Source organism: Reticulibacter mediterranei, from assembly GCF_016587455.1.
In genome coordinates, this window is record NZ_BNJK01000001.1 from 2,072,190 (window position 1) to 2,302,875 (window position 230,686).

Genomic DNA, 230,686 nt, shown 5'->3' on the forward strand with positions numbered 1-230,686 from the left:
GCAAACTTTGGCGCTATCGGCAACGAACAGCAATAAATCGCCTGGTTGCCCGGCGAGGCGCTGCACAATCGCCTGCACCTCATCAGCAGACATAAACTTTGTTAAGGGAGACTTGATTTCGCCATTCGTATGCAGGGCCAGCGATACCAATCCTTTCGCCCCCAGAGAACGCGCAAACTCTGTGATCTCCTCAATCTCTTTACGACTATATCCTCCAGCACCAGGAACGCGTATCCCTTTGACCATGCCCTGAGCCGCCAGAGCGCTTTTGAAGACGCCAAAATGCCCGGCAGCAGCCAGATCTGAGATCTCTACCAACGGCAGGTCAAAGCGTAGATCGGGATGATCGGTGCCATAGCGATCCATCACATCCTTATACGACAAGCGCGGGAAGGGCCGCTCTTTAATCCGCTTCTTTGTCGTTTTTTCGATCAAGAAGACGAGCAAGCCCTCAATGAGGGACATCACATCTTCCTCATCAACAAAGGCCATCTCCAGGTCTAGCTGCGTAAACTCCGGCTGACGGTCCGCACGCTGATCTTCGTCGCGGAAACAGCGTGCAATCTGGAAGTAGCGGTCTAGCCCGCCAACCATCAAGAGCTGTTTCAACTGCTGTGGGGACTGTGGCAACGCATAGAATTCGCCCTCATAGAGGCGACTGGGGACCAGATAATCGCGCGCACCCTCTGGCGTACTTTTCATCAGGATCGGCGTCTCAATCTCCAGAAAGTCGCGATCATCGAGATAGTCGCGCATGGCTTTCACAATACGATGGCGTAGCACCATATTATCGCGCAGTTTAGAGCGCCGCAAATCAAGATACCGATACTTGAGGCGGAGCGCTTCGTCAACCTGGATGCTCTCGTTGCTGATCGGAAATGGCGTGGTACGCGACGGATTCAACAGCTCTATCTGCTGGGCAATGACCTCAACAGCTCCAGTGCTCAAATGAGGATTCTCTGTTCCTGGTAAGCGACTATTGACCGTACCAACAACTTGAATAACATACTCCGAGCGCAACTCAACAGCTATTCTGTGTGCGTCGGGAGAACGTTCAGGATCGCAAATGACCTGTGTGATGCCATAGCGATCTCGTACATCTAGAAAGATAAGGCCGCCATGATCGCGACGACGATTGACCCAACCGGCCAGCTGCACCTGCTGCCCAACATTATCGAGAGTAAGTTCGCCACAAGTGACCGAACGATAATGCACCGCAAAACCCACGTTTACAAACTCCTTACTGTCTCACGAAGAAATGATAGTATACTCGAAGTAGTACTATTTAAGTAGTCCTATCAGGCAACTTTTCATCTTATATCTTAGCGGCTATTGGCTGTCTCATCAAGCACCAGCACAGGTATTAGCATCTGAGGGTCGCGTATCGACCTGCGCCAGTTGGAACGCCCCGTTACTGTCAGCACCTTGCGTCAAAAGATAGAGCTGGGGAGCAGCCGGATCGATCACGAGGCTTTTCACTTTCGCGAGCAGCACAGGTGAGGCATACTGCTGAACCACGATCATCTTCGTCGAAGAGGCCGTCCCGCCCTTTGTCGGCGTGGAAGTGGGAGTTGCTGGCTGATTAGCTGCATCATCCATTTTCAGATCAAGGACGCGATCATACTGATCATCCATGATATAGAGATGCGCCACATTGTCCACCAGCGCCGCCGTCAGTTGGGTCGCTCTGGGAATTGACAATACCGACAGGGATGAAGTCGTCTGCTCGGTGGGTACAGGAACCGGAGTGGTTGTCTGGAACGTCTGCGGGTTGGCGGCAAGGGCCGGAGCGAGCGGCGGTTGCGGCTGAAGCACCACGCTCACAGGCGTCAGATTACCTTCTGCAAACTGCTGGCTCTGGACATTGCCATTGGCAAGCAAGAAAAATAATTGTGTATTCTTTAACGCCGCGATACTGACCAGGGCCGCCGAGACGGAAATCTTGGCCTGGCGCGGGGTCAGCGCTTTAAATTTATCGCCATTGAGCGTGTAGTTCAGGATCACCGCCGAGGTCGAGGCTTCTTGCGGAGTCAACACGACATAGACCTCCGGGCCGGACGTTGTGATCAGTGAAGGCGTTCCTCCATCTTTGGTCAGAGCAGCATCAATGCTTATGTTGTCGCTGGCCTGCCCCTTGCCATTGGGAAGGTAGATATAGAGAGCATATCCCGCCGGGTCTTTGCCCTGAGCAGGCAAAGAGGCGAGCACCAGCAAGCGAGTATCGTTACTGGTAATCATAAGAGGTTGTGCATTGCCCGGTAACGTGATTTTATTTGCCAGGGTCATCTGATCGTTGAGTTGATACAGATTATGGTCTTCTCCAAGTACATAGAAGGCATCTTTATTGCCGTTGCGAACCGCCGCCAGACTGCTTGCATGCGTGTTTGTAGTCCCCTCATTGAGCGTACTTACCTGGGTCGTCGTGGTACAGGGCAATGGTAAAATATGAGATTGTTGATCGTAGCTGAGAATCGCCTGTTTGGTTACATTGGTCAAATTTCCCTGTAAAGTTGAGGCCTGAGTTCGCTGTGTATCAGACAGACTGTTCCCCTGCTCCTGCACCTTCGCTAAACGGCCCTGCGCCTGGTTTAACTTCTGCAAAGCATCGCCAGGATTGGTATTCATCTCACCTTTTGCCTGATTGATCAGCGTACTCGTCTGCGTCAGGGAAGCGTCTATATTTTGAGCCTGAGACCCGCGTATCCAGTAATATGCAGCTCCACCAAGAGAGATAACAAGAATAACAAATATTGCGAGTGTGGGGTAGAGCAAACGATTACGCCTGGAAGACAGACGCGAGACAGCAGCTTGCGGAGCCGTATCGATCTCGGGCGAAGAAGGAAGTGGGCCGCTAGCCATACGCAAAGGCCCGCTAAGCAAACGGGTATCGCCGGGTCTGGCTGGCAAAGCACCTAACGGAGCGCCACGAAATTGACCAATCACAGCAGTATCTTCGTCAACTTCGCGTCCACCAACGCCAACAGGACGAGGCATACTAGAAGACGGAGGCTCCCAACCAACTTCCTGGACCCGCACCACCACAGCTGTAATATTATCAGAGCCTCCGTTCTCGTTGGCGCGCTCCACCAGATGATAGACGCTCTCCTGTGGGAGGTACTGATCGACAATTTGCCCCAGCTCTTCATCAGGCACCAGACCTGAGAGGCCATCAGAGCAAAGAACCATCGAATCGCCCTCTTCCAGACGTTCGGAGAAGACATCGATTTCGACATCTGGCTGAGTTCCTAGACAGCGCGTAATGACATTACGCTGTGCATGTGAGCGAGCCTGCTCACGAGTCAATAGACCGGCTCGTACCTGCTCCTCAACCCAGGAATGATCTTGCGAGACCTGTTTGATCACACCACGACGAACCAGATAAGAACGACTATCGCCAACATTCGCGATATATGCCATCCCACCACGAAAAACAGCAGCGACACAGGTTGTTCCCATACCGCTACGCATCATATTTTCTGCCGCTCGTTGATGTATTAACGCATTGGCACGTTTAATCGCATGCAGCAGTGAGACAGCAGCATCATCGCTATCATCTTGATAGTACACTTTGCTTACTGTGTCCACAGCAATTTCACTGGCAACTTCTCCCGCAGCATGCCCGCCCATGCCATCAGCCACAATGAAGAGCGCACCCTTCCGCGCCATTACCTGTGGATCTTTTGGAATGACGTAGGCCATATTATCTTCATTATGGGGACGCTTGCGGCCAACATCTGTTAGCTGTGCAACATCGAGCCGAAGTTGTTTGGACAACGTGCTTCTCTCCCGTATTTCAGTAGCTCTCAATTTGTGCATCCTGCACACTAGGCAGTTGCTGAAACTCTAGGCTATAATACACCGATGCAGAGAAAAACGCAACGTGCCTCCTATTTCGCTAGTCGCGGTCTTCTTTCTCGCTTACTACCTGTACCGCTAACTGCACCTGAGTATACTCTTTCGGCGCAATCCATGCAAGACGTTGAGCTAGCGGTACTAGCACGGTCAGATTACGAGGCTTGTATTATATATGGTTTCTTTAGATCATGAAAGACTTCTTCACCATATTGACGAGTATAATCACTCCAGCCTTGAAGGATGGAAGCAATTCCACGCTCTTTTTAACCAGGCTCGACAATTAGAAACCCCTTCAGCTATCTATCACCAATTATTCCCACTACTGAAACGTCATGGCTTTCACACAACACTGCTCAGCCATGACCCTGCATGGATCTTTAGCAAACTGGACACAGGTGCCGCCCACACCATCCTGCTCTACAACCGCTATGCAACCGGCTCTCTCAATATCTGGGATGCGTGCGCTATCGCCAGCCAGATACTGACTGTTGAACTCTACCGTAAGTGGACAGGCAATATACCGGTCAATATCAAATGGCTCCTCAACCTGTCAGATACAACGAGCGCTTCCCCTCCAGCTTCTCTGCCTTCTCTTCTAGAAGAAGGTCGTCAATCCCTGCAAGCAGATGGTTGCCTCTGCGACGAAATACGTACATCTGAAGAAAACATGTTATTCTCGATTGCAGAGGATACGCCATTGCTCTTTTCAGGGTGCAAAGGGCTACTCAATATCGAGCTGGCCTCGCACGTCACAGCAACCCCCATCTCCTCTCACTATGGATCAATTGTACCTGATGCTGCATGGCGTCTCCTCTGGGCTTTGAACAGTTTGAAGAATGGACGTGAAGAGATCATGATCGATGGCTTCTATGATGCAATCACTCCCATTGAAGATGATGCAGCGTTGTACAGCTTGCCTGATACAGCATCCGCATTAGTCGAGCAATGGGGATTACCTGACCTGCTGCTAGGAGTGCGTGGACTACAAATGCACTATGCTCACCTATTGACGCCATCCTGCACAATCAAATTTATCACGGGGGGCAACGAGACATCAGCACAAATCCCTTCACAGGCCAAAGCGCTGGTTGATTTCTCTCTGGTGCCTGGACAGGAACCAGATGATATTTTTGCCAGGCTACAGCATCACCTGCAAGAACATGGCTTCTCCGATATTCAAGTGCAGCAGCGCTCCAGCTGCCCACCAGCATATACACCGCGCTCACATCCATTTGTCCAACTGGTCTCCAGTGCCATAACTCAAGCCTGGAAACATGCTCCACTCATGCTTCCCATCACGCCATCAAGCCATCCACTCGCTCCTTTGCAGCAGCAGGCGAACATACCCATTCTCACCATTTCAACAGGTATTCCCCGAACCTCACCCTCACAATGGAATCATCCCACCGTAACAGCGCTTCTAAAACACAAACTGAGGCAGACAGCCCTCATCCTCCATCAGCTCGGGAATATGATATAGGAAAATCATCTTTAAAAATGTAAGAACTGACTTTTCCATCGTTCACCTCTATAGTATGGATAAACAAAACAGCCCATATAGGCAATTCGGGCCATCTGTTCTGAGATCTTGCTCTCAGAAGAGTAGACTAGAAAAGATGTTTGCTAATGAGACTACCTGACATATAAGAGGAAGAAAAGTACGAATTTGTTACCTCATGAACTCCAGAGACGTTATATTGCCATAGGAGAACGCGGTCAATATGCACATAGGTATTAACGCTCAATTGTTATCCCTGGGGCAAAATTATAGAAATGGTGGCGTCAGCCGTTATATCCGTTATTTGCTGACAGAGCTGGCAAAAGCCCCTGGGGAACATACATATACAGTATATGTGAATGGGCCAGATGTTATTGAGCATCTAGGAGTCCAGCATCCTCAAATTACCTATATTTCCGCTCCCTGGTCCGAGACGCGTCCCATTGAGCGAGTGCTGTGGGAACAAGGCACCTTACCTTCACTTTTACAGAAACAGCGAATCGATGTGCTACACTCGCCAGTCAATGTGCTTCCCGTGCGGATACCACGTCGTTGTGCGACAGTTGTGACGTTACATGATCTGGCGTTTCTGCGTTATCCAGAAGTTCTTACTAGAGCCAAAAGCATCTACCATCACCTTTTCACCATTCGCAGCCTTCGCCGCGCAACAAAAATCATCACGGTATCAGAAAGCACAAAACAGGATGCTCATGATCTGGTACATATTCCGCTCGACAGGCTGCATACCGTCTATCCTTGTATCGACCAGCGCTTCTCAAACGTTTCTGAAGTAGCAAAGGTACAGGAGTTCCGTCAAAAACATGGATTGACGGATGGCTACATCCTCTATCTAAGCACGCTGGAGCCACGCAAAAACATTCCAACGCTTATCAATGCCTATCATAAATTACGCCAAGATTATGGGGTCCGTGAAAAGCTGGTGCTGGCAGGAAGTAAAGGCTGGCTCTACGAGTCCATCTTTGCCAGAGTACACGAACTGGGGCTGGAAGCCGAGGTTATATTTCCGGGCTACGTCCCCGATAGTGAGCAAGTAGAATGGTATCAAGCGGCGTCAGTTTTTGCCTACCCTTCGCTCTATGAAGGTTTTGGGATGCCAGTAGCTGAAGCCCTGGCCTGTGGTATACCTGTTGTCACCTCTAATGTATCCAGCTTGCCAGAAGCCGGTGCGCAGGTTGCCTTATGCGTCGATCCACAAAGCGTCGAGGCTGTCAGCCAGGCTCTCTACCGGGCATTGACCGATACAGAGTTAAAAGAACGAAGTCGTATTCAGGCGTCGTCTGTAGCTCAAACATTCTCTGCACAACGTATGGCCCAACAAACCATAGAGGTGTACGAGCAAGCGGCAAATACCCTACAAAAACGTATGCAACGTGTAGCGTTTGTTTCCTAAGAGTTGAAGAATAGTGGCTTGAGTCGTGAATAGCAGTAAATTATCACAGACATCAATTACAGATAGAATGAACAGGACCGAAATGATAGGGGGAACGGGACCAATCGCGAAGGCGATCTCGCGACGGCGCTCACATCGTCATCAATGGCGCATCTTCGAGTGCATTGCCATGATCATTTTAGATGCGTGGCTCATCAGCACAGCATTTCAATGGGCCTATTATTTTCGTATCTATCTCGATTCTCAACCCAACCTGTTCATCAAAACGCTCAATATCATTCGTTCCAACCTGCTTGAAAATGATCCACGCGTCACGGGATCGTCGTTGGGGCCGATCAATAGTCAGCCGTTTTTGTACCTGCATGTTGGCGTCATTGTTGGCCTGCTCGTGATCTTTGCTCTGCGTGGACTCTATAAAGTTCGCCTTACAGGAAGCTGGTTCCGGCAGGCGTGGAATATTATCAGTTCTTGTACGATTGGCATGGGCTTTCTCATTGCTTACTATTTCGCATTTCAGCCCCAGGCCAATTCGCGTTTGATCGTGCTGCTTGTCTGGGCGGCTGCAATTGTTCTGCTCTGTGGCGCTCGCCTGATCGTTTCAGGAGCAATGGGGCTGCTCTACCGGGTCGGTCTGGGAGAAACCCGTCTACTGGTCGTTGGCTCTGGACGCCTGGGGAAAATGGTGATGCAACATATTGCTGCGAACCCCAATCTTGGCTATTCGATCATCGGCTTTCTACACGATATGAACGAGGCTCCAAGCGACTTTGGCCGCTTTAAAATGCTGGGTACGCTGGAAGATATCGGACCGGTTATCCGCTCAATGCAGGTGGATGAGGTCATCATTGCTCTGCCCTCGAATATGCATCAGTATGCTATTCGCAGCGTCAAAATGTGCGAACGTCTGGGTACCTCCTTCAAGCTGATTCCTGATCTCTACGAGCTGAGCCTCTCACGCATCGATATGGAAACAATGGAGGGTATTCCATTAATCGGTATCAAGCAGGTCTCGCTCAACACGCTGCAACGAGTCATTACTCGACTGGTAGATATTGCCTTATCTATCTTAGGGCTGGTGGTTGGCTCACCGCTCTGGTTGTTTATCGCCATTGCCATCCGTGTAACCTCAGCAGGGCCAATCGTATACAGGCAAACGCGAGTTGGCTTGAACGGTCAGCACTTTATCACTTACAAATTCCGCTCGATGTATCAGGATGCTGACAAACGACTAGTACAGCTCAGAAGCAAAAACGAGGTGTCAGGTCCACTTTTCAAGATGAAGGATGATCCACGCCGCACGCCTATCGGGACGTTTTTACGTGAGACAAGCCTGGATGAAATTCCTCAGCTCTTCAATGTGTTAAAAGGGGAAATGAGTCTGGTTGGTCCACGTCCACCTTTGCCCAGCGAGGTCGCCCAGTATGAAGAATGGCAGAAAGGCCGCCTGGCTATCAAACCAGGCCTGACCGGATTGTGGCAGGTGCGAGGCCGCAGCGATCTGAGCTTTGACGAAGGCGTCCTTATGGATCTCTATTATATCGAAAACTGGTCCTTACGTCTCTATTTCCAGATTCTTTTGCGTACCATTCCGGCAGTGTTATTCAGGCGAGGAGCGTATTAATCGGTATGAAGGTTGCTATAGTTCACGATTATCTCAATCAAATGGGTGGTGCAGAGCGGGTAGTAATGGCCTTTCATGACATCTTTCCCGAGGCACCTATCTATACCTCTATTTATGACCCGGAGCGCGTCGATCCAGCATTCCGCACAATGGATATTCGTACGTCGTTTATGCAAAAGCTCCCCCTGGTCACAAAACATCATCAACCCTATTTACCGCTCTATCCAGTTGCAATGGAGTCGCTCGACCTGCGCGGTTACGATCTCGTGCTAAGCAGTTCCAGCGCCTTCGGCAAGGGCGTCATCACCAAACCAGGCACGCTCCATATCTGCTACTGTCATACTCCCATGCGCTGGTGCTGGAACTACGAGGAATATGTTGAGCGAGAACAATTAGGCAAGGTGGCGAGACGCGTCTTGCCATTCCTCATCACGGGATTGCGCGTCTGGGATCAAACCAGCGCAATGCGCGTCGATGACTTTATCGCCAATTCTCCGGTGATCGCCGAGCGCATCAAGAAATATTATCGGCGCGAGGCCGTTGTGATCCCACCACCGGTGGAGGCCAGTCGCTTCCCGGCTACCCCAGCCACCGAAATAGAAGATTATTTCCTGGCGCTCGGTCGCTTCATTCCCTACAAACGCTTTGATCTGGCCATCGAAGCCTGCAATCGCCTCCAGTTGCCTTTAGTTGTCATTGGCAAAGGGCGCGATGAAGAACGGCTCAAGCGCATGGCGGGACCAACTATCCGCTTTCTCGGTCGGCTCTCAGACGAAGAAGTCATCCACTACTACAGACATTGTCGCGCGTTTCTTTTCCCCGGCGATGAAGATTTTGGCATCACGCCACTAGAAGCCCAGGCAGCCGGACGCCCCGTTGTCGCGTATGGCGCGGGAGGAGCACTGGCCTCTGTGGTTGATGGCGTCACTGGCCTCTTTTTCCGTGAGCAAACGGTAGATAGTCTGGTAGAAGTTCTTGCGACCTTCAACGAACGCAACTTTGATTCTGATGCGATCCGTAACCACGCACTTGAATTCGACACTCCACGTTTCCAACGACGTATTATGCAATTCATTGAAGCCCGAATGAACGCCGAGCAAACAAAAGAGACTTCGACTCCTATGAATGGCTTGTTATACTAAAAACAACACGCCTACAGAAAGGGGTTATCTATCGTGGAGCTACGCGCTTATTGGGTCATCATGAAGAGGCGTTTCTGGGTCATTTTTCCCATAATACTGATCGTTGCCTTTTATGCTGCATATCAATATTATCACATCTATAAAACGCCGGGTATGCTAAAAGAGTATCAATCTGCTATCACTATACGTGTTGGATTGCAGGCTGACTCTCGCAACAGCGACAAGAATTATGCAGATTACCTCTCCGTTTCAGAAACGTTGGCAGATACCATCGTAAGCGCTCCCATCATCAATTCACAGGCATTTGCAACTGAAGTCTCACAACAGATTCGGTCTGATATGGACCAGATTACCCAACGCTATGGATCGCAGGCGGACCTCGGCAACTGGCAAGACCCGGCTGCCATCAGCGCCGCTATCAGCACATCACGCGTCCATAGCCTTGTCACGGTCTCAGTCAACTGGAATACTCCTGCGGGAGCCTGGGCGATTGCCCATGCAATTGGAGAGGTCAGCGCGGCACATCTCGGCACCTATCTTAACGATGATATTCGTACAACTCCCACATCGGTTTCAGCCAATCCTGTTTATCCGATGGTCTCTGCCCGGATCATAGGCTTCCCATCAGCTCCCGTCCTCGTAGCAGGGCCAGCTGCAAACAAGCCCGGCCTGTTATTAGCGCTTTTGCTCGTTGCCTGTACCATAGCGATAGCCCTGGCGTTTTTCGTGGAATATCTTGATGATCGTATTCGCAGCAAGGAAGAGGTTGAGCAACTGCTGCAACTGCCCTGCTTAGGAGAGATCCCACCAGCCCCCACTCCCGGTAAGAATACCTCGCATTCTGTACCGGCACCTTAAACCTACAACTCATTTGGGGGAAACAGGTTGACAGGCATTGGTGAAGTTATTATAGTACAAGCAGTCCTGGCAAGAGGTAAGGCCATCTAACGGACCGCCCCAACCTCTTTCGCTATGAGAGAGGAGTAGAGGAGCTTTTCGTGGGTATACAGGATAAAGAACAGGTGACGCTGCTCACCGACTATGTTGCTGATTCAGCTTATAGCAAAGCATACTATGCTTTATCTGCAAATATTCGCTTTAACTGGGAGAACACACGAACAAAACAGCATACCGTTCTGCTGACTGCCCCAGCATATTGTCCAGAACAAGCAACTATTGTTGCAAATGTTGCAATTGCAACTGCACTCAACGGAACGCCAACGATATTGTTTGATAGCGACCTACGAACCTCCAATCTCCATCATCGCTTCGGAGCGAAAAATGCTCCCGGTCTTAGTAACTGGCTCACAGAGCAAGCAGTACACAAAGAAAACATCTCCCAATTTCTGAGCAAAACGTTTGTTCCCGATCTGCGCCTGGTAAGCATAGGTACATCTTCTCTGCAATCTCACGAGATAAGCCGCTTGCTTTCAATGAAGTTGCAAGGTATACTTGCTAGCCTACGCCAGTTTTTAGTAGAGGCAGAGCAGAGGACCAGTATAATTATTTGCAACAGCACACCCGTTCTGGAAGGTGTTGATGCCCCGCTCATCAGTTCTCTCGTTGAGCAAACGTTTTTGCTTATCAGTGCTGGCCAGACCACACGTACGCAAGCGAAGAAAGCCCAGGAGCAACTACAACTCGCACATGCAAAGCTCGCCGGCATTGTTATGCTGGATGGGTAGCACGATGCGGAGGATACCAGTTCGATAAACACATTTGGACATATTGTGACCTTTGAGGAGGACAGAAATGCAAGAACAACCCGGTCCAGGCGGTGAATCTTGGGAAAGACCATCAGGAACGCAACCAATCGCCTCACTTAATGGAACAAGCAAGCACCGTGCTATTCCGCAACGTCCTCCTGGTATGCCACGCGTTAGCCAGCCACCAAATGTGCCACGCGTTAATCCACCACCAGCCACGCCGCGTGTAGCACGCCCCAAACGCGAGGAAGTCGAGCCAAAAAGCCTGCGCAAACGCCTTCTCTGGATTGGTAGCCTTTTTCTTATTTGTGCTATCCTGGCCTGTGCAGGAGGCTTCTTCGCTACCAATCTGGTTAACAGCATGAATGCCAGTAGCGGGGCAGCAACTACGGCGACAAATTTTCTTACTGCCCTTTCTAAGCAAGATTACGCCCAGGCATACAAAGATCTCGGCGCGGCAATCACCCTACAAATGTCACAGGATGATTTTACGAAACACGCGCTGAGCGATGATCGGTGCTCTGGTCAGATCACCGATTTCAGCGAGGTCGCAGATAGTGCCCAACATCAGGATACCAGCCAGTCATATGCCTTCTCGATCAAGAGGAGCAAACTATCCAAACCATATCAGATTCGTCTGACCTTGCAACAGGATACGGAGGGGAATACCTGGAAAGTCGTTGATTACGGCAAAAATCTCGGACCCAGTCAGCAATCATCCTCCTGTAAATAGCAGCCTCATATAAAAAGTGAAACGCAGGAAGAGCTGCGTTTCACTTTTTACTATACTATAAGAAAGCAACACAGAAGCTCTCCCCTGCGTATTATCTAAAGACACTAGATAAAATAAACAACCAAAAAGTATAGAATTGTTCTCATGTTATAGAATCAGGATAACACGCATGAACTGGCTATCCAGCACTCGCTTATGGATGTTGGGCAAGCTGAGCTACATTATGGCCTCATTCATCCCGTTACAGATTCTTCAGCAAGCCCTGGCAAACTTTGGCTATCCAGCTGTCTTGCTCTTCGTCATGATCGAAAGCACGGGCATCCCATTTCCCGGTGAAACCATGCTGCTCTTAGCCTCTTTTTATGCCTCAGTGGACCACCACTTAAATATCGTTCTTGTCATCGCCTGCGCTGCACTGGGAGCTATTCTGGGTGACAATTTTGGTTACTATATAGGACAAGCTGGGGGACGCCCCTTCGTAGAGCGTTTTGGCCGCTACTTCTTCGTCAAGCCACGCCACCTGAATTATGCAGAGCGTTTCTTTGTACGACATGGAGGGAAAACCGTCTTCTTCGGCCGCTTCGTCGCTATTCTACGTATCTGGGCCGCCTTTCTTGCCGGCATGCACCATATGCACTGGCGCTCATTTGTGGTGTATAATGCTGCTGGAGGTATTCTCTGGGCAACGCTTTATGGCACGCTCGGGTATATCGCCGGTCGCGTCTTTCATGACAATTTTGCAGAGATAGAACATCTGGCACAAACGCTTGGTTGGGTCACAGGAAGCATTATCATTGCGGTTGTAGTTATAGCCTTTCTGATTGTTCGCTGGCGTCTAAAACGCCGTTTCGATAAGCACCTGATCCGTTCTGAGCAGGATCAAGACCCGGCATCATAAACATGCCAGCGTTCGATCCTATCAGTGGCAAAACATGCTGTCGGCAAGAAGCCGTGGAACGAGTACTATAGATGAGAAAATTTTTGCCTTACATCTGCGTATTTCTACTCATTCTCACAGGCATACTCATCTACAACTACCAGACGCACACTGCATTGCTAGCGACCTCGTTTCCCGTAAAGCCTACTCCCTGGCAACCGCTTCACCTACGCATTCCCAGCCTACAGATTGATACTCCTGTACTCAACGTAGGAACCACTACAAACGGGCAGATGGATGCCCCAACCTCGCAAGCTGTCAATTCCCCATACTGGAGCAGCGTTTTCTGGTATGCGCCCGGCACAGCGCCCGGACAGAACGGCAATGCGGTTATCGCCGGGCATGTAGATCGCGTGGGTGGCGATCCGGCCATCTTCTGGTCCCTGCATACGATGAAACCCCACGATCTGGTTATTGTACAGACGCAAGGCAAAGGAGCGTTAAAATTCGCGGTAGATCGCGTCGTCAAGTACCCTGCCAATGCCCCCGGAAAAGCCATTCTAAACGCTGTTTTTGGCCCCACTAGTGGGCATCATCTAAATCTGATTACCTGTAGTGGGGTCTGGACCGGACAGGGCTATGATGAACGCCTGGTTGTCTTCACGACGCAAGTAAACTCATGAAAAGGCATTAAGTCCGGTGAGCGCCTGCCCGATGATAAGCGTATGGATGTCATCAGTTCCCTCATAGGTGAAAACCGACTCCAGATTATTCATATGACGGCTGGCAGGATATTCGAGCGTAATACCATTTGCCCCAAGAATCGTCCGAGCTTCACGGGCCGTCTCCAGCGCCTCACGCACATTATTTCTCTTCGCAACAGATATCTGGACTGGATGGAGCAACCCTTCGTCCTTCAAGCGTCCAAGCTGCAACGCCAGCAATTGTGACTTGACCAGTTCTGTTGCCATTAACGCGAGCTTCCGCTGTACCAGCTGGAAACTGCCAATCGGGCGTTGAAATTGCACGCGTGTCTTTGCATATTCCAGAGCAGTCTCAAAGCACGCCCGCGCTGCGCCAGTTGTTCCCCACGCAATGCCATAACGCGCCTCATCCAGACAGGAAAGCGGGCCTCGCATACTACGTACGTTCGGCAACATATTCTCTACTGGAACGCGACAATCATCAAAATGTAGTTCAGAAGTAACAGAGGCACGCAGCGATAATTTGCGATGAATATCGCTGGTGGTAAAGCCCGGCGTCCCACGCTCCACTAGAAATCCGCGAATACCATCCTCAGCGCGCGCCCACACAACTGCCACGTCCGCAATGCTACCATTGGTAATCCACATCTTTGTCCCATTCAGTACATAATCATTGCCATCGCGCCGTGCTGACGTACGCATATGAGCGGCATCGCTGCCAAAGTCAGGCTCCGTCAGGCCAAAGCAGCCAATCACCTCCCCACGCGCCATTGGAGGAAGCCAACGCTGTTTCTGTTCGTCCGATCCAAAGGCAAAGATAGGAAACATCGCCAGCGATCCCTGGACAGAAATAAACGAGCGGAGGCCGCTATCACCGGCTTCTAATTCCTGACAGGCCAATCCGTAGCAGACGGCGCTCAATCCGGCGCATCCATAGCCATCAAGATGCATACCAAGCAGGCCAAGCTCCGCAAGCTCGGGAATAAGCTGGCGCGGAAATGTTCCTTGCTCGAAGTGCTGATCAATAATCGGCAATACGCGTTCTTGCACAAATTTGCGAACGGTATCACGCACCATGCGCTCCTCTTCACTGAGAAGGTGATCTATTTGGTAGAGGTCGGTGGCTGGCGGAACTTGTGTCTGATGTTCGGCTATTTTATGTACCATAAGAATCTCATCCTCTTTCTGATGAACTCGATCCAGGGCGCGCTCTCCCTTGAGCGCAAACACAACCCTCTCGCTATTATATCGCATAGATCGAGACTAATCGTATGCGCTTGTAACATCTCGCACTCTCACGCGTATACTTTGTACAGATAGTCCAGGTTAGCAAAGAAAAAGGGACAAGATGTCAAAGCAATATCCCGCCTACCATGCCAATTATTACCAACCGCCACAATACTACAGATACCCCTACCGCAAACCTCGCTCGAAATCTCGCGTGTTTGGAGCGATTATTCTACTTATCTTGGGCTGTTTTATCCTGCTCCTGACACTTGGTATGTGTATGTTTACCTGGCTTCTTTCGCGTCCTCCCACCCCTACATCATCTCCTGACAAACCCTTTGTCCTGCCAGCGGGCCCCTATAGCGTCGTGGGAGATCCTTCGATTGAGGTCAACTTTATCAATCAGGTGTTGGAACGATATGACTCACCAGCACAGGGGAAAGGTCAAAGTCTCTACAATTATGGGGTCAAATATCATATCGACCCTGCCTACGCGCTAGCTTTCTTTATGCATGAAAGCACCTTCGGTACAAAGGGAGTGGCAAAGAAAACGCTGTCGCTGGGCAATATCAGGGCCAAAGAGGGAGAGCCGGAATACCAGGGCTATCGTAAATATCGCAGTTGGGAAGAGGGCTTTGAAGCCTGGTATCGCTTGATTGCTAATACCTATGTGCAAAAATGGAAGCTTTCTACTGTTGACAGGATCGTCCCCGTCTACGCTCCTGCTGAGGATCACAACGACGAACAAGCCTATATCTTATCGGTGAAACGAGCAGTCGCCAAATGGCAACAGGGTATTGTTGAGGTGTAGCCTTATCTTTCTCGTCAAGGTATGGACGAGCAGCATCGAGATAAGGTATACTACCAGGAAAGCGACAGGTACTCCGGTGGAAAACCACCACGAGCATGCTCCATGTAACAAAAACAACTGTCACTGCTGATACAAAACTACTCCATACGTCTATGTCATAGTACTTGCTACCAGGCGATCTCAAAGCGTGGCTGTTGCAGAGGAAACAGACTGAGAATGAATGATACACTGGAAAATCGCTCTGACCGCTCTAATTTCTGGCAGAGGTTAGAAAAACCAATTTTTGTGCTCGCGCCGATGGATGATGTCACAGATACGGTGCTTCGCCAGGTGATTGCCCGCTGCGGCAAACCAGCGGTGTTTTTCACCGAATTTACGAATGTGGAAGGGATGTTCTCAAAAGGCGAACGAGCCGTGATGTCCCGGCTGCAATATACGGAAATCGAGCGACCACTCGTTGCTCAGATTTGGGGCAGCAAACCGGAGAATTTCTATAGAGCCGCAAAAAAACTCATCGAGATGGGATTTGATGGGATAGACCTGAACATGGGCTGCCCCGCCTCTGGCGTACTCCAGAAGGGTGTCTGCTCTGGCCTGATTAACAACCGACCGCTAGCCAAAGAAATTATTATCGCGACAAAGGAAGGCGCAGCTGGGATCATTCCCGTTAGCGTCAAAACCCGGCTGGGATTCCGCGCTATTGACTTTGACTGGATCAGATTTGTCCTGGAACAAGACCCGGCAGTGCTGACGGTTCATGCCCGTACCGTTTCGGAAATGTCCAAAGTCCCAGCACATTGGGATAAGCTGAAAACGGTGGTTGACATACGCAATGAGATGCAAAGCAATGCGCTGATTATCGGAAATGGGGATATCAAATCACTGGGCGAGGCAAGGCAGAAAGTTGCCGAGGCCGGAGCTGATGGTGCGATGATTGGCAGAGGCATTTTTGAAAACCCTTACCTGTTTTCAGAAACCATCACCCTGAGCGATAAAACGCCAGAAGAAAAAATGCAACTCCTTCTTGAGCACATGCAAATGTGGACCGAGACCTGGGGAGAGACAAAGCATTTTCCGATCCTACGAAAATTCTTTAAAGTCTATGCCAGCGGTTTCCCCGGTGCCCAGGATCTTCGTATGCAACTGATGGAAACACAAAATCCTGAAGAGACAAAGCAGGTTGTAACGGCATTTGTTCATGATTATGCTGAGCGATCCCTGTCTATTCATTAGGAATAACACGAAAGAGTTGCCCATATGGGCAACTCCCGTTTATAGTGAAATCCCTCTAAAAAGCTCAACACAGATTTAAAGGCACACAACAATAGTTGCTGTCCCGAAAGAATCTACCGGTAGTCAGTATATATTTACATATATACCAAGAAATAAAGAAGGAACAAATCAGAAGAGGTTGGATACACAAGATAGGATGCAGGGGAGATGTACGGTGCCATCATGAATGATTATAGGGGTAGCTGCGCATCAAGCCAAAGTTCTCCACCCACTACAACGAGGGATAGAAAAAGCTAAGATTTAGCTCCTAATCCCCCTCATGCGGCACTATACAAGCACCTCATCAATATCACCAACCAGCTTTTGAATCTCACGTAAACGACGTTCTGCCAGTTCTACATTCTCCAAAGCCTGTGCTAAAATACGAGCCTCCAATGACGGATAAGATTCAGCAATTTCAGGGTCAATTGAACCGCCAACAAGCTCCAACGCCCGATGTAACTTGTTGTTTTCCAGGGTCGCATTGTGCATAACGGGTAGTCCTCCTAACAATGATAGAACTGGGACGCTACAACGATCTATGGGAAGTGTGTACCACCTGAAAGCCTGAGTTCACCTGTTAATTACTTCTACTGCTCATTACGTGAACTGATTGCGATAAGTTACAAGAAAAAGATTTACTATGCTTTTTGTCTGCTGTAGCTACAGCTATCTTACACTAGTTGCTAAAAACTCCCAAATAAAGACCCCAACATTCCTACTCATCAGAACTTTTCAGCACCACAGATACGTTATTCCCAGTCAAGAAAGAGCCGACATAGAAAAATAGTAACCAGGGTAGAAGATAAAGATCTTCTGCTATTATTCTAATCCATAGCATAGAGGTAAATGCAAGCTAATAGGAATAAGGCATCCACAGGATATTTTGTGAGCAAGCACCTGATTTTTCCCGAGAACCACACCTCTTTCTCAAACCTTCTACTGATTACCTGCCCTTAAATATCAAGCTATCTCTTAGCCATGATATTTCTTTTCTTCCTGTTTAATCCTTTCTTCTCGTAAGATATTTCTTAGCCATTTATCTTCTTTCCGCATTCTAGCAAAATAGCTGTTCAATAACAAGCAAAACAGGAAAAATGGGGAGAGCATTCCTATCAGTTGCACCGGCCTCAACCTTGACAATGCCTCGCTTCCTGGTAGAATAAGCAGAGAAGGATAATCTTCCCATTTTTCGCCTTCTAATTTTTATAGAGGATGCATACACAATGGTTGATCTTGCGTTCTACGCTTCAAATCCGCTCTGTTCTCCACCACCCGTTGCCTCCCATCAGGGCAGGTAGAACGGCCTCATCTTCTTCACGAGAACTCCAACACATTCTATAACAAGTTTGTGTGCTGAGTTTATGCCCTCATCCTGCCCTCTTTGCACTGTTCCTTTGATTCTCATTTGCATTTGAGGAAGGGATTTTTATGTTCTCTCACCATGCGTTCCGTCGCGACTTCTTGCTCATCGTCTGTGCCTCCGTTTCCTGGGGGACCATCGGCATTGCAAACCTGGCGCTCTATGCATCGAGCACAACCAATGCTCTCTCGTTGACCTTCTTACGGCTGGCTCTCGCCACTCCACTGCTTTTTCTCACCTGCTGGCTGCGTCTTGGTCGCCAGATCTTTGCGATCAAGCGTCACGATCTTGCTGTCATGATGGGAATGGGCAGCATGATGGCGATCTCTCAAGCCTGTTATATTGCTGCTATCCCCACAGCTGGCGTGAGCATCTCGACCCTCATCGCTATCTGTATCGTTCCAGTGATCATTGCCCTCTTCTCCGCCCTGGTCACACGCGAACGGCTTACTCCGCTCACTTTCTTTGCCTTAGCAGGCGCAGTTGGCGGTACAATTCTTCTTGTCGCCGCACGTCCCCATGTCAACGAGGGAAACGTAGCCTTCATAGGCGTGTTTCTCGCCTTTCTATCAGCCTGCGCCTATGCCGGCTTTATTCTCTGTGGACGACAGCTCACAGGCAGCTATCACCCGCTACAGGTCAATTTTGTGGCATTTGGAACGGGGGCCCTGCTTCTGTTCCTCTGCACTTCATTCACTGGATTGGCGCTTACCTATTCTATCCAGGGATGGCTCATCTTGCTGTATATTGGATGGGTTCCGGGCGCTCTTGGCTATGCCCTCTTTCAGGCAGGCATGCGCTCACTCTCTGCAACTGTAGCAAGTATTGTGACAATGTGCGAACCGCTGACGGCTACGCTACTCTCATGGATACTCTTTCGTGAACAGCTTGGCCTCTTTGGTCTCCTCGGCGCGTGCTGCTTGCTGGGAGCAATGCTGGTAATCTTGCTCGCTCCACAAAAGCATCTCAAGAAGGAATTTTAACACTTTTCTCATTGTGCATATTGGCAGCAAGCGCTAAATAATTGAGTATTACCCCTGTGAAGGGCAGGAATAATGTTGCTTCTCCTGCCTTTCATGGCCCTCTTCCCCTGCTTCACAACAGTGCAGGTGGCTCTGGATCTTTTGTTTGCAAAAGATCCAGCAAAATAGTCTCATCTTACATATTTCTAAGCAAATAAAAATACGCTTAGAAGTGTATAGCAGTGCTTTATTTATTGATTTTCCACAGAAGCATATGCTATGATTCTAAAGGTGTTTGCAGGGAGGCATCCAGAAGCATTGCGCATATGGATGAAAGCGAGGAAAAGCGCTCAAGGTAGCAAACATTCGACACGTCACGCCTCCCAGAAAGTTAGTCGCTACCATAGCGTATCCATAGGGAAGGAGATAGACATGGCTCAACAGTACAAAGAACATCATGCATCGGTAGTAGTCAATGCACCAGTACATCAGGTGTATTCGATGTTCACACATTTTAATGACTTTCCGAAATTCATGAGTTTTGTAAAAGAAGTCACGTATCATGACAAGGACAATAGCCACTGGGTCGCAGAGGTAGCAGGTCGGCATGAGTGGGATGCGGTGAACTCAGAATGGATTCCCGATAAGCAGGTAGGCTGGCACTCGACCAAAGGATTGGAAAATTTTGGTAAAGTGACCTTTGAATCGACGGGCAACAACCAGACAAAGGTTGATGTCTTTATCGATTATAATCCTCCTGCTGGTGTGCTGGGAGATATTGGCGAGAAGATGGGTGTTGGCAAACACTTCAATGATGTCCTGACCGATGATCTCAATCATTTCGCCCGCATGGTCGATCAGGCACCTGCTGGCGCACTTGATCCCACGTCTTCCAACTACTTGTTCCACACCGATAGCGCAGCTGGCAAGGGAACGACAACAGGTCGCCAAAACGAGACGATGTACAACGAACCCAATGCTGGCAAAAAGAATGAACCCATCATAGATCGTGACATTACAGGCACCACCAATCAAAATCTTGGCTCTTCACGCGATGCGGATGTTGGTTCAATACCAGTGGAGCCAGGCGAGGTCCGCTCTCCGGTAAGACCTCCTGAGCAGAACCGCGATAAACAGGGATACTAATCGCCCCGTTCAACAGAATCGCAAACGATAAACGCAAAGTTAAAACGAGGCCAACGCGACAATTTCGTTGCGTTGGCCTCGTTTTAACTTTGTTAAACAAAGTGAGAAGATGAGTATAAACTTATTTATACGTTTGTAGCAGATAAAATCTCACGTAATTCTTTGAACAACAAAGAAATCCCTTGACATATCCAGACACATATGTTATGATTCGTGTGTTCCTGCTAAGGGAACACCACCAGAGAACAAACAGACTCTGGCACTTGGCTTTAGGCCTTGCATAAGTAATCCGAGAGGAGGTCTTATGAGACCAATGAAGAAACCAATTCGCCTACTGGGGATGGTGTTCCAGATTGACTAGTAGTACCCGTAAATGCGGGTATGTCACTCCCCTGAGCGTTTGATCTATCCTGCTATCTTGACAGCAGTTCATGCAGAACTTGCGTGGTCTTAACAACGGCTTTCGTTGTTGGATGATGAACGTAAGCAGGGGGCATTGAGTTCTATTAACTATGGCAGCAATGTTCTTGGCCTACGTGGATTAGGACTAGGTTAAGTGACACAGGAGTTGTGTAGAAAAAGAGACACACGAGCGAGGATCGGTTGACAGATTTGCCCCGATCCTCGTTGTGTTTTATTTTTAACGATCCGCTTTCCCTCTCTTGACATGTTCCCTCTCGCCCATTATGCTGAACAAATGTAACTTTTTCGGCTCTCTTCCACATAACTAGATTGGATAGCATGATGGATTTGTTCAGCAAGAAAACGACTTTACAGCATCACATCCTTTGTATGCGACCAACGCTCCTTCAGTTTCATACCATTCCTCATTATTGAGTCCAGGCTGGGAGCTATGACGAGCTAGCATAGGTTGCTAGCTCCTGTAGATATCTATCATCTTCCGCTGAGCAGAGTTGGCTCGCAAGAAAAGCGTCCAGTCTCTGCGATCAGCATCTACCATCAATCCGCGCTCCACCTTTTCTTATCACAACTGATGCGCTTTTTACCGCTATCGCTCATCACAAAAGGATAAGAAAGGGAAAAGGAGATGCCCTCATTTCTGGGTAAAGCAGAAGTATCGACACATACAGAATTTCATGATACTTCACAATATAAAAAGCAGACTCAGCCAGGACGGAAAGTGCCACTGGCGGATCTGCTGGTTGAAGTCGGCCTTTTTGAACATATCGACGAAGCAAAACGCTGGATCATGGCAGGCAAAGTACTCGTCAACGATCAGAGGTTCGACAAGCCAAGCATGAAGGTGCGAAGGGATGCGAAACTACGTGTTCTGGGAAGATCTCGTTATGCGAGTCGCGGAGGCTATAAGCTCGAAACTGCCCTGGAACACTTTGCCATTGATGTCAGCGGTCAGGTGGCTCTCGATTGTGGAGCCTCTACAGGTGGCTTTACAGATTGCTTGCTACAGCATAGCGCGGCATATGTTTATGCTGTGGAGGTTGGTTACGGACAGTTGGCTGGCTCTTTACGTGTTCACCCACAGGTAAAGAACCTTGAGCGCACCAATTTAAGCGATCTCACACCGGCAATGCTCGATCCCGCGCCAATGCTGATCACACTGGATCTCTCGTATCTCTCGCTCACAAAAGCACTACCAATTGCTGCGCCACTGCTTGCCCCAAAAGGGTTGATACTGGCACTCGTCAAACCGCTGTTTGAGGTCGAGAGTGCAGAGGCTCGCCGAAGTGGACACATCGATGATCCAACCCTGCTCATTACAGCGCTACAACGTGTGCTGGATGCAGGCACAGGTGCAGGATTCACACCGCTAGGAACGATCAAGCTAGCATTGCAGCCTCGTCACGGCGTTATGGAGTTTATAGCACTTTTCAGCAAAGGGCACAATTGTACTCCCTATTGCTATACAGAGGAGACCCTAGCAACTCTGGTGGCAGATGTTGGTGTCGGCAAAGTAGATATAGAGTAATCTTGCTTCAACAAAGAAGAGGGATTGGCACCAGAAGGATGCCAACCCCTCTTTCAGAAGAGCCTTAACGATTATTTTAAGCAGAAACTGCACCTACCTCAGGCGAGAGCAAGGATCTAACCTTCTCTTTGCCTAAAGAGAGCAACAGCGTTGGGATGCGTGGGCCGGTATCGCTGCCACAGATGAGCGTATAGACGGCCACAAAGAATGCACGTTGGGCCTGCTTCAACTCGTCGTCGGGCGGCGTATCGACAGACAACCCTCGTGCCAGTTTCGGGATATTGTACATGAGTTCGGTTAACCCGGCGAGCGTCCAATAATTGTCCAGCTTCTCCACCAGCATTTGCAGCTCTTTACGCTGGCTCTCCGACAACCGCTCATACGCTCCCGCATCAAAGCTTGCCTGGATAGCCGTACGCTCATCATCGGGCAGGTAGTTATTCACCCAATCTAGAGCACAGGTCAGGCGCGGCTCCAACTCTGCTGGCTCAACGAACTCCACTGGCTCTTTCAAGCTCTGCGCAACAATTCTCGTTACCTGCTTGATATTGCCATGCGTCACATCAACCAGCGAGGTAAGCAGCGAGAACGGCACTGGCTTCAGCGTATGCGCGACCTCGCCGTGAGAAGTGCGGGTGGCACGCTCATACATTTTCTTGTTCTGCTCGTTCGCCTTGCCAGTGTTGATCTGCTTAAAGAGCGTATCCCACTCATCGTAGAGGCGCAACAACCCCTGCCCAAAATCGATATTGAATGCCTGATTGTTAGCGCGACGAATATACAACCAGCGTAGAATAGCAGGCTCAATAATATTCAATGCTGAGGCAAGCGTGGCTGTGGTGCCAACCGAGCTTGAAATCTTCGTACGCCCATCCATGCCCACAAAAGCGTAGGTGGCATATTGGATCGGCGGCGATTGATAGATCTCGCGCAAGATTCTCAGCCCTACGGTAAAGCTGCTTCCCGGCGCTGAATGATCCTCGCCCGCAGGCTCAAAATCGACCTGATAGAAGTTCCAGCGCATTGGCCAGTCTACCTTCCAGACCAGCTTCCCTTCCATTTTCTCATCCAAGCTAAAGCCACCGCTGTACTGACAGGATTGACATGTATAGGAGATAAAAGCAGTTTCTTCATTATAGGATGTAATTTGGGTATCATCTTTATGGCAGCGTTCACAATAGACACGATATGGATAATAGGCCGCACGCCGTGCGAGACGCTCCTCCGCCGTTTCCTGAATGGCCGTTTGATACTCAGCCAGAATATCAAAGATCTCTCCACGATGAACCAGCGCTTGCTTGACCTTCCCTGTATAGCGTCCCTCACGATATGCTTGTGATTGACGGACATAGCGCGGGTAGACCTGAAGCGCCTCCAATCCTCTCGTAAATTGCGTCATATAACGGAGGGCATATGAATCATATTCACCAAAGGGATCGGGAATATCTGAAAGTGGCTGCCCGATATGCGTTGCGAAAGAGGGGTCCACGCCAGCTGGTACTTTGCGCAGGCGGTCAAAATCATCCCAAATATGGACGTGTTCAGCGTTCCAGCCTCGCGCCTTCAATTCCTCAACCACTAGATGGACAGTCATAATTTCCCGCAGGTTTCCCAGGTGAATCGGACCCGAAGGACTGATGCCCGATTCACAGATGATATGGGCCTGTTCGCCCTTTGTCCTGCGTACTCGCTGCTCTATTTGATCACTGATCCTAGTGATCCAGTCTCCCTTCATTGCGTTCATCCGTTCCTACTTATAAAATGATGATCAAGAATAAGATAGTTACTCACCGAGAGAGAGGACAGCCATAAACGCCTCCTGTGGAATCTCCACATTGCCGACTATCTTCATGCGTTTCTTGCCCTCTTTCTGTTTCTCCAACAGCTTGCGTTTACGCGTTATGTCACCGCCATAACATTTCGCCAGCACATCTTTACGCATCGCCTTCACCGTTTCGCGGGAGATCACACGAGAGCCGATGGCCGCCTGAATAGGCACTTCAAACAACTGACGCGGAATGAGGCCGCGCAGTTTCTCCACCAGAGCGCGTCCCTGATGATACGCCTTCTCACGATGCACGATCAAAGATAACGCATCAACCGCCACGCCATTCACCAGGATATCGAGCTTGACCAGATCCGATTCATGATAGCCGCCAAAGCTATAATCAAGCGAGGCATATCCCTGTGTGCGCGTTTTGAGTTGATCGTAGAAATCAATGATCAGTTCGGCCAACGGCATGCTATAGGTCAACAGCACACGCTCGGCCTCAATATATTTGAGATCTTTATAGGTACCGCGCCGCGTCGTCACCAGATCCATAATCGTACCGATATAACGGGACGGGGTGAAGATCGAGATATCCATCCAGGGTTCCTCGATCTTCTCTATATCGCCAAACGAAGGCATGGCCGATGGGTTATCGACCTCCATAGTTGTGCCGTCCGTCTTCGTCACCAGATAGGCTACGCTGGGAGCGGTGGCGAGGATATCGAGATTATATTCGCGCTCCAGGCGTTCCTGAATAATCTCCATATGCAGCAGGCCGAGAAAGCCGCAACGGAAGCCAAACCCGAGCGCCCCGGAGGTTTCCGGCTCATAGAAGAGCGAGGCATCGTTGAGCTGCAAACGGTCCAGCGCATCGCGCAACAACGGATAATCATTGCCCTCGACCGGATATAAACCGGCAAAGACCATCGGCTTTGCTGGCTGATAACCAGAGAGTGGTTCGACCCGAGTAAGCGCCGAAGGTAGCGTCACCGTATCGCCCACGCGACAATCTTTGACATTTTTAAAGCCGGTGGCAATATATCCCACCTCGCCGGTCGTCAGCGCGCCAGCAGAGATCAGGCGCGGATGGAAATAACCAGCTTCAAGGATATCGGTAGTGCTGCCGGTCGCCATCATCACGACACGCTCATCCTGGTGCAACTGCCCATCCACAACGCGCACATAGGCAATCACACCCTTATAGGCATCGTAGTGAGAGTCAAAAACGAGAGCGCGCAAGGGTTGCTCAACCTCACCTTTAGGAGGCTGTACCAGCTTGACAATTGCCTCAAGGATATCCTGCGTGCCAGTCCCCTCTTTTGCCGAGGCCAGAATACACTCCTCTTTTGGTATGCCAATGACATCCTCCACCTCTTGCCGAACTTTCTCCGGCTCTGCGCTGGGGAGATCGATCTTATTAATCACCGGAATAATGCTCAGATCGGCCTCCAGCGCCAGGTAGAGGTTTGCCAGGGTTTGTGCCTCAATGCCCTGTGTTGCATCGATCACCAGGAGAGCACCCTCGCATGCGGCGAGACTACGCGAGACCTCATAGGTGAAATCAACGTGTCCGGGTGTGTCAATGAGATTCAGCTCGTATTCCTCACCATCAAGCGCGGTATAACGCATACGCACAGCCTGAGCTTTGATGGTGATGCCCTTTTCGCGCTCCAGCTCCATCTGGTCAAGCGTCTGCGCCATCAGTTCGCGCTTGGAGACGGTGCCGGTAAATTCCAGCAAGCGGTCCGCAAGGGTTGACTTCCCGTGATCGATGTGGGCAATGATACAAAAATTTCTAATATGTGCTTGATCTGTCATTCAATGATTCCTCCACCCAACACCTCATCACCATCCTCACCACCGTAGAGTACGGCAGCCTGTCCTGGTGTGATAGCCCGCTGTGGGTGTACAAGTGATACTTGCGCTCGATTGTTTGCAAGAGGTGTAATCAATGCGGGCTGCTCAGGAGCCTTATAGCGAATGCGCACACGGGCCTCAAATGGCCCGGCAGGAATGTCACCACTGCTATAGTGCATATTGCGTACAAAAAACTCGCTCTGTTGCAGGGCGGCAGCCGGACCAACAATCAACGCATTCTGTTGCGCGTCGATTTTCAATACATGCAGCGGCTCCGGGGAGGTAACGCCCAGTCCTTTGCGCTGACCAATCGTGTAATATGCCAATCCGCGATGGCGTCCCAACACCTTGCCCTGCTGATCGTAGATCGGTCCTGGCTTTGGAATGGCAATCAACGGCGTTGCGCTGGCAGCAGAACTCCGACCAGCACCAACCGCGACCAGCTCCGGGGTTGCAGCTTGCTCAGCAACCCGACTCGCGGCGTAGCGATCTATAAAACCGCGGTAATCGTTTTTGGCAACAAAACAAATCTCCTGGCTCTCCGCTTTAGTTGCCACACGCATCCCACGCTCAGCTGCCAGCGCGCGTACCTGCGGCTTGGTATAGCCACCCAGCGGGAAACAGGCATGGGCAAGCTGCTCTTGATTGAGGACATGCAAAACATAGGACTGATCCTTCTCTGGATCAACCCCACGTCGGAGACGGCGCTTGCCAGTCACGGGATGATCGTCAACACGTACATAATGTCCCGTCGCCAGATAGTCGGCATTGAGAGCCAATGCGCGCTTCAGTAATACCGTAAAACGTATATGGCGATTACAGGTTAAGCAAGGATTCGGTGTACGGCCCGCAACATAATCTTCATAGAAAGAATCAACAATAGTACTTTTAAACTCTTCCTCAACATTCACCAGATAAAATGGGATATCGAGCATTCGAGCCACACGCCGTGCATCATCGACCGCTTCGAGCGAGCAACATTTATTTTGCGCAACGCGCTCAACGCCATTGTCTTCTTCCTCAATCACCCCCGGTTCCGACCAGAGGCGCAGCATCATACCAATAACTTCATGTCCTTGTTCTTTGAGAAGCGCGGCGGCGACTGAGCTATCTACGCCGCCGCTCATTGCGACGACTATTCGTGCCATAAGTAAAAATCCTGCCTGTTGCTAGCAACTATGATGGTTCTGAAAAAGTGAAATGTAGAAAAAAGGACTAGCCAGATGTGGGCTAGCCTTCGTTTTTAGTTTCGCGCCTACACATATCGTGATATCCCACTGTAGCTGGGATATAGTGCCCTTTATTGCCAAGATAAGGGTAGCACAGTAGCAGCTTCTTGTCAAACGCTGAACCAACAGGGCTTTCCAGTTCTCCGCTCAAAGGGGTGCAGGGTCTCCCTGCCGGGGTCTGGGGTGTCCCCAGTTTCCTTCCCTCCTTCGCGCGCCGCCTGCGGCGGCGCGCAAAAGAGAAGAAAAAAGGTTTTTTGCGGGGACACCCCGCACCCCGGCAAAGGGCTGCCGCCCTCTGCACTCCCGCTAGATGGGAGAATTGGAAAGCTCTGGCTGAACCAATAGCCCCATAGCCAAAGATTAATATTTCGTGTATAATAGCAGCGAAATATCATCAGGTGCGTCATAATTAAGATTTATCGCGCCATTACGCGTAATAAAAGAAGGACTGTTATCATTTCAGTCGATCAAACAGCCAGAGCATCCCTTATTGGCTAGAGAAGCGGGAGAGTGCATATGCCCAAAAAGTCAGCGTCCGCGCGAAGTGGAGCGCAAAGAAAGCCAAAGGCGCAGAAAAGTATTGAGCTTGTGCGCCCAACATCGGTCATAGATGAGCAGCGGTCGGAGGAAGAGGAGGAAGCGAAAACCACAACAGCGGCAACCGCAGTGATGGAGCAATCAACCGAGCAGGAGAAGACAGTCAGTACTGCACCCAAAGGCAGTGCTGCGGCAAAGCTGGCGGCACGTCGCCAGGCGGCAGCCAATAAAGCTCAGCGCAACGCGGCGGTTTTGATTACGCCAGAACACTTTTCCTACGTCCAAAAAGATCTCATCACCGTCGCTATTCTGGCCGTCATCATGATCGCAATCATCATTGGCAGCTACTATTTCCTGGTAGTTCGCGCCTGAGACATCGCCACTATAATAATATGTGAGGCTATCTGACTAATCTTTCCGTCAGATAGCGATTGCAAACGAAAGAGGCACCGATTATTATGTCTTTATGAATCAGTGCCTCTAGTTTTTCTGTTGCACGGCTGTCGTTTCAGGGCAACAGAGTGAAGTCGCCACAAGATAAAATGTGTCGGCCTGAGTTAGTGTCTGAGGGGGCTAGTACCGATGCCCGAAGGGATACCATGACGATGAGCGGCAGGAATAGTCACGCCTAAGACGCGCTGCATGGCCATCGTGTGGCTACAATCCCCCCAGTCATGGAAGAAACGACAAGTGCATTGCCACTCCCCATTGTCGAAAGTAGTGGTATGAACATCGTTCTCACCCTGGAACGTTGCTTCAAAGCGGGTAAATTGAATGCGCTCCGGCTCCGCTGCATAGCGCTTGGCTTTGGCAATTTTGTTGATCATACTTGAGTTCATGGTCTGCACTCTCCTTAAAATCTAGCAACCACTTCCGTTATCCACTTGCCGTCTATGATATACGCTGTAGTGGCGTAGCTTACGTTAGCGGGGTTGCAATCAGGTAAGCCTACGATTCATTGCGCCGATAGCTCGAAAGCGTTCCTCCTTTCTCTCATCAAATAATACTATTCTGAATCGACGTGTGCTATCAATTGCAGAGTAGAGGCCCAAAGAATAGAAGAATGGATCGATGAGCCAGGCACGCAAGAGCGTATAAGAAAATGAAAATAAAAAAAACACCAGGGCAAATCGCATCCCTAGTGTCATTATTCACACATCAGTGTCCGTCTTCGCAGCCATACGCAGTGAAGTTACTGACGATGTTGTTGAGACTGAACACATAATCATTCCAACCCTCACCCAGCTTGCGCGGAGTGTGAACGCCTATGTATCCACCACATGCATTCTGAGACAAACAGGAGTGGACCTACAGGCTTACTGCCAGATCAATGAGTGGTCTCCTACTGATGGACTGATTATACCATAGAGATAGGTGAAAGTCCACCCTTGCCGGTGGCAATCTTTTCCCCGTGAGTGATCTGTGACCTAAATCGCATGACTCTAACGTATAGACTGTTGAATAGTTCACTGTGCAGCTATTGATTGACTAACTGTGATCTAAGCTCTTTACTGGTAGAATGTAGCCAGAAAACGGTGTACAGAAAACGCAAAGTAGCATATTATTTCTTATGGCAGAGAAACTTAAAAGACACGGAGGCTTATGTGAAAACAGATAAAAAAAGGGCTACTCGGCCGCTTTTCTCTCTCCTTCTCAGTATGATCATTCTCGGACTGGTCCTGAGTGCCTGTTCTAATAGCGGCAATACAGCTGCCACGACGGGCACAACGAAAGCAAATACAGCGCCACAGGCAGGTGGCATTACGCCAACGCCTGGCGCGCAAAAAACTCCTATCGCCAATCCCCCACCTGGAGCAAAGAAGGGGAGCGGCGGTACTCCACTACCTGCTAATGAAATAAAACCACTGACATTTAATCTCGCCTACAATGATGCAGCTATCGAGCGTGACATGGCTCAGATGTACACTCCTGGCTCTGCCACCTATCACCAATTCCTCACGTCCGATCAGTTTGTCCAACGATATGCCCTCTCCGATACGCAGCTCCAGCAGGTCAAAAGCTGGTTAACCAGCCAGGGCTACACCGTCGATGCCGTAGACGGTCTGCGCTCATCAATCCAGGCTAGGGCTAAAGTATCGACAATTGAGAAATCACTTAATATTAAATTAAAAGCCTACACCCTGCTGAACCGCACCTTCTTCATGCAGGAAGGCGAACCCACCCTGCCAGCATCCATCAGAGGTTACGTCCATTCAGTAGTCGGACTGGACAACTTTGCGTTACCCGAATTCAAGCCGCCGGTTGGCTTCCAAGAGCAAACACAACAGGCAAACAGCGCCAATTGTAAGGGTTATGGGGCCAAACAGACGCTTACAGCAAAGAAATTGGCTGCCGCCTATCAACTCGACAAGCTCTATGCACAGGGTTTCCAGGGACAGGGCATGAGCGTTGGTATTGCTGAGTTTAGCGAGCCGTTCAGCGCCTCAGATCTTGCCAATTACGCAGCCTGTGCTGGTATCGCAGTTCCCAAAGTCGAAACCGTTGAGATCGATGGCAAAGTGAAATCGGGACCGGGCGAAGGCGAGGCGGCAATGGATGTTGAACTAGTCGCAGCCCTGGCTCCAAAGGCCAATATTCTCGTTTACCAAGCCAATGCAGATAATACCTCTTTTGCCCAGGCGATGGTTGATCTGTTGAATCGCGTCGCCACCGATCATCGTGTCCAGGTCTTGAGCATTAGCTACGGAACGGCCGAAAGCTCGTTTAGCGAAAGTGAGATGGCGGCGGTCAACCGCAGTTTGCGCACACTGGCAAGCGAAGGCATCTCGGTCTTCATCAGTAGTGGCGACTGTGGAGCATACACGCTGCGCGTCCGCCAGCCCCAGGTTGCAGAGGTAGCATTCCCGGCCAGCGCCCCCTATGCCATCTCCGTTGGTGGCACGCACCTGCAAGTGAACGATAGCAATGTACGCACAAGCGAGACTGTATGGGGAGAGGACGATGGTACGCCTGTGTGCCAGAACCAGTGGGGAACCGGAGGTGGTGTCAGCCAGAATCCCGACTTCAAACGTCCATCCTGGCAAACCGGAAAAGGCACAACAACGCATTATGATGGCACATCACAGGCAGTCTTCACCGCTACCCTGCCACCGGCACCAGTTACGGCTCCTAACGGGCTGCGGCAGGTGCCTGACGTAGCCGCAGCGGCTTATCCCAACATCGCCATCTACTACAATGGTTCCTGGTATGCTTCTGGAGGCACCAGCGCGGCCGCTCCGATCTGGGCTGCCGGTGCTGTGCTGGTGAATCAGGCGTTGCAACAAAATGGCAAGTCGCCGATTGGAGGTGTGCCCACGTTCTATACGCTGGCAAACCAGGCGAAAAACTACCATCCCTACACCGATATCACCGTTGGTAATAACCTGTTCTATCCGGCAACTCCGGGCTGGGACTATTCGACTGGCTGGGGAGCGCCGAACTTCAACGATATCACCCAGTTGGCACTGTCCGAATAATCGGAATCTCGACAAAACAATGCTCAGAGACAGACGCTCTGAGCATTGTTGTATGTTTGTGGTAAAGAAGTGCTGGCACACTACTACTGAGCCACCAGACATTCAGCCTCATCGATAATCGCATCGTAGACATCGTGGACCTGACGGGCAACGCTGCTCCAACTAAATCGCCGCACAGAATCGCGAGCAGCGGCACTCATGTGCGCATAGAGATCAGGAGTGTGCAAAAGTGTATCAAGCCGCTCGGCGAAGAAACCGGCACAGCGCGGCACAAGATAACCGGTCTCGCCATGCTGGATTACAGTCATCAAGCCACCTGCACGCGTGGCAACTACGGGCGTTCCACAGGCCAGCGACTCGACAGCTGCCAGACCAAAGCTTTCATGATAGGATGGCACAACGGTTACATGAGCCGCACTATAGATGAGCGGCATCTCCTGGCGAGGTCGTGCCCCCAGGAAATGGACGCGCTGGCTAATCTTCAATTCTTTTGCCAGCGTCTGCAACCCCTTCACATCTTTGTCGCCGCTCAACTTACCGCCCACAATCACAATCTGGGCCTCTTCCTCCATCATCGCGGCAGCTCGCAGCAAAAGATCTGGCCCTTTAAAGGGGTCAAGCCTGCCCGCAAAGAGGAGAACTGGCTGCTGTGGATCTAGATACAGCAGCTTACGCGCCTGCTGTTGATCGCGGGGCACAAACAGGTCAAGATCAACTCCGCAGGGGATCACATCAACCTGGCTCGTCGTCGCGCCACAGAAGCGAATTAACTCGGTGCGCTCATCGACAGTTGGAGCAATAATGCGATCTACATGCTGGATCAAGCGCTGCTCCATTTCGAGGCGCAGAGGTGGCTCTGGCTCATTGGGATGTGCAAGTTGTTTGAGACGTGCCAGCGTATGAAACGTGGTGACGTGAGAGATATCCCAGAGACGAGCGAGACGCATTCCGGCCACGCCAGAAAGCCAATAGTGGCTATGAATCAGATCATATTGGCCAGCTTCCCTACAGCGGAATTCATCAATATTGCGTGTGAAGATGGGAAGGTATTGGTAGAGATCGTTTTTATGAATCGGGGCAACCGGTCCGGCTTTGATATGGATCACGCGAACCTGCGGATTGAGTTGTACGACCTGTGGGGCTGTTTCGTTGGTCCAACGGGTAAAGATATCAACTTTGACGTTATACTTAGCCAGCGCACACGCTAACTCGCGCATATAGACATTCATGCCGCCCGCATCCTTTGTACGTCCGGGACTATCTAGAGGCGACGTGTGGACGCTGAGCATAGCAACAGAACATGACATAACAGATATGCTCCTCTTAGCACTTTGCTCTTTATTTGTTATCGACACACATTGCAAATGCGGGGCCAGCGGCCTTCGCTGACGTACAGCTCATTACGCTTCAGCATCGAGCAACCTCCTTTCGTATCTACTACTCATGACAACAATCAGATGGATACATCTATTTCATGGTTGAGATTTTTGCTCACGTTCGCGTAGATCGGCGATCGCTTCATACATCTCTTCTGCTCCTGCTCCCGTTCCCTGTGAGAGTTCTTTCAAACAATCGATGCGCCGTTTGAGGGCGAGAGGAAATTCCTGGCAAGGGATCTGCAACCAGTTCGCCAGATCATCGAGAATCGCCTGATCCGCCAGTTCAAAGGTGTCATCAACGTTATTCCAGAGCGAAAGAGGCACGGGCACAATGGCATTCGGCCTCTTGGGATCAGGGTCAGGCTGAAAAAAATGTGTGGTGAACCAGCGGCGACGCGGCGGATAGATTCGTCCAACCAACCCGATATTGATCACCAGTCCCAGCCGACGCACATCATCCACACCCAGGCGCAGATCGCGCTGGTACATTGAAATAACCTCATCAATTGTATCGGCATGGACGCTGGTTGCAACATGGTAGCCCTGAACTGGCAGAGAGAGGTAACGGCGAGCAACGCGTCCCCACATATAGATGGGCAAATGATCGCTCACTTCATTGCAGAGAGCATAGGTCGTCGCAGGGTCGATATCAGATGAACGAGTAAAGGCAAAATTCTCGTACATCCCGGACATATAGGCCAGAGCTGTATTTTCTGGTAAAAACTGAAGGAGAGCATTTAAAGTAGTTGTTTTCCCTACACCCGGCGTAGGATCGGTTGGGCCAGCAACAGTCAATGAGGCTCCATTTTCCAGCAAGAGCCAGACCAATGCTGCGGTCTCAACATCTACGCTGCGCAAGGCGATAATTTGCGCAACGGTCAAAGGGCGACGGGACTCATAATGCCAGTAGTAGCGTTCATAGGGATCACGCGGATCAAACATGCTCTTTCCCCTTCTCGGTGCAAACGAGGTACAATATGAGAATTAGCGTTTCTTATGTTTTTTGTTCTCCAGCTTCCTGCTCCTGCGTTTCCGCTTCAGGCTTTTGCGTTTGAGCTTGTGCTTCAGGAAGAGGAGGCTTGAGCCAGCCAGGGCGAGGACTCCAACCAATGGCAAGCATGCGCGGACGCTGGCTATCTTCAAGTTCAATCAGGCTAACAGAGGCATTATCGATCATCAACGTACCAGCTCGCCCGGCCTCCAGACCTGTATAGTAAGCGACCAGAAGCTTTACCACATCGGCGTGGGCGACAAAAACGGGGTAGGCTCCGATATCATCATGCGTCAGCCAGCGCTCGATAGCCGCAACAACACGGCGCTGCACCTGTGGGAACGTCTCAATTCCCTCCGGGGCAACGGTCGGATCTTTGACATATGCCTTCCATGCGGGATCGTTTTTCGAGAGATCATCAATCACCTTCCCGGCCCACTCCCCAACATTGGTATCCATGAGATCTGGCTCAAATTGTATCTCTACATTGCGCCCCTCGGCAAGATACGCGGCAGTATCACGTGCGCGCTCTAGAGGACTGCTAATAATGCTACTGATAGGAAGGACGGAGAGCGATTCGGCAAGGCGAGCAGCCTGTTCACGTCCGTTCTCCGTCAACGCGACTCCCGGCAATTGTCCAGGGAGCCGATGTTCAACATTCCAGGTCGTTTGCCCATGTCGAACGATGAGCAGTGTTCGTTTCATACTCCTACTGGTGCTTTCCAAAAAATGAGAAGGTTGAAGCCACAATTGCAGACGCCAGCCTGCAAAGCGAATACCCACACAGAGATAAATCCAGATGATGTGAAGCAGCGTAACCCCGATATTCATCCATCCTCTCAGGCATCAATCATGCTCCAATCCTTTGAAAAGACACGGCCCATAGGAAATCCGTGTCTTTTCATATATCGCAACGTCGGGTTAATTGATTGATAGTATTGTATAGCGTCAAGGCCGGGGCTGCAACCCAACAAAGCAGATGAGCCTCTCACAACAAACCAATCAGGCTATATATCTCCGTGTCCCGGTAGCCGCGTAAGGCATATCCAGAGCGGCCAGTGCGCCACCGCCTGAGCCAGAAGAGACCTTGGGGAGCGACTGCTGAATGGATGGAATCGGTCCCGAAGTACATACATTGGCAGGCTGATTGTTCGTGAGCTGACAGATAGCTGCCGTCATATAGTTCGCGCCCCCCAGCATGCCTTTCGCCACATCAGAATTAGGATCTTTGAGCTGGTTGGCGACATCCGCATATGAGAGACCGGTTAACACCTGGGGAGAAAAAAAGGCTCCGGTCGAAGTTTGTTTGTTTCCAAAGAGCAGAAAAGGAATGCTGCCAGCGCTGCTCGTATAAGGGGGAGCATTATAGGTTGTAATCAGCCGGGCCTGTTCCGCAGTTGGAGTATCCAGCTTGTTGCCCTGATTATCGGTCGTCTCAAGAGCAACGAAATCAATATACTGGCTAGTATACGTCGATTTATGGAAGGTATATGTAATATAGTTGCCTTCAGACGAGGTGAGCGGTTCAAGCTGGCTAAAGGTGCCGAAACGGCTCAGCGCGATAATGATCGACCAGCGTTGCGCGGCACAGTACGGGCAATAGTCTGCGCCCTCGTACAGAACCATCGGCTTCCCATTGGGACCATTGGGTACAGTGGCATTCGCGGGTAATGCATGCATTAAATTGCTGGCATTGCCTGTTCCCACATTTGCCAGCAACGTAGGATCCAGCGATGTAATCGTTTTGAAGGTGCTAGCTGCCCCACTATCGGAACCACCTGGAGAACTTGCACGCTGCTGACGATCAATCACGAAAAAGATACCGATAATGACCGCGACCAGCACCAGGATAGTGATGAGCAGAGGCCAGGGATTATTGCGGGAGGCACGCTTACGCGAACGCTTTTTATTTTTTCCCGTATCTATGCGCTGCTGTCTTTGCTGCCGCATCTGCTCACGTCGCTGAGCAGCAGAAGCCGGTTGCTTTGATTTCGCCATATATCAAACCTCAATAAGTTGCTAATCCGCAATTACTTTACCGTATTCTAGCATATCATTGCTTAGCAGCGTATAGCAGCGCTTCTCACTCCTAATGCTGGCCTCAAGATTGTGACGAGATAGAGAGGCGATGATGAAGCTCTCGAAATTGCAGAGAACATTTAGAGGTGACATAATGAATGAGAACAAAGCCGTTTATTTTCTTAAATGGAACACAACTGAAAGATGGGAGTAATCCAATCATGCCACGACTACAACACGTCTCGACACCTATCCCCGCAGGAGCACAGCAACAAGTCCGCTCGTTTTATGGTGGAGTACTTGGGCTTGAGGAAAAAGAGGTTCCCCAGACATTGAAGCACCTCAATCTTGTCTGGTTTGCGGTAGGAGAAGGAGAATTAGAGCTGCACTTTGTGCCGAGTACAGTGCTGGTGGCAGAGGAAGATCCCCGCCATTTTTGTCTGGTTGTTGAAGATCTAGATGCCTATAAGAAGAGAGTGAGCGAGGCAGGCTACCCGATTATCGAAGATCTGGCTATCCACAACCGCCCACGCTTTTTCACCAAAGATCCGCTCGGCAATCGCGTTGAACTGACGGTTATTCTCGGAGATTATCGCGACGGGCAATAAATAGAGTTGACCTTCATTGGCCGAAAGAGGAATTTTCCTGATATTAGTGCTTGACAGAACGCCAACAATAGGGTACAATCCTTAGCGTTGACACGCAAAAGTGTTGTCTCTGCCTCGTTCGTCTAGCGGCCTAGGACATCACCCTTTCAAGGTGGAGATCACGGGTTCGAATCCCGTACGAGGTACTATTTAAAAGAAAGCCAGATGCATCTTTTTATTTGCGATGTATCTGGCTTTCTTTTTTATTGCCCTCTCCCCTCCAAAAGAGACTTTGCCTACCACTATGAGATACAATGATCACACAACCACCAGAGATCTATTTTTGTGGAAAGGCAGTAGAGAGCGATGATTAGCGTAGAGGAAGCCCTTGCACGCATTCTTGCTGAAATACACCCCTTGAATATAACCCATGTGCCGCTCGCCGACGCGCTGGGACTGATACTGGCTGAAGACGTAATCGCCGAAGAAGACATTCCACCCTTTGACAATTCGGCGATGGATGGCTTTGCCCTTCTCAGTAAAGATAGTCGGCCTCGCAACGGCAACCCGCCCCGTCTGCGCGTCACCGGTGGCATCGCAGCTGGCTATATCGCGAACCACGCGGTGGAAGAGGGCAGCGCAATGCGCATCATGACTGGCGCTCCCGTTCCACCAGGGGCCGACACCGTTATTCAAGTCGAACTGACGCGCAGCGACGGGCCTGAGAGCGAATGGGTAGAAATTTTACAGGAAGTCGCGCCGGGCAACAATATTCGTCCCGCTGGCGAGGATATGCGCACGGGGCAGACAGCGTTACAGCGTGGTACTGAAATTGGCCCCTGGGAAATTGGCATCCTGGCAACGCTAGGACGCGCAAATGTTCCTGTCATACAACGCCCACGAGTTGCGATCTTGAGTACAGGTGACGAGATCGTTGATGTTGGAGAGCAGCTACAGCCCGGCAAAATTCGCAACAGCAACGGCTACTTGCTAGAAGCTGCGGTACGACGAGCGGGCGCAGAAGCACATCGGCTGGGAGTCGCCAGGGACAGCGTCGAAAGCCTGCGCGAGAAATTGACCGAGGCCATCAGCTATGATTTGATAGTAACTTCTGGCGGCGTTTCCGTTGGAGACTTTGACTATGTGAAAGACGTAATGCAGGAACAGGGACAGATGAACTTCTGGCGTATCAATATGCGTCCAGGTAAACCAGTGGCCTTCGGGCGCATAGGCGATGTTCCGCTACTCGGATTGCCTGGAAACCCGGTCTCCAGCGCCGTTACCTTTGAACTCTTTGGCTTGCCACTGATACGCAAATTGCTCGGACATAGCCGACTCGTCAAGCCTCAGATCGATGTCATTGTAGAGGATGACATCCATGAGCGAGCAATGCGGCGACACTATGTACGGGCGAATGTTGAGTGGCGAGATGGTCGCTTTGTGGCACGCACAACAGGCAACCAGGGATCACATATCATGACCTCCCTGCTCAATGCCAACGCTCTGCTGATCGTGCCAGAAGGTGGTATCACGTTCAATGCAGGCGATACAGCAAAAGCAATGATGCTGAACTGGCCTGAAGTTGAGATTTAGACCAGGCACACCCTGAGTTTATAATACAGGTGGGCGCAACGAAGACGACCTCTTCCCAAGCAAACGATAGCGCAACTGATCGCGAGAAATGTGCAGCAGGTGAGCAGCTCGCACCTGATTGCCTTCACAGCGCTCCAGTGCTTCTTGCAGAAATGTTTGCTCGATACCTGCGAGAAAAGCCGGCAAATCGACGCCTTCCGGGGGCAGGTGCATCAATTGTTGCAACTCATGTAAACGCTGGCTGGCGCTCGTCCCAGCCAGTCGCACATGCTCTGGCAAATGCTCTGGCCGAATCTCGTCATAGTCGCATAAAATGACTCCGTGTTCCACGACGTTACGCAGTTCACGCACATTGCCCGGCCAGGGATAGCGCTGTAATAAAGCCGCTGCCTCCTGACTCATACGCATGGGAGTTTCACGCCCGGCGTTGTGCTCTCGCAAAAAGTGATCGATCAGCAAAGCAACATCTTCGGGACGAGCCCGCAACGGAGGAAGATCAATCGTGATCACTTTCAGGCGATAAAACAGATCGTCGCGAAAGGTTCTACGTCTGACCTCAGCCTGAAGATCGCTGTTCGTCGCGGAGATCACGCGCAAATTGACATGTATTTCCTTTGTGCCGCCAACGCGCCGAAATCCCCGCGTTTCTAGAAAGCGTAACAGCTTGGCCTGCAAGACAAGGGGCATGGACCCGATCTCATCAAGGAAGAGGGTTCCTCCATCAGCATGCAGGAGATAACCTTCGCGGGTACTTCTGGCATCTGTAAAAGCTCCAACTTCGACGCCAAACAACTCGCTTTCGAGCAACGTCTCTGGAATAGCTGCACAATTGAGCGCGACAAATGGGTAAGCCGAGCGATTGCTCAATTCGTGGATAGCCCGCGCCACAACTTCTTTGCCTGTGCCACTCTCTCCCTGCAACATAATAGTCGTCGAGGGATAACGGGCGACCTGCCGGACCATTGCTACAACGCTCTGCATAGCAGCGCTGCGGCCAACAACCATCCCGGCAAGGCGGTCCCCTTCCCACGCTTCTTCAATCTGTTCGCAATCAGGCAATACGCCACGTCCCTTCACACCTGTTCCCCTTTATTCATGATGAGCGCCCGGCCCGCCGCAGAAGTTAGCGCCCACCTCCCGCTTGAGCGTAGACGCCACGATGGGCCACTAATGAACCGCTGGAATGCAAAGGCTGTAGCGGTTGTGGAGTTGCGATCCAACCATGTCCAGGAACAAAGGTAGCACCATTTCCACCGTTGCCCCACTGCGATTGTGTTTCAAAAGGGACGGGAGGGGTATTTGGAGCAGTCATATCTGGCACTGCTGAAGACCAGGGAGGAGTGGTCGTCGCCGCATACCCGGGAGTCATATAGCTATTATAAACGCCAGAGGTCGTCATAGAATTAGATGTCGGTGCAACTTCGTTCATTTGAATAGGCGCAGAGCCGGGAGGGATCAACTGGATCAACCCCTCAGCCAACAGTTCGCCAGCAATCTGACAAACAAGAGGAGGCTGAATACCCAGATCACGACAGGCAGATTGCAACGAAGTACGGCCATCAACGCGCGTCAACAGTCTCCATTGATCGGGTGTCAACTGTATTGCAGGGTTCTGCTCGCGAAAAGCTGATAGATCGGCGGGAGCCAGTACCATATCAGGTTTCATAAATGATGTGTCAATCCGTTTTGGGGGAACGGGATTCATCACGCGCTCGGGACGGGACAGAGTTGTATTTGACGAGGCACTTTCATCAAGCCCTAAATCGAGAAAAGATGGCAGAGACCCGGTTGCGGGCAACGAGTCGGAAAGAGAATCTGTTGATGGCGATGGCATAGCAGCAGGGGCCAGCGAAGGCTGAGCCACACGTGCAACTGGCGCGGGCGCCTGAGACGGCGCGGGTGCAAGAGATGGTGGTGATACGAACGCATCCAGCCCTGGAAGCGAATTCATGGGCGGAGGAGTTTCCTGGAAAAACTGAGAAGCACTCATCAACGTAGGCAGTTTGGCAATATCTGGAGGAGGAGTTGGTTCCACAGGTCTGGCAGGTGCAGGAGTTTGTGGAAAAATGCCACTATGGGTCAATGGTGGAACTGGCGTTGGACCAGTCGCAGGCATCGAAGAAAACAGAGACACAACAGACAGGGCCACGAGCAGACGATCGGTAGGAGGCGGCACTTCATCCTCAAAGTAGATTTCGCCATCCGTCCAGGCCAGCAAAACACGCAAGACATCCATTGCCTTCTGGCTTGCCCAGGCGCGCAATGTGCTATGTTCCACTAACCCCTGATCCATCAGAGCAAGCGCCACCCGGGTCTCGCTGGTTTGGTCTGCACCAAGCGCGAGTAACACTTGCTGTAATGCCTGAGCAGAGATCACACCATCTTGTAGCAATCTTTCCCCTAAAGTTGCATTGGTGCGAACAGGGCCAATAAAAATCATACGTCCTTCACGGAAATAGAATTCAACCCAATGAGCGCCCTGTTTGATGATCAACAGCCCCGTTTTGGAATGTGTCTCCACTCGCTGTAAAACACTAGACAGATTAAACTGTTCTAACGTACCTATGAGTGACACAGTAATTCACCGTCCGTCCAGAAACGGCTCCAGGCCTCGCATATTCTCTATCCCCCCACAGAAGGATACACCAGCCCGGGAGTCCACTACGATAATATTGGTATTTCTATGATTATCCAGAAGTAAAGCTTCATATACAGCGCCAAATCGTCAACATCATCGTTGACAAAGTGATTATAAGGGAACCTCTTTCTGCAATCTGAGAGGGAAAGAAAAGTCATACCTGAGAAAGAGAAGTCCCACTACCTGGCAACGGAAGGAGAGGGATTCGAACCCCCGGGGCTTTCACCCAACTGTTTTCAAGACAGTCGCAATAGACCACTCTGCCATCCTTCCGAGACATAGTGTACCACATCTGTTATAGATTGGGAAGGGGATAGAGGGAAATTTCGGGACCGCATCGCCAATTTCGATGTAACTCTGCTCTTCACAGGCTTGCCAGGCTACTTCACATCGGTTCGCGCAGGTGAAAGCAGGGCAGTGTTCATATATGGACGTAGTACTTTTGGCACAATTATCGAACCATCAGCCTGTTGATAGACTTCCAGTATCGCAGCCATTGTACGACCCACAATCAATCCTGAAGCACTGAGTGTATGAACGTACTCAGCACGCGCTGTATTGTTAGGGCGAAACTTGATATGGGCGCGACGGGCCTGAAAAGCCTCACAATTGCTCACTGAGGATACCTGCACATAATAATCAGAGCCAGGCATCCATACCTCCAAATCAATCGTTCTCGCAGCTGCAAAGGGCAGGTTACTGGCAGACAGGCCCATCACACGATAGGGCAACTCCAGCAGGCGCAATATACGCTCAACATGAAAAACCATACGCTCAAGCGTGTCATTAGATTCTTCTGGCACAACAAGCTGAAATAGCTCTACCATGTTGAACTGATGGAGGCTCAAGAGACCTCGTTTCTGCTGAGAACCAGAACCAGCATCGCGGCGAAAAGACGTTGCCGAAGCAGCATAGCGCAAGGGAAGCTCTTCACGCGTCAAAATAGTGTCACTATGCAGGCCCACCAGTGGAACCTCCGCTGTTGGATTCAGAAAAACCTCGTCAATCGAACAGATATAGGCCTGATCCTCAAAGCTGGGGAGTTGTCCAGCGGCAATCATTGCCGCCTGCCTCACCAGATATGGAGGCATGATTTCAGTATAGCCATGCTCACGCGTATGAATATCCAGCATAAAAGAGATCAGGGCACGTTCCAGACGTGCGCCCATACCCTTTAATGCTACAAAACGACTCCCAGCAATCTTTGAGCCTCCTGTAACATCGATCATATCCAGACGCTGCCCCAGATCCCAATGACCTTGCGGCGTAAAATGGAAGATCGTCCGCTCGCCCCAATGCCCTAGCTCCTGATCGGAAGCCTGCTCATCAGCATTTGGTACACTCTGCTGAGGCAAGTTGGGCAGAGAAAGCATCAACAATTGCAAGCGAGTATCAACATCCGAGCTTTGCAATTCAATGCGCCGAATATCCTGCCCAACCACCTTTATTTGCTGGTTCAGTGCAGAGCGTTGTTCGGTGGAAGCCGTACGCGCCGCCTCTTTGAGCTGCTTGAGAGACGCATACAACCCATCCTGACGCGTTATCAACCCACGCCGCTGCTCAGCAAGGCGCAGTATTTCATCGATATTACGTGTATCCCCACGCAGCCGCAACGCTTCGCGCACTATATGAGGATTCTGACAGATAAAATCAAGGCTCAACATAACAAGCCTAGTATACATGACAATGAAAACTCGCTGCAAGCCTCTATAGTTTGAATCCAGGCACGAAAAACGTTTCTCCGATCCAGATTGTACTTCACTGGAACGTTCCAGCACGAAAAAATGTCGCGTTTCGCTGCTGTTCCTCAGGGCTTTCCAATTCTCCCATCTAGCAGGAGTGCAGAGGGCGGCAGCCCTTTGCTGGGGTGCGGGGTGTCCCCGCAAAAACCTTTTTTCTTCTCTTTTGCGCGCCGCCTGCGGCGGCGCGCGAAGGAGGGAAGGAAACTGGGGACGCCCCAGGCCCCGGCAGGGAGACCCCTGCACCCCTTTGAGCGGAGAACTGGAAAGCCCTGGCTGTTCCTGGCTATCATTGCACATTAGATAGATCTGGGATACACTATACACTGTTTGATAAGATCATAGAAAACAGAGTAATACAGCAACCATGATCACAGTAATCAAGCAAGACCATCGTGGTAAGGAAAAAATCCGCTACGAGGGTAAAGTTATTCGGCGTTCGGCTGATGAAGTGGTAATTGAAGCGTACTGGACACTACCAGCAAAAGATCTGGGATATACCCGTTTTGAATCAGGGGATCGCTTTACTGAATACTATTCGACGAAGTGCTGGTTCAATATTTTTGATATTGCTAGCAGTGACGGTACGCGCAAGGGCTGGTACTGCAATATCGCGGAACCGGCTCACATTTACAGCGATCATATAGAGCAGATCGACCTGATTCTGGATGTGTGGGTTACTCCCGAGGGAGAGACGCTCATGCTGGACGAGGACGAATTTGCAGCAGAGACCACGCTGAGCCAGGAGCAGTACACAGGAGCTGAGCTGGGAATGCGGGCACTTCTGGCATTGCTGGCCACACGTGCGGAACCATTCACCAACTTAACAAACAAATAGTAGACAGATAGAACATGCTATCCCTGGGAAGGGACCACATCCATTCCCGAAAGGACATATCTTGATGGAAAATTGGGACGCCAGGCTGTTCCAGACAATGGCTAAACATACCCATGTCGCAGTTGAAAACCTGCCAGTGCAAACACCCACAACTTCTTCTTTTAGCCAGAATGTAGTGGAGCTTGAGTCTCAGCGAGAACTTCGTCGTAAAACCAAGGATATCGTACAGCATTGTCATAGCAATACAGTTTCAACCAGTGAACTCCGTCAACAACTCCAGGCGTGTGCGACCACCTTTGGCAACCGTTTCTCTCTTCATCTAGTACGCTCTCTACAAGAACCACACAACAACCAGGCGGATCAGCAGGCTATCGTCTGGCTTCTGACGCTGCTCAACGATAAAGCAACGATCCCTCTCCTTCAGCAAATAGCAAATCAGCCACGCCTCACACGCGCAATCCGTCTCTCGGCATCCCTGGCGCTGGCGGGCATGGGTGCAACGCTACCATCAGAAAACGCTATCTAGGTCTCTTGCATAACGAGAGATATCTGATGTATGCTGTTACCGAAGACGTGCGTTAAAAACGTACAAAGAGGGAGAAAAAGAACATTGGCAATCAAAGTAGATATTCCCCAAAGAGGCATTATTGAGTTGCAGCATGCCGTCTTCGACATTAATGGAACCCTCGCCATCGATGGCATCGTCTACCCCGAAGTGGCTGAGCGGCTACAAGATTTGGCCGAGCAACTCACCGTTCATTTACTCACAGCAGGAACACATGGCAACCTGCCGGAACTCGAAAAAGCGCTGGGGTTTCCTCTCCATGTCATTCATAGGGGAGACGAAAAAGTGCGCTATGTGCAGCAGCTAGGATCGGACCACGTCATCGCCTTTGGCAACGGCATCAACGACACAGGCATGCTACGGCTGGCAATGCTCGGTATTGCAGTCTTAACAACCGAAGGGGTGGCAATACGAGCATTGCAGGCGGCCGACGTACTGGTATACAGTCCGATAGATGCGATTGACCTCCTGCTCAAACCGAAGCGCCTGATAGCCACCTTGCGCGGCTAAGGACAAAACACCAGCAGTATTTATAACTGAGCCATGACGTTTTTACTAATAGCACGCAGAGTGGCAAAGACGCCTCTGCCAGCTGAAGCTATTGCCTCATAGCTGGGAACGCGACGACGATTGAGATAGCGTTCAAGCACAGGAATGGGCAAAGCATTCGGCATATCGCGTTTATTCCACTGAATGACGAAGGGGAAACGTCCCAGATCTTTGCCGATACGCCGCATATTCATCTCTAATTCGGCAATACTCTGGATGTTCTCCTCAAACTTTTCCGCCTGTGAATCGACCACGAAAACGATCCCATCAGCGCCGTTGAGGACAGCCAGGCGGGTACGCTCGTAGAGGATCTGGCCGGGTACGGTATAGAGATGAAAGCGTGTACGAAATCCATGAACGGTACCGAGATCAAGGGGAAGGAAATCAAAAAATAAGGTGCGCTCGGTCTCGGTAGCAATAGAGAGCATATCGCCTCTGGCACGCGGATCAATGCTCCGGTGTACGTGTTGCAAGTTTGTCGTTTTACCACAGTACCCGATGCCATAATAGACAATCTTGCAGTGGATCTCGTGGGTCGCAATATTAATGAGAGCCATAAATAATGGGTTCTCCTAATCGCGGAAGAGCAGATCGATAGTATCCTCGACCGAAGAACGAAACTGCAAATTGATGACGGACGACTTGGTGCGCGAGGTATCGCTGCGAACGCGTTCCAAAATGCGACCCAGTTCATCTGAAGCTTTTTTTGAGAGTACTTTTACAAGGCCGATGTGAGTCAGCCGATCAAATATGATGACGAGCAGCCATTGTTCTTCCACCATAGAGGTGTAGATATTTTCCTGCACACCTTGCTGAAAGATGCTGCGAAAGTCCTTTTCATCGAGCAGTCTGGCGACCTCTCGCGATGAGGAAAAGACACCAGCGAGCAAAGCACCAAGCGTGGTGGCATTCCGCCGCATACCGGTTCCCTGCACCGCCACAACCTGACCGCTTTTATCGAGCAGCATGGTAGACGTGGCATTGGTATCATTCATCAGTTTCGTTAGTAATGCAGAAATTGTGGCTAATTCACGATCCGAAATGATAAGATTCGTTAGTTGTTCCATGGACGCGCCGCCCTCCGTGTACACGCCTGGCATCATAAAATACCCATATCACATACTTTAACTATACTATATCAAGAGCCTCAAGAATTTCATTACGGCTCGCCTTCACCAGATGGCGTACGCGACCAAGATGCGAGGCATTATCAAAAAGAGTTACCAATAAAGCAAAATCACCTAAAGGATCAACGCTCACCAGACCATGTTCATACTCCATCACCAGACCCACAACGCCCCCCCGAGCAATCTCCTGACCAAGCGCCTCAGCAGTACTCAGGCCGGTCGTTGTAATGGCTCCTACGGCCTCCATATCCTCTTTGCCCTCACGTGTCAGCCCCTCGATCATCAAGCCGTCTCTTCCGACAAGGATAGACTGACGCACTCCTGGTATCGATAAGAAGCGGCTCAGTGTTTGTTTAAGATCAACCATTATATCCTCCGCACAGGTTGGTTGCCTTTCTGCAACATGTTGATAGAGTATGACCTTTGCTATTCTAACTCAACGTAATCATGAGGTGCAATTCGGTGGGAAAATCTGGCTAATAGACATTTCTATTTCTTCACCATATTCTATCCCTTCACCGCATCTCTTCAGTATATTTCTCTCCAGAGTAGCTTATATCTCATCGCCACTGTAAAAATAGTGAGATAGCAGGTGAAAGGATGAAAGGCCGAATCTACTCGCAACCAACCTCTCATCCTTCATATCTAGAGCCAGCGACTAACGGTGCTTCGTCCCATAGTTGGGGGCCTCTTTGGTAATCATGACATCGTGCGGATGACTTTCGCGCAAGCCAGCATTGGTGATGCGAGTAAAGCGGGTCTTCTCCTGCATCTCCTGAATGGTTGCAGCCCCGGCATAGCCCATCGACTGACGGAGACCACCAACCAGTTGATAGACCAGAGGGCCAAGCATCCCCTTATACGGGACGCGTGCCTCAATGCCTTCAGCAATGACCTGCGACTCTTCCATGCCATCCTGAAAGTAGCGATCTTTGCTATAACTGCGCTGCTTCATTGCTGCGATAGAGCCCATACCGCGATAATCTTTGAAACGCTCTCCATGAGAGATAATCAGTTCGCCAGGACTCTCATCGACGCCCGCCAACAGACTGCCAAGCATCACCGTATCAGCGCCTGCTGCGATAGCTTTCGCAATATCGCCAGAATATTGAATGCCACCATCGGCGATGACTGGTACGCCATAGCGATGTGCGATTAAGGTACAATCATAAACGGCGGTAATCTGAGGCATACCGACCCCGGCGATGATGCGCGTAGTGCAAATAGCACCTGCCCCAATGCCTGCTTTGACGCCATCAACACCTGCCTGAATCAGCGCCTCGGTCGCCTCAGCTGTCACCACATTACCAGCAATCAATTGCACACGCTTCCCGAAGAGATCTTTTACACGAGCAACCGTCTCGATGACCATGTGCGAGTGGGCATGAGAGGTATCAATCACCAGAACATCGACCCCCTCTTCGATCAGAGCGCCAGCACGTTCCTCAGCATCGGCAACACCTATGGCGGCTCCGACGCGCAGGCGACCATACTCATCCTTTGCGGCATTGGGATACAGAATCTTCTTCTGAATATCCTTCATGGTGATCAGCCCCTTCAACATCCCATGCTCATCCACTACTGGCAATTTTTCAATTTTGTGACGATGGAGTTGCTCTCGTGCCTGCTCCAGCGTGGTTCCCACTGGAACTGTCACCAACGGCTCATGGGTCATCAATTCGGAGATAGGGCGATCCACGCTGGTCTCAAAACGAATATCACGATTGGTGAGAATACCCACCAGGCGACCATGCTCTGTAATCGGAATACCCGATATATGGAAACGCTTCATTGCTTCCAGTGCTTCGCGCAACAACGCAGTTGGCTCTAAGGTGATGGGATCAGTGATCATACCAGATTCAGAACGCTTGACTTTATCAACTTCCTGAGCCTGATCCTCAATTGACAAATTACGGTGGATAATGCCCATGCCTCCCTCTCGCGCCAGAGCAATCGCCAGCCGTCCCTCTGTCACCGTATCCATAGCGGCACTGATAACAGGGATATTGATAGAAATGGTCCGTGTCAGGCGGGTTCGTGTCGAGACATCGCGAGGGAGAACAGAAGAAGCACCAGGAATAATCAACACGTCATCGAAGGTAAGCCCTTCCTTGGCAAATTTTTCATCGTATGCGCCTTGCGCCGAAGACATGATCGCAGACTCCTCCTTAAAAAAATGCCAGCACACGTCAAAACGCGAGCTGGTCCACCCAATGGGGGCATATATAAGGTGACAACTAGTTCAGCAATGAGCGTCAATACCAGACAATGACAATAATGTTCCTGATAGTGTAACACCTGGCTTCATCAGCGTCAAATTTACAAGCACCAATACATAATTTCTCTCTAAATTCATCGGAAAAGCTTCAGCATCTTTTTTTCATAAAAAATAAGCGATGAGACAATAAAATTGTTATTACCTCATCGCTTCCTATCGGCAGATAGTGTATTTATAGCGTACGACGCGAACGGCCTCCGGCAATCAGATTGTAGATCAGGACGATGGCTGCAATGACTAGCAGGATATGGACCAGTCCGCCAGCGATATGGAAAAGAAAACCAAGCAGCCATAAGACAAACAAAACAACAACGACACCCCAAAGGATACCAAACATAGAATTACCTCTCTTTACTTGCTATATCTGTTTTGTCACTGGACGACACTCTTATGTCAAACCTGGGGAGAAGAAGTCCTCGTTACTGCTAACACGTACCAGAAATGCAAATAGATTTATATCATCCCGGTTCTTACCATCTTCTAAGCTTTCACAGCGACAAAAATCTCATCTTCTTTGATCCGCCCTTGTCGTTCATAGCAACTTGCTGTACTGTATGTACGAGGCTATTCCCATTACGGCAAAAGGAGAAAAATCTATGTCTGCTCATATGCAGACAACGGCGCAAAGGGCTTCATCCGATGCAGTAGAGCAAGGAGAGGCAGCTATCGTCGTTGACAATTTTAGCAAAAGTTACGGCTCAAATAGAGTCGTGAATCATTTACAGTTCAGCGTGCGGCAAGGGGAGGTCTTTGCCCTGCTTGGCCCCAACGGAGCAGGCAAAACTACAACGGTCGAAACGCTCGAAGGATATCGCACACCAGACGAAGGCACGATTCGCGTGCTTGGCCTGGACCCGTTACGCGAGGCACAGACGCTCAAACCACAAATCGGTGTCATGTTACAACAGGACGGCCTCTATCCAGGGCTGACAGCGCGCGAGGTGCTACACCTCTTCGCTGGTTATTACAAACAACCACAAAACATCGACGCATTGCTTGAACGAGTGGGACTAACATCTGCTGCAAAAACACGCTGCCGTCGCCTCTCTGGTGGACAGAAGCGTCGTCTGGCACTGGCAGTTGCATTAGTGGGCAATCCAGCGCTGGTGTTTCTGGACGAACCAACCGCCGGGATGGACCCCCAGGCACGGTTAGTCACCTGGGAAATCATCCGCGACTTACAGCAAAAAGGGGTAACGATCCTGCTCACAACTCACCTGATGGACGAGGCTGAGCGGCTGGCTGATCGCGTCGCCATTATCGATCATGGAGAGTTGATCGCGCTGGATACCCCGGCCAACATGACAGGGGTACAAAACGCCAACATGGTACGCTTCGTCGCTCCCGCCGGACTGGATTGCCAGCAAATGGCGGCCTTGCCCTCAGCTCGGAAAGCGGAAGAGGTGCGCCCTGGAAGCTATTTGATAGAAATCAACGAAGCAGGCAGCATCCCGGCACTGCTGGCCGATCTGACGGCCTGGCTACGAGATCAACACGTGACCCTATCAGAACTGCGTGTTGGGCATGGCTCGCTGGAAGATCTCTTCTTACGTCTGACCGGATCGGAGGTGCGAGAATGATTGCAACGGGCGAACAGCGACAACCTGAGAGCAGTGCAGCCGCTCCCCTCGTGCGTCAAATCGCGACGCAAACACAGTTTGAACTTCTGCTCACCCTCAGACGAGGTGAAAACGTCCTGGTCACATTGATCGTTCCGGTATTGTTGTTGATCTTCTTCACATCGCTCAATATTGTACCCGCTGTCAACGGCAGCTCGATTAACTTCCTGCTCCCAGGCATTCTCGCGCTGGCAATCATGGCAGCTGGGATGGTCAACCTGGGAATCGCAACGGCCTATGAGCGCTACTATGGCGTGCTAAAGCGGTTGGGGAGTTCTCCTCTACCACGCAGCGGTCTGATCATCGCCAAAGTGATCTCGATCCTCATTCTGGAAGTGATACAGGTCTTGTTGCTGGTCGGTATTGCAATCACGCTCTACGGATGGCATCCGGTTGGGTCTCCGCTCCTTGCCCTGCTCTCTATTGCGCTGGGAACGGTGACATTCGCGGGACTGGGATTGGCAATGGCGGGGGCATTGCGTGCAGAACTGACACTGGCGGGGGCCAATGCGCTATTCTTAATTTTTGTGCTGATCGGCGGCGGCATTCTCCCGCTCGACCATCTCCCAGCCCCATTAGCTGCTTTTGCACAGATCCTACCTGCCGCAGCGCTAACACAGGCATTGCAAGCCACAATGAGCAACAGTTCCACCCTCCCAACCGGACCGCTCATTGTCCTGGCAGTGTGGGCCATCCTCATTCTTCTGGTGGCAATACGCACATTCAAGTGGGAATAATCAGCATAGTGTATCTACTGATTGAATGGCTCTACCTTCTTTCTGGTCTCAGGACGATAAAGGGGTAGAGCCATCGTTCTTTCAGAGATGCGCTGATATGGAGAGTCATAGGCACGTGTCAGTATTTTGCTACACGAGAAGAGCGCGTTATCCCTGCTTGGCTGGCAAGGAAGGCTGTTCCTCTTCTTCTTCCTCTAATTCGGCCTCGTCGTCGCTGGCTCCCTGCCACTGGACAACCGCAAGCAGCAACATCACAAGAATTGTGACGTGAATAACAGTACACCAGGCACAAATCTTGTGTAGTGCCACGACTTCAGCATATACCAGATAGAACACCGACAACATACCAAGCGCCGCCCATACCAGTTCCGCAAGGAGAACTCGTCGCTCACCCGGGCGGAATTGCCAGCCAAGCAAGGCCAGGCCTCCGCTGACAATAAACCAGAGCAGGCCGGGAATAGTGATAGGAATAGCGGTGCCAGGCACTAGCGAGTAAGCACTGGAGAGGACGCTCTCACAATCAATCAAGCCGCCTGTAGAGCAGACAAGCGGCGCCCCCTGATAATGCACAAAGGTCAAGTAGATCGAGACTGCCATACCCAGGAGAGAAAGAATCAACCAGGCAATCTGCCCTCCCGAACGCTGCAAGAAGGTCATAGAAATTCCTTCCTCGTCTTTTGATTACGATAAACAATCATAAGCGCCTGATAGGTTACATCATATTCTGATGATGTAAAAGGCGCTATTTATTAGCACTGTTTAGCACCTAGCATAGCGCTGAGGAGGGGGGATGTCAATGGGAGTCTATTGCCGACAAGCTGGCAGGTCGTAGAAGAGTGTGCAAAGAATTCGGGAAGATTGCTGTGCTCTATAACTGCACACTCTTCATCAAGGCAAAGCTATTCTTTTACAACAGGGGGCGTCACCTGCTCGGCAAAATGGCAGGCAGCGTAATGTTCGCGACCTTCTTTGGCCTCAAAAGCTGGCTCGATCTCACGGCAAATCTGTTGTGCCATTGGACAGCGAGTATGAAAACGGCAGCCAGAGGGAATATTGATGGGACTGGGAAGATCCCCAGAAAGAATAATACGTTGTCGTTTCTTCTCAACCTTTGGATCGGGAATCGGCACCGCTGAGAGTAAGGCTTTGGTATAAGGATGTTTGGGGGCAGCATATAGTTCGTCGCGATCCGCCAGTTCCATGATCTTGCCGAGATACATCACCGCAATACGATCAGCCACATGGCGCACCACGCTGAGGTCATGTGAGACAAAGAGATAGGTCAGGTGAAATTGCCGCTGCAAACGCTGAAGGAGATTGAGCACCTGAGCGCGCACCGAGACATCCAGAGCCGAGACTGGCTCATCTGCCACCACGAATTCGGGATTGATCGAAAGGGCGCGTGCCACAGCAATACGCTGGCGTTGCCCTCCACTAAACTCATGTGGATAGCGGTCGGCATATTCAGGGCGCAGCCCAACAACTTGCAACAGCTCAACGACCCGCTCTCGAATTTCGGCAGGAGTCCCGGTGCGATACACCTGCATAGGTTCGGCGATCAATGAACCAATAGTAAAGCGAGGATTGAGCGAGGCGTAAGGATCTTGAAACACCATCTGCACGCGACGACGCATCTGTCGCAGTTCCTCGCCCTCAGTTGTCGCCAGATCTTTATTATCAAAAAGGATCTGCCCAGCGGTTGGCTTATAGAGCCGTATGATCGTACGGCCAATCGTCGTCTTCCCAGAGCCACTCTCACCAACCAGACCAAGCGTCTGGCCACGCTCGATAGAGAACGTGATCCCATCAACGGCGCGTACATGGCCGACGACGCGCTGCATCACAATCCCTCTCGTCAAAGGGAAATGCATCTTGAGGTCGCGTATATCGAGCAACGTCTTGCTCCCGACCAGAGTATCTGCCATCTTCCTAAATTTCTCCTTACGATGCACTCGATGCGGCCTTACTCGCAGCCGCCTCCATAGCAGCTTTTTGCGCTTCCATTCTGATCTGGCGGCGACGTTCTGCATATGCCTGATCGCGCGGATCAGTAACATCGGCCCAACACGCCTTACGGTGAGCGGCATTATCGCCCACAGGATCAAGAGAGGGCATCGTGCGGCAGATGTTACGAGCGAAGTAGCAGCGCGGCATAAAGGGGCAGCCCGTAGGCGGATTGAGCAGATCAGGCGGGGCACCCTCAATCGTTTTCAGTTCTGAGTGACGCTTTTCGTCCAGGCGCGGGACAGATGCAAGCAGACCAATAGTATAGGGATGCCGAGGATTGGCGAAAAGCTCTTCGGTCGGACCTTCTTCAATCACCTTTCCAGCATACATCACAATCACGCGATCAGCCACGCCAGCAACCACACCGAGATCGTGCGTGATCAGGATTAATGACGTGCCAAACTCGCTACAGACGCCCGCGATTAGCTCAAGTATCTGTGCCTGCACTGTCACATCCAGCGCGGTGGTTGGTTCGTCCGCAATCAACAATTTGGGATTGCAGGCCAGGGCAATTGCGATCATGACGCGTTGACGCATACCGCCACTAAATTGATGAGGATACGAGTCAAGACGTTCGGTAGCAGCAGGAATGCCAACCTGTTCCAACAAAGAGAGCGCACGTTTGCGAGCCTCGCCCTTTGAGAGCTTGAGATGGATGCGTAGCCCTTCCGCTATCTGTTGCCCAACGGTCATTGTAGGATTGAGACAAGTCATAGGATCTTGAAAAATCATGCCTATTTTGCCGCCGCGAATCTTGCGCATTGCGCTCTCAGGCAGTTCCAATAAATCCTGACCATCGAACATGATGCTGCCTCCCGCGTATTCACCGGGAGGTTGAGCAACAAGGCGCATGATGGAGAGCGATGTGACGCTTTTCCCACAGCCACTCTCGCCCACAATCGCCACCTTCTCTCCGGGCTTGACCGCGAAGCTCACCCCATCGACCGCCCGCACATGCCCCGACTTCGTTTTAAAGTATGTTTTAAGATCCTGCACTTCTAGCAGATTTTCTCCCAAGTTCGTCTCTCCTTTTCGCTCAAGTTTACCGCTCCGTCATATGAGGATCGAGGGCATCGCGCAGTCCATCACCCACCAGATTGCAGCTCAACACCGTCACGAAGATGAGCAGCGCTGGAGCAAACACGAGCCAGGGGGCGGTATCATAGAGTGCCTGCCCACCGCTGACCATATTGCCCCAGCTTGCAGAGGGAGGATGTAGACCAAAGTTGAAGTAGCTTAGCACAGACTCGCTAATAATATTGATGCCGATGAGCAGTGTTGCGTTCACGATAATTGGACCGGCTGCATTCGGCAGAATATGCCGGAACATCAAGCGGAAATCTCCAGCGCCAATGGTACGGGCGGCAAGCACAAATTCGCGCTGCTTGAGCGCAATAAACTCACCTCGAACCAGGCGCGACGTAGTAGCCCAGCCCAAAAGAGCGATTAGCAGAATAACCGTCCTGGGAGAACCATCAGAGAACGACGCGGAGAGGACAAACAGCAGCAACAGGTATGGCACCGACAGCATTATATCGGTCAGGCGCATCAAGATGTTATCGATGATGCCACCGAAGTAGCCAGCAATAGAACCAATGCCGATACCGAAAATCAGCGCCACCAGCATCGAGATAAGCCCGACCAGCAACGAAACTTGCCCGCCTGCCATCGCACGAGCGAACTGGTCACGGCCAACATCATCGGTGCCAAAAGGGTATTGCCAGGAAGGTGCCAGCGCTGCATCGGTTGGATGCAGAACATCCGGCCTGCTATGTCCAGTGACAAAGGGACCGAGAAAGCAGAACAGAAACAGCAAAATCAGGGCGGCCAGGCCAACGAGGGCCGCTTTATTACGAATAAACCGGTCGAAAATGATACGTCCCTGGCTACGACGCTTCTGCGTTAATGCAGGCGTCAGTTCCAGCATAGGCTCGTCTTCTATAGAGGCTATAGTATTATCGACCCGTCCAGGTATATCCATGTAAAGTACTCCTCTCTCCTCCTGATAAGCTACGAGTAGCGAATACGGGGGTCCACGATACCATAAAGGATATCGGCAATCAGGTTAAAACCAATCACAAACACGGCACCCACCACGAGCATAGCTAAGAGAACAGGATAGTCACGCACATCGAGAGAGTTGAGGAACAACGACCCCATACCCGGCCATTGAAAAATGCCTTCTGTGATAGTCGCTCCACTGGCAACCGAGCCAAAATCGATGGCGGCCACAGTGATCAGCGGGATGATCGAGTTGCGCAGGGCATGGCGAAACAAGACAGAGGAGGGGCTAACCCCTTTGGCGCGTGCTGTGCGCATATAATCTTGCTTCACCACATCAATCGTACTGGAGCGCATATAGCGGCTCCATCCTGCAACAAACAGCGTGGCGAGAGTGAGCGTAGGTAGAACTATATGGAGAAATCGATCAAAAAAGGAATTAAAAGCATCAAAGGTATAGCCGAGAGTCTCGGTACCGGAGACGGGCAACCAGTGAAGCTGGACGCCGAAAATGTCTTGTAGGAAGATGCCTAGGATAAAAGCAGGCATAGCAAGACCAAAGTAGGAAATGGTTGTCAGTATATAATCAACGACACTATTCTGACGAACCGCAGAGATTGTACCCAGGATAATCGCCAGAATTAAAGCCAGGGAGAGGGCAATCGCGAATAGCTCAATTGTTGGAGGGAAGCGCTCCGCAAAGATGTCTGAAACAGGCTGATTGGTAGCAAACGAATAGCCAAAGTTTCCGATCAAACAATTTCCTAGCCATTTTATATATTGTACGGGCAAGGGCTGGTCCAGACCAAAGCGAGCACGCAAAGCGGCACGACCGGCAGCATCCAGGTGCGGATTGAAGATGACCTGATCAGCCCCGCCGGGCAATGCATGGATCAAGAGAAACATAGCAATAGAAAGTAGGAAAAGCAACGGAATGGCCTGTAGCACTCGCCGAATAATATATCGACCCATGAGTACCTCCACAAGAAAAACACGGCCATAAATACGGTAAAGTTTTTTGTTAAATGTAGTCTACCATGTTTATGCCAGTTTTAACAATAATGTCTCTGGCTGGAGATCCACGCCAACCAGAGACACCTTCTCTTGTTTATTGAAGACAATGAGTCAAAGACTCATAATCAGCCCAATGAAGCTAGCACTTGCCGTCAGTACACCACCATTCCCAGATGTTGACGGTCTCTGATGCACCCATCGGACCGGGAAGGTAGTTATGGACGGTTTTCTTTGCCACAGCAATATCAGATGGGCTGTAAAGAATCGCGAATGGGAAGTCGGTCAGGTAGATCTCATGGAGCTTGTTGAACGCATCCTGGCGCACAGCGGGATCAGCGGAGGTCTGCTCTTGTTTTTGTAGAGCATCCACTTTAGGATTGCTGTAGAAGCTCCAGTTCTGGCCCTGGCCACCATTCTTAGGGATGGCGTCGGTGCCAGTCAGCGTTGCATCATCGGGATCGTAAACCCAGGCATTCTCAAACTCAGCCAGATCATGCTTGCCGCCATTCAAGAATGGGCCAAAGAATTCGCTGGCGGGACGATTATCAATATTGATTTTCACACCGATATCTTTGAAGTTGGACTGAAGGATCAACTCGTCATCTTCACGCCAGGGTTTACCAGAAGTGGTCGTATATTTAAATTCGAGCTTCTTGCCACCCTTTGTACGATAGCCATCAGAACCTTTGACCCAACCGTCTTGATCGAGCAGTTGGTTTGCACCAGCAGGATCAAACTTGGGACAGGGAGCATCGGCCTGATAACCAGGGTTAAATGCCTTACCATGATCGGTACACAACGGGAGTGCCTGGCCCTTACGAGCAGTTTTAATCAAAGTGTCATGATCGATTGCCATCGCCATTGCTTTACGTACGGCGAGATCTTTACCCAGGATAGGATTGTTGAAGTTGAAGATCATAACCTCGAAGTTCGAGGCATTTGGATTCACTACCAGATTGTAGTTCGCCAGAGCCTTGTATGATGCGGTTTTGCTGACATCCAGGAACCAGCCAGAGGTAGAACCATTCGACTGGAAATCTTTCAAAATCGTATCCTGGTTGGAAATAACCTTGAACACGACCTTATCAAGATAAGGCAGACCTTCAGAGGCGCGGAAGTAGTTGGGGTTTTTCACCACCGTATAATGGTTGCCGGGGACGCTCTCGGCCATCATGAAAGGACCGCTCACGACGGATGGATTCAGGTTATCTTTGGATTTCAAGATGGAGTCGGGCGACATGCTCTCGAAATGATGCTTTGGCAGAGGAGCAAAGCCACCATCGGTCCAGATCGCCACGAATGGTGCAAATGCGCTTTTCAGATGGAAAGTAATGCTGAGCTTATCAGAAGAGACATCAGCCGAGGTAATCAGATTGAAGCCGGTGGTATTTGAGGCACCAAACTTAGGGTTGTTCCACAGTTTCCAGGTGAAATCAACATCCTCAGCGGTCAAAGGCTGGCCATCCGACCATTTCAAGCCGGGTTTAAGCTTAAAGGTCCAGGTTTTCAGATCAGCGCTGATGTCGCCGTTCGCTGCGGTCGGCATCTCTGACACGATATAAGGGTTAATTTTGCCATCTTTATCGCCAACAAACAAAGGCGAATAGATTGCCTGATCAACGAGGGTATTAAATGTTTGCGCACCACCATTAGGGATCAATGAATCCGGCTCATTGCCAATATCATCGATCCACGTCCCTCCCTTCACAGGCTGAGAGTTATTACTCTGCTGGGTACTGCTGGTCGGTGTTCCCTGTGCGCCACAACCACTTAGCACCAGTACAAACAATGCTAAGAAGGAAAACGCACAGACAAGAAGCCGGGGTCTAGGATGTTTCGGCATCATGTCCTCCTCGAAAAATAACTTCGGTTTCAAAAAAGGCTACCTTAAATTTAGAATAGCATGTGTCCAGTAAGGAGTAGCAGTTCCTCCCCTGGTTATGTAGAGCGGACGCCAAACGTATAACTTCATCATCTCTCACGATACAGTCTGGTTACAGGGCAAGCAACCAGACCTACAAATTCATCGATATTGATACAACACCTTTGAAGTTTGATTAGCGTTATATGTACTACGCTTCTTCCTGGTAATTTCTCACACAATTTCTTTGCAGAACATTCATAATGCCATATCTTTTTCATCGTTCCAAATTACTATGAGGATTAGCCCTAACCACCTCGCATCTCTCGCCAGCTTGCATGCAGTTTCTTTTCGTTCAGCTTTTTCTTTATGACTTTTTCGTGCGCAGCTAACTCATCCTACACATTCAGTCTTGACAAAAAAACCTGAATGAGAGTGTTTTTCTGCTAATCTCATTCAGGTCTTTTAGCTTCCAGAGCTGTTTGGTATTGTTAAGTGTTCCCGACAGGGATCGAACCTGCGCACCCGGTTCCGGAGACCGGTGCTCTATCCACTGAGCTACGGGAACTTCAATGGAGATAATAGCATACTCGTCAACGACTTTCAAGCCACTTCTCCATTGATTTTTGCGATACAACAGGAATCACCACCATTTTAGAGTTCATCGCCGGTCTCCGCAACCTTGCCGATCTCAGGGATCTCGCCCTCGTTTTGCACCTCAAAGAGGCGGGCAAACTCCGGTGGCAACTGGGAACGCACATCCTCGATCTCGCCCATCGAAACGGTCTCCGCAACTAAAGCCAGCACAACACGTGCATGATACTCAGCGTCAACAAGGTTCACGCCCTCACGCCTGCTCACTCGATAGAAGAACTCATCCAATGAAAAGCCTTCTCCCCTCTCTTCATTGGTCAATTGCAGATACAACCCAAGCTCAGGCGGAAGTTGTGCTGCAAGATGTTCTACCTCGTGACCCTCCATGCGCTCCGCCAATGCCTCAAGCGTTGCCCGTGCCGCCAGCACTGCCTGCTCCGGGGTTGCAAGGCTAGCACGACTGCGCACTTTGCTAATAAACTCTTCATATTTCATATGCTACTCCTTCTCTCTAGCAGCGGCATTTTCCAGCACTTTCTCGTCTCTTTCCTACTTGCACGATCCCTTGCGCTGAAAAGTTTCTAGCAGGCACAACCGCTAAAAGCCACGATACGCGTGCAAACTTCCGCCAATCTATAAATTTATACGCCTTTCTAGCTAATTTATTCTTTTCACATCATAAGATTTATGCATTTATTGACATTCATTATTTTTAAGAATTTACAAATGTAGCCTGTTAATGGTATTGTAGGATTCTTGAGAATGTTGCAAGGGAGGTCTACTATACTATGGCACTACCACCACCATCCCACCCGAACCGACGAGGGCTTATCAGCAGCTATCTATCTCAGCGACCGACCACGCCTCTATCTAGCCATGTAACGCAACTCGCATATGAGGAAGCGATCGTCGGTCCCGATACACCTACACTGACCGATGAATCAACACAACCCCAAACTGATCTAGCGCAAAAAAAATTGCCTGTCACACGCATATTTGCCGTTGCCCTCGTACTGGCTCTGGCCATTGGCCTCTATTTTATCTGGAGTCCCACTCCTACAGCCGCGACCGTTCCGCCAGTTACGCAGCAGAACTTCGGGCCATCAGCAACCACAACAGGAGCAACCAGTAGTAACACCGATGCCTCCACAAGCAATCCAGCTACAAGCGCTGGCAGCATTCAGGTCTATATCGTCGGAGCGGTCAAGCGGCCCGGCGTCTATATGCTGCCCACCAATGCACGCGTCTATCAATTGTTGCAGGCGGCAGGTGGTCCGTTGCCCAATGCCAATCTTGTGTCGCTCAACCTTGCAGCCAGATTGAACGATGGGCAGGAGGTCTATGTCACGATGCAAGGTGAGAAGCCTCCCAGCTATACCGGCGGCGTACCCGCTCCCGGTTCTTCTACGAGCGATACAACTGCTACCACCGCGCTCGTGAATATCAATACCGCAAGCTCACAGGAGATGCAACAAAAGCTGCATATTAGCAGCACGACAGCCTCAACAATCATTACTTACCGCACACAACATGGTCCGTTCACCTCCGTTGATCAACTCGATGGGGTCGTCAGCAAATCCATCTATGACAAAATAAAAGGATCGGTGGCGGTCTCATGAAAGCGGTTCTCGTTCCGCGAGGACTACTGCTGGTGGCAATCGGGCTGCTCTGGTTGGCCGGGATATTTCTCGGCTCTTTTCTAACCATGCCTCCGCTCGTCTTCCTGATAGGCGCGGCAATGGCACTGATCCTCTGCCTGCTGCTCTGGCAGTATCAACAGGAGAGAATGCTTCTCCTGCTGCTCTTCTGCCTGCTTGCCGGTGCATGGCGCTATAGCCTCGCTTTGCCCGCTAATACGCCACACTCTATTGCCAGCTACATTGGTTCTCCATCCCTGCAAATACGCGGCGTGGTCGCCGATGAACCCAAATTACAGGGTAGGAGCCGCACGTTACTTATCACAGTGAATCAGGTAAGCAATGACAACGGCGCATCGTGGCAAGAAGCAGCGGGAACCATTCTAGTCTACTCATCTGGCATCACCATTGAGACCCCTTATGGTGCCAATTATGGCGATAGCGTGAAGCTACAGGGGAAATTACAACCACCTGAACCACAGTCCGCCCCAGGCATTTTTGCGAGCATGACCTTCCCTCGCATCTCTGTTCAGGGAACAGGAGGCAATATCCTCATCGTCTGGCTCTACCATCTGCGCGTCCTGCTTGCCAATATCATTACTCAAGCACTCCCCCAACCAGAAGCAGCACTGCTTATCGCGCTGCTGCTCAGCTTGCATACCCCGGCACTCGCCCCGCTGATCCCCGCATTCAACGCCACTGGCACAGCGCATCTCATTGCCCCCAGCGGCTTTAAAGTAACGATCCTGGCTGGTATTATCAGCAACATGATGTCATTGCTGGAAAAAGCTTCAGGAAGCAAACGCGGAAGGGCAAAAAGTCCTCTCCGCTGGATCACAACGGCAAGTACGATTGTAACCATTCTTGCATATACTCTCCTGAGCGGTGCTGGTCCAGCTGCGCTGCGAGCAGGAATCATGGGTATGCTGCTGGTGGTGGCTCCTCGTACAGGTCGGACATATAACATCTATACGTCCCTGTCGCTGGCGGCCATCATCATCAGCGCAATTGATCCCCTGACGTTATGGAGTGTGAGCTTTCTGCTCTCGTTCCTGGGAACGCTGGGTATTGTCATGCTGACGCCTTTTTTTGAGCGCCTGCTCCATCCCATGCAACGCCTCCTTTTTGGACATACCCTGGTGGAAATTGTTGCCGTGACGCTGGCCGCTCAGATCGCCACATTTCCCATTACAACGATTGTCTTTCAACAGCTTTCATTTATCGCACTGTTTGCGAACGTACTGACCGTCCCACTCCTGGGAACCTTTCTTGTGCTGGGCTTACTGGTTGGTATTGGCGGCCTCATTTTTATTCCTCTAGGAATGCTCTGCGGCTGGCTGGCATGGCCTTTCCTGTGGTATCTCAAAACAGTCATAGATATCTGCGCTGCCACCCCAGGAGCTGCTATCCCTCTCAATACGATGAGTAGCGTTGTAGCATGGGGCTACTATATCGCTCTGGCATCCCTGTACATCATCCTTTTGCGCAAAAGAGACGACACAACAAAAAGAAAACAGCACACAGGCGCAAAAGTATCGCCATCCTCACGACGCTTACTGCGCATCCTACAGCTAGGCGTCGCTGCCCTCATCATCCTGGGAACAGGGGTGAGCGTTCTGACGCCTCAGAGCACCGACAAGTTCAGCGTGAGCTTTCTCGACGTTGGGCCAGCAAGATCCGTCTCGCAAGGCGAGGCTATTTTTATCCGCACAGCACAGGGTCAAACCGTATTGATTGACGGCGGCCTAGATGCGGCCTCGCTCTCGCAGGCTCTGGATAGCCGTCTCCCCTCGTGGCAGCGCACGCTTGACGTTGTAGTTCTTACCGCGGCCAGGCCAGAGCATATTACGGGACTCCTGGATGTTATCCAACGCTTCCAGATTAAAGAAGTGATAGATGCAGGTATGCTTCATCCTAATACAACTTATGCACTCTGGAGACGTATAATTAATGAACGCAACCTGCCCTACTTATCCGTTTCCGAGGGAACAACCATTCCAATAGGTGCCGGGGTTGCATTACAGATATTGTGGCCCCAACACTTGCACAAAGGAAGCAACGAGGTCTGGGACAATAGCCTGATTGTACGTGTTCAAGCACCAGGGATGCATACACTTTTGCTAGGTGCTGCCGCACAGAGCCAGTATGCGCTTACAGGACTATTGATGAACCTCACCTCAAGTTATCTGGAAGCGGATATAGTACAAATAGTAGGGGAGATCAACAAAACTTATCCAACAGCGTTACAGGAGGTCTTACGAAAAGCTCATCCAACGGCCTTGATCATCACGCCACCGTCAGTCCGTGCAAATCAGAGCAAGGGAAGTGATCCAGTTGCTTCCAACCCATTGCCAGCAACAGAAACAGACTGCCAGGTGATCCAAACTGCACAAACCGGAACGGTGGAAATCGAAAGCAACGCTGATGGCTGGAATGTGAATATATTGTAATCGATATTACACAACCAGCGTGATATCATTACGAGCTAGTGAAAGATTTACATATTAATCGTACTGAATGTTAGAAAGACTCGTCAGATGATCTGCCCACGTTGTGGAAATAATGTACCAGAAAATAGCTCGATCTGTCCGGCATGTGGAACCGTTTTTGGCGGCGTGAAGAAAAGCACACAGCCCTCGACCACGTATGGGCAGTTCCCACAACACGACATTGGAATGCGCCCGTCAGATCAACACGATGCATCCCATATCGCGCCGCCACCACATTTCGCTCAACAACCGGGAGCGGGGGTTGCACAAAATGCTCCACCTTTCTATTATCAATCCAGTTCGCACAGTGGACCAGGGTATCATCCGCCATTCACCGCTAACTCAACACCGCCATTTAGAAAAGATACCGCAATGGTGACAGAGTTTATTCTCTCACTCTTCGGGCTATTCGGTGTCGGCTGGATCATAGCAGGATCAACAGCGACGGGGATCATTCTGCTTATCGGTAGTGTTTTCATCTACTGGCCACTGATGATAGGGGGAGTGATTCTTACTCGCGGCATTGGTCTGCTCTGTCTTGGACCCATCGCAATAGGAGCAATCATCCTGAATACACTACTCTTGATGATGGCCCTCCGCCGCAAAACCGTCAGATTCGCGGCTCCCCCTCCATCGCCAGCAAGGAATTATCCACCTTTCTAAATGAACACCAAAATATCCAAATACGCCGACTCCAGACGTCCCGTCCTTCTTTCCTTCTTTCTAAAGGGGCTTTATTTCGGGAACGCGAGCCGGCGATATTTTTCCTTCGACTCTAACCACGCCTCATCAGAAAGGCCCAGCTTTTCGCGCAACGCATCCAGCGAAATACCTGCTCGCAACTGCTCCACAGCAAAAATATCGCGCAATAGTTGCAGTGTCACGCGTTTCCTGATATCAGCGTCCTTCACAGCACGCGCCAGGATATAATTCAGATTGCGATCTGTGCATTCAAACACAGAATCCGTAAGATGATAGGTCTCCTGGTATTTTTTAAAAATCGTTGTAAATTCGGACGGAAGAGCCAGGCGACGCTCCCGATGCTGCTTTCCGGTAGTAGCAGGAAAATGCACGGTAATTAAAGGCGTCTGCGGATCAGTCAGATCAATATGACGAACCTTTAAGCCCATCACTTCCTCTTTTTTCAAGCCAGCCAGCAAAACAAGGTAGACCAGCGAATGGCAGCGTGGATCTCCAGAGGCAGCTGCAATGAGACGCTGTACTTCATCTTCAGACAACAGCTCTGGCAGAGGAGGCAAAGGACGTTCTAAAGTAAGACTCGCGGAGGGATCTTCTCTAATAACTCCCTCATGGGCTAACCAGGAGAAGAAGTTTTTGAGGAAGGTGATCCGACGCGCCATTGTTTTAGGCGCTGGAGTATGATCCGTACCGAATTTCAGCTTCATCAGCCAATCCGTCAACGTTTCCTTCGTGACCCGTCCAACAGGTATGTCATGACCAACGTGATCGCCAAACATCTTTAGATCGGAAAGAAAACAGGTTATCGTATAGTTCGACTTTCCCCTCAACGTCAACTCCTGTCGATAAGGTACAGCACAGGCGGCCAGACTGGATTGATCGGTGAGCAGGTGAGTAGATACTGGCGAAGGCAACGTTGTCTCCACCTCATCATGCACTTCCGCAACAACAGTTGAAGCCCCAAAAAGACCCGATTCCAAAACGGAACCGTCTTCCGTGCGAACTGGTTCTGGCTGCGTTTCCTGCCTGGAGTCCTTTTGCATGTAACACTCCTTAGCTATCTATGTCACTCAAACATCACTACGCTTTTCATTATAGCAGAATCAACCCATCTGGTATAGAGAGTCAAAAGAACAGGGGTTCTTCTCTACGGCAATTTCATACACCTCTCACAGCAAAGCTGATTCTACAGATAGCTGAAAATCCAATGAAAGGTGCAGAAAAAGAGCAGGCAACATGAGGTGCATCCGGCAAGCAGTTCACGAGGCCACCCGATAGCCTTGCTGGACAGGACTTTTTGGCAATCAAGGCAGCATCACATCGATAAAACAACACCTCGCGAAGGTATGCCCCTTCGCGAGGTGTTGCAGGCATATCCTTGAGCCTGAGATATCTATTGTGAGGCAACGGGCTAACTACAAATCATCATCCAGATCTTCTGGCTCTAATTCGTCGTCGCCCTCGTCCTCATCTTCATCATTATACTCATCTAAATATGCGAAATCCGAATACTCAGTTGAGTAAGAATCTTTGCGAATCTGAATCGTGGGTGTTACGACTGGGAAAGGACGCAATCCGCCAGGATTAGCTGGCCCCTCCATTTTCGACTCATAAGCAACAGGAGCACCCTCTCGCACCAGCACTTCCTCACCCATTGCCACTGACTCGAAACCCAGGCGGCGAAGATCCATGACCATACCCGGCCAGATATCTTCGGTATCAATCGCCCACCATTCACGTCCCATATAGCGTACAGGCCGTACGCGCAAAGGTCGGTTGAGATCGCCCAGAACAGCCAACAATGATTCTCGTTTCCGTTCGGTCTTTTTCACGATGAAAACCGTCCCTTCTTTACTAAAACACTACCACAATTTTTCTACCTGCCCTGGTTTCTGCTCATTCAAAGATGCTTCTAACGATCTCTTCCTGCTCAGGCCACTGCAAACGGAAATATTGTGTACTATTTTCATACAATACCACATAATCTATACTGTATGCCAGTAAGATACGTCATTGTACACAGTAAAACAGCACAACATATAGACACACATATATATAAATATAAACACAATTGCCCTCTCTCCTATTTCATCAGGTGCGAGCAATTTCATTGACAGGAAACGGAAAAGTGTGCATACTGCATATAGTTCAGGTATAATGGCATAAAGCACATCCTTTCATCATCTCATTTTCTCAGGAGGGCATAGGCAATGAAACCACCAAAGAAAACGTTCAAAATGCTCTCAGATACGACTCTGCGCCGACTTCGCAGCACTCCAAGCTACTTCTTTCTCATGTGGCGTTGGAGTATGTGGCTCTATGCACTTGTTCTCATCGTGGGATCACGTGGAGCATATACGCAAACCGCTGCCTACCGGATCAGTGTGGTTTTCCTCTTTATTACGCTGGCTCAGACGCTTATTGTAACACTGTACGCGCCGGTCGTGCAGCTTCTTGTCCCACATATGAGCGCTCTCCCATTTACCCGACGATTACAAACACGCAAACGGCTCTCGCTGCAAACAGAAGAGGAAGATACTGGGATACTGACTCCACTTACTCACGTCCGCAATCCTTACTGGAATATAGCAATGTACGGCCTGGATGTGATTATCTGCGGCCTCGCAACCTATCTTACTGGCCCCTTCGGGCTGGCCCCAAGCTTTGGCTCATCCTCACCCTTTTATCGTTATGGCATGTCAACAGCCTTCGCAACAGCACTTGCCTACCGCTATCCAGGAGCCTTTGCAGCAGCCATAGGCTATGATCTCTTTATTCTGTTGGGCATATTTTATCCTCCATCGTTACCGCCATCTGGCCAGATCTATACGCCTAACGTGATCGATATCGCTGGCTCGCTGGTCGATACGCCAGTAGCTGCACTCTGCGCCGCATTCGTCGTTACCCTGCTGGCAAGTTTAACGCACAGCAAACGGCAACTCCAGGCAGATGTTCGCCAGCAGCGTGTCTTGCTGGATGTGGGCGATACGATTGTTCGTGAGGCCAGCGATAGGCAACGGCTCCTGCAAAAGAGTGCCGAACAGCTCTGCAAAGGCGGCCCCTTCCAACGTCTGATTGTGGCACCTATTATCAATCATTATGAAGAGGTCGATGACCAGCTCCATATGGCTCCCACCGATGCCCTGCTTGAGAACCTGATCGAAATAGATCAGTCAGAGGGTCTCCTCCCCACAAGGAGCAACGCGCCCTTAGAATACGTGATACATACGGGGGAAAGACATATAGATCTACTCCCTCCCGATACTGGTGTGGATTATGGCTACAAGATAGTCCGGCTCTACCAGCCAATCATTCGCGAAGGGCAGGTGCGCATGATCCTGGGCGTCGAAAGTCTGCGCAAGACGCCATTTGATCCCCGACAGATCAACTTTTTGACCATTGCGGGAACCCAGCTCTTAATTGCACTGGAGAATATACGTCTGACAGAACAAATGATTCAACTAGCGGCAACGGCAGAGCGGGGTCGCATTGCACGCGAGATTCACGATGGCGTCGCCCAGCTCGTCTATATGTTGAGCCTCAACGCTGAAACCTGCGCGACTCAGGCGCATCGCATTGTCGAGGCTTCGGATGAAGATGCGGAGCTGGTCGAGCCACTCGCGGCGCGCCTGGACAAATTGGTGACAATCTCTAAGCAGGCATTGTGGGAGACGCGCAACTATATGTTCTCCCTGAAACCATTGATGAGCGGACGAACCACGCTGGTACAGATGTTGACCAATCAGGTGCGAGAGTTTGAAACCATCAGCGATCTACCGGTACGCCTGGAAATAATAGGAAACGAAGAAACGATAGATGCAAATGGGCAACATGAACAAACGGCAGCTCAGGTTGGCACAGCCATTTTTCGCATCGTGCAGGAGGCGCTCACAAACGCCTACAAGCATGCCTTGGCAACTGCGATCCATATATGTCTGCACTACCAGCCGGAAAGTATAGAGGTCGAGATTCGCGATAATGGGCGAGGATTGCCGGCAACATGCGATGAGAATATCACAGAAGCAAGTGAGAAACACCCATCTCTCTATTCAGGACGTGGTATAGTGGGAATGCGCGAACGAGCAGTAGAACTAGGAGGGACGCTGGAAGTCATACCAATTCCTGATGGAGGCGTCAAAGTATGGGCAAAAATACCCGTTTGAACAACTGAGAGGCGAGGTATTGCGATGACAAAGATACGGTTAATGATTGTTGATGACCATGAAGTTGTCCGCCTGGGCATGCGAGCAGCCTTCGAGCTTGAATCAGATATCCAGATTGTTGGGGAAGCCAGCAATGGAGGGGAGGCGGTGGCCAAGATCAGCGTTCTGGACCCACAGGTCATCTTGATGGATGTGCAGATGGAAAAGATGGATGGTATCGAGGCCTGTCGAGAAATAAAAAGCCGCTATCCACACATTCAGGTCTTGATGATTACCTCCTTCACCAATGAAGAGGCAGTGATGGCCTCTATCGTAGCAGGAGCAAGCGGCTATCTGTTGAAAAACGTGAGTCGCTCCGAACTCTTGAAGGCCATCCGCCATATAGCAAGCGGTCAATCATTGCTTGACCCACAACAGGCTCAACAGGTTATGTCGCGCATGACCGCTGGCAACATATCCACACCGGGCGAAGATCTCACCGAACGAGAGCGAGAAGTGCTGGCATTAGTAGCGCGGGGCTATACCAACAAACAAATCGCCGAAGCTCTGTATGTTAGCGAAAAAACGGCGCGCAATCATGTCAGTCACATCCTGGAGAAGCTTGGCCTGTCGCGCCGCAGCGAAGCGGCTGCTTTCGCGGTTGAGCATAAACTGGTGCCTCCACAAAAACACTCTTCCGACGATCACTAGCTCACAACTAAGCGATAGAATAGATCCGCAAATGGCTATAAACAGCACTGGCAGAAAGAGCCAGAAAGCCCATAGTGCCTGCGGCAAACGCTGTATCTGTCTCTTGATCCAGAAAAACCCCATTGATGTAAAAGGAGAGAGAACTGCCATTCATCACGATTTGCAAGGTATTTTTTACGTGATATCCGCTTCTAAAGCCGTGGGGAATAGACCCCTCTTTCAAAACGGTGTTGCCAGCGGTTATGCTAGAGCAAGAGAAGCTGTAATTTCCCTGGCTGTCCACCTCAAATAGATATCCAGCATAATTCCCCACGAACGGAACCGAGGACATCCTGAAAATCACACCGCCAATTTGCCCGTTGAGGAGCGTCATATCTACCGAAATCGTAGCATCCCTGTAGGAATGGCTACTCTCCATACATGTAACGAGGGCACTTCTGGAGGTTACATGGTAGCCATCGCCCTGAAAAGTACAGCTATTGCTCTCGTTCCAATTGGCCTGGGCTGTTGCTGGAGCACCGGAGTTGTTAAGGGGATCGGTATAGAGTGCATTGCCGGTGGGAGCGGTCTGAACATCGCCAGTAGCCGTGCTGCCCGTCGGCTGCGCCAGCGCAGTTGCCTTCGCACTCTTGACCTGCTGTTCAGCGGTTGCCGTTGCTACATGTGCGGTCGCAGTGATATTGGGAGTAGGAGTCATAGTGGCTCTCGCTGTCGGTGTTGCGGCCGTATGTATCTGTACGACCGGTTGGGGAGCCTCTGGAGTGGGTGTGACAGGGCGAAGTTGGTGATGACCCAGCACAAAAAACAGTGCTGGAGCCATAACTGCTAGCAACATGACCAATGCCAGCGCAACCATAGTCATGCGACGAAGGCGTGGTGAATGTTGCATCACACCTGCTGGCTGCTGCGCAAAAGGAGCGTTAGTGGCAGGCAAGAGATGACTTTCAGTTAAGCCTGCAAGTGGCGCAGGCCGAACCGAAAGCGTAGATAGAGCAACAGGCTTCACCGCCGTTTTTGCATCGCCTGGATCGGTGCTCACAGGCTCTCTACGAGGAGTCACCTCCGAAGTGGTATTCTCTCCCGAACGAGGGGTAAGAGAAAGGCAAAACGCCTCGGCGAAGGTGGTAGCAGTAGCATAACGCAGTTCTGGCCTCTTCGCCAGCGCCTTGAGTATCACTTTTTCGGTCGGCGCGGAGATTTGAGGAACCAGGCGGCGTGGAGAAGGGGGGGGATTGTTTATATGCATGGCGATTAGCGCAATCTGGCTCTCGGCCGCAAACGGAAAGCGCCTCGTCACCATCTCGAAGAGCAGAATGCCCAGCGAATAGAGATCGCTATACGCATTGGCTTTCTGTCCCTCCTCAAACAATTCGGGAGCCACATAATCAACGGTTCCCAGCACCCCTCCCGTCGTGGTCATCGTGGCATCAGTTGCAGTGCGCGCAATCCCAAAATCTGAGAGATAGCAGCGTCCTTCGGTATCTAACAGGACATTAGAAGATTTAATATCGCGATGAATAATACCGCGTTTATGGATATAGTCGAGCGCATCAGCTATATGAGTAAGATAGTTGGAGATCTCTTGCAACGAAAGGGGAGGCTGACGACGAATGCGCCCCCGCAATGTGCCGTTTTCCATAAAAGGCATCACAATATAATACTGTGTCAACCCGTCAAGGACGCTCTCCCCAGCATCATAGATAGGCATAAGAGATGCATGCCGAAGATTAGCCATCAGCCGGGCCTCACGAATAAAGCGCCGGAGCAAATCCTCATCATCGCGCCGAAACACCTTGACCGCGACAGTGCGCTCAAAGCGCGGATCATATCCCAGATAGACATCCGCCATTCCACCCTTGCCGATTAGCTGCTTCAACTTATAGCGATCAAGGGTTCTCCCTTCAAGATCACTCATAACATCTCCACTCCCAACTACATAGAATATCCTCAACCCGAACGAGGGACACGCTATCGCGAAACATCACCCGCGCTCATAATCACTTTTTTTACTCACATAACACACTTTATCTTTATGTCGCTTCTCCTATGCCTTCTGATAGATATGTGTTGCTTCATCATAGACATAGAATGGATTGCCGCGCCGAAATGTCAGATTGCCATTGACCGAGGAGAGCCAGAGCATTACGCGAGTATTTGTCGGCAACTTCTTTACAGCATACCGCCAGTGATCGAGCGCGCCCGTACCAGTCACGCCGATCAACCACGCGCCGTCGTCGTCTACAATCGAATTGGGAGTCAGATCACTACAGGCTGCGGCCAGCGGATCGCGTTTATTATCAATCTCAAAATTGCAGCCCCGCAAAGTCTTCCCATTCAGCGATAATTGGGAATCCACATAGGGATAAGTATCAAAACCCTTTATCGCCTTACGCGGCATCTGCGCAAACGTCCAGATCCAGGAACCAGGGCGAACCGAAAGCGTTGTCTGTACCGAAAGTTTCACCGTCACCTGATCCGCAATCTGCACTGTAAAGAGGCATCCACCGGAACAATCGGCGGTCGCAGGTTCCTGGTTCGGCACATTAATTAAGGGCGTCGGCAATACCTGCTGGGGCGTGCTGGCCTCGATTTTACGGATGATCCCTCCAAAGGAGGTCAATGGATAATGTGGAGAGAGCGGCAACACCATTCCGGGCTGCAATTTATGGCAATCCTGACCAATAGCGGTATTTAAAGCCTTCACTGTCTCCGGTTTCGCATCGCTGAAGATCTGGCCTGCATCCTCCATACGCATTTGATAGGTCAGAATAGTGTTACAGGAATCGCCATCCTGCACGGTATATAAAATAGAGCCAACCTGGGGCAAAATGGCAGGAAAAGGTGGCGGCGGCGTGGGAGTAGCCGAAGGAGCAGGAGCGCTCCACGAATAGAAGAAGTGGGTCATTGACGGCAAAACGTTACTGCCCACCCGCGTCCCCACAAGAAAGGTTGGCACAACCACAATAACCAGAATAGGTACTAACAAAAGAATTTTCCAGGGCAGAGAACGTATGACTACACGAAGATTTTCTGCTGGAGTACTTCGTGGATGAAAGCGACGCGCCATAGCCGCCTCCTCCGATCTATCATATCTTTATTCAAATGTATTATATTAGCAAGCAATCAAACAAGCTACTAAAGCAACATAAAAGCATAGTCGCTAACGCAACATATCAATCATACATATTATACGAACTTGAGCAACATATCTTTATGCTCTTCACACAGCCAGAAAATGGACAACGCATCTTCTTCTATGACCGTCAACAAACTGCTTACTTCACGCCATGCCAGCTCATAATCCAGCCCCGAAATAATGCCCTGAGCCAGCGCCTCGTCAAGCTCATCAGCATCTAAGATCGTAGCCTGACCATCAGGAGAGACATCCAGATCGAGATAGAGATCTTCATACCACAACAAGCCCTGGTCATCGAGGTAGTGCCGCTTACAAATATCGATATACCAGCGCGCAATCTCCCCCTGATCATCAAAAATAGTTGTTACAGTATAATGCGAGTTGTCCGGGAAATGCTGAAGCCACAGATACCCTTTATCCGCCAGGCAGACCGGCCCATCGGCTGGTTTGATCCATAGAGGTTCACGTACCGCATCGATACAAAAGAGCGAGACATGCCCCTTAAATGCATACGTATCAAGATACATCATGGCAAAACGTTTTTGGAGAATGCGCTGCCAATCATAGCGATCTGCGCGCTTTTGCTTCATATACTACCTCGTGACACTCCGCAGAGGCTAAAGCCTCGCAACTTCTTCCTCACCTCTGTACGCGATGATCTGAGTATGTGTCGCATAGCGGCTACTCCTCGAACAATCGTAGTTGAGTAGGTAAAGATGGAGGGCACTCATCCATCCAGAACACTTCTCCCTGAGCGATGCCATGCTCGTGACGGTCTCCATGCCTTGCTGCAAGAATAGATGGTTGCTCACAACGTTGGGCATCCTGGGAGACGATCACACCTGTCGCTTTCACGACCCTGCCGGAACGTCCCCGGCGAGATTGAGGCTTTTCCTGTTTGGCTGCCTGACGATAGCGGGCAAAGAGCCGCTGCCCGATGACCAGACTCGCATTTCTATCGGCATGGCCGCGCATCTGGCAAGCGGGACACCGGACCAGGGGCGCTCCCGGCGTATAGCCTTCCTGGGGATGCCATCCCTGAGTGTACCGGATGACTTTTTCACCACAGCTGGCGCAGTCCCGGCTCGTGTTACGCGGACTGACCCGACAGGTGATGATGCGCTCATTCCACGCCTTATATTTGCTGTAGTGGAAGATGCGCCCCTTCATCCAGTACGCGCGTTTCAGGTTGCCGCGCCGACTGTACTTGCCCTTCTCTGGTTTGAGCGCCCCCAGATGTTCAAAGACGATGACGCTTGCCCCTTGCTCAAGAGCAAACTGCACAACGCGGCGGCTGATGCGATGGGCCTCATTATCATCGCGGCGGCGGATCTTCTGCCAGAGGGCCCCGTTATCCTGCTCGCCTTCAGCTATGATGCCGGTCTTACTCCGGTTGCGTGCAATGCGGCCAAGCACCATCTTCCTAAAGCCGGATATCGCATCACCACCGCCTATGAAGCAAGTGGCGAGGATCGTACCTTCGGCGTTCTGGACGCTGCACACGGCGATCTGTTCGCCGAGATTCAAATCGACGGCACAGATCTTGATGGTGGTCTGTTCTTTGACTTGCTCCTCCACTTTGGCTGGAGCGGTGAACGCTTGCTCAACAGGCGTGTGTAACCACCACTCGTTGCCATGCCAGATGAGCTGAGGGCTGCCCACTGCATACCCGGCAGGCAGATCGCGCCCACTGATGCGCACCTTGATCCACGACCAGCATACCCCGGTCCACACTTTGAGCATGACGCTATTGACGGTACGCTCGCGCCAGAGCCCTGCATAGAAAGACACAGACTTATTCCAGCTGCGTGGTGGTACGGGCGGGCGATCCGTAAACTTCTTGCCTTTTGCGTGCGCTTTCTCACGTCTGGTTCTCCAGCGCTTCAAGTTGCCGTGAAAGGATTTGGCCAAACCTAAAGCGGCATTGATGGCGGCACGGCGGAACATGGCAGGAATGTCCTCCCTGAGAGCAGAAAGGGGCATGACCGGATTGGGGTACTTCTCGGTAGCATGGGTGAGCCGCTCTAAAGCGCGTAAGGCGTCCTGGCTCCCCAGGTCTAAGATCTGCGAATGAGCCTGGATCACGTCAAAATAAAAGGCCACCACCTGATTAAAAAGCTCTTGATTGGCCGTGAAAGCAGCGGCATGCCCTGGTGCATAGTTCAAGCGCTGCTTGATCGTAATCGTGGCCTGTGCCATTGCCCCTGTATCCTCCTCACGCTGTTGTGGCTCTTGCCTAGTATAGCAAATAGCGAACAGGTTTTCAACAAGCAGGGGCCGAAGAGCAGGGCTTTCCAATTCTCCCATCTAGCGGGAGTGCAGAGGGCGGCAGCCCTCTGCCGGGGTGCGGGGTGTCCCCGCAAAAACCTTTTTTCTTCTCTTTTGCGCGCCGTCGCAGGCGGCGCGCGAAGGAGGGAAGGAAACTGGGGACACCCCAGACCCCGGCAGGGAGACCCTGCACCCCTTTGAGCGGAGAACTGGAAAGCCCTGGGCCGAAGAGCAAGGGCTGAAGTCCTGGCACACCCTTCTTTCTGCTGAGGTTGAAACCCGCCGCAAACTGTGGGTTTCCTCTTTGTCAAAGCCTTACAAACCAATAGGTTATTGCAATACACATTACAGTAATACAAGAGAGCGGCCCATCACAATCTATGAACCGCTCCCATTGACCAACAGCAGCATCAGCGTGCATTATTTTGCGCATGGATAGCGCGTAAAATGCGTTCAGGAGTCAAAGGAAGCTGCCGAATACGAATGCCCAGCGCATCCGCCACAGCATTTGCTAGAGCAGGGGCAACGCCATTGAGCGGTATCTCGGACACCTCTTTTGCTCCAAAAGGCCCGGAGGCATCGTTTGTTTCGACAAAGTATGTCTGCAATTCAGGCATGTCGGGCGCACTATAAATGTGGTAATCGCTGAGATTGGTGGTTAATAATTGCCCTTTCTGGTCGTAGAGCATCTCTTCAGAGAGGCCCATCCCCAGACCTTGCGCAACGCTCCCCTGAATCTGACCCTCAGCGATCATCGGGTTAATCGTCCGCCCAGCATCGACAGCGGTAATTGATGAGATGACGCGCAGGCTGCCAGTCTCCGTATCAATTTCGACCTCCACACCCTGCGCGGCAAAGGCAGTGGGGATCTGCGGCTGCTTCCAGGAAGCGGTGGTCATAATATGCCTGTTTTCGACATAGAGACAATGCCTGACCACCTGCTCAATAGTCAGCGTTTGTCCATTAGGGGCAAAGATCGTTCCGTTATGAATCTTCAAAGATTCGGGCAGTGCATTGAGCATGCGCCCGGCGACAACCACGATCTGGCGGCGCACCTGTTCAGCCGCCCTTTTCACGGCCCCCCCGCTCAGATAGAGCGAAGAGAGGACACCCTCACCGACCAAAGAAGGCACAATACTTGTCTCGTTCGTATGCATGAGAATGCTGGAGACGGGGACACCCAGCGACTCAGCGGCGATCTGGGCCAGCAGCGTCTTCGCATCGCCGCTACCATCAGCAATGCCTACAAAGATATCGAATGCCCCATCCTCGTTGAGCTTAATCATCGCACCACCGGTCCCGGTAGGAGCAAGCGGATTGCCATGCAGAGAAAGAGCCAGGCCAACGCCGCGTCGAAAACGTCCGTTCCCAACGCGACCACGCTTGGTATGCCAGCTCAACTTCTCCTCTACTACGCGCAGACATTCCGGCAAGCCACTACTTGCAATGCGAGGAGCGGCCTCTCTCCCCCGCTGCGAAACAGGCAACCAGGGATAAGCATCGCCAGCTTTCAACCAATTTCTCCGCCGGAACTCCAGTGGATCAAGGCGAATCCGTTTCGCAACCTCATCCATATGACATTCCAGCGCAAAGAAATCCTGAGGCACGCCATACCCCCGCAGTGAGGCAGCCGGTGGTTGATTGGTATAGAGAATTTCGGCCACATAGCTCATATTGGGCGCGGGATAGAGTGCAAGCGCTTCAGAGGCACCGCTGCTGGGTGCAAGCAGTTGATGGGTTGCATACGCGCCTGTGCTGGCGAGCAAAATCATCTGATTTGCAACAATCGTCCCATCCTGTTTCACCCCTGTCTTTAAGCGCACAACATATTGCTGACGTACACGGGTAGCGTTGAACTCTTCGGTTCGCGAATATGCCAGCATCACGGGCCGATTCGTGACGACAGTTAACAGGGCACACAGATCTTCCAGCACTACCTCTTGTTTGAGGCCAAAGCTGCCGCCTACCGCAGGTTGCACCACGCGGATCTGACGAGATGGCATATCCAGAATACGAGCCAGGGTACGATGCACATGATGCGGAACCTGCGTACTGGTCCGCACCACCAGCGAGCCATCATCATCAAAATAGGTAACAACTGTATGATTCTCCAGGGGAAGCGGTTGGATTGCGGGCACAAAATACTCGGCCTCGACGACCACATCTGCCGCTACGAACCCCTGCTCCACATCACCAACTTCGGCTCGCACACGTGCAGCGATATTCCGCGTTGCATCATAGATCCCAACGACATCAGACTCGGGATGGATGACCGATACCCCTTCCTCCAGAGCCTTGCGCGGATCGAGAACTGCTGGCAACACATCATATTCTACCTGGATCAGGTTTAGCGCCTCTTCCGCAATTTCGGGCGTTTCAGCCGCAACCACCGCCACTCGATCACCAACATAGCGCAGGACGTAATCAAGACTAAACTGATCGCGCGGTCCCTCATCGCCTTGAACATGTTCCACGCTTGAGAAAGGCGTACGGGGAACATCCTTATAGGTCAGGACCGCATGAACACCCGGCAACGCACTCGCCTCGGAAACATCAATAGAGCGAATAGTAGCATGGGCATGAGGGCTAGGCAAGACGCGAGCGAAGAGCAGGCCACGCGGCAGCACATCAGCAGTAAAGGATGGCTTCCCGGTCGTCAATCTCACTCCATCTATATTGCTGACTGGCTTGCCTACCACCTCCAACGCTGCATCCAGACGCGCTCCCTTGAAACCTGAACTGCTGGTAGTGATGACGGGTATTTTTGTCGTTGCTCCTCCCGCTGAGCCATGAGATGCTCCCATCTGCAACTTTTCCGCCATCGAGAGCGCACTCTCATCATAGCTGGATGTGGTATATTCTACCGGCTCAACACGCTCGCCACGCAACACCGCAGCAGCTCTCATGACCGCCTGCACCGGCTTCACATACCCGGTGCAACGGCAAAGGTTGCCAGAGAGGGCGTCCTTTACCTCTTCCTCAGTAGGATGAGCATTTTTCTGTAGCAGCGCATGGGCCGAGAGCAGCATACCTGACGTGCAGAAGCCACATTTGACCGCACCAACATCGATGAATGCTTGCTGTAAAGGATGTAGCTTCTGAGCCGAGCCGAGCCATTCAGTCGTCGTTATCGTACAACCGCCGGCCTGTCCTGCCAGCATCACACAGCTAGGGCGAGGCACTCCATCAACCAGCACAGTACAGGCTCCACATTCGCCGGTCTCGCAGCCTTGCTTCACGCTGCAATAGCCTTCTCGACGTAGCATTGAGAGCAAGGTCTCGTTGACGGACACCTCCATGCTTTCAACGACGCCATTGATATGTAATTCAAGTTCCATACTAGCCGACCTTTCCAGCCCCGGACGACACCATGCTACGCCAGTGAGCAACATTAATCGCTTCTTCGAGTGCATGAGCTGCCAGATGAACGCTACAGACACGACGATAGGCGCTACTCACACTGATATCAGAAGGAAAACGCATGGTAGAGAGACCTGCGCGCAGCAATGCCTGGAGCCGCTCACTATCAATCGGATGGACCACAGCATAGCCCTCCAACTGCTGCTCAATCAGCTGCACACGTACAGGCTCCATATTCACGCCACCAAACGCCAGGCGCACACGTTTATATTTTCCGTCCACGATCTCGACCATTGCAGCAACATTTAACAGAGCAACATCGGTTGGCGTCTGACTGATGCGCATAAACGATGTACCGCACCCAGGAGCGGGTTGCGGAATCGCCACCTCAACGATCAACTCCGCCGGGCGGCGTTCCAGGCTCAAGGTAGAGCAGGCCAGGCGTCGCTCCTGTTTCCCCTTAAAGACCACGCCGGAGAGCGCCAGACCGGGACGCTCGCTCGTTCCACCGCTGAGATTGACCTGCGTTCTTGAACCAGAGCGCACCACAGCTTCGGCATCGAGGGCAACCAGCGCCGTCCATAAATCAGCCTGAGAAGCAACACCAGTCGCCAGGGTACCACCAATGGTAGCACTGTTACGAATCAAGCGAGAAGGCGAAGATGCCAAAGCAGCATGAGCAAGCAAACCAGTGGCAAATTCTTTGAGCAGCGGAGCCTCGGCCATTGTCTGTAACGTCGTCATCGAGCCAATATGCAGGTAACGGGCATCATCTGAAATATAAGCCAATTCAAGGTCACGAAGATCAACGACCGCCTGAATACTATCATCTTTCAAGCCAAGTAAATAGGTTCCTCCGGCCAATGGGACCGTCTTAGTATCAAGACGCCCTAAAAGGAGGAGCGCATCATCGATATGCTCCGCCCAATGATATTCAACGAGCTTTAATAGCATGCACATTACCTTTGTAGTGGTAGCAGAGAAAACGCTTCAACATCAATTAATCCCTGATCTGTCAATTTGAGCGAAGGTATCACCGAGAGAGAAAGAAAACTGAGCGTCATGCATGGATGATCTAGCGTACAACCAAGCGCAGCGGCAGCAGTATCAAGCGCATGCAGTTGTTGTACCAGTTCCGCAGCAGGTAGAGGGGAAACCAGCCCCCCTAAAGGTAGGGGAACACAGGCTTGAACGACCCCGTCAACGACACAGGCAAATCCTCCACCAATCTCTTCCAGGACACGGGCAGCATGGAGAATATCACTATCACTCACACCAGCAATGACAATATTATGGGCATCATGGGCAACACTGGAAGCAATAGCGCCTTTGCGCAGGCCAAAGCCCTTCACCAGTCCCAGACCAACGCGACCGCTGGCATGGTGACGTTCGATAACGACCAGTTTGAGCAGGTCGCGCTCGGGATCGGCAACAATTTTCCCATCGCGCAACGGAGCTACCTCACGCAAATGTTTTGTCGTAATCTGTCCCGGCTCAATACCAATGACTTCAACCAATCCAGGCTTGCCAGCTATCTCCAGATTGGCTTCAGAGATATCGCCAGGATGGATCGTGCCAGTAGCATAGCCGATTTCAGCAGATGGGAGATCAACCAGCAAAGCGTCTTCACGAGCAACTAATATCCCATCTTTATAGACAGACTCGACATGAAATGTCTGTAGATCATCTAAAACCACTAGATCAGCAACAAAGCCAGGGGCGATGGCTCCTCGATCATAGAGATGGAAATACTGAGCAGTATTATAAGAAGCCAGCCGAATAGCCTCAATCGGGTCCAGCCCCAATTCAATGGCCCGCCTCACCATTGAATCGATATGACCACGCGTGGTTAAATCCTGCGGGTCGCGGTCATCGGTGACAAAGAAGACGCGAGGAGGGTGCAGTTCCTTCACCAGGGGGAGCAACGTATCCAGGTTGCGGGCCGCTGATCCCTCACGAATCATCAGCCACATGCCCAGACGAATGCGCTGTCGGGCCTCCTCCAACGTCGTACATTCGTGATCGGACATGACCCCGGCAGCCGCATACGCCGATAAATCGTGTCCGCTCAATCCGGGCGCATGACCATCGACCACCAGCCCTTTCTGGCGCGTGGCAATAATTTTCGCCAGAACTTGTTGATCTCCATGCAACACCCCTGGCATATTCATCATTTCGGCCAGGCCCAACACGCGTTGCTCCTCCAGCAAAGGCAAAAGATCGTCAACGGTGAGTTCCTGATGTGGGCTTTCATATGAGGAGGCAGGAACACAGGATGAAAGGGTCACAAAGGTAGAAAGGGGTAGCCCTTGTCCGCTGGCAAGGACATAGCGAATTCCCTCTATACCCATAACATTCGCAAATTCGTGTGGATCGAGCATCACCGCCGTCACACCACGTGGAACGACAAGGCGCGCGAATTCAGGAAGCACCAGCATAGTGCTTTCAATATGCATATGACCATCGATAAGACCAGGGGACAACCAGCGCCCCTGCAAATCGCGCTCTTCTCGTCCCTGATAACTCTGATCAGGAGTAGAAACACCGGCAATTACGCCATCAACAATAGCAACATCGGCACGATAACATTCGCCGCTGCATACATTTACAATCGTCGCGTTACGCAAAACAAGATCAGCCACCTGCTCGCCGCGCGCAACTTGAATCCGACGCCACAAATCATCCATCATTTCCCGCTCCTCTCTGTCTCAAAAAACAACACCTGATCCTGGTTATAAATAGCGAACTTAGTAGGAGATTCTAGCACATAAGAGGGGTTTTCTTACAATTCTTTGGATGAGAATACCCATAATGGTTATCCCAACTGTCTCACCCTGCATATCGTATAGTATTTGTAAGCTGTTTGCAGACGTTCTTTTCAAGAGAAAGGTATAAACATGAACAATCCCACAACAATTTTGCTCAAAGTCGTGGCGCTGGCAGGAGGCGCAGTTGTAGGAGCACTGCTCTCGCGCTGGGTTGACGAGCTGATCTCAAAGCAAGCACAATCACAATCAGAATATGATAAAGCGCGCTATGCACAGGGACTTGGCCCTATCACACCACAATCATCAGCCAAAGAGCAATCAGAATAAGAGGGGAAAATGAGACCAGCCATTACTCATCAACGGAACTGAACAGGTGTAGTTCTTTATTTCTCTGTCTCCTGTTCAGCTCCATTGATGAAAAGTGGTCTCTCATTATGTCCTGGCACCACTCAAGTAGCTGATACTATCCACTTGCTGCCCCCAGGTTCATACAGTTTCACTCTATGACGTAGTAATAAAATGCGCAAAGAAGCGCGAATCTCTTCCATGCTTAACTGTGTCGCTGCGATCAGCTCTGCCACGCTCTTCTGTCCATCGATAGCAGCGTAGACCTCGCGAACCTGCCTGTTCGGTAGTTCGATAGGCTCATGCTGAAAATTCCCCGCTTTCGTTTCTCTCCTCTCCTGAACATATCTTGGAATAAGATCGCGGAGAGAGAGGTGCCGCTGTGGAACCAATGCATCTTCCATCTCCAGCGGTTCGGTATTCCCAGTTGTATACAGCAATCCTTGCTTTTTCGCCATCATCAGCGCTCGCTCTAGAATATGCCCGATCCCAAGCAGTAAACGTTGCGAAGGTGGATGTTCCAAAAAGAGCAGAACACCCAGCACGAGAGGAGTCGCAATTTTTCGCGCGGACACGTCCTTCTTTGGAGGAGGCAGCAAAGCAGTACTCTTTAAGAGATAACTTGAGCAATAATTCAGACCATAGCGCCCCAACAGGTTTGACTGATAGGGAGTGAATAAGTCAGCAACAGATTTTAGCCAGAAACCCCGGCGTTCGTGTTGTATATCCTCAACAATCATACGCACAGCATCATTATTCACCAGCCGTTCAGGAACTGTATCGCCCAGCGTCACAAGCGCCCGCAAATACAGCGAGGAACTGCCACTGCTACTTACCTGCTTCGTCCAGAACTCGACTACTTCTACATCGAGATGTTGTGCAATTATCCGCGCCAACCAGAAGAAAATGTCATCAACATGATGTGCCGAAACTACACAGTGCGATAATTCCGTCATAATAGCGACCAACTCTTGATTACTGATAGTTGGCTGCACCTGACCCGCAAAAGAACCTTCATTACTCACCACAACCCTCCTTCAGAGGTTCATACTTGCATCTTCGCAAAGACATTATCCAATACCTGATAACATCGCTTCTATTCCACACTCTATACTATACCTGCTTCTCAAACTGGAATGTATTAACGAAGCATTAAATTTATCATCTTATCGTTAAAAATGCATTTTTATTCATATACACAAGATATAGCAAAGAAGAACATGTGTTTGGCTACTCATACCGTAATACTTCGAGAGGACGGACAGAGGCAGCTTCCCAGGCAACCAACAATGCGACCGTCATCGTTACAAGTGAGGTTGCAATAACCATTATGCCCAGCAGCAGGGGATCTACTCTTACAGTAATGTGAAAAACAAACTGGCCTAACAGCGTAATCGCGCCAGCCACTAGCGACATAGAGACCAGGGCGCTTAACAAACCAATCAAAACATTCTCAATCAAAACAGTAGCCAGAACACTTCTACTTGTATAACCAAGCGCCTTCAAAATGCCGATTTCTCGTCTCCGTTCGAGCATCGCCAGAGCAACTGCATCAGCGATAATGATGAGTCCAGCCATCATTGCCAGAGAAGCAATTGTCGTCAGCATTACAACCAGCTTATCCAAAACCTGATTGACAATCGCATCGATATCAACAACGCTGATAATAAAAGCAGTTGGCACAGCTTTACTCAACTGCTGTTTAAATACTGGCAATTGATCGGGATCAACTTTTAGCGAGAAGACCTCTAGAGTCGCTGCCCTACCCAACTGGGACGCAACGTTTTCATCGGCCAGAATAGCCGCAAAGTTAGGATTCCCGGTAGGATCTGTATCATCATAGAAACCAACCACAGTGAGAGGCAACGTCACCGCACCATCCGAACTCTGCACAACAATCGTATCTCCCAATTGCAAGCCAATTGGAGCTGCCTGTAACTTGCCACTGACGATCACATTGCGGGTGCCCGCATCCGTATTGCGCAGATTGCGCCCCGTTTTCAGCACAATCGTCGGGATATTGCTTCCTCCCAGGGCGAGGTCAAAGCCCTGCATCGTATTCAAACTGCCAACCACATCTTCTTTTCCTGGCCTGCTCTTACTGCTCAAATGTCGCAAGAGGGTATTCACATCCTGCTTGCCCACAAACAGCGGATACAATTGACGCACAAGTGGGCTAACCACCGTTTTTGAGCCGTCGAGACCTTTTAGTGATGGCAGTTGTGCAACAACTTCCTCCTTGTGTGTTGGCGCGACAACCACAAACACATTGCGGGTAAATAATGTCCCAAGCGTTGCCGTAATCGTATCTTTAATACCCTGACCAAGCAGCAATACAAGGCCAATGGCAAAAACACCAACGAAAAGCGCCGTTAAAGTGGCCGCGGTCCGTATCCACTGTCGTCCGATGTTGCGATAGGCAAGGACAATGGGAGTTTTCCAGACTCGCGGGAGAAACATCACAATGCAATTTAGCAGCGTTGCCAGCAAGAAAACAAAAGAGCAACCAAGCAGCACAATGCCAGCACCGCCCAGAAGGGCTAGTAAATAAGTCCCGATAGCAGCATTACCAAAATGGAGAGCAAAAACACGCGCAGATTGTCCAAAAAAGCTCAGCAGCAGGAAGAGAAGGCCGGCAAGCATAACAGCACCAACAGCTGCCAGAACCCACAAGAACGGGCGCGCTCCCGAATGTTCATAGACGGGAAGGTGAGAGATCGCCAGTACCAGCAATCCAAGCGCAAACGCCAGCACGAGTAGCGCGCCAGCGCCTCCATATACAACGAGCAGAGCAGTTACCACATCACCCAGGATAGAGGTTGCCAGGATAACAAACAGGAAAGAAAGCAGGAGCAACAAGAGCAACATGGTCAGGCGAGAAGTCACTCTGATTGACTCACCACCTCCACGTAAGATGCTTAAAGGGCGAATCTGCGCGGCCTGAACAATAGGCAAGATGCCAAAGATGAGTGCCGTAGCAACCCCAATGCCGAAGCCAGAGAGAACGGTTCCAACATCGAGGACAACGGGAAGCTGTAAAGAAAAAGCATATTCAACGACCGAAGTGACCAGATAGCTTGCCCCAATACCAGCAACAGCACCGATACTCCCACCGAGCAGGCCCAGGAGCGCGGCCTCCACGCCAAACAACCCGTAGAGATCGAAACGACGATAACCAACAGCCTTTAGCATCGCAATTTCCAGTTGACGCCGCCGTAATAGCACCTGCATAGTATTCACAATCCCAATTCCACCGATAAAGAGAGCCAGCAAACCAACAATGCGCAAGAAAAGCTGGATTTGTTGCACCTGCTGCTGCCTTTGTTGCAATAAATCCTGGGCCGTAATTACACGCACAGAGGGGAACGTCTGGCTAATCTCCGCTTTCACCTGATTAAGATGCAAGGATGAAGTTGTGATATAGACGGTGCTATATTGGGAGGGCCGTTGTAAGCCATCTGGCTCCTGAACAGTTGCCAGCGCCTCCTGAGCGATAATCATCTGCGGCTCACGAAAAGCTCCTTCCTCCTCAAACTCCGCAGCGATCACGACAGGTATCACACGTCCATCAAATGTTTTTATATGATATGTACGACCGATCTGTGCATCAAGCTCCTGAAAGACATGTGAACTGACCGCGACATGATTCCCCAATAGTACCTGCTGTAACGTTCTATTACCCGAAGGCACAAGAAATTTGGGCTGACCGAGGAGAGGAAAATTATGCGAAACCGCAAGAAAGTTGAAGGTTACGGCCTTTCCTGATGGTACAGTAGTACTCCCTCCTGCATCGTAGAGCGTCGCATAATCAACAATCAAATCTTTTTGTCGCAACTGATCAAAAAAAGCCAGATCACGCTGGCGGAAAGGAGTAATGCTCGCATTCAAGCGAATATCACTACCATTTGCAGCGGCAATATTGCTAAGCAGGGCGCGATCTACACTGAGTCCAACCAGTTGTAGAGCAACAATCGCCATGACGCCAACAGCTACACAAAAAATCGCCAGAATGGTACGTTGACCACCACGAGAAAGCGAACGAGTTGCATACATCCAGTAAAAACGCGGTTTCATTGATTACATCCTTTTGTGCAGAACTCACGGCGATGATAGGGGAAATAGCTACCTTATAGTACTATATTGCATACGCATAGGCAAACCGGAACTGGTTACTATCATTGTTCAGAATCGTTAGTAAAGAGGTGCAGGGACAAAAATAGATAGATGCAACATTGCTGTATACCTAGATACAGCAATCAGCTATCATTATTAAATCGTTTTTCTAATATCTAGATATGTTATTATTTATCTTTTTTTAAATCAAAGCCAAATAAATATGGATAATATATTTCATTATCTTCTCATTTCTTTCTAATGAACATGTTTTACATTATTCAATAAATATGGGGGAGGTGGTAGAAGTGGCTATAGTCTTTTTGAGGGTTGCTTGCATGCTCATTATATTTAAGAGTGCAAGATAGTAAAATAAGAAAAGGGAAACAGGAGTCTCATGCATGGGAACTGAGAACAAGCAGCTAAATCGTAAAAAGGTAGTGGGGCTGGTTCTCTGCGTAGTATTGGTGATCATACTCGCGGGATTTGTACAAACCCTTTTAGCTTCAGCCTCCAGTACCGACAAGACAATGCTTACCCCAACGCCGGGGAAGCTCTCATCTGCGGCACTTACAGCCACAGCAGGGACAACACCGACCGCCTCTACAAAGGCAAGAATCGCAACGGCAACCGTAAATCCGAACGCCACACCAACGCCTGCATCAAAAGTAATGCCTACGGTCGCACCGGCAGCTCCAATGACAGGTGGAGGTTCGACAATGTTGCTGGGTACCAATCTTAATATCCAGGATAGCAGCGATCAGGTACTTACGTCGTCAGCAACCCGAACAGCATTGCAAAAAATGCATGTTGGTCTATTTCGTATTCCAACGCGCGATGGGCAATCAGATTCTATCGTCACCCAGGCCGCCCAGATCACGAAAAGTATGGGCGCGGCTCCGCTGGTTATCCTGCAAGGTGATAAGGCAACATCAGACGCTCTAGACAACGATACACGCATCATAAAAATTATGAATAGTATTTTTGGCAGCGGCGTCGTTTACTATGAATACGGCAATGAGCAGGATTTCTTTTACAAACTTCAACCAAAGGATTATACGGATTCCTGGAACCGCCTGATCCCACAACTGAAAAAGCTGGCTCTCAATGGGCGCTTCATTGGCCCTGTAAACTATCAATATAATGGCAGCTATCTCCAATATTTTCTGCAAAATGCTCAGCCACGCCCTGATGCAGTCAGCTGGCACGAATATACTTGCGCCTCTGACTGGACCAATGATATCTGTATGTCCCATCTGGATAACTGGACCGTTCACTTCAACAATGCACGTGGTATCATGAATTCAACTATTGGCACATCTCTCCCTATCATGATTACCGAATGGAACTATACGGCGAATCCAATTTCCGGCGATGGGAAGAGCGACAATGATACCTTTATGAGTGCCTGGACAACCAAAGCCCTACAGACATTTGCCGCTAATGGCATCTTTGCTGCCGCCCAATATTCCTGCACCGAATATGCCGCGCCACTGGTAGACAGCGATGGGACTATGACGGCGCAAGGACTCGCGTTTCAGAAATATGGTGGTGGTTGATATTGCTTCACCAGTAGCAATAACTATCATTCAATAATAGATACCAGCATGAATAAGCCCCTTCTGAGCTAAGCAATACAGGCTCGGAAGGGGATTTTGTTTATCAAAAGAAGCCATTGTAAATCTCAACAACTTCAACGTTTATTTCAGTGGAAAGATCAGAACCAATATACATTTCAGCCCATAAATACATACATTGACCTATATCACAAAAACACGAATCCAGAAAAATATCCAGTTTATTCAATGAAAGCGTCATTGACCAAACAAACACAAAAAATTTCCCCTTTACATCTTTATACATTCATCTGACGCTGTCAGCACGGAGTATACATATATGCAGATGTTCAATGAAAACGATACACAAAAACGTTTTTTCGTCTTAGCAAGCATTATCGGACTGGTGGGTATCCTGGTAGGTTCTGGGCTGCTCTCGCTTGCATTCACCACCACTTCTCAGAATCAAACTGCTCTGCTAGCACGCACCGCCTCAAACTCAACGCTCTCTCTCGCTTCTATATCGATAAATACAAATATACAGGGCATGACGCTGGCAACGCAACAGCAAAAAGCATCGCCCTTGCTCTGGGGCACCAATTTCAGTTTGCAGGATGACCATGATCAGGTGCTAACTTCTGACAAGACACGCAAGCTGCTCCAGCAAATGCACATGCGCATGGTGCGCATTCCCACACGCAATCAAATGGACGATAAACTCATCCAACAGGCAGCACAGATCGTCAAAAATATGAATGCGGCACCCCTCATCATACTTCAGGGGGATCAATCGAGTTCGAGCGCCTTAGCGAACGATCTCCGCATTATCAAAATGATGAATAACATCTTCGGCAAAAATACCGTCTATTATGAATATGGCAACGAGGAGGACTTCTTCCTAAAGCTTTCAGCAGACAAATATACCGCCTCCTGGAACCGCCTGATCCCACAGTTGAAGAGAGCAACCATCAATGGGCACTTTATTGGACCAGTCAACTATCAATACAATCCTGCCTATCTCCAGTACTTCTTGCAACACGCGCAACCACTTCCAGATGAGGTTAGCTGGCACGAGTACACCTGCGGCTCAAACTGGGCAAACGACATCTGCATTTCCCATATCGATAACTGGACGACACATATCGCCAAATCGCGCGATGCCATGCGTGCTGCAATTGGTAAAACGCTGCCGATCATGATCTCTGAATGGAACTACACCGCCAATCCGACGCCCAACGATGGCAAGAGCAACGATTCCGCGTTCATGACGACCTGGACAACCAAAGCATTGCAAACGCTCGCCGCCAACAACATTTTTGCTGCCATGCAATATTCCTGCACCAACTACGCGATTCCCCTGGTGGACAGCCACAACGCTATGACCACTCAGGGAACCGTCTTTCAAAACCAGTATCAGAACATCGTTGGGAACTGAACAATCGTAGAGGACGAAAAGCAAAAACGAGCCAGGCTTTCACGCAGAATGTCTGGCTCGTTGGCAGTTGCAACAAAGCTAGGAAGGATCGCCAAAGATCGTATAGTGCCAATCCTTGCGAGCCTCGCCACCAAGCTCGATCATCACGTGTTTGATCTGCGTATACTCTTCAAAGGAATAAAGGGACATATCTTTGCCAATGCCACTCTCTTTGTACCCACCATGTGGCATCTCAGGGGTGAGCGGGAGATGATCATTGACCCAGACCGTCCCGAAGCGCAACGTGCTGCTGGCTCGCATCGCTTTATAGATGTCACGCGTCCAAACGGAGGCAGCAAGTCCATAGACCACGCCATTTGCGCGTTGCAATACCTCCTCTTCAGTCTTGAAACGAGAGACAACCACCACAGGGCCAAAGACCTCGCTCTGTACAATTTCCGCCTCGTGGCGATCCTCAGCAATGACCGTTGGCTCAAAGAAAAAGCCTTGCTCGAAACCAGAGATCGTGGCGCGTTTGCCACCTATGAGAATATTAGCCCCAGCACGCAGCGCCCGTTCGACATAGCCCTCGACGCGCTCGCGTTGCCGTGCTGAGATCAGCGGCCCCATATCGGTACTCTCGCTTGAAGGATCGCCGAATCGAATCTGTTTGACCTTGCTCAAGAACGAATCCATGAAGGTATCATAGATTTGATCTTGCACGTAGACGCGCGTTGCCGCCGTACAATCCTGCCCACAGTTGACATAACCGCCAACCACAGCGCCGTTCGCAGCTGCCTCAATATCCGCATCGTCATAGACGATAAAGGGAGCTTTTCCGCCCAGTTCGAGATGAACACGCTTGATAGTATCGGCAGCCGCGCGCATAACGTATTTACCGCTACTGGTACTGCCAGTAATAGAGACCATCGCCACATCTTTATGGCTGGCAAGGCTAGGCGCGACATCGGGACCATCAGCCACGATGTTGAGGACGCCAGCAGGGATACCAGCCTCAAGCGCCAGCTCGCCCAGCTTGAGGGCGGTCAGAGGGGTTTCGGGAGAAGGTTTAAAGACAACGGTGTTACCAGCCGCCAGCGCGGGTCCGATCTTCCAGGCCAACATCATAAAAGGATAGTTCCAGGGAGCAACCGAGGCCACGACCCCCACCGGTTCGCGGCGAATAATGCTGGTATGCCCACCAGAATATTCACTGGCAGCAGTTCCAGGCAGGTGGCGAGCCGCACCTGCAAAGAAATGCAGATTATCAGCGGCAAAGGGAATATCGCTATCTCGTGCCAGTTTGATCGGCTTGCCAGTATCCTGCGATTCCAGCGTTGCCAGTTCTCCCGCATGCTGCTCAACCAGGGAGGCCAGCTTCTCCAAAATAGCGGCCCGTGTCCCATGCGTCAGCCCAGACCAGCGCCCATCCTCAAAAGCGGCACCGGCTGCGGCCACCGCACGGTTCACGTCGTCCAAAGTACTGACGGGCACCTGAGCGATGACTCCACCTGTTGCTGGATTGATATCATCAGCAGTTTTGCCCGTACTGCTTCCAACCAGCTCACCATCAATGAGCAATTTGTATTCGGCCATACAGATCTCCCCTTTCACGTGACAAAAATAACGTTCTTTTTCGTGCCAATCATTACGATATTCTTCGACATTCGCACAATTTTTCGCTAATCAGTACGAAATCATCGCCAAAGGAGTCTCTCTATCGACATTCTATCACAAGACCAGCGCTACGTTTCGGGTAGTGGACGAATCGAGGTTTCGACGCGCATCATATAACGAGCCAGTTCGCGAAAGAAGAGTTCAGTTGGCACGCACAGTTCTGGCCCACACACGCCACGACGCGTAATCACACCACTTGCCAGCATATACCCGGCAATCGCAAGTGGTGTGCCGGTATCGAGAGCACCTGCGCTGACATGCCAGCGTTGGTAAGGCAACACCACCACCTGATTTGTGATCTCAAGCTGTTTTCCATCTGCCAGTCCAGTAGTTACGACGCGCAACACATCGCAATCCTGCGGTTCTACCTGTTCAGCAGGGAACTTCTCTAGCAGACTTACCAGCACCTCGCGCGGCACAACGCTCCCCCCGCGAACAATAATAGGCCTGGCACTGCCAAAGCCAAGATCAACTAAGAACTTGAGCTTCGTCATGAAATCGCCCGGAAAGGCAATTTTGAAGGAGACATAGCTTACCCCCTTTTCCTGAAACGAAAGAGGAAATGTGGCACATTCAGAATGTAGCGAATAAATGGCGGTGGCACGACCGACCGGTTCGGGAAAGACCAGTTCCTCCTGACCAGAGAGAGGCGATTGCGGATACCAGGCTCCATCCTGAAAGATCTGTGGTTGCTGGGTGAACTCATCAAGAATTGTACGAATCGAATAGGGAGCAACAAGCGGTGCCTGCGAGGGTGTTGCATCGTTACAACCAAGTTGCACGCGAATACTCTCCACCTGATCCAGCCGATCAACAGCCAGGCGAGCAAGCAAATTGGTAATCCCAGGAGTACCACCAATGCCAGCAATCGCCGTAATTCCTACGGCCACAGCCTCAGCATTCAACGCAAGCATCTTGCGCGTCATATGGAAAAGACCGCCAAGATCGGCGTAATGTACCTTCTCTTGAATGCAGGCGCGCAGCACATAGAGGTTGAAAGCATAATCAACGGCATTCAACACCACATCGGCTCCGCGCAGCAGACGGCGCAAACGGTCTTCATCCGTTACGTCGATCTGCTGCACCTGCACCTTGCAGTTCGCCAGCGAGGAAGCGACCTCACGAGCGCGTTCCTCGCTATAATCGGCCAGCGTGATCTGGTCAACATCATCATATTCGGTCAGCGCACGTACGGCGATTCGTCCCATCGCGCCTGCGCCGCCCAACACGATAATATGCATCGATGCCCTTCCTCATACAAGATTGCAGTTAAGCAACCGCAATCCCACCAATCGCGCTCTCCCCAGCAAGAGTCACTTCCTTCAATGCTTGAGGCATCGCGGGATCAGCGACAAAGAGCGATGCCGAGGTGCGCAGTTCTTGCAACGTGTCTTCAAGGCGATTCAAGATGGTATCGATCTCCTGGTAAGTGATCACCAGTGGAGGCTCAACACGAATCACACGCGAATTGTTGAGCGTACCAGAGATAAGTACCCCACGCTTAAAGAGCCCAGAAGCAACGGCATAACCGATATCGTCATTCACAAAATGTTGTCCGATTAAGAGTCCTTTACCAGTAATATCCGTATAAATGTCGCTATACCGTGCAGCAATATCCTTGAGATGGCTGATAAAGTAATCGCCCTTCTCAGCAGTCTGTTCAACGATCCCTTCCTCCAGCGTCACATTGATAGCAGCAATGGCAGCGGCACAGGCTAGCGGATTCCCACCGGTCGTGGAGGTATGAATAAAGGGATTGCTGTTTAACACGCTCCAGATTTTGGGAGTGGACATAAAGGCTCCAATAGGCATCACTCCACCGCCTAACGCTTTGGCAGAGGTAATGATATCAGGTGCCACATTCCAATGCTCAACGCCCCATAGTTTTCCGGTACGCCCTATGCCCGTCTGTACCTCATCAGCGATCAGCAGGACTTCGTATTCATCGCACATCTGGCGGAGGCGCGGCCAGAAATCATCAGGGGGCACGATAGCGCCAGCCTCGCCCTGCACCGGCTCCATAACCACAGCCGCAATATCGTTACCGACTTCACGAGCAACCTGTAACTGCTGCTCAACCGCTTCGGCATCGCCATAGGGGACATGATAGATGTTGTTATGCAAGGGGAGAGCGGGACGGCGGAAGATGGCCTTACCAGTTAAAGCCAGCGACCCGGTGGTTTTCCCGTGAAAACCACGCACGGCAGCAATGAAACCACTTTTGCGCGTATAGAGCTTTGCCAGCTTCATCGCGCCCTCAACGGCTTCTGTGCCACTGCCTACAAAGAAACTATACTGAATATCGCCAGGGGTAATCTCGGCTAAGAGGTGAGCAAGCATCCCACGCAAAGGATCGAGTAGCTCCTGCGTAGGGAGAGGGCTTTTTTGTAATTGTGCTTGTACGGCTCCAACGACCTTTGGATGTGTCCAGCCCAGATTAAACAATCCAAAGCCACCCAGACAATCGATATATTCGCGGCCTAGCACATCCTTAAAGGTTGCGCCCCGACCGGTCCATTCGACTGCCGCAAAGTCGCCTGCTTCGGCAACCGATTTACGATACTCAATAAAACCGCTGTTGTAATAGTTGGCAAAATTGCTGACGGTGGTATCGATCAACCATTCGGCGTCATGCTTGCTCAACTCAGCTTTATGGACAATATCAAGATACCGCTGTGAATCGTTCAGAGCCTTGAGTAACCCATCGTTACTCGCGCTACTAGCGCTACACATAAAAATCCTTTCTGCGTATGCGGCCAATATGCAACTATTCCCCTTCGATCCGCATCATCGAAGCAGCTTTGCAGTGGTTCACCAGGCAATCAGTGTTTCATAGCTGTGGAATAGTGATACCAGACCTATCCCTGAAGATAGTTCTAGCAAAAGGTAACACTATGACCAGAGAGAATCCGGCCAACATGTGGCAAGTTATATGAAGACAGATGTACAGGGTAAAAACAAATGAGCAATTATTCCCGCTGAAAAGCAGGTAGAAGCATGCTCACTCCTGGTTATTGTGCACAGGAGCAGGTGAATCTGACGAGGAAGAGGTTCAGGGGTAGCAGGTAGACAGGTGGAAGCCGCAAAACACGTAGTATTTCGGGATATAGCGTCCTTTTCGTTTAGCAGGATTCGTCGCATCCTTCATAGGAACACCGCACTTTTGAGTATAGACCAAACAGTATAAGTTATTGTTTCTCTATTTAGAGTATACTCTATGAAGCGGGAAGAAAGCAAGCCAGGAAAAAAGTTGGGAAGAGGCGCAAGCCTCTTCCCACAGGCAATCCAACTCATGTACAGAGACCGCTACTCGATAGCTTTCTGTTTGAACGGAGAGGCAAAAGGCATAAGAACTGCATACAAACCAGCGCTCACAATAAAGCCGATTAAAAAGCCCAGGCTGCTACTCGCAAAGATGCCAACAGCAAAAGGACCGTTAAAGAAAGGAGAAGCGGTAAACGCTAATCCTGCTAACAGGCCAATCAGCCAGGAGAGCAGGCCAGCCCAATTGAAGCCACTATGATAGAAGTAGCGACTCTCGGGACCAGTATCAGCCAGACCGACAGGATCATAGTGCTTGCGTCGTAACATATCTACCAGAAAAACGGCAGCCCATGCCGTTAACCCATCGGCAAGCAGTTGAAGAAAGCTCTCGAATGGCCCCAGAAATTCTTGTGCGATCAGCATGACGTAGATAGCACCGAGAATCATCAGCACACCATCTATCAATACTGTTTTATAGCGTTCCAGCTTAATCCCCATAGAGAGCAGGTTGAGGCCAGATGAGTAGATATCGAGATCGGCGGCAACCACCAGCCCACCAACAGCAGTGAGCAGATATGGAACGGCCATCCAACCGGGCAGCGCCGAACCAATTACAGCAATAGGATTAGCAGCGGAGGCAAGATTGGCAACGCGGCTGGAGAGCAGAACGCCAACGATCATCAACACGAAAAGAGGCAGTGTACCACCAATGACGGTCCATCCCACAATCGCTCGTGAGGAGCTATTGCGTGGTAAGTAGCGGGTATAATCGGCTCCTGCATTGACCCAACCAATACCTGTCCCCGCCGCAACAATGCTCAATGTCGCCAGCACACCGGAATCCCAGGGGCCTGGAGGTGCAGCAATAATCTTGGCCCAATCCGTTTGACCGATCAGAAACACGACAATCACGAGCGTTAAAATGCCAAAGAGCCAGGTAGCCGCCTGCTGAATCCAGACGAGCGTTGCATGACCAAGCAGGCCAAAGAAGACTACCAGGACCGCCACCACGATCAAGCTCACAATTGTCCAGAAGGCATTCGTGGGCAAACCTGCCAGATGAAACAGACCCAGCAAGGCATATGCTGCCGTAACTACAATCACTGTTTCCCAACCTACCAAACTAATCCAGCTAATCAACGTGGGAAAAATGTTTCCGCGTGGACCAAAGGCAACGCGAGAAAGGGTTAACATCGGCGCGCCACCTCGTACTCCGGCAATGCTCAAGATACCAACCAGCGCAAACGAGACGCCGGAAGCAACCAATGCCACAAAGATGCTCTGCCAGAGATTCAAGCCAGCACCAGCCAGGATACCACCATAAACGACGCCTAGAATACCAATGTTTCCGGCAAACCAGATCCAGAACACCTCAAATGGTGAGCCATGCCGCTCCTCATCCTTGATCGGATCGATGCCATGCAATTCAATCGCCCATGCGCGATCAGCCTCGGACTGCTCGACACTCATAAATCATGATTCCTTTGCCTGAATAAAGGCGTGCAGCAACCACACAAAAAAGATATAGTGAATATAACAGATACATATATTGAAACACAACAGCAAATAGAGCGTATTCCGCTACAGCCAATCGAGCAAGCTTTGCTTCCTAACAAACGCAATTAATAATGAGAATGACCCAAATAATCCTGCACGATCTATCGTAGCCGAGCGATTTATCTTGGTAGTGATGTACGAGATGCAATTCATGCTACCGAGATAAATCGCTCGGCTACGATAGAACTTTATCCATATTAATAAGTATCAATATGCAACCGCGAACCGAGATTCAAAATAGCGAGCAAGCAGAGAGAGAGGATAACAGAGGATCAGGTAGAATAAGGCACCGAAGATAAAGACGAACAATTTGTTGTTCGCATCGATCTGCGGCAGGGCCAGCGCGTAAGTTTCATGCTCCAACTCAATTACAGCCAACACAGAGAGCAGGGCGCTATCCTGTATCAGCGTAATAAAGTTATTGGTAAACGGCGGCACCGTAATACGGATGGCCTGGGGTAAAACGATGTGGCGCATGATCTGCCGGGTATGCAAACCCAGACTCAAAGCCGCCTCCGTCTGCCCCTTGTCCACTGACTCGATACCGGAACGAAAGACTTCAGTTAAATACGCACCATAGTTAAAGCTGAGGCCGATAATGCCATAAAAGTAGCCGTTAAAGGCATCTGGCACCAGGCTATTGTTCTGCAACGCGGTCATAAACTGAAAGGCCGAACTGTACGGATCAAAGCCCATGTTTGAGAGGACAAAACCGACGCCGTAATACCATAGGAGCAGCTGCACCAGAACTGGCGTGCCACGAATAACCTCAACATATCCAGTTGCCAGCCAGCGCAAAACGGGAAAACGTGAGAGACGACCCATTGCTCCAATGAAGCCGAATACTATCGCAAAAATAGCACTGATAATCGAAATGACCAGTGTCACCAGCGTTCCCTGTAGAAAAACTGGCAGATAAAGCAATAGCAGATGGTTGTAGGAGTAGAAATAATAGAAAATCCCGACGATAATTACAGCAACTAGAAAGTAGAACAGGTAATCCAGTCCCACCAACCAGGAACGAGGACCGCGAGCAGCGCGGCTCCTTCCTCTGGAAAATATTTGCTCAGAAGGTCGTCTCGATATATCTGCCATAAATTGATACCTCGCAGTCCAACATCGTGATTCAGCAGAACCGATCACATGATTTATTATAAGGCGGCTCGTAGCCTGCGCTCAAACGTCCTTGCAACATAAGAGGTCGGAAGGCTAAGCAACAAGTAGAGTACTATCGCCATCGCATACAGCGGAATGGGGTTGCTCCCATTGCGAGAGACCCAGTAGGTCAGGACAGAGGTGAGTTCGGTGCCAGCAATGACGCTGACAATGGCCGAATCCTTGAGCATATAGATAAAATCGTTCACAAAAGGAGGGATCATAAAAGGAAACGCCTGCGGTAAAAGGATACGAAAAAAATTTTGCCCCGACGTTAAGCCCAGCGAGAGAGCCGCCTCGGTTTGTCCACGATCCACAGAGAGGAACCCGGCGCGAAAGACTTCCGCCTCATATGCGGCATAGTTAATGGCGAGGGAAGCAATACCAGCCGTTAAAGAATTAATCAAAGAGGGGAAACCAAGATTGGCAAAAATGGCACCAAAGGCGTAATAAATAATGAAAAGCTGAGCAATCATGGGGGTTCCGCGAATCACCTCGATGTAGGTACGAGCAGGAACGCGCAGCCAGACAAAGCGAGAACTGCACATCAAAGCGAGCAACATACCAAAGAGCAGGGCCAGCGGAAACGCGGAAACGCAGTAGATAATGGTATTTAAAGCACCAGTGAGAAAGGCTGGCAGCACCCTTTGCACAATACTCCAATCCATAAAAGCAACACGCCTCCTGTAGCAACTACTGTTTTTCACGTAAAAGATGCAACATAAGTTGAAAGCCCGTATACACTACAACTTATGTTGCACACAAATGGTTACAGTTATTTGGTGCCGATCTGAGCTTGTTGATCGTTCCATAAGCTCCAGCGCTGCAAAATCTGATGCAAGGTGCCGTCGCTTTTGATCTGAGCAATCGCCTGATCGATCTCTTTCTGTAAGACCGAGGCGTTGGAATTACTCTTATTATAACCAATCACATAATCGCTGGTCTCGAAAGGAACGCCAATAGGCTTCAGCTTGGGGTTGGCCTGGCCTCCAGAGCCGATACCAAGCACATAATAGGTCACAATGGGCAAATCGATGAGCACGGCATCGATACGACCGAGGGCCAGATCGTTGAAAGGCAGATCGGGATCATACGTTTTGAGCTTGATCTTCGTATCGGTCGCGAGGATCTCAGCTGCCTTATAGCTCGCACCAGTACCAACCGTGTAGCCTTCCAGATCTTTCAAAGAGAGCGTATCTTTATCAGTAAATTTAGAGAAGCGCGAGTCGTTGCCTCGGATGACGATCTGCTGGCCATAGCGATAATAGGATTGAGAAAATATCTCGGTTTTCTTCCGATCCTCCGTAATCTCCCAGCCATTCATGACCACATCAAACTTATCGGCCTGTAACGCCTGCTCCAGTTGCGCATAATCGGTTTCAACCTGTTTTGCCTTTACATTCAACAATTTCGATATAGCATCGGCGATTTCGACCTCAAAGCCAACCAATTTGGTTGGATCTTTTGGATCTTGAAAGACATAGGGTGCGCCACCATCAGAAGTTGATCCCCACTGGAACAGACCTGGAACCTTCAAGCCCTTATTCTCAATTTTTTGCGCGCCAGGAGTTGCTCCTCCGGTCGAGGTGGACGTAGTAGAGACGTTGCCACCACAGGCTGACAGAATAGCTTCTAATGATCCGGCAGCGGTAACAAGTCCACCGGCCTGCCCAACACGTTGTAAAAATGTGCGTCTGCTCAGTTCATCCATTGTCATGCCTTTCTAGTGCAAACCAGAAAAAATAGTATGCCTACGGTAAAACGGAAAGCACGCGTTCTAGAAACGCCTGTGTGCGCCGGTGCTGAGGCTTTCTGAACAGCTCTTCGGGATCGCCCTGCTCCACAATCGAGCCATCGTCCATAAATACAACGCGGTCAGAAACATCACGCGCGAACTGCATCTCGTGCGTAACAACTACCATCGTACTTCCTTCGTACGCCAGATCTTTCATCACCTTGAGAACCTCGCCGACCAGTTCAGGATCTAAAGCTGATGTAGGCTCATCGAAGAGCAACGCACGAGGCTGCATCGCCAGGGCGCGAGCAATAGCCACGCGTTGTTTCTGTCCGCCAGAGAGACGGCTGGGATAGATATCGCGTTTCTCAAACAGACCCACTTTGGTCAGAAGTTGCTCCCCCAGGGCAACTGCCTGATCCTTCGACAATTTACGCACGAGCAACGGAGCTTCAATAACATTCTGTAGAACAGTCATGTGAGGAAAAAGATTGAAATTCTGGAAGACCATCCCCAGCTCGCGGCGAATCGGGCTAAGTTGTTTGACGGAGAGGAATGGATCAAGCTTCTCTCCATGAATATAGATCTCGCCGCTGGTTGCCTGTTCCAGCGCATTCAAACAGCGAATCAGCGTACTCTTCCCTGAGCCACTCGGACCAATGAGAGCAACAACCTCTGCTTTGCGGACTTCAAAATCGATATCTTTGAGAACATGTTTTTCGCCAAAATATTTATTGAGCTTGACGGCTCGTATAATCACATTCTCATCGAGTGGAGACGACACATTCCTGGAGGCAGATACAGGATCGGGTTGTACACTGTCTTTGGAGTCCATGAGACGCTCCTTTAGCTTGTCGGTTATGCATAGAAAAACGTGGTAGATATTGCTCCTATGCATACAGTGCTGTAAATATTGTCAATAAGTATATGCATCGATCAAAAAGGTGTCAAGCATAAAACGATCTATTTTTCAGTGATTTCTCCGATCTCATGTTATAGATACGATCTATGAAAAGTTGCCTACTCTTAAAGAGATCAACAATTGACATAGAGGACTGTATTACAGGATGCTACTTTCTAATTACGGCTTTTCTTTCGTAGATATCACGCTACTTGCTATAGGCAGGGGGAATGCATCACAGACAAACTCACAAACAGGAAACAACGCAAGTAGTTTTATCAGAAAAAGTATGAATCGATGCCTGCTGGTAGAGATTTTCTATCTTCCATAGTACCATCGACCTAAATAGGCCAAACTGACGCTGAACAGAGAAATAGGTATAGTAATATTGATACAGAGATACGGAAAAACACTGTATTATGTTTTTCCAACATCATTATCTCTTCCAACACATTTCACACCAATTAACATTGCTGCATTTTATGCAAGAAAGCGAGACTGGTCGTATGGTCAAACGTTTGTACGCTCGAACGCGTCGTTCTGCCTATCTGATGGCTTTTGCATGCCTCATGCTCATCGTATTTGCACTGGCTGCCTGTGGTGGCGATACTACGAGTGCCTCTACTACTGCTTCTAGCGGCACCTCATCCAACAGCAGTAATCCCGCTCCAGCAGCAACCGTGAATATCAAAGAAACCAAAGATTCCGCAGGCAAAGACGTGTATAGCTGTGATCCTCAAACAATCAGTATTAAAGTGGGAGATACTGTGAGTTTCACCAATCAGAGCGATGAAATTCAAGATTTCGATCAAGGCGATGCACAAAAAGCTGGCGTAGACTTTAAGATGAACCTGAACCAATCCACTACAGCTACGTTCAAGACTGCCGGGACTTTTACCATCAAGAGCGAAAAAGGTGCCATTATTACCGTCACCGTCCAATAACTCATCAACACAAATCTTTCCCTCGTCTCAAGAGCGGATACCTTTTCATAAGGTTATCCGCTCTTCCATTGTTCTAGCCAGAAAACATCTCGCAAGCAAGTCCTGTAAATAAATGCCCTCGTCAAACGTGCTAAGGAGAAGAGACCAGAAAGAGTCTCCTATTTTGTGTAGTTTGAGGAGTGAGGGCTGATGACAAGCGATAAGATAGCCATTATTATACCGGCCTTAAATGAAGAGGATGCTCTCCAACAATTGCTCGCAGAACTTCCCCGAGACTTTGCACAGTGGATCATTGTTGTTGATAACGGCAGCACAGACAGAACCGCCGCCGTTGCACGATCCGCGGGAGCCATTGTCGCCAGCGAGCCAACGCGCGGCTATGGACGTGCATGCCTCAAGGGATTGCAGACGGCCAGCGATCTTGGAGCCGAGATCCTGATTTATATGGATGGAGATGGCAGCGATGACCCGACTGACCTGCCAATGATGTTAGAGCCACTCAAAGAAGGACGAGCAGACTTTGTAATCGGCTCACGGGTGGACAGGCGTTCAGAAAGAGGAGCGATCCCACCCCAGGCCCGGCTGGGTAACTGGCTGGTGAGCCGTATGATCAGCATGCTCTATCATGTGCATATACATGATATCGGTTCATTTCGCGTTATTCGCCGCTCATCTCTTGCCACACTACAAATGAGCGAGATGACCTTTGGTTGGCCGGTGGAGATGCTGGTTAAGGCCGCACGAGCCAGATATCAGATCGTCGAGCTACCTATTCACTACCGCAAACGCAGCCACGGTCACTCAAAAGTTGCCGGGACCGTCATTGGCAGCGTCAAGGCGGCGTATTACATGCTCAGCACCACACTGCGCTATGCTGGAGGAAGGAGTAGCGTGCATGTCTGATACAGCACTGGTTGTTATGGCACGCTACCCTGAAGCTGGGAAGACAAAAACGCGCCTGGCACGCACCATCGGTCAGAGCCAAGCTGCCCAACTCTATCAGGCATTTCTCACCGACATCGCCTCGCGCTTTGCCGATCAAGATTGTAGCCTGCACTGGGCCTATACGCCTGCCCATGTTGACTATCAGAGCTTCGTCGCGACTCTGGTTCCACATTGCGCCCAACAGATGCACAGTTTTCCACAACAGGGCGCTGATCTTGGCGAGCGGCTGCTCCATGCTTTCCAATGGACACAACAGCAAGGCTTTCAACGGACCATCGTGATCAGCTCAGACTCGCCCCAAATCAGCCAGGACATCATCAACGATGCAAAAGCGGCCCTGGAGTTTTCAGATGTTGTGCTTGGCCCTGCCGATGATGGCGGCTACTACCTGATCGCCATGCGCAAACCATATGATGTCTTCAGCAACATTCCTATGAGTACGCCTGTTGTCGCGCAAATGACCATTGAAGCGGCTCGACGCCAGAATCTCAAGGTGCATTTGCTCGACTCCCTTTTTGATATAGACGAGTTGCCAGATTTACAACGTCTGGCACAGCTACTGGCAAGCAACCGTATGCTGGCCCCCGCCACCGCCGTTTATCTTACCACGATGAGGAGTTCACATGACCACAACGCAGCAGATACGCATGATACCGTCGCAGCAACTCGCCCTTCCACGTTCGATCTACATCGAGCCAACCAGCCGTTGTAACGAGCTTTGCCAGCAATGCCCACGCACCTTTCTCTCCCGAGAGGAAGACCGCGACCTGACCTATGATGAATTTCGCGCTATTGTCGATCAGTTTCCTGTACTGGATCGCGTTGTGCTGCATGGGCTGGGAGAACCTCTGCTCAACAAAGATCTGCCAAAGATGGTCCGCTATCTCAAAAGGCGAGGCACCTATGTCCTCTTCAATTCTAACGGCACGCTGCTCAACGAGAAACGCGGTCAAGCGCTGATCGATGCAGGTCTGGATGAATATCGGCTCTCGATGGATGGTGCCACCCGCGAAATGTATGCGCGAGTGCGGGGAGTTGATGCATTTGACAAGATATGGCGCAATATGCGAGCATTTATTGATATGCAAAAGCAACAGGACGCGCAGAAGCCCGCTGTCTCCCTCTGGTTTACCGCTATGCGCGAGAACCTTCAAGATTTGCCTGGATTGATTCGCATTGCAGCCGAGGTTGGTATCAAAGAAGTCTATATGCAACGTCTGGTCTATTTCGAGGTTGGACTGGCAGCATCCAAACAATCGCTGTTTCGTCGCGCGACCTACGACGAACTCACGCTGATACAGGAGTGCGAGCAGTTGTGTAAAGAGCTGGGCATCACCTTCAGCGCGGCGGGTTCCGCAACGCCATTAGAGAGTGTTCTGCGCGACTTCGGCGAGCGCCCCTGGTCCGGCTGCAAACGGCCCTATAGCCTGACCTATATCACCTCTAGCGGCAACGTCCTCTCCTGCTGTTTCGCACCCTTCGGCCATCGCAGTGCCAGAGAGTATCGAGAAGAACGGGTTTTGGGCAACATCTTTGAGGAATCAATCGAACAAATCTGGCATGGAGAGCGCTATGCGGCATTTCGGCAAGCGTTTGAAAGCGACCATCCAGCCAGACATTGTGCTCAATGTGGGTTAAATTGGAGCTATTAGCAGCACACAGCCGTAAATGCGATTCGCGAATCGCATTTACGGCAAATTTTTGAGATATTGGCGGCGACGTTGCAAACGTTTGACGCCCTGATCCATCTTCACATGGAGATGCAACCGCCAGAGTAAAATCGCCAGGAGCAACACCGCCTCAGCAGTGGCAGAACAGGCCAGGGCAAGCGGGATCGAGAGGATTACCAGATCGCCGGGTAAGACATTGAGCAGCAGCAGTATCAATCCCCAGCGTGAGAGCAGAGCAAAGATATTAGTATATAGAGGCGTCTGCGCATCTTTCAGCGCAAAAAACCCCCGCGTGATTAAATCTCCCGCCGCCGAACCGGGCAAAGCAATTGCATACCCGATTAAAGCAAGATAGGTCAGTTGCGAAGAGTGGGCGTCAAAGGCACCATGCTGAAAGAGCAAATGGATCAACGGTTTTCCGGTCAGAGCCAACACAATCGCGGCAGGCACAAGCAAAGCGATAGATGCCCCCATAATCTTGAGCGTTGTCTGACGCATGCGAAAATAGCGTTTCGCGGCCGCCTGAGCGGTCAGATCGGGTAAAATAGCCTGTCCAACAGCCTGAGATATCAAGGCTACGGGCAATCCCTGAAGCATAAAGGCGTTGTGAAGAGCTGCCAGACTCGCCTGATCCGGCAGATACGAGGTATAGGTGGTCTCGACAATCAGGGCGGCATATGCAACACCTACGCCCAGCGTATTTGGCCCCAACAACCGTATCACCTCGCGCAAACCCGGATGGTGGATATCCCAGATAAATATGTAATGCACTCCCTGTTTTAAGAGGGGCGGTATCTGAACGCCAACCTGCAAGACGGCGGCAAGCAATACTCCGTACGTTGGCCCATAAATGCCGATATGAGGCATTGCTAGAGTCACCACTAAACCGAGAATAATACCAACGTTGTAGACAGCAATAGAAAGAGCAGGCAATAAAAACTGTCTGCGGCTGTTCAAAACGCCTGTCACCAGCGTTCCCAGGCCCAGAATCAGCGGTTGCAGGAGCATAATACGCGTCAAATCGGTGGTAAGAGATTTTTCCGCAGCACTATAACCAGGGACGAGGATGGTATTCACAAAAGTCGGGGCCAGAAACTCGCCGATCAGGATCAGGATAGTGATGGCAACAAATAAAATATTGAAGACCAGACTGGTGAGCCGCCAGGCTGCTAACTCACCTTTATTCTTCTCATAAGAAAGAAATACGGGAAGAAAAGCGTGAGTGAGGGCACCACCAGCAATCAGATTGAAGAGCGTATCGGGGAGGCGAGAGGCTGCGTAATAAGCATTCGCCTCAATGCCTGTGCCGAAAAGGGCATTAAAAATACTTTGACGAATCACCCCCAGGCCACGCGAGGCCAGCAAGCCAAACATCAAAAGGAGAGTGGCCTCCATAATGCTGAAGCGCCGTAAGGAAAATCCTGCGCCAAAACGAAAATTCTTCAGATTGAAACGAAAGGCTCTCTCTTTCCTAAATTTCTCTGGAAGGAAGGCAAATCGCTTTTTCCTGGAAGGAACTGATACCATAGGGCAAGCATCAACGCTAGGTGTTCCTGTCGTCGGAGCATCGGAAACATCGGAATGGTCTGGCCGCGTGTACGAGATACGTTTTCCTCCTCTTCATTTGATGAGTACAGCAGAGGTGATACCGCGCCATTATACCAGTCAGAGGCAGTACTTACCAACAAACCCTCACAAAGTACTGTTGTGAGCATCGAGCGGCTATTTCTGCACCACGCTCTCCTGTATCCTCATCGCATTCTTCCACCACTATAATATACGGCAGAAAACTCCTCTTTAGGAGTCACGTCCACCTTTGGCACGAGGTTTATAGACATTCAAGCCGATCTTAATTTCTTGATACCCGGGTACAGCTACGTTCCCCTCGGTACTGGCAACGGTAATCGATTTGCCGCTAGAAGATGGCCCAAACTCTTGATCCAGATCAACAACAATGACAAGCTTTTTCCCTTCAACATTTATTTGCACATTCTTCATGAAAACACCTCTTTTGTCAAGAAATATCATTTACTGACGGGTACATAGGTCAACATCAACAATTGCTAGCTGCTAGAGCTTCCTCACTATAGCATGAAAAAGATGTCGGTTCAATGCGCTGGTACTGAAAGCCATCCGACGATAACGAATGCGCTTCTGGCGGCTCATAAAGCAAGCTGTTGGTAAAGATATGGAGGAAGGGAATAGCCTTTTTGCCCTATTTTCTAGCATTGTTGCTAGCTATCAAGTTCATTCTCATATACATTAGAACTTATAGAAATTATAGAATCGCTTCAAAGGCGAACAAGCGAGGACCGATCTATGCGACTATCTTCCGATGACTCCGAGCAGCCATCCCAGGACCAGTGGGACACTGTTAGCGATACACCAACGGCCCCCCTGGTTGCATACAGGAATCCCCAGAAAACGCCCACGACAGACCAGCTCCCGAACAATGCGTCACCTACAACGGGGCACCTACCAGCAAACACAGCCAGAATCACGCGCAAACTTGTTGTGCAAAATGGCAAAACGCCGCCCACCAGATTGTTGTTGATTGAGCAGCCACGTACAACCAGACCCTTGCCAGATGAAAGATCGACCAGGCCGCTCACTCTGATTCCAGCGACAGAAAAACGGCAACAACGCATCCCTCTAACGCAGCGTCAACGCACCATCAAAGTCCTGTTTCTCTGTCTGATTGTAGTGCTCGTGCCGGTGCTTTTCGTCACTCCTCTTGGCATCGGTCAACATCAGGAAGTCACCCGCACGATTCAGCAAATTCTTGCGCAAGGACCGTTCGGCTCATTCAATCCGACGCAACATCCAGTGACCCCAACCCCTACGCCTGCACTTCTTACCAACGAAGGCTCATGTAATCAGCCAAGCATGGGGCTATGGGGAACATGCGCAACAGCGGTTACTGAAAGCGGCGTCATGGGAACGCAGGCTATGCAGAAGCCAATTGCAGGATCGACGATTTCACAGGTATTTGGCAACCCGGAATATCAAAGCTGGTGTACCTGCGTGCGGCCACACACAGGGATCGATCTGGCCGCACCAGATGGCACGCCGATCATGGCCGCCGATGATGGACAGGTGATCTGGACAGGATGGGATTGGTCAGGACTAGGCTGGGCAGTGAAAATCAATCACGGGCGCTACATTGCCACTGTGTATGGGCATCTCTCGCGTTTTATTGTCAAGGTGGGACAAAATGTAACCAAAGGGGAGGTCATCGCTTATGAAGGGAGTACAGGAGCCTCAACTGGCCCGCACCTGCATTTTATGGTAGTGGTGAATAATTACTGGATAGACCCGGCAACCTACATTGCTCTACCCTGAGCAGAAATAACATGGAAGCGGGACTGCCGTTACGTTCGGCAGTCCCGCTTCCATGTTGCGAGTGTATCATGTTATGCCTGGACGTTATATTTGGAGCGGCGGCGGCTGATCGAACCACCCTTGCGTCCGGCAGCCTGAGCCTCTTCACTGGTCCACTTGTGCGCAGTACCCAGGGCATGAGCAGCTTTGCCACCCTTGCTAGCAATTTCGCGCTTCTTCTCAGGACTCATCGAAGCGAAACCTCGGCCACGACCTTTTTGTGTTTGCTGCATTGATCCTTCTCCTCTTAGAAAACTACAGACTTGTCTCTTGACTGCCTACTAATGTTCGAGTACAGAAGTAGATGCTTGACTACCGCGCTACTTCACGCAGATACACTTCATTTCTGCCGAATGCTAGATGAAGCAAAGCTATGCTGTACCTCATAATAGTTATCACGGCTCATCTGGGAGTTTGGATACAGATGAGGGTAGGTATATCATCCCATTTCGTTGTAGTTCATCATTAAGTATGACACCCTCAACGAAATACCCAACCTCAACTCCCACGATGTAGAAATGTATCAAAAGTCAAATACCTTTTTGAAAGGTTCAGGTTACGAAAGTCACTGTTTTTGACAAAACTTCCATCAGTTTCAGTGCAAACAGATGTTGGTGACTCTCACCTGGTAAGCATAACAGCTAGAATTCAGTGGTACAAGTCATCAATAAAAAGTTTCAGCGTTCTCTAAGGTTGACTCAACCATTTTTAAGGAAATGCTGAGTTAAAAGAAGGCTTTAAGCTCACTTTTGATACACAAACCTTAATCAATCTCATCTGTTTTTAAGGAAATGCTGAGTTAGCGGCTGTTTCGTCATTGCCAGCACTATCGGAGGTAGTAGAAATGGGCTATCCATCTTGCCTGAAGAGCAATCACCTCACGTGCAAAATGTAAGACCTGGAGGGAAATATTTCGATGTTCCTTCAGAAATACTATGCACATACATTGCAGTAATATCAGATTACCACGCATAATCCATTATCTCTACGATTCATATAATTTATAACTAAAGCGATCATTTTTATCACACAGCATGTATAGTGAACGTTACCCGCGTCCCTTCTCCCTGGTGACTGTGCAGGAAAATCTGGCCATTCATCGCTTCTACCAGACAACGGGCAATGTAGAGGCCAAGACCGATACCAGCAATTTGTTCGGAGGCGGAATGCCGCAAGCGGGTGAAAGGCTGAAAAAGCGCATCCTGTTGAGGGTGAGGAATGCCGATTCCTCGATCACAGATAGTGATCCCGATCATGCAAGAGGGAGAACTGACTAGTGAAGGAACTTCTGCCTCGCATGTTTGCGTCTGTTTACCAGCAGAGCAAAATAATGGATGACGCGCCTGTTGCAGGGTATAAGCAAATAGCTCAATGGCCCCACCATCTGGAGAATATTTTACGGCATTCTCCAGGAGATTCACCAATATTTGTCGTAAACGGTCGGGATCAGCCCAGGCAAGAGGCAAGTTTGGCTCAATAGTACTGTGAAAATGATAGTGTCCCGGTGATTGCCTCTCTACACGCTCCTGTATACTGGCTACAACACGTTGACAGAGTTGAGAAACATTCATCTCACTACAATGTAGCGAAAGACGCCCTGCTTGAAGTCGCGATATATCTAAAAGATCGGCGATCAATACTTCCAGATGCTCCACCTGTTCCATAATCGCCGTCAGATAGCGACGCTGACGAACAGTTGTCATCTCTCTCGCCGCATATCCTTCCTGAACATCAGCAACTCCATACGCATGAAGCAGCCCGGCATACCCCTTGATAGCTGTAAGAGGGGATCTCAATTCATGACTCACCATAGAGATATATGTATTCTGTTCGCGCATTGTTGCAGACACAGTGTTAGCAATAGAACATGTTGAATAACATATTTTATGCAAGATATGTTCAACATTATGAATCAACGTCGGCAAATACTGAAATAGCAGCGTGTATTCTCCTTCTAGAAACAGCTCGCTCTGGCCATTGACACAAAGAAGTACTCCAAGCATGCCATGTGTACTCTCAAGGGGAACAATTAGCAAGCTAGAAGCCATAGGCAGCGACAGGCTACTATCATCCAGGCACCATACTGCCCCCGTCTGCATAGCAATATCGCATAGGGCACCAATGCGAGGATTATCAAGCAAACTCTGTTCACAAATATCGTCAGTAGTGTAAATCATTGGCTCTAACGGAAAATGGCGCAAAAGAGGATGACACAAGAGAGGGTCGGGACACTCAAGCAGCAAGATAGCAGCTCGGCATTCTAAGAGATGGCAAACTTGTTGCACCAGCCTGTGTAAATACGTTTCAGCAGACATGCTCGTCCTCCCAACCACACCATGTGAAAAGTTCTTTTTTAGTATAGGCTCTCTCACAACAAGCGAGCGGAAATATAAGCAGAAACCAGTATCATAAAACTTGACCATATGAGTTGAGAAGGGTTACAATGGACCGGTATTGTCAATATACTGTTGTTAGCAGCCCGGCAGATGTCGAGGCTACTATTCACGATCTATAAAATAAGGATAGAGAGGGTGCGCATGCCTGATACACATCCACAGCAGACAGAGTTACCAGACTCATCCGATAATGAGAAGACGGAACCTGCACTCCTGCGCATCGCCGAAAAGCCTGAAGAACCGGCGCAACCTGTGACATCGCGTCCACCGGCAGAAGCCAGTCCTATGACCTCGCCTTCGCCTCGTATTATGGAGCGACCAGGAACAATTGAACATCTAGCTGCACGCCGTCTCCCCCCTGAAATCGACGCAAACACGCCAGAAATCAAGCAACAACTGGCTCGTCTGCGTACCGAAATTACCCGATTGTTGACTAGTTTACGCTGGGAGGGAGCCTCTGTTGAAGAGACTGCGAAACAGTTAATCCCTCTGCTGAATGTTGGCTCCATCCAACAGTGGAAACCAATTCTGCTCCCATTTTTACATGAAATAGATCGAGCAGGCAACTTCATACCAGTCTGGCTGTATATCATCGACCAGGGAGATCCGAAAGACCTTTCGCCGCAAACCAATCCTGCCGATACGGTAGAGGGACGAGCCAGACGTTTTGCCGTTCTCATGTTGGGCTACCACAAAACAATTACCACAGAGCAGCCAAAAGCAATCGGATTTGCCAGACAAATCGCAAATCAGAACAACGCGAAATCTGCGGACCTCGCACGCGTCCTGGGCAAGCTGGTTCTTGACCCCAACCTCTCGATGTATGCAGCGCAGGCGCTAGTGCAGCACGAGACGACATCTGCGATGCAAGCATTGATCAGTGCGCTTAAAGAGGCTGAAGGTTGGGCCAAAGTCGATATTGTTGAAAGCTGCCTGGAATTGAAGCAGGAAGACTTTTACGATATTCTGCTAGCAGGCGCACTTGAACGGGTGAACGGACTGGAAAGCTATGTGGCGATCCCGCTCTATCGCAAAGTACCGCTCGAACGATATCTGCGCGGCGAGGGCAAGGTTAGCTTGGTGCAAACACAACAGGCAGCCCTGATCGTCCATCATGTGCTACAAGACAGTATCAATCCACCGATTGGTGAGGGGAAACCGCAACCGAGCATTCTCCAACGCCCGTTTCCTGAACTCGCGCAGGCTCTTTTTGAAAGCACACGCAGCAATCCCATATGGCAAAATACGGTCGCCGTCCATCGCCTGGGCACATTGCTGGGCCGTTACTGGACTGCAATCTCGCGCGGAGAACTGCGTGATCCTGCCATCGTTGATCCAATCTACCAAACTGTGCCAATGATGCCCGAGGTGGAGCGGTGGATGGCTGGCCCTGGACGCGATGTTTTGCTCACGACGGTACAGGCAAAACCAGGAGAAGAGACACTCACGCCAACAGTGCGTGTACTTGGAGAATTGCGAGAGCCACGCGCCATCTCTCCCTTGCTGCGTCACCTCGAAACGACCACAACCGTCACAGGACACGTTCAGGCACTCACATTAGGGGCCATGTGCGATGCGCTAGGACAGTTCGCAGACCGGCGTGCAGCACCAGTCTTGCAACAGTTCTTGCAGCGAGTCGTGGCGATCGACCGGCGCAGCAACCTTCCAAGGCGAGCAGATAATCTTCCCACCGGAGATCCAGAAATTCCTGGCAGCATCGTTTATGCTTCAGCATTACGAGCGCTCGGGCTGTTAGGGGACCAAAGCGCATTAAATGATGCGTTGCGTGCAGTGAACGATTTCGATCCTTATGTGCGTATCCAGGCATTGGAAGCGATCAAACGCCTTGATCCAAACGGAGAAGATCCACGCAGTCGACAGGTTGCACGCGAGGCATTGAACGATCCACGAGAAAACAATATTCGCGTGGCAGCTCAACTGGTGCAGCAATACCGCGACAACGAAGCACGATCCATACTCCAACAACTGATCGAGACACGTCCGACGCTCTCAGGCCTGGCATATGAAACACTACGTCATCTCGGCTAAGTAGCGCAACAGGTTCATCACAATACCATCAGTGGCTTATTCGCTGGATATGTGAAACATCTGGTGAATAAGCCACCCATTGCTTCTCTGCCACCTTCGCATATAATTGCTCACCTTCCATGCCTTCTAGCACGTTTTTCTTATCCAACTACGAGAAGTTTCACGCTTCCCTGTATACTGTGTGTAGAAAGAATATTACTGAAACAGACGAGAGCATATTTTTTGCCTATTCTCTGGCTCTCACGCTGTATGTTATGAGGGAAACTTACAATGAATATGTTGGTGGGGAAAACTCTTGGTGGATACCGGCTGGTGCGACTCATCGAGAGTGGTGGAATGGGAGATATTTATCTAGCGCAACACGCACGCATCGGAAGAAGAGTAGCTATTAAAGTTGTCTGTGGAGATTTACGTGCCATACCCAATACCCCGAAGGAAAGCAGGCAGCACTCCGTTTTGAGCGAGAAGCACGGGCTGTTGCCGAATTGGAACATGAAAATATTTTGCCGCTCTATCACTTCGGCGAAGAAACCATTGAGCCTGATGGAGCACCTATTACTTACCTCGTCATGCCCTATATCGCGGAAGGTTCGCTGTGGAACTGGCTCCAACGTCGCACACAACAGTTCGGCTTTGGCTGGCCCATCGCTGGCGAAGAAGCTGGTTACTATCTTATGCAAGCGGCCTCTGCACTACAATATGCTCACGATCACGGTATCATCCATCGCGATATCAAACCAACGAACTTCTTAATTCGCGTTGAACGTGCGAATTTGAAGGGTGGACAATACAGCCACTTAACCAGCATTTTTCCACATGGACGACCACGACTACTGCTGGCCGATTTTGGTCTGGCCGCGTTTTATCGTCACGGCCGTTCGCTCCACCGTTCGGTGGGAACGCCACTTTATATGGCTCCAGAACAATTTGATGACCCATCATTGGCAACCTCCGTCCATGTAGGACCCGCAGCAGACCAGTACGCACTTGCCGTTATGATGTATCAACTTATGACCGGAAACGCCGTTTTTGAGGGAACAGCTGCCCAGCTCCTGCATCATCACCACCATACTCAACCCATGCCACCAAGCATCCATAATTCTTCACTGCCTATAGAACTGGATGATGTATTCTTAAAAGCATTAGCAAAAAAACCGGAACAACGCTATCCAAACATTATGGGATTTGCACAGGCCTATGATGCTGTTTTACAGCGTTCCCGCCAATCTCAATCGGGGCGAGGCGAAAAACAGCGTGAGACGAAAAACTTTGTGATGTACAAACAGCGCGAAGCCACCACGCTCCCCCTCTCTACCGTAGAAAAAGAGATTGAGCCAACCTATGGTCCTGGTTCGCTGCCAACACTCTCTACAGCAGCGGCTCAGGTCGCAACGATGGAAGAAACACAGGCCCAACAGCGCACACCAACAACAGCACTAGCCAGCGAGAAGAGGCTGGCACACAATCGTATCATCTCGCTTTCGTCGCTGATGCCTGCCCACTTTCCAACCAGAAGCATTCCTTTCAGCTTCTTGCATCGATCATCCAACCTCAACATCGTGCTGGTCAGTCTCATTTTCCTGTTACTGGTGGGAATGCTTGTCACTGTCCTTTTACTCGGACATATCCATTAAAGGAGAAAAGATGCATTGTTCAATCTTACCGCTGCGCGAATTACCTCTTGAGAAGAATTTTATTGTATAGCGGCAAAGATTGAACAATAACAAAGGCAATAATTTCAACAGGTCAATTTTTGAGACCCCAGGGGCGAGCACGCTTCCGAGCCTTTTGCGCCTCCTGTGAGTTACCAAGAGCATCATAGACCTCAGCCTTCAATGTCCAGGCGCGAGCATAGCCTTTATCCATCTCGGTAGCCTCATTGAGGGCATCAAGCGCTGCTCTGTTATGGCCCAGACGCATCAACGCTTCAGCCTTGTTACACCAGGCAACAGCGCTACGGGAGTTCACCAGTAAGGCACGCGTATAGGCGTCTACAGCACCGGCAAAATCGCGCAAACATGAACGAGCATTGCCCAGGCCATTCCAGGCCTGAAAGCTTCTCTGATCGAGGCTCAAGGCGTGTTCATAAGATGCTAACGCTTCCTGTGGCATATTCAGGTCCAGTTGCGCATCAGCTTTCCCATTCCAGGCGGCGACGTATTGAGGATCGATAGAGAGCGCACGCTCAAAATGCACCAGCGCTTGCTGATAGCGCTGAAGACGAATCAAGACAAGGCCAGCGCTGACCCAAACAACGGCATTATCTGGCTCGATTTCCGCTGCACGCAGATAGGACTCCAGCGCCTTGCGATAATTGCCCTGGTTGTAGAGCGTCGTTCCCTTGCCATTCCAGGCATAGAAGTTGAGCGGGTCCATATGTAGTGCCTCTTCATATGCCTGCAATGCCTGTGAATAATGCTGTTGATTGCGAAACTGATCGCCCTCACGACACTTTTCCTGCACGCTGCTGGTGCTTGGAGGAGCGGCATATACAGGATACGCACTATTGACGGCATTCATTTTCCCGCTGTTGGTCGGCACACTACTGACAACGGGCGTGCTCGGCATAGAACGAACATTGCCAGAAACCACCCGCACATCAGGGGCCGTATGAGAAGGCATGACAACGGCCGGGCGGCAGGCAAAATCAAATGCCTGCAAAAACTCCATCATGTCTGCAAAACGTTCTTCCGGTCGTGCCGCCAATGCCTGCACCATGACACGATCCATCGCAGGAGGAATTTCGCTATTCAAGGACGATACAGGAGGAATGGGGCCGCCACGTGGATCAAGCGGATGATAACCAGTGAGCATTTCGTACAGAACAACGGCGCACCCATATTGATCGCTGCGCGGATCAACAATACCGCTTGTCTGCTCGGGAGCCATATAGCCAACGGTTCCGCGCACGGTGACGGTCTTGCCAACCCGTGCGCCTGGTTCAAGCGAACGAGCAATCCCAAAATCCGTAATCACCAGGCGGCGATCTTCCTGGTGAATCAGAATATTTTCCGGTTTAATATCTCGGTGAATCACAGGACGAGGACGAGTATGGGCATAATACAGTGCATTGGCTAGCTGATGAAAACTCGTTATCGTCTCTTGAGGAGGAAGAGGTCCATCGGCCTGAGCCAGTCTTGTACGCAAAGAACCAGCCGTGTAGAGAGGCATTACTAGAAAGACACTGGGACCATCTCTTCCGTAATCAAGTATAGGAGCAATGTTGGTATGATCCAACGTGGCCGCGATACGAGCTTCACGCAGAAAATGGTCGTGTTCATGAGGTGTGGTCTTGCTGGGCAGCAGCACTTTGATAGCAATGTAGCGAGAAAGATTTCTATCTATCCCGCGAAAAACTGCTGCATATCCACCTTTATTGAGTAAAGCCTCCACGACATAGCGCCCGGCCAGCGCAGTGTCGAGCAAGGGCAAAGCACATGCTCGACAGAACAAATCGCTGTCCCGATTATCATATCCACAGTCAACGAGATCGGCGCAGCGTCGCATTCCCTCCTCCGAGCTATAGCCCAGCCTGCAACAGGCATGGATTAATCAAAATACGCCTGCTGCCTGAGCATAAGCCCAGGCGATAGGCAAAAGACGGTATTATTGTGAACTCCTGGCAGATCTGGCCCGTTGTTCAAGAGAGCTTGCCCACTCCTGGCATGAAACAGCTTCCTGCTTCCGTCCCAGTTTCTCCAGCACGACAGCCTTATTATACCAGGCATCAGGCTCTTCAGGAGCAAAAGACGTGGCCTGATCCAACGCAGCCAGCGCCTCATCCATCCGTCCGAGGGCAAACAGAGATAAACCTTTATTATTCCATGCCGGGATATAATGAACATCTCCTGCCAGAGCGCGATCAAAAGCAACCAACGCCTCTTCATGACGCTGCAACTCGTGTAACAGGCTACCTTTATTATACCAGGCAGAAGTTAGCCCGTCGTCATAAGTAAGCGCCTGATCATACGAAGCCAGAGCATCTTCATACATATGTAACGCAGCAAGCACATTTCCTCGATTATACCACGCGCCCGCCAATGTTGGGTCAAGAGCAAGAGCATGATCATAATCGTTGAGAGCTTCTCCATAACGGCGAAGCTCGCGCAAATCATTGCCCTTATCAAACCACAGCGTGGCGTTCTGCTCATCCATCTGAATGGCGCGCTCATGCAAAGCAAATGCCTGCTCTGCCTGGCCCAACCGTCGCAAGATGTTGCCCTTCGTATCCCAAAGAGACGCACGTGACTGATCCAGACTGAGGGCGCGATCAACGGCGATAAGAGCTTCATCGTAGCGGTGTAAACTATACAACGTATCGCCCATTGCCTGCCAGACGATGCTCTGTCTCGCATCGATCAGGAGGGCACGATCAAAAGCCAGCAGCGCCTCTTCTGGCTTATTCTGTTCGGCCAGAGCCATCCCGCGTCCACTCCAGGCATACACATAATCGGGATCATAAGCCAGCGCCTGATCGTAGCAATACATCTCCTCGTCGGGGCGGCGCAGTTCGCGCAGGACATTGGCACGCGCCGTCCACAGCTCCGGGTCTTTAGGATAGAGCGAGATGGCATGATCGTAAGCCAGTAGCGCCTCCTCAGCACGCCCCAGGCAGAGCAGAGTCGCGCCTTTGCTCCTCCATGCCTCTACCGAGACAACGTCTACCGCTGTTGCCTCCTCATAGGCCCGGAGCGCCTCTTCATAGTCGCCACGCTCATAAGCAATATTGCCTTGCACCAACCAGTCGTGTTGCGCTGGTTGACCCGTATTTTTCTGCACAGGTGCATGCTGAGGGCCCTCAGCATGAGAGGGAACCATAATCCTGAGCTGCGTGGCAGCGGCCTCCTCCTCATCAACGCCCTCGCCAGGCAAAGGGAGCGGAGAGCGAAAAATAGGGTTGCTTTCTACACGCGCCGCAGTCGAAGATGGGTCGGATTTCACCAGGAAAACGAGCGGACCATCCTTCCCATAATCAATAACCCTGATACTACCAGGATCGTCCACGCGCGCCGAAAGAGCCACCGCTAGCTCTGCATCCTGTAAAAAGCTCTCCTGTTCTTCCGCACTAACCCCCCTGGGGATGAGCGCGCGAATCGTTACCAACAATGACTCAGAGCGATCAATCGCTTTGAGAGTGGCAGTACCGCGATCTTTTCCAATAAAATCTACTATTTCATAACGCCCTTGCAGCACCGAAGCATGGAGAGGTATGCCACAGCGTGCGCAGAAGCGAGCATTAGCACGATTTTCAAAGCCACAGCCCTCCACATCTAAACACATCCCCATGTACGTCCTCCCTGTCCTACACAATAGAATGATTTGACACATAAGCTTTTGTTGTCACTACTGTAGCGAAAGAGCCACTACTTTGTCAATATAGCATGCCTCAAACTCATCAATTTGATAAATGTTATAGCATATTTTACTGTGAACAGATAAAAAAACCGATCATGACAAGAGCATTTACTATAGATATAGAAATACTCTTGTCATGATCGGTTTTTATCAGTTGCACCAATTGCAAAGATAAGCTTTAGTCAACCAGAAGAGCATGATCAACAACAGGCAACCAGACCTGCATGGGACCGGTCTCACGATTGGCCCACGCATAATACGGAATTGCAGTGAGTCGCGCAGATCTATAGTGCGTGCTTTGGCCGCGATAGGTTCGATAAAGCTGTCCCCCCCAATCCGTCAAAACGCGCTCATAAGCCTGCGCCTGAAGGGTTACAACGCCACCAAGCAGATCATCACGCCGCTCAATCTCCCATACCGGCTGAACAGGCAAAACCAGGTTCCACACATCGATATTCCCATGATCGGCCTGTTCAACACAATACACCAGGGGACCACGCATGATCGCCACACAATCATGGTTGCCTGCCACAAAAGGATGGCTCTCTACTAGCTTCACATCCATTGGAAAGCTCAAACGAATTTCATCGCTCTGCGACCATACACGAGTCAAAGCAAGATAGCTGCCTGACTGAACGTCAGCAACCTCCTCCTGATTGACCCAGGCGCGTGCTCCCTCTGCCCATCCAGGAATACGCACAAAAAGTGTGAATTCCTCAGTTGTTTCAGTCTGTACGCGCAGCATCACCTCCCCATCCCAGGGATAGCTCGTCTCCTGCTCAAGCATTACGGTATGACCGCTGGCAAGAGTCGCAGTCGCCGTATTGTTAGCATAGAAATGCACCCAGAGTCCCTCTTCAGAGGTACTGTAGAAGTAGCCTGGCAGCGACGCTAACAGGCGTGCGATATTGGGAGGGCAGCAGGCAGTGGGAAACCAGGGCTGACGGCGGTGCTGGCCTCGATCAGCAAGCGGGTTTTGATAGAAGAACAGTGTACCATCAAGAGAGCTGCCAGAGATGACACCATTATAGAGCGCCTGCTCAATAGTGTCAGCGAAACGGGCCTCGCTCTTGAGCAACAGGAGACGCCAGTTCCACATCACGCTGGCAATTGCCGCGCAGGTCTCAGTATAAGCGCGATCATTGGGTAACTCATAATTGGACCCAAACGCCTCTCCCTCCCAGCGCGCGCCCACGCCACCAGTGATATACGTTTTCTCCTCGACCAAATTATGCCAGAGCGTTTCGAGTGCGCTGTCCAATGCCTGCTCACCGGTCTCGGTGAGAATATCAGTCATACCAGCATAGAGATAGAGTGCGCGCACGGCATGGCCGACCACTTCGGTCTGTTCCCGCACTGGCAGATGATCCTGCATATAATAGCTACCACTGATAACTGGCGGCTTGCGACCATGTTGATCCACAAAGAACTCGGCCTGTTGCAGATAACGCTCGTTTCCTGTTTCGCGGGCAAGCTCAACAAGAGCCATTTCAATTTCAGGATGCCCACAGGCACCAGGGCGTCCCTGTGGGCCGAAAACCTGGGCGATATTATCGGCGAAACGCACCGCGACATCCAGCAGAGTTGTTTTACCCGTTGCGCGATGATACGCAATTGCCGCCTGGATTAAATGTCCAGCACAATACAACTCATGCATGTCCTTGAGATTGGTCCAACGCTCGGCCTTGCGCTCGAAGGTAAAATAGGTATTGAGATACCCATCCTCATCCTGCGCAGCGGCGATGAGCGCGATAACTTCATCAACCTGGGCCGCTAACTGTGAGTCATCCTCGGTTGCCAGCACCCACGCACAAGCCTCCACCCACTTGTAGACATCCGAGTCGTTGAAATATATTCCCTGAAAGGGTGCCTGGATCAAACCTGCGGCGCGACGAAAATTATCAATACGTCCGGTCTGCTCCGATTGTTGAAGTTGTGCCTGCAATCCCATTTTGTGGTTGCTCATACGGCGCGGCTCCCAGAAATGATCGGTCAGACGAACCGCCTGCATCCCCAAAGGGGCGAGCAGCGCCCGTGAACTGGTAGTTGGACGAACTATTGCTGTCTGTTGAGACCGAGCATATTGTGGTAACGGGTGAGAAGACATAGAGTGTTGAAAGCTCCTTAGTTATGCTGTATTTGTAAATATGGCAAAAGGGCCGTTCGTCATACAACCCTCTCTGATGATTATGCTTTTACCGCGCCTGACATCAAGCCCTTCAGGTAGAAACGCTGCAATAACAGGAAAACCAGAATGCAGGGTAGAGCGCTAATAACCACGCCTGCCTGTACAGAGTTCCAATTCACCGTTCCATATTGTCCCTGCTGCGCCATGACCAGATAGATCGGAAACGTGTAGCGGTCGCTATCAGACAGAAAGATCAGGGCAGCTAAAAACTCATTCCAGGCGGCAAAGAACGTAAACAATCCTACAGTAATCACGCCGGGATAGGCCACCGGGATCATGACGCGAAAAAGCATGCTGAACCATGAGCAGCCATCGATCTCTGCCGCTTCCTGCAACTCACGAGGAATACTCTCGAACGAGTTGCGCATCATAAAAATGGAGAACGGAAGTTGAAACGTGGTATAGATCAGCACAAGACCGAACAGCGAATTTTGCAGATCAAGCACACGCAACAACACAAAAAGTGGAGTGACGATCGATGTAAACGGGATCATCAATCCTGCAAGAATCAGGACAAAGACGACATTCAGGCCAGGAAAAGGAAAGCGTGCGAACCCAAAGGCCGCCAGCGTGCTGAGAAGAATAGTCAACGCGATAGTCAGGAAGGTGACGAGAATACTATTGCCCAGATATTGGATAATACCTGCCCCGGCCTGAAAGAGATCGAGATAACCCTGAAAGGTGAACTGTTGCGGGAAAAACGTCGGTGGCACCGCAGAAATCTCTTCCGGCGATTTAAACGTTGAGATTACGGTCCAGAACAGCGGAAAGAGAAAAATCAGGGCCAGAATAACGCAGGCCACGTAATAACACACACGCGGCAACGTGAGTGAGGAACGGCGAGGCCGCATTGATGACATGAGCATGAACCTTTTCGAGACCTCCTTTTCGTTGTGAATACATCTCATGCTACGCGCGTGTATCATCACGTAAGAGATACAGTTGAACGGCAGTAAAGATCATGAGAATACCAAGCAACACAATCGATAGAGCCGAACCGTAACCCATCTTGTAATACACAAAGGATTGATTGAAGATCCAGTAGACCAGAGTGATCGTCTGGTTTTGCGGTCCTCCCTGAGTCATGATAAAGAACTGATCGAACGCCAGATACGAGCCAATCACAGAGAGTACCAGGGCCAGGGCAAACGTGCGCCGCAGCAGTGGCAACGTCAGGAAAAACAGGCGTTGCCACCAGCCAGCACCATCAACACGGGCCGCTTCATAGAGTTCGTCGGGAATAGTGTTCATGCCGATCATAAAGAAAAGCATCGAGCTACCCACCGTTTTCCAGACCACCATCACACCGATAGCAAGAATAGCGATGGTTGGATCAGCGAGCCAGATAATCGGTTCCCGGATCAGGTGCAATTGCAGCAGAATGGCATCAAATATGCCATTCTGATCGTTGAACATCCAGACGAAAAGCAGAGAGATCACGCCCAGGCCAATCACAACAGGCGTGAAAAAGATCGTACGGAACACGCCAGCTCCGGGTATAGGCTGCTTTACCAGCAGGGCCAGGCCAAAGGCCACTACCATGATAATTGGCGTCACCACCAATGTATAGCGTGTGGTAAACCAGAGGCTTTGCCAGAACATACTGTCGTGAACAATATCAAAGTAGTTCTGGACACCGATAAAGGTGTGGTCGCCGAGCAGTGGCCAGTTATGCAGCGATATCCAGAAAGACATCACCAGCGGAACAAGAAACAGCGTGACAACCAGCAACAGGGCAGGCAGGACAAAGAGAAAGCCGAGCCACTGCCTGCGCCGCTTCATAGAGTGCGGCTTCTCCTGACGCGCAAGCTGGATATCAGTGTTATGCGCCTGAACGTAAGCCATGAACATCCCCTTTTCAGGTGGTTTATTTCTCAGCGAGAATCTGAGTAAAATGCCCCTGCGCAGTGTTCAGAGCCTCATCGACCTTCCCATCAAAGACTGCATGTTGGATAGCACCGATCCAGGGACCATTTGCATCGTTGAAAAGCTGGTTGTAGTGAACGCTATAGGGTGTGTGCCCCTGGGCCATCGCCTTCGAGGTGACAACATAGCGAGGATCAAGCTGGCTATATTTATTGGTGGCAAGATCAGTGCGCACCGGAATGCTCCCATTTTTCGCAAACTGCTCGATCTGTACGTCGTCAGAGAGGCACCACTTGATGAAATCAAACGCCTCTGCACTGTGCTTCGAGCCACGCGGAATGCCGATGGAATCGCCACCTGCGAATGAAGAGGTGCCGCCATCTTTACCCGGTAGATAAGAGACACCAAAATCAATATTTGGATGCTCTTTCTTCAACGAACCAATTGAAAAGGCACCACTGCCAACCATACCGATTTTCCCCGTCGTAAAAGCGTTCAGACCCTCGCTCCCGTTATCGACTTTCGCCCCTTTAGGAACAAGCTGCTCATCCCACAGTTTTTTATAGAAAGAGAAGGCATCTTTCACAGCAGGCGAGTCCATTTTCGGCGTTTTACCATCATCGCTCAGCACATCGCCACCGCTGGCCCAGATCAGCGGCAAAAAGGTGAAGGCATTACACCCGGCGCAACGACCGGAGAAATAGTAGCCATAGGTATTATTGCCAAGTGCAGTGATCTTTTTCGCATAGGCTTCGATCTCAGCCCAGTTCGTAGGCGGCTTCTCTGGATCAAGTCCGGCCTGTTTGAACAGCGTTTTATTGTAGAGCAAGATCGAGCCTTCCGCGCTATATGGCAAACCATAAATACGATTATTGAAGGTTGCCAGGCGTACATGAGAAGGGCTGAGTTGGTCGAAAAAAGACAATTGATGAGCCATGTCCGTAATATCGGTCATCTGGTTAGACTGGCTGAAAGCAGGTAAATAGATGAGATCGACGGCGACAATATCAGGGGCATTGCCACCAGCAACGGCGGTCCCAAACTTTTGCACAAAATTTGCGTCGGGGATCAGCGTCAATTTAATCTTTGCCTTGTGCGTCTTATTGTAGGCGTCAACTAGCGGTTTCGTATAACTACTGCCACTACTGCGAATCCAGAAAGAGAGTTCCGTTTCTCCACTCGCGGTTGTTGAAGAGCCGCAACTTGCCAATGCAGCAGGAGCAAGAGTCAGCAGGAGAAGCACCAATGCTCGAAATAATGGTCGCATCTTCATTGAATAATCCTTTCATAGACACAGAAATAATGCCGAATCTGTGGGCAAGAACGAAAAATGTACCCTCCTATTTTTCTCGCATCAGGAAAATAATTCACAATTTTTGATGCAATAACATTTCCTATTTTCCTTAATTAAGGAAAATAATTTCTCGATATGAGCAAGAATACCTAACTATTATTGTCTTTGTCAAGAGAAAATCAGGAAAAATCCAGGGTGGTGCATATGATATAGCGTGCTTACGCATATCACTCTTGACTTTCGACAAAGCGACGGGTATGATGGCGAGACAAAGGAAAATTTTTCCTTATAAGCAATACTCAACTTACAACAGGTAGGCAAAGGGACCAGATAAGGCGATGTCAGTGTATGATGAAGAATCGGCGTCAAAAACCATAACATTACAGGATGTAGCAACTGCTGCTGGAGTCACAGTTGGCACAGCATCTAAGGCATTGAACGGGCAGGGGAAATTGCGGCAGGAGACGCGCGAACGTGTTCTCACCGCAGCCCGACAACTGGGTTTCCGTACACGTGGACTCCCAGCAACCGATCACATCACGATCTTGTTGCTGACTTCCGTCATCCATACACGCTTCAGCATTCCTTTGCTTACCGGGCTGGAACAAGAAGTAGCCCAATACGAAAGGCCGGTCAGCGTCTTAATGTGGCGTGCCTTTAACCAGGAACATCAGCGCCAACACCTGGAAGGCTTGCTCACCAGGCCTGTTGATGGCATCATTTTTATGGCCGACGACACAAACTTGCACCCACCCGTCCCTTTACCACCAGAACATCAGCAAATACCTCACCTTTATGTCTACGGTCGCATCACTGACCATAGAGAACTCTGCTTATTGCCAGACGATGAGCAGGGAGGACGCCTCGCCACCGAACACTTGCTCAGCCAGGGACGACGTGAGATAGCCACAATTACCGGCCCACTTTATTTTGAGGCAGTACATCTACGAGCGCGTGGGATGCGTCAGGTACTTTTAGAGCACGACATTCCCTTTTCTGAGACGCGTATCCTGACTGGTCCCTGGTCGATAGAATGGGGCTATAAAGCTGCTCAACAGCTTCTTGAACGCGATCCAGCCGTCGATGCAATTTTCTGCGGTAGCGACGAGATCGCCTGTGGAGTCATCGAAGCCTTGCAAGCGTCCGGGCGACGAGTGCCTGAAGATGTTTCAGTGATAGGTTTCGATAACTGGTCGTCAATGGTCTATCGCGTCCGCCCTCACATCACAACTATCGATATGGGCCTACCAGAGCTTGGGCGCAGAGCTGGACAACATCTGCTTGCGATGATTGAAGGTCGAGAGACGCCACAAGGAGCGCTTTATCAGCACTGCACCCTGGTTGTCCGCGATTCCAGTGGCGTTCCCAAACATTCTCTCTCGCTCAAAGATGGTGTGCAGAAAAAGTAGCGGAACAAAGAACGAGCAACATTTAAATGGACATCCTACAGGTGCACCGCACCGGCCCTTCTGTTATATAATAGAGCATAGAGATGCTACATTAGAGAACGTAGTAGGGTCGGTTCGCATGCTCAGTTGAGCCATTTCTCATCCCCTACAAAATAATCATTCCACCAAAGGAAATGCCACATGACTGCATACAAAGATGTGTTTGGTGCCCGTGCAACCCTGCAAGGCACTTTTGGCACCGTCCACTACTATCGCTTAGGCACATTGGCGCAGCGCGGTGTGTCTGGACTGGAACGACTCCCATTCACCGTGAAAATCGTGCTTGAGAATCTGTTGCGCCACGCCGATGGTGATATCATCACTGAAGATGATATTCTCTCGCTGGCAAACTGGACGCCTGGGAACGCAACCACTAGCGAAGCAGAATATCCCATGTTGCCTGGCCGCGTCCTTTTACAAGATTTTACAGGCGTCCCAGCAGTCGCAGACCTCGCTGCCATGCGTTCGGCCGTTTCTCGTATGAACGGCGATCCCAAGAAAATAAATCCCCTTGTACCTGCCGATCTTGTCATCGACCACTCGGTCCAGGTAGACACCTTTGGCTCAACACTGGCCTTTGGTCGCAACGTCGAGCGCGAATACGAACGCAATAGCGAGCGCTATGCATTGCTCCGTTGGGCGCAACAGGCATTTGATAACTTCCGCGTCGTGCCACCCGGAACAGGCATCGTCCATCAGGTCAACCTGGAATATCTGGCCTCGGTCGTCATGACAAAACAAGAAGATGGTACAACGGTTGCCTTCCCCGATACACTGGTCGGCACCGACTCTCACACAACGATGGTCAATGGTCTGGGGGTGCTTGGCTGGGGCGTTGGTGGCATCGAAGCAGAAGCGGTCCTGCTGGGACAACCACTCTATTTGCTCACTCCAGAAGTGATCGGCATGCGCCTCACTGGCAACCTGCCAGAAGGCGCAACGGCAACCGATCTTGTCCTGACAGTTACGCAGATCCTACGCAAACGCGGCGTGGTTGCCAAATTTGTTGAGTTCACCGGCCCCGGCCTCAGCCAGCTTCCCCTGGCAGATCGCGCCACTATAGCCAACATGTCGCCCGAATTTGGCGCGACCGCAACCCTCTTCCCGGTGGATGCCGAAACGCTGCGCTACCTGCGCGATACGGGCCGCGATCCCAAGCTAGTAGAACTGATCGAGCATTACACGAAGGCGCAAGGGCTATTCCGCACTGATGAGTCGCCGGAGCCGCTGTTTGACGATCTGATCGAGCTGGATCTTGGCAGCATCGAGCCAAGCCTTGCTGGTCCACGCCGCCCACAGGATCGAGTCGCGATGCACGATCTTGGCCAGACGTTCCGCACGGCCTATGCTGATCGCCTGAAAGCTTCAGAGAGCAACGGACATGCAGAGCAAAAGAAAGGCGACGTGCCCGTCGAAATTGCTGGCATCCAGACGCACCTCAAACATGGCTCGGTCGCTATCGCCGCCATTACCAGCTGCACGAATACCTCGAACCCGGCGGTCATGATTGCCGCAGGATTGGTTGCAAAACATGCCGTCGAGCGCGGCCTCTCGGTCAATCCAACGGTGAAAACGAGCCTCGCGCCTGGATCACGCGCCGTCATCGATTATCTGAACAACGCCGATCTGTTGCCCTATCTCGAAGCGCTCCGCTTCCATCTCGTCGGCTTTGGTTGCACAACTTGTATTGGAAACAGCGGTCCCTTGTCTGAACCAGTTGCAGAGGCCGTTCAGGAGAACGATCTTGTTGTCGCCGCAGTACTAAGTGGAAACCGCAACTTTGAAGGACGTATCCACCCACAGGTCCGCGCGAGTTTCCTGGCATCGCCTCCGCTCGTCGTGGCATACGCGCTAGCAGGCACCGTCGATATCGATCTAACGGAAGAGGCTATCGGCACCGATATCAACGGGGACAAGGTGTATCTACGCGATATCTGGCCGACACAGGAAGAGGTGCGTCGGGTTGTAACAAAGACCGTCACCCCGGAGATCTTCAAGGAAAACTATAGCCGCGTCTTTGAAGGGGATGAGCATTGGCAGGCACTCTCCAACTCGACCGGCGAACTCTTTGAGTGGGACACCAATTCGACATATATCCAGGAACCGCCCTTCTTCCAGGGCATGTCAGGCGAGCCTGCACCGATCAAAGATATCCAGAACGCGCGAGTGCTGGTGATGGTCGATGATTCTATCACCACCGACCATATCTCTCCGGCTGGCAGCTTTGCAGCCAATAGCCCGGCGGGACAATATCTGATCGAGCACGGAGTCGAGAGGCGCGACTTCAACACCTATGGCGCTCGTCGCGGCAATCATGAGGTGATGGTACGCGGCACGTTTGGCAATATCCGCCTGCGCAACCGCCTCACGCCCGATAAAGAAGGCTACTACACGCTCCACCTGCCGGACGGCGAACAAACCACAATCTACGATGCCTCAGTCCGCTATCAGCAGGAAGGAGTGCCGCTGCTAGTTCTGGCAGGCAAAGAATATGGCTCTGGCAGCTCACGCGACTGGGCTGCGAAAGGCCCGCTCCTGCTGGGTATCCGTGCTGCGATTGCCGAGAGTTTTGAGCGTATTCACCGCAGCAACCTTGTTGGCATGGGTATCCTGCCGCTGCAATTCCGCCCCGGTGAAAACAAAGAGAGCCTGGGACTCACCGGACACGAAACCTATGATATTCTTGGCATCGCACAGGGTCTGAAGCCCCGCCAGGAGATCACGGTCAAAGTTACGCGAGAGGATGGTTCGAGCTTCACCTTCCAGACGATTGCACGCCTGGATAGCGCCATCGACGTGGTTTACTATAAGAATGGTGGTATCCTGCCTACCGTTCTGCGCAGATTGATGGAAGCATAAGCCGTATCAACAACCAATAAGGCATCATGTTATACATACATGGTGCCTTTCTTTTTTCATTCATCTATAAAACATGAATACTATATAGTACCAATTATATGCCGAACAACTTCTTTTGAAAGAAGCAGACGGCGAAACATACGTTTAGCAGTTACTCTCAAAAAACGATATTCACTGCGATATAGCCTGAAGGTTTATACAGGATAATTTTTATTGACATAAACCCGTAGCTTATTTATAGTATTTTCTACGTAAACTCCACTCACAAACAGGTAACTTACCTGTATGCTGCAAGCGGGGAAATTTTGTGGTGAGAGGAAACGACGTTGACAACAGCGCATGATTATATTGGCAGGCAATTTTACAATTATCGCATTATCGAAAAGCTTGCGTGCGGCTCTTTTGGTTGCGTCTACAAAGCACAACATATTATCCTGACTGACCGCATCGTCGCCATCAAACTGATGCATACCGCTAATCTACAATCGCAAGAAGGCAGCAGCATTTTTTTGAAAGAGGCGCGTTTGTTGGAGCAGCTGAAACATAAACATATTCTACCCATTATCGATATAGGAGTGGAACAGGATATTCCCTATCTCATCGCCGAATACGCAGCTCATGGCTCCCTGCGTGATCGTTTAATCCATCAAGCACCACATCCGTTACCCGTTGAAGAGGCGCTCAAGATCATCTCGCAAATCGGCAAAGCGCTGCAACATGCCCATCGACGCAGTATCATCCACCGCGATCTGAAGCCAGAGAACATTTTGTTTAATACACGCGGTGAAGCAATGCTTTGCGACTTTGGCATCGCTACTGTACTCAATACGATGAGTATGAAAAATGTGGATACCAGCGGGACGCCCGCATACATGGCCCCTGAACAATTCGAGAGCAAAATCAGCAAAGAATGCGATCAATACGCGCTTGGTTGCATCGCTTACGAACTGTTTGCAGGTCGCAGACCATTTGTGGCTCCTAACGTCTATGCTATGTGGTATCAACACGCCAACGTGACACCAACACCCCCATCGCACTATAACCCCCAGATCCCCGATTATATGGAACAGGCCATCTTCAAAGCAATGGCGAAAGAGCGTCGAGAACGACACGCAGATGTTGCCGCCTTTATCAAAGCGCTGTCCACGCCTCCTGGTCTGCCCACGCGTTCTCCGGCCGCCAACAAAACCATTGTAGCGGCAAAAGCGGCCCATCGTAGCATGTCCCTCCCTCGCCGCGATGCATCACGCCAGACGAAACTGCAATGGCTACACGAAGGACAGGCTCATTATGATGCGGGACGCTATCAGGAAGCCATCGCCGCCTACGAATGCGCCATCCAGCTCGATTCTCGTTCCTCAACTGCTCACAACAAAAAAGGTATGGTTCTGGCGCGTCTTGAGTTGTACCAGGAAGCTCTCGCCGCCTACGAACTAGCGATTGTGTGCGAGCCTCATTATAAGGATGCCTGGTACAATAAAGGGCATGCGCTCTTTATGCTCAAACGCTATCAGGAAGCTGAGAGCGCTTATGATTGCGTGATTCGCCTCTCGCCTAGCTCTGCCATTGGCTTTTTTGGCAAAGGTAACACGCTCTTGAAGCTTCATCAGCTTGAAGCAGCACTGGAAGCCTACAATCGCGCCATTCAACTGGATACAAACTTCGCGGCAGCATATGATGGCAAAGGTAATGCACTGCGCGAGTTGGGCAAGAGCGAAGATGCTCTTGCCGCCTACGATAGCGCCATGAGACTTGATTCTCAACAAGCCGAATTCTACTACAATAAAGGCCTCGCGCTCTATCAACTGAAATGTTACACTGAAGCACTCAAAGCCTACGATCAGGCCATCAATCTGAAGCCTGATGAGGTAGCCCATTATTATCATAAAGGCAATGCTCTGCACGCGCTCAATCACAATGAAGAGGCGCTGGAGGCTTACGAGATCGCTCTCCAACTCAACTTTGATGATGCTCTGGTACACACCGAAAAAGGCAATGCGTTATGGAACCTCGGTCGCTATGAAGAGGCACTCAAAACCTTCGATCAGGCTATCTTATTAGACCCTGGCGCTGCAACAGCCTACTGTGGCAAGGGCTTCGCCCTCTATTGCCTGCACCATTATCGAGAAGCGCTCATCTCCTATGAATGTGCGATCCAACTTGACCGCACCCTGTTTCTCGCCCACATTGGTAAAAGCCACACGCTCTATCATCTGGAGAACGATCAGGAGGCGCTCACTGCCTATGAACAGGCAATCGACCTCAATCCCACATCAGCTGCCGCACACAACGGCAAAGGCCGCGCGCTGAACAATCTGGGCAAGGCCGAAGATGCTCTAGCTGCTTATGAGCAGGCAATACAGTTGAAGCCACAATATGCCGATGCCTATAGTGGTAAAGGCGATGCTCTCTATATGCTCAAGCGCTACAAAGAGGCACTCACCGCCTATGAACAGGCCATGCAACTCAACCCCGATGATGTACACCTCCATAAAAATCGCGGTATCATTCAAGAGAAGCTCAAACGCTACGACGACGCACTCGAATCTTTCGATGAAGCCCTCCAGCTGAACGCAGATGATGCCAGTCTCTATGGTCATAAGGGTCGTATGCTCTGGCGGCTCAACCATAATGAAGAAGCGCTGGAAGCCTATGAGAAAGCCATCAAACTCAACGATAACTATGCGGCCGACTATACGGGGAAAGGCAATGTCCTCACCAGGCTGAAGCGCTACGAAGAGGCACTCACCGCCTACGAGCACGCGCTCCAATTGCAACCTGATGCTGAGGCGTATACTGGTCAAGGGCACGCATTGTACATGTTGCATCGCTATGAAGAAGCGCTGGCGGCCTACAAACAAGCTCTGTTGCTACCTCCTATATCGGCGATCACCTATGCAGGAGAAGGGGACACACTCTTCCAGCTCCAGCGCTATGAAGAGGCATTCACAGCCTATGAGCATGCCGCCAGAATCGATGCCGACTACGCGCCCTCTTATAATGGGTTGGGCAACACCTTACACGTTCTCAACCACATCGAGGAGGCACTCACCGCCTATCAAGCGGCCATTGCACTTGATGACTCCGATCCACTTTTCCACTATAACGAGGGAGCGGTTATGCTAGAACTACATCGCAACGAGCAGGCACTTGCAGCTTTTGAGCGCTCGCTCGCCCTGGATACGAGTTATGCACAGGTCTATAAAGCCAAGGGCGATGCTCTCTGGCAACTCGACCGCAATGCTGAGGCCTTAAAAGCTTACGAACAAGCGCTCCATCTCAATCCCTGTTATGCCACAGCGTACAACGGCAAAGGCAATGTGCTGAGAGATATGAACCGCAATGAAGAAGCGCTGGCGGCCTATGAAGAGGCCATTCAGAGAGATCCTGGCAACTCTACATTTCATACAAACAAGGGGCTGGCATTAATGTATCTCAAGCGCATCCCAGAAGCGCTCGAAACCTATGAAACGGCGATCCATTTAAATCCCGCCGACGCGAGAGCCTGTAATGGGAAAGGGATGACGCTCTTTGCCTTAAAGCGCTATCAGGAGGCGCTCAATGCCTATGAACAAGCCATTGAGCTTGACCCCAACGATGCTATCTTTCATTACAACAAAGGGGAAGCACTGCGCTACCTAGGAAAGCCTGAGCAGGCAGAACAGGCTCGTCAGCGCGCCCGGCAACTGGGGTACTATGCCAGTCAGCACAAAAAAAGCGCTGCGTCGGCAGCGCGTGGATAAGCAAACACATCATTTTGCGGGTATTGTGGTCAAGCTCTCGACACCCGAATCGACTGGTAGCACCTGACAGGCTGATGGCAGGAACGTCAACAACACCCGTTGCCCCGCATCATAGCCCCGTGCCTGCTGACTGGGAATATCAGCCGTTAACAGCATTTTGTCGTCGATGCGTACATGAAAACGCGTAAACGGCCCCAGGAAAGTGCGCAACTCAATCACCCCCGAAATATGATTACCCGTGCCATTTCCCAGGCTCTCCCCTTCGCTGGCGTGCAAAGTTATTTCTTCTGGGCGCACTACAAGCAAGACGCGCTTCCCATCGAACGAGGAAGAGAGAGGAGCAACATGGAGCGTATATCCATTAGCCTGACATAGCCCCTTCTCAGCGGATTCGACCACACCGCTAAATTGATTGCTTGTTCCTACAAACGTGGCGGCAAAGACAGTTTGCGGGTTGCTGTAAATCTCTTCGGGATGGTCAAGTTGCTCAATTTTCCCTTTTGCCATCACAGCGATACGATCAGAGATAGCCAGCGCCTCCTCCTGGTCATGAGTAACATAAATCGCCGTCATCTTTAATTGTTGCTGGATGCGCCGAATCTCAGTTCGCAACGTCACGCGCACACGAGCATCCAGGGCCGAAAGCGGCTCATCTAACAACAATACTTTAGGTTCGATAGCCAGCGCACGCGCCAGGGCAATACGCTGTTGCTGGCCTCCCGACAGTTGATGAGGATAGCGTTTCCCCATCTCACCCAGACCAACCAGTTCGAGCAACTCTGCACAGCGCTGTTCAATCCGCTTACGCGGCACACGTTGAATATGCATCCCAAAGGCAATATTCTGCTCGACCGTCATATGTGGGAAAAGCGCGTACGACTGAAAAACCATCCCCATCGGACGCTTATTGGCGGGACGGTCGGTGATGTCATCGCCTTCAAGCAGAATAGATCCCTCGCTCGGATGCTCAAAACCTGCAACCATGCGCAAAATCGTCGTTTTACCACACCCACTGGGACCAAGTAGCGTGAGAAACTCGCCCTGCTGAATCGAAAGATTGACCGCGTTCACGGCGGCCTGTCGTCCAAAATATTTTGTAATGCCATTCAGTTCAAGAAAGGCCATAGTTGTTTCCCTCATGCAAGAATTCTCTCAAGCCATATTGCAGCTATTTTGCCGCCGCAATTTCAACATCGGCACGCTGGCCGCCCGGTTGTCGTCGCGCGAGCAGAATAATGCCGAGCACACATACAAGCGTAAAAGCAAAGCTCAGAATGGTCAGCAAGGCGGCCTTATGAGCATCACTCTGGCCGATCTGGTTCAGGTAAATCGGGAAGGTGTAGATACCGAAAAGCTGCGCCAGAGTAAACTCACCCATTGCGGTTGAGAAGGTCAGCAGTGCGGCACTTATCACGCCAGGCCAGATATTGGGCAGAATCACCGTCAAAAAGGTTCTCCACCAACTGCTCCCCAGGCTCGACGCCGCCTCTGTCAGCACGCGTGCATTGATGGCTCGCAAGTTATTCTCAATGGGACGATACACAAATGGTAAAGAGATGACGACATAGGCACAAACTAGCAATTGCGGTGAATTTGCCAGCACAAACGGAGGGCCACTGAGCAGAGGCACCAGGCCAAAGGAAAGGATACTAACCAACAAATTCGGACTGTTATATACTTCCAACAAACCAAGCGACATCAAAATTGCGGGAACGGCAAAGGGGACCAGCGAGAGAAAGTCGAGCAAAGGACGCGCTTGCGGGATACGGAGCTGCACCCAGTAGGCCGTAGGCGTAACAAGCACAATGGCAAGCATCATTGCCGTCAGTGCCAATCCCAGTGAGAAAAATAATGTTTTAGAGAAATCAGCATCGCTCAACACGCTACTATAAATGCTCAGATCAAAGCCATTCGGACCAGAGAGGCCAAATACCAGCGTTGCAGCTAGCGGGATCAGTAAATAGAGCATCACAAGCAACAGGGCAATCATATCAAGAGCCACAGCACTTGAAGAGGAGCGCCGTTTCTTTTGCGCCTCTGTCTGTTGTGCAGGCACAACAATTTCGCTACTCATACACACTTACCTTCCCTGCCAGAGACTTACGCGCCGGAGCATTGTAAAATACACAATCACGGTCGCTAATAAGACAAGCATCATGCCAACCGAGAGCGCATTTCCCAGGCCTGTATCCATATCGACATTGCCCGCCACCACAAAACTAATCAGGATTGTGACGAGATTAATGTTGCCCTGTGCCAACGCATAGGCGGAGGCGTAGGCTCCAAAAGAGTTGGCAAAGAGCAGCATCACCCCGGCAATTAAAGAGGGCAGCAACACAGGCAAAGCGATTCGCCACCAGTAGAGAAAGGTGGATGCGCCTAGATTCGTCGCAGCCTCGCGCCACTCCGGTTTCAATGCATTTAAAGCTGGGATTGTCACCAGCACCATCAGGGGTAACTGAAAATAGGTATAGACAAGCACGAGTCCCCAGAACGTATAGAGACTGAAGCCAAGATCGTACAGGTTGATATGTAGCCAGTTATGGAGCAGTATCGTTACAAAACCGGTCACGCCCAGCGTCGAGATAAAAGCATATGCCAGAGGGACGCCAGCAAAGTTGGCGGCAAGGCTCGAAAAGCCGATGAGAAAATTGCGCAACCAGCCAGTTTTGAGCTTGTAGACACCATAAGCGGCTAAAAAGCCAAACAGTGCTCCCAGAAAGGCCGTCACCAGCGAAAGAAAAATACTGGTCTGGAATGCCCGCAAGGTGCTGGCCTGAGAAAGCATGCGCTGATAATTATCAATCGTGGCCTCTCCTCGATCATCGGCAAAGCTGTCTTGAATGATGACCAGAGCAGGCAATATCTCAAAAAGCAGGCAAAATAAGAGAAAAGGCACCAGCCCCAACCAGTTCAGAAAGGAAAAGCGCCACTGCCTGCCCCGTGAACGCTTCGTCTGAGCCAGCGAAGTTGCGGGAGTTGCCTCGATGGATTTCACCGATCCTGGCACGAAAACACCTCCTCCATCCAAGTTAGAGTGGCAATGGTACAACCATTGCCACTCTAACAACATATATTGACTACTGGCCCAACACCTGCGATTGCCAGTTTTTGTTCAGTACATCGGCAGCTGCATCCAGCTTCTTCGTATCGGTAACGAATTTGACGTTGGCATACTGTTCAGCTGCTGGCAATTTCGCAGACAGTTCAGCAGGCACTTTCCCCGCGGCGACCAGCTTTTGATAGCGGGCTGGATGGGCATAGCCTTTTAAATAGTCCAGCTGCCCTTCATCAGAAAATATGTGCTCGATCCACAAGCGAGCGGCATACGGGTGAGGAGCGGTTTTATTGACAATGGACACATATGGTCCAGCAATAGAACCATCAGTAGGGATCAATACTTTCAGGTTAGGCTTGCCCTGCAATTGATCGCGAAATCCCAATCCCAGATAATCCCACATCACAGCAATTGCTACCTCGCCCTTCGTGATATTAGCAACACTGGAACGGGCGGGAGTGAAATTGCTCTTCTTTTTGAGTTGCGCGAAAAAATCGATGCCAGGCTGAATGTCATCCAGGCTGCCAGAAGTTGCAAGTGCGGCTGAATAAACGGCAATAAATGCGTCGTTTGCCTGGCGCGGATCACCGTCAATACCAACCATATTCTTGTAATTCCCGCTGAGTAGCTCTTTGAACGAGGTTGGAGGATTTTTTACGATATCTGTATTCACTACAAAAGCTTGCGTGCCCCAATATTCTGTACACCAATTGCCATCGGGATCTTTTAGCTCAGCCGGGATATCGTCCCACGTCGCATGCTTGTAGGGAGTAATCAAACCTTGCGTCACGGCTAAAGGGCCAAATTTAAAGCCAACGTCGCCAACATCACCATGAGGATGCAACTGCGATTTCTTGAACGCCTCCAACTCCTGTGCCGAGCTATATTCTGCTTCAGCTTTATAATCAACGGTAACATATTTCGTCGTATAACTCCCCAGAATCTCCTTATAATTGGCCCACTCTGGCGGGAAACCAATTGCCTCCAATTTCCCCTCTTTTTTCGCATTCGTAATCAACGTCTGCATGTCAATGGGGCCGGTGAGATTAGCTGCGGGAGTTGCAGAAGCCGCCGTTGTGGAAGCCTGACCTCCACACGCCTCCAGTAAAGATGCAAGCGCAAAGGAAGAGACGCCTAATGCGCCCGCCTGTTGCATAAAATGACGGCGACTGCGGCGAGTCTGGGACGAAGATAAAAAATGAAATAATTCCTGATTGCGATCCATAGCCAAAACACCTCCATGCCTTTCCAAGCATTGCTATATGGGTAAAATCACGCCACAGATGCATGAATTAGGAATAATCTTCAGGTTTTCGCACGATAAATCTGAATTTACGCGGACAAGGCAGAGAGAGGATCTGCGATATGTTTGGCAACGATGACGAGCTATCGCAATCTCAACAAAAGTATACAGTATCAAGCTCGCATATAGCAATACATTTAACATATACAGAAATATTTTTTAACAATAGAGGGCAACATTTACATAGCATTAACGTAAAATCAGAAATCCATTAAAATTATCTTAATTCTAAAATGGTATGCTCTCTATGCAGAGATGAAAGAAATAATCCCGACAAGGCAGATAATTACGGAATCCCCTTCTCACCAACAACCAGAGGACGCTGTACAGCTTTATACAGCGTCCTCTGGTTATTTTCCTATGAATAGTTGCCCTCTTCCCCAAAAACGTTCTAAGATAAAGAAGATATTATTGCTTATACAGGCCAAAGATTGTAAAAGATGGTGTGCAAATGCAGGGAGTTGTCCACTTTTCAGAACGAATGTTACAACATTTCAAGCGTGTGCAGGCGCTTATCGACCAGCTTGATCCTGAAGGAGAGCCAGAAGCGCTTACTGTGCCTGGATCAGCCCGGCCTCACGATGCAGTGATCGTTTTCACCGGCTCATTCAACCCGCCAACGACCGCTCATATCGCAATGCTCCAGGAGGCTAGACGCTACGCACGGCAACACGAGCCAATGCATCTGTATGCTGCTATGAGCAAACATACAGTTGACAAAGAGAGCGTCGAACGACCACTGCTGCTTGATCGCATTGTGCTGCTGCAAAAACTACTACGTAGGCGCGTGCCAGACACAGGAATTCTCCTCTTTAATCGTGGTTTATATGTCGATCAAGCTGAGGCCGTACAAAGGTCATTTCCAGAAGTCAAGCGTATCTTCTTTTTGATTGGCTTTGACAAAATCGTGCAAATACTCGATCCTCATTACTATCAAGACCGCGACGCAGCTTTGCGCGATCTCTTCCAGCAAGCAGAGTTGCTCGTTGCGCCGCGTGGGAACGATGGAGAGCAAGAGTTAGAGGAATTGATACAACAACCGCAGAACAGACAGTTTGCGAGATATATTCATCCATTGCCGCTGAATCGCGCCTATCGCGATATATCGTCCTCACAGGTACGACAACGAGCAAACAGATACCAACACGAGGTGCCACAGGAGGTACAACGCTTCATGCGCATCACACGTGCATACGAGCCTCCACTCAGACAGGCAGACGGCAGCGAGACCGATTACTACGGAGAGCGCATGAAAAGCCTGGCTGCGCTCATGCACAGGCAGCCAGCATCAAGAAGGTGACAGGCGAAAAACAAACCGGCTCACTCCTATTTGCAATTGATCGCCATTGCTTAATTGACAACGCGCCACCGCACGACCATTGACAAATGTTCCTGTAGCGGATCGATTATCAACAATCTCATAGTCACCTGCTGGCAGTTCGCGAATCGTGGCATGCAATCGGCTCACCGCCAGGTCTTCAAGAAAGATATCACATTCGCGGCTCCGGCCAATCGTCATCTCGGGTAGCACTTCGATGCCCTGAATGAGGCCACTCTGCGAACTGAGGGGGAACAGGCGAGCAATCATGGTGGGATGTGGATCTGGTGCTTTGCCAACATGCAACTCACGCCCACGCGAGGAGGGAAGCTGAAACGGTCTGGTGCCTTCGCTAGCGTAGAAGGTCAATTGCGTATTGCCAAACAGGAGTTGATCGCCATTGTTGAGAAGCTGCTCTTTGATAGAGCGCCCATTGACAAAACTATCACCGCTGCCATGATCATCGCGCAACACGTAGCCCCCCGGACTCAGCAGGATACTGGCCTGCTTACGATGAACGGCAATATCTTCAAGAAAGATGTCACAATCGCGGCTCCGGCCAATAGTTGTACACTCTTTCCACAGTTCAACACGCTTGCCCAGAAGAGAACCCTTCTGAATGACAAGGTAGGCACCCGAAGAATAATCCTGTTTCATACGATACCACTCAACCTCAGCCAGAACGCAGCACTTTAGGCTTCTGGATAGCAACAAATTCTACTACTATCTACTATGGGACTGAGTATAACATGTTTTTATAGACAAGTGTAGCCAAATATAGACTTTTCTACCTCATTTTTAGTCGCTATAACAAATAGGATTGAACGGTGTCAAGGTTAAATTCACCCATCGGCACGACGGCTTGCTGCTAGCAGCTTCTCATCCCAGCGTTGTATGATGATCTTGCGTACAAAAATAGCATGATCTTGAATGGAAGAGGAGATATCCATCCATGACAACGCAAACAGGTCATCAGATCGCCGTCGATTTTGACGTTCCAGCCAAAATGCGCGATGGCGTCATCTTACGCGCTAACGTCTATCGACCGGTAGGGGAGGGCAAGTGGCCGGTTCTACTGACGCGGCTCCCCTACGGCAAAGATTTTCCCCTCGGCAGTTCAGCGCTCGATCCAGCTCAGGTGGCACGCCGGGGCTACGTCGTGATTGTACAGGATACACGGGGCCGTTTCACTTCCGAAGGAAAATGGGAGCCAATGCGCAACGAAGCCGAGGACGGTTACGATACCGTCGAATGGGCCGCAAAACTGCATTATAGCAACGGCTCCATCGGCATGTACGGCGTATCCTATTTCGGCTTTACGCAATGGGCGACCTTAATTCAGGGGCCATCATCACTTAAAGCGGCCATCCCGATTATGACGTGGAATAACCCCTTCAACGGTGTTCAATTTCGCGGAGGCGCACTAGAACTGGGAACTCTTGCCAACTGGCAACTCTCAATGGGCATGAACGTCCTCATGCGTCGCCATAGTACAGATCCACGCGCCCTCGGAGCTGCTATGTACCAGCTTGTTCAGGACATCGACGCGCTGGGAACGCAGGGATATCACTCGTTGCCGCTCAAAGAGTTTGAGCCACTTGTGCGCAACGATGTGGCCCCGGACTTTTTCCTGAGCATCACCTCTCCGATGGACCGTAAGCAGGTTGATCCTATGACTATTGTGGGCAAACATGAGCAGGTAACTGCCCCCACATTCAATATCGGTGGCTGGTACGACATCTTCTTGCAGGATACCATCGAAAACTTCAGGATTATGCGCACTCAGGGCAGCACGCCCGAAGCGCGTCAGAGCAAACTGCTGATTGGCCCCTGGATACATGGCGGCTTCACGAACCCTGTTGGAGAACTGAACTTTGGCATGGGAGCAACGGCGGCTATGATCGACTTACAGGTCGATCTGATGAGCCTGCAATTGCGCTGGTTCGATCATTTCTTACAAGGCGTGGATACCGGCATCACCAGTGAAGCGCCGATCAAGCTCTTTGTCATGGGAGCCAATGTCTGGCGCGACGAGCAAGAGTGGCCGCTGGCACGAGCAGTCGAAACCCGTTACTATTTGCATAGCAACGGACATGCAAACTCTTTAAAAGGCGATGGTTCGCTCAGCACCACGCTTCCCGAAACCGAAACTGCTGATCACTACGATTACGATCCTGCAAACCCCGTCCTGACGCGTGGCGGTGCCCTATTGATGACACCCGAGTTCCGTGCTGGACCCTTCGATCAGACCCCGATTGAGAACCGCGACGACGTGCTGGTCTACACAACGCCTGTGCTGGAGCAAGATGTAGAAGTAACTGGCCCCATCTCCGTCCATCTCTGGGCAACATCCAGCGCACCTGATACTGATTTCGTAGCCCGTCTGGTTGATGTACATCCCAACGGATACGCGCAAAACCTCACGGATGGCATCATTCGCGCACGCTACCGCGATTTTGTGCATGGAGGGCAACCATCGCTCATCGAGCCAGACAAAGCATACGAATATGAGATAGATCTGTGGACAACCAGCAACCTCTTCAAAAAAGGACACCAGATCCGGGTGGATATCACCAGCAGTTGTTTCCCACGCTGGAACCGCAATCTCAATACCGGACAGGAGTTCGGCAGTTCTAGCGAGATGGTGGTAGCTCATCAAACGATCCTGCATGATGTTGATCATCCATCTTATATCGTATTGCCTGTCGTGCCGATACAATAAAATAGCTGTACATCCAGAAAAAACACAAGCAGACCAACAGTTTTCCCAAGTATTCTTCTAAAGAATACGAAAGCTATTGGCCTGCTTCAAAAGGGCAGATCTTCTAAACGCATAGCAATAGTTTTCGTACTCTTTGCTTGCAAAAAGTATTCTTTTGCAAGCATGGCTATCTCCTCTGCTGCTGTATAACGAAGCCACCACCATTGAGGATCTTCTTGCCGACGTTCAGCAATCGTAGAGGCGAAATGACACGCACCGTAAACCAGACTACGAAAGCGAAGAGCATCTGGCAGCCGTTCTAGCTCGATAGTAGTAAGAGTATGATAACAGCAATACCCCTCAATAATGGCGGCGATGCGTTCCTCATATAGGTGATAGGTATCTAAGGATGCAAGCGGCGCCCAGGGGAGGGCATCATCGCTGGACGCCAGCAAAAAGCCAACGTCGATGACAGCTGGCCCAGAACCAGCACCCTCCCAATCGATAAGCTGTATCTGTCCGCCTGCAGTACAGATGCTATTGGCAGGATGGCAATCGTTATGAATGCACACGAGAGGCAGATCTTCCCGGCGATCCAGCAGCGCTGTAGCTTGCAACAACTCTTCATAACGCTCCTGGAGATTTGCAGGCACCAGAGATTCAACGCTCTCCAGTTGCTTCTGTGCATAGGCAAGTTCTCCACTAGGAAGCATCCCTGCACGTGGCAAGGTAGATGCAGCAGCGCCCAGACGCAAGGCATGTAATTTGCCCAATGCTGCTCCAAGATTGTAAAAAGCAGTAAGCGACCAATCGAACGGAATACCGTCGATGAAGGTTGTTATCAGATAATACCAACCTTCATGCATCACTACAGTCTCGCCATCAAGCGAGCGGACAATTCTCACTGCCGAATATTGCTGCTCTTCTAAAAAGGCCAGAACATAAGCTAAGGCCAAAGGAGAGAAGACCGCGCTCTGATCATTCTCAACCTGATACATCCGCAATATCCAGCACACTCCTGTAGCTAGCGTTATCTGATACACATACTTCCCTGGCACCATGTTCAAAAGCTCAATGGCAATATTTTGCAGGTTATAACGCTGGCTGAGATAGGACGATATATCTGGAATGTCAGGCATCGTACTATGGTTCTCCCAATCCATTCAAGATGGTCATTATTGTTGCATCCCCAGCAAGTTCCCGCTTTCGTAGCGCCGCAAACCTAGCTCGAATATCCCTACTGCCGTTAATACAATCAGCACTGTCCCTCCAATCATCGCGCCAAACAGCGGCCAGGTAAAGTGGCGGAGCAGTTGGAGCGGTATAAATGAAATGAAACCAGCTGGCACCAATGTAAAGAGTAACAAACGCACCGCCCCATGAAAGATATCCATAGGATAGGTGCTGAACGAGATGAGCGCATTAAACATCTGCTGAGCCATTCCCTCAGTATTGCCCAGAAAGAACGCCAACGAGCAGAGAATTACCAGGAACGCAGTAAAAATGAACGAGACCATTATCACCAGTATAATGAATACGGCTATATGAATTATACTGGGATGAACGAGCAAGATATAAGCTCCGATGGCAAAGAGAATATCGCCCCAGGCAGTCGGATTGGTGGCGGCAACACAGACATGCAGCAAGGCATAGCGAGGCATGCCAAGATAGGCATCCAGGCCACCATTCATGATCAGGCTTGCCAGTTGCCGCGCATTCCCGAAGACTGTCGCGCTGATTCCAAACCCACAGGCTGAAACCGCCCAGAGAATCACAACATCCGTGATCTGCCAGCCATTTGTGAGCGGGAACTGATGAAAGTAGGTCCACCAGAAAAACAGCCAGAGGCTATCGCTAGCTAGCAGCGTCAACACCTGTACAACAAACGCCGTCCGATACTCCATCGCAGCCTGCGTGTTTGCCACCGTATAACTGCCGATGAAACGCAACATACTGACCAGTTTTTTTATGAACAGCATCGCCCTACCCTCCATTGATATTGACGCGACGCAGCGCCACCTGATAAATCATAAACAGGATCGCACACCCCACAACAAGCATCGACACCTGTTGCAGCAACAGTTGACAGAAACGATCCAGCTCAAAATGTACCAGGGTACGAGCTGGACCATACAAAATGGCCCCGAAAGGCAGAGCCAGTGCGATACTCCGCACCGGCTCTGGAAAAATCTCCAGGGGAGCGAGCACTCCTCCTAGAACCAGCGTCAGGCGGCTAAACATAAATGAAAACGGCTGTGTTTCCTCAATCCAAAACGCCAGCAGCCCGATAGAAAAGTAGGCGACAAAATCGATGCTCATCGCCAGCAAGCTCACTAACGGCCAGGCCAGCAATCCCTGCCAACCAAAGGGAGGCCAACCAGCTACCAGCAACGCCAGACCAGCTCCCACCAGACAATTCATACTCCAACGCACCAGCCGCTCGCCCAGGTATTGAGCAAAGTTGTACAGCACATAGCTGCAAGGCCGCACTAACAGATACGCCAGTTGCCCAGAGCGTACCTCCTGGTCGATGCGCTGCGTCAATGCAGGCAGCGAAAGTGCAATCGACTCTCCAGCAATCAAATACCAGATCATCGTATTGATGCTGAAACCGCTCAGGATCTTTTCCCTGTGTAATGCAAACGTCACTTTCCAGAGCTGGCTAAGAATAAAGACCAGCACAACAACCATCAGCGAGCGAAAAAAGATCTCCAGCATATAGGCCAGATTATTTGCAACGCTCACCTGCAACACTGTCGTATATTTTAAGAAGTCCAGGCGCAAGCGTCGCATAACCCCTCGATCTCGTCGTACACCTACCTCCATACGAATTACCTCCCTCAGTTGGCTGCCACAGTCGTATCAAAGTCCGCCTCGTCTTCATGCTCCACCTTGCTCTTCTCGCCATAAATGGCCGCGATAATCTCCTCCATTGGAGGGTCAGCAATGGTCATATCGAGAATATGGCAACGCTGCATAATGGCGGCAATTACAGGTTCCAGAGGGCATTCTGATGTGTCAACTTCCAATTTCAAGCTTCTTCCTTGCGCTTTCAACACCTGGATTCCCGTCTTATTCCGCAGCCCTTCATGCATGCCGCCCAAATGTCGCCGGCCGCTGGCAGGATCTATGGTCAATAGGGTTTCAGCAGGCTCATCCAGCAACAGATCTACCGTTTTTGCCCGGAGATAGTCGCTTTTCATCTTCGCAACTGGCTCATCCAGAATAATCTCACCATGATTGATCACAATGGCGCGACGGCAAACCTGCTCCACATCACCTGCATCATGTGATGTGAGGAAGACGGTTGTTCCCTCTTCGGCATTGAGTTGCCCGATCAAATCACGGATGCGTTGCTTGGCGATGACATCCAGGCCAATAGTTGGCTCATCGAGAAAGATAATCTCGGGGCGATGCAACAGCGCCGCCGCCAGTTCACAGCGCATACGTTCTCCCAGGCTCAGCTTACGCGCGGGCGTGCGCATATGATCGGCAATATCGAAGACCTCAATGAGAAAGTCGCGCCGCTTGCGATAGGCCATCATATCCAGTTCATAAATGCGAGCCAGCAGATCAAACGTATCCTGTGGAGGGAGGTGATACCAGAGCTGCGATTTTTGTCCAAAGACGCTGGAAATGCGATACGAGAGCGTGTGACGCTGCTTCCAGGGGATCAGCCCAAGTACCTGCACCATACCATCAGAAGGATAAAGAATACCAGTCAACATCTTTATAGTGGTAGATTTACCAGCACCATTTGGTCCGATAAACGCGAGTACCTCGCCACGTTCAAGCATAAAGCTGATTTGCTTGACGGCTTCACGCTCACGATAACGGGGAGCGACAAAGGAACGCAAACTGCCAGCTAGCCCGGAGGCGCGCTCGCGAGATCGAAACGTCTTGGCTAATCCATCCACCTGAATGATCGACATGCTCTTTTCCCCTTCTGTTTACATAGAGAGAATATGCTCTCTATGGTTGTAATACCGCGTCCAACTCCAAACGCGGAAAGATGACTGCTCCCGGTACTATACTGGTTAATGCCTGCCCCCCCCACTGCCCGTCTCGATCCCATGCTCCATTGCTGATCGGTTCTAACCCCAGTTGCGCCATGATGCGATTGCATGAGGAGGGAATATAGGGAGCCAGCAAAATAGCAAGCAAGCGCGTGGCTTCCGCCGCCGAGTAGAGCACAGTATCCAACCGTTCCGCCTGCCCCGGCGAACGGGCCAGCTTCCACGGCTCGCATTGCTCTATATACTGATTGGCGCGGCGCACAAATTCCCAGGTAATACCAATAGCATTGCCAATCTCCCAGGACTCTAACGCCGTCGCAGCTCGCAGCCTTGCTGCTGCCGCGACCCGCTGTAAATCGGCCTCCAATTCACCCGTTGGGCCTGGCGCTGGTATCGCCCCTTTACGATAGCGCTTCACCATCGAGACCACACGGTTGAGCAAGTTGCCCAGGTCATTGCCCAATTCGTCGTTATATGCCCGAACCAGACCTGCACGCGAAAAATCTCCATCTGAGGCAAACGATAAATTGCGCAACAGATAGTAGCGCACCGCATCAGCGCCAACTCGATTGACCAGATCAACCGGATCAATGATATTGCCAGCGGTCTTTGAAATGCGTTGCCCCTCCAACGTAATAAAGCCATGCACTGATACCTGCTTCGGCAGCGGCAATTCCGCCGACATCAGCATGGCAGGCCAGTAGAGACAATGGAAACGTGTAATATCTTTCCCGATCACATGAGCATCAGCAGGCCAGTAGTGGGCAAACTGCTCAGCATCGTCGGGAAAGCCTACAGCGGTCAGGTAGTTGGTGAGGGCATCAAACCAGACATAGATCACCTGTTTGGGATCACCTGGTACTGGAATACCCCAATTTTCCAACCCTGGACGAAGCTGGCGCGAAACGGAAAAATCGCGTAATCCCTGGCGAATAAACCCAATCACTTCAGCACGACGCGAGGCTGGCACAATAAACTCAGGATGTTCCTCAATATGTGCAAGTAAGCGTTCGCTATATTTTGAGAGAGCAAAAAAGTAGTTCTCCTCTTCCAGCCATTCGGGGATCAGCGAAGGATGATAAGGGCATCTGCCATCGACCAGTTCATCGTCTGTATAAAAGGTATTGTCCGAGCTGCAATACCAGCCAGAGTAGGTCGATTTGTAGATATCACCATGTTCTTGAGCGCGACGGAACATCTCTACTGAAGCGCGTGCATGCCGCTCCTCTGTCGTACGAATCCAGTAATCATTCGAGATCTCAAGTTTTGTCCAGGCCAGACGAAATGCCACATCCATCTCATTGACCCAGGTGTACGTATCCATGCCCCGACTATTGGCTGCCTTCAACACATGCTGGCTATTCTCATCAATGCCCATACAGAAGAAGGTATCATGCCCTCGTAAGCGGTGATAGCGTGCTGCAACATCAGCTGCCACCTTCTCCAATGCATGCCCAATATGGGGAGGAGCATTGGGATAGTCAATCGCAGTTGTCACATAAAAACGTTGTTGTTCGGGAGTGCCATCCAACTCCCCGCGCTCAACAGACATACTTTCACCTCATCTCTTTCTTCAATAAAAAAAGAAGAGGGGCGCAGGTGTGTCGCCTGCGCCCCTTCTGTGCTTTCTGCTTGCAATATCTTCTAGCTACTCAGTAAGCCTTCCTTGCAACCGGGAAGAGGACCACGACACACATTCAGAGCGCATAGTCATAGGCATATGCACGCTGCACATAAGAGCAAGCACCATAAACATGGGAAATGCCTGTCTCTGGTCTGTCATGATCCACCCTTTATTGTGTGTATCGCGATCTCCCCTCACATGAGTAAGGAAGAGATAGTTACTATAGCTGTGTATAAACTACTTTCTTTCAATATAACTATAATAAGCGTCATTGTCAAGCATGAGAAAGAAGTGAATAATTGATGCTATCAGCTGTTCATGCAATAGATTGTGTATCAGGAATAGCGTTTGAGCGAGCGGAGAGCACAATTCCCACACAAGCAACCAGTGTGAGGCCGAAAACGCCACACCAGCTCAACAATGTAAGCGCATCGGGAGCAATCAACGACTGGCCCCTCAGAGCTTGCCAGAGCAACGAGCCAGTCAGCCCAAGATAGCCCAGGCAGATAACCCAGACCAGAGCAACCCGCCGTCTTGTTCCCAGATGTGGAAAACGTTGTGCCGAAAGGAGCCAACCAATAAAAGGTAGCACTTGCAAAGCATGCAGCCCAACAAAGTGAGCGATACGTAAATCACCACCGACAGTGCTCCATCCCAGAAACGGTAGACCCGGCCCGCCATCAAGCACGCCAACGCTATGCGCTCCACTCGTCAACATATGTCCTGCGTGTCTGGCAACCAGTTGGGCCGTCGTGGGCTGGGTCATTATTACCCCAACATACATGCCAAAGAGGGCGATCATCAGTCCCAGACGTAACGACCAGATTAGCGCTTTGTCTGTGCGACGCTCAAACAGGAGAAGGATCGCCACGACGAACGCCGCCACACAAATCATCACAGCAAAAGTCCCCATTGTATTGTAAACGGCCTTATCAAAAGAGGTTGCTACATTGAAATGGCTACCAACTCCGCGTATTACCTGCAAGACGATCAGAACCATTTCACCCAGTACGCCCAGCGAGGTCAGAGCGCCAATGATACCAGCAAAGAATCGCCAACGCTGCACAAACTTGAGGAGCCAGATAAAAGTAAAGCAGTAAATGCTGAGTGAGAGTGCAAATTTGGCCGGTTTGACCCATGCTGGAGCGCCAGTAATCACGTGATGATCAACAATCAGTCCAACGCCAGTAGCCAGAAGAGTTATTATCATCAACAGACCTATAATCATCAGCCACGAGTTCAGGACAAACCCTTGACGCAACAATATTAGAAAAGAAAAGCTTTCTGATTTTTTCGTAGTAAACAACATCGCAGTATACCTCTTCAAATGGAGTCATATAAAATAGCGGGACAGCGACGCTCAGCCAGATCTCTCTGTCCCGCTTATCTAGGGAGAGTATAGTGAACATGTGTCAAAGTATTATGGCGGAAGGTTGAAGAAAGAGAGACGAAATTATGACAAAATTGTTACGGCAAACGGCGACTGCAACAACTTTGTCGCAATAGGATAAAAGCTCGCCAATCCTCGTTTAATTGGTCAAAGGCAGAAAATTGTAGGCAGGCATCGGGAGAGCGTTCAACGGGTGTAGTGGATTTTGAAATCAAAGAGGTGCCTCATATGTCCCAAAGCGAAGTGGCGCAACTACGACAAAGCATCCTGGAAGAATACGAAGCGATGAAACGCGGCCTAACCGGTTTTGCCTGGGGATCAGCTAAGCATGCTTTTATCGATGCACGCATGAAACGTGTCGATTATTATCACGAACAACTCATCAAACAGATAGGCGAACAGGAGGCAACACATACGATTTGTGATCTCTATGAGCAGGTTATCGGATAAGGTCAGGGCGAGGAAAGTTGTGGTGGCGCGTCTGCTATAATGATTGTCATGAGCATCACGAAATGAAAGCGAGCGTAGTATGCGTTTACGACGATCAGAACTCTCGACGCCAGCCAGCAATGAGCGAATGATGAAAAAGGCAGCTACCAGCCAGGCCGACCTCGTTCTGCTTGACCTTGAAGATTCTGTCGCTCCCGAAGAAAAGGCAGCAGCACGTACAAAAGCCATTCAAGCGCTGACTACAATGGATTGGGACAAGAAAACACGCGCAGTTCGCATCAACGATCTAGAGAGCGAATACGCCTATCAGGATATTATTACTGTCGTGGAAGAGACGGGCGAACATCTCGATATACTAATTGTCCCCAAAGTGAAATCGGACAAAGATGTCTGGTGGGTCGATCTACTGCTCACGCAAATCGAAAAACGCTTGAAACGAACTAAGCGGATAGGGTTGGAGGTGCTGATTGAGGATGTAGAGGCTATGCTCCATGTGGAAGAGATTGCACGTTCTAGCTCACGGCTAGAGGCGCTGATCTTTGGTCCCGCCGATTATAGCGCCTCTCTGGGAATGGATAGCAGGGTCATCGAAGGGAGCCTTGATGCCTATCCTGGCGATCCCTGGCACTACGCGCGCAACAAAATTGTTATTGCGGCTCGTGCTGCTGGCATCGATGCCATAGATGGCACCTATCCTGATTTCAACAATGCGGAAGGATACCGCCGCGAATGCACGCGCTCACGTATCCTGGGCTTTGTTGGCAAGTGGGCGATTCATCCCAGCCAGCTCGATATTGCCAACCAGATATATTCACCTTCACAAGAGGAAGTTGAACAGGCGCGCAAGTTGGATGCTGCCTATCAGGAAGCTTTAGAGAGAGGTGTGGGAGCGATTGCCGTCGATGGGAAAATGGTCGATGTGGCAATCATTCGCAGCCTCAGAACCACACTACAAAAGGCCGACCTGCTAGGAATGTAATGGCGCTACACCCGGTGGCTCCATCTTCTCTTCAGGCGTCATTGCGGCTGGTTGCTCTTTCCCCTGCTGCTCCCAGATAGGAATGCTCAAGACCAGCCCCAGAAGCAGCCAGCGGCAGGAGGCAACAACAAACGGTCCTGTACCGCCTCCTGCCGCCGCTGAGGGAATAAAAATACCAGTAAAAAAGCCGCCAAAGAGAATCGAGACATAATACCCGATATACGCCAGCGCAATGGATTTTCCTAAAGGGGATCGAGCAGCATTGAAGCCCTTCAGCGCCTTCACTCCAACTGCGACCAGAATCCAGATCAGGCAGAACAACCCCTGAATACCTGTTTCTGCAAGCATTTGCAAATACTGATTATGAGCCACACCAACCTTATCGCTGCCATAGATGCGATCAAAGAACTGAAAATTGCCTGCTCCAACCCCCATATAGGGACTCTTCAGCCAGATCGTAATCGCATCCTGCCAGATCTTCACGCGATCAGAGCCATAGGTTCTCTCAGGATTAAAAAAGTCAGAAACGCCTGGAATGAGAAGAAGTACAAAAGGGACAAGCACAACAAGCAAGACGAACCAGTTTCTTGTCCGCAAAGCGATCATGACGAATATCGCCAGAAACAGGCCGATCCATGCCTCGCGACCAAAGGACATAATTACGCCCAGGCAAAAGAGCAGCGAAAGCACTCCCCAGATCAACTGACCTCTCCAATGAGAGGCATAGAGCGTTTGTGTTATCGCAAGGCTACCAAAAAGGAGAATGAGAGAACCTAGTGCGCTCGATTCAGCCCCAAAAACCTCCGGGCGCAGCACACCGAGAATGACCTCTTTAGAATGCAGGCCAAGTGGAACCGCAAAGATGCAGCCCAGCGCGTATAGCATACCAACCCCCACAAAAGACAGGAGCAGTAAATAGGCGTCACGAGATGAGCGAATCAGCCCCGGAACAATCGCCAGAAACATAGGCAAGCCAACCAGAATCATCATCTCAGAAACATTGACCAGCATAATAGACACAGTAGAATGAGGATATTGATAAGAGACATTCGGATCGGGAAAAATATGCGAATAGATGATTGAAGACAATCCTACCAGCATCAAACAAAGGAGAGGCACAAAGAGACTGCGATCCAACAATATCTGCCTGGACTTGCGCTGAGGCAGAACGATTCTCAGTAGCCAGATGCAGATTATCAGGGCAAAAAGCATATTGCCGATGTAAAGTCTGGACAGAATCCCAGAACTCAGCGATAGAGCAATGCTGGGACTGGCAACCAGCACATAGAGAGGCAAGGCAAAGCTGATGCGCCAGAATAACAACGCCACAAGATTGATTGCAATAGCACCAATCAGCCCAAGCAGAGGAAAAATTGGCATAAGCAAAGCACAGCCAGCATTCAACACAAGATAACTGCCCAGTGCCACAATCACTACCACTGGCGGGAACGAAAAAACTAATGTACGCTTCCTCCCTTCCTCCAATCTGCTCGCCGAAAAACGGCTGGCAACAAACACGCCGCCCAGACCCATTATCAAACCAACCAATGGAGATAATGCCAGGCGCTCATCTTTCGTCGCATGGGCAGCTGGTAACGTCGCAACAGCTGGCGTCGGACTAATCACCCCCAACAAATTATCATACCCTTCATGCTTCAATGTTGCCAATCCAGTATTGATTTCCAGCAAGCGCTGCTTTTGTGCTCCATATTGGTTGGCAAGCAGGCTATATTGCGACGAAGTTGTTTGTTTAACGGCTTTTAATTGCTCCAGCGTCGTTGCCGTTTGCAGCATAGCCGCCTGCACCTGCTCTAATTCAGCATTCAAATGTGCATTGATAGCCTCAATGACTTGAGCGCGATCCTTCTGAATATTCTGGACCAGCGCATTGTAGACGGTACTGACAATCAGCGCGGCATCTCTAGAACTGCCAGCATAACCCACAAGCTGAACGATGTTCGTATTTTTTACGACCGTAGCCGTCACACGCCCATTTTGCAGATCCGCCAGTACATATGCCTTAAATTGAGGATAAGCATGCAAACGGGTCAGGGCAAGATCCAGCACACCTGGACTCTGTAACAGGCTGGCAAAAAATGCTGTCGTTGCTTTGCCCTGAACAGAGGTGCCAGCTACCGCATGCACCTGCACCTGTAATGTTGCCCGATAGGTTGTAGACGAAACGAGATCGGGGATATAGTAAGAACAAACGGTGTTGAGAAGTATTGACAGGAATACAAACCAACCCCAACGCCGTATAAACCGGATGCCAACCAACCCCGTTAAAAACCCATCGACGTTCCTTCCTCTAGAGCCTATTTTCTGCTCCATCCCATACCCTCACACAAATTCCTTTCTGGAAGCCCGGTCATTCATGCGCCAGGGTCCATGACCTCGATTCGCCGTCCTACCTTCTCCCATATAGTACCTGCTGAATATCATTTTTGAACCTGCCATATGGTTAAGAGCAGGTTAACATTCTTTATTCATTCTTTCATTTCCTCAACCTGACACTTCTAATATGGACCTTTATTGACTTTTACGTTACGATAAAAGAAAGAAAATGATACTCATAATTTCTCATTCTTTATGTAAGGAGCTGTTTCATGGGCACAGCATTGATACGTGTCGGATATGATCTAACGACAATCTGGCGACGTTCTACAGGCATTTTTCGCTATGCTACAGAGTTAGCAAAGCATTTGCTTCTCCTTGAGAAAAGCGCCCCATCCATACAATACGTCCTCTTTTTTGCGAAAGAAATACATCCAGATTTTCTCCCTTTGCAGGATACATTTGAGGCTATCATCTGTCCAACCACAAGCGAGCTGTTCATCAAGCAATGCTGGTTTCCTGCTATAATTCCGCGTCTCAAGCTAGACGCAATACACTACCCTTCATTTCCTCCACCCTATTTCCAATGCGCAGACACGCCAGAAATTATGACCCTGCATGATGCCGGTCCCTGGCGCTATCCGCACACGCTCACGTTGCACGGCAGGGTCTATTTCCGCACATTATTGACGCGAGGAATACAACATTGCACACGTATCATTACAGTTTCGGAGCACGCACGATCAGAAATCAAGCATTTTCTGGGAGAGCATCACCTCTCAAAAATAGCCGTTATCCCAGAAGCAGCACGTCCCGAATGTGCCATCGCCTGCACTGATATGTTCAAACAAGAGGTGCGAGAGCGCTATCAGTTACCAGCACGCTACCTTCTCACGGTATCCACTGTTGAACCGCGTAAGAATCTCAAAACGCTTTTACATGCTTATCAACTCTTAAAAAAGCAGCTGAGAAGCGCCTGCCCTCTACTGTTCATTGTGGGGCGCAGAGGTTGGAACCATAACGATATCTTGAGCCATATGGCAGAGTTGAAATATCACGTATACTTTCCGGGCCATGTGGCAGATGCAGAACTGATCGCGCTCTACCAGATGGCAACCTGCCTTGTCTTTCCCTCGCTATACGAAGGTTTCGGGCTGCCCGTACTTGAAGCCATGAGCGCTGGTTGTCCAGTGATTACCTCCAATACCTCCTCGCTACCGGAGGTCGCTGGCAACGCCGGACTTCTGGTTGATCCACTGAATCCCGCTGACATTGCACGGGCGATCTACACACTCCTTGACAATGATGCCCTGCGCCTGCGTCTCATACAGGATGGACACCAGCAAGCTGCACGCTTTTCGTGGGAAGCGACGGCAAGCATGGCCAGAGATCTCTATCTGCAAGTGTGCGAGCAGAAACAAACTAACTCACCCAAGCTCTCATGACACAAGTAAACATTGCACCCGTAACCCTATATCCTGGCACCGTATAGCAGTCTCTTTAAGCACTTTTACACGATCGCGGCGCTTTTGCAGCAACAAGATCGTCTGATGAACTTCTGCCGCCAACAAACGCGTATCCGCTCGATCGAACACAGGCCCATCAATAATAATTATCTGAAAAAGCTTCTGTAGCTCTGGTAAAAGAGCACGCAAGCTAACGGCTGTCAACGGCTCGTTTTGCGTTAGCGTTGCATTGGCTGGCAGCACAAATAGCGATGGAGAGCTGGTTCGCCCAATACATGACAGCAACATCCCTGCATCGGTTTTAAGATTACCCGGTCCCAGGATTTGCAGATGTTGACTCAAAGAAGGGCGCTCCTGACTGGCCTCAATAATCAGTGTGCGATAACCAGAATGCACAAAAAATGTGGCAAACAGAACAGCACAATTACGTTTTTGACGCAAACTTGTCAGCAATATCGTATGGTTGCCCTTCTTCAGTGCCTGTATACTCAAAGATTCACATAGGAAACGGAAAGCATCCAACCGCCAACAACAAAGCAATGGATGCCCGGCCAGTAAGCGCTTATATTCAAAGCCAAAGATATTCAATGCACCATTCAAGGCTGAAAGTCCGCTCAAGCGTTCTATTTCTCCCTTATGCCGTATAAAAGGCGAAAAGTACTCCATAAAAATTACTACAGCAATGTGCAGCAATACTCCAAGAGTAACCGCTACAGCTAGAACACTGCTCACTGATGGAGGAGGAACGACAGGGATATCAGACGCCTTCGCCTCGTGTTGAATAATATATGCCTTTTGAAACAGCGGTTGCACGCTCTGAATATCGCTTAATGCTTGATTATACAGATACAGGCTACGAATATCATTATTCACTCTGTATTGATCGTTGTTGAGGATAATTCTCTGCTGCGTGGGTAGCACAGGATGATCTGATGGCTTTGTTTTTGGCGGCTGCAAGGCCTGTATCTGCTCGTTCAAAGCATTAATCTCGCTGGTCAGGCGAGTAATCTCCTGTTGTAGCCACTGCTGATAGTACGTCAGTTCGTGCTGCAAACCGGCACTTTGTTTTTCGACGAACTGCAAGGCAAGGTAATTAGCGATATCTGCCGCAGCTTCAGGTTTGCTGTCGGTCACACGGATCAACAAAATATGGTTAGAAGAATCGGCAGTAACATTGATTGCCGTCTTTAGTCTGGCAATCGAGAGGCGAGGATAGCGCTTATTGATCGCTATGAGAACGGGAGGCGTCGCCACCTGAGCAGCATAAGATGTTGGCACACTGAGCTTGACGATAGTAGAAGGAACAGCGGTATCAACAAGCATTGAGGCATTGAGAAGAATAGAAGTCGAAGCTGTATAGGTTGCGGTCTCGCCCTGCACATAGAGCCAACCAGCCTCCAGAGAGACAGGGATAACCAATAACAATAACCACAGCAATCGCACATATCCCTCAGCATATGCCCTCAGTTCCATATACCTTCTTCTCCCTCAACTCATCAGATAGATCCTGTTTCTCTCGTTATACTTCAATAGAGTTGCTAGCTGACGAACGAGCTGGCGTCAATTCAGCGAAGATCTTAAATAATGTTTCCGCGCTCCTGGCCTGACTAAAATACGTCTCTGCCCTCCTCTTCCCTGCCTCACCCATACGCTGTCTCAGCAGGGGGTCTTCAAGTAGAGTGAGCAGCAGTACAGTATATTGCAGCACATCACGAACATTTAGTACATATCCAGTGACGCCATCTTCAACAATACAGGGAATACCAGTCCCATTGTGAGCTATCACTGGCAAACCAGCGGTCATCGCCTCTAGCAACACCAGTCCAAAGCTTTCAACAAAGGATGGATGGGTTAGGATGGTAGCAGAGAGATAGGCGTCGAGAATAAATTCAGGTGTATTATCCTGCATAATATGCAGGTGGTCGGCAACCTTGAGGTCTTTTGCCAGCCGCAGGAGGAAGCGGTGAAAATCGGGTTCCGCAGGCTGAGAGGGTCCAGCTATCAGTAATTGCGCATTGGGAAAACGAGCCACAATAGCGGGAAGACAGCGAACAGTATACTCCCAGCCTTTCCGCTCAAGCAGTTGCCCCACACCCAGCAGCAGCGGATCTCCTGTTATTCCTGCCCTCCGAAGCAAGCTCCCTGACTGCCGGGCGGGGGCACAGGCAAAAATATCAGGGCGGGCCACATGAGGAACGACGCACAGCTTCTCCGGCTTCACCCCCAGTTGCAACAACTGCTGATGAGTATATTCAGTAAACACAACAACCCGACTGCTGCAATTGAAGAAAAGCCTCCCAATTGTTTTGTCATACCATTCGCGCCAGACTCTTCTATATGGATAGAGATGAAAATGTGGCACAAACACAACACTACGACCACGTAAGCGGCCCAGAAGAACAGCCAGTTCGCTTCGTCCCTCACCATAGCCATGACAGATGATGATATCAGCATCGGCCGTGAGCAAGGCAACAAGAAACGGCCAGGAAAACGGCTTCCCCCTACGAACACCAGCAGGACAGCGTTGCACGCGAATGCCATCGATCACTTCTTCACGGCACTGCTGCTCATCGATCTGGAACGTGAGAACGACCACCTCCCAACCCCGCAACATTGCTTCATGCAAAGGCCAGTAGAAGTAATACATATCAAAAGGCTGCTTCACCGTTTCAGGAAAATTCCATACAACCTGAAGTAATTTCATCAGCGACCTCTTCTCAACCTACAACCTGACGGCTTACCTCATGCCGGACAACACGACGACACAGTACATTTGTAATAATATCGTTCATCGCTATCCCCCAATTATCCCAGTTTAAGCGTTCATCGTAGGCTGCACGGCTGGACAACACCAGTTGAGCATACAGTGCTTCATCACGATACAGGGATGCAATCAACAGCGCGTAAGCATCGCCGCGAGCATCCAGAGGCAAGACAAAACCATTTTTACCATTTCTGACTATCTCTGGCACGCCTCCAGTACAGGCAGTGATCACAGGCAAACCAAAGGCGTTCGCCTCGCAAAACACGATACCAAAACACTCGTTTCGCGTGGGCAACAAGAGAAAATTTGCCTCCTGATAGAGCTGTGCCAACTTTTCGTAGTGCAAAGGTTCGTTTTTATCGAGATATGGGATAATTTTCATAGCTGGATGAGATCGGTTTTTCGGGGGCGTGCAACCACAAACAGTCAGTTCTGCCGGAACGCCGATCTGAGCAAGCGCGAGTAGCGTTTCAAAAGCGATCTCACCGCCTTTGCGCTGCCAGTCAACACCAACAAAAAGCAATTTACAGATCCCCGAACGCTTTTTCCGCTCAATAATCTCCTCATCAGGAGGATCATCAAAATTGGCTCCCATCGGCACTACATACACTTTCCGGGAATTTATATGATACTCATTGATTGCTGACTGCGCTGCCCATGCCGAAGAATAAACTAGAGCACTGGCCTTCCTCATTCCCCTTACTGTTACAGCTTGCATCTGCTCAATAGAGTGCGAAAGCATATCGCTGTACTGCGGATAATAATCTAGCAACAAAGCAAAGGTCGCATCCTCAACAATTATCACCGGAATATCTGTCTCCAAAAAAGCCACCTGTGCTAGACTTGCAGGTGCGACAATCACATCAAATCGCGTCTTGAGCAAACGCCGATTCGCAGCACTAGCAAGATTTTTCGCCATGCGGATATGATGATCATAGACAAAATAGCGCCGAGCAACCTTCTTCAAAAACCCTTTCGTCCATCCAATCATCCTCCCTTTCAGCCCTCCTCCTACAACGGTAGCAGGCCCAACATAGACGACTTCACCGCAATGCTTTTGCAACGAGCGAGCCATTTGATAAAAGATGCCCGACCAGGAACGCTTATCCAGAGGATCAAGCGAGGTCAGGAAAGCAATCCTCTTGCTCTGGTTATCAGTGTGCATAACATCTCACTTCCACTTGTTATAGCCTTATTGCAATCAATTTTCCTAAAAATATCGATCAGCAAATCGCCCCAACGCCGTTTCTACAGTATAATCAGCGCGATGATGTGCAAGCATGGAGATGTAGTAACAAAATGGTAATTATTATGCATTGAGAGTTGTAAAATAATAACCAGGATGAATTGGCAATCAAGCAATATTTTGAATAAATTATTCTCTTCCATAAATATTATTGATCATATCAAATATAAATTTTTTGATTAGATAACGCTAAAAATGAGAGGAGATTATTTCAATCACAACTCATTTTAACGTGAAGAAAGTACTAATTCACCTCATTCTCTTGCGTACATATATCTTTATCGTTTATGTTTCCTGGAGACACATAAAGAGAGTGTTCTGCGCCCTCAGATAGACGATGGAGGTGGTAAGTGCTATGTTTCCTGATATCAAGTCGTATCAACACAGCTTCTTTTCTATTCTGTTGCCATCTCTACTGATGGTATTTGCCAGTATACTGACAGCCTGCAACAATCAACCATCTCCAGATCAGCCACTCACTCGTAATGGCATGATAAGTGGTTCCGCAACACCTGGTACAGTAGTAACAGCGCAAAGTAAAGCAGTACAACCGATAGAAATAGTTGCTGACCAGTCACATGTCTCCTCATATGCCAATGGCAAGATGAGTTTGACTATCATCACCAGCCCATATGCTATCTGCAACTTTATCGTCAGTTATGGCATGAACACACCAAGCAAAGCTTTCGGTATCAGACCAGTAACAGCCGATGCTCACGGTCTTGCCAACTGGCAATGGCAGGTAGAGAGCAAAGCTCTAACGGGCATATGGCCGTTGCAGGTGACAGCAACGCCAATAAACGGGACTCAAACAAAGCGCAGCATCAGTGTCACGGTAAACTTGCCTCCACTTCGCCTGGATACAACAAAAAGCATTCTCAATGTGACATCTAAAGCCGTCGCAACACTGGCTATAGTCACAGCACCCTCAACTGACTGCATCATGACGATGAGCTATCCCACTCACCCAAAAACGTTCAAAGGCACAACAGATGCTCACGGAACAATCCGCTGGACATGGCGTGTTGAGGGCAGCACCAATCCAGGCACATATCCGCTCATTGTCACAATTACAACCGGCAGCGGTGAGCAAGCAAATGCGACATTCTCAATGGTAGTCCTATAAAGATTTCTCAATATCAACAGGCAGTTCATCAACCAGATCTTGACCATATCTTTACAAATCATGCACAAAACGTCCTTATACTAAATAGTAGCGTTGATTTACATCAAACCATTTAAAATCTTGAGGAGTTGTGAACGTGGTAGAAGAGCCAGTGATCAGTATTATCATTATTACATGCAACCGCCCTTTTCTGTTGCGCCACTGCCTCCAGCGTGTAACCGCCCTTCCTTATCCATACAAAGAAATTATTGTCGTGGATAGCTCAACAAACAACGAAAGCCAGCCAGTCGTAGCACAGTTCTCAACAATTTTGTATGTACGACTCTCAGGACAGCACAATAATATGCCCCAGGCACGCAATAAAGGCATCATGATCTCAAACGGAAATATTATCGCTTTTCTTGACGACGACTCGATGATACAACCTGAATGGTTGCCAGCACTGCTTGCAGCATATCATGATCCACGCGTTGGAGCGGCTGGCGGACGTGTTATCCGCCGACCAGAACCGTATTGCAATCAACAAAAAGGCAATCCGCAATTACGCGTCCATCCATCAGGTGTAGTGATAGCGAAAGATGTCGATTTACCGAGTACGAACAAAATAGAGGTCGATCATCTCATTGGTTGTAACATGTCGTTTCGCCGTCAAGCATTGGAACAGGTCGGAGGATTTGACGCAAACTACACACTGACCAATTTGCGCGAGGAAACAGATCTTTGCATCCGTGTGAAAAAAGCTGGCTGGCGCGTGATCTATGATCCATCCATTGCCGTCCTGCATGTCTCAGCACGAGCAAAGCCTTTCTTTGGCGACTTTCCCACCGTTCAATATTCTAATGGCCGTAACAGCACGTACTTTGCCATCAAACATTTCGGATTACACCCGCGCACATGTCTTGGTCTCAGCGCTGAGATCTGCAAATCCATCCAGCGGGCGCTCTTCCTCTCTGGATTATTCATCTTAGGTATTACAGCTCAGTTAGCGGGACGAGTTGCCGGTATGGGAGCAGGTATAGTCTGGATGCTCAGTAAGAAGCGCAGAGCAGCAGCAGCACCCCGAATACCAGTTCGTCCACCAGCATTCAGCGCAGCCAACAAATTCACTATCACAGCGCCCCACTCACTAAGAGGCGAACATTCAAACGGGTTGCTAACAAAATACGCAACAAAGAGAGGGATCTAGATGAGAGTATTTCTATTTGGCGTTGATGGCCTGACGTTCCGCGTGCTCCATCCATTAATGGAGCACGGACTCCTACCCAATTTTCAGCGCTTACAGAGCGAGGGCGTCGAGGGAATCCTCAAATCAACAACTCCGCCTGTTACGCCTCCCGCCTGGACATCAATCTCCACAGGTCTCTCTCCAGCCAGGCATGGAGTATATGATTTCTGGGAATATGAACAGAGCGAGCAGGGTCCACATGCAAAGATCATGACTCACCGCCGGGGCGGTAAAGCCATCTGGAACATCTTGAGCGATTGGGGAAAACGCGTCATTGTTGCCAACGTCCCAATGACCTATCCACCGGAGCCAGTCAATGGCATTATGCTCAGCGGCTATATGGCACCTAACATGAGCGCTCATGTTACTTACCCAGCCAGCTTCCAGGAAGTGTTATTAGAGGCTGTGCCTGAATATCAGATCGATCTACATCCAGCCGTGTCGTGTGGACAAACAGGTGACCTTACGTCAGAAGTAATTCATATGACGAAGCAGCGCATTGCAATGCAGCGCTTACTGCTCAAAGAAGATTGGGATTTCTTCTTTCTCGCGCATATGGGTGCGGATCGTATTCAGCATATGCGCTGGGATGAATTGATGACGTTCAACACACAAGAAGCCGAATATTATCAATTGCTTGATGAGTCATTGGGTATGGCGCTGGCTGCTCTGGCACCCGATGACCTCCTCATGGTGGTCTCGGATCACGGATTTCAAGGAGCACGTCGCAAATTTTACATTCAGGAATATCTCTATCGGCACGGCTGGCTACGCATGAAAGATGAAAGCGCCCGTCAGCGTGCCGAAATGATTGGCTCCATCAGGGCCGTTATCCGCGCATTGAAATTACAGAAACTTGCTCGCCGCGTCTTCCGACAACTGCGCCGCAAAGGGATTATGGAGATGGAAAAAGAGCACCATCCAGCACGACTCCCCGATCTTGATTGGACAAGGACTCGCGCATGGATTCCATCATCATCGGGGGCGCTTGCTGGCTATGCTGATATCTTTTTTGACGCAACTGTCTCAGAAGAAGAAATCCAGCAACTACATGATGATCTCTGCTCACTGAGCGATCCCGACAATGGGCAACTCCTCGTCACAGAAGCGCATCGCGAAGACGCCTATGGTCGTGGTTCATTCGCTCCCCAAGAGCGGCATCTAATAGTGCAAACAGGCGAAAATACAACATTACCAACAGAGTTAGGGAGAAGATCATTATGGGAAACACGGGGAGTGAACGGGCGTGGGGTCTCTTCCGGGGTCCATCATCCAGAGGGCGTCCTTTACCTCTATGGAGCTGGAGTCAAACATGGTGCCAGCATTGCACCAACACATGTGTATGATGTTGTACCAACTATTCTTGCACATCTGAGAGTCTCTCTCCCAGACGATCTGGAGGGAAAAGTGATGGCAGATGCCTTTGAACAACTTGTCTCGCACTCCACAACAGCTCAAGATAGCATCGTCATGCAAAAGCTGAAAAGTTTGACTTCCTACATGGCTGAGTTGGGAAAAACAGAAGTAGGCGTCGCAGAAAATTAAAAGAGTGCGTCAGGAACGCGGCGGAGGAAATACGTGAATAACAGGAGGCTCACCGTCCTGCTAGGAATCGTGCTCATAGTACTTGTTGGCGCGGCAGGCACTACAACCTACTATCTACTCATGCTAGCTACAACTCTCCCTTTTCATAACGACAGGGGAACAGCAACTCAGGGAGGACAGAGTACGCCAGGAAAAGGCTGTGGAGTGAAACAGAATAGCGACGGAACATATACCTTCTCCTGGCTCCACGTCTCAGCAGACGGGCAAATTGTTGACGAGAAAAACTGCCACGTTCCACTGGTCGGATTTAATATGGGCGGACTCTTCATAAAGGATGCTGGCGGCAAGGCAACGTTGAGTAAAATTCAGTGGTATAAACAAAACTTTCCCATGAATATTGCACGCGTCAATTTCAACTCGCGCTGGTGGGATGATGATGTGTATGTTCCGAGTGCTGGGATGCATTATCGTACCTGGCTACAAAAATATGTTGGCTGGCAAAAACAGGTCGGCAACTACGTCATGCTCGATAAAGGACCACATTTTGCGGAGCCTCCCTGCGACGGCAACAATATCAAAATTTGCCCTAATCAAGACCAGGGAATGCGAGACTACAAAGCCAATCCCAATGCTGAGACGGCCCAAGGACTTGAAGACTACATAGGCTACGATATTCCTGCCCTCAGCGATCTAGCGAAGCTGTACGCCAACGATCCGGCTATTCTCTACGATGTCTGGAATGAGCCAACCCTAAAAAATTTACCAATCTTTTATCAGGATATGAATACACTCATCAACACCGTTCGTCGTCAGAACCCCGCATCGTTGATTATCGTCTACCAACGGGGATATCGTGAAATTGTGAGCGGGGAGTATCATGACTATACGCAGCCAAATCTCGTTATTGATACACACATCTATCCAAATTTTAACGGCACATCTCCGGCAACAGGCCAGAGCTGCCACTCACCGGGAAAATCAGGTTGGACACCCCAAAATTCAAACCTCGATACGCTGGTACAATTCGCTCACAATCATGGCCATGCATTTATTATTAACGAATGGGGAGGATGTTACGATGCACCCGAATATCATCAACTCATCACCTCTTATGCTAAAACACAGGGTATTGGTCTGGTCTACTTTGAGGCGGGAAATGTGCTGGTAAACCGCAACTCGAATGCATTAACGGTCAATGATAATGGCAGGTTGGTACAACAGGCATACGCTGACATCTTACAAGCATAAATGATTATTGGTAACGTGGTTCCAGGGAGGTGGATATATGGCAAATACAACGGCACCTATTACGCTGCCAGCAAATGCCCATATTCTTGTGATTAAACTGGCTGGTATCGGCGACGGACTTCTCATTATGCCTGCAATTCGAGCACTGCGAGAGACCTATCCTAATGCCAGGATTGATCTCCTCACCCGCCATATTCCAGCACAAATATTCCAGGGCGGGAATGACCTCAACGACCTTATCGTTATTAACCCTCGCCCCAAAGATATAAAACTTGATCGCGCATTTACGCCCATGCAACGCCTGATCCTTCTCAACAAGCTGTTAAAAAGATTGCGGGCTGAACGTTATGATGCCGTCCTTCTTTTTCACCACCTGCTACCGCTCCATCGCCGCCTGATCTTCCAAATATTGTTGCTGGTCATTGGCGCTCACTGGCGCATCGGCCTGGATAATGGTTACGGCTGGTTCCTCAATGTGAAGGTGCAGGACAATGGTTTTGGAGCCAGGCACGAAGCAGAGCATTATCTGGCGGTGGCTGCTGCTGTCAGCGCAACAACGCGGGATAAACGTTTACAGATATCGCTCACGGATGAAGAACGTCGGCGAGCATACACAATCGTACATGGTCTACAAAAGCCCGATGCCATACCAGGGCCAATTATCGCAATGCATCCCGGCTGTAGTATCCTCAGCACTGCGCGACGCTGGCCACCAGAACGCTTCGCGCAACTGGCAGACACGCTTTACCGCGAGTTTGGCGGTCAGTTGTTACTGCTTGGCGGTCCCGACGAAGCGCCTCTGCGAGAAGAAGTCATACGTCTCATGAACTTTGCTATGGCCGTGAGAAGTCTTTCCGGGCAAGAAAGTATCAGGATAACGGCTGCAATCATCGCGCAATGCGACCTTTTTATCGGCAACGACTCCGGGTTAATGCATGTAGCAACTGCTGTTGATACGCCAACTGTGGCGATCTTCGGACTGACGAACCATAACGCCTGGGGACCATATACAGGAGGCATTCCAGGCAAAACGGCCGTTGTGCGTTTAGATCTTCCCTGCATGCCCTGCTACTTTCGAGACAAGAATATAGGCACGCCCGAAGGATGTGCAACTCGAGATTGTCTGACACAACTCCAGGTCGCTCCCGTCGCGGCAACGGCACGGAAGATGCTGCTTGCTACATATAAATTTCTTATTCATTGAGAGAAGGAAAAAACAATGGTTGAAACAGAAAACAAAGCGGTTTTATTCTGGTTAAGTGGCATAGGTCTCTCCTCTATCCATCCTATTATGGAGGTGGAAACCCTGATGCGGCAAGGCTTCACAGCTGAACTCGCTTCAACTCCCATTACAGGTAACCAGTCTCATTATTATCAGGTGATGACAGGTCGGCGTCCCGAGTGCTTCGGCTTTTTCGATACGCTCATGCCACATGAATATAGCGTTGAGGAAAAGCCAGGTGGGCGCGATAGGCCTCCTGAAACATTGATAACACTCCTGAGTTCTGCTGGCTGGAACGTGAACTATAACGAGATAGCTCCTGCCAATCTGGAATCAAGCATATGTGCCTGGGCTAAAACTGCTTCAGCGTTCTCCTGTCTCATCGTCAAATGCGCATACACCGAGCCTCTCATTGGCAATATGACAACTGATCTTGCACAGGCCATTCGCATCGCCAGAACAGTTGTTGGAGAACATGGATTGTTTGCGATTTTCTCAGACGCCCAACCAATCCTGGTGAAACAGTTTGTCAACCTCAATAATTTTCTTGCCAGTACAGGTATCATTGATCGTAACGGACCGGGCAATAGCATTGATTGGTCAAATTCACTGGCATACTACATGGGGCACGGTCAACTCTACGTCAATCTACTTGGCCGCGATGCAAAGGGTATTATCAAACGCCAGCAGGAATATGATGAGGTGTGTAATATTCTGGTTGAAGTTCTGCCACGAAAATTGCGTGACCCCCAAACAGATCAGCCCGTTATTGCCAACGTCTCACGCAAAGAAGATTTCTACAGCAGTGATTACCTGTTCTGCGCTCCCGATCTGGTCGTCACATTCCATCCCGGCTATATTCCTTCCCCTCGCAGCATCTACCTGGACTTTGATGAAACAATCTTTACAACTCCACCAACAGGCACCGCAGCGATCAATGGTGCGCATCCTGATAGCATCAACGGTTTCCTGATCGCTTCTACCCCGGCATTCAAGAGAGGAGTAACTTTTACAGCGTCTATGCCCCTTACCGCTATAGCACCAACCTTATTGCATGCATTACAAGTAAAGCACGCACTTATGGATAGTGATCCTCAACAGGAGTGCTTCGATCCGCGATATCTCTATACCCATCCACTGCATACAACAACGCGGTCCCAGGAACTTTCAGGAGAAGAGGAAGAGCTAATCCTTAGTCGCTTGCGAGATCTGGGATATATCTAAATCACAATCTCTATCTATGAAATACACGTAGTTACATTGCTGAGGTGTTTTATGTCTGCTCGCGTTGTCGTCTTTGGCGTAGATGGCTTAACATTCCGTGTGCTGCATCCCCTTATGCAACAGGAGAAGCTCCCACATTTTCGCCTGCTGCAACAACAGGGTTGTGAGGCAATCCTCGAATCGAAGTACCCTCCCATTACGCCGCCCGCGTGGATCTCGCTATCCACCGGGCTAAAACCGGCCAATCATGGTGTCTACGATTTCTGGGATTTTGGAGAACAGCAAGGGGCGGCCCCTCCTCGTCCTCCCAAACTATTAACACGACGCAAGGGAGGAAAAGCTATCTGGAATATTCTGAGCGAGTTTGGCAAACAGGTTTTAATCGTCAACATCCCTATGACCTATCCTCCCGAACCTGTAAATGGCTTCATGGTCAGTGGCTATATGACACCTGGCATCAACACTCAATTCACCTATCCACATTCCTTCCAGGCAGATTTGTTACGAACTGTCCCCAATTACGAAATTGACCTGCCTCTGGAGGATAAAACTATAGTGGCGGGAAAGAGAAAGTGGCGCGTACTGGATGCCACTTTGCGTATGACCGAACGGCGTATCGAACTGATCGAGTATATGTTGCAGGAAAAGCCCTGGGATTTCTGCTTCCTGGGCTTTGTTGGTGCGGATCGTATCCAGCACCGCCTGTGGGATGAAATCATCGCATTAGATCCTAGAACCTGCGAATATTACCAGCTGTTGGATGATGAACTCGGTCGCATCATGGATCGACTCGGCCCAGATGACAGTCTTTTCGTCGTCTCCGATCATGGTTTCCAGGGCGCAAGCCGCTCTTTCGAGATCAACGAATATCTCTATAGTAAAGGTCTCGTGGCGCTCACCAATCATTCTCAAGCAAGACGAGAGCGTGATCGCCGCAAAAATGTTCTCAAGCATACACTGAAACAAATAGGGCTGTTGGGCCTGGCAAAGCGCGCCTGGAGAACACGTAATGCTCTCAAATCTGAACAACAGGATAATATAGAAGCATATGATCCACATATCCTGAAAATATCCAATATTGCCTGGGAAAAAACGCTCGCTTTCGTGCCCTCTTCATCTGGCTTCGGTTCTGGTTACGCTGATATCTTTCTCAGTCCGGCAATGGCGGTAGAAGAGATTGTAGCTTTACGTACCGCACTCTTACATGAGACCGATCCAGCAACAGGGAAAATGCTACTCGAAGCTGCATATACAACCGAAGTGTTCGGCATCGGTCCCTATGCCCCTGGAGAACCTCATCTCCTCTTGCTGCCCCAGGAAGGGATTACCTTTCGTCGAGGTCTGGGTAATCCTCGCTTCTGGGACGACGCCACGATGACACATGATCCAGGAAGACGTAGCGGCGTTCATCAAAAAGATGGTGTGCTTTATGCCTATGGAGGAGCATTTAAACAGGGTTTCAAGGCTCCTCCAGCCGAGGTTTATGATCTTGTGCCGACCATATTACAGAGCATGAACCTGCCGCTTCCCACTCCCTGCGATGGACGTATTCTGGAAGAACTTTTTATAGATCAGAAAAAACTGCAAGAAAGCGATTCTATCCATAGCGAAAATAATAGCGTGACATTGACGAAATTAAAAAAACTGCTGGAAGCGTAGCAAAGGAGAGCAGGTAAAGGTGCAGACTCCTCCAAAACCACATCAGTCAGCGAGACGCTATCGCCGCCTTGCCTTCGTCTCTCTGCGACAAGAAAAGGACATCCAGGAGATACCAACAACGAAGGTGCCAGCATGCAATGCAGCAGAAATTGAACCGGATAATCCTTTCTATTATCAAGCAACTATCCCGATGATGATCCTGACAAGCATTTCGCGGCAACAAAAACAATCTGCTCCAACAATGCAATCGGAAATTTCGGGAGCCGCAAGCAGTGCTACTATCTCAGGCATCGGCAATATTGTGGGCTATATACTCAAAACTGGCAGCACCTTCCTGATGCAACATGGGCTAGGTGCTGCCTCATTTGGATTGTATGCTCTCAGTTTCTCAGTTATATCCTTTATAGCTTCTCTCTTCACCTTCGGCCTCGATGATGCAATGGTGCGCTATATCGCTATCTATCGGAGCAAGCAGCAGGGAGGGTTGGTTCGGAACCTGATCATTTTCTGTACTGCTCTCGCTGGCATCGCCGGTTTGCTTGGCGGGCTGGGCATCCTTTACTTTGCCCCATTGCTGGCAACACAGCTAACTCACCATGCAGAAACAGCCCCATTGTTACAACTTATGGCTCCAATCATCCCTCTCACCTCTATGCAAATGATCTGGATCGCCGGATTACAGGGGTTTAAAGACTTCAAAAAGCGCGTTCTTGCTCAACGAATCGCTATTCCTGCGATCGTGCTGCTACTTCTGCTCGCAACATGCGCCTTTTTCCCTAAGAGTTTGCTTGCAATCACCATCGTTACCAGCATCAGCACATTACTCAGTACGCTCTCCAGCTTCTACTTTCTCTTTGGACGAGTTGCCCGAATGGAGGTTGCAAAAAGCGATTATGATGTCCGCGAATGGCTTGGGTTTTCAGCCCCCAACTTCTTAACCAACATCGTTGATATCATCCTCGATGCCATCGATACGCTTCTTCTAGGATATTTCGGCATTCCTAAAATTGGGATTGGGCAATACAGCGCGGCCATCAAAATTAGCGGCTTTATTGCTATGCCCCTGACCTCGCTCAATGCCATGTTTAGCCCCACAATTGCAGAATTGCACAGCCAGGGGGAAAAACAGAAATTGGAGGCGATGTTTCAGGTGGTCACGCAATGGGCCATCACGTTCAGCCTCCCTCTCTTCTGCATCTCCGCCCTCTTCTCAACGGCTCTTCTTGAAATTCTGTCCGGGAAAGATTTTATCGCAGCCTGGCCGCTGCTGATCGCCTTTGGCCTCGGAGGAATGGCAAATGCAGGCACTGGCTCTGTTGGCATCATGCTCCTGATGACGGGGCACCAGAAATTATCCTTCATCAACTCTCTGGTGGCCGTTGTCATCAACATAACGCTCGGTATTCTCCTCACGCCACGCTATGGCGCAATGGGAACCGCGATCAGCACCGGACTGGCAACTGCAATCGTCAATATTATGCGGCTCCTTCAGGTACGTTTTCTGTTGCATGTACAACCATATCAAAAAGAGACGCTCAAGCCGTTGGGTGCGGGCCTCATCAGTTCGCTAGTAACAGGCGAGATGCTTTATCTCATCTCCTTCACCAAATGGACAATGCATATTGGACATGTCCATATTCCCGTCGAAATCAGCCTGATCCCCGTGTTTCTCACGCTCTATGCCTGGATATTACGATTATTTGGCACCAGCCCTGAAGATAATCATGTATTACATCGATTAAAGCAAAAGCTCAAACTCGACACTATTCATATCGCAGCAAGGAGCAAACCATCCAGGCAAGCGACAACAGGGCAAAGGCAAGAACGGCTCCTTCACCTCACTACAACCAGAGAGACGAAGAACAAACAAAAGGGAATACAGATAACTCATGAATAATAACTTATGGTTTCTTCCGCAACGACTCAATGCTCCGAGATCCCGACGCGTCCTGTTTCACGCCATCAATCATGTAGGGCTGGGACATATCAATCGTGCAATAGCAGTAGCGCAATGGTTACAAGCTACCATGCCTGACCTACAGGTTCTTTTTCTCATCGAAGGAGGGGAAGATTTTATTGATCCAACAGGCTATCCCTGGATACTTATTCCAGGGCAGGCCAGCGAAAATGAACATATCGAACAAATTGCTCGTAAAACCATTGAGGTTTTCCAGCCCGATGTGATGATTCATGAAACGCTCCTTCGTCCGCCGCTTCATCGCGCGGCCCAGGACGCAGGGATCAAACAGATCGTCATGGGTTCGCTGGGAGAAGCTTTGCGCGATCAATTTCGCCATCACCTTCCCCTCCTTAACGAAGTGCATCAACTCATCGTGCTACAACAACAGGCAGAGGTGCTGCCAGCAGACCAGGATTTGATCGCTCATTATCGCGGCCCAACACTTTATGCAGGCCCATTGGTACGCTACAAAAAACTGCCTGACAACGGAATGCTACAAGAGAAGCTCGGTCTCAGCACCGAACAGAAGATTCTACTGGTTACTTTTGGCGGTGGCGGCTGGGATATCGCCAGAGGCTTACTCAATATCATCCTGGGTGCTAGAGAGCAAATCCTCTCCAAACATCCTCAAACCAGGCTTATTGCTATCCCCGGGCCTCATTTCAGCGGCGACCTGCCTACTGTGGATGACTTTGTATGCTACGTCAGCCGTTTTGAGCCATTGCTCAATGACTATATTGATATCGCCTCTGCTGTCGTCATGATGGCTGGCTATAGCACCGTCAACGAAATCGCTGGGTCAGGAGTACCGGCTGTCTGCATCCCGGCTCTGGATGCAGAGGATCAGGTGGGAGCAGGAGGCATGGGAGAATATGCGCAAACCTTCCCCAACATTACGATCAGTACGGCAGATCCCCATGTATTGACACAACATATCCTAAACGCACTGGAAAGAAAACACGACTTCAGCGCCGTACAGAGCTTCTGGCAGAGCGCAGAGGCAGCTTCGCATAAGATTGTAAACACAATCTTACAGGTTATTTTCGATTAAAAAGCTGAAAGGGAATTTATTGATGAAATTGCCACGCAAAGCAAGGAAAACCATTGCGATTATGGGCGGGAAAGGTGGAGCTGGCAAGTCAACAATAGCTGGCTTACTGGCTGCCTGCTTGCAACGTGAACATAATGTGGTTGGCCTGCTCGATGGCGACCTGATCGGCCCTGCTCTCCTCCACCTGTTTGGCCTGGAAAAACAGCTTGCATTCAATGAACAAGACCAGGTAGAACCCCTGCTCAGCCGGCTTGGGATCAAATGTATGGCCTTCGACATCTTCCAGGAACGTGAAAGCGAGCCTCTCGTCTGGCGCGGCCCGATGGTCTCCAGTGCCTTCAAGCAGCTTTACAACGATACCAGTTGGGGAGATCTCGATTACCTCATTGTTGATGTTCCGACTGGCACATCTGACGTGCCGATAACAGTTCTTCACTCGATGGCATCATCATTGTCTCACCGCCACAACAACTGGTACAAACAGTAACGAACAGGTGTGTGAATATGATTCGACAGTACAAGTGTCAAATCATCGGCATGGTCGAAAATATGGTGCATCCTATGCCCGCTACGCTGGATCGTTTTCACGATCTCCTTGATGTTCCGTTGCTCATACAAATCCCGTTCGACGTTGAACTGGCAAGATGCTGCAATACAGGCATGATCGAGTCTTATCGCGCAGAGGTTATAAATAGGCTTACCACCAATACACAGAGAATACTGAACAGCACAAAATAAGGAGAATGCATCTATGAATCTATTGAAGGAAACGGCAAAGAGCGCTTTGACAGCATATCGCACCGTTACCAGCCGCCTGCGCCTGCTCCCGAATTTTATTATTATTGGTTCGGCCAGAAGTGGGACTACTTCTTTGTATAATTATCTTATTCAGCATCCTGGGATCGCGCCCGCGCTCCACAAAGAGGTCCACTTTTTCGATTATAACTATCAGCGTGGCTTTTCCTGGTATCGAGGTCAATTTCCCGCGCTCCCTCATATGTATTACATACAAACTATCCGCAGGCAAATAATCATTACAGGTGAAGCTAGCCCCTATTATCTCTTCCATCCATATGTGCCACAAAGAGTTGCACAGTTTTTGCCAGAGATAAAACTGATTGCATTATTACGCAATCCAATTGAAAGGGCGTTTTCACACTATTGCTGGGAAGTAGATTGGAGAAATGAACATCTCTCGTTTGAAGATGCTCTTGAGCAGGAGGAAGAAAGAATGCAGGGGGTGATACAAACACTTGCATACGGCAAAAGCTTTCCCCACCTGCATTTCTCTTATATCTCTAGGGGGCAATATGCAGAACAACTGGAGAGATGGTTTGTATGCTTTCCACGAGAACAGATATTGATTATCAAAAGTGAAGATATGTACAATAATCCAGCCGCCATCTTCACACAAACGCTGGATTTCTTACACATTTCTAGTTCAACGATTGAGGTCGGCAATTTCAAACCAGAATTCAAACCATATAATGGTCAGAAATCCTCCCTGCACAAAAAAATGCTGCCTGCTACCCGACAACTCCTAGCAGAACGATTTCAGCCAGACAATGAGCGACTTTACACGTTATTGGGAAGAGACTTCGGCTGGAAATAGTTCTGCCAGGAGGCAGGAGAAACGTTTATATCCAGCGATTCAATTTATTCACAATCAACCCGGCCAGCGTGACACGGCCTCCCGTCAATTCATCTTTCATCGCCGCCACCTGTTTGAGACGATCTCTGGTAGCATCAATCACCACAAATGTCTGGTCGCTCAACACCCCTAAGATATGCGCCTCGGAAAATGCGAGAGCAGGGCAATCGATCACAACGTAATCGGCACGGGTTGCCGTCCATTTGAGAAACTGCTCCATCTCTGGCATGCTTAACAGGTTGGCGGGATTCGTGGATGGCATACCAGATGATAAAAGGAAAAGATTGGGCAAGGCAGTGGGCACAATAAAATTATCGATGGCCAGACGATCAATAACGCTGACAGCACCCGAAGCAAAAACGCTTCCCTTCATCATGCGGGCTTCTTCCAATAAACGTGCAAGCCCAACATTGTTGAGAGCATCTAAACGCTCATGCAGGGATGGTTGATGCAGATTCGCATCGATCAACAGCACCCGACGCTTACTGAGAGCCAAAAGCGTGGCTAATTGAGCGGCAACGGTACTGGTGCCAGCATGCGACTTGAGAGCAGTAATCGCCAGCACACGTGCCTGCGCCTTCTCAGCCTGCAAAAGAATATCAGCCATCATCACTCGACACTCTTCTATATAAGGATGTTTCAACTCGCTGAAAGCCAGAAGCGGAATCTCGTGAGGAGTAGGCACACACCAGCGCAATGTGCCGAACACCGGCAAGGCCACCTCTTTCTGCAACACATATGCGCTATTGATGTGGTTGGACCAGCGTTCGAGGCAGAAAATCAGGACGCCGCCCAGCATGAGCAATGCCAGCATCGTTACAGGTACAAGTGGCAGCGTTCCTAATACCATCGATGGTTTACGAGGAGGAGTCGCCGTTTGAATTACCGAAAGAGGTGCGCTATAGAGAGCCTGTTGTGTGATGAGATTATCTCTCGCCGCCACATTCTGATTTTGCAGATTTTGCACCTGATTTCTCTGATCCTGATACTGCTGAATGACGATTGTATTCGTGGCAGGAGTCTGCACAATTTTCTGATTGAACTCATCTATCTGCGTTTGCTCGCTAGCGATTGTATCATTGAGCAGCTTGATTTGCTTCTCATACCCTTGCTTGATGGCAGCGTTTTGTTGAGCCACAAATACATTTGCCAGATCATTTGCGAGGCTGGCAGCTTCCCTGGCATGAGAAAGCGTTACAGTGAACAGAATATTTTGTCCATTCAAATCAGGCGTGGTGACAATCTCCCTGGAGATTGCCTGACGATTGAGATCTGGATAATGTACCAGCACAACATTGATAATGGAATCAGCCATTGCCATCGTAGCATAAGCGGCAACAGACTGCACAACCGGAATTCCGTTGCCGCTCCCGGAGCGCGCCTGAACATCCAAATGCACAATAGCAACGGCCTGATATGTAGGAGGGAGCGCTCTTTCTATCTGTTTTCCTCCAAAAAACCCTGCGATGACACACAATACCAGTATCCAAACCCATCTTATCAGAGATCTCACCACTACTCTCATGACCCTATCCTTTATCGCATAGCGTGATATATAGAACACAATAGATCAGCGCTATGCTGCCAGCAATGATGCGCTTCAACATAGGCGCGTCCAGCTATCTGTAATCGTTCTGCCAGCGACCGATCTTCAAGCAAGCGCAAGATAGCCCTCGCAAAGAGCGGTGCCTCTTCAGCAATCAGCAGGTGGACGCCATCTTTTACCTGCAAAGCCCGACAAGACGTGGGGGTAGCGACAACAGGAGTTGCCATCGCCAGAGCTTCCAGCACTTTATTCTGCATACCTGCGGCCACCAGTAAAGGTGCCAGAGCAACGGCAGCACGGCTCAGGTATGGCCGAATATCATGAACATAGCCAGTTACAGTAATTCTACTATCTTCAGCTAATGCTCTTATCGCTGGTGACGGATTATTGCCAACTATCGTCAGGCGTACCAGTGGCCGCTGCGCCCATACCAGCGGCAACACATCCCGACAAAACAGCAGCATGGCCTGGGCATTAGGGTAATAGTCCATCTTAGCGCAAAAGACGAGAGAGTCTGTCTCTCTTGCCTCTAAAACAGGCTGAAAATAGTTGGTATCAACTCCATTTGGCACCACCTGAACATGGTTGGAACCGCCATCCCCTTCTTGAGTTGCAATTAAAGCACTCAACAACGCTTGATCATGTTTTGAAGTGATGATCACGCGATCAAATGCCTGCAAGGCGCATGCCTCATAACCTCGCATCTTTCTTAGCTCAGCCCTAATAAAAAGGCGCTGCAAAAGGTTAGATGCAAAGCGATGTTGCTGCTGCAAATAAGACGATATGCAGTCAACAGAATCATAGATGACCGGCAACTTTACCCGTGCTTGCAGTACCTTTAAAGCTGGAACAACCTTGATCAACTCACCATGCACTATTTCGATTTTGTGCGTATGAACCACATCTACAAGACGCTGCACAAAGTAAGATGACTGATAATAGGCCACGCGTAAAGGCATCATTGTTGGCAACGCACCTAGACAATAGAGATATGCACGCCACTCAGACAGAGGGACAAGATCGATACTCGTACAATATCTTGCCACATCCTTAGCCATATCTTGCTCATACTCATTACACAGAAGCGCTACTAACGAAATCTCATGATCTAGAGAGAGCGCTTTTATCAACTGGTACGGTCGCACACGAATGAGCGAAGGTACATAAGGAACAACAAACAGAATACGCACTGCAACCTCTTTAAAAACAGGCACCTCACATAACAACATATAAATTCTTTTTCAATAGCCATCATCAATATACATGTGCGAGAGAGGCATTAGCGTTGACATAAAGTTATGAATAGAGAAATATTTCCAGATAATGGTTAATAAATCTTGACACCTAGAGTGTTAAAATCAGCAGACATAATGTTTATATATAAGAAACGAAAAATTAACCGAATTTATATATTCGCAATCGTATCTCAACGATTTTATTACCATAAAGAGCATATCAACGCTGATAGACTAGCAGCAGGAGAAAATAGCATGAAATAGTTTTACGTGGAGGTGCGAATGGAGCGCATGCAAGTCACACAAGTCAAAGGATCGAAAGTAGAATATAACAGTCATCAGAAAATGTCTCGGATAACAATACCTTACAGAACAGACGTGGCAATTATTCACCGACCAAAGCCGGGATACTCCTTCATCAAACGGTTACTGGATATTGTCCTTGCTCTTATCGGCATAGTGGCACTCTCACCAATTTTCTTGCTGATAGCAATCCGCATCAAACTGGATGATGGAGGCACAATCCTCCATTTCCGGGAAATCATCGGTATGCACGGCCGCCACTTCTATGCCTTGAAATTTCGCACCATGATACCTGATGCAGACGATTATCTGACAAAACATCCAGAGCTACTACGTAAATATCAACAAAACATGAAACTTGCCGATGATCCTCGGATTACACGTATTGGTCGGCAGTTGCGTACAACCAGCCTGGATGAGTTACCTCAACTTTTCAACGTCCTGATAGGAGAGATGTCGTTGATCGGACCACGCATCATTCACCCCAGCGAACTGCCGCGCTATGGTCACTACGCCAATAAACGTCTACAGGTGAAACCCGGCATTTCAGGCTTATGGCAGATCAGCGGACGGCAACATATCTCTTATGATGAACGTGTTGCCCTTGATATGTACTATATAGACCATCGTTCGATCTTGTACGATCTGACGATTCTGATCAAAACGCTACGGGTCTTTATTATCCACACGGGAGCATGATAGCAAACATCTAGCAAGAGGAAACAGCTTATTGTTCGGTTTCTATCCGATGGCAGGCAACAGGCGAGCCAGTTGCAAGACTGAAGACTAAAAATGTTCTCCCAGGTATTCATGAAGACGATGCCCTGCCCCACGCACAGTTTCTATAAAACGTGGTGGACGGGCATCATCGCCAATACTCTTGCGGGTTCGCTCAACCAGCGCATCGAGACGAGCATCATCTCGTTTTGGATTATACATATCGCCATAGACAGCCCGGGTCGTCTCTTCCCGCGAACAGACCCGGCCAGAATGTTCGGCTAAAAAACGCAACAGCCGGAACTCTTTATTCGTTAAATGGCTCGCACGCAGCGTTCCATCAATCCACACCTGCTGTTGAAGAAGATCCAGTTGCAAACCAGGTAATCCCGCAGAAAACTGTTGGGCCACATAAGATGCGAACAGTGAGGAGAAAGGTTGATAGGATTTATTGCTGCGATGTTCTTCGCGTATGATCCCCTTCAGCGCCAACATATGCAACGCATATTGTATCTGACGCATACTGAAAGGCGGTGCGTCACCATGCTGAGAGAAAAGGCCGCGCCGGATCTGTTTCAGACAATACTGTTCTGTCTCGCTCAAGCTGTACCAGATTTGCTCACACTGACTTACAATCGTTGTTTCCTGCAACAGCTTGTGGATGATCTGTTCCTGAGGATCATGCCCTGTCAGCGCGCTATCTGCACCGTTCCATACAGTCATCACGGCTTTAAGCAAACCAGGGTGCCCCCCCGTGATCTCCAACAACTGAAGGCGGAGAGAAGCCTGATGATACAACAATCCCTGGTCAAGCAGAGCTTGCATGTCCTGTCCACTCGGCGGCTTGATCCCGTAGATATTGCCGTTGAACAGTTCAGGAAACATTTCGCGTACTACTCTCTGGTGCTGCTCATCACAAATCAGCATGGGAACATTTGTGCTGGCAGCCACATAACAGACCTGTCCATTGGATCGACTACGCAGGCTTTGCAAAACGCGAAAGAACTGTGGCTCAGTTTCAGTGAAGGCAACCTCAAACCTGTCCAGCAGAAAAACCAGCCTGCACTGTTCGCAATGAGTGACAATCGCCTCGACCCGATCAAACAGGAGTTTTCTGACGATTTCTTCATTATCAACTGCCAGTATATTCTCATTAGACGAAAAGGGCAGGTGATATCTGGCTAATACCGGCTCAAGCAGCAGAGCCATCTGGCGATAGTAGGCCAGAGCAGAAGGTTTTGATAGTTCATTCGCGTCAAGAAGCAGAAAAATGAAGCGATCCTTTTCCGAGGCAAGATACTGTTCACGTACGGTGGCAGATAACAGTTCTCGCATCAGCGTCGTTTTCCCGATGCCGGCAACACCCACAAGAATACATGATTTCCCGGTCTGCACAGTGCGAATGATAGAGTGAATATCACCTGCACGAGAGATCAAAGGGCGTTTATCATCATTATCCGCCATACTCTATTCCTTCTGGCACAAGAAGATATCATGGAGTTGCTCTATCCTCTCTCCTGGAGTGTCCTCTCACAGATTACGCACTTCTTGCCTATATGTCAACAGTTTCCCTACAAGCACACAGTATCTTCAAAAAATACTATCTATTCAAGATGACGATTGTAGAGAGATTTTTCAAAAAAGAGACCTCTATAACTTCCCTGCACACTGAATTTCAGATGGGATATAATAAAGGTCAAGTCACCTGTTCTTAAAAAGATGGGAGCACAACCATGAGCATTCAAAGCATTAATCCAACGACTGGAGAAGTACTGGAAACATTTGAGCCATATAGTCAGGGAAAAATCGAGGAAGCTCTGGCCTCAGCACATCAGACATTTCTCAGTTGGCGTGCAACCTCTTTCGCCGAGCGAACACACCATTTACAGAATGTGGCCCGCCATTTGCGCGAACGCAAAACAGAGCTGGCACGTATCGCTGTGCTTGAAATGGGAAAATCGATCACGGAAGCCGAGGCTGAAGTAGAGAAGTGCGCATGGAACTGTGACTACTTTGCCGAACATGCGCAACAATTCCTGGCAGATGAGAACATCGCCACCAATGCCACACAAAGCTACGTCGCATTTCGTCCACTGGGCGTTGTACTCGCGATTATGCCCTGGAACTTCCCCTACTGGCAGGTGTTTCGTTTCGCGGCACCAGCGTTAATGGCTGGCAACACGGCGATCCTCAAACATGCCTCGAACGTCTCGCGCTCTGCTCTGGAAATCGAGCGTATTTTTCAAGAGGCAGGGCTACCCGATGGCATATTTAAAACCGTGCTGATACCTGGCTCGACAACCGATCACCTGATCGAAGACCCGCGCATCGCCGCCGTTACACTGACAGGCAGCGAGGAGGCCGGCACCAGGGTAGCCGCCACCAGTGGACATGTCCTCAAAAAGACCGTTCTGGAACTGGGCGGCTCAGATGCGTTTATTGTGCTGGCAGATGCGGATCTGGATCAAGCAGCGCAAATAGGAGTAACGGCCCGCTTCCAGAATAACGGCCAGAGTTGTATTGCTGCCAAACGTTTTATTGTCGTTGATGCGGTGGCCGAAGCATTCGAGCAAAAGTTTGTGGAGGTTGCGTCCAGGTTACGAGTAGGAGATCCCCTGGACTATCAGACGCAGATTGGCCCCGTTGCCCGCGCCGATCTACGTGACGCCCTGGATAAACAGGTGCAAAAAACCGTCAAGATGGGTGCCCGCGTTCTGCTTGGGGGCAAACCGTTGGAGAGGAAAGGCTATTTTTACACCCCAACGATTGTCACAAACGTTACACCAGATATGCCCATGTTTCGTGAGGAAACGTTTGGTCCGGCAGCCGCCATCATTCATGCGCGTGATGCCGAGCATGCGATAGAGCTGGCAAACGACTCGCAGTTTGGGTTGAGCAGCAATCTGTGGACCAGCGATATCACACGAGCCCGTGAACTAGCCGCTCGCATCGAAGCTGGGGGCGTCTTTATAAATGGCATGACCGCGTCAGATCCGCGCCTACCCTTTGGAGGCGTCAAGCGCAGCGGCTATGGACGAGAACTCTCCACGTTCGGCATCCAGGAATTTGTCAACGTGCAAACAGTCTGGGTCGGTCCCAAACAATAGTCTCTTCGAATAAGCGATCATTGGTAGCCAGGGAAAGGGAAGCCTCTCTCCCTGGCCTCCTACACCAGTTACTCCTCCATCCTCCCCACGTTACCCCATTAGAACCTTTATTTTGCTAGCAAGCAAGGAGTATACTCAACCACTGCAACTCGTACTCTTTCATCTCGTAGAGAAGAGAGAATACTGCCAATCATACACTACTGTTTCTTTTTGCCAAAGAGAGACCAATCTAGACGGAGGTAAATTATGCGTTATCGGCTCAAAGAGCGCGCCATCAGCCTTTCAACAGATGATTTTGTGATTCGCGATGAGAACAATAACGTCGTTTTTGAAGTGAGCGGCGACCTTTTCCACATCGGCGACACCTTTTCTATCCGCGACAGAAATACAGGTGAGGAAGTTCTTCATATCAAACAACGTATCTTCTCTCACACGGCCCAGTACGACATTTTTATGCATGGTGCAGAAATTGCCAGCCTCCACAAGCGAGACGAGCCACACCCGCATGTCGAGGTCGCCAACAGCGATGGAACGGTCCTGTACGCACAGGGAAGCTTCGAGGAATGGGATCTCAATATCGTCGATCATTATGGGCGGCTCTTCGCGCATATCAGCAAAGAGTTCTCCATTATCGGCGATAGCTATACCGTCGATGTTGCACCCGGCGTCAACGATTTGCTGATCCTCGCGACCGCCATTGTGCTTGACGAATTACGGGAAGATCGCAAAATTTAAGATATATAATATAATCAAAAGAGCCTGAGAAATCGCTTCTCAGGCTCTTTATTCGATGCCACTCTGCTATATGAATCATAGCTACGACACCAGCGCGGCGCGTAAGAGTGGACGAGCGCGTTGAAAATAAGTCTTCGCAGTATTTTCAGGCATATTGAGCAAACGTCCAATCTCGCCAAAGCTCAATTCTTTGGTATAACGCAACTGCACAACGGAGCGGAACTTGGGAGGCAAAGATTGAATCGCTCGTTGCAGAGATTTCTGTAAATCATGATATTCAGCCACCTCTTCCGGCAGAGGGTAGGTATCGGGTATCGTCGTGGGATAGGCGGCGTCCTCATCATCGCGCGCTGGCTCCAGCTCAGAAAAGAGGAGAGGTTGCCGTCGTCGCCTTTCATCCATGCAACGGTTCCAGGCCACTTGGAACAGCCACGCCTTCAAAGGTGTATTTGTGTGCAACGTGGACCAGTTTGCATGAAGCTTGGGAATAAACATGTAGAGTTTGAGGAAAACAAACTGCAAAACATCACGCGCCAGTTCATTATCCGTCAGGTGGCGACGAATAAACGTAAAGAGGGGCGAACTATAGCGACGCACCAGGATGTCAAAAGCCTCGTGATCACCCGCTACAACGCTCCCTACCAACTGGCGATCAGAGCATTCTGCCGATTCCTCACTACGAGCATGTAGATCATGGCACTCATATACACATTCTTGTATATACATAGGGTACATCCTTATAGCTGTATCATTGTGTATGCTTTTGTAATCACAAACCCAACTTTACCAGAGAAAATTCAATAAAGATACAGAAAATTGTAAAATTTCGCACACAATCTTGAGATAGTTTTTTCTGTGTCTCCATTTTCGTGTCCATCATCAGGCAGGCAACAAAGTCTATTACTACAATTATCGATCTTTGAGAAACTGACAGTTGACAGCAACCACAATGGCGGGTAAGATAGATGTAATCAAATCCGTACAAATCAGGTAACGCTTCTGGTGCAATATTTTGCTCTGCACGTTCAAGGTGAGAAAAGGGAGTAACCGGCGCATGGGTAGGACGCCGCGAGAAGAGGCATACGAACATAATTATGACCCGAACCAGATCATCGATCTTCCACGACGACGCTATAGTTCAAAGATATCAAAGCAACCTCGCAAGGATTTTTACAGCGACGAACATCCTGAAGTTCCGAAAGTCAAACGGGCTTCCTTGCACCTGGATCGAGTCTCGCCAACACACTCATCAGCAACTCGCTCAAGGCGTCCTTACAACCCACCCAGCACACCAGCCCTTGCGCCTTCAATATCTTTTCTAGTAGATGAGGACCAGGAAACACTTCCTCCCCCATCCACCAGCAAACTTCCTCGCGCCAAAAAGCTGACATATAACGACTCGCCCTCGCGTCCATCCACGCGCAAAATACCAGCAGAGACAAATCCATCCACGCGCAAAATATCGATTGAGGCAGAAAAACATAGATTTGACGAATTTGATGATGAAGAAATGCCAACAGCGGCACCTTCGACAGATAAAATGAGCGTAACACGGAGCCGTCACACACAAATCTATACGCCACCTGCACCATCTCGCACCACTAGAGGACGAGGCAGCAAAGCACTCAAACGCTATCCAACAACGCGTCGGCAAGGCATAGCTCGAATACGCCCCATGCTGTTGGTACTGGCAGGAATGGCACTCCTGGTGGTGATTGCATCGTTTATCGCTCCTGGTGCCTTTCATAATGTTCGCACAACTTTTCAGGCAGCGAAAAATATTGCGAGCAACACAGCCGCACAAAAACAGGCTGGGGAGACCAGCGCGAATACTCCAAACTCGCCGGCGAACCCGCATCAACTAGTGATCGTTCCTCCTGCCAATAATGACCATCCAGCGCCGCCAGTCTATGCGACCTCGGCTTATTTACTTGACGCAGATACAGGTGCCACTTTATATGCCAGCAATCCATTTATGCACCTGCCAATGCTCAGCACTACCAAGTTGATGACGGCACTGATCGCAGCTGAAACGGGCAACCCGGATCAACAAATCAAGATTACCGATCCAATTGCACGCGATATTAATGGACTCTCCGCCGATAGCTCACTCATGGGCATCAAAAAGGGCGAAACGTATACCCTGCGCGAACTACTCTACGGTCTCATGCTCGTCTCAGGCAACGATGCAGCCATCGCTATCGCAGATGACCTTGATGGGAATCTACCAACGTTCGTCGCTAAAATGAATCAACGCGCGCAACAACTAGGCTTGCACGACACGCACTATATGAATCCTCATGGACTCTTGGTGCAAGGGCACTATTCAAGCGCCCACGATCTGGCATTTTTAGGGAAATATAGCCTGAGCAATCCATTAATCCGCCAGATCAGTAGCACGCGCGAATATCGCCTTCCCAAAAACGCGGCTCATCCTGAACACATCTTTGTCAACGGAAACCAATTTCTCTGGTGGTATCCAGGTGTTGACGGCGGCAAGCCGGGCTGGGATGGAGCCAACAACTTTAACCAGGTCATCTCCTCCGTTCGTAATAAGCATCACCTGATCGGCGTCGTTATGCACACCAAAGATTGGTGGACCGACATGCGCGATTTGATGAATTGGGGTTTCAACACCTTCCAATGGATCTCACCGGCAGAGATCGATATGAAAAGCCCCATCCCTTATGATGCCGACTGGCAGTTCTTCGCGCGCGACAAAAAAGAGAATACAATCCCAATGGCAAACAAAGGGCGCTATTATATTTTCACGGGATATAGTATCTCCAACCCGATCCTCACTTATTTCGATAAATCAGGCGGTCTGAAGAAATTTGGCTATCCAACGGGAATCACAAAAGTTATTACGGATACATCCGTCAAGCAACAATTCGAGCATGCCTCTATCCAATGCGATATACAGACCGGACAATGCGGTACAGCTTAGATACAGAAATCCTCTATTTTCCTCAACACCTATACTTTTGGGATGGTCTTTGTTATACTCAAAAGGCTATGAGACCATACGCCATATCGCTATCTATATCAAGTTTAAAAGTGTATTATACAAACAATAGGTAGTAATTGCGGTAGTGAGTATGCTAGAAATAAGGACGATATCTTCATGCCCACCAGAAACACACGCTTCTTCTCATATTTCCTCAGTTGCTTGCTTTTCCTCTTGTCGCTGAGCAGTTGCGACGCCCTTCCTGCGGCTCTCAACACAGGCACAGCGACCCCAACGTCATCAGAAACGCCTTTGAATGTCTGGACAAAAGCAGCTAACGGCATTGAGATTCGCACCGAAGATTGGAAGAGTCCAGGGAATAACGAAGATCGTGTCACTATCCTACGCCTTGATCCACAACATATCCATCTCAGCATCGGCTATCAGCCACAATTTCCAGTCTCGCTCAATGAATGGATGAAGCAGACCCATGCACTGGCTGTTATCAACGGCGGCTATTTCGATGATAAAAACCAGCCAACCGGTCTACTGATTGCCAATGGGCAGGCTCACGGCTCATCATATCAGGGCTTTGGTGGCATGCTCGCAGTGAACGCACAGGGGCACCTGGAGCTACGTTCTTTACATGACCAGCCCTATAATCCTGATAATGAGCAAATTCAGCAAGCAACACAGTCCTCGCCGATGCTTGTACTCAATGGGCAACGGACCAGCTTCAACGCCAACGCAGCCAGCGAACGCAGGACCGTAGCCGCGCAAGATAAACAGGGTCGCCTTTTGCTGATCGTCAGCCCCAAAGAGGCATTTTCGCTTGACGAACTGGCAGACCTGCTCATCTCATCTGATCTCTCGATTCAGACAGCGCTCAATCTTGATGGAGGAGCCTCTACTGGCATGTACTTGCGAGCTGGCAATCAAAACGTCACTATCGACTCCGTGACAACGTTGCCCATTGTTATCATCATCAAATGAGATTACAGGGATTGTGGAGTTACCTCAACATCATTCGTAACAGCGTGCAGCCGAATCGTGACGGTAGTACCTTGACCAAAGATGCTATCAATGGTGATTGTTCCTCCCTGGGCCTCAATGAGTTCTTTCGCAATTGCGAGGCCCAGGCCGCTACCACCAATCCGCTGCGGCGCTATCCGGCTGCGTGCGCTATCCACTCGATAGAAGCGATCAAAAACGTGAGGTAGCGCCTCGGCGGGAATGCCTTTGCCATTATCACGAACCTCGATGACAACTGTATTATCAACACCATTACAGGCGACAAGCTTCACACAACCATCGGTCGCCGTATATTTCACGGCATTCTCAACAATGTTAAGCAAGATCTGTTGCAACCTGTCAGGGTCAGCACGAACAGAGAAGATATTCGCTGCAACATCGCTGCGAATATCCTGGCCGCGAGCGAGCTGCTGTGCCTGATCGTACACTTTATCAATGATGGTACGCACATTCACAATATCCTCTCGCGCCGCCCTCCTGCCCTCATCCAACCGTGTCAGAGCCAGCAGATCTTCCACCAATCGCTGCATACGCAACACCTCAGAAGACATGCTGCGTGCTAGCCTACGAGAAGTCTCGATATCTCCCCTATCGACGCCAATCAAAAGCATCTCCAGGCTCCCACGTAGCACGGTGAGCGGAGTGCGCAACTCATGGGAGGCATCCGAGACAAATTGTTTCTGACGCTTAAACGCCGTTTCAAGCTGCTCGACCATCTGGTTAAACGAGAGCGTCAGGCGTCCAATCTCATCGTTTGTGGCAGGAGCACAGAGCCGCATAGAGAGCGCACGTTCTTCCGCAATATAGCGACTCGTTCGTTCTATCTCCACCAGTGGGCGCAGAGCTGTCCCAATCAGAGGAAACGTGAGGGCAATAGCGATGCTGAGCGCGCCACCAACGCCGAGCAATAAGATGAAACGGAGTGTTGTGATAAATTCATCAATTGTAGAGGTAGGCGTGCTGATCTGGAGAATTGCAACCGTCTGATGATCATTGACCAGCGGTATCAGCACAACAAGCTGGCGCAGTTTATGGGCATCGCGCACCAGTTTGCTCCCTTCAGAATCGTCAGTCATGGCCTGATGTATCTCTGCTGGTGAGAGTCTAATTGGCATTGGTGCCAGCGGAAAATCATTGCTCGGCACCATTACCGTTCCGCTGGGAGACAGAATGATCGCGTCGGAATTGCTGCTCGTCAGTCGTTCGCCCAGCACAATAAGACTGCTCAGCAGCGCTGGTGAGAGTTGACCCTCTGGCGGACCGGGCGGTTTGGAAAGCACAAAAGGGTGGTTGCGCAATCCCTTAACCGCCAATAGCGCCTCATTATGCAAGGCATCAATTTGATTGTTTAAGAGCGCCTGCTCCGACATTAGCAAAATAATCGTACCCAGCCCACTCAGCAGAACGGTGAACAATCCGAGAGAGATCAATGTCAAACGCCAGCGAATAGGGATATGTGTTGTCCATTTATTCAATTTCTGCTTCATGCGCCGCATATGGCCCCCTTACCCCCGCAATGTATAGCCGATGCCACGCACCGTCTGCAACAAGCGGGGAGGTTGATCGTTCAATTTCTCACGCAAATGACGCACATAGACTTCAATAATATTGTCATCGCCCTCATAGTCATAGCCCCAGACGCGTGATAAAATCACTTCCCGTGTAAGAACCTGACGTGGATGCATCAGGAAGAGTTCCAGGAGATCAAATTCTCGTGGCGTTAATGGGATAAGTTGTCCGTCGCAAGTCACAATGCGCGTGCCATGATCAAGGGTGATGCCTTGAAATGTCAGCACCTCCGCAAAGTTCCTGCCGTGCCTGCGCAACACCGCGCGTACCCGTGCCAGCAACTCTTTAAAGGCAAATGGTTTTGTAACATAATCGTCGGCCCCGACGTTTAATCCGACCACACAATCATCGATCCCACCTTTCGCCGTCAGCATAATAATCGCGACATCGTTAACTTTACGGATACGACGCGTAACCTCCAGGCCATCCAGTCCCGGCAACATAATATCTAAAATAATTACATCAAGCGGATGGAGCCTGGAAATTTCAAGCGCTTCGGGACCGCTGGCCGCCATCAGGACGTGAAAACCTTCGTAGGAAAATCCTATCTCTAAAAAGTCCACGATATGTGGCTCATCATCGACAATCAAGACAGTGGGTTGTCTCTCTGTGCTGCTGCTTTCGTTATATAGTGACATGGCATGTATTTCTTTTGGAATGGAAGAGGCTGTGTTCATGACTATCAGTATCGCAAAAGTAGCTGAAATTTCGCTGAATTTCTATCTACTAACTCCTCATTATATGACTTCTTTCAGAAATTTCCAGTCGTAATCAATACTAAACCAAAGTACTATGAGTTTACTCGCTTAAATAGTGGAGATTATAAACTCGTTTTGCCTTTTTTTCACTATCATTACACCATAATTTCGACGATCTACCTCTTCAAAATCAATTGCATTGCAGCATATTCAGCAAAATTTCAGCTAACGTCAACTTTTTTTCAGCAAACAGTGACATGATCACGCTAGCAGAGGAATGAGTGACACAGATTGCCCCCATGCCGATGCAATTATCCCCCCATAGACACAGCCATCTTATACAGGAGAGATCAAGATGCTAAACATACGGGAAGACATAAAGAGCATGAAGCTGGCAACACATGGGTCGTTATATAAAAGGCTCGTTGAGTGGGCATCAGGGCGACCTGATGCCCATTATTTAGTAGAAGCAGAAACGGGTCGCACACTCAGCTATGCTCAAACGCTCGCCGCCGTTAATGAGATGCGCAAGCTGCTCGGCACGTCTCCTCGCAGCATAGCAATCGTGCTTCCAGGAGGCATTATCAGCGCGGTTACATGGCTCAGCGTATTGAGTGGCGGTCATCGCCTGCATCCTCTTTCCCCAAACGCAACGAACGAGGAAAAAGCCAGAATTGCCCGCAAAAATGATGTCGATCTGCTGATTGTAGAGCACGCAGAGGATGCTCAGGGTTTCGCCACACCTGATGCGACGGTTGTTACCCGCCTGGACTGTGAAACGCTGATTGAACAGGCATCATCCCACGCCCCGATTGAGCCAATAGAGGGAAGTGTTTGCTTGACGACATCGGGAACGACGGGCGAACCAAAGGGTGTTATCCTGCACGAGCGCCAGATTGCCTGGACTGCCGATCATATACGTAGTAGTCATCAGCTTACTATGCAAGATCGTGGCCTGACTGTCTTGCCTTTCTATCATGTCAACGCGCCCGTAGTCAGTCTATGTGCATCTTTGCTGGCTGGCAGCATGGTAATCATTGCTCAACGATTTAGCCGCCGACGCTTCTGGTCATGGGTTGAGCAATATCAAATCACCTGGGCCAGCATCGTCCCCACAATCGTTGCTATTCTCTTAGAGACCGAAAAACCTGCATTTCTCCCCGGATCTTTGCGCTTTGTACGAACAGGTTCGGCCTCACTGCCCGCCGCTGATCTGCTCGCTTTTGAAGCAAAGTTTGGTATTCCAGCCATCGAAACCTATGGATTATCGGAGGCTGCAAGCCAGATCGTAGCGAATCCCGTTCCGCCTGGCATTCATAAGCCAGGTTCTGCCGGACGACCTGTTGGTGTCGCGTTGCGCATCTGCATCCCTCAAAGCGAGGGGCGAGGAAAGAGTCTGCGCGATGTTGCCCCGGGCGAGACTGGCGAAATTTGTGTTACCGGTCCATGCGTTATCGATGGCTATCAAAATAACAGCGGAGCAGCAGCATTTCAAGACGGCTGGTTTCGCACAGGCGATCTCGGATACATGGACGAGGACGGTTATCTCTTCATCAAAGGTCGTTTGCGCGAGGTCATCAATCGCGGCGGAGAAAACATTGCGCCACGAGAAGTCGAGGAAGCACTGATCCACCATCCAGCGATCCATGAAATTGCGGCGGTTGGCCGTCCTGATCCCATCTATGGAGAAGTGGTTGTTGCCTATGTTGTGACGCAAACTCCCTGGAACGAAGAGGTGGTTCAGGATCTCCATCAGTATGCCAAACAATGCTTGAGTCCACATAAGGTGCCAGTAGATTTTATTGCTATCGATGCGCTGCCACGCACGCCCACCGGGAAAATCGAACGGCGTCTCTTGCGAGCGCGCGAACAGGCTTATGTTACAGCAAAAATAGGCAACAGAACTGAGGTTGTGGAGTGAAAGAACAAACGGCACGCCGTCCACACGTTTTCGAGCTGGACCTCCTACGCATACTCACTGCCTTGAGCGTTGTTGCCGTCCATATAGTTGCTCTGACCAACGGACTCAATCATTCCACTCCGGGACTGCAGTTCCAGAACGCTATCGTGATCGCGCTCCACTTCACCAGGGCGGTATTTATGTTTGTCACAGCCTTCGCTCTGGTGTACGTCTATTACGGGAAGCCCTTTTCATTCAAGCGCTTCTGGAGCAAGCGCGGCATCAGCTTCTTGCTACCCTACATCATCTGGAGCCTCATATATATTCCGTACTACAAGCCGGGCCTGTCTCCGAGCACGTTTATTCAGACAGCCATTTTCGATATACTCACGGGAGGAGCATCATTCCAGCTATACTATATTCTGCTCTCGCTCCAGTTCTATATCATCTTACCGCTATTCTTGCTTTTCTTGAAACGTATCGCGCCGCATCCCTGGAAAGTTCTAACAATCAGTTTTGTGGTCCAGCTTGTTCTGTTCTACGCTGACTATCACTACCTCCAACAGACCACGTTAACAAAAACCTCAAAGTTCTGGGGGAATGTTGGCATGTATCAGGATCGTTTTTTACTGACCTACCAGTTCTACTTCTTGCTCGGAGCTTTCACGGGACTCTATTTCCAGCAAGTGAAGGCATTCTTGTTGCGGCACAACTGGCTCGTGATCGGCGGCTTTCTGGCAGTGTTGGCGGGAACCTGGCTGCACTATGTCATTCAGATACGCGTCTACCACCTCTCACTAGACTATGCAGGATCGGTCTTGCAACCAGCGACGGTGTTCTATAGCACGGCGGTCATCTTCTTTATGCTCTGGCTCGCCTGCCAGTGGGCCAGGCAGGAAGGGCATCCTCGCGGCTATCCCGTCGCTCATGTGCTCTCTGATGCCGCGTTTGGCATCTATCTCATTCATCCATTCTTTATGGATATCGTCCTGCACCACATACTCCCGGCAATGCCGACAGCATGGCATGTAGCGCCCAGAGTCTTCCTTGCCTGGTTCTTGACGGTTGGTGCAACCATTCTCGTAACCGCGATTGCCCTGCATATTCCCATTGTGAGCCGTCTCTTTGGACGCGCCCATTTGAAGTTGAGAACGCAGTCTCCACCACAAAAGGGCACTGGAGACAAACCAACGGAGCGCACTCAACAAGACGACCTGCGCGTCTCAACAACATAGCAGAGCGGTAACTGGGTTAAAACACGGCTGTCTTTATCAACAATGCAACTAAAGGATCTGTTCCATGACCGATATATATACTCCATCCACAACAACAAGTAACCAATCAGGACTCGCATTTGACGAGGCAACATTTAAACAATTTGGCTATCAGATCATCGATGAAGCCTCCTCATATCTGAGCGGCATACGAGAACGCCCACTCTGGCAACCGCTTCCTGACGACATCCATAGAACCATTCAAGAACAAGAGCTACCGGCAGAAGGGCAACCATTCGAGCAAACGCTGGCATTCATTCAACGCATGATCCTTCCCTTTCCACAAGGAAATGGACACCCTTGCTTTGCCGGATGGATAAACTCGGCCCCCGCTCATGCCAGCGTACTGGTCAAACCACTGGCAGCTGCAATGAATCCGAACTGCGGTATTGGCGATCACGCCGGACAGGAGCTAGAGCGGCGAACAGTACAATGGATTATGGAGCTATGTGGCTTCCCCACAGATGGTAGCGCCGGAGTCTTTGTGAGCGGAGGCTCCGAGGCCAATTTCACCTGCTTACAGGCAGCGCGACAATGGGCAGCCCAGATCGACGGCTGGGATGTACGCGCGGAGGGGATGCAGGGCATGAAACGTCCCTTTGTCCTGTACATGTCCGACCAAGGCCATTTCAGCCTGCGTAAATCGGTCGAGGCGATGGGCCTGGGACGCAACGCTATCCATATCATCCCCTCAACGCCATCATTCCAGATGGACGTGCAGCAATTGCGCCTGCGCATACAGGAAGATCGCGCGGCAGGCATGAGACCTTTCTGTGTTGCGGCAACGGCGGGAACAGTGGAAAGCGGCGCAATCGATCCATTTGACGAGCTAGCCGATCTTTGTGCAGAAGAGGGACTCTGGCTTCACGTTGACGGAGCATACGGCGCGTTTGGCATTTTAGACGAGCAGGTCGCGCCTCTCTACAAAGGCATAGAGCGGGTCCATTCGCTGGCAACCGATCAGCACAAGTGGCTCTCGGTCCCGATTGATTGCGGGTGTGCGCTAGTAAGAGATAAAGCAGCCTTACGCAATGCCTTTAGCGTGACGCCACCAGAGCAGGACGAACACGAACCCTGGCTCTCAGAATACACCCTGCAACGTACGCGCCGCTTCCGTGCTCTGGATGTGTGGGCCATCATCCACACGGCAGGTCGCAGCGGTCTCGCCACCGCCATTGCACACAACAACAAAATGGCACGCCTGCTCACCGCCAAGATCGAGGCACTCCCCGATCTAGAACTACTCTCATCTGGTCCACTCAGCATTGTGCGTTTCCGCTATGTCCCCGCAAGGCTACATCAGCAACCCGCACAACTTGATCAGCTACAGAAAACGCTCGCACGAACGATGCAACAGCGTGGACGGGCATTTCTGACCAGCACCCGCTTCCAGGGAAAAGAGGCATTGCGTGCCTGCCTCGTCAACTATCAGACCACAGAAGCAGATATACAGACCATTATTGATGAAACGATATATGCAGGTCAAGATAGTATTGCTTGATATGCAAGAGAGAAAGGGAACCACTCATGCGCTATGCAAACATTCTGGAAACGATTGGCAATACCCCTCTGGTTGAGCTAAGTAGTTTTAATCCACGACCAGACGTGCATATCTTTGCGAAATTAGAGGGCAACAATCCCTCTGGTAGCATCAAAGATCGAATCGCGCGCAAGATGGTTGAGGAAGCAGAAAAGCAACAGTTGCTCAAAGCTGGCTCGATACTATTAGAGCCAACCAGCGGCAATACCGGCGTGGCGCTAGCGCTGGTGGCAAATCTCAAAGGCTATCCCTTTACTGCTGTCGTTTCTGAGAAAGGGACGCAAGATAAGCGCAGGCTGCTGGAGTTGTATGGAGCCGATATTATTACCTCTCCAGGACAGGCTGGCAGCAACGGGGCCGTCAAGCTGGCGCAAGACCTGGCGACGCAGGACTCGCGTTATGTTATGCTCTATCAGTATGGCAACGAAGCAAACGCTCTGGCGCATTATGAAACCACAGCTGTTGAAATTATTAACGACATGCCCGATGTCGATGTCTTTGTTGGTGGCCTGGGCACAGGTGGAACACTAACAGGGGTAGCTCGTCGCTTAAAAAGACACAATCGCTCCACCTGCATTGTAGCAGCAGAGCCGGTCCAGGGCGATAGCATTCAGGGATTGCGCAATCTCGCCGATGGTTTTGTCCCTCCCGTCCTTGATCAATCCGTTATTGACACCAGAATGCTCGTCTCAAGCCGTGATGCCTGGATGCGCACACTTCAGTTGAAGGCAAGGGAGGGCATCTTCGCAGGACCATCCAGCGGTGCGGTTCTCGATGTAGCGCTGCGTGTAGCGGAAACCATGAAGAGCGGCAAGATCGTAATTATCCTGGCAGATGGCGGCTGGAAATATATGAGCGAAGATTATTGGATGGCCAAACTTCCTTTACCTGCCATGCTCACCACCTCAACAGATTAAGCAGCTCTACTCTCATCAAAATTATTGCTCACCCAACAAACGACCCGCCAGCCCGTAATAATGGTTGGCGGGTTGTTCTCGTTAAAGAAATGCTCGACAGGCACAGCCTCCAAATTGCTTATTGCAAATAATGTGAGCAACTATTATAGTAGACAGCAAGATTGATATGAGAGAATAAGCATGCTACAACAAAAAAAATTGAGCTATGTTTTCGTAATAACTCTGGCGATAGCGCTTGTATTCGCGATCACCTTCCCGGCAATCAAAACCTATCTGACCTCATTTACCAGGAAGATACCCCCTACCATTACGGCGCATCCAATACCCACGCCCACTGCGACCCCTGTTTCTAACTTTGGGTATATCGCTCGTACATTTACTGATGCAAAGAGCCGCTCTTTACCATATTATCTCTATATTCCTGCACACTATGACCCTCAACAAAAATATCCACTTGTTTTGATGCTTGAAGGCAGTGGAGAGCGCAACAATCTCCAGCGAACACCTGAGCAAAACAGACAAGTGCTCATGCACGCGCAGTATGTCCAGATATGGAGTACCCAATATTCCAGCCCCTACAATCCAAACATTCAACAACGCTGGCCCTGTTTCGTGGTCGTGCCTCAACTCACCACTCCGCAAAGCTGGGTGAATACCAATCCTGGCAAGGGTTCTTACAGACTGGCAGCGCAACCCGATAACTCTCTTCTGTTGACAAAAGAGCTGCTAGATTCGCTCCAACAGGAATATACAGGGATTGATGCGAACCGCCTTTATATCACTGGCCTCTCGCTTGGTGGTTATGGCACGTGGGAGGCTATCGAGCGCTGGCCCAACTATTTCGCGGCAGCCGCCCCCGTCTCAGGCGCAGGCGATCCAACGCGAGCAGCTCTGTTGACGAGCACACCCATCTGGGCCTTTCATGGATCGAAAGATCCACGCGTACCCGTTTCTGGCTCGCGCGATATGATCAACGCCATAAGAGCAAAGGGAGGAAAACCCCGCTACACTGAATTCGTGGGCGCGGGACACGGCATCTGGGGCCGCGTCTACGGCTTTGATACGACTGGTCGCGTTGACGACTTCTATCCCTGGCTTTTCTCGCAAAGCAAAGCTTAATTCAACACATACCGATAAGAGAAGGGAAATCTACATCCCTCCTCTTATTGACTTAGACGACGACAGCGAGACCTCCTCCATCAACAGCAATTGTTGTACCATGAACATAGCTTGCTTCGTCACTGGCAAGGTAGACAGCAGCACCAGCTATCTCCGTTGCCTGCGCTATTCTTCTTGCTGGCAGCGTTTGCACTACTTGCTCCAAACTTTCTTTCCCATCCATCGTCCCTGGAGTACTCGTTGGGCCTGGCGAAATAGCATTGACATTAACCCCGTTTGGGCCAAATTCCGCTGCCCAGGCTTTCGTCAGCAACGTCAAAGCCGCTTTCGATGAGCCATAGAGAGCCATTGGAGGTGATCCAACAAAAGCTGCCCCTGATGTAATGTTAATCACCTTCCCTGATCCCCGCTTTGCCATCTGAGGAAGCAGGATGGCAGAGAGAAAAAAAGGGGCTTTCAGATTGGTCGCAATAACCGCATCAAAGGTCGCCTCGTCGATCTGGGTGGTGAGACCGCTGGGAAAGATTCCTGCATTGTTTACTAAGATATCAACCGGACCAAACGTCTCGTCAACTGCCTTCATCAGACGGTCTATATCCGTTTTTGCAGTTAGCTCAGCAGCAAAAAATACGGCAGATCCACCCACTATTTTAATCGTCTCGACGACTTGCTTTCCTCGTTGCTCATTACGCCCGACGACAGCAACATAAGCTCCTTCACGAGCAAAAGCTTCAGCAATAGCCTGTCCAATTCCCGATGTGGCTCCAGTGATCAGAGCTTTTTTTCCTTGTAGTCGCATCAATGCCTCCTTTTGAATAAGGTATCCAAACACTTATCTCATCATCTCGTTAAAATGATCTCGCAGGTTCGCAATCAATATATGTACGCCACTCCTTTCCAATTACAGATTTTATGAGTCTATTAAGTCCATAATTGTAACAAAAAAAAGTGCTCTCCTTTCGGCTGCTCCGAAAAGGAGGCTACACAATATATCACAGAGGAGAATGCATCATCAACTGCTTATGAGTACTTCATCTCCCTGTACTATTACAGACTAATTGAGTCTATAATAGTACAGGGAGATGAGAAAGTCAAGTGGAGAGACTTCAGGCGTTCGTGCCTGGACAAAGAGCGCTTCTTAGGTCGAATAGGAGGCGTTGATGTCGATATAGCCGTGTGTGAGATCACAACCCCACACAGTTGCGCTGGCATCGCCCAATCCAAGAGAGACTCGAACGACCACCTCTGAATTTTTCAGATATTCCGTGAGCTTATCAAGATGATCTTCTGGCAGCGGATGCCCTTGATAGACCGTCAGATCTCCAAAGGCAATCGCCACTTTCTCCGGGACAATCTCGACCTGCTCTTCACATTTGCCAATCGCCATAGCGACACGCCCCCAGTTGGGATCAGCCCCAAAAATAGCGGTTTTGACCAGGGGGGAGTTCACAATAGACTTGGCAACGCGTTTCGCCTGAGCAAAGGACGAGGCACCATCGACAGTAATTTCCAGCAGTTTCGTCGCGCCCTCGCCGTCCCTGGCTAACTCTTTCGCCAGTTCAATAGCCATTGCTTGCAACGCCTGCTGAAATTCTGCCAGATCTACCTCTCCAGCCTGGCCGTTTGCCATGATCGCCACCGTATCGCTTGTGCTGGTATCGGTATCGACGGAAATCATATTGAAAGAGACCTGCACCGCCTGTTGCAAACAATGCTTCAATACGTCCGGGGCAATCTGTGCATCGGTGACGAAATAGCTCAGCATCGTTGCCATATTTGGCTCAATCATGCCCACGCCTTTTGCCATACCAACCAGCACGGCATTGCCCACCTGCGCAGCACGAATTTTTGGGCGCGTATCGGTCGTCATGATCGCCTGGGCTGAGCGCTCAAGTTGTCCAGCACGCAACTCATCGCGAATGCCCACGATGCCCTGGCGCATCTTCTCCATTGGCAATTGTCGTCCAATTACCCCCGTAGAAGATGGCAACACGTCCTCGGGTAGACATCCAACCTCTTCCGCGACAAGACGAACCACCTCGCGAATATTCGCAAGTCCCTGCTCTCCAGTGGCAACGTTCGCATTTTTGCTATTGATGACAAACGCCTGCAAGCGTCCATCAGCAACGTACTCTCTCCCCACAACGATAGCGGCTCCACAAAAACGGCTCTGCGTAAACATAGCCGCTGCGGAAGCTGGCACATCTGACGCAATAACTGTAAAATCAAGCGTGGCATCTCTAATGCCTATATTTTTGGCACAAGAACGAAACCCCTTTGGATAAAAGGGTAAAGCTTGCATGCAATTCCTCGCTTCCTCATTGCTACTGCACTGCCACGTTGAGACAAAACATGCATCTACACGTCGCCTCAACCTTATCTAGCTAAAAACAAAGGAAGCGCCCCTGGATCTCTCCTTCTCTTGATCCTAAAAGCTGAAAGACCAGGAGCGCGTTTGTTGTTTCTCTCCGTATTGTACGATGCAATCGAAGAAGGGAACAACTCCTCTTGCAGCGCCCATATTTCTTGTCATCCTTTCAACAGCTATGCTACACTGATGCTAACCGCGCTCACCTTTAGCGATTTGAGAGGAGAATCACTGTATGATCCCTGTATATTTCAAGCAGCAAAGCCATCGTACCTCACTGGCCATATGGCTACTGAGCAGTATTACGCTATTTTCTCTGCTCCTTGCTGCATGCAGTAATGGCGGCCCCACAACATCTGGCAATAATTCCTCTATCACTCCTCCCACCGACCTGATCACATCTGGCATCTTAACCGTTGGCAGCGATACCACTTATCCTCCACAAGAGTTTATTGATCCTACAACGCACAAAGCTGTCGGGTTTGACATTGATCTAATCACCGAAATTGCAAAAAAGATGGGTTTGCAAGTGAAGATTGTGCCTACCGCATTTACAACCATCATTGATGATCTGGCGGCCAAACACTTCGATGTCGTTATCTCAGCAGTTAATATCACCCCTGAGCGGCAGGAGAAGGCCGATTTCATCCCGTACTTGAAGGCTGGCGAATCTCTGCTGGTGCAGAAAGGCAACCCTAAACACATCACCAGTACTGATGATCTGTGCGGCCTCGCTGTGGGCGTGCAGAAAGGCACCGTAGAACAGGGTGTTTTACAGAGTTCTAGCGATAATTGTCTGGAGCAGGAGAAGCCGGAGATCAAAATAATCGCGCTCGAAGATCAGGCGGCGGTGGTACAGCTCCTAACGACTCAAGGTGCTGTCGCAACTTATCAGGACTCCCCTGTGACAGACTACTATGTCAAACAGCATCCTGATCAATTTGAAGCAGCCAGCTCTGCCTTTGGCGAAGATACTGAAGGAATTGCTGTACGTAAGGGCGATTCGGAGATGCTCAAGGCGATCCAAACAGCCTACAATCAGTTGAAGACCGCTGGCACTTATCACCAGCTCATTGTCAAATGGGGAATCGCAAACGGGGAAATCACTTTGATTGATCGCAGGCGTAACATTGCCTGAGCTTGACCCTTGCCACAAAAGGCATTGGCTGAGATTAATTTCGAGATTACAGACCGTTAGCAGCAAGTGACGATTAGCTACATTAAGCATACAATCGTCACTTTTCCCTCATATTTGTCTGACAGATTTATCATAATTCATATTCGCGTTTTGGCCTGGCTCGCTCAAGGATAGCCACTGCATCCACGCCTCGGGGAAGCGTGCCAAAGGCTCTGCCCCAATCGCCCGCCAGACGCGTTGCGCAGAAAGCATCGGCAACAACCGCAGGACTGTATTGTACCAGCAAGACCCCCTGAAACACGAGCGCCATCTGTTCCACCAGATATCGCGCGCGCCATTCTAGCATCTGAGGATCAGCGAGTTGACGCTGTAGTTGTTTGCACGCAGCTGCGAGGCGCGCATCCACTTTGCAGGCAGGTGTAACCTCCTCAAAAAAGCGTTCGAGCGCTTGTGGCTCTTTTACGAAGACGCGCAGGACATCCAGCGCATTCACGTTGCCCGATCCCTCCCAGATAGAATTGAGCGGAGCTTCTCGATAGAACCTGGGCATCATGCTCTCCTCAACATACCCATTGCCTCCCAGACACTCCAGCGCTTCCGCCACATGAGCTGGCCCACGCTTCGTCACCCAATATTTACCAATGGCTGTTCCGAGCCGTTTGATCAGTTGTTCATGCTCGCTGCTCTCGGCCTGATCGCAAGCACGCGCCAGTCGCATCGCCAACATGGTTGCAGCTTCAGACTCGATGGCAAGGTCGGCCAGCACATTCCGCATCAACGGCTGATCCAACAAACGACGACCAAATGCGCTGCGATAGGCGGCATGATGCGCGGCCTGGGCCGTTGCCTGACGCATGAGCGCGGCCGTTCCCAACACACAATCCAAGCGGGTAAAATTGACCATCTCCACGATGCTGCGCACTCCCTTTCCCTCTTCGCCTATCAGGATAGCCCAGGTCTGATCGAACTCAACCTCGCTCGAAGCATTTGAGCGGTTCCCCAGTTTGTCCTTGAGCCGTTGCAGCAAGAAACGGTTTTTGGTGCCATCAGGCAATACACGAGGAAGCAAAAAACAGGATAACCCACCGGGAGCTTGAGCCAACACCAGGAAGAAATCACTCATCGGGGCAGAGCAGAACCATTTGTGGCCCGTCAACAGATAGGCTCCGTTGCCATCAGAAACAGCGGTGGTCGTATTGCTCCTCACATCTGATCCTCCCTGCTTCTCGGTCATACCCATACCACATAACATTCCCTTCTTCTCACGAGCAGGACGCAAACCAGGATCATACTCAAGCGAGAGCAATCCGGGCAACAAGTCCTCCATAAGCGCTGACTGTTTGCGTAAGACAGGAATAGCAGCATGTGTCATAGAAACCGGGCAGCCATGCCCGGCCTCAACCTGAGCAAAGAGATAGAAGGCGGCGGCCCGCGCCACGTGGCTTCCAGATCTGCCTTCACGCCAGGAAGAGGCATGCATACCCCAGGCAACCGCACGCTGCAACAGCTGATGATACGCGGGGTGATAGCTCACTTCATCGAGGCGCTGACCATAACGATCATGTGTGTGCAAAACCGGCTCGTATGTATTGGCATCGCAGCCCCATGCTATCGCTTCTTTGCTCCCGGCAAATGCTCCAATCTCGCTCAAACGCTCCTGTGCCCAGCCTGCCTCTTCGCGCACAACGCTTTCAATCAGAGCAGTATCTTGCGTAAACGCATTGTAATTGACCAGAGGCGGAGGCTGATTCCAGACCGTATGTGTAGCGTGATACTCCATATTGCTTGCTCCCTTGCAGAAAGATCCTCATTGTCCGCTTTCCCTGTATTGTACGATGAACGGAAAAGAAGCCACAACTTGTTGTTGGCATCGACAAAAGGGCTTTCGAGATGTTGTCAGCAACGTTTTACAAACCAGCCGCCATCGGATAAGCTATAATAGGGTGGGTATCAATGCACCCGCCATGAGATCATCTGCTATGGCGGGTGCTTCGATGCAAAAAGCATCGCCCTGCTCTTTTCACGGGAAAGCGCCCTGGCTTCATAGCTTCTCATTCGTTAGTATGTATAGATCCTTACCCAACCACGAAGCAATTTTCCGTGAAAAAACTGCATCTTAGAGGATGGAGCAACCTATATGTTTTCTTACAACGATATCTTGCAAGGCAATGATGGCAAAGTCCAAGTCCAGAGTGCTGTTCCCGCCGATCCAGCACTGCTTTTCCAGTCGGCACAACATGACAGCCGTCAGGTCGGCCCCGGCGATCTCTTCGTTGCTATCAAAGGTGCAAGGGTCGATGGTCATACATATATTCCCACTGTCGCCCAGACTGGTGCACTGGGCGCTCTCTGCACCGAACCCGCCATTGATGTGCCACCTCACTTTCTACAATTTGTTGTACCCGATGTGGTAGAGGCTCTCATCGCCACCGCACGCGTCCGAGCAAGCCGCCAGCAACAAACAACAATGATCGGCATCACCGGTAGTAATGGCAAGACCACGACGAAGGAAGCGGTTGCAGCAGTTCTCAGCCAGCAATTCCCCACGCTCAAAACGCACGCTTCCTATAATAATGAAGTGGGCCTCCCCTTAACGGTATTGCGTCTGGAACCTCAGCATCGTTACGCCGTTCTGGAAATGGGCGCGGAGCGAGTGGGAGAGATCGCCTGGCTTTGCAGCATCGTGCGTCCCAACTGGGCGATTGTCACCAGTGTTGGCACTGCTCACCTCAGAACCTTTGGATCTCTAGAGCGTATCGCGATTGCGAAAAGCGAGCTGGTTCAGGCGCTCCCAGAAGATGGTATTGCGATTCTTAACTACGACGACCCACAAGTGCGTGCGATGAGCCAGAAAACACAGGCACGCGTCATTTACTACGGCTTCGATGAACGTGCTGAGGTTCGTGCCACCGATATTACAGGCAATGTTCTCAAAGGATACGCCTTCACGCTTCGCTACCACGATGTCCATCTACCAGTACAACTCCAGATACCCGGCAAGCATGGTATCAGTACGGCGCTGGCGGCTGCTGCTACTGGTTTTCTGGCCGGGATAGCTCCCGATGCCATCTGTTCGGCGCTCAGTTCTATTACCGCAGTAAAAGGGCGAGGAGAGATCAAGCGTGGTCCAAATGGCAGCACACTTATCGATGACACTTACAAAGCCAATAGAGAGTCGATGCTCACCGGCATTGATATCATGAACGAAGCCAACTCTTCCAGTGGAGGCAAGCGCTGGGCTGTTCTGGGCGATATGGTTGATTTCGGTGAATATTCCCGCGATGAGCACTATGCAATCGGCCAGGGACTCGCAAACAAGGTCGATTATCTCGTTGCGATTGGCGATGAGGCTCGTTTCTACGTAGAAGGGGCACAGGCAGCGGGTTTACCAGCAAGCCAGATCTATTATTTTGAAGTTGATCCCACCAACTCGGTGCAATTTGAGGCCGCCAAACAGTCCGTTGCCTCATTCCTCCTCAGCAGAGTTCAGAGCAACGACCTGCTCTTCGTCAAAGCGTCCAATCCACTCCATCTGCATACAATACTTGAACATTTCTAGAAAGAGGACATACATGACACAAAAGAAGCTTCGGGTCGGCGTTGTTTTCGGGAGCCGCTCGTGTGAATATGATGTTTCGCTCCATTCAGCAGAGGCAGTCCTGGCCAATCTAGATACAAACAAATACGATGTGGTTCCTCTCGCCATCACAAAAGAAGGTGCATGGTTACTGAACGTCACGCCAGAGGAACTTCATGCGCTTGAAGAGAAACCAGACGAGAAAGAACATATACAGCAGGAAAAAGCCGTCGTGCTGGCTGGCGATCCTACCGTGCGCGATTTGTTGTCTGTGAGAAATGGCAAGAAGGTTGCGCCCCTCGATGTCGTCTTTCCGGTCATTCATGGACCCTATGGGGAGGACGGAACCATTCAGGGGCTATTGGAGATGGCAGGCATTCCCTATGTTGGCGGTGGAGTGCTTGGTTCGGCAATCGGCATGGACAAGGAAAAGATGAAGATCATCTTCCAATCGATCAATCTCCCCGTGATCGATTACCTGACGTATCGCTACACCCGATGGGCACGCGAACCAGAAGCGGTGCTGACTGAGGTAGAACAGAAGCTTGGCTATCCCTGCATTGTGAAGCCGGTCAATATGGGATCAAGCGTTGGCGTGACCAGGGCCGATGATCGTGAAGCATTGCGGCGATCAATCGCGCAGGCTGCGGAATATGACAATAAAATCATTGTTGAGCGCTGCTTAAATATTCGCGAAATCTCCTGTTCCGTCCTGGGCAACGAAGAGCCTATTACTTCGCCATTGGGGGAGATCGTTAATGAGGAAAATGTTGTCAACGATTACGATCTCAAATATGTCCATCCGACGTTCCGCCTGGATATCCCTCCGGCTGGTATCTCGCCACAGATGACCGAAGACATCTTACGCATGGCAAAGCAGGCATTTCTGGCCCTGGAGCTGAGCGGTCTTGCACGTGTTGACTTTTTCGTTGATCGCAACGACCAGCGCGTCTATATTAACGAAGCCAATACCATGCCTGGCTTCACCTCATCAAGCGTATATGCAAGCCTCTGGGCAACTGCTAACCTGCCATATCCCCAACTGCTTGATCGGCTGATAGAGCTTGCATTAGAACGCCACCAGCAGCGACAACGCCTGCGCACAACCTATTAGAGCCGCATGGTGATCCAGGCAATGGTCGTTTTTCTCTATCAAGGAACGAGAATCGCGCGACCGCGTATGTTCCCCGTTTCTAGCGCCTGGATCGCCTCAAGCGCTGCATCGAGCGGATAGACCGTTGTATGCAGCGCGATCTTTCCCTGCGCAGTCAGAGTCATCAGTTCCACTAGATCGTTGTATGTACCAACCAGATTGCCGATAAAATTGATCTCGGTTGAGATAATATCGATAGTTGGGATGCTGAGTTTGCCACCATAGCCAATGACATAATAGCTCCCTGCACGCTGCAACATCGCTATGCCATCATCAACGGCACTGCCTTCGCCCACAAAATCGATAATTGCCTCAGCATTTCGCCCGTTGGTAATTTCTTTCACCGTCTCCACCTGCTTCCCATCTGCCAGCACTGCATAATCCACTCCGAATGTTTGGGCCAGTTCAAGCGCCTCACGTGAGCGGTCCACAACGATAATCTCCGCCGGGGTCAGCGCCTTGAGGCACTGAATGCCGATATGCCCCAGCCCACCAGCACCAATCACAACAGCCTTTGTACCTGGATAGAGTAAACAAACGGCCTTTTTGATGGCATAATAGGCTGTTAAACCTGCATCGGCCAGGGCTGCGATATCTTCAGGAGCGAAACCAGGGTCCAGTTTGACAATAGTACGGGCATCAGTCTTGAGCAAATCAGTCATGCCGCCATCAAGATCCATCCCTGGAAAACCTGCATTGGCGCAATGCATATCATCGCCAGCACGACAGGCGCGACAGAAACCACAGGAGATTTGTGGATGCACAATCACCGTATCACCCACCGCAACGTTGCTAACCGCCGATCCAACCTCATGCACCCAACCGGCGTTCTCGTGACCAAGCGTATAGGGCAACGTCACACCAGATTTCTCCCTGAATTGTCCCTCAATAATGTGCAAATCAGTACGACAAAGGCCAGCGCCACCAACCCGCACAATAACATCATGTGGACTGGTAATCTTTGGCTCAGCCACCTCCTCAATCACCGGATGCTCGTTATAGCGGTGCAAGCGTACAGCCTTCATAGCCCCTCCTCGTTCAGTGCTGAGGGCAGTTCTCCGGTGTTCATCACCTCAAGAATTGTATGTGCATTCAGATGCGATGCTTCGAGCATTGCACAGATGCGCCCACTATGAAATACATAGACCCGATCACAGATCGTTGCCAGTTCCCAGGGATCGGTAGAGGCCAGCACCTGCACGATCCCCCGCTCAGCCAATCCGCGCATCAACCGGTAAATCTCCGCTTTGGCTCCCACATCAATACCGCGTGTCGGATCATCGAGCAGCAGGACGGACGGTTCAGCCTCAAGCCATCTGGCAAAAACAACCTTCTGCTGATTGCCGCCCGACAATTCCCCCGCCTCCTGATCTACCGAACGCGTGCCGATGCCCAGGCGCGCCATGTATTCCTGCGCGCGTGTGCGTAACTGGCTTGCCTGAAGAAATATCCCATCGCGACCCAGAGCAACGGAGCGCACTTGCGCGATATTGTCCCAGATGGGCTTGTCCAGCATAAGGCCGACGCGCCGCCTATCTCCTGGGACGAGCGCGACCCCTTGCCGCACCGCTGCTCGCAAATCATGCCGAACCTCCGTGCCATCAGGCAACAGAACTCGCCCACGCTGGGGACGCCGTAGCCCCATTGCAACAGCCAGCACATCCCGATGACCAGAGCCAGATAGCCCGGTCACGCCAACGATCTCACCACCCGGAGCCTTAAACGTAACCTCTTCCAGACACCCTGGCACAGACACATCCTCAAAACGCAATGCTCCCCGATCTGTGACACGCGACTTACTGGCCTGAGCATGCGGCACCATTTGCGAGCCTGCTTTGTCGCCTAGCATAGCTCGTACAATCTCATCAATTGTAAGCTGCGAGACGGGAACGGCATCCAGTACCTTTTCCCCATCGCGCAATACCGTCACTTCATCGCACAGGTTCAACACATCCTCCAAAATGTGGGAGACATACACAACTGCCACCTCAAGCTGACGGAGCGTGCGTAATACCATATGCAACCGCTCCGTCTCGCGCACATGCAGGGCCGATGTTGGTTCATCGAGGATCAACACACGTGGATGTACCATGAGAGCGCGGGCGATTTCAAGCAACTGGCGCTGTTCCAAAGAGAGTTGGGAGACGGGCATGTGTGGATCGACATCCAGGGCAAGCTCAGCCAGAACTGGTGCCGCCTGCTCCAACATTCGTCCACGCGCCACAAACGGCCCCCGGCGCGGCTCGCGCATTGGAAATAGATTCGCCAGCACATCAAGATCAGAAAAGAGGCTCAACTCCTGCGAGACAACTGCGACTCCTTGTGCCGCCGCAGTTGCCGTATTGGAAAAGTGAACCTCTCGCCCATCCAGGCGTATGCTACCCACATCGGGTGAGGTAGCACCCGCCAGCATTTTGACGAGCGTTGATTTGCCTGCGCCATTCTCGCCCAGCAGAGCGTGAACGGTGCCAGCACGCGCACGGAAGCTCACCCCTTGAGCGCCGCAATGCCCCCGTAGGACTTAAAGAGCCTCTCAGCTTCAAGCACATCCTTAGAAGCACTCATGAAACACCTCTTCTACGCTAAAGAATGATTCTATAGCCGCTTTTCGGAAATCACTACGTTGGGTCGTCCCACTATCCCTGATAGCAGGGCAACATTTTATTTTGCCTGCTCTAGAGGTTTGATCTGAGCCGTTGGATTGGCAAACTGCTTGTCGATAATCGGCTGATAGAACTTACCTTTGGTCTCCAGGCTCTTCTGACGGGCAATGATATCCTGCACGTTAACCTGGGTGATGAGTAGCGCTCCCGTATTCCACCACCCCGTCGGAATCGCTTTCCCGTTCATTGCGTGCTCAATCAGTAGTCGCATCGCCGTATAGCCTTTCAAAAAGTGTTCGGGATCAACAATGGCAAAATTAGTGCCATCGACGACGGCTTGCAGCCCGACCGGGTTGAGATCAAAGGCGGCAGTCAGGTAAGTTCCGTGGTTGGCCTGTCTGAGCCTGGCAAGTGAGGCATTATCTGCATCGCCCACACCAAGATAGGCCACGCCTTCAGGATGTGCTTTGATGAGATTATTCCAGGCATCGAAGTTTTGCTGTGGCTCCTGCTTTGAATCAAACGGGCCAAGCACCTGAAGATCAGGGCGTAAGCGTTTGAACTCCTCCTGAATCCCCTGGAAGCGATACACAAGCACTGGGACGCCCGGCGTATCGATGCCAACAACCACGTTGCCCTTCGCTGTCTTCGGTAAGCGTTCGATAGCAGCCTGAGCCAGCATTGCCCCGGCAGCTATGTTGTCGTTGCCAACATATGTCATGATGTTCGTCCCCGGCGATAGCGTCGTATCAATGGCGATAATTGGGATGCCTGCTTTCACAGCGTCAGCCTCTGGACGGGCAAAGAGATTCGGCGCAAGCGTTTCGACAGCGATACCGTCACGAGCATTTCTTGTCAGATCTTGAAAGAGCTTGACCGCAGCCTGGTCGTCAATGTTCGGCGGCGCGACGATTTGCGCGTTGACATGATACTGATTCGCAGCATATTGCGCACCAGCCGCCATCTCAGAGGCAAAGTTCAAGCTGCTGGTCTCGCTCACAAAGCCAACATGGATATCAGAAGGACTCTTCTGGCCGCCCGTCGTGCCAGCATTCGATGCCGGCGTTGAGCTACCACCGCAAGCGGCCAGAAATAGCAGGGCCATTACAACAGAGACGCTACCGAGGATGGAAAACATTTTTACGTGTCGCATAGGTTCCTCCTCAGAGAAATATGTTTGCGGAATGCATCTATGACACCAGCCACGCGGCAGTGCTGCATTCTCTCCTTGCTACACAATGCTCTCGGCAAGAGACGCCCTACTAAAAGCAATTACAAAAAGGAATGGTCCTTCGTCCGGCTACGACGCAACAGGCTATCCAGGGAGACCGCAAGCAAGATCACCGCGCCAGTGGCAAAGGCGGTCCAATTAATTGGAACATTAAAATATGCCAGACCGCTGCTCACAACTCCAAGAAGAATGGAGCCGAGGGCTGCCCCGACAATTGTTGCCTTGCCGCCTCGCAACGGAGTGCCACCAATCACGGCAGCGGCAATTGCCAGCAGTTCGTAGCCAGTGCCCAGGTTTGGATCGGATGAGCCAAAATAGCCCAGCGATAACATACCGGCCAATCCGCCTAACGCTCCCATCACGACAAAAGCCCACAAGCGGACAGAAACTGTTGGCAGGCCGCTAAAGACCGCCGCTTCAGGATTCGAGCCGATAGAACGAATGCGATAACCGAAAGGGGTAGAGTGGAGGACGATAGTGAAGATCACAACGATGAGAATCATGACCCAGACGTTGGTGGGAATCCCCAGCAAATGGCCACCCACCAGGTTAGCGAAGGGATCACTCAGAGAGAGGCCGATGACCTGGTTGCCATTACTTAATGCAAAAATAAGTCCTCGGAAAATAGACATGGTTGCCAGGGTCGCAACAATCGAGGGCAGGCGAAATAACTGAATCAGCAGCCCATTGACCAATCCCAGCACGGCACCAAGCACCAGCCCCGTAAGCGCGCCCAGCCACGAAGGAACACCTGCATGCATGAGCATCGCGGAACACAGCGAGGTCAGCCCATAAATCGATCCCACTGAAAGATCCAACTCACGCATTGCCAGGAGAAACGCCATGCCACAGGCCAGAATTGCAACAAATGTGGCCTGATTGAGAATATCTAAGAGTTGGCTGAAGGCCAGGAAGTTCGGATGTGCTATCCCTATACCTAACGTAAGAATTACTGTCGCGATGAGTACACCAATATAATCCTGCGAGGCAATGGTATGAGCGAGGGTGCGTAGGGAAGAGTTTGTCTTCTGGGAAGTTGCGACCGCCTCCCCTACAATCACGGTGGACCCGCGTGAGTGCGGCTCACGTGATTCGTGTGTCTCTGTCATGGCTCGTCCCTTCTACTGCTCCCACGATGGAGCCTAAATGGAACATTCATACCTACATTGGACAGAAAGAGCCGTTGTTTGTTGAACGCTAAACTAGCTAAATTGTACGGTCAAATCGCACCTTTAAATTGTACTTTGTCTATATAGCATGCCTGGAAAATAGCCTGTTGTCAATCGTTTCTACTTTCTACTCGATACGATTTTCGTTTCTTTCAAGATTCCTGGTCTCTCTACGTCCCTGAAACAAGAGAATAGCTGCATTTCAGCAGAAGCAATCAGAGTCCTTTGGTAAGAAAAAATTCCCACGTGCACTTCTCTTCCCTATCAACACGTTACGGCCCAAAAAGTCGAGTAGATCGAGTACGCTACCAATTCCCATGATGTACTCGACCTGCCCGCTGCTTACAACTATTGTGCCGCCACGCTGAGGCTGAAAAAAGCCCCATCGGGCAGCTCCTCCCAACCATGTTTGGCGTAAAAGCTGCGCTGATACGATTCGCGAATACGACGGTTCATCAACAACATGCGGGTACATCCTCGCTGAACCGCATAGGTACGCACAGTCTCAAGGAGACGGCTCCCGGTCCCTTTGCCGGTCTCGTCGGGATGGACAAACAGTTCTGAGACGTAGCCATCGATCCCACGCATCAGGTTGGGGAGCCAGTGTACCGCCAGATACCCGACCACCGCTCCATTCTCACGTTCTGCCACCAATACAGTATTGCAACCATCACGCACCTCCAGATCCAGCATACGAGCCACATGCTGTTCCGTCGTGGTGAGTGCCTCATTATTCATACGCTCTATCCAACCCAACCGGCGCAGTATCGTGGCAATCGCTCCTGCGTCTTCTCGCCGTGCTTCACGAATAAGAATATTTAACTCCATATCGTCATTCCCTCCCCAGAATTTTAAGCATTGAACAGGTTGTCATTATAGAATTGGTTATAGCGCTTTCACTGCTCGCAACCAGGATTGAGCAATCAAAGCATGACCAGCGTTCGACGGGTGTACGCCGTCTCCCGCCCAGAATGCCGACTCGCGCTGGGCGCTGGCCTGCGCAAAGATGCCATCCAACGGAACCAGAATAGCGCGAAACTCGCGTGCCAGTTGTCTCACAACGGCAATCTTAGGATCAAGATCTTCGCGCCATTGCACTCGATCTGCCGGCACCGGCACCACAAACGGCTCTAACAAAATCAACCTGGCTCCCAGCTTCGTTGTCACATCCTCCAGAATGGCGCGATAGTTCTCCTCGAAGCTCTCCACAGATGTTGCATCACCCCGGTCATAGCGCCTCCAGGTATCGTTAATGCCGATCATGATCGAGACCCAGGCGGGTTGCAACTCCAGACAATCAGCCTGCCAGCGACGCCGCAAATCGCTCGTTCTGTCGCCACCAATTCCCCGGTTGAGAAAATGTACGTCCTTCTCGGGATAAAGCGCCTGGAACCAGGATGCCGCCAGCATAGCATAGCCATAGCCCAGGTGATGATGCTCCTGTCGATCACGTCCAGCATCCGTGATACTATCCCCCTGAAACAGAACAGTGGCTCCATCTTCAATCAAGAGTGACATGGTATTCTCCTTAAAAGATGGGATCAAAGACCCCTTTTCTTACAACCCATTACGTATTTCAGCTTGAATGGCCTGTACAGCATCCTCCACAGGCACAATACGACTCTCTCTACGCGCCCGCCACTTCAATTCGACACCGCCATTTTTCAATGAACGCTTGCTCACCACCACACGTAGCGGCAGACCGATAAGATCAGCATCATTGAACTTGACACCCGCCGTCTCCGCACGATCATCAAACAACACGCTGAGACCCGCCACCGTTAAATCTGTATAGAGCTGTTCGGCAACGCTGCTGGTCTTATCCAGATCAAGTCCTAGCAGCGCAATTTGATACGGCGCAATCTGAAGCGGCCAGATAATCCCCTTGTCGTCGTGCCACTGCTCCACAATGAGCGCCATCAGGCGTCCAATACCAATACCATAGCTGCCCATCTGGACCGGGTGAGCATTCCCCTCAGCATCGAGGTAGGTGACATCGAACAAGTCAGCGTAGCGCGTGCCAATCTTGAAGATGTGGCCCAGCTCGCAGCCACGAAAAGCGTGCAGCGTCCCACCACAATACACGCAGGTTGCATGGTCATAGGCAGAGGCGATATCTGCCCAGAGATCCACCCTGAAATCGCGGGGATAGTTGACATGCTGCACGTGATAATCGACTCGATTCGCTCCAGCAACAAAGTTGTTTCCCTGCTGAAGCGAGGTATCGGCGATAATCAGAATATGCTCATCCTTCTGCAAGGGTGAGGTATAGCCTGCCACGATGCCCTCTCGCGTCAGTTCTTCCGGCGTTGCGAGATGCAAATCGGTGGAATTGACGCCTGCACGATTGAGCGTATTGGACAGCTTCACCTCGTTAACCTCCAGATCACCTCGCACCACAACCAGGACCATTCTGTCACCCGCCACGTAACAAACTGCCTTCATCGTCTTCGCTGCTGAAATGTTGAGGTATGCTGCCAGATCGCTGATCGCCATGCAGCCGGGCGTGTAGACCTCTTCTAACGGCTGTTTCGGCTCTGCTGGCAGAGCCGTGCGCACAAACTCCGCTTTCTCTTGATTGGCCGCGTAATCGCAATTGACGCACTTTAATATCGTATCTTCGCCTGCCTCGGTGAGGGCCACAAACTCCAGCGACTCCTTTCCGCCAATCGCGCCACTATCGGCCTGCACGCCCAGAAAAGCCAGTTCACAACGCAAGAAGATGGCTTGATAAGCAGCTTTCACCCGCTCAAAGCTGCGATCCAATCCCGCTTGATCGGCATCAAAGCTATAGAGATCTTTCATCAGAAACTCGCGCACACGTAGCAGCCCACCGCGTGGGCGTGGCTCGTCTCGCAGTTTGACCTGAAACTGATACAGCAACTGGGGCAGATCACGATAACTGCGTAGAAATTCTTTTGCTAGCAGAGCCGACGCCTCTTCGTGAGTTGGTGCAATCACCATTGCACGCTCCTTGCGATCTCGCAAACGAAACAGCACCGGGCCATACAGTTCCAGGCGCGAAGGCCCACCAAATGCAGGATGCTGATCCCAGATCTCCTCCGGTTGAAGAACAGGAAGTATGACCTCTTGTCCACCGATACGATCCATCTCTTCACGAACGATCTGCATAATATTACGCAGCACCTGATTGCCCAGCGGCAGATAGCTATAGACGCCAGAGGTAAGCTGACGAATAAAACCAGCTCGTAGTAGCAGTTCGTGGCTGCTTCCCTCGGCATCTCGTGGCGCTTCACGCAGCGTCGTTGTCAGCAATTGTGAGACTCGCACAGATAGAACCCTCCTTAATATGTGTTGATCCGACAAGTCGCTCTCATGTACGCATAGCCTGTTGACTACAACACCCTATAAGATACAAGCAGGGACAGGCTTGCTCTGGTTGCACTCTCTTGACTGGCCTTTTCTCCTCCTTAAACATAGAGAGGAGAAAAGGCGGCATTTATTCAACAAACAAGATTCTAATAGGCTCGCGCGAAGATCGCCTCACAGGTTGCCGGTTTTCCGGTGTAGATACACTTCCCTTGCACGCCGCCCTCTGGCTGATCGAACGGAATAACGCGCAGAGTTGCTTTCGTCTCTTCCTTGATAGCTAGCTCTGCCGCGCTATCTTCGGCCCATTTCACGCGCACAAAGCCGCGCTTCTCCGCGATTATCTCCTTGAACTCATCATAGCTATCAGTGGCATAGGTATTCTGCTTGCGGAATTCGACCGCACGCTGGAAGAGCGCCTGCTGCACCTCTTCTAACAATTCTGGCAAATGTGTTTCGAGTGCATCTACAGAGATCGGCGTCTTCGCTCGATTATCGCGGCGCACCAGCATCACGCTGTTGTTCTTCACGTCGCGCGGCCCGATCTCCATGCGCACAGGTACGCCACGCATCTCCCATTCGTTATATTTCCAGCCCGGAGTATTCTCACTCATATCAACCTTCACGCGTACCTTGCCCTTGAGCATCTTCTCAACTCGCGCCACCTGCTCAAGCACCGCTGATTTCTCAGCCTCTTTGCGCCAGATCGGAACAATGACGACCTGATACGGCGCGAGACGAGGCGGCAGAATAAGGCCGGAACTATCGCCATGCACCATGATGAGACCACCGATCATACGCGTGCTCATGCCCCAACTCGTGGTTGCACAGTATTTGCGCTGCCCATCGGAATCGAGATACTGAATATCAAAGCTCTTCGCAAAGTTGTTGCCGAGATTATGGCTGGTGCCAGCCTGGAGCGCCTTGCCATCGCCCATCATCGCCTCGATAGAATAGGTGCGCAGCGCGCCAGCAAATTTCTCGTTCTCGCTCTTGCGCCCAGCGATCACTGGAATAGCGGCATCTTCTTCAGCAAAGGCACGATAGACCTCTAGCATCTGCTTTGTGCGCTCTTCGGCCTCATCGAGCGTGCGGTGAGCTGTATGACCCTCCTGCCACAGAAACTCGGAGGTGCGCAAGAAAAGCGTTGTGCGTTTCTCCCAACGCATCACATTGTTCCACTGGTTGATAAGAACTGGCAGATCGCGATAGCTCTGTATCCATTTGGCGTAGGTGTGGCCGATGATCGTCTCGCTGGTCGGACGAATAGCAAGCGGCTCTTCAAGCTCTTCACCACCGCCACGCGTCACCCAGGCAACCTCCGGCGCGAACCCCTCCACATGTTCGGCCTCGCGCTCTAAAAAGCTGCGCGGGATAAGCAGAGGGAAGTAGGCATTCACCACATCGGTCTCTTTAAATCGTGCATCCAGAAGACGCTGCAAATTTTCCCAGATGGCATAGCCGTAGGGTCGAATAATCATACAGCCACGTACCGGCGCATAATCAGCTAACTCCGCCTTGCGCACCACCTGGTTGTACCACTTTGAAAAATTATCTTCCTGATCCGCTATTTCCTCGACGTACTTTTCCTCGTTGTCCATGACATCCTCTTTTCGCAAGCATAAAAAAACTCGCCCTTCTACAAGGACGAGATCATTACTCGTGGTACCACCTTATTTGAAGTACGCCTCACGACATACTTCCACTCACGCGGTCACAAATGAACCGCACCTCCAGGTAACGGTGAGGATTCTCCGGTCAGTTTCTCACTGACGCTCTCAGGTGGGTTCAATGCGGCTCCATCTGCCGACTTGCACTCTCTCGGCTCGCTACTCGATTCCGCCAACATTTACTAATCCTGATCAGCGCGTTTGCTGTATTCTATTCGTTGCCCCAAGAATACACTATCACGCAAAAGGTGTCAAGCATTTCATGCAAGGTACTTTGTCTATGAGTCATCCCGGATGGTTTTGTGGCGACCTCTGCCTGCATTGCTCGCCGCGTAGCGGCTCGCTGGTTGAGGATGATGGTGGCTAGAGGCTGGCACGGCCAGCCTCTAGCCACCATCATCCTCAACCAGGACGAAGGGCCGAAGGCGCTGAGGCGTGCGAGAGCCACAGGGAACATATCCGGGATGGCTCATAGGGGAGAGATCTCTCAACGGAGACCATCCCCTCTTGTCCAGGCAGCGCTTAGAACTTATAGAAGTGCTGCTTGACGACCTCCTGCGGCGTTTTGTCTTTGAAGAAGTCGATCTCGCTGCGTTTGACAGCGATGTATGCGGTTGAGAGCGTTGAGCCGAGCGCCTCCATCAATACAGTATCGCGCTCCAATTCATCAAGGGATTCCTCCAATGACGTTGGGAAGCGCTGAATGCCGCGCCGCTCTCGCTCCTCTTCGCTCAATGCGCCCGGATCAGTCTGGACGGGATCGCCTGGATCGATGCGGTTCTTGATACCATCCAGACCAGCTGCAATGATGCCGCCCAACGCCAGATAGGGATTGCCACTATGGTCAGGGAACTTGCATTCGAGATTGATCGATGTTGACTCCCGACCCCAGAAGGTTGAAGGCACGCGCACCGCTCCTTCGCGATTATCGAAGCCCCAGGCACTATAAGCCGAACTCCAATAATGTGGCTGCAAACGACTATAAGAATTGACGCTACCATTGGTCAGAGCGACGAGACCGCGCACGTGGCGCAAAATGCCACCAATAAAGTAGAGACCCAACTGGCTCAGATGCCCACGTTGGCTGGGGTCAAAGAACAGATTGCGGCCTGGATGCTCGCTCTTCTCAGTTCCCCAGAGGCTCAGGTGCATATGGGAACCGCTGCCAAACTGATCCAGAAATGGCTTAGGAGCAACCGTCGCCAGCAAATTGAAGTTACGAGCCACACCACGAATCGTCTCACGCGCACGACAGATGTTATCGGCAGCACGTAACGCATGGGTATGGCGCAAAGAAAGCTCCTGCTGAGAAGGTCCACCCTCTGTATGATACAGTTCGATACCAACGCCCTGAGCCTCCAGAGCCGCTAGAATGGCGTCGATAACCTCGCCCTGCTCGTCCAGGCCAGTTGTACTATAACAGAGGCTACGATCTGCTGGAACATATTCGCCCATCTCTTCACGGGCAAAATAAAACTCATGTTCTGCTGCTGCCTCTGCGCGCATCCCTTCGCTGTCGAGACGGGCAATCATACGTCTAAGGAAATAGCGCGGATCGGCATCCCAGGGCGTGCCATCCAGTTGAATCCAGTCACAGAACATTGCACCACTATTCGGCACATAGGGCAGGATAGTAAACGTCTCTGGATCAGGCACGAGACGGTATTCTCCTACCGGACCCATTCCTTCTACCGCTCCCACTGTCTCTACACCAGACCAGGCCGCCAGCACGACACAATGACCAATTCCCTCGTGAATGCGCGTGGGTAGCCCGCTGATATGTGTAGCTTTACCACGAATAATACCGCCATTATCGCAATACTGAAAGCGGACAAGACGAAGTTTCGCTTGCTGCGCTGATGTAATCACATCTTGAGTATTCATAAACGTTTCAATGTTCTCCCTTCAAGAACTTTCAAGAACCTGTATCATTCAGAAATACACGCGAGTATCATTATCCACGATAATTGCTATGTTGTCCAGCTTTGCCACGCTGCTTCTGTAGTAGCAAACATGCTTCCGACAGCAACCAGCGTAAAGCAAATGAGCACAACACCACTGACAACCAGCGTCCATGTACTATTAGGGACAAGGCTGGGAATCCAGGAATAGAGTACTGAATCAACGATAGTGGCAACACAGCTAATTGGACCAACAACGCTGATTGTTAACAAGACAGGGATGGGAAGAATGGCCTTCTCACGCAATATCGCCCGGTTACGCAGGAACAATTTAAACAGGGCGATATAGAAAAAGTTTGTTATTAACGCCCAGACCAGCGAAACAACCGCCAGACTGACGTTGTAGATGATGGTGGCAAGGTTCGCTGGCGAGTTTATCTTGATGGTGTATGGCACCACTAGAAAAGCAAAGGCAGTAAAGACAATCGCCAGGACAGTCTGCACAATAACGCCATTAGCGGGCACACGATATTTATTGAGCTTTCCCACATTGGTGGGAACTCTTTTATCGACGCTCCCCACAAACAAAATGCGCGTAAACGAGGCGTTGTACATCACCACTGCACAGAAAAACGCGCCCATAATGCATATCACCGTGATATTGCCCCAGATTTTGCCAAGCGATTTATCCACTGTATCGATCAACGCGAACGGGGTCGCACCATTGGTCGAGCCTTCTACCACGAGCAGGGCAAACGTCGCCAGGAAATAGCAGACAAAGACAAGTAGCGTTCCCAGCTGTAAATGCTGGATAATACTTTTCCGCCTCTCCCCCTCACCATTCCTGACCATCTCGCCGCCCATATTCAATGGCACCTGCGAGCCAAGATAAGCCAACGTAATCAGCCCCAGCAGAGCGAAATTACCTGCGTTAATGCTCCAATCGGCGGGATGGTTAAAGCTCGTTGCAGATGGATGACCGCTGAGCAGCCAGCGAATACCTGCCACCGCAATCAGAGTCACCGCACATAGAATCAAACCGGCTCCAAAATTGACCAGATTTTGCGCCACACGAGTTGGTCGGGTCGCCAGAAATGCAGTCACAATCAAGATGACCATGATAGTCAAGCCCTGCTGCCAGGGTTCCGTCAACCATGTCGGATTCAAGCCTTGAATATAAGTAACAATGGTGTCGGAGGCACTGATCAGAATCAGCACCACAGGAAACCACCAGCACAGTCCAACAAAGAACGCCCAGTAGGAGCCGAGCGTTCTATAGGTCCAGTTATAGATAGATCCTTCATAGGGGAACAGCACTCCCAGTTGGGCAGTCGCAATCACGCTGGGAATAAAAAAAGTAATGCCTCCAAGAATCCAATAAATATAAGACGCGGCCCCCCCCGAGGCTGCGGTAGCGGCGTTCGTAATAAAAACTATGGCTATTAGAAAAATAGCAACCATATCTCTTGTGCGCAAGATAGGGGGTAGCGCCTTTGCCACATATTCTTCAGATGCTAACGGCTGATCACTTTTTCTCTTTTCAGGACTCCTTCCCAGCGGGGATACGTTAGTTGTTATCATTTCCCATTTCTCCATCAAAAAATATTAAAATTATCCGATATATAGTATCCTTCACCTGGTTAGACTCGACAAAACGTTCAACACTTTCAGAAAAATAACTCCGATCGTTTGGCAAGATTATAACAGGAATATTATTAAAAATTCATAAAAAAACAGACAAAATATTCTTAGCAAACAGCACATTAATGTAATTACAAAGCAAGCTACTTGCGATACTTATATAAGTAACAATAAACAGCTTGTTTGCTAGTAGTTCTTTCAGTAAAGACACATATGTTAGCTAAGGTGAGTAGAAGTGAGAGAAATAAATCTCTTGTATACTGCATAAGTATATGCTATGATAGCCAAACAGGTAGTTATTTCATCACCAGAAGAACAAATAACGGCGGCAGACCAGATTCCAGAAGGTATATTTAGTGATTCATACATATCGTCTAATACTTATTTCATACCTTGTGGAATAAAAAGAAGAAATCAAGAGGGCATACAAGGATATATACTGAAAATTTCATAAATAACCTCATTTACATCGCCACTTTCCATGCTTCGTCGCCTTCTGTAGCTCATGTAGAGCTACAATTGTTTTATAAAAAAAGGAGTACGTATGGAAACAACAGAAACATCTGTACACAGTGCAGATGTCCTTCCTTCGGAGCGTATTGCGGGAGGTATTCTCCCAAAGGTTCTTAATTCATTCGACATGGTCGCTATCTTTGTCGCTATCGTTCTCTTCATCACCAATGCCCCTGGCGTCGCAGCCGCAGGAAGCGTGGGGTATATTTACTGGATACTTGGATTTCTCGCCTTCCTGGTTCCTGGGGCCATCGTTACCGGACAACTGGGCCTGATGTTCCCCGGTGAAGGTTCCATTTACCTCTGGACGCACAAAGCATTCGGCTCATTTATGGGCTTTTTTGCTGGTTTCTGCGCCTGGTGGCCTGGTATTCTTTCGATTATCGTTCCTGGCGTCGTCGTTGTTACCTTCATCCAACACCTGGGCAGCCTTTTCAATGCCACCTTGCTGGATCAGCCCTGGGAAGAGGGGCTGGTTATTCTGGCAGTGCTGGGCGTCTCGCTGGTTCTCTCGCTCATTCGCTTCCGCGTCACGCAGAACATCATCAGCACCGTTTTTGTCGCATACGCAGCGGCCATCCTGTTGATTGGTCTCTCGGCCGTCCTCTGGTTGATCAGCGGGAATCATCCCACCAGTGATATCGGTGGTACATGGAACATCACCTTCGGCAGCAGCGGAAACTTTACGACCTTTGGCTTCGTCATCCTGGCTCTACTTGGTATTGAAGTGCCGCTTAACATGGGCGTTGAGATTAACGACGTACGCGCGATTACACGTTACCTGCTTTGGGGTTCCGTCGTCGTCATGCTCGCCTATCTCATCGCAACCTTTGGTGTGATGATGGTCGTTCCCGTAAAGGATCAGCCAAACACAACGGCGATTGCGGAAGCAGTACAGATTGGCTTTGGGAGCGCTGGCACTATTCTGGCAGTGATTTTCGATATCATCATTATCGGTGCATTCCTGTTTAACGCAAGCGTCTTCAACTACTCGTTTGGTCGCCTGCTCTTCATCTCCGGCCTTGATCGCCGTCTGCCTGCCGCGATGAGCAAAGTGAACTCCCAGAAAGTTCCCTGGGTGGCAGTTGTGGTCCAGACCATTATCGCTGGCCTCTTTTCTGTCGCTATCTTTATCATAGCTCCACTTTTGCCCACCGGGATCAAGCCAGGCGATCTCGCAACGCTGATGTATTACATCATCCTGGCAGCAGTGACGCTCATCTGGACGCTCTCGATGTGCATTCTGTTCGTTGATGTGATCATCATTCGTCGCAAGTATCACGAGGCATTCACGCGTATTCGGCTCGCGCCTGACTGGGTGTTCTATCTCTGCGCGGCATTAGGGCTGGTATCCAGCGGCGTTGGCTTCTATGCCACCATCACGGCTCCCTGGGTTCCTACGCTGATCGATCTCACTGGCTGGAACACATGGGTTATCGGCATTGCCTTACTCTCGCTGGTGATTGGCGTTATCGTCTACTTTATCGGTCAGGCTTCCGCACGCGTCGCAGCCGCCGAAGCTGCTATCGAGGCTGAAGCACTCCCGATTAGTGCGGCTCCTGAAGAAGTTAATGGCACCGCCGAAAGTGTTGAGATGACGACCGATAATACCGAGATCTCCGACACTGTTGAAGCGCCTGATTCTGTTGAGGTTGCCGAAAGTACCGATGAAGAAATCGCTTCTAAAACAACGGAATAACGTATTCAACACATAATCACGCATAGCTCGTGGCCCGGCATTATCTCTCCCATTGCGAGAAGAGGTGCCGGGTCACATCATTTCTGCCCACAGTAGCGAAAATGGTTTTGTGTCATACTAGTATGAGACGAGACACTCTGAACTACAACATATACGGTCCCGGTAAGGAGTCGCTCTATGCTGGATCTTACACCTATTCCTGTCGTCGATAATCATTGCCATCCTATGTACCGCAATCAGCAATTAGATGTGCCGCGCCTGCGCCGCCTCTTCACGGAAGCGACCAGCACAGATTTTGCCAACAAGCACATTCCCAACTCGGTCCATTATCTCTGGGCTATACGTCAAATGGCCCATTTCTATGGCTGCTCGGCCACGGAACAGGAGGTCGTCGCTGCCCACAATAGCCGCACACCTGAGACACTCCTGGCTGATCTGGTTCAAGCGGCAAACATCGGAACGCTGGTCATTGATACCGGTTATCCACCCCCGGAGGAGAGCTACACGCCAGAGCAAATGAGCCAGCTAGGAAATTGCCACACCGTCAAATTGCTGCGCCTCGAAACGCTCATGCAAGATCTCATCGTGGCTCATGCCGATTTCGATGAGATCGTTGACCGCTTTGCAACGGCGGTACGCAGCGCACGCGAACAGGGCTATAGCGGCTTAAAAAGTATTGTGGCCTATCGCACGGGCCTCCAGGTCGTGCGATGGAGAAAGGACGATGCTGTCAAATCTTTCGCTGAAGCGCGCTCACAGGCCGCTAGCCAGGGAAAACTACGTATTGCACATAAGCCACTCCTGGATTATCTGTTGCATGTCGCTTTCCAGCAAGCGGCAGAACAACAACTGCCCATCCAGTTTCACACGGGCTATGGCGATAGCGATACCGATCTGCGTCTGGGCAATCCACTGCACCTGCGCGATGTCATGGCAGAGCCAGCCTATCAAAACATGCCGATTGTGCTGCTGCACGAAAGCTATCCCTATAGCCAGTTCGGTGCATATCTGGCCGCTATCTATCCACAGGTCTATTTCGATCTTTCATATACCATCCCCTTTGTTGATAAGCTGGAAATGCTGGCCTTTACGCGCCAGGCTGTGAGCGTGGCACCGGCCAGCAAGCTTATGTATAGCACGGATGGAATTTACATTCCTGAGATGTACTGGGCTGGAGCATTGCGTGTACGCAGCGTGCTTGGGCAGGTGTTGCAAGAAATGATCGATGCCGACGAGATCGACGAAGAACAGGCATACCAACTGGCCCGCTGGATTTTGCATGATACGGCTCACGAGGTCTATCGACTACAGCAATAAGGAGATTTTAGGGTGAGCAGCAACGAAAATCAGGCGTCTGCACAATGGGAGCAGGCGGTACGGGTCATCAAACCCCATCAGTTTGATTCAAACACGCCACAGACGCCGGGAATGCAACGTGTCTCTGCCGTTTCGCGCGAATTGGCAGGCTCGCGGGGCATCTGGGCCGGCGTTACAGTCGTCTCTCCTCACGTGGCGAGCGGCAAACATCATCACGGAGAGTTGGAAACGGTTATCTATGTGGTGTCCGGACATGGCAAAATTCGCTGGGGAGAAGAGCTGCAATTTGAGCAGAATGTCGATCCCGGCGACTTCATCTATGTGCCGCCATTTGTGCCACATCAGGAGATCAATCCAGGGGATGAGCCATCGCAATGGGTGATTGTGCGCAACTCTCAGGAGCCGATTGTGGTCAATCTCGAACCAATGGATAAAGATCAACAACGGGCGAATGACGCTACCCACAAGTTCTAGCATTCTAGAGGCTACTATGCTATTCTGTACAACGTAGAGGAGACAACATCTACAGAGATCACGTCAAGCATAGGAGGCTGGATTGCGATGAGACCGGAAGAGATGGTCGGACGCGTTCTGGGCCATTATCGTATCAGCAAGGAACTTGGCTACGGAGGAACTGCTACCGTTTTTCTGGCTGAAGATATCAACCTACAACGAGAAGTTGCCCTGAAAGTCTTTCAACCGGAGAGCGGGAAGGCCGAAGAATTCTTGTTCCGTTTCGAGCGCGAGGCACGGGTGCTGGCGCAACTGGATCATCCGAACATTCTTCCTGTCTATGACTATGGTGAACAACAGGACATCGCCTATCTCGTCATGCCGTGCATGACCGGAGGCTCGCTCAAAGACCGCCTGCGCAAACAACGCATAGTCCCTCCCGCAGAAACGGTTCGCCTGATCTCGCAGGTACTCGACGCCCTCCAATACGCTCATGATCGTGGCCTGATTCATCGCGATATCAAACCAGGCAACATGCTCTTTAAGGCTTCGGGAGGTAGTGGCAGGCAGGAGCAACTCCTGCTCTCGGATTTCGGGCTGGTCAAAGTCCTCTCTACCGCTCAGAATACCCCGTTGGCGGCCGATCTCACCCGTCAAAGTACACCTACGATCAATGGCACACCAGACTATATGGCCCCGGAGCAAATTCTAGGCAAAGCGACGCAAGCCAGCGATATCTATTCAATGGGCGTAGTTCTCTATGAAATGCTGGCCGGAATACGTCCATTTCATGCAGATAGCTCTATGGGCGTGCTCATGCAACATCTCCACGTGCAGCCAGGGTCTTTGCGCGTACTGAATCCACGTATCTCTCCCGCACTGGAGGCCGTTGTGCTGCGGGCTATGGAGAAAGAGCAGGAGAAACGCTATCACAAGTCGAACGACCTGCAACAAGCGCTAGAATGGGCCATCGCAGACGGACAGCCACCACTGGAGAAACGGGATCTGTATGCAACCACGCCCACCGTGCAGGTACCACCATCACCGCTTCCTGGCGTTACAGCTGGCAACAAACCAGGTTTAATAGCAGGGCAAGAAGGCTTCACGCAACCAGTCAATCTTTCCGCTACCATCCCTTCATCTGGATATAGCCCGCCATCAAGCACACCCGCCAACATCAATATACCAGGGGAACCACATACACCTTCCCACCCGCCACAACAACAGAGTACACCCAGGCGACGGCCTCCGCTGCTCACCACGTTGCTGCTGCTTGCGCTGGTTGGAACTGCGAGCCTGAGCGGGTTCTTCTATGTCCAGAGCCAGCAAAACAACCGGCCACCAATTCCGGCAGGAACGGCAACGTTACAGGCAGTTGCCTCTATGCCCTCCAAAGGAGGCTCGACCGCCATACCCGGAACGACGCCAACCTCGGAGGCCGTCCCTCCAACGACAACTTCCTGTCCAGCGGCAAACACGGCACGCGCCGCGATTACGGCTCCGCTGGTGCTGGGCATCCATCCAAACATGCTCTACATTGTGAATGAAGGCACCCGCGATCACCCCATCACAGGCATCATCAAACGCCGTGAGGCTGTGACAATGGCCAAAGGTGTAGAGATCAACACATTGCACAATAGCTATATCAGCGAGGCTCAGGTATCGCAGGATGGACAATGGGTGCTGTTCACCGCCATAGTCGCGGGACAAGCTCAGATGCGTATGATACGCGTCGATGGACAGGGGCTGCAAACGCTCTATTGCGCACCCGCTCATACCAGCATCTCCAACAGCCAATGGTCCTTCCACCAGCAAGATATCATCTTTAATCTCTCTTCCACAGGCGGTCCCACAAAGCCAACAACCTATCTGCTAGATATAACGACGGGACAGCTCCAGGAAGAGCTAATCCCCCAGGCCGGTCTGACCTATTTTCCCGTGACCTGGCTGGACACAACCCATATCTACCTGACCGCCTCAGCACCCAATACCGATGCTCCTCCACAAAACATCTACGTGCTGGACACACAAAAGGGAGCGCAACAACACGATGGCGATTTGCAGAAAATCACTACCGGGCCTTGTGGTAGCTTCGATAGCAGCTATGACTCGAAGCAGTTGTTTATTAGCAAGTGTACCCTCGCTCCCGAAACGGGATCAGGGATCGATGCGCCGCTCGGACCCAGCACGATCACCGTGCAGCCAGCGCAAGGAGGACAGGCAAAAACCACGAAGCAAATTGATCAGGCAATCACCATGCTCCGCACGATCAGCACTACAACACAACTTTTACTGATCGAGAACTATAGCGGCGATACCAGCAAAAACGGGCTGTGGAAGATACAGGTTGATGGCTCTGGCCTGACGCGCCTCACCACTGACACCCAGAACCGACAGTCGTTATGTCCTTTTACACAATATGTCTGGTCGAACGTCTCGCGCGACGGAAGCTTCTATGCGTTACAGGAACACGATGCAAAGACCAACACCTATAGTATGTACTACGGCTCTCTCAATGGCGGCACGCCTACCCAATTTGCCAACATCAGCAACACGGAGCTATTATTTGCTGGATGGACGGGCCTTTGATTAGCAGAGCTGCTAAAGGAGAACCAATGAAAAAGCTATGTGTCATTTTAGTACTGTTGAGCCTGTTATCAATACTTATCGTGGCCTGTGAAGGTGATAGCGTGGGCAGCGGTTCGGACAGTGCCAATACGGTTCATACCAACGACCTGATCTTTTTGAAGGATCAGATCATCATCAAAAAAGGTGAGAGTATTACAGTTATTAACGACTCAGCGGTGCTACATGTTATCGCAAATGGAACATGGAAAGATGGCATACAGGAAGCGCTCAAAGAACGGGGCGCACCAGCCGGACTAACGCTTCAAGGGAAAGAGACGAAAATTATCGGACCGTTTAACACTACTGGCGTTTTCCACCTCTATTGCACCATCCACCCCAATATGAATTTAACCGTCACGGTGCAATAAACAAAAGAGAGGCGCGCAGGAAGCGCACCCCTCTCTCTAACAACACCGCTATTGAATAGTGCCGCTTACATCATCCACAAAGAAGGCTGTAGTCACCTGTGTTGCCGTCGTGCGCGCCGCAAAGACTACCGATACGGTGCGACCGGCATAAGACGATAAAGCCTTCGTCACGTCAAAGGTGCGCTGTTGCCAGCCTGCTGGCAGATTATTGTTACACGCGCGTTGCGGCGTGGCAATCACTTTGCCGTTGTTATCAAGCAAAAGGACGGAGAAGCTATCAACGCACGATTGAGCGGTCCGATTCGTACGTCCGGCCCACCAGTAGCTCAGCGTGATCTTCGTCGTCTTTGCTGGCACCGTGAAATCTTGCGACAACACATCGTTGCAGGCGCTATAACCACAGAGATACGCGCCATAACGTCCGGTGTGTGGATGCGCTGGATCAACCAGTTCATAGCCAGCCGCCGAATACTCCTGCCAGGAAGCAGAGCCGCTCTCAAAACCACCGTTTTTCACGAAGGGACCGGAAGCAGGTGGAGGCGTCGGCGACAGGACAGCGGTTGGCGACGAAATTGGCGTTGGCGTCGGTGTCGGAGAACTGCCCGGAGTTGGCGTTGGAGCCGGTCCCGGTGAGCCACCGTTCGCAAGGTCACGAGCAATATTGTAGATATCTGGCGAGCCTAAACCGCTCGCCAGATCGTAGTTCGCTGTTGCCGGATAGAACAGGTTGTTGCCCTGCGTAACATCATGGAAAGCTGGATATGGCTGTTGCGTACTCGCCAGCTTATAGAGCGCAGGATTGATAAAACCAGCGCCTGCTTTGCCCTGCTTTTGCAGATATTCGTTCACCAGCGCCAGACTGCCAGCCCACAAAGGCGCGGCGGCACTCGTTCCACCAACCACAACATTGCCACTCGTCGAACAGCCAGCCGCCGAGACCGTACAATAGACGGCATAGCCCGTTTGCGGATCGGCATCGGCAGCGATATCAGGCACTTCACGCTTGCCGGTGCTATACTGATTGTTCACACCTGGTCCCACCTGCCAGGATGGTTGCGCAAAGAAGCTACTGACACCACCACCACCACCAGAACCTTTGGGGCTACGCTGTGTGTCGCTGCTATTGCTCCAGATCGACTCACTACCATAGTTGCCACCGGAAAGCTGCAAGTTGGTGCCGCCTACGCCGGTCACATAGGGATCGTCAGCAGGCGAATCAACCGCGAGATTCTCATCATTGCAATCATACGCCCCGGAGTCGCCAGCAGCCGCAAAAAGCGTCATGCCCTGCGCCGCTGCCTGCTTGAAGATGCCATCCAGCGTTTGTAGTTCAGCATTGCCGGATTGCGCCTCGCACTCGCCCCAGCTAATCGTCACAATCTGCGCTTTGCCATCGGTAACAATTCTGCTGTATGTATCGTTGACCCCTTGTGTGGTGTTCGGCCCCTCATACACAATCTGAGATGCCTTCGGAGCCATTGCTCCCACGACCTCGATATCAAGCTCCACCTCGATAGCTCCCTCATTGGCAGAGCCATCGTAGCCATCAACCAGCACATTCGAGATGTTGGGCGTGCCCAGTGCGTTGTTTTTGAAGTACTGATTGATATCGCTGCTCTTGTACCCATCCAGTTCAAACACCGCGACCGTCTGATTATTCCCCTGGACACCTGTCTGAATTAGTGGCAGAGCATCATATGCACCACGCAGTTCGGTTGGCCCATAACCATTGCCGCCTGCCGCCGCTTTTGCCTGTCCCTGACGATTCAAAGGGCGCAGACGCACGCTGTTGTCCATACCACCGATAGAAAGGACGAGAGAAGAAAGGGTATCAGGAATCGTGGGCAAACTGGCATTTGCATAAAAAGAACGGGCACCGGACTGATAGGTATTGATCTTGACCTGAAACGCATTCTCGACGGTGGCGATGCTGCCTGTAGCGTCGATCAAGAGGCCATTAGGGGCAATCTGCGTCACCGTCAAACCCTGGCTGCGTAGATAATCTATGATCTGCTGTTGTTGCGCCTGCGTCGGACCAAACTCGGCAGCAAATTGCTGAGGGGTCAGAAATTGATGATAGCGAGACGAACCAGGAGTATAAAGATCATGCAAGAGTGCCGCAAACTGCTGCTCATTGCGCATCTTCAGGCCTATCGAAAGTTGAAGCTGTTGCTGCGAACTGGCCGCACCCACCAGACGGGAGTGACTGACAAGCGGCGGCACCTGGCCGTTGACAGGAACCCGCGACTGAGGCGTTGCGTGCGCCATAAGGCTGATGCCAAATAGACTGATGCCACAGATAAGCACTGCACTGATGACAAATACGCCTTTGAGTACAAAATGACGTTGCATACGGTATTCATTTCTCCTACCAGAATAAGAATATGAGAAGAACACGCTACAAAACGCACTAAGACAAAGCTAGCGAGCGATCGGGGCAGAGAGCGCATACCCCATCGATACATAAGAGATAAACGCAAACTTAGAAATACTTTGCGGAGAGTGGCTCTTTTTGGGCAGAGCATCACCCATATGGGTCAGATAGCTGTAACCAGACGGCTTTTCCGGGGGTTATGGGTAACGAACAGGCAATCATCATCGCAGGTTCTTTCGAATGGCCCAATTTGTGGTTATACTGTCTATAGTTGTGGGCAGCATGAAACGCGTTATCATCGCTTGTACAGCTATAACAGGTGAATGAAAGGTGTATACAGTCACTTCTTTCAGCGCGAGGGAGGTGAAATAGGTATTCCGAAAGCAATTCCTGCAAAAAGAATACAACAAAGTAGCTATAGATGTGGCTTGCATGTGCGGAAAAAACCAGATTAATGCAGAGACATTTCTCTGCACTATCGCGTATAATATTAAGATTGTGATTATGTAACGATGAGTATATAGAGCGACATCATATTTGTCAGTGCAAGTTTATTTCCTTCATCGCTACAGAGAATACTAGTTTGACGAGAGGAAGCCAGACGGCATGGCACAGATTCGCTTTCACGAGATTACGAAAAAATATCCCGGAACCAGTACACCAGCCGTAAATGCAGTCACGTTTGATGTACCAGAGGGCAGCACATGTATGCTAGTGGGAACCTCTGGTTCAGGCAAAACCACGCTGCTGCGCATGGTCAACCGCTTGATAGAGCCGACATCGGGCGAAATTATCATCGATGGGAAAAACATCTTGCAGGAAAACCCCATTCAGCTGCGTCGCCGCATCGGATACGTGATCCAGCAGGTTGGACTCTTCCCTCATATGACGATTGCCGAAAACGTCCGCGTGACGGCTGAGATTGCGGGTGGCTGGAGCAAAGAAAAGCTTGCCAGCCGGGTTGACGAACTGCTGGAACTGGTCGGACTGCCAGCAAAAGAGTATCGGCAGCGCTTCCCCCGGCAACTCTCTGGTGGACAGCAGCAACGCGTGGGGCTGGCACGTGCGCTCGCCACAGATCCAGCGATTCTGCTCATGGACGAACCATTTGGAGCACTGGACGCCATTACACGAGCGCGTATGCAGGACGAACTGCTCCGCATTCAACGCAATGTGCGCAAAACCATTCTCTTCGTCTCGCACGATATCGAAGAAGCCTTCAAACTTGGAAATCAGGTGGCGGTGATGTCAGAGGGCAAACTCATACAGATTGGCTCGCCGGTCGAACTGCTGGCCCAACCAGTCAACGACTTTGTGCGCCGACTGGTGGGTGGCGACAATATTCTACGCCAGCTTCAATATTTGCCCGTTGCTGATGCGCTGGATAATCGGCCAGAGGCAGTTTCATCAGCACATTGGGGAGATGTACCAACATGTTCTGAAGATGAAACGCTCCTCCAGGCCATGCTCCAACTCCTCGAAACCAACGCGCCCGCCCTCGCCGTCCAACGCAAAGACACAGACAATCTTCTCGGCTATGTAACCCTTACCAGCATCAATCACGCAATTACCCGCGTACGTGGCAACCAGAACGTGCCCGAAGGGACCCACATTTAAGTGTGCAGTCTGCATAGACACATGCTTTTATTGACACATAGACAACAAAAATAAAAGGCCGAGAGGAATCTCATGAGATATCTACTGAGTCCATACAATTACGATCTATCCGACCCGGCAAGCATTCCCAACCTGATCTGGCAACACGCCTTTCTGGTTGGGATCAGCATGCTCATCTCGCTCATTATCGCGATCCCGCTGGGCATTGTGGTTGCACGCCGTCGCAGGCTGTATCTACCAGTGATTACCATTACCGACCTGCTCTACACCATTCCCGGTGTCGCACTGATTGGCGTCTTGATTACGATACCCGGGCTTGGCTTGAGCTTCCTGACAGCAATCATTCCGCTTATTCTGTACACACAATTGGTCCTGATCCGCAATACCGCCGCTGGTATCAATAACATCGATCCCTTGTTGCTCGAAACGGCACGGGCAATGGGAATGAGTCCGAGCCAGGTGCTTTTTCGCGTCACGTTGCCACTGGCCTTGCCGGTCATCGTTGCCGGTATTCGCGTCGCAACCGTCACCACCATCGGCATTGCGTCGCTGGCCTCATTGGTAGGCCAGGGAGGGTTGGGAGACCTGATCTTCAAAAATATCACGACGCAGGATCTCGATGCGGTAGCGGCTGGTGGCATCTTAATGGCCCTCTTCGCCATCATTACTGATATCGTTTTGTTAGGCGTACAAACCCTGCTCAATCGCGGGCGCGGCGCTGTCTCGATAGCATAAGCAGGGAGGGCATAGCGTATGAATAGCATTCTCGATTTTATTCTCGATCCGCGTAACGATTTCCCAGGGCAGACAAACGTCTATATCCAACTCTGCCTGCTCTCCATTGTGGTTGCGATTATTATTGGAGTTGTGCTGGGCATTGCCGTATCACGCAGCGCGATACTCGGCTTCATCGCCGTGAACGTCAGTGGATTGATGCGTGCAATTCCAGTGATCGCCTTTCTTATCGCGGCTCTGCCATATCTTGGGTTGGGATTTCTGCCCGCCTTCGTTTCCCTGGTCATTCTGGGCATCCCACCGATATTGCTTAATACCTATACAGGCATCCGGGGCATCGATCCAGCGATGATTGATGCCGCGAAAGGGATGGGCATGACGCGCTGGCAAATTATCACGCGGGTTCAGACGCCGCTCGTGCAATCCGTCGTCGCAGCCGGTATCCGCACTTCGGCAGTACAGATTATCGCAACGGCAACACTGGCCGCTTTTATCGGCGCTGGCGGCTATGGAGACTATATCGTAGATGGCCTCTATAAGCTAAACAGCACCGAGATTCTGGCGGGGGCTATACCTGTTGCCATTCTAGCAATGCTGGTAGAATTAGTGTTAGGGTGGTTACAACGCGTGCTGACACCTGTTGGGCTGCGTCCACAGGGACAGGGCGTGGTGGAAATAACACAGCAATAATATGTGTTATAAATAATATAATTCGCTGTTATCATGCAGAGGGTTATACGTGTATTTCGTTTTTATTCTGTTAAGGAGGAAGAGATGACTTCCCTTCGTTCGCTTCAGACCAAATTTCTGGTCTGCTTCGCACTCGTCGCATTGCTTATTCTGTCAGCCTGTGGAACCTCTGGCAATTCTGGTGGGACAACAACAGGTACAGGTGGTGGTAGCACTTCGGGGACATCCAAAGGGCCAATCACGGTTGCCAGTAAACTCGATACCGAAAGTCAGTTGATAGCGAAGATGTACACCCTGTTATTGCGCAAGGCAGGTTTCACCATTAATGAGAAACCCGCGCTGGGCAACAACACGATCATCTTCCAGGCCATCAGCAGTAACCAGATCGATCTCTATCCAGAGTTCACCGCAACCGCATTGAACAAACTGGGGTTGCCCTCGGCCAATGATCCCAAGAAGGATTACGAGACGGTCAAAGAACAGTACAATCAGAAGTACCAGCTCACCTGGCTCGACGCTTCTCCTTTGAATGATGGTTATGCCCTCTGCACCAGCAAAGAGCAATCGCAAAAGGGCGGCTTCACGAGCATCTCGCAGCTGACCTCCAAAGCTTCAGGACTGGTGCTGACCTCGCCCAGCGATGGCGTTTCCTTTGTGGATGGCCTGAAGTCGGCCTATGGATTGACCACCAAGAGCTTCAAGCAGACCAAGACGGTTGACTATGCGCTCGGTTTCCAGGCGGTCAAAAGCAATCAGGCCCAGGTCACGGTCTGCTACACCACCGATGGCTCCATCACACAGAATGGCTTCGTCTTCCTGAACGACGACAAGCACGGCTTCCCCGAATTCAACCCAGCTCCGCTGGTGCGCAACTCGGTGGCCCAGAAGTATCCCGACATCGCGACAACGCTGAACCCGCTGGCTCCCGATCTGACGACAGATGTGAGCATCCAGCTTCAGAAGCAGGTGGCGGATATGAAGCAGTCAGGTACATCCGTCTCCCAGGCAATCACCAAAGTTGCTACGGACTTCTTAACGAGCAAAGGGCTGCTCTAGCTCTAACGCACAAAAAAACTGGAAGCGGGTATCATTTGATATCCGCTTCCTTTTTGTTTTAATTGCTCGATCCAGACTCAGCCGTATATTTTTTCTTCCTTCTCTCCATATACCAGGCGAGCCTGTTCAACCTCCTCCATATGCTCCTCTGCCCACTGCCTCAGCATAGCCATCAGCGGAATCAAGGTGATTCCCAAAGGAGAGAGGGAATATTCGACAGCAGGTGGATTTGTTGGCGTGATCTTGCGCTGCACGATGCCGCGCTGCTCCAGATTGCGCAAGGTTTGCGTCAGCACCTTATGCGAAATGCCATCGATCGCACGCTGTAGTTCATTAAAGCGCGTGGGCTGTCTTTCCAGCAACGCAAAGATGAGGGCCGTCCACTTGTCGGCAATCAGCTCAAGCACCTGCCGTGAAGGGCAATGCGCCATCAACACACTATGAGGCGAGAGCTGGTTCGATGAAGATGTTTGCAGCGTCCTTTCCATAGCTATAACTATAGCATATATCGCCGCTCCTTTGTATCTCTCCACATCAGCCCCGGTTACTTTAAAGTGCGTACTTGTAGGGTTTCGCATTAGCATTTATAGTATAGATAACAAAAGCAAATAAATATCTACATAACAAACAAATGTGGAGATAAGAAATGAATCAACTCAATAAAGGTATCATTAGAGCAGGAGAACAACCTCACAAGATTGCTCTCATCGTCGGAGCGCAAGGGGTTATTGGTCGCAATCTTGTCGATCATCTCACAACACTGCTTGATTGGGATATTATAGGTCTATCGAGGCGCGGTGGAGCGTCTACAAGTCGCGTTCGATATGTGGCGGTTGATCTGCTTGATCGGGACGATACCCGCAAGAAGCTTGGAGATCTCACACAGGTAACGCACATCTTCTACGCCGCCTACCAGGATCGACCAACCTGGGCCGAGCTAGTGCCTCCCAACCTTGCCATGTTGATGAATGTCATCGAGGCGGTCGAGCCAATCGCTCCCAATTTACAACATGTTAGCCTGATGCAAGGGTACAAGGTCTATGGAGGTCATCTCGGCCCGTTCAAGACGCCTGCCCGCGAGACCGATGCGGGCCATATGCCACCCGAATTTATGGTTGATCAGCAGGTTTTTCTTGAAAATCGGCAGCAAGGAAAAAACTGGACCTGGTCGGCAATTCGTCCGGCGGTGGTCAGTGGTTTTGCGCTCGGCAACCCGATGAATCTGGCGATGGTGATTGCCGTCTATGCGGCAATTACTAAAGAGCTGGGGCTACCCTTACGCTTCCCAGGCAAACCGGGAGCATATGATAAACTGCTCGAAATGACCGATGCGGGTTTGCTAGCACACGCAACAGTTTGGGCAGCAACCGATCAGCGGTGCGCTAATCAGGCATTCAACATCAACAACGGCGACCTTTTTCGCTGGAACGAGATGTGGCCCAAACTCGCCCGCTTCTTCGACCTTGAGGTAGCGCCGCCACTACCGATGTCGCTCGATGTTGTTATGGCAGACAAAGAGCCGCTCTGGAACGCGATGGTCGAGAAATATGGACTCGAACCTCATCCTTACAAAGATGTGTCGTCCTGGCGCTTCGGCGATTTTGTCTTCTCCTGGGACTACGATATGTTCGCCGATGGATCGAAGGCCCGTCGCTTCGGCTTTCATGAGTATGTCGATACCGAAGCCATGTTTCTCAACATTTTCAACGATTTCCGTCAGCGCAAAATCATTCCCTGAGCTTGCTCATTCAGCATATGTTTAATAGAGAAGCTTTTATTACATAGATGACAACCTATCTTCTTCCGAAGAAGGCAAAGAAAGGAAAGATACGTTTCATGGCAGACCTGAATAATCCAAAGGTTCAGAAGATCTTACAATCGAAGACATTTGCTCATCTAGCCACGATCAGACCAGACGGAGCGCCGCAATCGTCGCCTATGTGGTTCATCTGGGATGGCGAGTACATCAAGTTCACCCATGCGACTAACCGCCAAAAATATTACAATATTCAGCATGACCCTCGCGTCTCCATCTCGATTACCGATGTTGATAACCCATATACCTATGCCGAGTTTCGTGGCGTGGTTGAAAAGATCGAGAAAGACCCCAATGGAGCTTTCTACAATACGCTGGCAAAACATTACGATACACCCTGGGGCTATCCAGGCGACCCACGCGTCATTCTTTATGTGAAACCTCAGCATATTGTTGGGCAGAATCTATAAAAATATGAACCGCAACAATTTACGATGGTAGTGCACAGTTTCGTAGTTGCGCGATTTATCGCGCGTTTCCGACGCAGCGCGATAAATCGCGCAACTACGAAATGAATGTACCTTAGCGAGAAACGTTAGCTGCCAGCGCGTTCTCCATTGTATGGGCGTCATGTCCACGCAAATGTTCACGAATGGCGATAGCGGCTGCGGCTCCCTCACCAGCTGCGCTGACCAGTTGCTTCGTGCTACCTTTGCGTACATCGCCAGCAGCAAAGATCCCCTCCGTGCTGGTCTGGAAATCAATACCAGTCATGATAAAGCCCTGGTCATCGAGCTTGGCACTATCAGCAAACGCCTGGCTGTTGGGTGCAAGGCCGATGAAGACAAACACACCCGCTGGATGTAGTTCTTCAGTCTCGCCAGTCTGCGTATTTTTCGTCACGACGGTATCCAGATGGTGATTGTTACCCTTAAACTCCACAACCTGCGTATTATAGCGAATCTCAATAGCGGGAGTCGATGTAGCCTTATCGATAGCTAGCTTGCTTGCGGAGAGTTGGGAACCACGCGCCAGAATAGTAACTTTCGGACAGAAGCGCGTCAGGAACGCCGCCTCTTCCACTGCACTGTTGCCGGAACCAATCACAGCCACTTCGCGCCCACGATAGAAGGGACCATCACAGGTCGCACAAAAATGGACGCCAGCACCAATAAAATCCTCCTCTCCCGGCACGCCCAGCCGTTTATATGTTGAGCCGGTAGCGATCAAGACCGCGTTAGCGCGATAGGTATGTCCATCTTCGGTCTCGACAAAATGCGCTCCCCTATCATTGCCCACACGAACCACATTCTGCGCTGAGAGCAGTTCCACGCCAAAGCGCTTCGATTGTTCGATGACGCGTTGAGCAAACTCGGCACCGGTAACGCCTTCGGGAAAGCCGGGATAGTTATCGAGCCGCTCAGTAATGCCTGCCTGCCCACCAAGTCCACTACGCTCAATGACCAGCACATCATAGCCATCGCGTGCCGCATAAATAGCAGCTGTCAAACCGGTTGGACCGCCACCGACCACGATCAGATCGTAAAACTCACATTGCGCCTGCGTGTTCAGTCCCAGTTTTGCCGCCAACTCAGCGTTTGTCGGTTCAATCAGCAGGGAGCCATCATCGAATACAATCGTCGGGATCGTCAATCCCCCGTTTTGCACCTTTTGCACGAATGCCTGACCCTCTTGATTGTCCTCAATATTGATATATTTGTACTGGACACGCTGTTCACCAAGAAACTTCTTGCTGCGTTTACAATCGCTACACCAATCGGTTCCGTAGAGTGTTATATTCTCGTCAGCCATGATTCTGCCTTCTTTCTTCTCCTGATTCCCTCACTACTAAAAACGCGCTGAGGGAATACATTTTACTTCGATTTTATAAATTTTTGAGCATCAAATCTGCGACACTACTTCATCCATAAAGCCCAGAAGCTGAACTTTCCTCTCAGTGTACTACAACCAGACTTTGAGGACGTGTAACAGGAGAACTTAGTTTTACCCATAGCATCACCTTCTATCACAATCCACATCATCCTGATGCACATGTGCATACAACTGAGGAAGAGCGATGAAACCAACTATTGATCAAACGGCTTTTGGCTCCATTACTATCGAAGGAACGATGTTCAATCACGATGTGCTGATCCGACAGGATGGTCAGATCAAAAAACGTAAAAAAAGGCTCTCCAAAGCGCTTTACGGCACATCGCATACTCTTTCACTGGATGAAGCCAAATATGTCTACGAAAAAGGGACGCAACGGCTCATTATTGGCACAGGACAGCACGATAATGTTCGTCTCTCAGCAGAGGCCGCTGATTATCTTCAGCAAAAGCATTGCCATGTCGATCTACTCCCTACTCCGGCAGCAATCCGCACATGGAATACTAGCAGCGGCGCAGTCATCGGCCTCTTCCACGTCACCTGTTGAAAAAGCAAGAGGAACCCTTTTCGCAACATACATCAAACGGTGCTAAGAGGAAACAACCTCCACCTTCACTTTATGATAGCCCGTCGCTCCGTTGGGAACGGTAAATTGGTCATGACTGGTCTGCACCTCGCCAGTGCCATCGGTTGCACGACTGACCAGCATATAGGTTCCAGGTTGTGCAGGAGACCACTGCCACGTCCAGAGCCGCCATGCATCCTGCGATAAAGGGGCTTGCAAGGTCGCATTGTGCCAGGTGGTGCCACCATCGTCGCTGATCTCGACCCGCTGAATGCCGCGATTGCCCGCGAAAGCAATCCCTCCAACTTCAATATTTTTGGCGAAAGGCACGTGTCCTGCCGGCCGATCTATCCGGCTGATAGTATGGAGCGGCCCGTTGTACCAGCCCTGGTCTGAATAAAGGCCACCAACAAAGTGATCGACCAGTTCGATACGCGTCAACCATTTGGGATTCTCCTCGCCATAGCGACCAGGAATCAACACACGCATCGGGAAACCATGCTTCTGCGGCAACTCTGCACCATTCATACGCCACGCCAGGAGCGGATCAACGGCGAGCAGTTCGTTCAGGGGCAAGCTGACATTATACCCATCAACGCTATAGAAAGCCACGTGAGTAGCGTTGGAGAGCGCGCCGCCATGCCGCTCCAGCAGGCTACGCAAAGTGACCCCCTGCCAAATAGCCGTACTGATAAGATGATCCCCTGTATAATTGGCGATGCATTCCAGCGTAATCGGGCGCGATGTTGAGGGCAACTGCTGGACCTCTTCATAAGTGTAGCTGCCCGGATTTTTTACCAGCCCCACCACTTCTAAACGCCAGAGAGCAGGCTGCGGCTTCGGATCAACAGGGTTCTGCGTGACTGTATAGTGTTCATCGTTGGGCGTAATCGGCGAGGTCACGTTTTGATGTGGGAAGGTCTTCTGTCCATCATAGGAGGCGTAGTTATTGAGATACCCGCGAATCAGGCCTACCGTCGCGCCCGCTCCACCAACACTCAACGCAGCCACACCTGCACGAGACAGTAGCAACCTCCTCGCCAGCACCGTTGATTTTTGCCCCGAGACGACAAGCTGTTTGGGCAATAGGGCACGATATGCCAGACATAGCACAATCCCATAGAGGGCAAAATCGGCCAGCAGAGCCAGCGCTGAGACAAATGTAGACCAACCAACAGGCAGGCCATAGAAGTTCTGCCGCAACTCGTTCCAGAACAATACCACGCCAATCACGGTCATCACCACGCTAAATGCCAGCGCAACCAGCCACTCACGCCGCGTGGGACGATAGCCCTGCACCGGGAGAGGCAAACGCACCAGGGCAGCATACAGGAAGCTGGCAACGGTGCCAACGAGGACCATCCCCAGCAGCGCAAGACCAAGCGGATAGGTTTTAGAGTTCGCACCAAACACAACGAGAAGACGAAAAAAGGTGCCAACGTTGATATGTTTGAGGACATAATCGCCAAACAACTCGACCGGGGTAGGTATCCCAGCCACCAATCGTAAGATGCCCATCAAGGCGGTTGTTAACAGGCTGGCCGCCAGACCAGCACCCGGAGCCAGGAGAGCCGAAAGCAGCAACGTGCGCCACGTCGGGAAAGTCACTGGTGCAGCAGAAGCAGCCTTGTTCTGCTGCTTCGTAGATTGTTGATCGGTATTTTGCATAATTGACCTTTACCTTGATAATTGCAACCTGAATAATCTCATTTTGATGTGTTGATAGAGCGAGCAATACAAGAGGCTATACATAGTACTTTTTGCTTATACTCATGTCACGTTCTACACCGTGATATTTTTCAGCGATCTTGACCTCTTTTCACCTCATAGTGGTACGCCGAAAAATGGCGAATAGATCAGCGCACCAACCACCTGAATCTGGCGCGTCCACGCAGCAGGACGACACCCGCCACGAGCGCCAGGGCAATCAGCGGTCCTGCATAGACGAGTTGATAGTAGAGGGGCCAGTTGTGGAGATAGTCGAAGAGGTAGCGCACAGGGGCAATACAGACAAAATACCAGGCAATACCGATTGCGACACCGGCGCTCTTCAGCCCATGCAGACGTGTCCAGAACGGCCCTATCAGCAGGACAATCCAGGGGAGTAGAGCCGTCGTATACCAGGGGAAGATATGGGTGGAAATGGAAAAGATAGCGGCAGTCAGGACAAGCGCTCCCGCCTCCACGCCGAGCTGCCTGCGCCACCGCCGCCAGATAATAACAAGCGAGACGCCACCCAGGACAACGAGATCAACAAGATAAATGAGAATCTGTGTCAGACTTTTATCGCTTCCTAGAGCGTTACAGAGCCAACTCACAAGCAGCGGCACGATACCAGCATCAGGCGTCTGCTCGCTGGCATAGGTGGCAAAGAAACCAAAAATACTGCCATGCCCCAGGATCAGATAGGGAACATATGCCAGCACAATAGTTGCAAAGCAGGTGATGAGCATAGCCCAATCGCGACGGCGCACAATCACCAATAGCAACAAAATGGGATAGAACTTGGTCAGTGTTGCCAGCGCGATCAAAAAGCCTGTCATAACGCGGTTCCCACGCCAGTTAGCAAACGAACAGGCAACGGCCAGCACAGAAAAGGTCAGCGTGATGACATCGAGATGGCCCTGCATGGCGAACTCAACGATGGGCAGAGGACACCACGCGTAAAGCACGCAGCGGCTCAGGTCGAGTCCACGCCTATGAAGCAGCCAGGCCAGGCCAGCACAGGTAACAAGGTCAAATACAATGAAAATACCTTTGAGGACCAGCAGGTTACTCGGCGCGATGAGATAGCTGAGCAAGTAAATGGCCTGAGCAGCAGGAGGGTAGATCGTTGGCACCTCGTGAAAGCGGCTGTTGTTATAAATCACATCTCGTAACGAGTCAAATACCGGGCTGTTTGGAGGATAGACGTATGGACTGTAGCCGTAGAGCGTGACGCGAGCATCCCATAGATAGCGCCAGGAATCACGGGAGAGATGGGGAAGCGCAGAAAGCAAAATCACACGCAAGATCAACGCACCTGCAATGATTAAGGTCAGTTCGAGCCAGCGCCAGCGCCGCGTCGGTGCAGGCGTTGCCAGCACAAGCAGGCTGGCGACCAGATAGGGAAGGTAGCTGAAAAGCCAGGGCGTCACAAACGAATAAAGGACGTTCAAAGTATTGCTGGGAGGAAGCTCGATATTGACCAGCACGACATTAAAGTAAATAGCTACAGCAAGGCAAACACTCAAAGCAACAAAACGCCACCACTGGCGCTTAGGAGTGGCTGAAACGGTCAGCTCCGATGAGGGGCGCAATACCTGTGTAATCGACATATACTCGTTACTTTCCTAGAGAAAAATAGTAGGGCAAGGATCATATCTATTACACGTAGCAACGAGGTGCTCTTTTGCAAGCAGCGAGGGGAAGATTTTCAGAAGATCTCAGGAGCAGAGCATCTCGAATATGGTAGGGGCGATGGCTGGTCCTCTCCTGTAAGCGCATCATACGGCCTGGGAAGCCAGGAGAGAACCAGCCATCGCCCCTACCATATTCAGGTCAGCCAGCAACCCAGATTTTGACGATAGCGTCGGTGCCAGCAGAGGCAATCTCTGTGCCATAGGGCGACCACGCCACCACGTTCACGCTCCCGTTATGCTCACGATAGGTAAACTGAGCGGTGCCGCGTTCAACATTCCAGATGCGTACAGTTCTATCCTCACTCCCCGAAGCAAGTGAACAGCCATCAGGCGACCAGGAGACGCTAAGAACTCTGGCAGTGTGACCCTTATAGGATGCGAGATGTTCGCCAGTTGTAGCATCCCATATATGCACCCGCTGATCTTCGTTTGCAGTAGCAATTTTTGTGCCATCGGGCGACCACGCCAGCGACCAGGCCCATTTCTCATGCTGATACGACATCTGCGTCTCGCCAGTCAGCGCCTCCCAGACACACATCATCCCTTCGCTATCCACCGAGGCCACCAGCCTGCCATCTGGAGACCATTTCACGTCCGATACCTCATCCTCATGCTCGCTATATTCACATATCATCTCCTGAGAATCGAAACGCCAGATATGCACAGACGAGTCAGCGGAGGCAATATATCTGCCATCGGGCGACCACGCGAGACCCTCTATGGAGGAGATATGTTCATCATAGGTGCAGATCTCGTCACCAGTTGCAGCATCCAGCACGACAACAACCGAATTGTCGCCACCAGAGGCAATATATTTCCCATCTGGCGACCAGCTAACTGAAACGACCTCGATCCCGTGCCCACGATACGTCATCTTTTCATCGCCATTCGATGCATTCCAGGACCGAACAATTCCAACGGCTTCTCTGGTTGTACGAAACCATTGCTTTTTCACGACTTCAACGTGGCTAACAGAAATCACAGCCGCGCCATCAGGCGACCAGGCCAGATCATTTACCTCAAACTCATGGCCTTTATATGTGAATATCGTTGTCCCTAAAGCTGTCATTCTATCCCCTTGTATCCAGACCTATCAGATGGTGTTATTTTCAACACTATAGACGATATGGAAGGAAACGAATGTGCCATCCAATCGTATATTATGCGATGAACTCTTGAACCAGGTGGTAGAATAGGAAGAGAAATTGACATGTATGATACCCTGTATACGCGTTCTATCAAGTACCATGTTTTTTGTTCGCTGCTAAATGAAGAGGAGGCATGATGTCACGGCAAGAAAGATCCATCTCACTGCCTCTGGTTGGCGCAATCCTGCTCTGTCTGCTTATTGGTCTATACATGATATGGAGGCGCACCTTGAATAATGCACAGGAAGATACAAATAACGCGAGTAGTATCGCAAAACATTCTGTAGAAACAAACCCCGAAGATGCACTTAAATACTGGACGGCGGATAAAATGCGCAATGCCCAACCCGCTGAAATGCCCAAAACAGATAAGTTGAAGCGAGGCAAAAAGCGTAAGCAGCAGCCTCCACACACGGCGCAAGCGCATCAGGCAGAGTGAAAGAGAGGGGAACAATGCCACAAAAGCCCAGGTTAATTCAGCTTCCCCTGGCAGGCAAGATCTTTCTTGTCGCGCTGGCTGGTGTCTACATCGTCTACCTGGTTACATTTGGGAAAACGCTCTTCCCTTCCGTCTTCACTTCCAGGGCCAGCATCAGTGAGCATGATGTCGAGGCCAGCCCAAACATCGTCCTCAAGCACTGGACGGCGGAAAATATGCGTAGTGCTATTGATGCCGATCAACTAGTTGACAACAGCGTCAATCTTGCGCAAACCAACGCCGATACAGCTCAGGGTCAGGCCGCCCAGCAGGAGGGCCACCCCCCTCAGAACGGAAACTCCGCCGATCCTCTCTCGACCGTTGGCAAGCTCTTTTTTAGCAACGCCTCCGGACAAAATATGGTCTGCTCCGGCACCGCCGTTACGAGCGCCAATCAGAGCGTTGTAGATACGGCTGGTCACTGCCTCTATTGGAACAGTGCGTGGGTACGAAACGTGATTTTCTGTCCACTTTACAAGAACGGCAACACGCCCTATGGCTGCTGGGCAGCTCGTGACCTGCTAGTTCCTTCGGAGTGGATCGATGCCGGTCCCAATGATCTGCACCGCGATTTTGGTATGGCTATCGTAGCCCCTAACGATCAGGGCAAGTTAACCGATGTAGTTGGAGGCTCTGGCTGGGCCTATAACCTCTCGGTCAACCAGAAC

182 protein-coding genes, 3 tRNA genes and 1 other annotated feature (2 of these 186 only partly in view) are annotated in these 230,686 nt (G+C 50.5%); of the genes, 87 read left to right on the forward strand and 98 right to left on the reverse strand.

Going from position 1 to position 230,686, the window contains the following annotated elements; translation table 11 throughout:
- Both aspS and K3T83_RS08940 read right to left on the reverse strand, forming a co-directional pair.
- Window positions 1-1,227, reverse strand: partial view of an aspartate--tRNA ligase gene (aspS, locus tag K3T83_RS08935; protein ID WP_308441667.1) — the 5' portion only. Its footprint begins 570 nt before the window's first position; only the first 1,227 of its 1,797 coding nucleotides appear in the window; it begins with the start codon at window positions 1,225-1,227; the stop codon falls past the left edge of the window.
- Window positions 1,228-1,344: 117 nt separating this feature from the next.
- Window positions 1,345-3,774, reverse strand: coding sequence for a Stp1/IreP family PP2C-type Ser/Thr phosphatase (locus K3T83_RS08940; RefSeq protein ID WP_220202621.1), 2,430 nt, complete (start codon window positions 3,772-3,774; stop codon window positions 1,345-1,347).
- Between the two features lie 253 nt (window positions 3,775-4,027).
- On the opposite strand from K3T83_RS08940, the gene K3T83_RS08945 reads away from it, so the two are divergent.
- The 9 genes from K3T83_RS08945 to K3T83_RS08985 all read left to right on the forward strand — a co-directional run bounded on the left by K3T83_RS08945 (window position 4,028) and on the right by K3T83_RS08985 (window position 13,526).
- Window positions 4,028-5,335: a peptidase dimerization domain-containing protein gene (locus K3T83_RS08945; protein ID WP_220202622.1), complete on the forward strand. Its 1,308-nt coding sequence runs from the start codon at window positions 4,028-4,030 to the stop codon at window positions 5,333-5,335.
- 241 nt (window positions 5,336-5,576) lie between these two features.
- Window positions 5,577-6,764 carry a glycosyltransferase family 4 protein gene (locus K3T83_RS08950; protein ID WP_220202623.1) on the forward strand — a complete coding sequence of 396 codons (1,188 nt, stop codon included), beginning with the start codon at window positions 5,577-5,579 and terminating at the stop codon, window positions 6,762-6,764.
- An 82-nt stretch (window positions 6,765-6,846) separates the two neighbouring features.
- Complete coding sequence (locus K3T83_RS08955; protein WP_220202624.1) at window positions 6,847-8,385, forward strand: sugar transferase; 1,539 nt, start codon at window positions 6,847-6,849, stop codon at window positions 8,383-8,385.
- Window positions 8,386-8,390: 5 nt separating this feature from the next.
- Window positions 8,391-9,527 carry a glycosyltransferase gene (locus tag K3T83_RS08960; RefSeq protein WP_220202625.1) on the forward strand — a complete coding sequence of 379 codons (1,137 nt, stop codon included), beginning with the start codon at window positions 8,391-8,393 and terminating at the stop codon, window positions 9,525-9,527.
- Between the two features lie 33 nt (window positions 9,528-9,560).
- On the forward strand, window positions 9,561-10,385 hold the full coding sequence (locus K3T83_RS08965) for a YveK family protein (RefSeq protein WP_220202626.1): 825 nt from the start codon (window positions 9,561-9,563) through the stop codon (window positions 10,383-10,385).
- A gap of 140 nt (window positions 10,386-10,525) precedes the next feature.
- Window positions 10,526-11,212 (forward strand): CpsD/CapB family tyrosine-protein kinase, encoded by a 687-nt coding sequence (locus tag K3T83_RS08970; protein ID WP_220202627.1) that lies wholly within the window; start codon window positions 10,526-10,528, stop codon window positions 11,210-11,212.
- Between the two features lie 67 nt (window positions 11,213-11,279).
- The gene (locus tag K3T83_RS08975) at window positions 11,280-11,966 is read left to right on the forward strand and encodes a hypothetical protein (protein ID WP_220202628.1); all 687 of its coding nucleotides are present in this window, start codon (window positions 11,280-11,282) and stop codon (window positions 11,964-11,966) included.
- A 169-nt stretch (window positions 11,967-12,135) separates the two neighbouring features.
- The gene (locus tag K3T83_RS08980; protein ID WP_220202629.1) at window positions 12,136-12,864 is read left to right on the forward strand and encodes a DedA family protein; all 729 of its coding nucleotides are present in this window, start codon (window positions 12,136-12,138) and stop codon (window positions 12,862-12,864) included.
- Between the two features lie 71 nt (window positions 12,865-12,935).
- On the forward strand, window positions 12,936-13,526 hold the full coding sequence (locus K3T83_RS08985; protein ID WP_220202630.1) for a class F sortase: 591 nt from the start codon (window positions 12,936-12,938) through the stop codon (window positions 13,524-13,526).
- On the opposite strand, the gene K3T83_RS08990 is transcribed toward K3T83_RS08985, so the two are convergent.
- Window positions 13,521-14,714: an acyl-CoA dehydrogenase family protein gene (locus tag K3T83_RS08990; protein ID WP_220202631.1), complete on the reverse strand. Its 1,194-nt coding sequence runs from the start codon at window positions 14,712-14,714 to the stop codon at window positions 13,521-13,523. The two genes, K3T83_RS08985 and K3T83_RS08990, sit on opposite strands and share 6 nt — an antisense overlap.
- Window positions 14,715-14,895: 181 nt before the next feature.
- Here K3T83_RS08990 and K3T83_RS08995 point away from each other — a divergent pair, with 181 nt between their 5' ends.
- Both K3T83_RS08995 and K3T83_RS09000 read left to right on the forward strand, forming a co-directional pair.
- Window positions 14,896-15,585: a glucosaminidase domain-containing protein gene (locus tag K3T83_RS08995; protein WP_220202632.1), complete on the forward strand. Its 690-nt coding sequence runs from the start codon at window positions 14,896-14,898 to the stop codon at window positions 15,583-15,585.
- 216 nt (window positions 15,586-15,801) lie between these two features.
- Window positions 15,802-16,818, forward strand: coding sequence for a tRNA dihydrouridine synthase (locus tag K3T83_RS09000; protein ID WP_220202633.1), 1,017 nt, complete (start codon window positions 15,802-15,804; stop codon window positions 16,816-16,818).
- 327 nt (window positions 16,819-17,145) lie between these two features.
- Here the strand turns inward: K3T83_RS09000 and K3T83_RS09005 are convergent, their stop codons facing one another.
- Window positions 17,146-17,349, reverse strand: coding sequence for a hypothetical protein (locus K3T83_RS09005; RefSeq protein WP_220202634.1), 204 nt, complete (start codon window positions 17,347-17,349; stop codon window positions 17,146-17,148).
- Between the two features lie 939 nt (window positions 17,350-18,288).
- Here K3T83_RS09005 and K3T83_RS09010 point away from each other — a divergent pair.
- The 3 genes from K3T83_RS09010 (at window position 18,289) to K3T83_RS09020 (ending at window position 22,276) form a co-directional block, all read left to right on the forward strand.
- Window positions 18,289-19,203: a DMT family transporter gene (locus K3T83_RS09010; protein ID WP_220202635.1), complete on the forward strand. Its 915-nt coding sequence runs from the start codon at window positions 18,289-18,291 to the stop codon at window positions 19,201-19,203.
- 411 nt (window positions 19,204-19,614) lie between these two features.
- Entirely contained in the window at window positions 19,615-20,328 is a 714-nt protein-coding gene (locus tag K3T83_RS09015) for an SRPBCC family protein (RefSeq protein WP_220202636.1), read from the forward strand.
- 1,048 nt (window positions 20,329-21,376) lie between these two features.
- Window positions 21,377-22,276: a TlyA family RNA methyltransferase gene (locus K3T83_RS09020; RefSeq protein ID WP_220202637.1), complete on the forward strand. Its 900-nt coding sequence runs from the start codon at window positions 21,377-21,379 to the stop codon at window positions 22,274-22,276.
- 76 nt (window positions 22,277-22,352) lie between these two features.
- On the opposite strand, the gene lysS is transcribed toward K3T83_RS09020, so the two are convergent.
- Genes lysS through mnmA form a run of 3 tightly spaced genes read right to left on the reverse strand, consistent with a single transcriptional unit; the run spans window position 22,353 to window position 27,052 of the window.
- Window positions 22,353-24,011 carry a lysine--tRNA ligase gene (gene lysS / locus K3T83_RS09025; protein ID WP_220202638.1) on the reverse strand — a complete coding sequence of 553 codons (1,659 nt, stop codon included), beginning with the start codon at window positions 24,009-24,011 and terminating at the stop codon, window positions 22,353-22,355.
- Window positions 24,012-24,059: 48 nt separating this feature from the next.
- Window positions 24,060-25,865: a translation elongation factor 4 gene (gene lepA / locus K3T83_RS09030; protein WP_220202639.1), complete on the reverse strand. Its 1,806-nt coding sequence runs from the start codon at window positions 25,863-25,865 to the stop codon at window positions 24,060-24,062.
- Window positions 25,862-27,052 (reverse strand): tRNA 2-thiouridine(34) synthase MnmA, encoded by a 1,191-nt coding sequence (gene mnmA / locus K3T83_RS09035; RefSeq protein WP_220202640.1) that lies wholly within the window; start codon window positions 27,050-27,052, stop codon window positions 25,862-25,864. The genes lepA and mnmA overlap by 4 nt, the downstream gene beginning before the upstream one ends.
- A gap of 188 nt (window positions 27,053-27,240) precedes the next feature.
- On the opposite strand from mnmA, the gene K3T83_RS09040 reads away from it, so the two are divergent.
- The gene (locus tag K3T83_RS09040; RefSeq protein ID WP_220202641.1) at window positions 27,241-27,486 is read left to right on the forward strand and encodes a hypothetical protein; all 246 of its coding nucleotides are present in this window, start codon (window positions 27,241-27,243) and stop codon (window positions 27,484-27,486) included.
- Window positions 27,487-27,649: 163 nt separating this feature from the next.
- Window positions 27,650-28,042: a hypothetical protein gene (locus K3T83_RS09045; RefSeq protein WP_220202642.1), complete on the forward strand. Its 393-nt coding sequence runs from the start codon at window positions 27,650-27,652 to the stop codon at window positions 28,040-28,042.
- Between the two features lie 185 nt (window positions 28,043-28,227).
- Here K3T83_RS09045 and K3T83_RS09050 read toward each other — a convergent pair whose 3' ends face one another.
- A complete protein-coding gene (locus tag K3T83_RS09050) occupies window positions 28,228-28,509 on the reverse strand; it encodes a hypothetical protein (RefSeq protein ID WP_220202643.1) in 282 nt (93 codons plus the stop codon).
- 765 nt (window positions 28,510-29,274) lie between these two features.
- Between K3T83_RS09050 and K3T83_RS09055 the strand changes: the two genes are divergently transcribed.
- Complete coding sequence (locus K3T83_RS09055; RefSeq protein WP_220202644.1) at window positions 29,275-31,146, forward strand: S53 family peptidase; 1,872 nt, start codon at window positions 29,275-29,277, stop codon at window positions 31,144-31,146.
- An 83-nt stretch (window positions 31,147-31,229) separates the two neighbouring features.
- Here the strand turns inward: K3T83_RS09055 and K3T83_RS09060 are convergent, their stop codons facing one another.
- The 4 genes from K3T83_RS09060 to K3T83_RS09075 form a co-directional block, all read right to left on the reverse strand.
- Window positions 31,230-32,453, reverse strand: a complete 1,224-nt coding sequence (locus tag K3T83_RS09060) for a glycosyltransferase (RefSeq protein ID WP_220202645.1) — start codon at window positions 32,451-32,453, stop codon at window positions 31,230-31,232.
- 165 nt (window positions 32,454-32,618) lie between these two features.
- On the reverse strand, window positions 32,619-33,467 hold the full coding sequence (locus K3T83_RS09065; RefSeq protein WP_220202646.1) for a hypothetical protein: 849 nt from the start codon (window positions 33,465-33,467) through the stop codon (window positions 32,619-32,621).
- 52 nt (window positions 33,468-33,519) lie between these two features.
- A complete protein-coding gene (locus K3T83_RS09070; protein WP_220202647.1) occupies window positions 33,520-34,221 on the reverse strand; it encodes a histidine phosphatase family protein in 702 nt (233 codons plus the stop codon).
- Window positions 34,222-34,518: 297 nt separating this feature from the next.
- On the reverse strand, window positions 34,519-35,514 hold the full coding sequence (locus K3T83_RS09075; RefSeq protein WP_220202648.1) for a DUF929 family protein: 996 nt from the start codon (window positions 35,512-35,514) through the stop codon (window positions 34,519-34,521).
- 242 nt (window positions 35,515-35,756) lie between these two features.
- On the opposite strand from K3T83_RS09075, the gene K3T83_RS09080 reads away from it, so the two are divergent.
- The 3 genes from K3T83_RS09080 to K3T83_RS09090 all read left to right on the forward strand — a co-directional run bounded on the left by K3T83_RS09080 (window position 35,757) and on the right by K3T83_RS09090 (window position 37,715).
- On the forward strand, window positions 35,757-36,143 hold the full coding sequence (locus tag K3T83_RS09080) for a VOC family protein (RefSeq protein ID WP_220202649.1): 387 nt from the start codon (window positions 35,757-35,759) through the stop codon (window positions 36,141-36,143).
- 111 nt (window positions 36,144-36,254) lie between these two features.
- Window positions 36,255-36,328 (forward strand) — tRNA-Glu (locus K3T83_RS09085).
- A gap of 160 nt (window positions 36,329-36,488) precedes the next feature.
- Complete coding sequence (locus K3T83_RS09090; RefSeq protein WP_220202650.1) at window positions 36,489-37,715, forward strand: molybdopterin molybdotransferase MoeA; 1,227 nt, start codon at window positions 36,489-36,491, stop codon at window positions 37,713-37,715.
- 18 nt (window positions 37,716-37,733) lie between these two features.
- Here the strand turns inward: K3T83_RS09090 and K3T83_RS09095 are convergent, their stop codons facing one another.
- The 4 genes from K3T83_RS09095 to serS all read right to left on the reverse strand — a co-directional run bounded on the left by K3T83_RS09095 (window position 37,734) and on the right by serS (window position 42,035).
- The gene (locus K3T83_RS09095; protein ID WP_220202651.1) at window positions 37,734-38,792 is read right to left on the reverse strand and encodes a sigma-54 interaction domain-containing protein; all 1,059 of its coding nucleotides are present in this window, start codon (window positions 38,790-38,792) and stop codon (window positions 37,734-37,736) included.
- 46 nt (window positions 38,793-38,838) lie between these two features.
- Window positions 38,839-40,290 carry a DUF4388 domain-containing protein gene (locus K3T83_RS09100; RefSeq protein ID WP_220202652.1) on the reverse strand — a complete coding sequence of 484 codons (1,452 nt, stop codon included), beginning with the start codon at window positions 40,288-40,290 and terminating at the stop codon, window positions 38,839-38,841.
- A 253-nt stretch (window positions 40,291-40,543) separates the two neighbouring features.
- Window positions 40,544-40,626 (reverse strand) — tRNA-Ser (locus tag K3T83_RS09105).
- Between the two features lie 107 nt (window positions 40,627-40,733).
- Entirely contained in the window at window positions 40,734-42,035 is a 1,302-nt protein-coding gene (gene serS / locus K3T83_RS09110) for a serine--tRNA ligase (protein ID WP_236064858.1), read from the reverse strand.
- A gap of 424 nt (window positions 42,036-42,459) precedes the next feature.
- Between serS and K3T83_RS09115 the strand changes: the two genes are divergently transcribed.
- From K3T83_RS09115 to K3T83_RS09125, 3 genes are all read left to right on the forward strand, one after another.
- The gene (locus K3T83_RS09115; RefSeq protein ID WP_220202653.1) at window positions 42,460-42,930 is read left to right on the forward strand and encodes a ribonuclease FAU-1 family protein; all 471 of its coding nucleotides are present in this window, start codon (window positions 42,460-42,462) and stop codon (window positions 42,928-42,930) included.
- Window positions 42,931-42,994: 64 nt separating this feature from the next.
- Complete coding sequence (locus K3T83_RS09120) at window positions 42,995-43,456, forward strand: hypothetical protein (protein ID WP_220202654.1); 462 nt, start codon at window positions 42,995-42,997, stop codon at window positions 43,454-43,456.
- A gap of 84 nt (window positions 43,457-43,540) precedes the next feature.
- Entirely contained in the window at window positions 43,541-44,005 is a 465-nt protein-coding gene (locus K3T83_RS09125) for an HAD family hydrolase (protein WP_220202655.1), read from the forward strand.
- Window positions 44,006-44,025: 20 nt separating this feature from the next.
- Here the strand turns inward: K3T83_RS09125 and K3T83_RS09130 are convergent, their stop codons facing one another.
- From K3T83_RS09130 to K3T83_RS09150, 5 genes are all read right to left on the reverse strand, one after another.
- Window positions 44,026-44,601, reverse strand: coding sequence for a GTP-binding protein (locus K3T83_RS09130; protein ID WP_220202656.1), 576 nt, complete (start codon window positions 44,599-44,601; stop codon window positions 44,026-44,028).
- A gap of 15 nt (window positions 44,602-44,616) precedes the next feature.
- Window positions 44,617-45,111 carry a roadblock/LC7 domain-containing protein gene (locus K3T83_RS09135; RefSeq protein ID WP_220202657.1) on the reverse strand — a complete coding sequence of 165 codons (495 nt, stop codon included), beginning with the start codon at window positions 45,109-45,111 and terminating at the stop codon, window positions 44,617-44,619.
- A gap of 61 nt (window positions 45,112-45,172) precedes the next feature.
- On the reverse strand, window positions 45,173-45,538 hold the full coding sequence (locus tag K3T83_RS09140) for a roadblock/LC7 domain-containing protein (protein ID WP_220202658.1): 366 nt from the start codon (window positions 45,536-45,538) through the stop codon (window positions 45,173-45,175).
- Window positions 45,539-45,829: 291 nt separating this feature from the next.
- Window positions 45,830-47,323 carry an IMP dehydrogenase gene (guaB, locus tag K3T83_RS09145; protein WP_220202659.1) on the reverse strand — a complete coding sequence of 498 codons (1,494 nt, stop codon included), beginning with the start codon at window positions 47,321-47,323 and terminating at the stop codon, window positions 45,830-45,832.
- A 298-nt stretch (window positions 47,324-47,621) separates the two neighbouring features.
- Window positions 47,622-47,786 carry a lmo0937 family membrane protein gene (locus K3T83_RS09150; protein WP_220202660.1) on the reverse strand — a complete coding sequence of 55 codons (165 nt, stop codon included), beginning with the start codon at window positions 47,784-47,786 and terminating at the stop codon, window positions 47,622-47,624.
- Between the two features lie 259 nt (window positions 47,787-48,045).
- On the opposite strand from K3T83_RS09150, the gene K3T83_RS09155 reads away from it, so the two are divergent.
- Both K3T83_RS09155 and K3T83_RS09160 read left to right on the forward strand, forming a co-directional pair.
- Window positions 48,046-49,029, forward strand: a complete 984-nt coding sequence (locus K3T83_RS09155) for an ABC transporter ATP-binding protein (protein WP_220202661.1) — start codon at window positions 48,046-48,048, stop codon at window positions 49,027-49,029.
- A complete protein-coding gene (locus tag K3T83_RS09160; protein WP_220202662.1) occupies window positions 49,026-49,805 on the forward strand; it encodes an ABC transporter permease in 780 nt (259 codons plus the stop codon). Before K3T83_RS09155 ends, K3T83_RS09160 begins: the two co-directional genes overlap by 4 nt.
- A 147-nt stretch (window positions 49,806-49,952) precedes the next feature.
- Here K3T83_RS09160 and K3T83_RS09165 read toward each other — a convergent pair whose 3' ends face one another.
- From K3T83_RS09165 to K3T83_RS09200, 8 genes are all read right to left on the reverse strand, one after another.
- A complete protein-coding gene (locus K3T83_RS09165) occupies window positions 49,953-50,462 on the reverse strand; it encodes a vitamin K epoxide reductase family protein (protein ID WP_220202663.1) in 510 nt (169 codons plus the stop codon).
- Window positions 50,463-50,704: 242 nt separating this feature from the next.
- Entirely contained in the window at window positions 50,705-51,730 is a 1,026-nt protein-coding gene (locus K3T83_RS09170) for an ABC transporter ATP-binding protein (RefSeq protein WP_220202664.1), read from the reverse strand.
- 16 nt (window positions 51,731-51,746) lie between these two features.
- Window positions 51,747-52,829, reverse strand: coding sequence for an ABC transporter ATP-binding protein (locus tag K3T83_RS09175; protein WP_220202665.1), 1,083 nt, complete (start codon window positions 52,827-52,829; stop codon window positions 51,747-51,749).
- A 25-nt stretch (window positions 52,830-52,854) separates the two neighbouring features.
- A complete protein-coding gene (locus tag K3T83_RS09180) occupies window positions 52,855-53,793 on the reverse strand; it encodes an ABC transporter permease (protein WP_220202666.1) in 939 nt (312 codons plus the stop codon).
- Between the two features lie 29 nt (window positions 53,794-53,822).
- Complete coding sequence (locus K3T83_RS09185) at window positions 53,823-54,785, reverse strand: ABC transporter permease (RefSeq protein ID WP_220202667.1); 963 nt, start codon at window positions 54,783-54,785, stop codon at window positions 53,823-53,825.
- 181 nt (window positions 54,786-54,966) lie between these two features.
- Complete coding sequence (locus tag K3T83_RS09190) at window positions 54,967-56,673, reverse strand: peptide ABC transporter substrate-binding protein (RefSeq protein ID WP_220202668.1); 1,707 nt, start codon at window positions 56,671-56,673, stop codon at window positions 54,967-54,969.
- 511 nt (window positions 56,674-57,184) lie between these two features.
- A tRNA-Arg gene (locus tag K3T83_RS09195) sits at window positions 57,185-57,256 on the reverse strand.
- Window positions 57,257-57,342: 86 nt separating this feature from the next.
- Window positions 57,343-57,777, reverse strand: a complete 435-nt coding sequence (locus K3T83_RS09200) for a DUF2267 domain-containing protein (protein ID WP_220202669.1) — start codon at window positions 57,775-57,777, stop codon at window positions 57,343-57,345.
- A gap of 293 nt (window positions 57,778-58,070) precedes the next feature.
- Here K3T83_RS09200 and K3T83_RS09205 point away from each other — a divergent pair, with 293 nt between their 5' ends.
- The 3 genes from K3T83_RS09205 (at window position 58,071) to K3T83_RS09215 (ending at window position 62,071) form a co-directional block, all read left to right on the forward strand.
- Window positions 58,071-58,901, forward strand: coding sequence for a ComEA family DNA-binding protein (locus tag K3T83_RS09205; protein WP_220202670.1), 831 nt, complete (start codon window positions 58,071-58,073; stop codon window positions 58,899-58,901).
- The gene (locus K3T83_RS09210) at window positions 58,898-61,369 is read left to right on the forward strand and encodes a ComEC/Rec2 family competence protein (protein WP_220202671.1); all 2,472 of its coding nucleotides are present in this window, start codon (window positions 58,898-58,900) and stop codon (window positions 61,367-61,369) included. The genes K3T83_RS09205 and K3T83_RS09210 overlap by 4 nt, the downstream gene beginning before the upstream one ends.
- An 87-nt stretch (window positions 61,370-61,456) precedes the next feature.
- Window positions 61,457-62,071, forward strand: coding sequence for a zinc ribbon domain-containing protein (locus tag K3T83_RS09215; protein ID WP_220202672.1), 615 nt, complete (start codon window positions 61,457-61,459; stop codon window positions 62,069-62,071).
- 71 nt (window positions 62,072-62,142) lie between these two features.
- On the opposite strand, the gene K3T83_RS09220 is transcribed toward K3T83_RS09215, so the two are convergent.
- Window positions 62,143-63,150 (reverse strand): tyrosine-type recombinase/integrase, encoded by a 1,008-nt coding sequence (locus K3T83_RS09220; protein ID WP_220202673.1) that lies wholly within the window; start codon window positions 63,148-63,150, stop codon window positions 62,143-62,145.
- 372 nt (window positions 63,151-63,522) lie between these two features.
- Entirely contained in the window at window positions 63,523-63,939 is a 417-nt protein-coding gene (locus tag K3T83_RS09225; RefSeq protein WP_220202674.1) for a hypothetical protein, read from the reverse strand.
- Between the two features lie 378 nt (window positions 63,940-64,317).
- On the opposite strand from K3T83_RS09225, the gene K3T83_RS09230 reads away from it, so the two are divergent.
- Together K3T83_RS09230 and K3T83_RS09235 are read left to right on the forward strand one after the other, a co-directional pair.
- Window positions 64,318-66,270 carry a GAF domain-containing sensor histidine kinase gene (locus K3T83_RS09230; RefSeq protein ID WP_220202675.1) on the forward strand — a complete coding sequence of 651 codons (1,953 nt, stop codon included), beginning with the start codon at window positions 64,318-64,320 and terminating at the stop codon, window positions 66,268-66,270.
- A 24-nt stretch (window positions 66,271-66,294) separates the two neighbouring features.
- Window positions 66,295-66,960, forward strand: coding sequence for a response regulator (locus K3T83_RS09235; RefSeq protein ID WP_220202676.1), 666 nt, complete (start codon window positions 66,295-66,297; stop codon window positions 66,958-66,960).
- A gap of 7 nt (window positions 66,961-66,967) precedes the next feature.
- Here the strand turns inward: K3T83_RS09235 and K3T83_RS09240 are convergent, their stop codons facing one another.
- The 7 genes from K3T83_RS09240 to ade all read right to left on the reverse strand — a co-directional run bounded on the left by K3T83_RS09240 (window position 66,968) and on the right by ade (window position 78,414).
- The gene (locus tag K3T83_RS09240; protein WP_220202677.1) at window positions 66,968-68,875 is read right to left on the reverse strand and encodes a serine/threonine-protein kinase; all 1,908 of its coding nucleotides are present in this window, start codon (window positions 68,873-68,875) and stop codon (window positions 66,968-66,970) included.
- A 129-nt stretch (window positions 68,876-69,004) separates the two neighbouring features.
- Window positions 69,005-70,027: a hypothetical protein gene (locus K3T83_RS09245; protein WP_220202678.1), complete on the reverse strand. Its 1,023-nt coding sequence runs from the start codon at window positions 70,025-70,027 to the stop codon at window positions 69,005-69,007.
- 119 nt (window positions 70,028-70,146) lie between these two features.
- Window positions 70,147-70,686 (reverse strand): ribonuclease FAU-1 family protein, encoded by a 540-nt coding sequence (locus K3T83_RS09250; protein WP_220202679.1) that lies wholly within the window; start codon window positions 70,684-70,686, stop codon window positions 70,147-70,149.
- Between the two features lie 91 nt (window positions 70,687-70,777).
- The gene (locus tag K3T83_RS09255; RefSeq protein WP_220202680.1) at window positions 70,778-72,295 is read right to left on the reverse strand and encodes a zinc ribbon domain-containing protein; all 1,518 of its coding nucleotides are present in this window, start codon (window positions 72,293-72,295) and stop codon (window positions 70,778-70,780) included.
- A gap of 479 nt (window positions 72,296-72,774) precedes the next feature.
- Entirely contained in the window at window positions 72,775-75,702 is a 2,928-nt protein-coding gene (locus tag K3T83_RS09260) for a molybdopterin-dependent oxidoreductase (protein ID WP_220202681.1), read from the reverse strand.
- A gap of 1 nt (window position 75,703) precedes the next feature.
- Window positions 75,704-76,678, reverse strand: coding sequence for an FAD binding domain-containing protein (locus tag K3T83_RS09265; protein WP_220202682.1), 975 nt, complete (start codon window positions 76,676-76,678; stop codon window positions 75,704-75,706).
- A gap of 5 nt (window positions 76,679-76,683) precedes the next feature.
- Window positions 76,684-78,414, reverse strand: a complete 1,731-nt coding sequence (gene ade, locus K3T83_RS09270; RefSeq protein WP_220202683.1) for an adenine deaminase — start codon at window positions 78,412-78,414, stop codon at window positions 76,684-76,686.
- A gap of 207 nt (window positions 78,415-78,621) precedes the next feature.
- Between ade and K3T83_RS09275 the strand changes: the two genes are divergently transcribed.
- A complete protein-coding gene (locus K3T83_RS09275; protein WP_220202684.1) occupies window positions 78,622-78,819 on the forward strand; it encodes a hypothetical protein in 198 nt (65 codons plus the stop codon).
- A gap of 122 nt (window positions 78,820-78,941) precedes the next feature.
- Here K3T83_RS09275 and K3T83_RS09280 read toward each other — a convergent pair whose 3' ends face one another.
- Window positions 78,942-79,862: a hypothetical protein gene (locus K3T83_RS09280; RefSeq protein ID WP_220202685.1), complete on the reverse strand. Its 921-nt coding sequence runs from the start codon at window positions 79,860-79,862 to the stop codon at window positions 78,942-78,944.
- A gap of 205 nt (window positions 79,863-80,067) precedes the next feature.
- Window positions 80,068-82,911, reverse strand: a complete 2,844-nt coding sequence (locus tag K3T83_RS09285) for an ABC transporter permease (protein ID WP_220202686.1) — start codon at window positions 82,909-82,911, stop codon at window positions 80,068-80,070.
- A 440-nt stretch (window positions 82,912-83,351) separates the two neighbouring features.
- Here K3T83_RS09285 and K3T83_RS09290 point away from each other — a divergent pair, with 440 nt between their 5' ends.
- Together K3T83_RS09290 and K3T83_RS09295 are read left to right on the forward strand one after the other, a co-directional pair.
- Window positions 83,352-84,509: a hypothetical protein gene (locus K3T83_RS09290; protein ID WP_220202687.1), complete on the forward strand. Its 1,158-nt coding sequence runs from the start codon at window positions 83,352-83,354 to the stop codon at window positions 84,507-84,509.
- Window positions 84,510-84,846: 337 nt separating this feature from the next.
- Window positions 84,847-85,941 carry a hypothetical protein gene (locus tag K3T83_RS09295; RefSeq protein WP_220202688.1) on the forward strand — a complete coding sequence of 365 codons (1,095 nt, stop codon included), beginning with the start codon at window positions 84,847-84,849 and terminating at the stop codon, window positions 85,939-85,941.
- Between the two features lie 78 nt (window positions 85,942-86,019).
- Here K3T83_RS09295 and K3T83_RS09300 read toward each other — a convergent pair whose 3' ends face one another.
- The 8 genes from K3T83_RS09300 to K3T83_RS09335 form a co-directional block, all read right to left on the reverse strand.
- A complete protein-coding gene (locus K3T83_RS09300; protein ID WP_220202689.1) occupies window positions 86,020-87,516 on the reverse strand; it encodes a gamma-aminobutyraldehyde dehydrogenase in 1,497 nt (498 codons plus the stop codon).
- A 149-nt stretch (window positions 87,517-87,665) separates the two neighbouring features.
- Window positions 87,666-88,838 (reverse strand): saccharopine dehydrogenase family protein, encoded by a 1,173-nt coding sequence (locus tag K3T83_RS09305; protein WP_220202690.1) that lies wholly within the window; start codon window positions 88,836-88,838, stop codon window positions 87,666-87,668.
- A gap of 28 nt (window positions 88,839-88,866) precedes the next feature.
- Window positions 88,867-90,330: a putrescine aminotransferase gene (locus K3T83_RS09310; protein ID WP_220202691.1), complete on the reverse strand. Its 1,464-nt coding sequence runs from the start codon at window positions 90,328-90,330 to the stop codon at window positions 88,867-88,869.
- 573 nt (window positions 90,331-90,903) lie between these two features.
- A complete protein-coding gene (locus K3T83_RS09315; RefSeq protein ID WP_220202692.1) occupies window positions 90,904-92,331 on the reverse strand; it encodes a purine-cytosine permease family protein in 1,428 nt (475 codons plus the stop codon).
- Window positions 92,332-92,625: 294 nt separating this feature from the next.
- Entirely contained in the window at window positions 92,626-93,513 is an 888-nt protein-coding gene (locus tag K3T83_RS09320) for an amino acid ABC transporter permease (RefSeq protein WP_220202693.1), read from the reverse strand.
- 56 nt (window positions 93,514-93,569) lie between these two features.
- On the reverse strand, window positions 93,570-94,241 hold the full coding sequence (locus K3T83_RS09325) for an amino acid ABC transporter permease (RefSeq protein ID WP_220202694.1): 672 nt from the start codon (window positions 94,239-94,241) through the stop codon (window positions 93,570-93,572).
- Between the two features lie 107 nt (window positions 94,242-94,348).
- Window positions 94,349-95,284 carry an ABC transporter substrate-binding protein gene (locus K3T83_RS09330; RefSeq protein ID WP_220202695.1) on the reverse strand — a complete coding sequence of 312 codons (936 nt, stop codon included), beginning with the start codon at window positions 95,282-95,284 and terminating at the stop codon, window positions 94,349-94,351.
- A gap of 40 nt (window positions 95,285-95,324) precedes the next feature.
- Window positions 95,325-96,065: an amino acid ABC transporter ATP-binding protein gene (locus K3T83_RS09335; RefSeq protein ID WP_236065108.1), complete on the reverse strand. Its 741-nt coding sequence runs from the start codon at window positions 96,063-96,065 to the stop codon at window positions 95,325-95,327.
- 563 nt (window positions 96,066-96,628) lie between these two features.
- Between K3T83_RS09335 and K3T83_RS09340 the strand changes: the two genes are divergently transcribed.
- The 4 genes from K3T83_RS09340 to K3T83_RS09355 all read left to right on the forward strand — a co-directional run bounded on the left by K3T83_RS09340 (window position 96,629) and on the right by K3T83_RS09355 (window position 99,750).
- The gene (locus tag K3T83_RS09340; protein ID WP_220202697.1) at window positions 96,629-97,153 is read left to right on the forward strand and encodes a cupredoxin domain-containing protein; all 525 of its coding nucleotides are present in this window, start codon (window positions 96,629-96,631) and stop codon (window positions 97,151-97,153) included.
- A gap of 189 nt (window positions 97,154-97,342) precedes the next feature.
- On the forward strand, window positions 97,343-98,056 hold the full coding sequence (locus K3T83_RS09345) for a glycosyltransferase family 2 protein (protein ID WP_220202698.1): 714 nt from the start codon (window positions 97,343-97,345) through the stop codon (window positions 98,054-98,056).
- The gene (locus K3T83_RS09350; protein WP_220202699.1) at window positions 98,049-98,810 is read left to right on the forward strand and encodes a TIGR04282 family arsenosugar biosynthesis glycosyltransferase; all 762 of its coding nucleotides are present in this window, start codon (window positions 98,049-98,051) and stop codon (window positions 98,808-98,810) included. Before K3T83_RS09345 ends, K3T83_RS09350 begins: the two co-directional genes overlap by 8 nt.
- The gene (locus K3T83_RS09355) at window positions 98,722-99,750 is read left to right on the forward strand and encodes a radical SAM protein (protein ID WP_220202700.1); all 1,029 of its coding nucleotides are present in this window, start codon (window positions 98,722-98,724) and stop codon (window positions 99,748-99,750) included. Before K3T83_RS09350 ends, K3T83_RS09355 begins: the two co-directional genes overlap by 89 nt.
- 36 nt (window positions 99,751-99,786) lie before the next feature.
- Here the strand turns inward: K3T83_RS09355 and murJ are convergent, their stop codons facing one another.
- Both murJ and K3T83_RS09365 read right to left on the reverse strand, forming a co-directional pair.
- Window positions 99,787-101,295 (reverse strand): murein biosynthesis integral membrane protein MurJ, encoded by a 1,509-nt coding sequence (murJ, locus tag K3T83_RS09360; protein ID WP_308441668.1) that lies wholly within the window; start codon window positions 101,293-101,295, stop codon window positions 99,787-99,789.
- 270 nt (window positions 101,296-101,565) lie between these two features.
- Entirely contained in the window at window positions 101,566-101,766 is a 201-nt protein-coding gene (locus tag K3T83_RS09365) for a hypothetical protein (RefSeq protein ID WP_220202702.1), read from the reverse strand.
- A 321-nt stretch (window positions 101,767-102,087) separates the two neighbouring features.
- On the opposite strand from K3T83_RS09365, the gene K3T83_RS09370 reads away from it, so the two are divergent.
- On the forward strand, window positions 102,088-103,110 hold the full coding sequence (locus K3T83_RS09370) for a M23 family metallopeptidase (RefSeq protein WP_220202703.1): 1,023 nt from the start codon (window positions 102,088-102,090) through the stop codon (window positions 103,108-103,110).
- Between the two features lie 71 nt (window positions 103,111-103,181).
- Here K3T83_RS09370 and K3T83_RS09375 read toward each other — a convergent pair whose 3' ends face one another.
- Both K3T83_RS09375 and K3T83_RS09380 read right to left on the reverse strand, forming a co-directional pair.
- The gene (locus K3T83_RS09375) at window positions 103,182-103,382 is read right to left on the reverse strand and encodes a KGG domain-containing protein (protein ID WP_220202704.1); all 201 of its coding nucleotides are present in this window, start codon (window positions 103,380-103,382) and stop codon (window positions 103,182-103,184) included.
- 792 nt (window positions 103,383-104,174) lie between these two features.
- Window positions 104,175-105,464 (reverse strand): sensor histidine kinase, encoded by a 1,290-nt coding sequence (locus K3T83_RS09380; RefSeq protein ID WP_220202705.1) that lies wholly within the window; start codon window positions 105,462-105,464, stop codon window positions 104,175-104,177.
- A gap of 222 nt (window positions 105,465-105,686) precedes the next feature.
- On the opposite strand from K3T83_RS09380, the gene K3T83_RS09385 reads away from it, so the two are divergent.
- The gene (locus tag K3T83_RS09385) at window positions 105,687-107,594 is read left to right on the forward strand and encodes a HEAT repeat domain-containing protein (RefSeq protein WP_220202706.1); all 1,908 of its coding nucleotides are present in this window, start codon (window positions 105,687-105,689) and stop codon (window positions 107,592-107,594) included.
- Window positions 107,595-107,992: 398 nt separating this feature from the next.
- The gene (locus K3T83_RS09390; protein WP_220208198.1) at window positions 107,993-109,228 is read left to right on the forward strand and encodes a serine/threonine protein kinase; all 1,236 of its coding nucleotides are present in this window, start codon (window positions 107,993-107,995) and stop codon (window positions 109,226-109,228) included.
- A 112-nt stretch (window positions 109,229-109,340) separates the two neighbouring features.
- Here the strand turns inward: K3T83_RS09390 and K3T83_RS09395 are convergent, their stop codons facing one another.
- From K3T83_RS09395 to K3T83_RS09420, 6 genes are all read right to left on the reverse strand, one after another.
- Complete coding sequence (locus tag K3T83_RS09395) at window positions 109,341-111,101, reverse strand: serine/threonine-protein kinase (protein ID WP_220202707.1); 1,761 nt, start codon at window positions 111,099-111,101, stop codon at window positions 109,341-109,343.
- 99 nt (window positions 111,102-111,200) lie between these two features.
- The gene (locus K3T83_RS09400; RefSeq protein ID WP_220202708.1) at window positions 111,201-112,880 is read right to left on the reverse strand and encodes a tetratricopeptide repeat protein; all 1,680 of its coding nucleotides are present in this window, start codon (window positions 112,878-112,880) and stop codon (window positions 111,201-111,203) included.
- Window positions 112,881-113,127: 247 nt separating this feature from the next.
- Window positions 113,128-115,056, reverse strand: a complete 1,929-nt coding sequence (locus K3T83_RS09405) for a glycoside hydrolase family 127 protein (RefSeq protein WP_220202709.1) — start codon at window positions 115,054-115,056, stop codon at window positions 113,128-113,130.
- Between the two features lie 80 nt (window positions 115,057-115,136).
- Window positions 115,137-115,997, reverse strand: coding sequence for a carbohydrate ABC transporter permease (locus K3T83_RS09410; RefSeq protein WP_220202710.1), 861 nt, complete (start codon window positions 115,995-115,997; stop codon window positions 115,137-115,139).
- Window positions 115,998-116,046: 49 nt separating this feature from the next.
- Window positions 116,047-116,982 (reverse strand): carbohydrate ABC transporter permease, encoded by a 936-nt coding sequence (locus tag K3T83_RS09415; protein WP_220202711.1) that lies wholly within the window; start codon window positions 116,980-116,982, stop codon window positions 116,047-116,049.
- 22 nt (window positions 116,983-117,004) lie between these two features.
- Window positions 117,005-118,270, reverse strand: coding sequence for an ABC transporter substrate-binding protein (locus K3T83_RS09420; RefSeq protein WP_236064860.1), 1,266 nt, complete (start codon window positions 118,268-118,270; stop codon window positions 117,005-117,007).
- A gap of 365 nt (window positions 118,271-118,635) precedes the next feature.
- Here K3T83_RS09420 and K3T83_RS09425 point away from each other — a divergent pair, with 365 nt between their 5' ends.
- From K3T83_RS09425 to K3T83_RS09435, 3 genes are all read left to right on the forward strand, one after another.
- Window positions 118,636-119,706, forward strand: coding sequence for a LacI family DNA-binding transcriptional regulator (locus tag K3T83_RS09425; protein WP_220202713.1), 1,071 nt, complete (start codon window positions 118,636-118,638; stop codon window positions 119,704-119,706).
- A gap of 180 nt (window positions 119,707-119,886) precedes the next feature.
- Window positions 119,887-122,604 carry an aconitate hydratase AcnA gene (gene acnA, locus K3T83_RS09430; RefSeq protein ID WP_220202714.1) on the forward strand — a complete coding sequence of 906 codons (2,718 nt, stop codon included), beginning with the start codon at window positions 119,887-119,889 and terminating at the stop codon, window positions 122,602-122,604.
- 326 nt (window positions 122,605-122,930) lie between these two features.
- Complete coding sequence (locus K3T83_RS09435; RefSeq protein WP_220202715.1) at window positions 122,931-126,347, forward strand: serine/threonine-protein kinase; 3,417 nt, start codon at window positions 122,931-122,933, stop codon at window positions 126,345-126,347.
- A 9-nt stretch (window positions 126,348-126,356) separates the two neighbouring features.
- Here the strand turns inward: K3T83_RS09435 and K3T83_RS09440 are convergent, their stop codons facing one another.
- The 4 genes from K3T83_RS09440 to K3T83_RS09455 form a co-directional block, all read right to left on the reverse strand.
- Window positions 126,357-127,472, reverse strand: coding sequence for an ABC transporter ATP-binding protein (locus K3T83_RS09440; RefSeq protein WP_220202716.1), 1,116 nt, complete (start codon window positions 127,470-127,472; stop codon window positions 126,357-126,359).
- A 43-nt stretch (window positions 127,473-127,515) separates the two neighbouring features.
- Entirely contained in the window at window positions 127,516-128,421 is a 906-nt protein-coding gene (locus K3T83_RS09445; RefSeq protein ID WP_220202717.1) for an ABC transporter permease, read from the reverse strand.
- A gap of 6 nt (window positions 128,422-128,427) precedes the next feature.
- The gene (locus tag K3T83_RS09450) at window positions 128,428-129,357 is read right to left on the reverse strand and encodes an ABC transporter permease (RefSeq protein WP_236064861.1); all 930 of its coding nucleotides are present in this window, start codon (window positions 129,355-129,357) and stop codon (window positions 128,428-128,430) included.
- A 70-nt stretch (window positions 129,358-129,427) separates the two neighbouring features.
- Window positions 129,428-130,630 (reverse strand): ABC transporter substrate-binding protein, encoded by a 1,203-nt coding sequence (locus tag K3T83_RS09455; RefSeq protein WP_220202719.1) that lies wholly within the window; start codon window positions 130,628-130,630, stop codon window positions 129,428-129,430.
- A gap of 529 nt (window positions 130,631-131,159) precedes the next feature.
- Between K3T83_RS09455 and K3T83_RS09460 the strand changes: the two genes are divergently transcribed.
- Window positions 131,160-132,008: a nucleotidyl transferase family protein gene (locus tag K3T83_RS09460; protein WP_220202720.1), complete on the forward strand. Its 849-nt coding sequence runs from the start codon at window positions 131,160-131,162 to the stop codon at window positions 132,006-132,008.
- Here K3T83_RS09460 and K3T83_RS09465 read toward each other — a convergent pair.
- On the reverse strand, window positions 131,997-132,683 hold the full coding sequence (locus K3T83_RS09465; protein ID WP_220202721.1) for an FHA domain-containing protein: 687 nt from the start codon (window positions 132,681-132,683) through the stop codon (window positions 131,997-131,999). The two genes, K3T83_RS09460 and K3T83_RS09465, sit on opposite strands and share 12 nt — an antisense overlap.
- A 295-nt stretch (window positions 132,684-132,978) precedes the next feature.
- Between K3T83_RS09465 and K3T83_RS09470 the strand changes: the two genes are divergently transcribed.
- Complete coding sequence (locus tag K3T83_RS09470) at window positions 132,979-134,748, forward strand: CocE/NonD family hydrolase (RefSeq protein WP_220202722.1); 1,770 nt, start codon at window positions 132,979-132,981, stop codon at window positions 134,746-134,748.
- Between the two features lie 86 nt (window positions 134,749-134,834).
- On the opposite strand, the gene K3T83_RS09475 is transcribed toward K3T83_RS09470, so the two are convergent.
- From K3T83_RS09475 to K3T83_RS09500, 6 genes are all read right to left on the reverse strand, one after another.
- Window positions 134,835-135,866: a phosphotransferase enzyme family protein gene (locus tag K3T83_RS09475; protein ID WP_220202723.1), complete on the reverse strand. Its 1,032-nt coding sequence runs from the start codon at window positions 135,864-135,866 to the stop codon at window positions 134,835-134,837.
- A gap of 36 nt (window positions 135,867-135,902) precedes the next feature.
- The gene (locus tag K3T83_RS09480) at window positions 135,903-136,706 is read right to left on the reverse strand and encodes an ABC transporter permease (protein ID WP_220202724.1); all 804 of its coding nucleotides are present in this window, start codon (window positions 136,704-136,706) and stop codon (window positions 135,903-135,905) included.
- 4 nt (window positions 136,707-136,710) lie between these two features.
- A complete protein-coding gene (locus tag K3T83_RS09485; RefSeq protein ID WP_220202725.1) occupies window positions 136,711-137,553 on the reverse strand; it encodes an ABC transporter permease in 843 nt (280 codons plus the stop codon).
- Between the two features lie 14 nt (window positions 137,554-137,567).
- On the reverse strand, window positions 137,568-138,659 hold the full coding sequence (locus tag K3T83_RS09490; RefSeq protein WP_220202726.1) for an ABC transporter ATP-binding protein: 1,092 nt from the start codon (window positions 138,657-138,659) through the stop codon (window positions 137,568-137,570).
- 40 nt (window positions 138,660-138,699) lie between these two features.
- Window positions 138,700-140,295, reverse strand: coding sequence for a methionine--tRNA ligase (gene metG / locus K3T83_RS09495; RefSeq protein ID WP_220202727.1), 1,596 nt, complete (start codon window positions 140,293-140,295; stop codon window positions 138,700-138,702).
- 388 nt (window positions 140,296-140,683) lie between these two features.
- Window positions 140,684-141,676: a hypothetical protein gene (locus K3T83_RS09500; protein ID WP_220202728.1), complete on the reverse strand. Its 993-nt coding sequence runs from the start codon at window positions 141,674-141,676 to the stop codon at window positions 140,684-140,686.
- Between the two features lie 309 nt (window positions 141,677-141,985).
- On the opposite strand from K3T83_RS09500, the gene K3T83_RS09505 reads away from it, so the two are divergent.
- Both K3T83_RS09505 and K3T83_RS09510 read left to right on the forward strand, forming a co-directional pair.
- A complete protein-coding gene (locus K3T83_RS09505) occupies window positions 141,986-142,207 on the forward strand; it encodes a hypothetical protein (RefSeq protein ID WP_220202729.1) in 222 nt (73 codons plus the stop codon).
- Between the two features lie 79 nt (window positions 142,208-142,286).
- Complete coding sequence (locus tag K3T83_RS09510; protein WP_220202730.1) at window positions 142,287-143,186, forward strand: HpcH/HpaI aldolase/citrate lyase family protein; 900 nt, start codon at window positions 142,287-142,289, stop codon at window positions 143,184-143,186.
- Here the strand turns inward: K3T83_RS09510 and K3T83_RS09515 are convergent.
- Window positions 143,175-145,517, reverse strand: coding sequence for an O-antigen ligase family protein (locus K3T83_RS09515; protein ID WP_220202731.1), 2,343 nt, complete (start codon window positions 145,515-145,517; stop codon window positions 143,175-143,177). The genes K3T83_RS09510 and K3T83_RS09515 overlap by 12 nt on opposite strands.
- A gap of 275 nt (window positions 145,518-145,792) precedes the next feature.
- Here K3T83_RS09515 and K3T83_RS09520 point away from each other — a divergent pair, with 275 nt between their 5' ends.
- Window positions 145,793-146,965, forward strand: a complete 1,173-nt coding sequence (locus tag K3T83_RS09520) for a glycosyltransferase family 4 protein (protein WP_220202732.1) — start codon at window positions 145,793-145,795, stop codon at window positions 146,963-146,965.
- On the opposite strand, the gene K3T83_RS09525 is transcribed toward K3T83_RS09520, so the two are convergent.
- From K3T83_RS09525 to K3T83_RS09535, 3 genes are read right to left on the reverse strand one after another with little or no spacing between them, the layout of a single operon-like run.
- The gene (locus K3T83_RS09525; protein ID WP_220202733.1) at window positions 146,960-148,459 is read right to left on the reverse strand and encodes a hypothetical protein; all 1,500 of its coding nucleotides are present in this window, start codon (window positions 148,457-148,459) and stop codon (window positions 146,960-146,962) included. The genes K3T83_RS09520 and K3T83_RS09525 overlap by 6 nt on opposite strands.
- A gap of 46 nt (window positions 148,460-148,505) precedes the next feature.
- Window positions 148,506-149,690 carry a glycosyltransferase family 4 protein gene (locus tag K3T83_RS09530; protein WP_220202734.1) on the reverse strand — a complete coding sequence of 395 codons (1,185 nt, stop codon included), beginning with the start codon at window positions 149,688-149,690 and terminating at the stop codon, window positions 148,506-148,508.
- A 13-nt stretch (window positions 149,691-149,703) separates the two neighbouring features.
- The gene (locus tag K3T83_RS09535; protein WP_220202735.1) at window positions 149,704-150,915 is read right to left on the reverse strand and encodes a glycosyltransferase family 4 protein; all 1,212 of its coding nucleotides are present in this window, start codon (window positions 150,913-150,915) and stop codon (window positions 149,704-149,706) included.
- A 436-nt stretch (window positions 150,916-151,351) separates the two neighbouring features.
- Between K3T83_RS09535 and K3T83_RS09540 the strand changes: the two genes are divergently transcribed.
- The 12 genes from K3T83_RS09540 (at window position 151,352) to K3T83_RS09595 (ending at window position 164,868) form a co-directional block, all read left to right on the forward strand.
- Window positions 151,352-152,122, forward strand: coding sequence for a hypothetical protein (locus K3T83_RS09540; protein WP_220202736.1), 771 nt, complete (start codon window positions 151,352-151,354; stop codon window positions 152,120-152,122).
- A gap of 136 nt (window positions 152,123-152,258) precedes the next feature.
- Window positions 152,259-153,308 carry a glycosyltransferase family 2 protein gene (locus K3T83_RS09545; RefSeq protein WP_220202737.1) on the forward strand — a complete coding sequence of 350 codons (1,050 nt, stop codon included), beginning with the start codon at window positions 152,259-152,261 and terminating at the stop codon, window positions 153,306-153,308.
- The gene (locus tag K3T83_RS09550; RefSeq protein WP_220202738.1) at window positions 153,309-154,892 is read left to right on the forward strand and encodes an alkaline phosphatase family protein; all 1,584 of its coding nucleotides are present in this window, start codon (window positions 153,309-153,311) and stop codon (window positions 154,890-154,892) included. It abuts the gene before it with no gap.
- Between the two features lie 33 nt (window positions 154,893-154,925).
- Entirely contained in the window at window positions 154,926-156,140 is a 1,215-nt protein-coding gene (locus tag K3T83_RS09555; protein ID WP_220202739.1) for a cellulase family glycosylhydrolase, read from the forward strand.
- Between the two features lie 37 nt (window positions 156,141-156,177).
- Window positions 156,178-157,344 (forward strand): glycosyltransferase family 9 protein, encoded by a 1,167-nt coding sequence (locus K3T83_RS09560; protein ID WP_220202740.1) that lies wholly within the window; start codon window positions 156,178-156,180, stop codon window positions 157,342-157,344.
- 15 nt (window positions 157,345-157,359) lie between these two features.
- Window positions 157,360-158,586, forward strand: a complete 1,227-nt coding sequence (locus tag K3T83_RS09565) for a hypothetical protein (RefSeq protein ID WP_220202741.1) — start codon at window positions 157,360-157,362, stop codon at window positions 158,584-158,586.
- A gap of 51 nt (window positions 158,587-158,637) precedes the next feature.
- Window positions 158,638-160,245 (forward strand): alkaline phosphatase family protein, encoded by a 1,608-nt coding sequence (locus K3T83_RS09570; RefSeq protein WP_220202742.1) that lies wholly within the window; start codon window positions 158,638-158,640, stop codon window positions 160,243-160,245.
- Between the two features lie 19 nt (window positions 160,246-160,264).
- Window positions 160,265-162,142 carry an oligosaccharide flippase family protein gene (locus K3T83_RS09575; RefSeq protein ID WP_220202743.1) on the forward strand — a complete coding sequence of 626 codons (1,878 nt, stop codon included), beginning with the start codon at window positions 160,265-160,267 and terminating at the stop codon, window positions 162,140-162,142.
- A complete protein-coding gene (locus tag K3T83_RS09580) occupies window positions 162,135-163,256 on the forward strand; it encodes a hypothetical protein (RefSeq protein WP_220202744.1) in 1,122 nt (373 codons plus the stop codon). The genes K3T83_RS09575 and K3T83_RS09580 overlap by 8 nt, the downstream gene beginning before the upstream one ends.
- A gap of 22 nt (window positions 163,257-163,278) precedes the next feature.
- Window positions 163,279-163,743, forward strand: coding sequence for a P-loop NTPase (locus K3T83_RS58780; RefSeq protein WP_220202745.1), 465 nt, complete (start codon window positions 163,279-163,281; stop codon window positions 163,741-163,743).
- Window positions 163,744-163,760: 17 nt separating this feature from the next.
- The gene (locus K3T83_RS58785) at window positions 163,761-163,994 is read left to right on the forward strand and encodes a hypothetical protein (protein ID WP_505912365.1); all 234 of its coding nucleotides are present in this window, start codon (window positions 163,761-163,763) and stop codon (window positions 163,992-163,994) included.
- Window positions 163,995-164,007: 13 nt separating this feature from the next.
- Window positions 164,008-164,868 (forward strand): sulfotransferase family protein, encoded by an 861-nt coding sequence (locus K3T83_RS09595; protein WP_220202746.1) that lies wholly within the window; start codon window positions 164,008-164,010, stop codon window positions 164,866-164,868.
- A 25-nt stretch (window positions 164,869-164,893) separates the two neighbouring features.
- On the opposite strand, the gene K3T83_RS09600 is transcribed toward K3T83_RS09595, so the two are convergent.
- Together K3T83_RS09600 and K3T83_RS09605 are read right to left on the reverse strand one after the other, a co-directional pair.
- A complete protein-coding gene (locus tag K3T83_RS09600; RefSeq protein ID WP_220202747.1) occupies window positions 164,894-166,432 on the reverse strand; it encodes a nucleotide-binding protein in 1,539 nt (512 codons plus the stop codon).
- An 11-nt stretch (window positions 166,433-166,443) separates the two neighbouring features.
- The gene (locus K3T83_RS09605; RefSeq protein ID WP_220202748.1) at window positions 166,444-167,643 is read right to left on the reverse strand and encodes a glycosyltransferase; all 1,200 of its coding nucleotides are present in this window, start codon (window positions 167,641-167,643) and stop codon (window positions 166,444-166,446) included.
- Between the two features lie 336 nt (window positions 167,644-167,979).
- On the opposite strand from K3T83_RS09605, the gene K3T83_RS09610 reads away from it, so the two are divergent.
- Window positions 167,980-168,690, forward strand: a complete 711-nt coding sequence (locus tag K3T83_RS09610; protein ID WP_220202749.1) for a sugar transferase — start codon at window positions 167,980-167,982, stop codon at window positions 168,688-168,690.
- A gap of 87 nt (window positions 168,691-168,777) precedes the next feature.
- Here K3T83_RS09610 and K3T83_RS09615 read toward each other — a convergent pair whose 3' ends face one another.
- Window positions 168,778-170,172, reverse strand: a complete 1,395-nt coding sequence (locus K3T83_RS09615; protein WP_220202750.1) for a winged helix-turn-helix domain-containing protein — start codon at window positions 170,170-170,172, stop codon at window positions 168,778-168,780.
- A gap of 269 nt (window positions 170,173-170,441) precedes the next feature.
- On the opposite strand from K3T83_RS09615, the gene K3T83_RS09620 reads away from it, so the two are divergent.
- Both K3T83_RS09620 and K3T83_RS09625 read left to right on the forward strand, forming a co-directional pair.
- Window positions 170,442-171,815 (forward strand): NAD-dependent succinate-semialdehyde dehydrogenase, encoded by a 1,374-nt coding sequence (locus K3T83_RS09620; protein ID WP_220202751.1) that lies wholly within the window; start codon window positions 170,442-170,444, stop codon window positions 171,813-171,815.
- Window positions 171,816-172,061: 246 nt separating this feature from the next.
- On the forward strand, window positions 172,062-172,550 hold the full coding sequence (locus K3T83_RS09625) for an LURP-one-related/scramblase family protein (RefSeq protein WP_220202752.1): 489 nt from the start codon (window positions 172,062-172,064) through the stop codon (window positions 172,548-172,550).
- Between the two features lie 81 nt (window positions 172,551-172,631).
- Here K3T83_RS09625 and K3T83_RS09630 read toward each other — a convergent pair whose 3' ends face one another.
- Entirely contained in the window at window positions 172,632-173,276 is a 645-nt protein-coding gene (locus tag K3T83_RS09630) for an RNA polymerase sigma factor (RefSeq protein WP_220202753.1), read from the reverse strand.
- 328 nt (window positions 173,277-173,604) lie between these two features.
- Here K3T83_RS09630 and K3T83_RS09635 point away from each other — a divergent pair, with 328 nt between their 5' ends.
- The gene (locus K3T83_RS09635) at window positions 173,605-175,497 is read left to right on the forward strand and encodes a D-alanyl-D-alanine carboxypeptidase family protein (RefSeq protein WP_220202754.1); all 1,893 of its coding nucleotides are present in this window, start codon (window positions 173,605-173,607) and stop codon (window positions 175,495-175,497) included.
- 177 nt (window positions 175,498-175,674) lie between these two features.
- Window positions 175,675-176,490 carry a phosphodiester glycosidase family protein gene (locus K3T83_RS09640; protein WP_220202755.1) on the forward strand — a complete coding sequence of 272 codons (816 nt, stop codon included), beginning with the start codon at window positions 175,675-175,677 and terminating at the stop codon, window positions 176,488-176,490.
- Window positions 176,491-176,492: 2 nt separating this feature from the next.
- Here K3T83_RS09640 and K3T83_RS09645 read toward each other — a convergent pair whose 3' ends face one another.
- Window positions 176,493-178,016, reverse strand: coding sequence for a sensor histidine kinase (locus K3T83_RS09645; protein WP_220202756.1), 1,524 nt, complete (start codon window positions 178,014-178,016; stop codon window positions 176,493-176,495).
- An 18-nt stretch (window positions 178,017-178,034) separates the two neighbouring features.
- Window positions 178,035-178,736, reverse strand: coding sequence for a response regulator transcription factor (locus K3T83_RS09650; protein ID WP_220202757.1), 702 nt, complete (start codon window positions 178,734-178,736; stop codon window positions 178,035-178,037).
- 415 nt (window positions 178,737-179,151) lie between these two features.
- Between K3T83_RS09650 and K3T83_RS09655 the strand changes: the two genes are divergently transcribed.
- The 5 genes from K3T83_RS09655 to K3T83_RS09675 all read left to right on the forward strand — a co-directional run bounded on the left by K3T83_RS09655 (window position 179,152) and on the right by K3T83_RS09675 (window position 185,546).
- A complete protein-coding gene (locus tag K3T83_RS09655; protein WP_220202758.1) occupies window positions 179,152-180,717 on the forward strand; it encodes an AMP-binding protein in 1,566 nt (521 codons plus the stop codon).
- Window positions 180,714-181,931, forward strand: coding sequence for an acyltransferase (locus K3T83_RS09660; protein WP_220202759.1), 1,218 nt, complete (start codon window positions 180,714-180,716; stop codon window positions 181,929-181,931). Before K3T83_RS09655 ends, K3T83_RS09660 begins: the two co-directional genes overlap by 4 nt.
- 64 nt (window positions 181,932-181,995) lie before the next feature.
- Entirely contained in the window at window positions 181,996-183,471 is a 1,476-nt protein-coding gene (locus K3T83_RS09665; RefSeq protein WP_220202760.1) for a pyridoxal phosphate-dependent decarboxylase family protein, read from the forward strand.
- Between the two features lie 26 nt (window positions 183,472-183,497).
- Entirely contained in the window at window positions 183,498-184,427 is a 930-nt protein-coding gene (locus K3T83_RS09670; RefSeq protein WP_220202761.1) for a PLP-dependent cysteine synthase family protein, read from the forward strand.
- Window positions 184,428-184,607: 180 nt separating this feature from the next.
- The gene (locus K3T83_RS09675; RefSeq protein WP_220202762.1) at window positions 184,608-185,546 is read left to right on the forward strand and encodes a carboxylesterase family protein; all 939 of its coding nucleotides are present in this window, start codon (window positions 184,608-184,610) and stop codon (window positions 185,544-185,546) included.
- 52 nt (window positions 185,547-185,598) lie between these two features.
- Here K3T83_RS09675 and K3T83_RS09680 read toward each other — a convergent pair whose 3' ends face one another.
- Together K3T83_RS09680 and argJ are read right to left on the reverse strand one after the other, a co-directional pair.
- Window positions 185,599-186,345, reverse strand: a complete 747-nt coding sequence (locus tag K3T83_RS09680) for an SDR family NAD(P)-dependent oxidoreductase (protein WP_220202763.1) — start codon at window positions 186,343-186,345, stop codon at window positions 185,599-185,601.
- A gap of 339 nt (window positions 186,346-186,684) precedes the next feature.
- A complete protein-coding gene (gene argJ / locus K3T83_RS09685) occupies window positions 186,685-187,848 on the reverse strand; it encodes a bifunctional glutamate N-acetyltransferase/amino-acid acetyltransferase ArgJ (RefSeq protein WP_220202764.1) in 1,164 nt (387 codons plus the stop codon).
- A 301-nt stretch (window positions 187,849-188,149) separates the two neighbouring features.
- Here argJ and K3T83_RS09690 point away from each other — a divergent pair, with 301 nt between their 5' ends.
- The gene (locus tag K3T83_RS09690) at window positions 188,150-189,052 is read left to right on the forward strand and encodes an ABC transporter substrate-binding protein (RefSeq protein WP_220202765.1); all 903 of its coding nucleotides are present in this window, start codon (window positions 188,150-188,152) and stop codon (window positions 189,050-189,052) included.
- Between the two features lie 130 nt (window positions 189,053-189,182).
- Here K3T83_RS09690 and K3T83_RS09695 read toward each other — a convergent pair whose 3' ends face one another.
- The gene (locus K3T83_RS09695; protein WP_220202766.1) at window positions 189,183-190,832 is read right to left on the reverse strand and encodes an isovaleryl-CoA dehydrogenase; all 1,650 of its coding nucleotides are present in this window, start codon (window positions 190,830-190,832) and stop codon (window positions 189,183-189,185) included.
- Between the two features lie 357 nt (window positions 190,833-191,189).
- Between K3T83_RS09695 and K3T83_RS09700 the strand changes: the two genes are divergently transcribed.
- Both K3T83_RS09700 and K3T83_RS09705 read left to right on the forward strand, forming a co-directional pair.
- Window positions 191,190-192,611 (forward strand): UDP-N-acetylmuramoyl-tripeptide--D-alanyl-D-alanine ligase, encoded by a 1,422-nt coding sequence (locus K3T83_RS09700; RefSeq protein WP_220202767.1) that lies wholly within the window; start codon window positions 191,190-191,192, stop codon window positions 192,609-192,611.
- Window positions 192,612-192,624: 13 nt separating this feature from the next.
- Window positions 192,625-193,743: a D-alanine--D-alanine ligase family protein gene (locus K3T83_RS09705; protein ID WP_220202768.1), complete on the forward strand. Its 1,119-nt coding sequence runs from the start codon at window positions 192,625-192,627 to the stop codon at window positions 193,741-193,743.
- A 38-nt stretch (window positions 193,744-193,781) separates the two neighbouring features.
- On the opposite strand, the gene K3T83_RS09710 is transcribed toward K3T83_RS09705, so the two are convergent.
- The 10 genes from K3T83_RS09710 to K3T83_RS09755 form a co-directional block, all read right to left on the reverse strand.
- Window positions 193,782-194,807 carry an NAD(P)-dependent alcohol dehydrogenase gene (locus tag K3T83_RS09710; RefSeq protein ID WP_220202769.1) on the reverse strand — a complete coding sequence of 342 codons (1,026 nt, stop codon included), beginning with the start codon at window positions 194,805-194,807 and terminating at the stop codon, window positions 193,782-193,784.
- On the reverse strand, window positions 194,804-196,273 hold the full coding sequence (locus K3T83_RS09715) for a sugar ABC transporter ATP-binding protein (RefSeq protein WP_220202770.1): 1,470 nt from the start codon (window positions 196,271-196,273) through the stop codon (window positions 194,804-194,806). The genes K3T83_RS09710 and K3T83_RS09715 overlap by 4 nt, the downstream gene beginning before the upstream one ends.
- Before the next feature lie 170 nt (window positions 196,274-196,443).
- Complete coding sequence (locus K3T83_RS09720) at window positions 196,444-197,538, reverse strand: sugar ABC transporter substrate-binding protein (RefSeq protein WP_220202771.1); 1,095 nt, start codon at window positions 197,536-197,538, stop codon at window positions 196,444-196,446.
- Window positions 197,539-197,657: 119 nt separating this feature from the next.
- Entirely contained in the window at window positions 197,658-198,725 is a 1,068-nt protein-coding gene (locus tag K3T83_RS09725) for an ABC transporter permease (protein ID WP_220202772.1), read from the reverse strand.
- 408 nt (window positions 198,726-199,133) lie between these two features.
- Window positions 199,134-199,613 (reverse strand): GNAT family N-acetyltransferase, encoded by a 480-nt coding sequence (locus tag K3T83_RS09730; protein WP_220202773.1) that lies wholly within the window; start codon window positions 199,611-199,613, stop codon window positions 199,134-199,136.
- A gap of 57 nt (window positions 199,614-199,670) precedes the next feature.
- Window positions 199,671-200,303 (reverse strand): SGNH/GDSL hydrolase family protein, encoded by a 633-nt coding sequence (locus tag K3T83_RS09735; RefSeq protein WP_220202774.1) that lies wholly within the window; start codon window positions 200,301-200,303, stop codon window positions 199,671-199,673.
- A gap of 39 nt (window positions 200,304-200,342) precedes the next feature.
- Entirely contained in the window at window positions 200,343-202,076 is a 1,734-nt protein-coding gene (locus tag K3T83_RS09740; protein ID WP_220202775.1) for a proline--tRNA ligase, read from the reverse strand.
- Between the two features lie 188 nt (window positions 202,077-202,264).
- The gene (proS, locus tag K3T83_RS09745) at window positions 202,265-203,716 is read right to left on the reverse strand and encodes a proline--tRNA ligase (RefSeq protein WP_220202776.1); all 1,452 of its coding nucleotides are present in this window, start codon (window positions 203,714-203,716) and stop codon (window positions 202,265-202,267) included.
- Window positions 203,717-203,755: 39 nt separating this feature from the next.
- Window positions 203,756-203,990: a binding site (T-box leader), on the reverse strand.
- A 317-nt stretch (window positions 203,991-204,307) separates the two neighbouring features.
- Window positions 204,308-205,669, reverse strand: coding sequence for a glutamine synthetase family protein (locus K3T83_RS09750; protein WP_220202777.1), 1,362 nt, complete (start codon window positions 205,667-205,669; stop codon window positions 204,308-204,310).
- 86 nt (window positions 205,670-205,755) lie between these two features.
- Complete coding sequence (locus tag K3T83_RS09755) at window positions 205,756-207,267, reverse strand: APC family permease (protein WP_220202778.1); 1,512 nt, start codon at window positions 207,265-207,267, stop codon at window positions 205,756-205,758.
- A 604-nt stretch (window positions 207,268-207,871) separates the two neighbouring features.
- Here K3T83_RS09755 and K3T83_RS09760 point away from each other — a divergent pair.
- The 5 genes from K3T83_RS09760 to K3T83_RS09780 all read left to right on the forward strand — a co-directional run bounded on the left by K3T83_RS09760 (window position 207,872) and on the right by K3T83_RS09780 (window position 214,305).
- Complete coding sequence (locus K3T83_RS09760; RefSeq protein ID WP_220202779.1) at window positions 207,872-209,539, forward strand: APC family permease; 1,668 nt, start codon at window positions 207,872-207,874, stop codon at window positions 209,537-209,539.
- Between the two features lie 177 nt (window positions 209,540-209,716).
- Complete coding sequence (locus K3T83_RS09765; protein WP_220202780.1) at window positions 209,717-210,856, forward strand: amidohydrolase family protein; 1,140 nt, start codon at window positions 209,717-209,719, stop codon at window positions 210,854-210,856.
- A 12-nt stretch (window positions 210,857-210,868) separates the two neighbouring features.
- Window positions 210,869-211,330 carry a cupin domain-containing protein gene (locus tag K3T83_RS09770; protein WP_236064862.1) on the forward strand — a complete coding sequence of 154 codons (462 nt, stop codon included), beginning with the start codon at window positions 210,869-210,871 and terminating at the stop codon, window positions 211,328-211,330.
- Window positions 211,331-211,417: 87 nt separating this feature from the next.
- Window positions 211,418-213,898 (forward strand): serine/threonine protein kinase, encoded by a 2,481-nt coding sequence (locus tag K3T83_RS09775; RefSeq protein ID WP_220202781.1) that lies wholly within the window; start codon window positions 211,418-211,420, stop codon window positions 213,896-213,898.
- 26 nt (window positions 213,899-213,924) lie between these two features.
- On the forward strand, window positions 213,925-214,305 hold the full coding sequence (locus K3T83_RS09780) for a cupredoxin domain-containing protein (protein WP_220202782.1): 381 nt from the start codon (window positions 213,925-213,927) through the stop codon (window positions 214,303-214,305).
- Between the two features lie 48 nt (window positions 214,306-214,353).
- On the opposite strand, the gene K3T83_RS09785 is transcribed toward K3T83_RS09780, so the two are convergent.
- Complete coding sequence (locus K3T83_RS09785) at window positions 214,354-216,657, reverse strand: S53 family peptidase (RefSeq protein ID WP_220202783.1); 2,304 nt, start codon at window positions 216,655-216,657, stop codon at window positions 214,354-214,356.
- Window positions 216,658-217,285: 628 nt separating this feature from the next.
- Between K3T83_RS09785 and K3T83_RS09790 the strand changes: the two genes are divergently transcribed.
- The 4 genes from K3T83_RS09790 to K3T83_RS09805 all read left to right on the forward strand — a co-directional run bounded on the left by K3T83_RS09790 (window position 217,286) and on the right by K3T83_RS09805 (window position 220,777).
- Window positions 217,286-218,296 (forward strand): ABC transporter ATP-binding protein, encoded by a 1,011-nt coding sequence (locus K3T83_RS09790; RefSeq protein ID WP_220202784.1) that lies wholly within the window; start codon window positions 217,286-217,288, stop codon window positions 218,294-218,296.
- Window positions 218,297-218,368: 72 nt separating this feature from the next.
- On the forward strand, window positions 218,369-219,031 hold the full coding sequence (locus K3T83_RS09795; protein WP_220202785.1) for an ABC transporter permease: 663 nt from the start codon (window positions 218,369-218,371) through the stop codon (window positions 219,029-219,031).
- Between the two features lie 18 nt (window positions 219,032-219,049).
- Window positions 219,050-219,721 carry an ABC transporter permease gene (locus K3T83_RS09800; protein ID WP_220202786.1) on the forward strand — a complete coding sequence of 224 codons (672 nt, stop codon included), beginning with the start codon at window positions 219,050-219,052 and terminating at the stop codon, window positions 219,719-219,721.
- An 84-nt stretch (window positions 219,722-219,805) separates the two neighbouring features.
- Window positions 219,806-220,777 (forward strand): glycine betaine ABC transporter substrate-binding protein, encoded by a 972-nt coding sequence (locus K3T83_RS09805; protein WP_220202787.1) that lies wholly within the window; start codon window positions 219,806-219,808, stop codon window positions 220,775-220,777.
- A gap of 77 nt (window positions 220,778-220,854) precedes the next feature.
- Here the strand turns inward: K3T83_RS09805 and K3T83_RS09810 are convergent, their stop codons facing one another.
- Complete coding sequence (locus tag K3T83_RS09810; protein ID WP_220202788.1) at window positions 220,855-221,265, reverse strand: winged helix-turn-helix transcriptional regulator; 411 nt, start codon at window positions 221,263-221,265, stop codon at window positions 220,855-220,857.
- Between the two features lie 158 nt (window positions 221,266-221,423).
- Here K3T83_RS09810 and K3T83_RS09815 point away from each other — a divergent pair, with 158 nt between their 5' ends.
- Window positions 221,424-222,515, forward strand: coding sequence for an SDR family oxidoreductase (locus K3T83_RS09815; RefSeq protein ID WP_220202789.1), 1,092 nt, complete (start codon window positions 221,424-221,426; stop codon window positions 222,513-222,515).
- Between the two features lie 98 nt (window positions 222,516-222,613).
- Window positions 222,614-223,003: a PPOX class F420-dependent oxidoreductase gene (locus tag K3T83_RS09820; RefSeq protein ID WP_220202790.1), complete on the forward strand. Its 390-nt coding sequence runs from the start codon at window positions 222,614-222,616 to the stop codon at window positions 223,001-223,003.
- Window positions 223,004-223,115: 112 nt separating this feature from the next.
- Here K3T83_RS09820 and K3T83_RS09825 read toward each other — a convergent pair whose 3' ends face one another.
- A complete protein-coding gene (locus K3T83_RS09825) occupies window positions 223,116-224,345 on the reverse strand; it encodes an FAD-dependent oxidoreductase (RefSeq protein ID WP_220202791.1) in 1,230 nt (409 codons plus the stop codon).
- Window positions 224,346-224,610: 265 nt separating this feature from the next.
- Between K3T83_RS09825 and K3T83_RS09830 the strand changes: the two genes are divergently transcribed.
- Window positions 224,611-224,973, forward strand: coding sequence for an Mth938-like domain-containing protein (locus K3T83_RS09830; protein ID WP_220202792.1), 363 nt, complete (start codon window positions 224,611-224,613; stop codon window positions 224,971-224,973).
- 42 nt (window positions 224,974-225,015) lie between these two features.
- Here the strand turns inward: K3T83_RS09830 and K3T83_RS09835 are convergent, their stop codons facing one another.
- The 3 genes from K3T83_RS09835 to K3T83_RS09845 form a co-directional block, all read right to left on the reverse strand.
- Window positions 225,016-226,659 (reverse strand): molybdopterin-dependent oxidoreductase, encoded by a 1,644-nt coding sequence (locus K3T83_RS09835; RefSeq protein ID WP_220202793.1) that lies wholly within the window; start codon window positions 226,657-226,659, stop codon window positions 225,016-225,018.
- Window positions 226,660-226,847: 188 nt separating this feature from the next.
- Window positions 226,848-228,308 (reverse strand): glycosyltransferase family 87 protein, encoded by a 1,461-nt coding sequence (locus K3T83_RS09840; protein ID WP_220202794.1) that lies wholly within the window; start codon window positions 228,306-228,308, stop codon window positions 226,848-226,850.
- Between the two features lie 223 nt (window positions 228,309-228,531).
- Window positions 228,532-229,461, reverse strand: coding sequence for a WD40 repeat domain-containing protein (locus K3T83_RS09845; RefSeq protein ID WP_220202795.1), 930 nt, complete (start codon window positions 229,459-229,461; stop codon window positions 228,532-228,534).
- Window positions 229,462-229,673: 212 nt separating this feature from the next.
- Between K3T83_RS09845 and K3T83_RS09850 the strand changes: the two genes are divergently transcribed.
- A complete protein-coding gene (locus tag K3T83_RS09850) occupies window positions 229,674-229,979 on the forward strand; it encodes a hypothetical protein (protein WP_220202796.1) in 306 nt (101 codons plus the stop codon).
- A 14-nt stretch (window positions 229,980-229,993) separates the two neighbouring features.
- Window positions 229,994-230,686, forward strand: the 5' portion of a protein-coding gene (locus K3T83_RS09855) for a trypsin-like serine peptidase (protein WP_220202797.1). It continues 288 nt past the right edge of the window; only the first 693 of its 981 coding nucleotides appear in the window; it begins with the start codon at window positions 229,994-229,996; its stop codon lies beyond the right edge, outside the window.

Coding starts and splice junctions, on each gene's coding strand:
- K3T83_RS08945 (WP_220202622.1), top strand. CDS start 4,028: ATGGTTTCTTTAGATCATGAAAGACTTCTTCACCATATTGACGAGTAT.
- K3T83_RS08950 (WP_220202623.1), top strand. CDS start 5,577: ATGCACATAGGTATTAACGCTCAATTGTTATCCCTGGGGCAAAATTAT.
- K3T83_RS08955 (WP_220202624.1), top strand. CDS start 6,847: ATGATAGGGGGAACGGGACCAATCGCGAAGGCGATCTCGCGACGGCGC.
- K3T83_RS08960 (WP_220202625.1), top strand. CDS start 8,391: ATGAAGGTTGCTATAGTTCACGATTATCTCAATCAAATGGGTGGTGCA.
- K3T83_RS08975 (WP_220202628.1), top strand. CDS start 11,280: ATGCAAGAACAACCCGGTCCAGGCGGTGAATCTTGGGAAAGACCATCA.
- K3T83_RS08980 (WP_220202629.1), top strand. CDS start 12,136: ATGAACTGGCTATCCAGCACTCGCTTATGGATGTTGGGCAAGCTGAGC.
- K3T83_RS08985 (WP_220202630.1), top strand. CDS start 12,936: ATGAGAAAATTTTTGCCTTACATCTGCGTATTTCTACTCATTCTCACA.
- K3T83_RS08990 (WP_220202631.1), bottom strand. CDS start 14,714: ATGGTACATAAAATAGCCGAACATCAGACACAAGTTCCGCCAGCCACC.
- K3T83_RS08995 (WP_220202632.1), top strand. CDS start 14,896: ATGTCAAAGCAATATCCCGCCTACCATGCCAATTATTACCAACCGCCA.
- K3T83_RS09000 (WP_220202633.1), top strand. CDS start 15,802: ATGAATGATACACTGGAAAATCGCTCTGACCGCTCTAATTTCTGGCAG.
- K3T83_RS09005 (WP_220202634.1), bottom strand. CDS start 17,349: ATGCACAATGCGACCCTGGAAAACAACAAGTTACATCGGGCGTTGGAG.
- K3T83_RS09010 (WP_220202635.1), top strand. CDS start 18,289: ATGTTCTCTCACCATGCGTTCCGTCGCGACTTCTTGCTCATCGTCTGT.
- K3T83_RS09015 (WP_220202636.1), top strand. CDS start 19,615: ATGGCTCAACAGTACAAAGAACATCATGCATCGGTAGTAGTCAATGCA.
- K3T83_RS09020 (WP_220202637.1), top strand. CDS start 21,377: ATGCCCTCATTTCTGGGTAAAGCAGAAGTATCGACACATACAGAATTT.
- lysS (WP_220202638.1), bottom strand. CDS start 24,011: ATGAAGGGAGACTGGATCACTAGGATCAGTGATCAAATAGAGCAGCGA.
- lepA (WP_220202639.1), bottom strand. CDS start 25,865: ATGACAGATCAAGCACATATTAGAAATTTTTGTATCATTGCCCACATC.
- mnmA (WP_220202640.1), bottom strand. CDS start 27,052: ATGGCACGAATAGTCGTCGCAATGAGCGGCGGCGTAGATAGCTCAGTC.
- K3T83_RS09045 (WP_220202642.1), top strand. CDS start 27,650: ATGCCCAAAAAGTCAGCGTCCGCGCGAAGTGGAGCGCAAAGAAAGCCA.
- K3T83_RS09050 (WP_220202643.1), bottom strand. CDS start 28,509: ATGAACTCAAGTATGATCAACAAAATTGCCAAAGCCAAGCGCTATGCA.
- K3T83_RS09060 (WP_220202645.1), bottom strand. CDS start 32,453: ATGTCATGTTCTGTTGCTATGCTCAGCGTCCACACGTCGCCTCTAGAT.
- K3T83_RS09065 (WP_220202646.1), bottom strand. CDS start 33,467: ATGTTTGATCCGCGTGATCCCTATGAACGCTACTACTGGCATTATGAG.
- K3T83_RS09070 (WP_220202647.1), bottom strand. CDS start 34,221: ATGAAACGAACACTGCTCATCGTTCGACATGGGCAAACGACCTGGAAT.
- K3T83_RS09075 (WP_220202648.1), bottom strand. CDS start 35,514: ATGGCGAAATCAAAGCAACCGGCTTCTGCTGCTCAGCGACGTGAGCAG.
- K3T83_RS09080 (WP_220202649.1), top strand. CDS start 35,757: ATGCCACGACTACAACACGTCTCGACACCTATCCCCGCAGGAGCACAG.
- K3T83_RS09090 (WP_220202650.1), top strand. CDS start 36,489: ATGATTAGCGTAGAGGAAGCCCTTGCACGCATTCTTGCTGAAATACAC.
- serS (WP_236064858.1), bottom strand. CDS start 42,035: ATGTATACTAGGCTTGTTATGTTGAGCCTTGATTTTATCTGTCAGAAT.
- K3T83_RS09115 (WP_220202653.1), top strand. CDS start 42,460: ATGATCACAGTAATCAAGCAAGACCATCGTGGTAAGGAAAAAATCCGC.
- K3T83_RS09120 (WP_220202654.1), top strand. CDS start 42,995: ATGGAAAATTGGGACGCCAGGCTGTTCCAGACAATGGCTAAACATACC.
- K3T83_RS09130 (WP_220202656.1), bottom strand. CDS start 44,601: ATGGCTCTCATTAATATTGCGACCCACGAGATCCACTGCAAGATTGTC.
- K3T83_RS09135 (WP_220202657.1), bottom strand. CDS start 45,111: ATGGAACAACTAACGAATCTTATCATTTCGGATCGTGAATTAGCCACA.
- K3T83_RS09140 (WP_220202658.1), bottom strand. CDS start 45,538: ATGGTTGATCTTAAACAAACACTGAGCCGCTTCTTATCGATACCAGGA.
- guaB (WP_220202659.1), bottom strand. CDS start 47,323: ATGTCTTCGGCGCAAGGCGCATACGATGAAAAATTTGCCAAGGAAGGG.
- K3T83_RS09150 (WP_220202660.1), bottom strand. CDS start 47,786: ATGTTTGGTATCCTTTGGGGTGTCGTTGTTGTTTTGTTTGTCTTATGG.
- K3T83_RS09155 (WP_220202661.1), top strand. CDS start 48,046: ATGTCTGCTCATATGCAGACAACGGCGCAAAGGGCTTCATCCGATGCA.
- K3T83_RS09160 (WP_220202662.1), top strand. CDS start 49,026: ATGATTGCAACGGGCGAACAGCGACAACCTGAGAGCAGTGCAGCCGCT.
- K3T83_RS09165 (WP_220202663.1), bottom strand. CDS start 50,462: ATGACCTTCTTGCAGCGTTCGGGAGGGCAGATTGCCTGGTTGATTCTT.
- K3T83_RS09170 (WP_220202664.1), bottom strand. CDS start 51,730: ATGGCAGATACTCTGGTCGGGAGCAAGACGTTGCTCGATATACGCGAC.
- K3T83_RS09180 (WP_220202666.1), bottom strand. CDS start 53,793: ATGGATATACCTGGACGGGTCGATAATACTATAGCCTCTATAGAAGAC.
- K3T83_RS09185 (WP_220202667.1), bottom strand. CDS start 54,785: ATGGGTCGATATATTATTCGGCGAGTGCTACAGGCCATTCCGTTGCTT.
- K3T83_RS09190 (WP_220202668.1), bottom strand. CDS start 56,673: ATGATGCCGAAACATCCTAGACCCCGGCTTCTTGTCTGTGCGTTTTCC.
- K3T83_RS09200 (WP_220202669.1), bottom strand. CDS start 57,777: ATGAAATATGAAGAGTTTATTAGCAAAGTGCGCAGTCGTGCTAGCCTT.
- K3T83_RS09205 (WP_220202670.1), top strand. CDS start 58,071: ATGGCACTACCACCACCATCCCACCCGAACCGACGAGGGCTTATCAGC.
- K3T83_RS09210 (WP_220202671.1), top strand. CDS start 58,898: ATGAAAGCGGTTCTCGTTCCGCGAGGACTACTGCTGGTGGCAATCGGG.
- K3T83_RS09215 (WP_220202672.1), top strand. CDS start 61,457: ATGATCTGCCCACGTTGTGGAAATAATGTACCAGAAAATAGCTCGATC.
- K3T83_RS09220 (WP_220202673.1), bottom strand. CDS start 63,150: ATGCAAAAGGACTCCAGGCAGGAAACGCAGCCAGAACCAGTTCGCACG.
- K3T83_RS09230 (WP_220202675.1), top strand. CDS start 64,318: ATGAAACCACCAAAGAAAACGTTCAAAATGCTCTCAGATACGACTCTG.
- K3T83_RS09235 (WP_220202676.1), top strand. CDS start 66,295: ATGACAAAGATACGGTTAATGATTGTTGATGACCATGAAGTTGTCCGC.
- K3T83_RS09240 (WP_220202677.1), bottom strand. CDS start 68,875: ATGAGTGATCTTGAAGGGAGAACCCTTGATCGCTATAAGTTGAAGCAG.
- K3T83_RS09245 (WP_220202678.1), bottom strand. CDS start 70,027: ATGGCGCGTCGCTTTCATCCACGAAGTACTCCAGCAGAAAATCTTCGT.
- K3T83_RS09250 (WP_220202679.1), bottom strand. CDS start 70,686: ATGAAGCAAAAGCGCGCAGATCGCTATGATTGGCAGCGCATTCTCCAA.
- K3T83_RS09255 (WP_220202680.1), bottom strand. CDS start 72,295: ATGGCACAGGCCACGATTACGATCAAGCAGCGCTTGAACTATGCACCA.
- K3T83_RS09260 (WP_220202681.1), bottom strand. CDS start 75,702: ATGGAACTTGAATTACATATCAATGGCGTCGTTGAAAGCATGGAGGTG.
- K3T83_RS09265 (WP_220202682.1), bottom strand. CDS start 76,678: ATGCTATTAAAGCTCGTTGAATATCATTGGGCGGAGCATATCGATGAT.
- ade (WP_220202683.1), bottom strand. CDS start 78,414: ATGATGGATGATTTGTGGCGTCGGATTCAAGTTGCGCGCGGCGAGCAG.
- K3T83_RS09275 (WP_220202684.1), top strand. CDS start 78,622: ATGAACAATCCCACAACAATTTTGCTCAAAGTCGTGGCGCTGGCAGGA.
- K3T83_RS09285 (WP_220202686.1), bottom strand. CDS start 82,911: ATGAAACCGCGTTTTTACTGGATGTATGCAACTCGTTCGCTTTCTCGT.
- K3T83_RS09290 (WP_220202687.1), top strand. CDS start 83,352: ATGGGAACTGAGAACAAGCAGCTAAATCGTAAAAAGGTAGTGGGGCTG.
- K3T83_RS09295 (WP_220202688.1), top strand. CDS start 84,847: ATGCAGATGTTCAATGAAAACGATACACAAAAACGTTTTTTCGTCTTA.
- K3T83_RS09300 (WP_220202689.1), bottom strand. CDS start 87,516: ATGGCCGAATACAAATTGCTCATTGATGGTGAGCTGGTTGGAAGCAGT.
- K3T83_RS09305 (WP_220202690.1), bottom strand. CDS start 88,838: ATGCATATTATCGTGTTGGGCGGCGCAGGCGCGATGGGACGAATCGCC.
- K3T83_RS09310 (WP_220202691.1), bottom strand. CDS start 90,330: ATGTGTAGCGCTAGTAGCGCGAGTAACGATGGGTTACTCAAGGCTCTG.
- K3T83_RS09315 (WP_220202692.1), bottom strand. CDS start 92,331: ATGAGTGTCGAGCAGTCCGAGGCTGATCGCGCATGGGCGATTGAATTG.
- K3T83_RS09320 (WP_220202693.1), bottom strand. CDS start 93,513: ATGGCAGATATATCGAGACGACCTTCTGAGCAAATATTTTCCAGAGGA.
- K3T83_RS09325 (WP_220202694.1), bottom strand. CDS start 94,241: ATGGATTGGAGTATTGTGCAAAGGGTGCTGCCAGCCTTTCTCACTGGT.
- K3T83_RS09330 (WP_220202695.1), bottom strand. CDS start 95,284: ATGGATGAACTGAGCAGACGCACATTTTTACAACGTGTTGGGCAGGCC.
- K3T83_RS09340 (WP_220202697.1), top strand. CDS start 96,629: ATGTTTTTCCAACATCATTATCTCTTCCAACACATTTCACACCAATTA.
- K3T83_RS09345 (WP_220202698.1), top strand. CDS start 97,343: ATGACAAGCGATAAGATAGCCATTATTATACCGGCCTTAAATGAAGAG.
- K3T83_RS09350 (WP_220202699.1), top strand. CDS start 98,049: ATGTCTGATACAGCACTGGTTGTTATGGCACGCTACCCTGAAGCTGGG.
- K3T83_RS09355 (WP_220202700.1), top strand. CDS start 98,722: ATGACCACAACGCAGCAGATACGCATGATACCGTCGCAGCAACTCGCC.
- murJ (WP_308441668.1), bottom strand. CDS start 101,295: ATGGTATCAGTTCCTTCCAGGAAAAAGCGATTTGCCTTCCTTCCAGAG.
- K3T83_RS09365 (WP_220202702.1), bottom strand. CDS start 101,766: ATGAAGAATGTGCAAATAAATGTTGAAGGGAAAAAGCTTGTCATTGTT.
- K3T83_RS09370 (WP_220202703.1), top strand. CDS start 102,088: ATGCGACTATCTTCCGATGACTCCGAGCAGCCATCCCAGGACCAGTGG.
- K3T83_RS09375 (WP_220202704.1), bottom strand. CDS start 103,382: ATGCAGCAAACACAAAAAGGTCGTGGCCGAGGTTTCGCTTCGATGAGT.
- K3T83_RS09380 (WP_220202705.1), bottom strand. CDS start 105,464: ATGTCTGCTGAAACGTATTTACACAGGCTGGTGCAACAAGTTTGCCAT.
- K3T83_RS09385 (WP_220202706.1), top strand. CDS start 105,687: ATGCCTGATACACATCCACAGCAGACAGAGTTACCAGACTCATCCGAT.
- K3T83_RS09395 (WP_220202707.1), bottom strand. CDS start 111,101: ATGCGACGCTGCGCCGATCTCGTTGACTGTGGATATGATAATCGGGAC.
- K3T83_RS09400 (WP_220202708.1), bottom strand. CDS start 112,880: ATGGGGATGTGTTTAGATGTGGAGGGCTGTGGCTTTGAAAATCGTGCT.
- K3T83_RS09405 (WP_220202709.1), bottom strand. CDS start 115,056: ATGTCTTCTCACCCGTTACCACAATATGCTCGGTCTCAACAGACAGCA.
- K3T83_RS09410 (WP_220202710.1), bottom strand. CDS start 115,997: ATGTCATCAATGCGGCCTCGCCGTTCCTCACTCACGTTGCCGCGTGTG.
- K3T83_RS09415 (WP_220202711.1), bottom strand. CDS start 116,982: ATGGCTTACGTTCAGGCGCATAACACTGATATCCAGCTTGCGCGTCAG.
- K3T83_RS09420 (WP_236064860.1), bottom strand. CDS start 118,270: ATGCGACCATTATTTCGAGCATTGGTGCTTCTCCTGCTGACTCTTGCT.
- K3T83_RS09425 (WP_220202713.1), top strand. CDS start 118,636: ATGTCAGTGTATGATGAAGAATCGGCGTCAAAAACCATAACATTACAG.
- acnA (WP_220202714.1), top strand. CDS start 119,887: ATGACTGCATACAAAGATGTGTTTGGTGCCCGTGCAACCCTGCAAGGC.
- K3T83_RS09440 (WP_220202716.1), bottom strand. CDS start 127,472: ATGGCCTTTCTTGAACTGAATGGCATTACAAAATATTTTGGACGACAG.
- K3T83_RS09445 (WP_220202717.1), bottom strand. CDS start 128,421: ATGAGTAGCGAAATTGTTGTGCCTGCACAACAGACAGAGGCGCAAAAG.
- K3T83_RS09455 (WP_220202719.1), bottom strand. CDS start 130,630: ATGGATCGCAATCAGGAATTATTTCATTTTTTATCTTCGTCCCAGACT.
- K3T83_RS09460 (WP_220202720.1), top strand. CDS start 131,160: ATGCAGGGAGTTGTCCACTTTTCAGAACGAATGTTACAACATTTCAAG.
- K3T83_RS09465 (WP_220202721.1), bottom strand. CDS start 132,683: ATGAAACAGGATTATTCTTCGGGTGCCTACCTTGTCATTCAGAAGGGT.
- K3T83_RS09470 (WP_220202722.1), top strand. CDS start 132,979: ATGACAACGCAAACAGGTCATCAGATCGCCGTCGATTTTGACGTTCCA.
- K3T83_RS09475 (WP_220202723.1), bottom strand. CDS start 135,866: ATGCCTGACATTCCAGATATATCGTCCTATCTCAGCCAGCGTTATAAC.
- K3T83_RS09480 (WP_220202724.1), bottom strand. CDS start 136,706: ATGCTGTTCATAAAAAAACTGGTCAGTATGTTGCGTTTCATCGGCAGT.
- K3T83_RS09485 (WP_220202725.1), bottom strand. CDS start 137,553: ATGGAGGTAGGTGTACGACGAGATCGAGGGGTTATGCGACGCTTGCGC.
- K3T83_RS09490 (WP_220202726.1), bottom strand. CDS start 138,659: ATGTCGATCATTCAGGTGGATGGATTAGCCAAGACGTTTCGATCTCGC.
- metG (WP_220202727.1), bottom strand. CDS start 140,295: ATGTCTGTTGAGCGCGGGGAGTTGGATGGCACTCCCGAACAACAACGT.
- K3T83_RS09500 (WP_220202728.1), bottom strand. CDS start 141,676: ATGTTGTTTACTACGAAAAAATCAGAAAGCTTTTCTTTTCTAATATTG.
- K3T83_RS09505 (WP_220202729.1), top strand. CDS start 141,986: ATGTCCCAAAGCGAAGTGGCGCAACTACGACAAAGCATCCTGGAAGAA.
- K3T83_RS09510 (WP_220202730.1), top strand. CDS start 142,287: ATGCGTTTACGACGATCAGAACTCTCGACGCCAGCCAGCAATGAGCGA.
- K3T83_RS09515 (WP_220202731.1), bottom strand. CDS start 145,517: ATGGAGCAGAAAATAGGCTCTAGAGGAAGGAACGTCGATGGGTTTTTA.
- K3T83_RS09520 (WP_220202732.1), top strand. CDS start 145,793: ATGGGCACAGCATTGATACGTGTCGGATATGATCTAACGACAATCTGG.
- K3T83_RS09525 (WP_220202733.1), bottom strand. CDS start 148,459: ATGGAACTGAGGGCATATGCTGAGGGATATGTGCGATTGCTGTGGTTA.
- K3T83_RS09530 (WP_220202734.1), bottom strand. CDS start 149,690: ATGAAATTACTTCAGGTTGTATGGAATTTTCCTGAAACGGTGAAGCAG.
- K3T83_RS09535 (WP_220202735.1), bottom strand. CDS start 150,915: ATGCACACTGATAACCAGAGCAAGAGGATTGCTTTCCTGACCTCGCTT.
- K3T83_RS09540 (WP_220202736.1), top strand. CDS start 151,352: ATGTTTCCTGATATCAAGTCGTATCAACACAGCTTCTTTTCTATTCTG.
- K3T83_RS09550 (WP_220202738.1), top strand. CDS start 153,309: ATGAGAGTATTTCTATTTGGCGTTGATGGCCTGACGTTCCGCGTGCTC.
- K3T83_RS09560 (WP_220202740.1), top strand. CDS start 156,178: ATGGCAAATACAACGGCACCTATTACGCTGCCAGCAAATGCCCATATT.
- K3T83_RS09565 (WP_220202741.1), top strand. CDS start 157,360: ATGGTTGAAACAGAAAACAAAGCGGTTTTATTCTGGTTAAGTGGCATA.
- K3T83_RS09570 (WP_220202742.1), top strand. CDS start 158,638: ATGTCTGCTCGCGTTGTCGTCTTTGGCGTAGATGGCTTAACATTCCGT.
- K3T83_RS09580 (WP_220202744.1), top strand. CDS start 162,135: ATGAATAATAACTTATGGTTTCTTCCGCAACGACTCAATGCTCCGAGA.
- K3T83_RS58780 (WP_220202745.1), top strand. CDS start 163,279: ATGAAATTGCCACGCAAAGCAAGGAAAACCATTGCGATTATGGGCGGG.
- K3T83_RS58785 (WP_505912365.1), top strand. CDS start 163,761: ATGATTCGACAGTACAAGTGTCAAATCATCGGCATGGTCGAAAATATG.
- K3T83_RS09595 (WP_220202746.1), top strand. CDS start 164,008: ATGAATCTATTGAAGGAAACGGCAAAGAGCGCTTTGACAGCATATCGC.
- K3T83_RS09600 (WP_220202747.1), bottom strand. CDS start 166,432: ATGAGAGTAGTGGTGAGATCTCTGATAAGATGGGTTTGGATACTGGTA.
- K3T83_RS09610 (WP_220202749.1), top strand. CDS start 167,980: ATGCAAGTCACACAAGTCAAAGGATCGAAAGTAGAATATAACAGTCAT.
- K3T83_RS09615 (WP_220202750.1), bottom strand. CDS start 170,172: ATGGCGGATAATGATGATAAACGCCCTTTGATCTCTCGTGCAGGTGAT.
- K3T83_RS09620 (WP_220202751.1), top strand. CDS start 170,442: ATGAGCATTCAAAGCATTAATCCAACGACTGGAGAAGTACTGGAAACA.
- K3T83_RS09625 (WP_220202752.1), top strand. CDS start 172,062: ATGCGTTATCGGCTCAAAGAGCGCGCCATCAGCCTTTCAACAGATGAT.
- K3T83_RS09630 (WP_220202753.1), bottom strand. CDS start 173,276: ATGTATATACAAGAATGTGTATATGAGTGCCATGATCTACATGCTCGT.
- K3T83_RS09635 (WP_220202754.1), top strand. CDS start 173,605: ATGGGTAGGACGCCGCGAGAAGAGGCATACGAACATAATTATGACCCG.
- K3T83_RS09640 (WP_220202755.1), top strand. CDS start 175,675: ATGCCCACCAGAAACACACGCTTCTTCTCATATTTCCTCAGTTGCTTG.
- K3T83_RS09645 (WP_220202756.1), bottom strand. CDS start 178,016: ATGAAGCAGAAATTGAATAAATGGACAACACATATCCCTATTCGCTGG.
- K3T83_RS09650 (WP_220202757.1), bottom strand. CDS start 178,736: ATGTCACTATATAACGAAAGCAGCAGCACAGAGAGACAACCCACTGTC.
- K3T83_RS09655 (WP_220202758.1), top strand. CDS start 179,152: ATGCTAAACATACGGGAAGACATAAAGAGCATGAAGCTGGCAACACAT.
- K3T83_RS09665 (WP_220202760.1), top strand. CDS start 181,996: ATGACCGATATATATACTCCATCCACAACAACAAGTAACCAATCAGGA.
- K3T83_RS09670 (WP_220202761.1), top strand. CDS start 183,498: ATGCGCTATGCAAACATTCTGGAAACGATTGGCAATACCCCTCTGGTT.
- K3T83_RS09675 (WP_220202762.1), top strand. CDS start 184,608: ATGCTACAACAAAAAAAATTGAGCTATGTTTTCGTAATAACTCTGGCG.
- K3T83_RS09680 (WP_220202763.1), bottom strand. CDS start 186,345: ATGCGACTACAAGGAAAAAAAGCTCTGATCACTGGAGCCACATCGGGA.
- argJ (WP_220202764.1), bottom strand. CDS start 187,848: ATGCAAGCTTTACCCTTTTATCCAAAGGGGTTTCGTTCTTGTGCCAAA.
- K3T83_RS09690 (WP_220202765.1), top strand. CDS start 188,150: ATGATCCCTGTATATTTCAAGCAGCAAAGCCATCGTACCTCACTGGCC.
- K3T83_RS09695 (WP_220202766.1), bottom strand. CDS start 190,832: ATGGAGTATCACGCTACACATACGGTCTGGAATCAGCCTCCGCCTCTG.
- K3T83_RS09700 (WP_220202767.1), top strand. CDS start 191,190: ATGTTTTCTTACAACGATATCTTGCAAGGCAATGATGGCAAAGTCCAA.
- K3T83_RS09705 (WP_220202768.1), top strand. CDS start 192,625: ATGACACAAAAGAAGCTTCGGGTCGGCGTTGTTTTCGGGAGCCGCTCG.
- K3T83_RS09710 (WP_220202769.1), bottom strand. CDS start 194,807: ATGAAGGCTGTACGCTTGCACCGCTATAACGAGCATCCGGTGATTGAG.
- K3T83_RS09720 (WP_220202771.1), bottom strand. CDS start 197,538: ATGCGACACGTAAAAATGTTTTCCATCCTCGGTAGCGTCTCTGTTGTA.
- K3T83_RS09725 (WP_220202772.1), bottom strand. CDS start 198,725: ATGACAGAGACACACGAATCACGTGAGCCGCACTCACGCGGGTCCACC.
- K3T83_RS09730 (WP_220202773.1), bottom strand. CDS start 199,613: ATGGAGTTAAATATTCTTATTCGTGAAGCACGGCGAGAAGACGCAGGA.
- K3T83_RS09735 (WP_220202774.1), bottom strand. CDS start 200,303: ATGTCACTCTTGATTGAAGATGGAGCCACTGTTCTGTTTCAGGGGGAT.
- proS (WP_220202776.1), bottom strand. CDS start 203,716: ATGGACAACGAGGAAAAGTACGTCGAGGAAATAGCGGATCAGGAAGAT.
- K3T83_RS09750 (WP_220202777.1), bottom strand. CDS start 205,669: ATGAATACTCAAGATGTGATTACATCAGCGCAGCAAGCGAAACTTCGT.
- K3T83_RS09755 (WP_220202778.1), bottom strand. CDS start 207,267: ATGATAACAACTAACGTATCCCCGCTGGGAAGGAGTCCTGAAAAGAGA.
- K3T83_RS09760 (WP_220202779.1), top strand. CDS start 207,872: ATGGAAACAACAGAAACATCTGTACACAGTGCAGATGTCCTTCCTTCG.
- K3T83_RS09765 (WP_220202780.1), top strand. CDS start 209,717: ATGCTGGATCTTACACCTATTCCTGTCGTCGATAATCATTGCCATCCT.
- K3T83_RS09775 (WP_220202781.1), top strand. CDS start 211,418: ATGAGACCGGAAGAGATGGTCGGACGCGTTCTGGGCCATTATCGTATC.
- K3T83_RS09780 (WP_220202782.1), top strand. CDS start 213,925: ATGAAAAAGCTATGTGTCATTTTAGTACTGTTGAGCCTGTTATCAATA.
- K3T83_RS09785 (WP_220202783.1), bottom strand. CDS start 216,657: ATGCAACGTCATTTTGTACTCAAAGGCGTATTTGTCATCAGTGCAGTG.
- K3T83_RS09790 (WP_220202784.1), top strand. CDS start 217,286: ATGGCACAGATTCGCTTTCACGAGATTACGAAAAAATATCCCGGAACC.
- K3T83_RS09795 (WP_220202785.1), top strand. CDS start 218,369: ATGAGATATCTACTGAGTCCATACAATTACGATCTATCCGACCCGGCA.
- K3T83_RS09800 (WP_220202786.1), top strand. CDS start 219,050: ATGAATAGCATTCTCGATTTTATTCTCGATCCGCGTAACGATTTCCCA.
- K3T83_RS09805 (WP_220202787.1), top strand. CDS start 219,806: ATGACTTCCCTTCGTTCGCTTCAGACCAAATTTCTGGTCTGCTTCGCA.
- K3T83_RS09810 (WP_220202788.1), bottom strand. CDS start 221,265: ATGGAAAGGACGCTGCAAACATCTTCATCGAACCAGCTCTCGCCTCAT.
- K3T83_RS09815 (WP_220202789.1), top strand. CDS start 221,424: ATGAATCAACTCAATAAAGGTATCATTAGAGCAGGAGAACAACCTCAC.
- K3T83_RS09820 (WP_220202790.1), top strand. CDS start 222,614: ATGGCAGACCTGAATAATCCAAAGGTTCAGAAGATCTTACAATCGAAG.
- K3T83_RS09825 (WP_220202791.1), bottom strand. CDS start 224,345: ATGGCTGACGAGAATATAACACTCTACGGAACCGATTGGTGTAGCGAT.
- K3T83_RS09830 (WP_220202792.1), top strand. CDS start 224,611: ATGAAACCAACTATTGATCAAACGGCTTTTGGCTCCATTACTATCGAA.
- K3T83_RS09835 (WP_220202793.1), bottom strand. CDS start 226,659: ATGCAAAATACCGATCAACAATCTACGAAGCAGCAGAACAAGGCTGCT.
- K3T83_RS09840 (WP_220202794.1), bottom strand. CDS start 228,308: ATGTCGATTACACAGGTATTGCGCCCCTCATCGGAGCTGACCGTTTCA.
- K3T83_RS09845 (WP_220202795.1), bottom strand. CDS start 229,461: ATGACAGCTTTAGGGACAACGATATTCACATATAAAGGCCATGAGTTT.
- K3T83_RS09850 (WP_220202796.1), top strand. CDS start 229,674: ATGATGTCACGGCAAGAAAGATCCATCTCACTGCCTCTGGTTGGCGCA.